General features: G+C 65.1%; 222 protein-coding genes, 3 tRNA genes, 1 pseudogene and 1 riboswitch (2 of these 227 only partly in view). Of the genes and pseudogenes, 109 read left to right on the top strand and 117 right to left on the bottom strand.

Features of this window, described 5'->3' with window-relative positions:
- From AB5K84_RS18395 to AB5K84_RS18385, 3 genes are all read left to right on the top strand, one after another.
- Positions 1-714, top strand: partial view of an ABC transporter permease gene (locus AB5K84_RS18395; protein WP_011088324.1) — the 3' portion only. 165 nt of this gene lie to the left of the window's left edge; the window shows 714 of its 879 coding nt (coding positions 166-879); its start codon lies off the left edge, out of view; its stop codon occupies positions 712-714.
- A 4-nt stretch (positions 715-718) separates the two neighbouring features.
- Complete coding sequence (locus AB5K84_RS18390) at positions 719-1,450, top strand: aspartate/glutamate racemase family protein (protein WP_110116454.1); 732 nt, start codon at positions 719-721, stop codon at positions 1,448-1,450.
- A 178-nt stretch (positions 1,451-1,628) separates the two neighbouring features.
- The gene (locus AB5K84_RS18385) at positions 1,629-2,123 is read left to right on the top strand and encodes a hypothetical protein (RefSeq protein WP_441232554.1); all 495 of its coding nucleotides are present in this window, start codon (positions 1,629-1,631) and stop codon (positions 2,121-2,123) included.
- A 189-nt stretch (positions 2,124-2,312) separates the two neighbouring features.
- On the opposite strand, the gene AB5K84_RS18380 is transcribed toward AB5K84_RS18385, so the two are convergent.
- The gene (locus AB5K84_RS18380) at positions 2,313-2,711 is read right to left on the bottom strand and encodes a hypothetical protein (RefSeq protein WP_060908083.1); all 399 of its coding nucleotides are present in this window, start codon (positions 2,709-2,711) and stop codon (positions 2,313-2,315) included.
- 217 nt (positions 2,712-2,928) lie between these two features.
- On the opposite strand from AB5K84_RS18380, the gene AB5K84_RS18375 reads away from it, so the two are divergent.
- Together AB5K84_RS18375 and AB5K84_RS18370 are read left to right on the top strand one after the other, a co-directional pair.
- Entirely contained in the window at positions 2,929-3,159 is a 231-nt protein-coding gene (locus AB5K84_RS18375) for a hypothetical protein (protein ID WP_038967754.1), read from the top strand.
- Positions 3,156-3,320, top strand: coding sequence for a hypothetical protein (locus AB5K84_RS18370; protein ID WP_165448165.1), 165 nt, complete (start codon positions 3,156-3,158; stop codon positions 3,318-3,320). Before AB5K84_RS18375 ends, AB5K84_RS18370 begins: the two co-directional genes overlap by 4 nt.
- A 2-nt stretch (positions 3,321-3,322) precedes the next feature.
- On the opposite strand, the gene AB5K84_RS18365 is transcribed toward AB5K84_RS18370, so the two are convergent.
- Both AB5K84_RS18365 and AB5K84_RS18360 read right to left on the bottom strand, forming a co-directional pair.
- Positions 3,323-3,853 (bottom strand): gamma carbonic anhydrase family protein, encoded by a 531-nt coding sequence (locus AB5K84_RS18365; RefSeq protein ID WP_110116455.1) that lies wholly within the window; start codon positions 3,851-3,853, stop codon positions 3,323-3,325.
- Between the two features lie 86 nt (positions 3,854-3,939).
- A complete protein-coding gene (locus AB5K84_RS18360; RefSeq protein ID WP_011088330.1) occupies positions 3,940-4,269 on the bottom strand; it encodes a DUF6949 family protein in 330 nt (109 codons plus the stop codon).
- A gap of 222 nt (positions 4,270-4,491) precedes the next feature.
- Here AB5K84_RS18360 and AB5K84_RS18355 point away from each other — a divergent pair, with 222 nt between their 5' ends.
- Together AB5K84_RS18355 and AB5K84_RS18350 are read left to right on the top strand one after the other, a co-directional pair.
- A complete protein-coding gene (locus AB5K84_RS18355; RefSeq protein ID WP_171463781.1) occupies positions 4,492-5,199 on the top strand; it encodes a hypothetical protein in 708 nt (235 codons plus the stop codon).
- Positions 5,200-5,630: 431 nt separating this feature from the next.
- Complete coding sequence (locus AB5K84_RS18350; protein ID WP_342714515.1) at positions 5,631-5,783, top strand: hypothetical protein; 153 nt, start codon at positions 5,631-5,633, stop codon at positions 5,781-5,783.
- A 50-nt stretch (positions 5,784-5,833) separates the two neighbouring features.
- Here AB5K84_RS18350 and AB5K84_RS18345 read toward each other — a convergent pair whose 3' ends face one another.
- Together AB5K84_RS18345 and cysE are read right to left on the bottom strand one after the other, a co-directional pair.
- A complete protein-coding gene (locus AB5K84_RS18345; RefSeq protein ID WP_007602550.1) occupies positions 5,834-6,052 on the bottom strand; it encodes a DUF3126 family protein in 219 nt (72 codons plus the stop codon).
- A gap of 125 nt (positions 6,053-6,177) precedes the next feature.
- Entirely contained in the window at positions 6,178-7,002 is an 825-nt protein-coding gene (gene cysE, locus AB5K84_RS18340; protein ID WP_028175407.1) for a serine O-acetyltransferase, read from the bottom strand.
- Between the two features lie 275 nt (positions 7,003-7,277).
- On the opposite strand from cysE, the gene AB5K84_RS18335 reads away from it, so the two are divergent.
- Entirely contained in the window at positions 7,278-8,648 is a 1,371-nt protein-coding gene (locus AB5K84_RS18335; RefSeq protein WP_028175408.1) for a hypothetical protein, read from the top strand.
- Here the strand turns inward: AB5K84_RS18335 and AB5K84_RS18330 are convergent.
- Together AB5K84_RS18330 and AB5K84_RS18325 are read right to left on the bottom strand one after the other, a co-directional pair.
- Complete coding sequence (locus AB5K84_RS18330; protein WP_028175409.1) at positions 8,634-9,389, bottom strand: alpha/beta fold hydrolase; 756 nt, start codon at positions 9,387-9,389, stop codon at positions 8,634-8,636. The genes AB5K84_RS18335 and AB5K84_RS18330 overlap by 15 nt on opposite strands.
- 35 nt (positions 9,390-9,424) lie before the next feature.
- Positions 9,425-10,561, bottom strand: a complete 1,137-nt coding sequence (locus AB5K84_RS18325) for a hypothetical protein (RefSeq protein ID WP_110116457.1) — start codon at positions 10,559-10,561, stop codon at positions 9,425-9,427.
- Between the two features lie 305 nt (positions 10,562-10,866).
- Between AB5K84_RS18325 and AB5K84_RS18320 the strand changes: the two genes are divergently transcribed.
- Both AB5K84_RS18320 and AB5K84_RS18315 read left to right on the top strand, forming a co-directional pair.
- Positions 10,867-11,112 (top strand): zinc-finger domain-containing protein, encoded by a 246-nt coding sequence (locus tag AB5K84_RS18320; protein ID WP_007602543.1) that lies wholly within the window; start codon positions 10,867-10,869, stop codon positions 11,110-11,112.
- A gap of 19 nt (positions 11,113-11,131) precedes the next feature.
- Positions 11,132-12,334, top strand: coding sequence for an FAD-dependent monooxygenase (locus AB5K84_RS18315; protein ID WP_097532370.1), 1,203 nt, complete (start codon positions 11,132-11,134; stop codon positions 12,332-12,334).
- Between the two features lie 25 nt (positions 12,335-12,359).
- Here AB5K84_RS18315 and AB5K84_RS18310 read toward each other — a convergent pair whose 3' ends face one another.
- Positions 12,360-12,776, bottom strand: a complete 417-nt coding sequence (locus AB5K84_RS18310; RefSeq protein WP_011088338.1) for a hypothetical protein — start codon at positions 12,774-12,776, stop codon at positions 12,360-12,362.
- 173 nt (positions 12,777-12,949) lie between these two features.
- Here AB5K84_RS18310 and AB5K84_RS18305 point away from each other — a divergent pair.
- A tRNA-Leu gene (locus AB5K84_RS18305) sits at positions 12,950-13,038 on the top strand.
- A gap of 95 nt (positions 13,039-13,133) precedes the next feature.
- Here the strand turns inward: AB5K84_RS18305 and AB5K84_RS18300 are convergent.
- Positions 13,134-14,090, bottom strand: coding sequence for a hypothetical protein (locus AB5K84_RS18300; RefSeq protein WP_038967760.1), 957 nt, complete (start codon positions 14,088-14,090; stop codon positions 13,134-13,136).
- 278 nt (positions 14,091-14,368) lie between these two features.
- Between AB5K84_RS18300 and AB5K84_RS18295 the strand changes: the two genes are divergently transcribed.
- Positions 14,369-15,619 carry a multidrug effflux MFS transporter gene (locus AB5K84_RS18295; protein WP_028175412.1) on the top strand — a complete coding sequence of 417 codons (1,251 nt, stop codon included), beginning with the start codon at positions 14,369-14,371 and terminating at the stop codon, positions 15,617-15,619.
- Between the two features lie 201 nt (positions 15,620-15,820).
- On the opposite strand, the gene AB5K84_RS18290 is transcribed toward AB5K84_RS18295, so the two are convergent.
- Positions 15,821-17,416, bottom strand: a complete 1,596-nt coding sequence (locus tag AB5K84_RS18290; RefSeq protein ID WP_342714413.1) for a glycosyltransferase family 39 protein — start codon at positions 17,414-17,416, stop codon at positions 15,821-15,823.
- Between the two features lie 221 nt (positions 17,417-17,637).
- Positions 17,638-19,248 (bottom strand): ABC transporter substrate-binding protein, encoded by a 1,611-nt coding sequence (locus tag AB5K84_RS18285; RefSeq protein WP_011088342.1) that lies wholly within the window; start codon positions 19,246-19,248, stop codon positions 17,638-17,640.
- A gap of 270 nt (positions 19,249-19,518) precedes the next feature.
- Between AB5K84_RS18285 and AB5K84_RS18280 the strand changes: the two genes are divergently transcribed.
- The 8 genes from AB5K84_RS18280 to AB5K84_RS18245 all read left to right on the top strand — a co-directional run bounded on the left by AB5K84_RS18280 (position 19,519) and on the right by AB5K84_RS18245 (position 29,917).
- Positions 19,519-20,649, top strand: coding sequence for a M20/M25/M40 family metallo-hydrolase (locus AB5K84_RS18280; RefSeq protein ID WP_060912602.1), 1,131 nt, complete (start codon positions 19,519-19,521; stop codon positions 20,647-20,649).
- 214 nt (positions 20,650-20,863) lie between these two features.
- Positions 20,864-21,805 carry an ABC transporter permease gene (locus AB5K84_RS18275; protein ID WP_028175416.1) on the top strand — a complete coding sequence of 314 codons (942 nt, stop codon included), beginning with the start codon at positions 20,864-20,866 and terminating at the stop codon, positions 21,803-21,805.
- Between the two features lie 19 nt (positions 21,806-21,824).
- Complete coding sequence (locus tag AB5K84_RS18270) at positions 21,825-22,712, top strand: ABC transporter permease (protein WP_011088345.1); 888 nt, start codon at positions 21,825-21,827, stop codon at positions 22,710-22,712.
- Between the two features lie 157 nt (positions 22,713-22,869).
- A complete protein-coding gene (locus AB5K84_RS18265; protein WP_097532376.1) occupies positions 22,870-24,519 on the top strand; it encodes an ABC transporter ATP-binding protein in 1,650 nt (549 codons plus the stop codon).
- Positions 24,520-24,770: 251 nt separating this feature from the next.
- Positions 24,771-26,276 (top strand): M81 family metallopeptidase, encoded by a 1,506-nt coding sequence (locus AB5K84_RS18260; protein ID WP_110116482.1) that lies wholly within the window; start codon positions 24,771-24,773, stop codon positions 26,274-26,276.
- A 13-nt stretch (positions 26,277-26,289) separates the two neighbouring features.
- A complete protein-coding gene (locus AB5K84_RS18255; RefSeq protein WP_110116483.1) occupies positions 26,290-27,453 on the top strand; it encodes a M20 aminoacylase family protein in 1,164 nt (387 codons plus the stop codon).
- A 2-nt stretch (positions 27,454-27,455) separates the two neighbouring features.
- Positions 27,456-28,877, top strand: a complete 1,422-nt coding sequence (locus tag AB5K84_RS18250) for an amidase (protein ID WP_110116484.1) — start codon at positions 27,456-27,458, stop codon at positions 28,875-28,877.
- 149 nt (positions 28,878-29,026) lie between these two features.
- Positions 29,027-29,917, top strand: coding sequence for a crotonase/enoyl-CoA hydratase family protein (locus AB5K84_RS18245; RefSeq protein WP_011088350.1), 891 nt, complete (start codon positions 29,027-29,029; stop codon positions 29,915-29,917).
- A gap of 111 nt (positions 29,918-30,028) precedes the next feature.
- On the opposite strand, the gene AB5K84_RS18240 is transcribed toward AB5K84_RS18245, so the two are convergent.
- The 3 genes from AB5K84_RS18240 to AB5K84_RS18230 all read right to left on the bottom strand — a co-directional run bounded on the left by AB5K84_RS18240 (position 30,029) and on the right by AB5K84_RS18230 (position 32,471).
- The gene (locus AB5K84_RS18240) at positions 30,029-31,006 is read right to left on the bottom strand and encodes an NADPH:quinone oxidoreductase family protein (protein WP_110116485.1); all 978 of its coding nucleotides are present in this window, start codon (positions 31,004-31,006) and stop codon (positions 30,029-30,031) included.
- Positions 31,006-31,614, bottom strand: coding sequence for a 2-hydroxychromene-2-carboxylate isomerase (locus AB5K84_RS18235; RefSeq protein ID WP_110116486.1), 609 nt, complete (start codon positions 31,612-31,614; stop codon positions 31,006-31,008). The genes AB5K84_RS18240 and AB5K84_RS18235 overlap by 1 nt, the downstream gene beginning before the upstream one ends.
- Before the next feature lie 155 nt (positions 31,615-31,769).
- Entirely contained in the window at positions 31,770-32,471 is a 702-nt protein-coding gene (locus AB5K84_RS18230) for a glutathione S-transferase N-terminal domain-containing protein (protein ID WP_060908092.1), read from the bottom strand.
- 109 nt (positions 32,472-32,580) lie between these two features.
- Here AB5K84_RS18230 and AB5K84_RS18225 point away from each other — a divergent pair, with 109 nt between their 5' ends.
- On the top strand, positions 32,581-33,603 hold the full coding sequence (locus tag AB5K84_RS18225) for a methionine synthase (RefSeq protein ID WP_011088354.1): 1,023 nt from the start codon (positions 32,581-32,583) through the stop codon (positions 33,601-33,603).
- A gap of 17 nt (positions 33,604-33,620) precedes the next feature.
- Here AB5K84_RS18225 and AB5K84_RS18220 read toward each other — a convergent pair whose 3' ends face one another.
- The 3 genes from AB5K84_RS18220 to AB5K84_RS18210 all read right to left on the bottom strand — a co-directional run bounded on the left by AB5K84_RS18220 (position 33,621) and on the right by AB5K84_RS18210 (position 35,674).
- Complete coding sequence (locus AB5K84_RS18220) at positions 33,621-34,238, bottom strand: hypothetical protein (RefSeq protein ID WP_110116487.1); 618 nt, start codon at positions 34,236-34,238, stop codon at positions 33,621-33,623.
- A 132-nt stretch (positions 34,239-34,370) separates the two neighbouring features.
- On the bottom strand, positions 34,371-34,898 hold the full coding sequence (gene gpt / locus AB5K84_RS18215; RefSeq protein ID WP_028175425.1) for a xanthine phosphoribosyltransferase: 528 nt from the start codon (positions 34,896-34,898) through the stop codon (positions 34,371-34,373).
- A gap of 38 nt (positions 34,899-34,936) precedes the next feature.
- Positions 34,937-35,674 (bottom strand): competence/damage-inducible protein A, encoded by a 738-nt coding sequence (locus AB5K84_RS18210; RefSeq protein ID WP_011088357.1) that lies wholly within the window; start codon positions 35,672-35,674, stop codon positions 34,937-34,939.
- A 277-nt stretch (positions 35,675-35,951) separates the two neighbouring features.
- On the opposite strand from AB5K84_RS18210, the gene AB5K84_RS18205 reads away from it, so the two are divergent.
- The 7 genes from AB5K84_RS18205 (at position 35,952) to AB5K84_RS18175 (ending at position 42,749) form a co-directional block, all read left to right on the top strand.
- Entirely contained in the window at positions 35,952-37,370 is a 1,419-nt protein-coding gene (locus AB5K84_RS18205; RefSeq protein ID WP_028175426.1) for a circularly permuted type 2 ATP-grasp protein, read from the top strand.
- Between the two features lie 4 nt (positions 37,371-37,374).
- Entirely contained in the window at positions 37,375-38,319 is a 945-nt protein-coding gene (locus AB5K84_RS18200) for an alpha-E domain-containing protein (protein ID WP_011088359.1), read from the top strand.
- A 128-nt stretch (positions 38,320-38,447) separates the two neighbouring features.
- A complete protein-coding gene (locus AB5K84_RS18195; RefSeq protein ID WP_038967763.1) occupies positions 38,448-39,290 on the top strand; it encodes a transglutaminase family protein in 843 nt (280 codons plus the stop codon).
- Positions 39,291-39,438: 148 nt separating this feature from the next.
- Complete coding sequence (locus AB5K84_RS18190) at positions 39,439-40,638, top strand: flavin-dependent monooxygenase (protein ID WP_110116488.1); 1,200 nt, start codon at positions 39,439-39,441, stop codon at positions 40,636-40,638.
- 54 nt (positions 40,639-40,692) lie between these two features.
- Entirely contained in the window at positions 40,693-41,100 is a 408-nt protein-coding gene (locus AB5K84_RS18185) for a carboxymuconolactone decarboxylase family protein (protein WP_028175429.1), read from the top strand.
- A 106-nt stretch (positions 41,101-41,206) separates the two neighbouring features.
- Positions 41,207-41,965, top strand: a complete 759-nt coding sequence (locus AB5K84_RS18180; protein WP_011088363.1) for a proteasome-type protease — start codon at positions 41,207-41,209, stop codon at positions 41,963-41,965.
- A 25-nt stretch (positions 41,966-41,990) separates the two neighbouring features.
- Positions 41,991-42,749 (top strand): SDR family oxidoreductase, encoded by a 759-nt coding sequence (locus tag AB5K84_RS18175; RefSeq protein ID WP_011088364.1) that lies wholly within the window; start codon positions 41,991-41,993, stop codon positions 42,747-42,749.
- Between the two features lie 5 nt (positions 42,750-42,754).
- Here the strand turns inward: AB5K84_RS18175 and AB5K84_RS18170 are convergent, their stop codons facing one another.
- Positions 42,755-43,489, bottom strand: a complete 735-nt coding sequence (locus AB5K84_RS18170; protein ID WP_162603618.1) for a hypothetical protein — start codon at positions 43,487-43,489, stop codon at positions 42,755-42,757.
- A 382-nt stretch (positions 43,490-43,871) separates the two neighbouring features.
- A complete protein-coding gene (locus AB5K84_RS18165; protein WP_162603619.1) occupies positions 43,872-45,110 on the bottom strand; it encodes an MFS transporter in 1,239 nt (412 codons plus the stop codon).
- Positions 45,111-45,271: 161 nt separating this feature from the next.
- Between AB5K84_RS18165 and AB5K84_RS18160 the strand changes: the two genes are divergently transcribed.
- Positions 45,272-46,522: a NupC/NupG family nucleoside CNT transporter gene (locus AB5K84_RS18160; RefSeq protein ID WP_060908094.1), complete on the top strand. Its 1,251-nt coding sequence runs from the start codon at positions 45,272-45,274 to the stop codon at positions 46,520-46,522.
- A gap of 150 nt (positions 46,523-46,672) precedes the next feature.
- Here the strand turns inward: AB5K84_RS18160 and AB5K84_RS18155 are convergent, their stop codons facing one another.
- Positions 46,673-47,200 carry a cupin domain-containing protein gene (locus tag AB5K84_RS18155; RefSeq protein ID WP_060908095.1) on the bottom strand — a complete coding sequence of 176 codons (528 nt, stop codon included), beginning with the start codon at positions 47,198-47,200 and terminating at the stop codon, positions 46,673-46,675.
- Positions 47,201-47,417: 217 nt separating this feature from the next.
- Here AB5K84_RS18155 and AB5K84_RS18150 point away from each other — a divergent pair, with 217 nt between their 5' ends.
- On the top strand, positions 47,418-49,544 hold the full coding sequence (locus AB5K84_RS18150; protein WP_011088369.1) for an O-linked N-acetylglucosamine transferase, SPINDLY family protein: 2,127 nt from the start codon (positions 47,418-47,420) through the stop codon (positions 49,542-49,544).
- 8 nt (positions 49,545-49,552) lie between these two features.
- Here AB5K84_RS18150 and AB5K84_RS18145 read toward each other — a convergent pair whose 3' ends face one another.
- On the bottom strand, positions 49,553-49,840 hold the full coding sequence (locus tag AB5K84_RS18145; RefSeq protein WP_011088370.1) for an usg protein: 288 nt from the start codon (positions 49,838-49,840) through the stop codon (positions 49,553-49,555).
- A gap of 378 nt (positions 49,841-50,218) precedes the next feature.
- On the opposite strand from AB5K84_RS18145, the gene AB5K84_RS18140 reads away from it, so the two are divergent.
- The gene (locus AB5K84_RS18140) at positions 50,219-50,533 is read left to right on the top strand and encodes a co-chaperone GroES (protein WP_011088371.1); all 315 of its coding nucleotides are present in this window, start codon (positions 50,219-50,221) and stop codon (positions 50,531-50,533) included.
- A 42-nt stretch (positions 50,534-50,575) separates the two neighbouring features.
- Entirely contained in the window at positions 50,576-52,216 is a 1,641-nt protein-coding gene (gene groL, locus AB5K84_RS18135; protein ID WP_011088372.1) for a chaperonin GroEL, read from the top strand.
- A 179-nt stretch (positions 52,217-52,395) separates the two neighbouring features.
- On the opposite strand, the gene AB5K84_RS18130 is transcribed toward groL, so the two are convergent.
- The 6 genes from AB5K84_RS18130 to AB5K84_RS18105 all read right to left on the bottom strand — a co-directional run bounded on the left by AB5K84_RS18130 (position 52,396) and on the right by AB5K84_RS18105 (position 56,310).
- Positions 52,396-52,683, bottom strand: coding sequence for a GIY-YIG nuclease family protein (locus AB5K84_RS18130; RefSeq protein ID WP_110116491.1), 288 nt, complete (start codon positions 52,681-52,683; stop codon positions 52,396-52,398).
- A 63-nt stretch (positions 52,684-52,746) separates the two neighbouring features.
- Positions 52,747-53,493, bottom strand: a complete 747-nt coding sequence (gene lepB / locus AB5K84_RS18125; protein ID WP_110116492.1) for a signal peptidase I — start codon at positions 53,491-53,493, stop codon at positions 52,747-52,749.
- 163 nt (positions 53,494-53,656) lie between these two features.
- Positions 53,657-54,808, bottom strand: coding sequence for a slipin family protein (locus tag AB5K84_RS18120; protein ID WP_038967581.1), 1,152 nt, complete (start codon positions 54,806-54,808; stop codon positions 53,657-53,659).
- 335 nt (positions 54,809-55,143) lie between these two features.
- Positions 55,144-55,209: transfer RNA gene (locus tag AB5K84_RS18115), tRNA-Asn, on the bottom strand.
- A 4-nt stretch (positions 55,210-55,213) separates the two neighbouring features.
- Positions 55,214-55,283 (bottom strand) — tRNA-Phe (locus tag AB5K84_RS18110).
- 193 nt (positions 55,284-55,476) lie between these two features.
- The gene (locus AB5K84_RS18105) at positions 55,477-56,310 is read right to left on the bottom strand and encodes a LysR family transcriptional regulator (protein WP_110116494.1); all 834 of its coding nucleotides are present in this window, start codon (positions 56,308-56,310) and stop codon (positions 55,477-55,479) included.
- 128 nt (positions 56,311-56,438) lie between these two features.
- Between AB5K84_RS18105 and AB5K84_RS18100 the strand changes: the two genes are divergently transcribed.
- The 4 genes from AB5K84_RS18100 (at position 56,439) to AB5K84_RS18085 (ending at position 60,050) form a co-directional block, all read left to right on the top strand.
- A complete protein-coding gene (locus AB5K84_RS18100) occupies positions 56,439-57,032 on the top strand; it encodes a cysteine hydrolase family protein (RefSeq protein WP_028175439.1) in 594 nt (197 codons plus the stop codon).
- 12 nt (positions 57,033-57,044) lie between these two features.
- Positions 57,045-57,683 (top strand): glutathione binding-like protein, encoded by a 639-nt coding sequence (locus tag AB5K84_RS18095; protein ID WP_110116495.1) that lies wholly within the window; start codon positions 57,045-57,047, stop codon positions 57,681-57,683.
- Between the two features lie 110 nt (positions 57,684-57,793).
- Positions 57,794-59,143, top strand: coding sequence for a caspase family protein (locus AB5K84_RS18090; protein WP_110116496.1), 1,350 nt, complete (start codon positions 57,794-57,796; stop codon positions 59,141-59,143).
- An 82-nt stretch (positions 59,144-59,225) separates the two neighbouring features.
- Entirely contained in the window at positions 59,226-60,050 is an 825-nt protein-coding gene (locus AB5K84_RS18085) for an SDR family NAD(P)-dependent oxidoreductase (RefSeq protein WP_110116497.1), read from the top strand.
- Between the two features lie 73 nt (positions 60,051-60,123).
- On the opposite strand, the gene AB5K84_RS18080 is transcribed toward AB5K84_RS18085, so the two are convergent.
- On the bottom strand, positions 60,124-61,224 hold the full coding sequence (locus AB5K84_RS18080) for a DUF2778 domain-containing protein (protein ID WP_162603620.1): 1,101 nt from the start codon (positions 61,222-61,224) through the stop codon (positions 60,124-60,126).
- A 686-nt stretch (positions 61,225-61,910) separates the two neighbouring features.
- Between AB5K84_RS18080 and AB5K84_RS18075 the strand changes: the two genes are divergently transcribed.
- Together AB5K84_RS18075 and AB5K84_RS18070 are read left to right on the top strand one after the other, a co-directional pair.
- The gene (locus tag AB5K84_RS18075; RefSeq protein WP_028175444.1) at positions 61,911-62,432 is read left to right on the top strand and encodes a FecR domain-containing protein; all 522 of its coding nucleotides are present in this window, start codon (positions 61,911-61,913) and stop codon (positions 62,430-62,432) included.
- Between the two features lie 37 nt (positions 62,433-62,469).
- Positions 62,470-64,356 (top strand): CHASE2 domain-containing protein, encoded by a 1,887-nt coding sequence (locus tag AB5K84_RS18070; protein ID WP_110116499.1) that lies wholly within the window; start codon positions 62,470-62,472, stop codon positions 64,354-64,356.
- 44 nt (positions 64,357-64,400) lie between these two features.
- On the opposite strand, the gene AB5K84_RS18065 is transcribed toward AB5K84_RS18070, so the two are convergent.
- The 4 genes from AB5K84_RS18065 to AB5K84_RS18050 form a co-directional block, all read right to left on the bottom strand.
- Positions 64,401-65,903 carry a glycosyltransferase family 39 protein gene (locus AB5K84_RS18065; protein ID WP_110116500.1) on the bottom strand — a complete coding sequence of 501 codons (1,503 nt, stop codon included), beginning with the start codon at positions 65,901-65,903 and terminating at the stop codon, positions 64,401-64,403.
- A gap of 18 nt (positions 65,904-65,921) precedes the next feature.
- Complete coding sequence (locus AB5K84_RS18060; protein WP_028175447.1) at positions 65,922-67,055, bottom strand: glycosyltransferase; 1,134 nt, start codon at positions 67,053-67,055, stop codon at positions 65,922-65,924.
- A gap of 244 nt (positions 67,056-67,299) precedes the next feature.
- Complete coding sequence (locus AB5K84_RS18055) at positions 67,300-67,503, bottom strand: hypothetical protein (RefSeq protein WP_110116501.1); 204 nt, start codon at positions 67,501-67,503, stop codon at positions 67,300-67,302.
- A gap of 88 nt (positions 67,504-67,591) precedes the next feature.
- Complete coding sequence (locus AB5K84_RS18050; protein ID WP_011088386.1) at positions 67,592-67,972, bottom strand: hypothetical protein; 381 nt, start codon at positions 67,970-67,972, stop codon at positions 67,592-67,594.
- Between the two features lie 106 nt (positions 67,973-68,078).
- Between AB5K84_RS18050 and AB5K84_RS18045 the strand changes: the two genes are divergently transcribed.
- Together AB5K84_RS18045 and AB5K84_RS18040 are read left to right on the top strand one after the other, a co-directional pair.
- Positions 68,079-68,915 (top strand): DUF72 domain-containing protein, encoded by an 837-nt coding sequence (locus tag AB5K84_RS18045; RefSeq protein WP_011088387.1) that lies wholly within the window; start codon positions 68,079-68,081, stop codon positions 68,913-68,915.
- Positions 68,916-68,924: 9 nt separating this feature from the next.
- Complete coding sequence (locus tag AB5K84_RS18040; protein ID WP_110116502.1) at positions 68,925-69,386, top strand: DUF488 domain-containing protein; 462 nt, start codon at positions 68,925-68,927, stop codon at positions 69,384-69,386.
- Between the two features lie 122 nt (positions 69,387-69,508).
- Here AB5K84_RS18040 and AB5K84_RS18035 read toward each other — a convergent pair whose 3' ends face one another.
- The 10 genes from AB5K84_RS18035 to AB5K84_RS17990 form a co-directional block, all read right to left on the bottom strand.
- Positions 69,509-70,423 carry a PhzF family phenazine biosynthesis protein gene (locus AB5K84_RS18035; RefSeq protein ID WP_161534394.1) on the bottom strand — a complete coding sequence of 305 codons (915 nt, stop codon included), beginning with the start codon at positions 70,421-70,423 and terminating at the stop codon, positions 69,509-69,511.
- Positions 70,424-70,546: 123 nt separating this feature from the next.
- On the bottom strand, positions 70,547-71,440 hold the full coding sequence (locus AB5K84_RS18030) for an amidohydrolase family protein (RefSeq protein ID WP_110116503.1): 894 nt from the start codon (positions 71,438-71,440) through the stop codon (positions 70,547-70,549).
- 22 nt (positions 71,441-71,462) lie between these two features.
- Positions 71,463-72,704 (bottom strand): MFS transporter, encoded by a 1,242-nt coding sequence (locus AB5K84_RS18025; RefSeq protein ID WP_110116504.1) that lies wholly within the window; start codon positions 72,702-72,704, stop codon positions 71,463-71,465.
- A 50-nt stretch (positions 72,705-72,754) separates the two neighbouring features.
- The gene (locus tag AB5K84_RS18020) at positions 72,755-73,486 is read right to left on the bottom strand and encodes a GntR family transcriptional regulator (RefSeq protein ID WP_011088392.1); all 732 of its coding nucleotides are present in this window, start codon (positions 73,484-73,486) and stop codon (positions 72,755-72,757) included.
- Between the two features lie 130 nt (positions 73,487-73,616).
- Positions 73,617-73,901, bottom strand: a complete 285-nt coding sequence (locus tag AB5K84_RS18015) for a hypothetical protein (RefSeq protein WP_342714412.1) — start codon at positions 73,899-73,901, stop codon at positions 73,617-73,619.
- Between the two features lie 28 nt (positions 73,902-73,929).
- Positions 73,930-75,237 (bottom strand): adenylate/guanylate cyclase domain-containing protein, encoded by a 1,308-nt coding sequence (locus AB5K84_RS18010; protein ID WP_011088393.1) that lies wholly within the window; start codon positions 75,235-75,237, stop codon positions 73,930-73,932.
- 105 nt (positions 75,238-75,342) lie between these two features.
- Positions 75,343-76,506 carry an ABC transporter permease gene (locus AB5K84_RS18005; protein WP_028173420.1) on the bottom strand — a complete coding sequence of 388 codons (1,164 nt, stop codon included), beginning with the start codon at positions 76,504-76,506 and terminating at the stop codon, positions 75,343-75,345.
- Complete coding sequence (locus AB5K84_RS18000) at positions 76,503-77,435, bottom strand: ABC transporter ATP-binding protein (protein WP_110116506.1); 933 nt, start codon at positions 77,433-77,435, stop codon at positions 76,503-76,505. Before AB5K84_RS18000 ends, AB5K84_RS18005 begins: the two co-directional genes overlap by 4 nt.
- On the bottom strand, positions 77,432-78,220 hold the full coding sequence (locus AB5K84_RS17995) for an HlyD family secretion protein (protein ID WP_011088396.1): 789 nt from the start codon (positions 78,218-78,220) through the stop codon (positions 77,432-77,434). The genes AB5K84_RS18000 and AB5K84_RS17995 overlap by 4 nt, the downstream gene beginning before the upstream one ends.
- Positions 78,217-78,897 carry a TetR/AcrR family transcriptional regulator gene (locus tag AB5K84_RS17990; RefSeq protein WP_011088397.1) on the bottom strand — a complete coding sequence of 227 codons (681 nt, stop codon included), beginning with the start codon at positions 78,895-78,897 and terminating at the stop codon, positions 78,217-78,219. The genes AB5K84_RS17995 and AB5K84_RS17990 overlap by 4 nt, the downstream gene beginning before the upstream one ends.
- A 110-nt stretch (positions 78,898-79,007) precedes the next feature.
- On the opposite strand from AB5K84_RS17990, the gene AB5K84_RS17985 reads away from it, so the two are divergent.
- Genes AB5K84_RS17985 through AB5K84_RS17975 form a run of 3 tightly spaced genes read left to right on the top strand, consistent with a single transcriptional unit; the run spans position 79,008 to position 80,224 of the window.
- The gene (locus AB5K84_RS17985; protein WP_011088398.1) at positions 79,008-79,343 is read left to right on the top strand and encodes an ArsR/SmtB family transcription factor; all 336 of its coding nucleotides are present in this window, start codon (positions 79,008-79,010) and stop codon (positions 79,341-79,343) included.
- Entirely contained in the window at positions 79,340-79,798 is a 459-nt protein-coding gene (locus AB5K84_RS17980; protein WP_011088399.1) for an SRPBCC family protein, read from the top strand. The genes AB5K84_RS17985 and AB5K84_RS17980 overlap by 4 nt, the downstream gene beginning before the upstream one ends.
- Before the next feature lie 12 nt (positions 79,799-79,810).
- A complete protein-coding gene (locus AB5K84_RS17975) occupies positions 79,811-80,224 on the top strand; it encodes a GFA family protein (protein ID WP_011088400.1) in 414 nt (137 codons plus the stop codon).
- Between the two features lie 119 nt (positions 80,225-80,343).
- On the opposite strand, the gene adhP is transcribed toward AB5K84_RS17975, so the two are convergent.
- From adhP to AB5K84_RS17960, 3 genes and pseudogenes are all read right to left on the bottom strand, one after another.
- Positions 80,344-81,369 carry an alcohol dehydrogenase AdhP gene (gene adhP, locus AB5K84_RS17970; RefSeq protein WP_011088401.1) on the bottom strand — a complete coding sequence of 342 codons (1,026 nt, stop codon included), beginning with the start codon at positions 81,367-81,369 and terminating at the stop codon, positions 80,344-80,346.
- Positions 81,370-81,512: 143 nt separating this feature from the next.
- A pseudogene (locus AB5K84_RS17965) lies at positions 81,513-81,922 on the bottom strand (DUF2000 family protein).
- Between the two features lie 121 nt (positions 81,923-82,043).
- Positions 82,044-82,433, bottom strand: a complete 390-nt coding sequence (locus tag AB5K84_RS17960) for a DUF4189 domain-containing protein (RefSeq protein WP_011088403.1) — start codon at positions 82,431-82,433, stop codon at positions 82,044-82,046.
- 187 nt (positions 82,434-82,620) lie between these two features.
- Here AB5K84_RS17960 and AB5K84_RS17955 point away from each other — a divergent pair, with 187 nt between their 5' ends.
- The gene (locus AB5K84_RS17955) at positions 82,621-83,112 is read left to right on the top strand and encodes an avidin/streptavidin family protein (RefSeq protein ID WP_011088404.1); all 492 of its coding nucleotides are present in this window, start codon (positions 82,621-82,623) and stop codon (positions 83,110-83,112) included.
- Positions 83,113-83,252: 140 nt separating this feature from the next.
- Here the strand turns inward: AB5K84_RS17955 and AB5K84_RS17950 are convergent, their stop codons facing one another.
- The 8 genes from AB5K84_RS17950 to AB5K84_RS17915 all read right to left on the bottom strand — a co-directional run bounded on the left by AB5K84_RS17950 (position 83,253) and on the right by AB5K84_RS17915 (position 90,121).
- Positions 83,253-84,857: an NTP transferase domain-containing protein gene (locus tag AB5K84_RS17950; RefSeq protein ID WP_060908112.1), complete on the bottom strand. Its 1,605-nt coding sequence runs from the start codon at positions 84,855-84,857 to the stop codon at positions 83,253-83,255.
- A complete protein-coding gene (locus AB5K84_RS17945) occupies positions 84,854-85,555 on the bottom strand; it encodes an XdhC family protein (RefSeq protein WP_028173410.1) in 702 nt (233 codons plus the stop codon). Before AB5K84_RS17945 ends, AB5K84_RS17950 begins: the two co-directional genes overlap by 4 nt.
- 2 nt (positions 85,556-85,557) lie before the next feature.
- Positions 85,558-85,881 (bottom strand): XdhC family protein, encoded by a 324-nt coding sequence (locus tag AB5K84_RS17940; RefSeq protein ID WP_008564652.1) that lies wholly within the window; start codon positions 85,879-85,881, stop codon positions 85,558-85,560.
- Positions 85,882-85,892: 11 nt separating this feature from the next.
- The gene (locus tag AB5K84_RS17935) at positions 85,893-87,095 is read right to left on the bottom strand and encodes a vWA domain-containing protein (protein ID WP_162603621.1); all 1,203 of its coding nucleotides are present in this window, start codon (positions 87,093-87,095) and stop codon (positions 85,893-85,895) included.
- Positions 87,096-87,239: 144 nt separating this feature from the next.
- Positions 87,240-88,148, bottom strand: coding sequence for an AAA family ATPase (locus AB5K84_RS17930; RefSeq protein WP_011088409.1), 909 nt, complete (start codon positions 88,146-88,148; stop codon positions 87,240-87,242).
- A 62-nt stretch (positions 88,149-88,210) separates the two neighbouring features.
- Entirely contained in the window at positions 88,211-89,017 is an 807-nt protein-coding gene (locus AB5K84_RS17925) for an FAD binding domain-containing protein (RefSeq protein ID WP_028173408.1), read from the bottom strand.
- A 36-nt stretch (positions 89,018-89,053) separates the two neighbouring features.
- Positions 89,054-89,539 carry a (2Fe-2S)-binding protein gene (locus AB5K84_RS17920; RefSeq protein WP_027560187.1) on the bottom strand — a complete coding sequence of 162 codons (486 nt, stop codon included), beginning with the start codon at positions 89,537-89,539 and terminating at the stop codon, positions 89,054-89,056.
- A 135-nt stretch (positions 89,540-89,674) separates the two neighbouring features.
- Complete coding sequence (locus AB5K84_RS17915; protein ID WP_011088412.1) at positions 89,675-90,121, bottom strand: SRPBCC family protein; 447 nt, start codon at positions 90,119-90,121, stop codon at positions 89,675-89,677.
- Positions 90,122-90,293: 172 nt separating this feature from the next.
- Here AB5K84_RS17915 and AB5K84_RS17910 point away from each other — a divergent pair, with 172 nt between their 5' ends.
- The 3 genes from AB5K84_RS17910 (at position 90,294) to AB5K84_RS17900 (ending at position 93,024) form a co-directional block, all read left to right on the top strand.
- Positions 90,294-91,649 carry a 3-carboxy-cis,cis-muconate cycloisomerase gene (locus tag AB5K84_RS17910; RefSeq protein WP_110116509.1) on the top strand — a complete coding sequence of 452 codons (1,356 nt, stop codon included), beginning with the start codon at positions 90,294-90,296 and terminating at the stop codon, positions 91,647-91,649.
- A gap of 72 nt (positions 91,650-91,721) precedes the next feature.
- Positions 91,722-92,504 (top strand): 3-oxoadipate enol-lactonase, encoded by a 783-nt coding sequence (pcaD, locus tag AB5K84_RS17905; protein ID WP_028173405.1) that lies wholly within the window; start codon positions 91,722-91,724, stop codon positions 92,502-92,504.
- Between the two features lie 127 nt (positions 92,505-92,631).
- Positions 92,632-93,024 carry a carboxymuconolactone decarboxylase family protein gene (locus AB5K84_RS17900; protein ID WP_011088415.1) on the top strand — a complete coding sequence of 131 codons (393 nt, stop codon included), beginning with the start codon at positions 92,632-92,634 and terminating at the stop codon, positions 93,022-93,024.
- Here the strand turns inward: AB5K84_RS17900 and AB5K84_RS17895 are convergent.
- Complete coding sequence (locus AB5K84_RS17895) at positions 92,986-93,510, bottom strand: hypothetical protein (RefSeq protein ID WP_038967596.1); 525 nt, start codon at positions 93,508-93,510, stop codon at positions 92,986-92,988. The two genes, AB5K84_RS17900 and AB5K84_RS17895, sit on opposite strands and share 39 nt — an antisense overlap.
- 278 nt (positions 93,511-93,788) lie before the next feature.
- Complete coding sequence (locus AB5K84_RS17890) at positions 93,789-93,974, bottom strand: hypothetical protein (RefSeq protein ID WP_028173403.1); 186 nt, start codon at positions 93,972-93,974, stop codon at positions 93,789-93,791.
- Positions 93,975-94,251: 277 nt separating this feature from the next.
- On the opposite strand from AB5K84_RS17890, the gene AB5K84_RS17885 reads away from it, so the two are divergent.
- The 5 genes from AB5K84_RS17885 (at position 94,252) to AB5K84_RS17865 (ending at position 99,342) form a co-directional block, all read left to right on the top strand.
- Positions 94,252-95,169, top strand: a complete 918-nt coding sequence (locus AB5K84_RS17885; RefSeq protein ID WP_060908119.1) for an ABC transporter permease subunit — start codon at positions 94,252-94,254, stop codon at positions 95,167-95,169.
- Positions 95,170-95,228: 59 nt separating this feature from the next.
- Positions 95,229-96,506 carry a high-affinity branched-chain amino acid ABC transporter permease LivM gene (gene livM / locus AB5K84_RS17880; RefSeq protein WP_370141135.1) on the top strand — a complete coding sequence of 426 codons (1,278 nt, stop codon included), beginning with the start codon at positions 95,229-95,231 and terminating at the stop codon, positions 96,504-96,506.
- Entirely contained in the window at positions 96,503-97,336 is an 834-nt protein-coding gene (locus AB5K84_RS17875) for an ABC transporter ATP-binding protein (RefSeq protein ID WP_011088419.1), read from the top strand. The genes livM and AB5K84_RS17875 overlap by 4 nt, the downstream gene beginning before the upstream one ends.
- Positions 97,333-98,073, top strand: a complete 741-nt coding sequence (locus tag AB5K84_RS17870) for an ABC transporter ATP-binding protein (protein WP_011088420.1) — start codon at positions 97,333-97,335, stop codon at positions 98,071-98,073. The genes AB5K84_RS17875 and AB5K84_RS17870 overlap by 4 nt, the downstream gene beginning before the upstream one ends.
- Positions 98,074-98,223: 150 nt before the next feature.
- Complete coding sequence (locus AB5K84_RS17865; RefSeq protein ID WP_060908122.1) at positions 98,224-99,342, top strand: branched-chain amino acid ABC transporter substrate-binding protein; 1,119 nt, start codon at positions 98,224-98,226, stop codon at positions 99,340-99,342.
- 92 nt (positions 99,343-99,434) lie between these two features.
- On the opposite strand, the gene AB5K84_RS17860 is transcribed toward AB5K84_RS17865, so the two are convergent.
- Positions 99,435-99,821: a response regulator gene (locus AB5K84_RS17860; protein ID WP_038967598.1), complete on the bottom strand. Its 387-nt coding sequence runs from the start codon at positions 99,819-99,821 to the stop codon at positions 99,435-99,437.
- Positions 99,822-100,046: 225 nt separating this feature from the next.
- On the opposite strand from AB5K84_RS17860, the gene AB5K84_RS17855 reads away from it, so the two are divergent.
- Both AB5K84_RS17855 and AB5K84_RS17850 read left to right on the top strand, forming a co-directional pair.
- Positions 100,047-102,872 carry a PAS domain S-box protein gene (locus AB5K84_RS17855; protein WP_110116510.1) on the top strand — a complete coding sequence of 942 codons (2,826 nt, stop codon included), beginning with the start codon at positions 100,047-100,049 and terminating at the stop codon, positions 102,870-102,872.
- A 59-nt stretch (positions 102,873-102,931) separates the two neighbouring features.
- The gene (locus tag AB5K84_RS17850) at positions 102,932-103,930 is read left to right on the top strand and encodes a P1 family peptidase (protein WP_011088424.1); all 999 of its coding nucleotides are present in this window, start codon (positions 102,932-102,934) and stop codon (positions 103,928-103,930) included.
- Positions 103,931-104,085: 155 nt separating this feature from the next.
- Here the strand turns inward: AB5K84_RS17850 and AB5K84_RS17845 are convergent, their stop codons facing one another.
- The gene (locus tag AB5K84_RS17845; RefSeq protein ID WP_011088425.1) at positions 104,086-104,868 is read right to left on the bottom strand and encodes an EF-hand domain-containing protein; all 783 of its coding nucleotides are present in this window, start codon (positions 104,866-104,868) and stop codon (positions 104,086-104,088) included.
- A gap of 254 nt (positions 104,869-105,122) precedes the next feature.
- Here AB5K84_RS17845 and rpe point away from each other — a divergent pair, with 254 nt between their 5' ends.
- The gene (rpe, locus tag AB5K84_RS17840) at positions 105,123-105,824 is read left to right on the top strand and encodes a ribulose-phosphate 3-epimerase (protein WP_110116511.1); all 702 of its coding nucleotides are present in this window, start codon (positions 105,123-105,125) and stop codon (positions 105,822-105,824) included.
- Between the two features lie 283 nt (positions 105,825-106,107).
- Here the strand turns inward: rpe and AB5K84_RS17835 are convergent, their stop codons facing one another.
- Complete coding sequence (locus AB5K84_RS17835) at positions 106,108-106,281, bottom strand: hypothetical protein (protein ID WP_162603622.1); 174 nt, start codon at positions 106,279-106,281, stop codon at positions 106,108-106,110.
- A 51-nt stretch (positions 106,282-106,332) separates the two neighbouring features.
- On the opposite strand from AB5K84_RS17835, the gene AB5K84_RS17830 reads away from it, so the two are divergent.
- On the top strand, positions 106,333-106,524 hold the full coding sequence (locus AB5K84_RS17830; RefSeq protein WP_028173398.1) for a hypothetical protein: 192 nt from the start codon (positions 106,333-106,335) through the stop codon (positions 106,522-106,524).
- A 26-nt stretch (positions 106,525-106,550) separates the two neighbouring features.
- On the opposite strand, the gene AB5K84_RS17825 is transcribed toward AB5K84_RS17830, so the two are convergent.
- From AB5K84_RS17825 to AB5K84_RS17805, 5 genes are all read right to left on the bottom strand, one after another.
- Complete coding sequence (locus AB5K84_RS17825; protein WP_110116512.1) at positions 106,551-107,984, bottom strand: serine/threonine protein kinase; 1,434 nt, start codon at positions 107,982-107,984, stop codon at positions 106,551-106,553.
- A 6-nt stretch (positions 107,985-107,990) separates the two neighbouring features.
- Positions 107,991-108,731 carry a metallophosphoesterase family protein gene (locus AB5K84_RS17820; RefSeq protein WP_011088429.1) on the bottom strand — a complete coding sequence of 247 codons (741 nt, stop codon included), beginning with the start codon at positions 108,729-108,731 and terminating at the stop codon, positions 107,991-107,993.
- 117 nt (positions 108,732-108,848) lie between these two features.
- Complete coding sequence (locus tag AB5K84_RS17815) at positions 108,849-109,454, bottom strand: hypothetical protein (RefSeq protein ID WP_028173396.1); 606 nt, start codon at positions 109,452-109,454, stop codon at positions 108,849-108,851.
- A complete protein-coding gene (locus AB5K84_RS17810) occupies positions 109,447-110,118 on the bottom strand; it encodes a hypothetical protein (RefSeq protein WP_011088431.1) in 672 nt (223 codons plus the stop codon). Before AB5K84_RS17810 ends, AB5K84_RS17815 begins: the two co-directional genes overlap by 8 nt.
- Entirely contained in the window at positions 110,115-110,885 is a 771-nt protein-coding gene (locus tag AB5K84_RS17805; RefSeq protein ID WP_011088432.1) for a MotA/TolQ/ExbB proton channel family protein, read from the bottom strand. The genes AB5K84_RS17810 and AB5K84_RS17805 overlap by 4 nt, the downstream gene beginning before the upstream one ends.
- Positions 110,886-111,084: 199 nt before the next feature.
- Here AB5K84_RS17805 and AB5K84_RS17800 point away from each other — a divergent pair, with 199 nt between their 5' ends.
- The 3 genes from AB5K84_RS17800 to AB5K84_RS17790 all read left to right on the top strand — a co-directional run bounded on the left by AB5K84_RS17800 (position 111,085) and on the right by AB5K84_RS17790 (position 113,527).
- Positions 111,085-112,455, top strand: coding sequence for a sensor histidine kinase (locus AB5K84_RS17800; protein ID WP_110116513.1), 1,371 nt, complete (start codon positions 111,085-111,087; stop codon positions 112,453-112,455).
- 7 nt (positions 112,456-112,462) lie between these two features.
- On the top strand, positions 112,463-113,116 hold the full coding sequence (locus AB5K84_RS17795) for a response regulator (RefSeq protein WP_011088434.1): 654 nt from the start codon (positions 112,463-112,465) through the stop codon (positions 113,114-113,116).
- 105 nt (positions 113,117-113,221) lie between these two features.
- Entirely contained in the window at positions 113,222-113,527 is a 306-nt protein-coding gene (locus AB5K84_RS17790) for a hypothetical protein (RefSeq protein ID WP_110116514.1), read from the top strand.
- A 15-nt stretch (positions 113,528-113,542) separates the two neighbouring features.
- Here AB5K84_RS17790 and AB5K84_RS17785 read toward each other — a convergent pair whose 3' ends face one another.
- Positions 113,543-114,130 (bottom strand): TetR family transcriptional regulator, encoded by a 588-nt coding sequence (locus AB5K84_RS17785; RefSeq protein WP_028173393.1) that lies wholly within the window; start codon positions 114,128-114,130, stop codon positions 113,543-113,545.
- A 543-nt stretch (positions 114,131-114,673) separates the two neighbouring features.
- On the opposite strand from AB5K84_RS17785, the gene purB reads away from it, so the two are divergent.
- Both purB and AB5K84_RS17775 read left to right on the top strand, forming a co-directional pair.
- Positions 114,674-115,981 carry an adenylosuccinate lyase gene (purB, locus tag AB5K84_RS17780; RefSeq protein ID WP_097532139.1) on the top strand — a complete coding sequence of 436 codons (1,308 nt, stop codon included), beginning with the start codon at positions 114,674-114,676 and terminating at the stop codon, positions 115,979-115,981.
- A gap of 129 nt (positions 115,982-116,110) precedes the next feature.
- Positions 116,111-117,283 (top strand): M20 aminoacylase family protein, encoded by a 1,173-nt coding sequence (locus AB5K84_RS17775; RefSeq protein ID WP_011088437.1) that lies wholly within the window; start codon positions 116,111-116,113, stop codon positions 117,281-117,283.
- A gap of 55 nt (positions 117,284-117,338) precedes the next feature.
- On the opposite strand, the gene AB5K84_RS17770 is transcribed toward AB5K84_RS17775, so the two are convergent.
- Complete coding sequence (locus AB5K84_RS17770; RefSeq protein ID WP_162603623.1) at positions 117,339-119,192, bottom strand: ATP-binding protein; 1,854 nt, start codon at positions 119,190-119,192, stop codon at positions 117,339-117,341.
- 202 nt (positions 119,193-119,394) lie between these two features.
- On the opposite strand from AB5K84_RS17770, the gene AB5K84_RS17765 reads away from it, so the two are divergent.
- Positions 119,395-120,756, top strand: a complete 1,362-nt coding sequence (locus tag AB5K84_RS17765; RefSeq protein ID WP_161534379.1) for an ABC transporter substrate-binding protein — start codon at positions 119,395-119,397, stop codon at positions 120,754-120,756.
- Between the two features lie 5 nt (positions 120,757-120,761).
- Here the strand turns inward: AB5K84_RS17765 and AB5K84_RS17760 are convergent, their stop codons facing one another.
- The 4 genes from AB5K84_RS17760 to AB5K84_RS17745 form a co-directional block, all read right to left on the bottom strand.
- The gene (locus tag AB5K84_RS17760) at positions 120,762-122,087 is read right to left on the bottom strand and encodes an LVIVD repeat-containing protein (protein ID WP_110116517.1); all 1,326 of its coding nucleotides are present in this window, start codon (positions 122,085-122,087) and stop codon (positions 120,762-120,764) included.
- Between the two features lie 134 nt (positions 122,088-122,221).
- Complete coding sequence (locus AB5K84_RS17755) at positions 122,222-124,021, bottom strand: caspase family protein (RefSeq protein WP_246790689.1); 1,800 nt, start codon at positions 124,019-124,021, stop codon at positions 122,222-122,224.
- A gap of 37 nt (positions 124,022-124,058) precedes the next feature.
- A complete protein-coding gene (locus tag AB5K84_RS17750; protein WP_342714410.1) occupies positions 124,059-125,888 on the bottom strand; it encodes a caspase family protein in 1,830 nt (609 codons plus the stop codon).
- Positions 125,889-126,097: 209 nt separating this feature from the next.
- Positions 126,098-128,005 carry an acyl-CoA synthetase gene (locus AB5K84_RS17745; RefSeq protein ID WP_110116519.1) on the bottom strand — a complete coding sequence of 636 codons (1,908 nt, stop codon included), beginning with the start codon at positions 128,003-128,005 and terminating at the stop codon, positions 126,098-126,100.
- Between the two features lie 247 nt (positions 128,006-128,252).
- Here AB5K84_RS17745 and AB5K84_RS17740 point away from each other — a divergent pair, with 247 nt between their 5' ends.
- Both AB5K84_RS17740 and AB5K84_RS17735 read left to right on the top strand, forming a co-directional pair.
- Positions 128,253-129,335 (top strand): SecDF P1 head subdomain-containing protein, encoded by a 1,083-nt coding sequence (locus AB5K84_RS17740; RefSeq protein ID WP_110116520.1) that lies wholly within the window; start codon positions 128,253-128,255, stop codon positions 129,333-129,335.
- A 254-nt stretch (positions 129,336-129,589) separates the two neighbouring features.
- A complete protein-coding gene (locus tag AB5K84_RS17735) occupies positions 129,590-130,396 on the top strand; it encodes a Crp/Fnr family transcriptional regulator (RefSeq protein ID WP_028173384.1) in 807 nt (268 codons plus the stop codon).
- A gap of 7 nt (positions 130,397-130,403) precedes the next feature.
- Here the strand turns inward: AB5K84_RS17735 and AB5K84_RS17730 are convergent, their stop codons facing one another.
- Positions 130,404-131,045 (bottom strand): glutathione S-transferase family protein, encoded by a 642-nt coding sequence (locus AB5K84_RS17730; RefSeq protein ID WP_110116521.1) that lies wholly within the window; start codon positions 131,043-131,045, stop codon positions 130,404-130,406.
- Between the two features lie 171 nt (positions 131,046-131,216).
- The gene (locus tag AB5K84_RS17725; protein ID WP_110116522.1) at positions 131,217-131,768 is read right to left on the bottom strand and encodes a cytochrome b; all 552 of its coding nucleotides are present in this window, start codon (positions 131,766-131,768) and stop codon (positions 131,217-131,219) included.
- A 173-nt stretch (positions 131,769-131,941) separates the two neighbouring features.
- Here AB5K84_RS17725 and murI point away from each other — a divergent pair, with 173 nt between their 5' ends.
- The 6 genes from murI (at position 131,942) to AB5K84_RS17695 (ending at position 137,253) form a co-directional block, all read left to right on the top strand.
- Positions 131,942-132,739: a glutamate racemase gene (gene murI / locus AB5K84_RS17720; protein ID WP_110116523.1), complete on the top strand. Its 798-nt coding sequence runs from the start codon at positions 131,942-131,944 to the stop codon at positions 132,737-132,739.
- A gap of 61 nt (positions 132,740-132,800) precedes the next feature.
- Positions 132,801-133,574, top strand: a complete 774-nt coding sequence (locus AB5K84_RS17715) for an HpcH/HpaI aldolase family protein (RefSeq protein ID WP_110116524.1) — start codon at positions 132,801-132,803, stop codon at positions 133,572-133,574.
- A gap of 67 nt (positions 133,575-133,641) precedes the next feature.
- On the top strand, positions 133,642-134,025 hold the full coding sequence (locus tag AB5K84_RS17710; RefSeq protein WP_060908139.1) for a cupin domain-containing protein: 384 nt from the start codon (positions 133,642-133,644) through the stop codon (positions 134,023-134,025).
- Between the two features lie 106 nt (positions 134,026-134,131).
- Positions 134,132-134,899 carry an acyltransferase gene (locus AB5K84_RS17705; protein ID WP_304564345.1) on the top strand — a complete coding sequence of 256 codons (768 nt, stop codon included), beginning with the start codon at positions 134,132-134,134 and terminating at the stop codon, positions 134,897-134,899.
- A 304-nt stretch (positions 134,900-135,203) separates the two neighbouring features.
- Entirely contained in the window at positions 135,204-135,821 is a 618-nt protein-coding gene (rpsD, locus tag AB5K84_RS17700; RefSeq protein ID WP_011088452.1) for a 30S ribosomal protein S4, read from the top strand.
- Positions 135,822-136,185: 364 nt separating this feature from the next.
- Positions 136,186-137,253 (top strand): threonine aldolase family protein, encoded by a 1,068-nt coding sequence (locus AB5K84_RS17695; protein ID WP_162603624.1) that lies wholly within the window; start codon positions 136,186-136,188, stop codon positions 137,251-137,253.
- A gap of 16 nt (positions 137,254-137,269) precedes the next feature.
- Here AB5K84_RS17695 and AB5K84_RS17690 read toward each other — a convergent pair whose 3' ends face one another.
- From AB5K84_RS17690 to grxD, 4 genes are read right to left on the bottom strand one after another with little or no spacing between them, the layout of a single operon-like run.
- Positions 137,270-138,532, bottom strand: a complete 1,263-nt coding sequence (locus tag AB5K84_RS17690) for a serine hydrolase domain-containing protein (RefSeq protein WP_162603625.1) — start codon at positions 138,530-138,532, stop codon at positions 137,270-137,272.
- Position 138,533: 1 nt separating this feature from the next.
- Complete coding sequence (locus tag AB5K84_RS17685; protein WP_162603626.1) at positions 138,534-139,820, bottom strand: serine hydrolase domain-containing protein; 1,287 nt, start codon at positions 139,818-139,820, stop codon at positions 138,534-138,536.
- Positions 139,821-139,866: 46 nt separating this feature from the next.
- Positions 139,867-140,418 (bottom strand): O-acetyl-ADP-ribose deacetylase, encoded by a 552-nt coding sequence (locus AB5K84_RS17680; RefSeq protein ID WP_110116530.1) that lies wholly within the window; start codon positions 140,416-140,418, stop codon positions 139,867-139,869.
- Between the two features lie 3 nt (positions 140,419-140,421).
- Positions 140,422-140,748: a Grx4 family monothiol glutaredoxin gene (grxD, locus tag AB5K84_RS17675; RefSeq protein ID WP_027548651.1), complete on the bottom strand. Its 327-nt coding sequence runs from the start codon at positions 140,746-140,748 to the stop codon at positions 140,422-140,424.
- Between the two features lie 239 nt (positions 140,749-140,987).
- On the opposite strand from grxD, the gene egtB reads away from it, so the two are divergent.
- Both egtB and egtD read left to right on the top strand, forming a co-directional pair.
- On the top strand, positions 140,988-142,286 hold the full coding sequence (egtB, locus tag AB5K84_RS17670) for an ergothioneine biosynthesis protein EgtB (protein ID WP_162603821.1): 1,299 nt from the start codon (positions 140,988-140,990) through the stop codon (positions 142,284-142,286).
- A gap of 50 nt (positions 142,287-142,336) precedes the next feature.
- Positions 142,337-143,308, top strand: a complete 972-nt coding sequence (gene egtD / locus AB5K84_RS17665) for an L-histidine N(alpha)-methyltransferase (RefSeq protein WP_162603627.1) — start codon at positions 142,337-142,339, stop codon at positions 143,306-143,308.
- Positions 143,309-143,568: 260 nt separating this feature from the next.
- Here egtD and AB5K84_RS17660 read toward each other — a convergent pair whose 3' ends face one another.
- Positions 143,569-144,762 carry a low temperature requirement protein A gene (locus tag AB5K84_RS17660; protein ID WP_162603628.1) on the bottom strand — a complete coding sequence of 398 codons (1,194 nt, stop codon included), beginning with the start codon at positions 144,760-144,762 and terminating at the stop codon, positions 143,569-143,571.
- Positions 144,763-144,785: 23 nt separating this feature from the next.
- Positions 144,786-145,022 carry a BolA family protein gene (locus AB5K84_RS17655; RefSeq protein WP_011088461.1) on the bottom strand — a complete coding sequence of 79 codons (237 nt, stop codon included), beginning with the start codon at positions 145,020-145,022 and terminating at the stop codon, positions 144,786-144,788.
- A gap of 195 nt (positions 145,023-145,217) precedes the next feature.
- Between AB5K84_RS17655 and AB5K84_RS17650 the strand changes: the two genes are divergently transcribed.
- Complete coding sequence (locus AB5K84_RS17650; protein WP_028173372.1) at positions 145,218-145,577, top strand: DUF427 domain-containing protein; 360 nt, start codon at positions 145,218-145,220, stop codon at positions 145,575-145,577.
- Between the two features lie 100 nt (positions 145,578-145,677).
- Here AB5K84_RS17650 and AB5K84_RS17645 read toward each other — a convergent pair whose 3' ends face one another.
- Positions 145,678-145,851: a DUF1328 domain-containing protein gene (locus AB5K84_RS17645; protein ID WP_007612121.1), complete on the bottom strand. Its 174-nt coding sequence runs from the start codon at positions 145,849-145,851 to the stop codon at positions 145,678-145,680.
- 176 nt (positions 145,852-146,027) lie between these two features.
- Between AB5K84_RS17645 and AB5K84_RS17640 the strand changes: the two genes are divergently transcribed.
- Positions 146,028-147,218 (top strand): acyltransferase family protein, encoded by a 1,191-nt coding sequence (locus AB5K84_RS17640; RefSeq protein WP_011088463.1) that lies wholly within the window; start codon positions 146,028-146,030, stop codon positions 147,216-147,218.
- 120 nt (positions 147,219-147,338) lie between these two features.
- On the opposite strand, the gene purL is transcribed toward AB5K84_RS17640, so the two are convergent.
- Positions 147,339-149,549, bottom strand: coding sequence for a phosphoribosylformylglycinamidine synthase subunit PurL (gene purL / locus AB5K84_RS17635; RefSeq protein ID WP_110116532.1), 2,211 nt, complete (start codon positions 149,547-149,549; stop codon positions 147,339-147,341).
- 183 nt (positions 149,550-149,732) lie between these two features.
- Here purL and AB5K84_RS17630 point away from each other — a divergent pair, with 183 nt between their 5' ends.
- Together AB5K84_RS17630 and AB5K84_RS17625 are read left to right on the top strand one after the other, a co-directional pair.
- Positions 149,733-150,212 carry a PaaI family thioesterase gene (locus AB5K84_RS17630; protein ID WP_028173369.1) on the top strand — a complete coding sequence of 160 codons (480 nt, stop codon included), beginning with the start codon at positions 149,733-149,735 and terminating at the stop codon, positions 150,210-150,212.
- A gap of 75 nt (positions 150,213-150,287) precedes the next feature.
- Complete coding sequence (locus AB5K84_RS17625; protein ID WP_110116533.1) at positions 150,288-151,253, top strand: DMT family transporter; 966 nt, start codon at positions 150,288-150,290, stop codon at positions 151,251-151,253.
- A gap of 9 nt (positions 151,254-151,262) precedes the next feature.
- Here the strand turns inward: AB5K84_RS17625 and AB5K84_RS17620 are convergent, their stop codons facing one another.
- Positions 151,263-152,237 (bottom strand): tripartite tricarboxylate transporter substrate binding protein BugD, encoded by a 975-nt coding sequence (locus tag AB5K84_RS17620; protein WP_060908148.1) that lies wholly within the window; start codon positions 152,235-152,237, stop codon positions 151,263-151,265.
- Positions 152,234-152,935 carry a phosphoribosylformylglycinamidine synthase subunit PurQ gene (purQ, locus tag AB5K84_RS17615; RefSeq protein ID WP_097532155.1) on the bottom strand — a complete coding sequence of 234 codons (702 nt, stop codon included), beginning with the start codon at positions 152,933-152,935 and terminating at the stop codon, positions 152,234-152,236. The genes AB5K84_RS17620 and purQ overlap by 4 nt, the downstream gene beginning before the upstream one ends.
- A 167-nt stretch (positions 152,936-153,102) precedes the next feature.
- Here purQ and AB5K84_RS17610 point away from each other — a divergent pair, with 167 nt between their 5' ends.
- Positions 153,103-154,119, top strand: coding sequence for a magnesium and cobalt transport protein CorA (locus tag AB5K84_RS17610; RefSeq protein WP_028173365.1), 1,017 nt, complete (start codon positions 153,103-153,105; stop codon positions 154,117-154,119).
- Between the two features lie 151 nt (positions 154,120-154,270).
- On the opposite strand, the gene purS is transcribed toward AB5K84_RS17610, so the two are convergent.
- Both purS and purC read right to left on the bottom strand, forming a co-directional pair.
- The gene (purS, locus tag AB5K84_RS17605) at positions 154,271-154,510 is read right to left on the bottom strand and encodes a phosphoribosylformylglycinamidine synthase subunit PurS (protein WP_110116534.1); all 240 of its coding nucleotides are present in this window, start codon (positions 154,508-154,510) and stop codon (positions 154,271-154,273) included.
- Positions 154,511-154,523: 13 nt separating this feature from the next.
- Complete coding sequence (gene purC / locus AB5K84_RS17600) at positions 154,524-155,291, bottom strand: phosphoribosylaminoimidazolesuccinocarboxamide synthase (protein ID WP_008974302.1); 768 nt, start codon at positions 155,289-155,291, stop codon at positions 154,524-154,526.
- A 309-nt stretch (positions 155,292-155,600) separates the two neighbouring features.
- Between purC and AB5K84_RS17595 the strand changes: the two genes are divergently transcribed.
- The gene (locus AB5K84_RS17595) at positions 155,601-155,924 is read left to right on the top strand and encodes a DUF1476 domain-containing protein (protein ID WP_060908152.1); all 324 of its coding nucleotides are present in this window, start codon (positions 155,601-155,603) and stop codon (positions 155,922-155,924) included.
- Between the two features lie 116 nt (positions 155,925-156,040).
- On the opposite strand, the gene cynS is transcribed toward AB5K84_RS17595, so the two are convergent.
- The 4 genes from cynS to AB5K84_RS17575 form a co-directional block, all read right to left on the bottom strand.
- A complete protein-coding gene (cynS, locus tag AB5K84_RS17590; RefSeq protein ID WP_011088475.1) occupies positions 156,041-156,529 on the bottom strand; it encodes a cyanase in 489 nt (162 codons plus the stop codon).
- Positions 156,530-156,544: 15 nt separating this feature from the next.
- Positions 156,545-157,468 carry an ABC transporter ATP-binding protein gene (locus AB5K84_RS17585; RefSeq protein ID WP_011088476.1) on the bottom strand — a complete coding sequence of 308 codons (924 nt, stop codon included), beginning with the start codon at positions 157,466-157,468 and terminating at the stop codon, positions 156,545-156,547.
- A gap of 6 nt (positions 157,469-157,474) precedes the next feature.
- Positions 157,475-158,314 carry a nitrate ABC transporter permease gene (gene ntrB, locus AB5K84_RS17580; protein WP_028173363.1) on the bottom strand — a complete coding sequence of 280 codons (840 nt, stop codon included), beginning with the start codon at positions 158,312-158,314 and terminating at the stop codon, positions 157,475-157,477.
- A 163-nt stretch (positions 158,315-158,477) separates the two neighbouring features.
- Entirely contained in the window at positions 158,478-159,857 is a 1,380-nt protein-coding gene (locus tag AB5K84_RS17575; protein ID WP_110116536.1) for a CmpA/NrtA family ABC transporter substrate-binding protein, read from the bottom strand.
- Between the two features lie 159 nt (positions 159,858-160,016).
- Between AB5K84_RS17575 and AB5K84_RS17570 the strand changes: the two genes are divergently transcribed.
- A complete protein-coding gene (locus tag AB5K84_RS17570) occupies positions 160,017-161,945 on the top strand; it encodes a sigma 54-interacting transcriptional regulator (protein WP_162603629.1) in 1,929 nt (642 codons plus the stop codon).
- Positions 161,946-161,951: 6 nt separating this feature from the next.
- Here the strand turns inward: AB5K84_RS17570 and AB5K84_RS17565 are convergent, their stop codons facing one another.
- Genes AB5K84_RS17565 through AB5K84_RS17555 form a run of 3 tightly spaced genes read right to left on the bottom strand, consistent with a single transcriptional unit; the run spans position 161,952 to position 164,590 of the window.
- Positions 161,952-162,830, bottom strand: coding sequence for a sulfurtransferase (locus AB5K84_RS17565; protein WP_110116538.1), 879 nt, complete (start codon positions 162,828-162,830; stop codon positions 161,952-161,954).
- A 48-nt stretch (positions 162,831-162,878) separates the two neighbouring features.
- The gene (locus tag AB5K84_RS17560; protein WP_162603630.1) at positions 162,879-164,012 is read right to left on the bottom strand and encodes an acyl-CoA dehydrogenase family protein; all 1,134 of its coding nucleotides are present in this window, start codon (positions 164,010-164,012) and stop codon (positions 162,879-162,881) included.
- Between the two features lie 35 nt (positions 164,013-164,047).
- The gene (locus AB5K84_RS17555) at positions 164,048-164,590 is read right to left on the bottom strand and encodes an OsmC family protein (RefSeq protein ID WP_011088482.1); all 543 of its coding nucleotides are present in this window, start codon (positions 164,588-164,590) and stop codon (positions 164,048-164,050) included.
- Between the two features lie 247 nt (positions 164,591-164,837).
- Between AB5K84_RS17555 and AB5K84_RS17550 the strand changes: the two genes are divergently transcribed.
- The gene (locus tag AB5K84_RS17550; RefSeq protein ID WP_028173358.1) at positions 164,838-165,485 is read left to right on the top strand and encodes a TetR/AcrR family transcriptional regulator; all 648 of its coding nucleotides are present in this window, start codon (positions 164,838-164,840) and stop codon (positions 165,483-165,485) included.
- Between the two features lie 107 nt (positions 165,486-165,592).
- Here the strand turns inward: AB5K84_RS17550 and AB5K84_RS17545 are convergent, their stop codons facing one another.
- On the bottom strand, positions 165,593-167,134 hold the full coding sequence (locus AB5K84_RS17545; RefSeq protein ID WP_110116540.1) for an alpha/beta hydrolase: 1,542 nt from the start codon (positions 167,132-167,134) through the stop codon (positions 165,593-165,595).
- A 139-nt stretch (positions 167,135-167,273) separates the two neighbouring features.
- Between AB5K84_RS17545 and mddA the strand changes: the two genes are divergently transcribed.
- From mddA to AB5K84_RS17525, 4 genes are all read left to right on the top strand, one after another.
- A complete protein-coding gene (gene mddA / locus AB5K84_RS17540; RefSeq protein ID WP_110116541.1) occupies positions 167,274-168,053 on the top strand; it encodes a methanethiol S-methyltransferase in 780 nt (259 codons plus the stop codon).
- The gene (locus tag AB5K84_RS17535) at positions 168,050-169,027 is read left to right on the top strand and encodes an NADPH:quinone oxidoreductase family protein (protein WP_110116542.1); all 978 of its coding nucleotides are present in this window, start codon (positions 168,050-168,052) and stop codon (positions 169,025-169,027) included. Before mddA ends, AB5K84_RS17535 begins: the two co-directional genes overlap by 4 nt.
- 32 nt (positions 169,028-169,059) lie before the next feature.
- Positions 169,060-169,812, top strand: a complete 753-nt coding sequence (locus tag AB5K84_RS17530) for a PaaI family thioesterase (protein WP_110116543.1) — start codon at positions 169,060-169,062, stop codon at positions 169,810-169,812.
- Between the two features lie 334 nt (positions 169,813-170,146).
- On the top strand, positions 170,147-171,067 hold the full coding sequence (locus AB5K84_RS17525; RefSeq protein WP_011088488.1) for a hypothetical protein: 921 nt from the start codon (positions 170,147-170,149) through the stop codon (positions 171,065-171,067).
- A gap of 21 nt (positions 171,068-171,088) precedes the next feature.
- On the opposite strand, the gene AB5K84_RS17520 is transcribed toward AB5K84_RS17525, so the two are convergent.
- A complete protein-coding gene (locus AB5K84_RS17520; RefSeq protein ID WP_210268981.1) occupies positions 171,089-173,596 on the bottom strand; it encodes a patatin-like phospholipase family protein in 2,508 nt (835 codons plus the stop codon).
- 161 nt (positions 173,597-173,757) lie between these two features.
- On the bottom strand, positions 173,758-174,954 hold the full coding sequence (locus tag AB5K84_RS17515) for a TrmJ/YjtD family RNA methyltransferase (RefSeq protein ID WP_110116545.1): 1,197 nt from the start codon (positions 174,952-174,954) through the stop codon (positions 173,758-173,760).
- Positions 174,955-175,292: 338 nt separating this feature from the next.
- Between AB5K84_RS17515 and AB5K84_RS17510 the strand changes: the two genes are divergently transcribed.
- A complete protein-coding gene (locus AB5K84_RS17510) occupies positions 175,293-176,507 on the top strand; it encodes an NADP-dependent isocitrate dehydrogenase (RefSeq protein ID WP_011088491.1) in 1,215 nt (404 codons plus the stop codon).
- A gap of 95 nt (positions 176,508-176,602) precedes the next feature.
- Entirely contained in the window at positions 176,603-177,103 is a 501-nt protein-coding gene (locus AB5K84_RS17505) for a DUF3455 domain-containing protein (RefSeq protein WP_110116546.1), read from the top strand.
- Positions 177,104-177,107: 4 nt separating this feature from the next.
- Here the strand turns inward: AB5K84_RS17505 and AB5K84_RS17500 are convergent, their stop codons facing one another.
- Both AB5K84_RS17500 and alaS read right to left on the bottom strand, forming a co-directional pair.
- Positions 177,108-178,334: a cyclic nucleotide-gated ion channel gene (locus AB5K84_RS17500; RefSeq protein ID WP_110116547.1), complete on the bottom strand. Its 1,227-nt coding sequence runs from the start codon at positions 178,332-178,334 to the stop codon at positions 177,108-177,110.
- Between the two features lie 4 nt (positions 178,335-178,338).
- On the bottom strand, positions 178,339-181,017 hold the full coding sequence (gene alaS, locus AB5K84_RS17495; RefSeq protein WP_162603632.1) for an alanine--tRNA ligase: 2,679 nt from the start codon (positions 181,015-181,017) through the stop codon (positions 178,339-178,341).
- A gap of 231 nt (positions 181,018-181,248) precedes the next feature.
- Positions 181,249-181,339: riboswitch (glycine riboswitch) on the top strand.
- Positions 181,340-181,484: 145 nt separating this feature from the next.
- On the opposite strand from alaS, the gene gcvT reads away from it, so the two are divergent.
- The 3 genes from gcvT to gcvP all read left to right on the top strand — a co-directional run bounded on the left by gcvT (position 181,485) and on the right by gcvP (position 186,036).
- Positions 181,485-182,630 carry a glycine cleavage system aminomethyltransferase GcvT gene (gene gcvT / locus AB5K84_RS17490; protein WP_171463783.1) on the top strand — a complete coding sequence of 382 codons (1,146 nt, stop codon included), beginning with the start codon at positions 181,485-181,487 and terminating at the stop codon, positions 182,628-182,630.
- An 11-nt stretch (positions 182,631-182,641) separates the two neighbouring features.
- Positions 182,642-183,010: a glycine cleavage system protein GcvH gene (gcvH, locus tag AB5K84_RS17485; RefSeq protein ID WP_011088496.1), complete on the top strand. Its 369-nt coding sequence runs from the start codon at positions 182,642-182,644 to the stop codon at positions 183,008-183,010.
- Between the two features lie 161 nt (positions 183,011-183,171).
- The gene (gene gcvP / locus AB5K84_RS17480) at positions 183,172-186,036 is read left to right on the top strand and encodes an aminomethyl-transferring glycine dehydrogenase (RefSeq protein WP_162603823.1); all 2,865 of its coding nucleotides are present in this window, start codon (positions 183,172-183,174) and stop codon (positions 186,034-186,036) included.
- A gap of 138 nt (positions 186,037-186,174) precedes the next feature.
- On the opposite strand, the gene AB5K84_RS17475 is transcribed toward gcvP, so the two are convergent.
- From AB5K84_RS17475 to AB5K84_RS17465, 3 genes are all read right to left on the bottom strand, one after another.
- Positions 186,175-187,170 (bottom strand): hypothetical protein, encoded by a 996-nt coding sequence (locus AB5K84_RS17475; RefSeq protein ID WP_171463784.1) that lies wholly within the window; start codon positions 187,168-187,170, stop codon positions 186,175-186,177.
- Between the two features lie 104 nt (positions 187,171-187,274).
- A complete protein-coding gene (gene recA, locus AB5K84_RS17470) occupies positions 187,275-188,363 on the bottom strand; it encodes a recombinase RecA (RefSeq protein ID WP_011088499.1) in 1,089 nt (362 codons plus the stop codon).
- A gap of 620 nt (positions 188,364-188,983) precedes the next feature.
- Positions 188,984-189,193, bottom strand: a complete 210-nt coding sequence (locus AB5K84_RS17465) for a hypothetical protein (RefSeq protein ID WP_011088501.1) — start codon at positions 189,191-189,193, stop codon at positions 188,984-188,986.
- A gap of 952 nt (positions 189,194-190,145) precedes the next feature.
- Between AB5K84_RS17465 and AB5K84_RS17460 the strand changes: the two genes are divergently transcribed.
- From AB5K84_RS17460 to AB5K84_RS17450, 3 genes are all read left to right on the top strand, one after another.
- Positions 190,146-190,343: a hypothetical protein gene (locus tag AB5K84_RS17460; RefSeq protein ID WP_074076772.1), complete on the top strand. Its 198-nt coding sequence runs from the start codon at positions 190,146-190,148 to the stop codon at positions 190,341-190,343.
- A 118-nt stretch (positions 190,344-190,461) separates the two neighbouring features.
- Entirely contained in the window at positions 190,462-190,704 is a 243-nt protein-coding gene (locus AB5K84_RS17455) for a DUF6894 family protein (RefSeq protein WP_060908167.1), read from the top strand.
- Positions 190,705-190,918: 214 nt separating this feature from the next.
- Positions 190,919-191,086, top strand: coding sequence for a hypothetical protein (locus AB5K84_RS17450; RefSeq protein WP_171463785.1), 168 nt, complete (start codon positions 190,919-190,921; stop codon positions 191,084-191,086).
- A 774-nt stretch (positions 191,087-191,860) separates the two neighbouring features.
- Here the strand turns inward: AB5K84_RS17450 and AB5K84_RS17445 are convergent.
- Both AB5K84_RS17445 and AB5K84_RS17440 read right to left on the bottom strand, forming a co-directional pair.
- Positions 191,861-192,100 carry a DUF2798 domain-containing protein gene (locus AB5K84_RS17445; protein ID WP_028173338.1) on the bottom strand — a complete coding sequence of 80 codons (240 nt, stop codon included), beginning with the start codon at positions 192,098-192,100 and terminating at the stop codon, positions 191,861-191,863.
- 101 nt (positions 192,101-192,201) lie between these two features.
- Positions 192,202-192,453 carry a hypothetical protein gene (locus tag AB5K84_RS17440; protein ID WP_162185873.1) on the bottom strand — a complete coding sequence of 84 codons (252 nt, stop codon included), beginning with the start codon at positions 192,451-192,453 and terminating at the stop codon, positions 192,202-192,204.
- A gap of 520 nt (positions 192,454-192,973) precedes the next feature.
- Here AB5K84_RS17440 and AB5K84_RS17435 point away from each other — a divergent pair.
- A complete protein-coding gene (locus AB5K84_RS17435; RefSeq protein ID WP_060908170.1) occupies positions 192,974-193,162 on the top strand; it encodes a hypothetical protein in 189 nt (62 codons plus the stop codon).
- Positions 193,163-193,304: 142 nt separating this feature from the next.
- Positions 193,305-193,538, top strand: coding sequence for a DUF6894 family protein (locus AB5K84_RS17430; protein ID WP_011088507.1), 234 nt, complete (start codon positions 193,305-193,307; stop codon positions 193,536-193,538).
- Positions 193,539-193,547: 9 nt separating this feature from the next.
- Here the strand turns inward: AB5K84_RS17430 and AB5K84_RS17425 are convergent, their stop codons facing one another.
- Positions 193,548-193,802: a hypothetical protein gene (locus AB5K84_RS17425; RefSeq protein ID WP_038967182.1), complete on the bottom strand. Its 255-nt coding sequence runs from the start codon at positions 193,800-193,802 to the stop codon at positions 193,548-193,550.
- A gap of 101 nt (positions 193,803-193,903) precedes the next feature.
- Positions 193,904-194,203, bottom strand: a complete 300-nt coding sequence (locus AB5K84_RS17420) for a hypothetical protein (protein WP_028173335.1) — start codon at positions 194,201-194,203, stop codon at positions 193,904-193,906.
- 355 nt (positions 194,204-194,558) lie between these two features.
- Between AB5K84_RS17420 and AB5K84_RS17415 the strand changes: the two genes are divergently transcribed.
- The gene (locus tag AB5K84_RS17415; RefSeq protein ID WP_028173334.1) at positions 194,559-195,023 is read left to right on the top strand and encodes a PaaI family thioesterase; all 465 of its coding nucleotides are present in this window, start codon (positions 194,559-194,561) and stop codon (positions 195,021-195,023) included.
- Between the two features lie 120 nt (positions 195,024-195,143).
- Here AB5K84_RS17415 and AB5K84_RS17410 read toward each other — a convergent pair whose 3' ends face one another.
- The gene (locus AB5K84_RS17410; RefSeq protein ID WP_028173333.1) at positions 195,144-195,437 is read right to left on the bottom strand and encodes an HdeA family protein; all 294 of its coding nucleotides are present in this window, start codon (positions 195,435-195,437) and stop codon (positions 195,144-195,146) included.
- Positions 195,438-195,621: 184 nt separating this feature from the next.
- Here AB5K84_RS17410 and AB5K84_RS17405 point away from each other — a divergent pair, with 184 nt between their 5' ends.
- Positions 195,622-195,864, top strand: a complete 243-nt coding sequence (locus AB5K84_RS17405) for a PilZ domain-containing protein (RefSeq protein ID WP_162603633.1) — start codon at positions 195,622-195,624, stop codon at positions 195,862-195,864.
- Between the two features lie 58 nt (positions 195,865-195,922).
- On the opposite strand, the gene AB5K84_RS17400 is transcribed toward AB5K84_RS17405, so the two are convergent.
- Together AB5K84_RS17400 and AB5K84_RS17395 are read right to left on the bottom strand one after the other, a co-directional pair.
- A complete protein-coding gene (locus AB5K84_RS17400) occupies positions 195,923-196,150 on the bottom strand; it encodes a hypothetical protein (RefSeq protein WP_110116552.1) in 228 nt (75 codons plus the stop codon).
- A gap of 170 nt (positions 196,151-196,320) precedes the next feature.
- Complete coding sequence (locus tag AB5K84_RS17395) at positions 196,321-196,554, bottom strand: hypothetical protein (RefSeq protein WP_028173331.1); 234 nt, start codon at positions 196,552-196,554, stop codon at positions 196,321-196,323.
- Positions 196,555-196,707: 153 nt separating this feature from the next.
- Between AB5K84_RS17395 and AB5K84_RS17390 the strand changes: the two genes are divergently transcribed.
- Positions 196,708-197,112 (top strand): hypothetical protein, encoded by a 405-nt coding sequence (locus AB5K84_RS17390; RefSeq protein WP_038967179.1) that lies wholly within the window; start codon positions 196,708-196,710, stop codon positions 197,110-197,112.
- 385 nt (positions 197,113-197,497) lie between these two features.
- Positions 197,498-197,830: a hypothetical protein gene (locus AB5K84_RS17385; RefSeq protein ID WP_161534349.1), complete on the top strand. Its 333-nt coding sequence runs from the start codon at positions 197,498-197,500 to the stop codon at positions 197,828-197,830.
- 80 nt (positions 197,831-197,910) lie between these two features.
- Here the strand turns inward: AB5K84_RS17385 and AB5K84_RS17380 are convergent, their stop codons facing one another.
- The 4 genes from AB5K84_RS17380 to AB5K84_RS17365 form a co-directional block, all read right to left on the bottom strand.
- Positions 197,911-198,267: a carboxymuconolactone decarboxylase family protein gene (locus AB5K84_RS17380; protein WP_011088514.1), complete on the bottom strand. Its 357-nt coding sequence runs from the start codon at positions 198,265-198,267 to the stop codon at positions 197,911-197,913.
- 10 nt (positions 198,268-198,277) lie between these two features.
- Positions 198,278-201,502 (bottom strand): efflux RND transporter permease subunit, encoded by a 3,225-nt coding sequence (locus tag AB5K84_RS17375; protein WP_097532174.1) that lies wholly within the window; start codon positions 201,500-201,502, stop codon positions 198,278-198,280.
- A complete protein-coding gene (locus tag AB5K84_RS17370) occupies positions 201,499-202,488 on the bottom strand; it encodes an efflux RND transporter periplasmic adaptor subunit (protein WP_038967177.1) in 990 nt (329 codons plus the stop codon). Before AB5K84_RS17370 ends, AB5K84_RS17375 begins: the two co-directional genes overlap by 4 nt.
- Before the next feature lie 129 nt (positions 202,489-202,617).
- Complete coding sequence (locus tag AB5K84_RS17365) at positions 202,618-202,917, bottom strand: ArsR/SmtB family transcription factor (protein ID WP_236842090.1); 300 nt, start codon at positions 202,915-202,917, stop codon at positions 202,618-202,620.
- A 117-nt stretch (positions 202,918-203,034) separates the two neighbouring features.
- Here AB5K84_RS17365 and AB5K84_RS17360 point away from each other — a divergent pair, with 117 nt between their 5' ends.
- From AB5K84_RS17360 to AB5K84_RS17335, 6 genes are all read left to right on the top strand, one after another.
- Positions 203,035-204,321, top strand: coding sequence for an NAD(P)/FAD-dependent oxidoreductase (locus AB5K84_RS17360; protein ID WP_110116554.1), 1,287 nt, complete (start codon positions 203,035-203,037; stop codon positions 204,319-204,321).
- The gene (gene trxC / locus AB5K84_RS17355) at positions 204,318-204,761 is read left to right on the top strand and encodes a thioredoxin TrxC (protein ID WP_011088519.1); all 444 of its coding nucleotides are present in this window, start codon (positions 204,318-204,320) and stop codon (positions 204,759-204,761) included. The genes AB5K84_RS17360 and trxC overlap by 4 nt, the downstream gene beginning before the upstream one ends.
- Positions 204,762-204,789: 28 nt before the next feature.
- Positions 204,790-204,993 carry a YgaP family membrane protein gene (locus AB5K84_RS17350; protein ID WP_011088520.1) on the top strand — a complete coding sequence of 68 codons (204 nt, stop codon included), beginning with the start codon at positions 204,790-204,792 and terminating at the stop codon, positions 204,991-204,993.
- A gap of 42 nt (positions 204,994-205,035) precedes the next feature.
- On the top strand, positions 205,036-205,425 hold the full coding sequence (locus AB5K84_RS17345; RefSeq protein WP_011088521.1) for a DUF302 domain-containing protein: 390 nt from the start codon (positions 205,036-205,038) through the stop codon (positions 205,423-205,425).
- A gap of 28 nt (positions 205,426-205,453) precedes the next feature.
- The gene (gene ccoG, locus AB5K84_RS17340) at positions 205,454-206,893 is read left to right on the top strand and encodes a cytochrome c oxidase accessory protein CcoG (RefSeq protein WP_110116555.1); all 1,440 of its coding nucleotides are present in this window, start codon (positions 205,454-205,456) and stop codon (positions 206,891-206,893) included.
- Between the two features lie 163 nt (positions 206,894-207,056).
- Positions 207,057-208,226, top strand: a complete 1,170-nt coding sequence (locus tag AB5K84_RS17335) for a GNAT family N-acetyltransferase (RefSeq protein ID WP_110116556.1) — start codon at positions 207,057-207,059, stop codon at positions 208,224-208,226.
- Positions 208,227-208,233: 7 nt separating this feature from the next.
- On the opposite strand, the gene AB5K84_RS17330 is transcribed toward AB5K84_RS17335, so the two are convergent.
- From AB5K84_RS17330 to xylB, 6 genes are all read right to left on the bottom strand, one after another.
- Entirely contained in the window at positions 208,234-208,899 is a 666-nt protein-coding gene (locus AB5K84_RS17330; RefSeq protein ID WP_110116557.1) for a DsbA family oxidoreductase, read from the bottom strand.
- A gap of 71 nt (positions 208,900-208,970) precedes the next feature.
- Complete coding sequence (locus AB5K84_RS17325) at positions 208,971-209,792, bottom strand: helix-turn-helix domain-containing protein (protein ID WP_110116558.1); 822 nt, start codon at positions 209,790-209,792, stop codon at positions 208,971-208,973.
- Positions 209,793-210,033: 241 nt separating this feature from the next.
- The gene (locus AB5K84_RS17320) at positions 210,034-210,981 is read right to left on the bottom strand and encodes an ABC transporter substrate-binding protein (RefSeq protein ID WP_028173320.1); all 948 of its coding nucleotides are present in this window, start codon (positions 210,979-210,981) and stop codon (positions 210,034-210,036) included.
- Positions 210,982-211,102: 121 nt separating this feature from the next.
- Positions 211,103-212,143, bottom strand: coding sequence for an ABC transporter permease (locus tag AB5K84_RS17315; protein ID WP_011088527.1), 1,041 nt, complete (start codon positions 212,141-212,143; stop codon positions 211,103-211,105).
- Complete coding sequence (locus AB5K84_RS17310) at positions 212,136-213,659, bottom strand: sugar ABC transporter ATP-binding protein (RefSeq protein ID WP_097532180.1); 1,524 nt, start codon at positions 213,657-213,659, stop codon at positions 212,136-212,138. The genes AB5K84_RS17315 and AB5K84_RS17310 overlap by 8 nt, the downstream gene beginning before the upstream one ends.
- A gap of 126 nt (positions 213,660-213,785) precedes the next feature.
- A complete protein-coding gene (xylB, locus tag AB5K84_RS17305) occupies positions 213,786-215,231 on the bottom strand; it encodes a xylulokinase (RefSeq protein WP_110116559.1) in 1,446 nt (481 codons plus the stop codon).
- A 199-nt stretch (positions 215,232-215,430) separates the two neighbouring features.
- On the opposite strand from xylB, the gene AB5K84_RS17300 reads away from it, so the two are divergent.
- On the top strand, positions 215,431-215,661 hold the full coding sequence (locus AB5K84_RS17300) for a hypothetical protein (protein WP_110116560.1): 231 nt from the start codon (positions 215,431-215,433) through the stop codon (positions 215,659-215,661).
- Between the two features lie 52 nt (positions 215,662-215,713).
- Positions 215,714-216,112 (top strand): hypothetical protein, encoded by a 399-nt coding sequence (locus AB5K84_RS17295; protein ID WP_110116561.1) that lies wholly within the window; start codon positions 215,714-215,716, stop codon positions 216,110-216,112.
- Between the two features lie 131 nt (positions 216,113-216,243).
- On the opposite strand, the gene AB5K84_RS17290 is transcribed toward AB5K84_RS17295, so the two are convergent.
- Entirely contained in the window at positions 216,244-216,804 is a 561-nt protein-coding gene (locus AB5K84_RS17290; protein WP_011088531.1) for an SET domain-containing protein, read from the bottom strand.
- Positions 216,805-216,967: 163 nt separating this feature from the next.
- On the opposite strand from AB5K84_RS17290, the gene AB5K84_RS17285 reads away from it, so the two are divergent.
- Entirely contained in the window at positions 216,968-217,573 is a 606-nt protein-coding gene (locus AB5K84_RS17285) for a hypothetical protein (protein WP_430640722.1), read from the top strand.
- Positions 217,574-217,595: 22 nt separating this feature from the next.
- Here AB5K84_RS17285 and AB5K84_RS17280 read toward each other — a convergent pair whose 3' ends face one another.
- Positions 217,596-218,324, bottom strand: a complete 729-nt coding sequence (locus AB5K84_RS17280; protein WP_110116563.1) for a TetR/AcrR family transcriptional regulator — start codon at positions 218,322-218,324, stop codon at positions 217,596-217,598.
- Positions 218,325-218,428: 104 nt separating this feature from the next.
- On the opposite strand from AB5K84_RS17280, the gene AB5K84_RS17275 reads away from it, so the two are divergent.
- Positions 218,429-219,826 carry a carotenoid oxygenase family protein gene (locus AB5K84_RS17275; protein ID WP_110116564.1) on the top strand — a complete coding sequence of 466 codons (1,398 nt, stop codon included), beginning with the start codon at positions 218,429-218,431 and terminating at the stop codon, positions 219,824-219,826.
- A gap of 144 nt (positions 219,827-219,970) precedes the next feature.
- Positions 219,971-219,972 carry a 2-nt sliver of a hypothetical protein gene (locus AB5K84_RS17270; protein ID WP_110116565.1) on the top strand. 253 nt of this gene lie beyond the right edge of the window, so a 2-nt sliver of its 255-nt coding sequence is all that appears in the window; only part of the start codon is in view: it crosses the right edge, with 2 bases visible at positions 219,971-219,972; its stop codon lies off the right edge, out of view.

The following is a 219,972-nucleotide window of genomic DNA, read 5'->3' as shown; positions in this document are numbered from 1 at the left end:
AAATTATTCCAGGGCACCGGCATCGTCGATCTCGGCGCGGCTTTCCGCCGCTCACTGCTGCTCGGTCTCATCGTGATGATCGTCACCGTCGTGCTGTCCGTCGCAGCCGGTATGGCCTTCCGCCGCAGGTTCAAGGCGCAAAGCATCCTGTTCTACTCGGCGATCGCGAGCCTCATCGTTCCCTCGATCATCACCTCGCTCGGCATCTCGCTTGAATTCCGCATCATCGACGATCTGATCAAGGCGCATTGGAACGAGAATTTCGAGACCTCGATGGGCCTGCTCACCTCCGGGCTCGGCGCGCATCTGACCTGGACGCTGCCGTTCGGGCTTCTCATCATGTTCGCGATCTTCAACCGCTTCGACCCCAGGCTCGAGGAAGCCGCGCGCGATCTCGGTGCGACGCCGTGGCAGGCGTTCCGTCATGTCGTGCTGCCGATCATCCTGCCCTCCGTGATCGGCATTGGCCTGTTCGGCTTCACGCTGTCCTGGGACGAGCTCGCGCGCTCCAGCCAGGCGATCGGGGCGGTGAACACTCTGCCGCTCGATCTCCAGGGCCTCACCACCACCGTGACGAACCCCGACATCTACGCGCTCGGCACCGTGATCTCCGCCGTCTCGTTCACGGTGATCACGCTTGCGCTCGGCACCATCCACGTGCTGAACAAGCGGCAGGCGGCCAAGGGCTCGGACGCCGGCAAGGGGCTGGTCTGATCTGATGCGACTTCACGTCGTCAATCCTAACACCACCGCGTCGATGACGGCGAAGATCGCCGCTGCGGCGCGCAGCGTCGCCCTGCCCGGCACCGAGATCGACGCGCGCCAGCCGACGATGGGCCCGGTCTCGATCGAGGGCTTTTACGACGAGGCCTTCGCCGTGCCCGGCATGCTCGGCTGCATCCGCGAGGCCGACCGAGACGGCGCGGACGCGCACATCATCGCCTGTTTCGACGACACCGGCCTCGACGCGGCACGCGCGGTGGCGAAGGCGCCGGTGATCGGCATCGGCGAAGCGGGCTTTCACATGGCGAGCCTGATCGCGGCGCGCTTTGCCGTGGTGACGACGCTCGGTGTCTCCATCGTGCCGATCGAGCACAATCTGACGAAGTACGGTCTCGCCGGGCGCTGCGCCCGCGTCCGCGCCGCCGAGGTGCCGGTGCTCGCGCTCGAAGAGCGCAACGCCGATGCGCTCGCAAAGATCTCCGCGGAGATCACGGCCGCGATCCGCGACGACCGTGCGGAGGCTGTCGTGCTCGGCTGCGCCGGCATGGCGGATCTCGCCGCTGAGCTCGCCGCTACGCACGGCCTGCCCGTGGTCGACGGCGTCGCCGCCGCCGTGACGTTGGCGGAAGCGCTGGTGCGACTCGGCCTGAAGACGTCCCGGCTCGGGCCCTACGCTGCGCCACGATTGAAGACCTATTCCGGGCCGTTTTCGCCGTTTCAGCCCTGATCGCTGCTTCCGGCGGGGGCCTTGGGAGGTCTCAAGGCCAGAAGATCGCTGGTTTTTCGCCCTCAGCCTCTTTTTGGTCCCATTTGTTGCCGAACTGTTACGTTTTCGGGACATCCCGGCGGCCCTTTGGCTGCCGGTCTTCGCCACTCACCAAGTTTCAATTTGGGTTTTGTCAGCGATGATCGATCTCGCACAGGACACACCGTCCAACACCCTGCTTCGCCTCGGCGCCCAGCCCATCGCGCTGACCGCCGCCGCCCTTCTCCTGTTGATCGCCGGTGTGACTTCGATCGCGATCTGGCGCGCCTATACCGGCGCTGCGCCGGAGGCCGACAGGGTGGTTGCGTCACGGCAGCTCCAGGCCCGCACCGCCCAGGCCTCCGAGCAGCTGGTCGAGAAGACCAAGGGGCTGGAGGCAACCCAGCAGGAATCGATCGACCAGCTCCAGGTCGTGCAGGACCAGCTCCAGACCGTGAAGCGGCTGCTCGCAGCTCAACAGGCCGATACCAAGCGCCTGTCGGAGCAGGTGGCGACCCTGAACGAGTCCATCGACGGCCTGCGCCAGTCCTTTGCCAGCGCCCGCGCCACCGAGGCCGAAACGCCGTCGGTTACCCGCAGGAAACCGGCACGCCACCGCGTCCATGCCAGCGCGCGCAAGCGCTCGCGCGGTTGAGCGGATCACGGTCTGCGGGTTTAATTTTCTCCATTTGTGAACTGGATCACATTTGCCCGTATGATTCCACGCCATGCTCTCCGCTACCGGATGGCGTGAGCCGATTTCAATATCCGGGGCTGGCAAGGTCGTTGACGGTATACTGCGTCAACGACCTTGTTTTTTAGCAGGCTGGCAGGTCTTCCCGCCTCACTCGCAGACGTCGACGCGCCGGTATCGCCATCCCGAAGGCGTCATCACGCGCTTGCGCACGACATAGCAGCCGCCATAGCCGCCGTTATCGTAGCCGGTACCATAATAATACGGGTCGCCGTAATAGGGGTAGCCATAGCCGTAATAGCCGCCGTAGTAGCCGGCACCGGCAATGCCCGCGCCGATGGCGAGGCCGGGCCAGAAGCCGCCGCCGTGCCAATGGCCGCCATGGCCCCATCCGCCACCGCCATGGCCCCAGCCGCCACCACCGTGGCCCCAGCCGCCGCCATGGCCCCAGCCGCCATGTCCAAAACCGCCGCCCGCCTGGGCCGCCTGCGGCGCCGAGAGCCCGACCGCCGCGACGGTCAGCGCCGCCATCATCATCTTCCGTAGCATCTACTCGATCCTCCGCGTGGACACGCTCCACGCTTCAACGCAGGATCAAGCTAATGCTATCGGGGCACTCGTGACAGCCATCCTGACTCACTTCCGCGCGAGCATCAGCGGCCGCGGCAGATGCTCTTCATCTTCTTGTCGAGCAGACGGTCCGGACCACGACCGTTCCGGAACAAATGCCGTCACATCAGCTTGAAACGAGGAGGCAGGCCCGATCATGCGCAAACTGATCGCGTTCGACGAGGACACGTTCGACAAGCTCAAGCAGCTGGGACGCGACCGGATGGCGACGTTCCAAGAGCTTGCGGATGAAGCCTTCGCCGACCTACTGAAGAAGCATGGCATCCCCATCGATCTCCGGGACGCGTTGCGCAAGAGCGCCAGGCTCGGCGCCGAACCGGACAAGCCGGCCGCGCGTCCGAAGTCCGGAAAGGCCAAATCACGATGACCGATCGCGATCCATTTGCAGAAGGCGAGCGCGCCGCGCGCGACAACATCCCGGCCGAGGCCAATCCGTACTCGGACGGCAGCGACGAACATGCGCTCTGGGCTGCGGGGCACGAGAAGGGCGCAGGCGCGATGGAAGCGCGCGAGTCAGAAGGAAGCTGAATTCACCCGATCCGCTTCAGGCCCTTCGTGAAGCGAGGTCCGTTGGCGACGTAGAACTTCGCCGCGCTTCCCATCCTCTGCACCTGGGCATCGTCGAGCGTGCGCATCACGCGCGCGGGCGAGCCGATGATCAGGGAGCGTTCGGGAAACTCCTTGCCCTCGGTGATGACGGAACCGGCGCCGACGATGCTATTGCGGCCGATCGTCGCGCCGTTCATCACGATCGAACCCATGCCGATCAGCGCACCCTCCTCGATCGTGCAGCCGTGCAGGATGACGTTGTGGCCGACGGTGCAGTTCTTGCCGATGACAAGCGGAAAGCCGAGATCGGTGTGGCAGGTCGAGCCGTCCTGCACGTTGGCGCCCTCGCCGATCTCGATCCATTCATTGTCGCCGCGCAGCACCGCGCCGAACCAGACGCTCGCCCCCGGCTTCAGGCGCACGCGGCCGATCACGGTTGCGGTCTCCGCGATGAAATAGTTGCCGTCGGCGGGAAGATCGGGCGCCTGCCCGTCGAGCTCGTAGATCGCCATGGAGGTCTCCTGTCACGCTGAGACTGGCATAGCGAAACGGCGGCGCGGAGGCAAAGGGCCACCCGCACCGGCAGCCCTGCAAAGCGTCAGCCCAGGACGCCGGTCGCCCGCAGCGTCATCAGGAAGAAGGTGCCGCTCATCATGCTCCAGAAGCCGGCGATGACGGTCGCCATCATCACGAATTCGAGGCGGCGGCTTTCCAGCCGCATGCCGCGCAGCGTGTTGCGCATGATGATGAAGGGTGCGGCGAACACCAGGAACGGCACCGCCGCGAAGGTCTTCGGGGCCACGCCGTCCTGCAACAGGCCGAAGCCGGCGGGCCGCTGCGCGACCGCCTGGTATCCGTTCACGAGTGCGCCAGCGAGCGCGAAACCGATGCCAATCGAGAAGAAGGAATTGAGAGCTTCAGGTGTCATCGGAACGGTCCGCCCTTACGCAACGCCGGAGCTTTCCTGTGACAAATAGTGCCGGTTAACGCTACATTATCCTTAAGGGAAGGTTAACGCCGCCGGCCATCCGGCGCAGGGCCCTCCCCCTTTCCCCGCAGCCGGGGAACGCTCCGCGAAATCGCCGCCGCATGGCATATTCGCCGCTGATTCGTCGGCCATCGGCCGACCACGAGCCCACGCGCGCTAGTCATGACGGTGTTTTCGGCAGCCTCCCCTCGGTCCCCCCGGACGCGCACCCGGGCGCATATCGTCCCGATCGTGCTCGGCGGCGCGGCGGCGGTGTGCGCCGTCGCGCTCGTCGCATATCTGTTGTGGCCGACCTGGGGCACCAGCGGCGCCAACGCCCCCGACAAGCTGCCGGTGAGCGTCGGCGGCACGCTGTTCAACCTGCCGACGACGGCGATCCGGATGAAGATCCAGCGGCACTCGGGGCCGCAGGAGCGCATCGATCTCGACTTCCTCTATCCCTCGCTGGAGCCGCCCGGCACGCCGAAGCACGTCAGCGCCGACACGGTGGATGCGGCATTGCTGCCGATCGACCGCATCTTCCTGTCGATCGCGGCGCATCACGATGCGCTCTCGCCCGAGCAGCGGACCGCCACGATCTATCCGCGCTATCTCGAGCCGGGCGCGACGATGCCCGAGGACGGGCTGACGATGCGGATGTTCCGCGCCGACACACCTTACGGCAGCGAGGATCTCTATTCTGCCGCAAGCCCCGCGCTGACCGCACGCTGCACGCGCGATGCGGCGACCCCGGGCATGTGCCTCTCCGAGCGCCGCGTCGGCGGCGCCGACCTCACCTTCCGCTTTCCGCGCAGCTGGCTGTCGCAGTGGCGCGACGCGGCGGACGCGATGGACCGGCTGACGGCGCAGTTGCGCGGGCCGAAGAGCTGAGCGCGACCTCTACGCCCGTGGCGAGACCAGTTTGCCGGGACGGGCTTGGGGGCCTCCCGATAAAAAATGTCGAAAACAACCCCATGCACAGTAGCCAAACATCGGCAGCATAGAGCGTTTTCGTATTTTTCGAAGTCGCGCTTGACCCGTCGGGCAAGACAGGGGCATGATGTCAGCATGGGGTAACCGATTGAACGATGCCGCCACACATCTCCCACCCGGTGCCCAACTGCTGGGGCGCGAATGGCTCGGCTTCGACGAGAGCGGGCATGCGCTGATCCGCTTCCAGGCTCAGCCCGCATTCACCAACAGGCATGGGACCATCCAGGGCGGATTCCTTGCGGCGATGCTGGACTCCGCCACCGGGATCTGCGCGCTCGCAGCGCTATCCCCTGACCAGACTGTGATCACGCGGAGCCTGGACACGCTTCCTGAAGCCCGCAACGGTCGGACCGATCACGGCGCGGGCACGGGTCATCGAGCGGACGGAGCGCGACATGGTCGTGCAAGCCGACCTCGTCGATGCAGAGGACATCACTGTCGCTGATGCCACGGCGCGGCTGCGCATTCTTACAAGGAAATAGAATGAGGGGTCGCGGTGTGCGCGGCCCCATTGAGCGACAAGATCGCCGCGCTATTCCTGATCGACGAGATCGTCCTCGAGGATCGCCATCTGAAACTGGAACGAGCGATCGTCGTCCTCGTCGTCGACGAACAGCACGCCGATGAACTCCTCGCCGATATAGACTTCGGCGGAATCGTCCTTCTTCGGCCGCGGCACGACGCGGATCTTGGGATTGCCGAATACGCGTTTCAGATACGCGTCGAGCTTCCTTACTTCCTTGACGTCCACGGCAAGTCTCCAATCGAAATCTGGGTTGGCGGGGTTTTAGGCCGAGACGCGACGAACCGCCAGCATGAATTGCCAAAGAATTTGGGGACGGACAGGGCCGGAGAATCCGGCCCCTCTTCTTGAGCTCAAAGCCCCATCGCGTTGATCATCTGATCCATGGTGCGCGACGGCTCGGCGCAGCCGGCCTCGCCGACGATCTTGGCGGGCACGCCCGCGACCGTGACGTTGTGCGGCACGGGCTTGACCACGACCGAGCCCGCCGCGATGCGCGCGCAATGGCCGATCTCGATGTTGCCGAGGATTTTCGCGCCCGCGCCGATCAGCACGCCATGGCGAATCTTCGGATGACGGTCCTCGTTCTCCTTGCCGGTGCCGCCGAGCGTGACGCCGTGCAGGATCGAGACGTCGTCCTCGATCACCGCCGTCTCGCCGCAGACGAAGCCGGTGGCATGGTCGAGGAAGATGCCGCGGCCGATGCGCGCGGCGGGATTGATGTCGGTCTGGAACACCGCAGAGGCGCGGCTCTGGAGATAATACGCGAAATCCTTGCGGCCCTTCAGCCAGAGCCAGTGCGCAAGGCGATGGGTCTGGATCGCGTGGAAGCCCTTGAAGTAGAGCAACGGATCGATGAAGCGGGAGGTCGCGGGATCGCGATCGTAGACGGCGACGAGGTCGGCGCGGAAGGCGTTGCCGAGATCGGGATCGTCGCGCAGCGCCTCGTCATAGGTCTGGCGCACGAGATCGCCCGACAGCGCGGAATGATCGAGCCGGTCGGCGAGACGATGGATCACCGAATCCTCGAGACGGCTGTGATGCAGCACCGTCGAATAGATGAAGGTCGCAAGCTCCGGCTCGCGATGGACGATGTCCTCCGCTTCGCTCCGGATCCGGTCCCAGATCGGATCGAGGGATGCGAGCTTTCCTCCCGGATTGACCTGATGCACTGCCATGGGATCTGCTCTTTCGAATGGGCTCGTTTTGTTGGTTCTATAGCACAGTCTAGGCGACAAAGTCCTGACGGGCTTGCCTGAGAGTGAACAGCACCTTGCCCCGCGAAAGCCGCCAACGCGTTGAAACACAACAATTTCTTCTGACGCCCCCAGGCGGCAAGGTCGGCTAAAAGTGGTCAGGGTTTTGCCAAATTCAAGCCGGGCAGCGTCAAACTATTGGTGAATTCGCTCCCACCCCTTATTGCAGGCATGGTCCGGACGACGACGGAGCGGATTTGACCACCACCACCGATCATTTGCGCGCGCGCCCCGCGGGCTCGTTCTGGGTGCGGCTCGCCGCTCTGGCCCTACCCCTCCTGATGATCGCGCCGGCGTTCTGGAACGGCTATCCGCTGTTGCAGTGGGATACCGGCGGCTATCTGGCGCGCTGGTACGAGGGCTATCTCGTCCCCAGCCGGTCCACCGTGTTCGGCCTCTATCTCCACTCCGGCGAAAGCTTCGGCTTCTGGATCAACCTCGCGATCCAGTCGCTGGCGACGCTGTGGCTGTTGCAGCTCAGCTTGCGCGTCCTCGGCCTGTTGCAGACGTTCCGCTTCGTCGCGATCAGCCTGCTCCTGATCCTGTCGACCGCGCTGCCCTGGCTGGCCAGCATGCTGCTCACGGACATCTTCGCGGGACTGTCGGTGCTGTCGCTGTTCCTTCTCGTCGTCGGAGCCCAGCGCACGTCGCCGCACGAAAAAATCGCGCTGTTCGTCTTCACCGCCTTTGCCGCCGCAACCCACAGCGCCACACTCGGCGTGCTGCTCGGACTCTGCCTCGCCGGCTGGATGGCGCGGCCATTCGTGGGCCGCAGGCTTCCGCTCGCCGGACTGGCGCAGGCGAGCATGACCATCGTCGCGGGCGGCCTGATGCTGGTCTCGGCGAACCATGCGCTGTCGGGCAAATGGGCCTGGACGCCGGGCGGCTACGGCGTCGCCTTCGGCCGCATGATGCAGGACGGCATCGTCGCGCGCTATCTCAACGACCACTGCCCGCGCGAGAGCTTCAAGCTCTGTCCCTATCGGAACGAATTGCCGGCGACCGCCGACGAATTCCTGTGGGGCAAGAGCGTGTTCAACGCGCTCGGCCGGTTTGAGGGCATGAACGACGAGATGAGCTATATCGTCGTGCACTCGCTCGCCGACTATCCGGCCTGGCAGGCCGGCGCCGCAATGCGAGCGGTGGGCCAGCAATTGCTGCACGTGGCGACCGGCGAAGGCACCAGCGGCTGGATCCCGCACACCTACGGCATCATCGAGCGCTACATCCCCGCACAGATCGCGCCGATGCGCGCGGCGCGGCAACAGCAATGGGATGTCAATTTCGACTACGTCAACTGGCTGCATGTTCCCGTCGCGCTGGCCTCGATGCTGGCGCTGGTCGGGTTGCTCGCGCATGCGCTGGCGCGCCGCCGGCTCGACGATCTGACGTTGCTGGCGGCGACGGTGACGCTCGCGCTGCTCGGCAACGCCTTCATCTGCGCCGTCATCTCCGGTCCGCACGACCGCTACGGCGCGCGCATGGTGTGGGTTGCGACCTTCGTGGTGCTGATGGCGCTGGCGCGCGCGTTCGGCGACGAGGAACCTAAAGGCTCAGCCGCGGCGTGAGAGAAAATCGAGCACGCCGGTCTTGTAGGCCTTGTCGCCGACCGCGCGCATGTGATCGCGGCCCGGAATGTCGAGCACTTCCGAGCCCGGAATGATGGCGCCGAGCGCGCTGGCCGAGCCAGCGACGTCGTCGGTAGAGCCGACCGCGATCAGCACGGGCACGTCGATGCGTGCAGCTTCGCCCCTGGTCATGAGGTCGCGCGTGCCGCGCAGGCAGGCGGCGAGCGCCCTCCGATCAGAGCGGGTCTGATCGGCAAACGCGCGGAAGGTGCGCCCCACGGGATCGGAGACGTCGTCGAGCGCGGGGGCTTCCAGCGCCTTCGCGACATTCTCGCCGGGCCCGGTGCCCTCGATCAGGCCGCCGATGCCGATGCCGCCGAGGATCGCCGAGCGCAGGCGCTGCGGCTCGTTCAGGGAGAGCCACGCCGTCATCCGCCCACCCATCGAATAGCCCATGATGTCGGCCTGCGGGATGGCGAGATGGTCCATCAGCGCGAGCACGTCGCCGGCCATGGTCGGAATCGAGTATTGCGCGGGCTCGTAGAGCTTTGCGCTTTCGCCGTGGCCGCGATTGTCGAGTGCGATGACACGGCGGCCGTTCTTGCGCAGCTCCGAGACCCAGGTCGGATAGACCCAGTTCACGTTCTTGCTGGAGGCAAAGCCGTGCACCAGGATGATCGGATCGCCCTCGCCTTCGTCGAGATAGGCAATTTCAACGGCGCCGTTGTGAAAGCTCGGCATCAGATATTCCGCGGTCTTGAGGGGAAGGGTTGATTTTAGGCCGGACCGGCCGCAACTGCCAGAGCGGCTTCGGCGGCGATCTGCGCCCGGCGAAGCCGCCGCGCCCGTCTGCGATCGCACCAAGCCTGCGTCAGGCGCTCGGTGGTGGCCTTGATCGAAGACAACAGGCCGAACAGCGTCAGCGCCGCACCGAACAGCCAGAGCGCAAGATCGAACGCGCCGCCGACGAGCAGCAGCGCGCCGCGGCCCAAGAGCTTCATGATCGCGCGGGTCTTGCTGCCCTGCGCTTCGGCAAGCCGCGCCGCGCGCGCGACGTCCTTGGGGCCCTCGGCGATACGCAAGCTGTCCATCGCGCCGCGCGTGCCGGTCTTCTCGGCAACGCGCGTGACGTCCTTGCCGAGCCGGACCAGGGCACCTGCCTTCTCGGCACGGAACGCGGCCTTGATCGCGCTCACGGTCTGGCCCGGCCGCAGCACCGAGCCGGACGCCACCGCGTTCTGGAGCATCGGCGTGTCGACAACCTCGCGCGCGGACCGGCCGGCCCAGGCCGCGAGGCCCTCGCCGAGCCGCCCGACTTTCCGCGCATCCTTCACCAGCGTCAGGCCGGCGCGCACGGGCGCGGCGCCGCCGATGGACACATAGGTTGCCGCCGTCACCGCAAGGCCGGCGGCTGCAAGGCCCAGCACCAGGCGGTCGGTGTCCTCGCCCATGGCGAGGTGCTTGCCCTCGCGCACGACGTCCCTGACGTCGCCGATCACGAAGAGATCGCCGGCCACGGTTCCGGACAGGCTTGCGACATCGTCGGCGCTGCCGGTGACGAGACCGGTCGCGAAGCGCCTGGCGAAATGCGAGGTGGAGTTTTCGTCCTTGACCGCATCGCTCACCCTGGCGAGGAGGTCGTCGGGCAGCGCGATGTTGCGGTCACGCGCCAGCGCAACAAAACTGTCGGCGAGATCGGCATCGCCGGCGGCGAGCGCGGCCTCGATATTGTCCTGAACCAGGCGGTCGTTCTGTCGCAGTACGGCGTCGAGCTTCAGCTCGGACAGCGCGGCCGGATCATCCTGGGCGGCGAGAATCGCGCCGGCCTCGCGGGCGTGCGGCGCGACCTGCGCGAGCATGAAGCTGCATGCCGCGATGCCGGTCAACGCTGTGCTGATTCGCAGCCACTTCATGCCAAGAGCCCGGATGTTCCCAGATCGTTTGCGCCCGAAGGTTGATCTTTTGCCGCAATTCCACTCGTCCACAGACATAGTATGCCAAAATTGCGACACAACGTCCCCGACGAAAGAAGGGCTTCTCTCAGGCCGCAAGATTGTGTCGAATTTGCATGAGCAAATGAGCATGGGGCAGTTGCGAACCTTTCGGTTCCGCCGGGCTAGCAATCATCTGCACCCGCCAGTATGGTCCGCGGCGCCTCAAAGATGCCGCGTCAGTTGTGATTGTGTCTGCCGCCACTGCCACTCCAGGATGAGTTACGATGTCCGACCATGTCGTCCCGCACTTCCATAACGATGCCGGTGTTCCCGTCATCGAGATCGGCTCGCAAGAGTTCATGTGCGTGGGCGCCAACCCTCCGTTCGATCATCCTCACGTCTTCCTCGACCTCGGCAACGACAACGAGATCATCTGCCCCTACTGCTCGACGCTGTACCGCTTCGCGGCCGACCTGAAGGCCGGCGAAGCCCGTCCGCCGGAATGCGTTCTGAAGGACAAGGTGGCCTGACCGCGTCCACCGGTCAGGGGTGGCGCTCTCCCGAACGATTGTCATTGCCGGAGCCGGAATCGGTGGACTGACGGCCGCGCTTGCGCTGGCCGCCCGGGGCTTCCGTATCGTCGTGCTGGAAAAAGCCGAGCGCCTCGAGGAAGTCGGTGCGGGCCTGCAACTCTCCCCCAATGCGAGCCGCGTGCTGGTCGGGCTCGGCCTGACCGAACGGCTCAAACTGCGTGCCGTCGTCCCGGAGGCGGTCTCGATCATGAGCGCGCGGGCGGGCGGCGAACTGCTGCGCATGCCGCTCGGCGAAGCGGCCTCGGTGCGCGCCGGCGCACCCTATTGGGTAGTGCACCGTGCCGACCTGCAATCCGCGCTCGCCGGCGCGGTCTCCGACCATCCCGACATCGACCTGAAGCTAGGTGCGACCTTCGAAGACGTCGCGCCTCATGCCAAGGGGCTGACCGTCGTCCATCGCAGCGGCACGATCCGCCGCAGCGATCTCGCCAGCGCGCTGATCGGCGCCGACGGCATCTGGTCGACGGTACGCCAGCATCTGTTTCCCGAGATCCAGCCGCGCTTCTCCGGGCTGATCGCCTGGCGCGGCACACTCGACGCCACGCAGCTGCCGAAGGACTACACCGCGCGCCGGGTCCAGCTCTGGATGGGCCCGAACGCCCACCTCGTCGCCTATCCGATCGCGGGCGGACGACAGATCAACGTGGTCGCGGTGCTGCCTGGCACCTGGAACAGGCCGGGCTGGAGCACGCCCGGCGATCCGCGCGAGGTGATGGATGCGTTCGCCGCGCCGCGCTGGCCGTCGCAGGCGCGGATGATGCTCGCCGCAGTCGATAGCTGGCGCAAATGGGCGCTGTTCGGCGTGCCCGACGGCTGCCCCTGGAGCAAAGGCCCGGTCGCGCTGCTCGGCGACGCCGTGCATGCGATGCTGCCGTTCGCCGCGCAAGGCGCCGGCATGGCGATCGAGGATGCCGCCGTGCTGGCACAGCATCTGAGCCCCGAGACTGCCGAGAGCACGGACGGCATCGTCGCAGCGCTGAAACAATATGGCCGTGCACGCCAGGCGCGCGTGCGACGGGTGCAGCGGACCGCACGGCAGCAGGGCCGCATCTATCATTTCAGCGGACCGCTCGCGATTGCGCGCGATGTTGCGATCCGGGCGCTCGGCCCGGAGCGCATGCTGGCGCGGCAGGACTGGATCTACGGCTGGCGCCCCTGATGCGAAGCGCTGCAGGCGCGGCGCTTCAGCGGACCGCTTTCCCGGATTTCGGCGCAGGCTTGGCGGCAGCCGCAGGCGCAGCAGCCGGTGCCGGCTCGGGCGGCGTTTCGCGGCACCTGTTGCGGCGCCAGGCCTCTTCGGCCAGCTGCGCCTGACCACGCACCGCGACGTACTCGTTGCGATAGGCGAGTTCGGCCACGACGGCGCCGCCGGCGCCGGTCTGCGCCTTGTCCATCAGCCTCTGCAAGTCCGCGGTGCGGCTGGCGAGCCCCTTGCGCTCGGACTCGAGCTGCTTGCAATCATACAGATCGTATCTTGCCGGATCGGCAAACGCCGGAGCGACCGTCTCGCTCATGCTCGCGCAGCCGGACAGCGCGCCGCCCGCGAGCAGCACGAAAAGCGCGCCGCAAAAGCGCAGGCGATGGGAAAGCGAAGCAACCATGCCGGATGAATAGTCCCCGTGGATTGAGAATGCCTAAAGCAGCAACAGATGTCCGGATTGAGGCTTTGCCTTGTGCGGCCGGCTCGCTTAAGGAAGAACCACCCACCCGGCCCGCGAAGCGCCAATTCCAAACGGCCGAAGGTGGACTTAAGTGTTTGATCTCGTTGGATCAAGCGGGCATGGCGGAATTGGTAGACGCAAGGGACTTAAAATCCCTCGGTGCGCAAGCGCTGTGCCGGTTCGACCCCGGCTGCCCGCACCACGAGAGTTGACGGCGCGAGGACGGCGGATGGCGCCGTCTGCAATCGCATCGCTTTCGTCCCGGTACGCTGACGTCATTTCGAGTCCCGGCGTAACTCAGACGGCGACATTCCGCTCGACCCTGAGCTCCCTGAACACCTTCGTGACCGGCAGGTGAAGCGGCAAATCCGTGTTGGTGTGGTGCCAGCTGAACGGGCACGACTTCTCGATCGAGATTCCCGGCGTCGAGTTGAGCGCGCCGAAGCCATCGATCGTGCCCATCACGTCGACGATCTTCTTGTACCGGGGCGGCATCGCGACCGCCGCAGACACCGTGACAATCCAGAACTTGTCGTCGGGAATGGTCTGTTCGATCGCCGGCTGCTCCCTCAGCTCGTACAGCGCTTCCGAGACCACGAGGTTGCCCTTGGAGTGTCCGGTCACCAGCGAAAAGCTGAAGCGATCATCGGCCAGCAAAGCCATGACCGTCCTTGTATCCAGGCTGACGCGGCCGAGTTCGAGCGGTGATGTCGGCGGACTGACGGTCTCGGGCCGGTTCAGCGCCCGGCTGACGTCGTCCAGCTCCTCGAACTGATGGCGCAGGCGGTTGAGCGTGCCGAACCAGAACCAGCCACCGAGCGCCTCGGTCAGGAGATCGGCAAGCCCGTAGCCCGACACCACGGCAGCAGCCGACACGCCAAACGCGTCGGCGACATTCCGTGCGAAGGCCGCCGCCCCCAGCGCCGAACTGCCGACGCCGGCCACCGCCAGGATACGGACATCGGCGCCGCCAGCATTGGCGAAGTCTTCCACGGTGTTGCAGAGCTTGAGCGATCCGGCGCCGGATGGCGGGACGATCAGGATCGCGCCCTCGCGCGCGAGCCAAGGCGCAGTCTCGTGGGCCTCCTCTTGGGTCACCTTGCCGATGTCGTAGAAGATTCCGTCGAGCACCGCGTTTCTGCGGCGAAACGACTCCAGGGCGGCCTCGCGCAACGGCGTCCGGGACTCGAAGATCTCCTCGAAGCTGTTGCGGCCGAGCTGGGCCGTCGCGAGCGAGCGTTGCGTAGAGAGCATCACGGTTCTCCGCGGCCATTCCGGCGACGGATACCGTAGCAAGAATCCTGCCACCTTGGGTGGTATCGCCGCGCCGCTTCGTCAGGCTGTTGACCGAACGCCTTCCAGGCGGCGTGGCCGGTGCAACGGCGCTCGCGCCCCAGCCGACCTGTCCCGGAGCGACGGCGGGCCTCACCAAGCCTTGTCCGCTCCCGCTCCGCCTGACAGCCATCTCAAAACATGGGTTGTGCGCCGCAGCATGGACAATACATAAAGCCTTCCAATCAGAGGTGAGCTTCTTGTCCGACGTCAATGCCGACAGCTGGGTGTCCTCGGGACACCGGCCCATGGGTTTTCCCGAATTCGTCATCGTGATCGCGTCCATCATGGCGCTGAATCCGCTTGCGATGGACATGATGCTGCCGGCGCTGCCCAATATCGGGACCGCCTTCAAGATTCCCGTCGCCAACCATCTCCAGCTCGTGCTGTCGACCTTCCTGATCGGCTTCGGCGTGGGTCAGTTCGTCATGGGTCCGTTGTCGGACCGTTTCGGCCGTCGCCCGGTGTTGCTCGGCGGCATGGCGGTCTATGCGGTGGCGAGCGTGCTGGCGGTTGCCGCGCCCTCGTTCGAGACGCTGCTGCTGGCACGCGCGCTGCAAGGGCTCGGCACCTCGGCAACGCGCGTGATCGCGACCTCGATCGTGCGCGACTGCTATGTCGGCCGCCGCATGGCGAGCGTGATGTCGCTTGCCATGATGGTGTTCATCGCGGTGCCCGTGATCGCGCCGTCGTTCGGACAGGCGGTGCTGCTCGTCACGCAATGGCGCGGCATCTTCGTCGTGCTGATGCTGTACGGCCTGCTCGCGCTCGCATGGTCCGTGCTGCGGCTGCCCGAAACCCTCCCTCAGTCAGAACGCAGGTCGCTGGCGCCCGCCGACGTGCTCTCGGCGTTCCGGCAGACCCTGACCAATCGCCAGACCATCGGCTATGCGACGGCCGCCGGCAGCGTCATCGGCGCACTCTTCGCCTATGTGTTCTCGGCCCAACAGGTCTTCACCGGCGTCTATCACCTCGGCCACTACTTCCCGCTCGCCTTCGCTGCGATCGCGGCCGGCACCGCCATTGCCGGCTTCCTCAATGCGAGGCTGGTCGGGCGGCTCGGCATGCGCGTGATCTCGCACGGCGCCCTGACGCTCTATGCCGTGGTCGCCAGCGTCATGCTGGTCACCGAAATCCTGAACATGCTGCCGCTTGCCCTGTTCATGGCACTGTCGGCGCTGATGATGTTCTCGTTCGGCATGATGGTCGCCAACTTCACCGCGCTCGCCATGGAGCCGCAGGGCCATATCGCCGGTACCGCCTCCTCGCTCTACGGCTCGATCACGACGCTGATCGGCATCGCGGTCGGCATGGCGATCGGGCAGAGCTTTGACGGCACGCTGCTGCCGTTCTCGGTCGGCTTCTTCCTGTCGACGCTGGCTGCGCTCGCGATCGTGCTGGTGGTGGAGAAGGGCCGGCTGTTCAAGCCGCATCATCGCCCCACCGCATGAGGAACTTCCGGCCGGCCTCGATGTTGTAGTGCAGCAATTCGAGAGGCCGCCGCCATGGAACCGGAACACCGCGAAGACCCCACCCCGGATCGGCCTGATACGGGGCGTTCCGAGCCAAACGCCGAGCAGGCTGCGTTCAACGCGCCTTTCGCAAGCGAAGGCCTCGAGCGGCTGCGCGACAGCCATTGCTGAGCGCGCAGCCTATTCCGTCGGACGCCGGCTCGCACTGAAATCATTTGCGCTGCTCTCGGGCGCGGCGCTGCTTCCGCGCGGCGGCACCATCAGCACGACCACCTCCCGCGTGAGACCGGGCCGGCCCCAAAGCGTGGCCTGCACGGTGAATTCACGCCTGACGAACTGTCCGGCGCCCGAGGACACCCGTTCCATCCAACGGTTGCAATAGTCCTGGCCGCGGAAACAGAGCGCGGCCCAGCCGCGATCCAGCGTCCTCTTGCGCGGCAAACCCCAAATGTATTGATACGCGAGCGGCCGTGCATAATAGGGATGATCGGGGCTATAGAATGCCGCCGCAAAAGCCAGCGCATCATCGCCGCTCACGGCGCTCAGCGGCTCGCCGGTCAGCTCGCGCCACTCGCGCGTCAATTCGCCGGCCGCCTGCGCGTAGAAGTTCCGGCCCTCTTCGTAGCCGTGATTGTTGCGATAGACGGCATGGATCGGGGCCGCGACCAGGACGGCGGCGAGCGCGACGCCGGCCGCGGTCACCGCGAGGTTGACGGTGTAGAACCGCTCGATCGGATAGCGCGTGCCGCAGACCACGAGAATGACGAACAGGAACAGCCCCTGCAACGCCCACAGCGACGGCAGATCCGTCCCCACCACCAGCGACGTCAGGACCGGCAGCACGATCGTGCCGATCGCAATGTAGAAGAGAAGCCGCAGGCCCGGACTCATTGCCATGAAGTCGGCCGGAAACTGCTTCAGCCGCGTGCCGGCGATGAGCATCCAGAGCACGGCCGACACGCTCATGGCCGCAACCAACCCCAACAGGAAATTCTTCGCCTCACCGAGCGAGCTCACAGCGCTGCCGTTGGCGTGAGCCAGCGCATAGGTGAAGGCCGACGCGCCCGTCGTCGCGAGCCAGTAGAGGTGCGGCGACAGCGCCGCGAGCCCGACGGCGACCGAGATCCAGGGCGAAGCCGAGGTGAAATAGGCGCGCCGCGCCGGATGCGCCAGCGCGGCAAAGGCGAAGCTCGCGACGAGAAAGATCGAATAATATTTGCCGACCATCGCGAGCGCCGTCGTGCATCCCACAGCGACCGCCCACAGCTTGCCGCGCGTCTCGAATGCGCGCAGGAAGCACCAGGTCGCCAGCGGCCAGGTCGCGAGCAGCACCGCATTGGCGTTGAAGCGCTGGGCGTGGAATTGATAGGCCGGCGTCAGCATCAACAGCAGCAGCACCAGGATGCGCTTGTGCCCGGTCACGAACTGCCGCGAGATCAGATCGACGAAGAACAGCGCAAGCCCGGCATTGGCCATCGCCAACAGTTGCAGCGACCCGTCACTGAGCGGAAAGACGAAGGTCCATGCCGCCGCGACCCACCCCATCAACGGCGGATGCTTGTGATAGCCCCAGGCAAAGTTCCGTCCGAGCGTCCAGGCCTCGAGCGTATCGGGGTGCAGGCCGCCGCCGGCATAGGCGATGGCCAGATAGAGCGTCCAGATCGCAACGAAGCAGGCGATGAGAAGCGGCACGGCCCAGCCCGCTTCGACGCCGTCGAGCCAGCGCAGGAAGGGCCGGCGCCATCGCGCCGGCGCGCGATCGGACCGTTCGGCCATCGCCTGGAATGCAAAATCGACTGGCACAGGAATCAATTGGGACACGGAAAGTGATGCGCGAAGACGGCACATCTATTTCAGGTTGGAAACAAATAGCAATGATTGGAAACTGGAAGAGTTAAAGGCTCCACGGTCGTCTCGAGCCGGCAAACGACAACGGCGCCGCTGGTGACAGCGGCGCCGCGTGATGATCCGGACGAAAGGCGGAAGGACCCGCCCGCCTACTCCGACTTGTCGACGTTCCAGAACAGGGGCGTTGCGGGGCCGTCGAGCACACCGCTCAGCGATTTGCGCCAGCCGCTCGGCAGCAGATACTGCCCCAGCGGAACGTAGATCACCTGCTCATAGGCTTCCTTCTGGATGTCGGCGGCGATCTTCTTCTGCTCGTCGACCGACGGCGCGCGGACGAAAGCATCCTTGAGCTGCTCGATCTTGGGGTCTTCCGCCCAGCCGAACCAGCCGCCCTTCTTGCCCTGGCCGCCGATCGAGAGATTGGCGATCGGGTTGGAGACGTCGGCCGCGACCCAGTTGGTGAAGAACATGTTCCAGCCGCCCTCCTTCGGAGGCTTCTGGCTGGCGCGGCGGCTCACCACCGTCTGCCAGTCGGTCGCTTGCAGATCGACCTTGAAGCCGGCCTCGCGCAGCAACTGGGCCGCAACGATCGGCTGCGCCTTGAGCGTCGTGACGTCGCCGGGCGCCATCACCACGACCGGAGTGCCGTCATAGCCGGACTCGGCGAGCGCCTTCTTGGCTTCCGCCATGCCATTGCCCTTCACCAGGGTCTCGGCGCCGACGTCGGTCGCGAGCGGGGTATCGCACACGAAGAACGCGCCGCAGACCTTCTGATATTTGGCGTTGCCGACGAGCGCATCGAGAACGTCCTTCTGGTTCATCGCCAGAAAGGCAGCACGGCGCACCTTCACGTTGTCGAACGGCGGATACAGGAAGTTCATCCGGCCGAGCGTCTGGAAGCCGAACTTGTTCGAGACCTCGATCGTGATCTCCTTGTTCGCTTCCAGCACCGGCAGCATGTCGTACGGCAGGTTCTCCACGAAGTCGATGTCGCCCGACTGCAGCGCGTTCACCGCGGTCTGCGAGTCCGGCATCGTGATCCACTCGACGCGGTCGACCTTCACCACCTTGCCGCCGGAGGTCCAGCTCGCCGGCTCCTTGCGCGGCACGTAATCGGTGTTCTTGACGTAGACAGCCTTCACGCCGGGCTGGAATTCCGACTGCACGAACTTGAACGGGCCCGAGCCGATCTGCTCGGGGATCTGCTTGTCCGGCGGCGTCTCGGCGAGGCGCTTCGGCATCATGAAGGCGACGCGCGAGGACGGCTTGCCGATGGAGTCGAGCACGAGGCCGTAGGGCTCCTTCAGCTTCAACGTGATGGTCTTGGCGTCGGTCGCCTCGAGGCTCGCGGTGAAGTCCATGAGCTTCTGGCCCATGCCGTCGACCGCGCCCCAGCGCTTCAGCGAGGCAACGCAGTCTTCCGCGGTCACCGGCGTGCCGTCATGCCACTTCAGGCCGTCGCGCAGTGTAAAGGTGTAGGTGAGCTTGTCGTCGGAGATCTTCCAGTCCGCCATCTGCGGCTGGATCTTGAAGTTCGAATCGGTGGCCACCAGCGTGTCGTAAACCATGTAGCCGTGGTCACGCGTGATATAGGCCGTGGTGAAGATCGGATCGATGATGCGCAGATCGGAATGCATTACCGCGGTGAGGGTCTTGCCGGCTGCAAGCACTGGCGAGGCCAGCGCGGTCGAGAGCGCGACGACCGACAGCGCAAGTTTGGAGGCGAACGCGCGAGGCGCCCGGCGCATGAAGTGGAACATAGAAAGTTTCTCCTGACGTGAAACTGTTCAAAGGCAGGTTATTGGTTGGGCATTCGGTTCGTTCTTTGGGCGAACTAACCTCATGCAATGCCTTTATCTTTTCGAGACTTGCAGACAGTGCCGAGCGCGTCAATCCGGTTTCGCTGCAGGCCCAGGCGGCGCGCGCACGGGCTCCCCAAAGATCGGTTTGGCTCTACAACGCTCTCCGCTTGTCCTGCCCCGCGCCGATGCAATGCGCGTTCCATCTTTCGAAGCTTGAGAGACATTACGATGAATCCAGCCAATCTTCCCTTCGATTCCGAGGCGATGCTCGAGGGCCTGCGCGGATGGGTGGAATGCGAAAGCCCGACCTGGGACGCGGGCGCCGTGAACCGCATGCTCGATATCGCAGCGCGGGATATGGCAATCATGGGTGCGACGATCGAACGCATCGCCGGCCGCCAGGGCTTTGGCGGCGTGATCCGTGCGCGCTTTCCCCATCCGAAGCAGGGCGAGCCCGGCATCCTGATCGCCGGACACATGGATACCGTCCACCCGGTCGGCACCATCGAGAAGCTGAAATGGCGGCGTGAGGGCAGCAAGTGCTACGGCCCCGGCATCTGCGACATGAAGGGCGGCAACTATCTCTCGCTGGAAGCGATCCGGCAGCTGGCGCGCGCCTCCTTCACCACGCCGCTGCCGATCACCGTGCTGTTCACGCCGGACGAGGAGGTCGGCACGCCCTCGACACGCGACATCATCGAGGCCGAGGCTGCGCGCAACAAATACGTGCTGGTGCCCGAGCCCGGCCGTGCCGACAACGGCGTCACCACCGGACGTTACGCGATCGCGCGATTCAATCTCGAGGCGACCGGCCGGCCGAGCCACGCCGGCTCGACATTGTCGGCGGGCCGCTCGGCGATTCGCGAGATGGCGCGGCAAATCCTCGCCATCGATGCGATGACGACGGAGGACTGCACCTTCTCGGTCGGCGTCGTGCATGGCGGACAATGGGTTAATTGCGTTGCTACGATCGCCACCGGCGAAGCGCTTTCGATGGCCAAGCGCCAGGCCGATCTCGATCGCGGCGTCGAGCGGATGCTGGCGCTGTCAGGCACAACCAATGATGTTGCGTTCAAGGTGACGCGTGGCGTCACCCGGCCCGTGTGGGAACCCGATGCCGGCACCATGGCGCTGTACGAAAAGGCGCGCGACATCGCCAGATCGCTCGGCGCCGAGCTGCCGCATGCGAGCTCGGGCGGCGGCTCGGACGGCAACTTTACCGGCGCGATGGGCATCCCGACGCTCGACGGCCTGGGCGTGCGCGGCGGCAATGTCCACACGCTCGAAGAGTATATCGAAGTCGAGAGCCTGGTCGAACGCGGCCGCCTGATGGCAGGACTGCTGGCCACGCTGGAGTGATTAGATTGTCATTCCGGGGCGCGTCGAGAGACGCGAACCCGGAATCTCGAGGTTCGATGCTGGCGTATCGCCCCGGAATGACGCCGCAAGAAAATACTGGCCGCACTGCAAAACCTGTGGCCCTGATGGCACGGGAATTGCTCAAATGTTAGGCTGATGGCAGAACAGGCTACAACCGCTGCCGCCGATTTGACTCTAATCTGACGGATTCAACTTGCTCGGATATCTCCTTCGCCGAATCTTCGCCGCCGTGCCCGTGATGGGCGTCGTCGCGCTGTTCGTCTTCCTCCTGCTCCGCCTCACCCCCGGCGATCCCGCCGCGATCCTCGCCGGCGACAACGCGACGCCGGAACGGCTGGAGCGCATCCGGACCTCACTCGGCCTCAACGAGCCCCTGATCGTGCAGTTCATCACCTGGGTGAACAAGCTGCTGCACGGCGATCTCGGGACGTCGCTGATCTCCAACCTGCCGGTGATGAAGATGATCGGCCAGCGCGTCGAGCCGTCGATCTCGATCGCGCTGTCGACCATCATCCTCGCCGTCATCGTCGCGGTCCCCCTGGGGGTGATCGCGGCGTGGAAGCACGGCACCTGGATCGACCGTTTCGTGATGGGTCTCTCGGTGCTCGGCTTCTCGGTCCCGGTGTTCGTGGTCGGCTATGTCCTGATCGAGGTCTTCGCGATCGACCTGCGCTGGGTGCCGGTGCAGGGCTTCAAGAGCATCTCGAACGGCTTCGGTCCGTTCTTCGAGCGCATGATCCTGCCGACCTGCGCGCTCTCCTTCATCTACATCGCGCTGATCGCGCGCATGACGCGCGCGGCGATGCTCGACGTGCTCGGCGAGGACTATGTCCGCACCGCGCGCGCCAAGGGCATCAACGAAGTCGCCGTGATGATGCGCCATGCGCTGCGCAACGCCGCCGTGCCGGTGATTACCGTCATCGGCACCGGCTTTGCGCTTCTGATCTCCGGCGTCGTCGTCACCGAGAGCGTATTCAACATCCCCGGCATCGGCCGCCTCACCGTGGATGCGGTGCTGGCGCGCGACTATCCGGTGATCCAGGCGATGATCCTGCTGACCTCGCTGATCTATGTCGTCGTCAATCTTCTCATCGACGTCGCCTACACCCTGCTCGATCCGCGGATCCGGTACTGAGGCAAGGATAAGGACAAAAATGTCGGTCGATACCCTTCCCCAGTCGTCCATTCCGATCACGTCGCCGCTGCGGCCGCGCTTCGGATTCCTCACCTCGACGCCGATCATCGCCACGGCGACGGTCCTGCTCGCGCTGATCGTGCTGATCTCGATTCTGGCGCCGCTGATCGCGCCGCACGATCCGATCCAGCTCGCGCCGTCGCAACGATTGAAGCCGACCTCGGCGCAATTCCTGCTCGGCACCGACGCCTACGGACGCGACCTGCTGTCGCGCGTCATCTATGGCGGCCGCATCTCGCTGCTGATCGGTGTTGGCTCGGCGATCCTGTCGATCGTCATCGGGCTGGCGATCGGCCTCGTCTCCGGCTTCTTCAAGCTGGTCGATTCCGTCCTGATGCGGGTCATGGACGGCCTGATGGCGATGCCGAGCATCCTGCTCGCGATCGCCGTGGTGTCGCTGTCCGGTGCCAGCATCTGGACCGTGCTGATCGCGATCACGATCCCCGAAGTTCCGCGCGTCGCACGCCTGGTGCGCTCGGTCGTGCTGTCGGCGCGCGAAGAGCCCTACGTCGAGGCGGCGATCTCGGTCGGCTCATCCCTGCCGAAGATCATGTGGCGGCACTTGATGCCTAACACGATCGCGCCCCTGATCGTGCAGGGCAGTTACGTCTGCGCCTCCGCGATCCTCACCGAGGCGATCCTCTCCTTCCTCGGCGCCGGCATCTCGCCAGAGACGCCGACCTGGGGCAACATCATGGCCGAGGGCCGCCAGTACTTCCAGATCAAGCCGTCGCTGATCTTCTGGCCGGGCCTTCTGCTCTCGATCGCCATTCTCAGCATCAACCTGATTGGCGACGCCGCCCGCGACGCCCTCGATCCCCGCATGAAGCAGCGGGAGGGGAAGTGATGACCAAGAGTTCAGTCATTCCGGGGCGCGACGAAGTCGCTTGCCCGGAATCCATTTCACCTCTTGTACTGCGGCCCGATGGATTCTCAGGTGCGCAATTGCGCACCTTAGTTCGCACTAGCGCGCGCCCCGGAATGACGAGCGAAAGTTTTGCGGCATGACCAACCCTGTTCTCGACATCAACAACCTCGTCGTTTCCGTCGGCAAGAAGCCGAAGGCGGCGAACATCATCGACGGCATCTCGATCCAGGTGCGCGAACGCGAGACGCTGTGTCTCGTCGGCGAAAGCGGCTCGGGCAAGTCGGTGACCTCGCTGACCACGATGGGCCTGCTGCCGAAGGGCACGCTGGTGCCCACCGCCGGCAGCGTCAAGCTGGTCGGCGAAGAGCTGCTCACCGCGACCGACCGCCGGCTGCGCCAGCTCCGCGCGACGCAGATGGCGATGATCTTCCAGGAGCCAATGACCGCGCTCAATCCGGTCGTGCCGGTCGGCCGGCAGATCGACGAAGTGCTGCGCGCGCACACCAATCTCGATGCCAGGGCACGGAAGAAGCGCATCCTCGACATGATGGAGCAGGTGCGCCTGCCCCAGGTCGAGCGCATCTTCGCCTCCTACCCGCACCGCCTCTCCGGCGGCCAGCGCCAGCGCATCATGATCGCGATGGCGCTGGTGCTCGAGCCGAAGCTGCTCATTGCCGACGAGCCGACCACCGCACTCGACGTCACCACGCAGAAGCAGATCCTGACCCTGATCCGTGACCTCCAGCGCGATCACGGCACGGCCGTGCTGTTCATCACCCACGACATGGGCGTGGTGGCGGAAATCGCCGACCGTGTCGCCGTGATGCGGCAGGGTCGCCTCGTCGAGACCGGTCAGCTCGACGCCGTGCTGCGCAATCCGACCATGGAATACACCCGCAACCTGCTCTCGGCGGTGCCGAGCCTCGTGCCGCGCGCGGCGCGGCCCGAGACCAAGGAACCGGTGGTGCTGGAGGCCAACGACCTCAGCAAGGTCTATAAGGAGCGCGCCTTCTTCGGCAAAGGCCGCGAGGTCGTCGCCGCCGACAAGGTGACGCTGACGCTGCGCAAGGGCCGTACGCTCGGCATCGTCGGCGAGAGCGGCTCGGGCAAGTCCACGGTGGCACGCTGCATCGTGCGCCTGATCGACCCGACCTCCGGCGGCGTGCGCCTGTCCGGTCGCGAGATCTCCGACATCTCGCGTCGCCTGCTCCAGCCGCACCGGCAGAAGATCCAGATCGTGTTCCAGGATCCCTATCGCTCGCTCAACCCGCGCATCACGGTGGGCGAGAGCATCGCGGAAGGCCCGATCAATTACGGCGTCGCGCATGCCGACGCGATGAAGCGCGCCCGCGAGCTGCTCGAGCTGGTCGGCCTGCCGGCCGATGCGGTGTCGCGCTATCCCCACCAGTTCTCCGGCGGCCAGCGCCAGCGCATCGCGATTGCGCGTGCGCTCGCGCTCGATCCGGACGTGCTGGTCGCGGACGAAGCGGTCTCCGCGCTCGACGTCTCGGTGCAGGCCCAGGTGCTGGAACTGCTCGACGAGATCCAGAAGCGGCTCGGCATCGCGATCCTGTTCATCACCCACGATCTGCGCGTCGCCGCGCAAATCTGCGACGAGGTCGTGGTGATGCAGCACGGCCGCGTCGTCGAACAGGGCCCCGCCGCCGAGGTGCTGACGCATCCGAAGGAGGCCTACACCAGGGCCCTGCTGGAGGCAGCCCCCGGCCGCGGCTGGGACTTTGCGAACTTCCGGCCGGTGTCGGAGGGCTTGGTGGCGACGGCGTAACTCCACTCTCTCCTCGTCATTCCGGGGCATCGCGAGGCGATGAGCCCGGAATCCATCAGGCCGCAGACTCTGTCGCATGATGGATTCCGGGCTCGCGCACGTTGCGCGCCCCGGAATGACTGCGGAGCAGCATTCCCAAAACGATCTGACCCTATGCACGGCGCGATTGCTTCTCACCTTGCTCTCGCCGCAAGGGCAAGGCTAACGTCGAAGGCTAACGCGCGCACTTTCAATCGCCTGGACTTGAATTGATGACACGTATCGCGGTCGGCGGCTTCCTGCACGAGACCAACACCTTCGCTCCGACGAAGGCGACGTTTGCGGACTTCCAGCATGGCGGCGGCTGGCCGGCGATGACTGAAGGTGCCGACGTGCTGAAGGTGATGCGCCGCATCAATGTCGGACTCGCCGGTTTCGTCGACAGCGCCGAAGCCAACGGCTGGGAACTCATTCCGACCATCGCCTGCGGCGCGAGCCCCTCCGCACATGTCACCAAGGATGCGTTCGAGCGCATCGTGAGGGTGATGGTTGACGGCATCGCGGCCGCGGGCCCGATCGACGCCGTCTATCTCGACCTGCACGGCGCGATGGTGACGGAGCATCTCGACGACGGCGAAGGCGAAATCCTGGCACGGGTACGCCGCGTCATCGGCGAGGATGTTCCGCTCGTCACAAGCCTCGATCTTCACGCCAACGTCACGCCCGCGATGATCGGGCATGCCGACGCGCTGATCGCCTACCGCACCTATCCGCATGTCGACATGGCCGAGACGGGCCGCGCCTCGGCGCGACATCTCGCGCTGCTGTTGAAGACCAAGCAGCGCTTTGCGAAAGCCTTCCGGCAACTGCCGTTCCTGATCCCGATCAGCTGGCAGTGCACCAACGACCAGCCGACCAAGGGCATCTACGAGAAGCTCGCCGCGCTCGAGAGCGACAGGGTTCCGACGCTGTCCTTCGCGCCGGGCTTCCCCGCCGCCGACTTCCGCGATTGCGGGCCGAGCGTGTTCGCCTATGGCAAGACGCAAGCCGACGCCGATCGCGCCGCGGATGCGATCGTCAAGCTGATCGAAAGCCACGAGGACGATTTCGACGGCAAGATCTGGTCGCCCGACGACGGCGTGCGCCATGCGATGGAACTCGCGAAGGGCGCCAGCAAGCCGATCATCATCGCCGACACCCAGGACAATCCCGGCGCCGGCGGCGATTCCGACACCACCGGCATGCTGCGCGCGCTGGTGCGCAACAAGGCCAGCGCCGCGACCGGCGCGATCTACGATCCGGAATCGGCCAAGGCCGCCCATGCGGCCGGTGTCGGCGCCACGGTGACGCTGTCGCTCGGCGGCAAGTCCGGCATTCCAGGCGACGAGCCCTATCGCGAGACCTTCGTCGTCGAAAAATTGTCCGACGGCCGCTTCATTGCGCCAGGCCCCTATTACGGCGGCCGCGAGATGGAGATGGGTCCTTCCGCGGCCCTGCGCATCGGCGACGTTCGTGTCGTCGTCTCCTCGCACAAGGCGCAGCTCGCCGATCAGGCGATGTACCGCTATGTCGGCATCGAGCCGACCGAACAGAAGATCCTGGTCAACAAGAGCTCGGTCCACTTCCGCGCCGATTTCGAGCCGATCGCGGAACAGCTGATGATCTGCGCCGCCCCCGGCGCGATGCCGGCCGATACCGCCTCCCTGCCCTGGACGAAGCTGCGCCCGGGCATTCGCATCAAGCCGAACGGCCCCGTTTTCAATCCTCCTTCACGCTAACCGGACAGGACACATGCCCACGATCGACCGCATCGACGGCTATGCCGACGAACTCACCGCTATCAGGCGCGACCTCCACGCCCATCCCGAGATCGGCTTCGAGGAAGTGCGCACTTCCGGCATCGTTGCCGACAAGCTGAAGGGCTGGGGCATCGAGGTGCATCGCGGCCTCGGCGGCACCGGCGTGATCGGCGTCATCAAGGGCAAGGGGTCGAGCGGCAAGCGCATCGGCCTGCGCGCCGACATGGACGCGCTGCCGATGGAAGAGAACACCAATCTGAAATGGAGCTCGAAAATCCCCGGCCGCTTCCACGGCTGCGGCCATGACGGCCACACCACCATGCTGCTCGGCACCGCGCGCTATCTCGCCGAGACCAGGAACTTCGACGGCACCGTGCACCTGATCTTCCAGCCTGCCGAGGAAGGCCTCGGCGGCGCCCGCGCGATGATCAAGGACGGGCTGTTCGAGAAGTTTCCGTGCGACGAGCTCTACGGCCTGCACAACGCGCCCGACCTCAACCACGGCGAGATCGCGATCCTGCCCGGTCCGGCGATGGCCAGCGCCGACTTCTTCGACCTCCGCATCACCGGCTATGGCGCGCATGGCGCAATGCCCGAACGCTCCAAGGACGCGGTGATCATCGCGACCACGCTGGCGCAGGCGATCCAGACCATCGTCAGCCGCAACGTCGAGCCGCTGCAGGCTGCGGTGGTGTCGATCACCCAGATCCATGCGGGCTCCGCCTACAACGTCATTCCCGGCGACGCGCATCTTTGCGGCACCATCCGCACCTTCTCGAAAGAAGTCCGCACCCTGGTCAGCGAACGCATCCGCACCATCTGCGCCGGCATCGCGAGCGCCTATCAGTGCGCGATCGACGTCGACATCCGCGACACCTTCAACGTGCTGGTCAACCAGGTCGAGCAGTCCAAGGTGGTCGAGGAGGTGGCGCGCACCGTCGTCGACCCGGCCAAGGTGATCACCCGCACCCAGCCGAAGATGGGCAGCGAGGATTTTGCCGACATGCTGGAGACCATTCCCGGCGCCTATTTCTGGGTCGGCCATGACGGCTCGGTGCCGGTGCACAATCCCGGTTTTGTGCTCGACGACAAGATCCTGCCGATCGGCGCCAGCATGTTCGCCCGCATCATCGAAACGCGCATGCCGGTCGTTTAGCAATGCATAGAAAGAGCGTCGAAGAGGCGGTCACCTCGCTGCACGATCTCTCCGCGGTCGATCTGATCGCGGGCTATCGCGCCAAGCAATTCTCGCCGAGCGAGGTGCTGGAGGACGTGCTCACGCACGTCGCCGCGTGGGAGCCGCACCTCAAGGCGCTCTATGCGTTCGACCCCGACGGCGCGCGCGAGGCCGCAAAGGCCTCGACCGCGCGCTGGACCGGCGGCGAGCCGTCCGGCCCGCTCGACGGCGTGCCTGTCACCGTAAAGGACAACATCGCGACCAAGGGCGTGCCGGTGCCGCTGGGGGCGGCCAGCGTCAAGCTCGTGCCGGCCGAGAAGGACGCCCCGCCCGCCGCGCGGCTGCGCGAGGCCGGCGCGATCATCTTCGCCAAGACCACCATGCCCGACTACGGCATGCTGTCCTCCGGGCTCTCCAGCTTCCACGCGCTCGCGCGCAATCCCTGGGACCTCAGCAAGAACCCCGGCGGCTCCAGCGCCGGCGCAGGCGCCGCCGCGGCGGCCGGCTACGGCCCGCTGCATCTCGGCACCGATATCGGCGGCTCGGTGCGCCTGCCCGCGGGCTGGTGCGGCCTCGTCGGATTGAAGCCGAGCTTCGGCCGCGTACCGATCGACCCCACCTATGTCGGCCGCGTCGCCGGCCCCATGACCCGCACGGTTGACGATTGCGCGCTGATGATGAGCGCGATCGCAAAGCCCGACCGGCGCGACGGCATGAGTCTGCCTGCCGAACCCCTCAACTGGAAAGGGCCGGAGAAGTCTCCGCGCAAATTGCGGATCGGCCTGATGCTCGATGCCGGCGTCGGGCTGCCGGCAGAACGGCCGGTCCGTGACGTTGCCGTGAAAGCCGCAAAGGCGTTCGAATCCGCAGGCAGCGTCGTCACCGAGGTCGACGGCATTTTGACCCGCGAGATGCTCGACGGCCTCGACAATTTCTGGCGCGCGCGGATGTGGGACGATCTGTCCAAGCTGACGCCGGCCGAGCAGGCAAAGGTGCTGCCCTACATCTTCAAATGGGGCGCATCCGGTGCAAAGCTCTCGGGTGTGGATGTCATCCGCGGCTTCAACCAGACCATGGCGATCCGCGCCGCGGCGTCAAAGCTGTTCTGCGAGCTCGACTACGTGATTTCGCCGACCGCGCCGAACGTGAACTATCCGGCCGACTGGGCGTCGCCGACCAACGATCCCATGAGGCCGTTCGAGCACATCGCCTATACCGTGCCGTGGAATATGTCGGAGAACCCTGCGGTCTCCCTCAACGGCGGCTTCGACGCCAACGGCTTTCCCATCGGCGTGCAGATCGTCGGCCGCCGCTTCGACGACATCGGCGTGCTCGGCATGGCCAAGGCCTTCGAGGGCTTGCGCGGCCCGCAGCGGCCCTGGCCGAAGCCGCCGGCACGCTGAATATCCTCCGTCATTCCGGGGCGTCGCGAAGCGACGAGCCCGGAATCCATAACCACCATCGTGAGTATGGATTCCGGGCTCGCGCCAAGAGGCGCGCCCCGGAATGACGTGCTACAGAGAGAATAAGAAACAAAGGAAGGAAATAACCCATGGCTTATGAGACGATCAAATACGAGGTCGCCGAGCAGATCCTCACCATCACGCTGAACCGGCCCGACAAGCTCAACGCCTTCAACGCGCAGATGCAAGCAGAGCTGATCGACGCGTTCGATGCCGCGGACAAGGACGACAACGTCCGCGCCATCATCGTCACCGGCTCCGGCCGTGGTTTTTGCGCAGGCGCGGACCTCTCTTCCGGCGCCGACACGTTTGATCGCGACGCGCGGCGCGGTCCCGTCAAGCGCCTCGCCGACGGCAAGGTCGATTACAGCGATCCGCAGGTGCGCGACGGCGGCGGCCAGGTGACCTTGCGTATTTTCAAATGCCTCAAGCCCGTGATTGCCGCGGTGAACGGCCCTGCCGTCGGCATCGGCGTCACCATGCAGCTCGCGATGGACATCCGCATTGCCTCCGACGCCGCCCGCTTCGGCTTCGTGTTCTCCCAGCGCGGCATCGTGCCCGAGGCCGCCTCGAGCTGGTTCCTGCCGCGCATCGTCGGCATCTCGCAGGCGCTGGAATGGTGCTATTCGGGCCGCGTCTTCCCGGCGCAGGAAGCGCTTGCTGGGCGTCTCGTCAGCAAGGTGGTGCCGCCGGATGATCTCTTGCCGACCGCCCGCGCGCTCGCCAAGGAATTCGCGGCGAAAACCGCGCCGGTATCGGTGGCGCTGATCCGGCAGATGATGTGGCGCATGATGGGTGCGGACGATCCGATGGAAGCCCACAAGGTCGACAGCCGTGGCATCTACGCCCGCGGCCGCTCGGACGACGTCAAGGAGGGTGTGGTGTCGTTCCTGGAGAAGCGCCCGGCGCAGTTCAAGAACAAGGTGTCGAGCGACATGCCGGATTATTTCCCGTGGTGGACGGAGCGGGAGTATAAGTGACGCGAAGCTCGTAGGGTGGGCAAAGCGAAGCGTGCCCACCGTTCCGGCTTCGATCAGCGAAAAGGTGGTGGGCACGGCGCAAGAGGCGCCTTTGCCCACCCTACGGCACCGTCACTCCATCACCAGCGCCACGCGACCGATCGCCTTGCGGTCGATCAGCAACCGCATCGCCTTCGCGTAATCCCCAAGCGGCAGGCGGTGCGAGACGTTGGGGCGCAGCTTGCCTTCCTCCGCCCACTGAAGCAGCGCCTTCAGGCGCACCTCGCCGAGCGTGGGATTTTTCCGCACGGCCTCGCCGGCGCGCACGCCGAGCACACTGGCGCCCTTGATCAGCAAGAGATTGGTCTTGGCCGAGCCGATGCCGCCGGTGAAGCCGATCACCAGCAGCCGCGCGCCCCAGGCGATGCAGCGCATCGAATTCTCGAACACCTCGCCGCCGACCGGATCGAACACCACGTCGGCGCCGCGGCCGTCGGTGATGCGCTTGACGGCATCGCGAAACGGCTCGCGGTCGTAACGCACGAGATGATCGGCGCCGCGTGCCTTGGCAATCGCAAGCTTCTCGTCGCTGGAGGCGGTCGCGATCACGGTCGCGCCCAGCATCTTGCCGATCTCGACGGCGGCAAGGCCGACGCCGCCACCGGCGCCATGCACGAGCAGCACTTCTCCGGGCTCGACGCGGCCGCGGTCGATCAGTGCGTGATAGGCGGTGCCGTGACCGGCGAGATAGGTCGCAGCCTCCGCGTAATCGAAGGTGGACGGCATCGGCGTGAGCTGCGACGGCGCGACGACCGCTTCATCGGTGAAAGCACCGTGGCGCATCTTCACGATCACCTTGTCGCCGACGGCAACGCCCCTCGCCTCCACGCCGACCTCGGTCACATCGCCTGCCGCTTCCATGCCGGGCGTGAAGGGCAGCTCCGGCTTGAGCTGATATTCCCCGGCCGCCATCAGCACGTCGGGAAAATTCAGCCCGGCGGCGCGGATCGCGACGCGCACCTCGCCCGGCTTCAGGGCACGCGAGGGAAACTCTTCCAGCAGCAAGCTTTCGGGCGCGCCGAACTCGCGGCAGACGACAGCGCGCACCATCAGGCCGCGCTCGCCCTGCGGCGCTTGAGCGCCTCGCGGATCAGCGGCAGGCGGTCATTGCCGAAATACATGTCGGTCTTATCGACGAAGATGGTCGGCGAGCCGAAGCCGCCGCGCGCGACGACCTCTTCGGTGTTGGCCTTGAGCTGGTCCTTGATCCCCTGGTCCGAAATGCCTGCAAAGAATTTCTGCTCATCGATGCCAACCGTCCTGCAGATCTCGGCGAGCACCGTGTCCTGCGAGATGTCCTTGTCGCCGCTCCAATAGGTCTCGAACACGGCGGTCGCGAACGGTACCATATCCCGACCCAGCCAGATGCAGCCGCGCATCGCCTTGACGCTGTTCACCGGAAACACCGTCGGCGGCATCTTGATCGACAGGCCGGCCGAGCGCGCCCAATCCTGGAGATCCTTCTTCATGTAGCGCGCCTTCAGCGGCACCGGCTTTTCCCGCTGCGCGTAGACGCTCGGGTTGACCGTGTTGAAGATGCCGCCGACCAGGATCGGCCGCCAGGCGATCTCCACGCCGAGCTCCTTGGCCAGCGGCTGGATGTTGTGAAAGGCGAGATAGGTCCAGGGGCTGGAACAGTCGAAGAAGAATTCGATCATGGCGTTTCCTTTGCTCTTGTCATTCCGGGGCGCGCCCTCTTGGGCGCGAACCCGGAATCCATTCCACCGGTTTTATTGCGACCCGATGGATTCTCAGGTGCGCAATTGCGCACCTTAGCTCGGCGCTTCGCGCCACCCCGGATGACGGGTGCAGCCTACTTCTTTCCCAACACTTCCTTCGCACGCTGGCCGAACATGATCTTGCGTGATTCCTCGTCGAACGGCTCTTTCACGAACTTGCCGATCGCGAGCCCCGCCTGCACCGGCGGCCTGGCGCGGACCTCGGCGTACCATCGCTTCACGTTCGGATAGTCCTCTAACGTAAAGCCCTGCGCCTTGTGGGTCATGGTCCAGGGGAAGCAGGCGATGTCGGCGATGGAATAGTCGCCGGCGACATAGGCGCCGGTCTTGGCCAACTGCCGGTCGAGCACGCCGTAGAGCCGCGCCGCCTCGTCGCGGTAGCGCTCGATCGCGTAAGGGATCTTCTCGGCCGCATAGAGCGCGAAGTGGCCGTGCTGGCCGAGCATGGGCCCGAGCCCCGCCATCTGCCACATCACCCACTGGATGGTGGTGGAGCGGCCGCGCAAATCTCCGGCCAGGAAACGGCCGGTCTTCTCTGCCAGATAGATCAGGATCGCGCCGGTCTCGAAGGCCGAGAAAGGTGCGCCGCCATCGGCGGGTTCGTGATCGACGATCGCGGGAATACGGTTGTTCGGACTGATCGCGAGAAACTCGGGGTTGAACTGCTCGCCCGCGCGGATGTTGACGGGCTTCACGCGATAGGGGAGCCCGAGTTCCTCCAGCATGATCGAGATTTTCCAGCCGTTCGGCGTCGGCGCATAATAGAGATCGATCATCGCCTTCCCTGTCGTCGCCGCTGGAATAGAGAGCGACTTTTGTCGTTCTGTACCTCGACGTTAAGACATGGCAGGAAGAGGCGCAACATAACCTGCCGGGAGAGCCGCCATGCTGTTTCCAACCACGATCGCCGGCTCCTTGCCGAAGCCCGAATGGCTCGCCGAGCCCAACATGCTCTGGGCGCCCTGGAAGTCGCAAGGCGATGAGCTGCTCCGCGCCAAGCGGGACGCGACACTGATCTGGCTGAAGATCCAGGAGGACGCCGGCATCGACATCGTCACCGAGGGCGAGCAGGCCCGCCAGCATTTCGTGCACGGTTTCCTGGAGAAGATCGACGGCATCGATTTCGCCCACAAGGTCGAGATGGGCATCCGCAAGGACCGCTACAAGGCGATGGTGCCGCAGGTGGTCGCGCCGCTCCGGCTCAAGGGCCGCGTCCATGCCTTTGAGGCGCGCGTGGCGCGCACGCACACGAAGAAGAAGCTGAAATTCACCCTGCCCGGCCCGATGACCATCATCGATACGATTGCCGATCGCTACTATGGCGACCGCGTCAAGATGGCCTTTGCGTTCGCCGAGCTGCTCAACGAGGAAGCCAAGGCACTCCAGGCCGACGGCGTCGATCTCGTACAGTTCGACGAGCCTGCCTTCAACGTCTACATGGACGAGGTCAACGACTGGGGCATCAAGGCGCTGGAGCGCGCCGCGCAGGGGCTGACCTGCGCCACCGCCGTGCACATCTGCTACGGCTACGGCATCAAGGCCAACACCGACTGGAAGGAGACGCTCGGCGCACAGTGGCGGCAGTACGAGCAGATCTTCCCCGCGATCGACGCGAGCCCGATCCAGCAGGTCGCGATCGAGTGCCGCAATTCCAAGGTGCCGCTCGACCTGCTGGCGCTGCTCAAGACCAAGATCGTGCAGGCCGGCGTGATCGACGTCGCCAGCGACACGGTGGAGACCGCCGAGGACGTCGTGAAGGTGATCGACGCGGTGTCGAAATTCGTGCCCAAGAGCAACATCATCGCCACCACCAATTGCGGCATGGCGCCGATGCGGCGCGAGATCGCCGAAGCCAAGCTGATGGCGCTCGGCGCAGGTGCCGCAATGGCGCGCGAGAAGCTGGGATGATGACGTAAGCCGCTGCGCTAGCTGCGCGCCGTCGGATGCAACGCAGGCCGATAGCCGGCGACGATTGCGCGCAGCGTAGAAGGCGGCGTCAGCAGCTTTGCATCGGCGAGCTCGCGGCTAACTGCCGCATAGCCTGCCGGCGACCACAACAGCGCCCTGCCCCGCGCCACCAGAAAACTCTCCTCGCCCTGCTGCACCATCGCGCCGTCGGGCAATTCTGCCAGCGACATCGGCAGCGCGTGCAGCTGCTTCCTGCCGCGATCAAGGCGCTCGCGATGCAGCGCGGCGTCGATCGCCTTCGCGCTGACGTCGCTTGCAGCATTCCCCGCTTCCCACGCTCTGCGAAAGCGCCTGGCATCGTCGCGGCGACAGAAGAAACACGGCCGATGGCCCGCGGCAAACGAGGTGGCTTCGTCGAGGAAGAACAGCTCGGTCCAGCTCCGGCGCGCCATCACCGGCCGCCGCCAGCCGCGGAATTCGCAGAGGCAAGTAATCCAGGCCGGCGACGACCAGCGCTTCTTCAGAAGCGTCTTCGTCGCGGGATCGTGGATGATGCCGCGATTGCCGGTGAACATCCCGCGATGCGGGGTGGCGATGATCTCGCCGGTCGGCGTGACGCGATTTTGCAGGGGCATGGGTGCGTGCCCGTTAAACTGACGTCATTCCGGGGCGGTCCGCAGGACCGAACCCGGAATCTCGAGATTCCCTGGTGCGCAATTGCGCACCATAGTTCGATGCCTTGCATCGCCCCGGAATGTCTCCGTCCCTCACGCCGCTCCGTCGCGGAGCGGCGGGTGATAGGACAGCGCGGTGTCCCAGGGGAAGAAGATCCAGGTGTCCTGCGACACCTCCGTGATGTAGGTGTCGACCAGCGGGCGCCCCTTCGGCTTGGCGTAGACCGTGGCGAAATGCGCATCGGGCAGCATCTCGCGCACCAGCTTGCCGGTCTTGCCGGTGTCGACGAGGTCGTCGACGATCAGGAGCCCCTTGCCGGTGCCGCCGCCGAGTTTCATCGCAGCTTCCGAGATGCCCTTGAGGACCTGAAGCTCGCCCTGCTTGTTGTGGTCGTAGCTGGCGATGCAGACCGTGTCGATCACGCGCACGCCGAGCTCGCGGGCCACGATCGCGGCCGGCACCAGGCCGCCGCGGGTAATCGCGATCACCGCGTGGAACGGACCGACCTCATTGAGCCGCCAGGTCAGCGCGCGGCAATCCCGGTGGAACTGGTCCCACGAGACCGGAAAGGCCTTGCCTGCCCGCTCCTGCGCGCTCAGTTCCGGTGCTTCACCGCCCATCATCCTCTCCTGCAAATCGTCGTCCGGCGGCCTTTCTGCTACCGGGTGATGTTCAATCCTGCCAGCATTTCCTTCACCGCGGCCATGGCTGCGGCGAGCTTATCCGCATCCCGCGAACGCACCACCAGATTGGTGTTCGGCTTCGAGTCCTCGTCCATGAAGGGATAGCTGCCGATGATGGTGTCGGGATGAGCGGCGGCGATCGCCCGCAGCGGGCTGCCGATGTCACCTTCCCGCGCATTGGCGCGGACCGATTCGGAGAGCATGCGCACGCCCGATTTCAGCTTGGGCGAGACGATGTCCATCATCGCCTGCATGATCGAGGGGACGCCCGCCATCACGATGACATTGCCGATCTTGAAGCCGGGCGCGAGGATGGTCGCGCTCTGGATCAGCTCGGCGCCGTCGGGGATGCGGGCCATGCGCAGGCGGGCCTCGTTGAGATCCTGCTCGCTCCAGCGCTCACGGAAACGAGCGACCACCTCCGGGTGATGGTCGATGCCGACGCCGAACGCCTTGGCGACGCTGTCGGCGGTGATGTCGTCATGGGTCGGCCCGATCCCGCCGGTGGTGAAGACATAGGTGTAGCGATGCCGCAGTGCATTCAATGCGGCGATGATGTCGTCCTCGTCGTCGGAGACGACCCGGACTTCCTTCAGGTCGATGCCGATATTGGTCAGGTATTCGGCAATGAAGCCGATATTCTTGTCCTTGGTCCGGCCGGACAGGATTTCGTCCCCAATGACCAGAATGCCCGCCGTGACGATCTCGCTCATGCCTTAAGTCCCTCACCTGTAGCGCCGACTTTGCCGAGGTAACGCGTTGAAGTCACGCGGTTTTGCTGCCGAAATAAGCAGTCCTCAGCCATTTTTTCAGGCAAGCCGCCGGCCATCCCCGGTAAATGCTGCCAGTCCATGCTTATCGCGCTGGCCCGCCCCTTGCTACCACCTGAAAGTCATGCACTCTTGCCGCATGGCCAGGACGTTGCGGTCTTCACCAAGGCCTGACGACCTGTCCAATGGCGCAACGCCTTGCGGGGACAAGTCGGGATCTATGGCAGTCGCGTTTGATGAAATGAACATTCCCGGCGGGGACCTTCGCCCCGCCTATCAGGAGCTGGCTCGCTGGCTCAAGGAGACGCCTCCCGAGGCGCTCGAATATCGCCGCCAGGAAGCTGAGCTCCTGTTCCGCCGGATCGGCATCACCTTCGCCGTCTACGGCGAATCCGAGTCGACCGAGCGCCTCATCCCCTTCGACGTGATCCCGCGGATCATGTCGGGCAAGGAATGGGCGCTGCTGGAGAAGGGCCTGAAGCAGCGCGTCCGCGCGCTCAACATGTTCCTGCGCGACATCTATCACGGCCGCGACATCCTCCGCGCCGAGGTCGTGCCCGACGATCTGATCTTCCAGAACCCGGTCTTCCGCCCCGAGATGAACGGCCAGCAGGTGCCGCACGACGTCTACGTGCACATCGCCGGCATCGACATCGTCCGGGTCGACGCCGAGGACTTCATCGTGCTGGAGGACAATGCGCGCACGCCCTCGGGCGTGTCCTACATGCTGGAAAACCGCGAGATCATGATGCGGCTGTTTCCGGATCTGTTCGCCCGCCACCGGGTGGCGCCGGTCGAGCGCTATCCGGACGAACTGCTCGCGGCCTTGCGTTCGGTCGCGCCGCAAGGCGCTTCGGGCGAGCCGACGGTCGCCCTGCTCACGCCGGGCGTCTACAACTCCGCCTATTACGAGCACTCGTTCCTTGCCGACAAGCTTGGCATCGAGCTGGTCGAGGGCCGCGACCTCATCATCAAGAACAACGAAGTGTTCATGCGGACGACCGAGGGGCTGAAACGGGTCGACGTGATTTATCGCCGCGTCGACGATGACTTCATCGACCCCCTCACCTTCCGCCCCGATTCCGTGCTCGGCGTGCCCGGGCTGATGTCGGCCTACGCGGCCGGCAACATCACCCTCGCTAATGCGGTCGGCACCGGCATCGCCGACGACAAGGCGATCTACTCCTACATGCCTGACATCGTGAAGTTCTATCTCGGCGAGGAGCCGATCCTGAAGAACGTGCCGACCTGGCGCTGCCGCGAGCCGAAGGACCTCGCCTATGTGCTGGACAACCTGAGTGAGCTCGTCGTCAAGGAAGTGCACGGCTCCGGCGGCTACGGCATGCTGATCGGCCCCGCCGCGACGAAAGCGACCATCGAAGCGTTCCGCGAGAAGCTCAAGCGCGAGCCGGAAGGCTTCATCGCGCAGCCGACGCTGGCGCTCTCGACCTGCCCGACTTGTACGGCCACCGGCCTTGCTCCGCGCCATGTCGACTTGCGGCCGTTCGTGCTGACCGGCAGCAAGAGCACTACGATCGTGCCGGGCGGACTCACACGCGTCGCGCTGAAGGAAGGCTCCCTGGTGGTGAATTCGAGCCAGGGCGGCGGCACCAAAGACACCTGGATTTTGGACGAGTAGTCAGATGCTGTCGCGTACCGCCGAAAACCTCTACTGGCTCGCCCGCTACGTCGAACGGGCCGAGTATCTCGCGCGCACCATCGATGCGACGCTGCGCGTCACCGCGCTTCCCGCTGCCTATATCGGCAAGACCAACGAATGGGACTCGGCGCTGCTGACCGCCGGCGTCGCCGCAAGCTTCTATCAGACCTATGAGGAAGCCAACGAGCACAACGTCGTCGAATACCTCTCGTTCTCGCCGAACAATCCGTCCTCGATCAGGAACTGCATCGAGGCGGCGCGGCTGAACTCGCGCTCGGTGCGCACCGCGCTCACCAGCGAGATGTGGGACACCATCAACTCGGCCTGGATCGAATTGCAGGAGGTCTGGAGCAAGGGCACCTCGACGCGCGAGGACCTCGCAAAATTCCTGCGCTTCGTACAGGAGACTTCGCTGCGCTTCGACGGTTCGGCCTACCGGACCATGCTGCGCAACGACGCCTACTGGTTCTCGCGGATGGGCGTGCATCTGGAACGCGCCGACAACACCGCGCGCATTCTCGACGTGAAGTACCACGTGCTGTTGCCCGAGGAAGAGCATGTCGGCGGCCCGCTCGACTTCTATCAGTGGAGCTCGATCCTGCGCTCGGTCTCGGCGCTGACCGCCTATCACTGGGTCTATCGCGAAACGCTGAAGCCCTGGTTGATTGCGGACTTGCTCATCCTCAACGACACGCTGCCGCGTTCGCTGGCCAGCTGCTACGGCAATCTCGTGCGCAACCTCGACCAGATCGGCGTCGCCTATGGCCGCCAGGGCCCGGCCCAGCGCCACGCCCGCGGCATCCGCAACCGGCTGGAACACAGCAATATGAACGACATTTTCCAGCATGGCGTGCATGAATTCATTCAGGAATTCATCGCGGACAATTCCAGGCTGGGCGAAATCATCACGAAGCAGTATTTGATCTGATACACGCCGTCATTCCGGGATGGTCCGAAGGACCAGACCCGGAATCTCGAGATTCTCAGGTGCGCAATTGCGCACCATAGTTCGGTGCTGTGCACCGCCCCGGAATGACGCCAGAACAACGGTCCACCATGCGCCTGCGAATCCAGCACACCACGACCTATCGCTACGAACCGCCGGCGACCAGCGTGATCCAGATCCTGCGCATGACGCCGTGCAGCCATGACGGGCAGTATGTGGCGGAATGGCAGATCGACGTCTCGACCGACACCAAGCTCGACACCCATGAGGACGCCTTCGGCAACGTCACCCATGTGCTGTCCTGCGGGCCCGTCGGCGATATCAAGATCACGGCCGAGGGCCTGATCGAAACCCACGACACCGGCGGCGTGCTGCGCGGCGCCGACGAGCGCTTTCCGGCCGGCATGTTCCTGCGCACCACCGACCTCACCTCCGTCAATCCGGCCATGGCCGCAGTCGCGCGCCAGTTGCGCAGCGAGGCCGAGAGCGACACGCTCGGGTTCCTGCACACGCTGATGAGCGAGATCGGCGACCACATGACGTTCGACGAGGATCCGACCAACAGCGGCACGTCGGCGGCGGAAGCCTTCACGCTCAAGCGCGGGGTCTGCCAGGACTACGCGCATATCTTCATCGCCTGCGCCCGCACCGGCGGGGTGCCGGCGCGCTTCGTCTCCGGCCACTTTTTGCGCTCGGACGGCACGGTGCACCAGGATGCCGGCCATGCCTGGGCGGAGGCCTATGTCCCCGATCTCGGCTGGGTCGGCTTCGATCCCGCCAACAGCATCTGCGCCACCGACGCCCATGTCCGCGTCGCGATCGGGCTCGACTATCTCGGCGCAGCCCCCGTGCGCGGCACCCGCTATGGCGGAGGCGCGGAGACGCTGTCGGTGGCGGTCAAGGTCGAGCAGGCCGGCCGCGGCGGGCAATCGCAGTCGCAGCGGCAGAGCTAAATCCGGCGAGATCGCGTCGCGAGACATCTGCGGCGTAATCAAGCCGCTACGTTACAGCTGTAATCCACGACCGCCGCGCTGAAACCGCCCCGTAGCACCATCTATTCAACGTCTGTCGCGATCCGTTTCCGCAACAGAGGTTGAACAGATGCAGCTTCACGAAAAAAACAAAAGCCATTCGGCGCCCCTGCGCGATCCCCACCAAGACATGCTGGTGGGCATCCGGGAGCTCGCTCCCGAGATCAAGGCACGTGCCGCCGAGATAGAAGCTGCACGCCGCATCCCGCCCGACCTGGTGGAGCGGCTGAGGTCGATCGGTCTCTTTCGGATGTTCGTGCCGCACAGCCATGGCGGGCTGGAGCTGGAGTTTCCGGCGGGACTGGAGGTCATCAAGACATTGGCCCGTCTCGACGGCTCGATCGGCTGGATCGCGGCTGTCGCCGGGGTCAGCAGCCTCTTCGTCGCCGCGTCGCCCCCGGAATTGTACAAGCGCGTCTACCAGGACGGACCTGATACGGCGATCTGCGGCTCATCCCAGCCGGGTGGAACGGCAGAGCGCGTGGCCGACGGCTACCGCGTCAAGGGCCGCTGGCCGTTCGCCAGCGGTTGCATGCATGCGGACTGGATCGGTGGAATCTGCTTTGTCACCGAAAATGGCAAACCGGTCCCCGGCCCGCAGGGCAAGCCACTGCTTCGCGCCGTTATGCTGCCGGCTCGCGACTGGGAGATCGAGGACACCTGGCACGTGGCGGGGCTCGAGGGCACCGGCAGCCATCACGTCACGCTGCGGGAGACGCTGGTTCCCGAGGCCAATTTCTTCGATCTCGATGCTGCCCCGCGCCAATCGGGTCCGCTCTATCGAGCATTGCGGCAATTGCTGCCGTTGGTGCACGGCGCATTTGTGGTAGGCATGGCCGAGAGCACCGTCGATGAACTGCTCGCGCTGGCCAATACCGGGAGGCAGCAATTGTATGCGGCTGTCCCGATGCGGGAGTCCGAGATATTCCAGTACGAACTCGGCCGGATCTCCGCCGAGCTCGGGGCCGCGCAGGCGATTCACGAGGTCCAGGCCGCCAGTCACTGGCGTCACGCGCTGGCCGGAACGTTGAATGACGAAGACCTTGTCGTCGAAGGGGCCCGATCGGCGGCCTGGCTCGCCACGACCTGCGTCGGCATCGCCGACGCCTGCTTTAGCCTGGCCGGAAGCAGTGCGGTCTACGACAGCTCGCCGCTGCAGCGGCGCCTGCGTGACCTTCACGTCGCAGCACAGCACGCCCACGCGCAGCAGCGGCAATATGTCGATGTCGGCAAGCTGGCCTTGCGCCGCTCAACTGAACATGCCGGCTGACCACGTGGGGCGTGCTACACTCGCAGGGTCAGATCAGACCCTGCGAGGCCCCCCATGGCGACTGTGAAACTGCTTTCGGACGATGAACTGTCGAGCGAGGCGCGCGCCGTTTTCGACGACATCCGCAAGGTGCGGCAGTCGGATTTCGTCAACAATTTTTGGCGCGCGCTGGCGCATGATCCGAAGACGCTGCGGCGGACCTGGGAGAGCATCAAGGAGGTGATGGCGCCGGGGGCGCTCGATCCCAAGGTCAAGGAAATGCTCTATGTCGCGGTTTCGGTGGCGCATGGCTGCAGCTATTGCATCCATTCGCACACCGCCGGCGCACGAGCCAAAGGCATGACCGAGGCCGAATATGGCGAGCTGCTCGCCATCGTCGGCATGGCTGCGGAGACGAACCGGCTGGTCACGGCGCTCGGCGTTCCCGTCGACGAGGCGTTTCTCGTCGGCGCCGCCGACTGAGGTCAGCCGTCGCGCCCGGGAATGACGACCTCATCCCGGGAATTGGGGTTGGAGCGGCCCCCGAAATTGGCTAGTAATTCCGCGCAAACGCGTTCGGGGACTGGAAATGACCTATTGTTGCGGAATCCTGGTTCGGGACGGTTTGGTGATGATCGCCGATACCCGCACCAATGCCGGTCTCGACAACGTCTCGACCTTCCGCAAGCTGCACATCTTCTCCAAGCCCGGCGACCGCATCATGGCGATCGCCAGCGCCGGCAACCTCGCCATCAGCCAGTCGGTGCTGTCCACGCTGACCGAAGGCCTCGAGGACCCCAATACGGGCGAGATCGAGACGCTGATGAACGCGCCGACCATGTTCCAGGCCGCCCAGCGCATCGGCCGGGCGATCCGGGCGGTGCATGCGACCGAAGGGCCCGCGCTGAAATCCGAGGACGTCTCGTTCGACGTCTCCTTCCTGTTCGGCGGCCAGATCAAGGGCGCGCGCATGCGCCTGTTCATGGTCTACACCGCCGGCAACTTCATCGAGTGCACCACCGACACGCCCTACTTGCAGATCGGCGAGCACAAATACGGCAAGCCGGTGCTCGACCGTGCCATGCATTACGACGTCGAGCTCTACGAGGCGCTGAAGACCGGCCTGATCTCGATGGACTCGACCATGCGCTCCAACCTCGGCGTCGGCCTGCCGATCGACGTGCTGGTGGTGCGCGCCGACGCCTGCGATGCCGATCTCAACCACCGCATCGAGGCGGGCGAGCCCTATTTCCACGATCTGCGCTCGCGCTGGTCGGCAGCCTTGCGCGCCGCGCACCAGAACATTCCGCGCCCGCCCTACAAGAACGAAAAAGAACCCAAAACCTGACAGCTTAGAGAAAAGGCAGGAAACGATGAGTGAAGCAAAAAAGATCGCAGTGGTGACGGGCGCCGGCACCGGTGTCGGCCGCGCGGCCGCGCTGGCGCTGATGAACACCGGCTTCACCGTGGTGCTCGTGGGGCGCCGCATGGAGATGCTCGAGGAAACGGCGAAGCTCGGTCCCGCGGGAAAAAGCCTCTGCGTCACCGCCGACATGACCAAGCCGGACCAGATCGCCGCGCTGTTTGACAAGGTGAAGGCGACCTATGGCCGCCTCGACGTGCTGTTCAACAATGCCGGCATGGGCGCGCCGGCGGTGAACTTCGAGGATCTCAGCCTCGAGCAGTGGCAGGCGGTGGTGAACACCAACCTCACCGGCCCGTTCCTGTGCACCCAGCACGCCTTCCGCATCATGAAGGACCAGACCCCGCGCGGCGGCCGCATCATCAACAACGGCTCGATCTCGGCGCATGCGCCGCGGCCGTTCTCGGCGGCCTACACCTCGACCAAGCACGCCATCACGGGCCTCACCAAGGCGAGCAATCTCGACGGGCGCATGTACGACATCGCGGTCGGCCAGGTCGACATCGGCAATGCGGCAACCCCGATGACCGATCGCATGGTCAACGGCCCCGGCGTGCTCCAGCCCGACGGCACCACCAAGCACGAGCCGCGCATGGACGCCAAAGCGGTCGGCGATGCCGTCGCCTACATGGCCGGCCTGCCGCTGGACGCCAACGTGCTGACCATGACGGTCATGGCGACCAAGATGCCGTTCGTCGGACGGGGCTAAGACCGTTACTGGTTCTTGCCCAGGGCTTCTGACACCAAATGAAGCCCGCGATCCTTGGCCGCGATCAACCGTCGTTGAAATGCGGCCAAGGTCGCTTCTTTGCTGTCGGGCGCAAGTTCGCTGGCCAGGGCAGCGAAGTGGCTATCGGCCTCGTCGAACCGGCCGAGACGCCGCAGCATCTCGCCGGTCAGAAGCCGATCGTCGAGGCGCGCTTCTGCGCTCCTGGTTGTGTCGGCAACGTCCACTGCCAGCCGCGCCAGCAGTTGAGTCGCATAGCGAGTGTAGCGTTCGCCGGTCGTGCCTTCCGCCATCAGGCGCCGGACGAGATCCTGAGCATCCTTGGCGGACAGGCCAGGTCTGTTCACCCGGCTCCGTTCGCCAAGCTCGGTTCGTCCCGCCTCCCACGTCGCCTGCAGCAGCAGACTGGATACTTCCTCGTGAGATGCGCCGGTGTGCTCCATGATCCAGGATGCGCGGTAATAAGGCGTCTCACTCCGGATGCCCTGAAACTCCGGTGACAGAATCAAAGGCCGAAGCCGCTCCAGCTCGTCGTCCTCGTACTTCGCCTTGACGAAGACAAATCCGTTGGTCGGGCAACTCGCGAGCGGCCAGGGGCTTTCAATCGCACCGACCGGCATCCAATCGAGCTGCTTGCCAAAGGACGTGCCGGAGTTCTGCGCGCTGTAGGTGAATTTGACGCCGTCGTAGGGACAGGTCATTTCGACGATGCTTCTGGTCATTGCATGAGCAGCGAAAGCGCCGCCGGCCAGAACGAGCCACGCCAGAACTAGCAGCCTTGATCGCCTGCCCATCTCCCCCTCTATCCTACGTGGAGACCGATCCCTCGGACTACCATGCCGTCCGGAATACGCCGTTCGTGTGGCGCCGCTGAAACGGGCCTCGCTCCTGCCTGACTCAAAAAGTGAAAAACAACCCCATGCACAGTAGGCGTCAAGGGGCGCCAGCAGGCGGTCAGCCGTGGGGGTGACGTGAACTAAAGCCCCGCGCTGCCTCCACAATCGTCATTGCGAGCGCAGCGAAGCAATCCAGACTGCCTCCGCGGTGAGATTCTGGATTGCTTCGTCGCAAGGGCTCCTCGCAATGACGTGGAGAGAGCGGAGTCTACTCCAGGCTCTCCACCCGCCGCAGGGTCGGAAACAGCTTCATCCAGAGCAGCGCCACCGCAATGGTGCAGACGCCGCCGAACACTGCCGCCGGCATGGCGCCGAGCAGCGCGGCTGCCACTCCGCTCTCGAACTGGCCGAGCTGGTTGGAGGCGTTGATGAAGAGGAAATTCACCGCGCCGACGCGGCCGCGCATCTCGTCGGGCGTTGAGAGCTGCACCAGCGAGAAGCGGATCACGACGCTGATCGTGTCGGCGGCGCCGAGGATCGCGAGCGACAGCACCGACAGCCACATCCATGACGACAGCGCGAACACGATGGTCGCGATGCCGAACACGATCACGGCCTGGAACATGCGCAGGCCCACATGCCGCGAGATGGCGTGGCGCGCCAGCATCATGGTCATCAGCAGTGCGCCGACTGCCGGCGCGGCGCGCAACACGCCGAGCCCGACCGGGCCGGTCTGGAGGATGTCGCGGGCATAGATCGGCAACAGCGCGGTGACGCCGCCGAACAGCACCGCGAACAGGTCGAGCGAGATGGTGCCGAGGATCGCCGGATTGCTCCGGATGAAGCGAACACCGGCGAAGATGTTGTCGGCGTCCGTGCCCTCCTTGGCGACCGCCTGCGGGCGCGGCCGGATGAAACCGGTCAGGATCATCCCGAGAATCCAGAACAGCAGCATCACGGCATAGGCAAGATGCGGCGCGACCGCGTAGGCAAAACCGCCGAGCGCGGGACCCGTGATGGTCGCGACCTGCCCCGCACCGCTCGCGACGGCCGTTGCCCGCTGGAGCGAGCCCTGCGGCGCGATCAGCGGCAGCAGCGCCGCGGTGGTCGGGCTTTCGAAGGCGCCGGCAATGCCGAGCACGAAGGTCGCGATGAAGATCTGCACTTCGCTGACTGCGCCGAGATAGGTGATGATTGCGAGATAGAGCGCGGTCGCGGCCTCCACGAGCTGGCAGAGCTGGACCACGCGCTTGCGCTCGAAGCGGTCGGCGGCGTGGCCGGCGACGAACACGAGCAGCGCGGTGGGCAGGAACTGCACGAGGCCGACCATGCCGAGGTCGAAGGCCGAGCCGGTGAGGTCGTAGATCTGCCAGCCGATCGCGACCGCCGCGATCTGGCTGGAAAAGCGCGACAGGCTGCGCGAGAGCAGGAAGAACAGGAAGGCGCGGTGGGAGAGGAGCACGCCGGCGCTGACCGGCGGATTTTCGGATATTGGCTGCTCTGGCATCGCCTTTTGGGTCACCCTCGGACCGCTCGCCCCCTTGACGTCGACATGCCCCCGCGTGACTGAGGCGGGCCGGCTTGTCAACAGCCGGGCGTTTCCCGCATGTCCCGGCATTGCGTTTGCAACGCACGCGCGGCCATAATCACAGAGGGTTTGGGGACATCATGCTGCGGCTGCAATCGGCACTCGGCATTTTCGCATTGCTGCTGATCGCGTGGGCGTTGGCAGAGAATCGCCGCGCGGTCTCGCTGCGCCAGGCGGCGATCGGCCTTGTCATGACCTTCGTCACCGCGGCCGTGCTCCTGAAGCTGCCGGCCGTCGCCCATGCCTTCGGCGCCATCAACGACGCGGTCGGCGCGATCTCGGCGGCCTCGCGCGCCGGCTCCTCCTTCGTGTTCGGCTATGTCGGCGGCGGTCCCCTGCCCTTCGACCTGAAGGTACCGGGCGCCGATTTCATCCTGGCGTTCCAGGCGCTGCCGATCGTGCTGGTGATGAGCGTGCTGACGACGCTGCTGTTCTATTGGCGGGTTCTGCCGCCGATCGTGCGCGGCATGGCCTGGCTGCTCGAACGCACGCTCGGCGTCGGCGGCGCGGTGGGCTTGTCGACCGCGGCCAACATCTTCCTCGGCATGGTCGAGGCGCCGCTGTTCGTGCGGCCGTATCTGGCACAGATGACACGCAGCGAATTGTTCCTGGTGATGACCGGCGGCATGGCCGGCATCGCCGGCACGGTGCTGGTGCTCTACGCCACGCTCCTTGCTCCCCTCATCCCCGACGCCGCCGCGCATTTCGTCATCGCCTCGGTGCTGGGCGCGCCGGCCGCGATCCTTGTGAGCCTGATCATGGTGCCGGAGACGTCGGACAAGCGCACCGGCGGCGCGCTGGAGGATCCCGAGATGGCGGTCTCCGGCACGATGGATGCGATCGTGAAGGGCACCGGCGCGGGGATTGAGCTGCTGATCAACATCATTGCGATGCTGCTGGTGCTGGTGGCGCTGGTCTACCTCGTCAACGCCATCCTCGGCCTGCTGCCGCACATCGGCGGCGCGGCGATCTCGTTGCAGCGCCTGCTGGGCCTTGTGATGGCGCCGGTGTGCTGGCTGATGGGATTGCCCTGGGATCAGGCGGTGACGGCCGGCAGCCTGATGGGCACCAAAACCGTGCTCAACGAACTGATCGCCTATGTCGACCTGTCGAAGCTCGCGCCGGAGGCGCTGGACGCACGCTCGCGCCTGATCATGCTCTACGCGATGTGCGGCTTCGCCAACTTCGCCAGCCTCGGCATCATGATCGGCGGCCTAGGGGTGATGGCGCCGGAGCGCCGCGAGGAGATCAACGCGCTCGGGCTGAAGTCGATCGTGTCGGGGACGCTGACGACGTGCTTGATGGGAGCGGTGGTGGGGGTGTTGGCGTAAGTCTCTCCACCGTCATTCCGGGGCGCGACGAAGTCGCGAGCCCGGAATCCATTTCGCCACGCGTGATGAGGTACGATGGATTCCGGGTTCGCGCCAAGAGGCGCGCCCCGGAATGACGAGAGAAGGGTGCAGCGTCTCCGACGGAGCGCCCTACGCCTTCAGCTCCACCGTCTTGAACTCCGCCGGCAAAATCACCTCCAGCAGTTCCACGTCGTCCGAGTAATCCAGGATCATGTGCTTGATCTTCGGCGGCTGGGTCCAGGCGCTGCCCTCCTTCATCAGCGTCTCGCCCTCGCCTTCCATGTAGGTCTTCACCCAGCCCTTGAGCACGTAGACCATCTGGAATTCGACGTCGTGGAAGTGAAGCTTCGAGACTTCTGCGGGATTGCAGGGGCCCTGCAGCCGGATCACGTGCGCTTGCGCGAGGCCGTGGCTTGCTTCGGCGATACCGAGGTCGCGGTACTTCGCGTAGGCGCGCAGGCCATCGGCCTTGAAGTCTTCCTCGCGGTGATGACTGATCGCGATGCGCTGCTTCGGACGTACGGGCTTCTTCGGAGAGGCTGTGCGCGCCTTCGCCTTGACCGCCTTGCGTGCCGAGGATCGCGCCGCGGCCTTGGTGCCGCTCCGCTTTTTCGCCGCGGCCTTCGTTGCGGGTCTTGATGCCTTTTGCTTGGCCATTGTCTGCCTCCCTGATCTGAGCCGCGCCCGCCGGATGGGTGCAACCGGACGGCAGATTAGCCAGTCCTGGACGAGGCAGCAATTGCAGGGCTTGGATCAGCAGCGCGATAATGGGATCGTTCGTAGCTTGTCCGAAGCTGTCGTCGCGAACGGCCGTCGTCTCGTATTCGTTCCCTCGCCGATTTAATCTCGCCGGGAGATTCTGGGGGATTGATTCATGAGCAACAGCGTAGGTCAGCGTGCATTTCAAAATGCCCGGCTTCAGAAGCGGCAGAAAGCCGATGTGCTGCCGTTGCTCGGGCAGGCCCTCCAGCTGCACAAGCAAGGGCTTCTCGCCCAGGCCCAGGCTGCCTACCGCCAGGTTCTGCAGCTGGCGCCCGACCAATTCATCGCGCTGCATATGCTCGGTAGCTTGGAGTCAGATACCAAAAACTATCAGCAGGCCGAAATTCTGCTGAGCCGGGCGGTTGCAGTGGATCCGCGATCTGCCGATGCTCACATGAGCCGAGGCGTCGCGCTGAACGGGCTACGACGTCACGGTGAGGCCTGTGAGAGCTATCGAAGGGCCCTCGCCTTGCGCCCCAACTTCGCCGTAGCCCTGTCCAATCTCGGTAACGCGAGCGTGACCCTCGATCTTCAGGAAGCGCTCGCATGCTTCGACAAGGCGCTCGCAATCGACGGAAACCTTGCCGAAGCCCACAACGGCCGGGGCTGGGTGCTCTGCCGTCTGCGCAATTATGACGAGGCCATCGCCAGCTTGAACCGCGCGCTAGCGATCAAGCCCGCCTATGCCTCGGCGCTGGCGAACCGCGCCCTCGCTTTGCAGGAGCTTCTGCGGATTGACGAAGCCATGGCGGATTGCAATCAGGCAATCGCCGTGGAGCCCAACGATATGAACGGGTGGCTCGGGCGCGCCAGTGTCTGGCTCCAGGTCCAGCACATGGCCGAAGCACTGCACGATAGCGAGAAAGCGATCGCTGTCGATCCCGATGCTGTTCAAGCTCACCTGGTACGGGGCATTTGTCTTGCCGCACTTGGGCGGGTCGACGAAGCCCTGGCCAGTTACGACAGAGCCCTTGAAATCGAGCCTGACTTCCCGAGCGCGATCTCCAACAAGATATTCACGCTCGATTTCGCGGCGGATGCCAGCGTCGAGCAGCATCAGCGAGCGCGGCAAGTCTGGTGGGAGCGGATCGGCGCGAAGTTCGCCTCAGAAGCGGCGAGACCGCACGACAACAGCCGCGATCCGGATCGCCCCCTGGTGCTCGGCTATGTCTCGTCGGATTTCAACGCGCATTCGGCCGCGTTCATATTCAAGCCGGTCCTGCAATACCGTGACCGGGCACAATTCGAGATCGTATGCTACTCTTGTTCGTCGAAAGTGGATGCGGCGACCGACGAATTTCAAAAGATCGCCGATCGCTGGCGCGACGCCTCGCAATGGAGCGACGATCGCCTCGCCGCCGAGATCCGCGCCGATGGCGTCGATATCCTGATCGATCTATCCGGCCACACCAAAGGAAACCGCCTCGGCGTGTTTGCGCGCAAGCCGGCGCCGATCCAGGCCCATGGCTGGGGTCACGGCACCGGCACCGGGCTGCCGACGATCGATTATCTGTTCTCCGACCCGGTCGCGATTCCTGCCGCGGTCCGGCATCTGTTTGCGGAAACCGTTGTCGACCTGCCGTGCTTTGTGACGCTGGAGCCGCTGCCGATCGAGCTTGCGCGGGCGTCAACGCCGGCGATCTCGAACGGCTTCGTCACATTCGGTGTCTTCAACCGCATCAGCAAGATTTCGGACCAGGCCGCGCAGGCCTGGTCCCGGATTCTCGAGCGGGTGCCGGGGTCACGACTGCTGATCAAGGATGTTGCGCTGGACGATCAACTGGTCCGCGACAATCTGCTGGCGAGGCTTGCAACTTGCGGAGTGCCGGCCGAACGCGTCGATCTGCTCGGAACCACCTTGCGAGTCGATCATCTGGCATCGTTCAATCGCGTCGATATTGCCCTCGACCCGTTCCCGCAGAATGGCGGCGTCAGCACGTTGGAAGCCTTGCAGATGGGCGTGCCCGTGGTGGCGAAGCTCGGGAACAGTCTGCCCAGCCGTGCCGCCGGCTCCATCCTCACCGCGCTTGGCCTGCCGGACTGGGTTACGGACAGCGAGGAGGCATATGTCGACATCGCGGTGAGCCGCGCGACTGAGATCGACGACCTCGACAAATTGCGCCGCGAGTTGCCCGGACAGGTCAGGGCTGCGCCCGCCTGCAACCCGGTCGCCTACGCGCAAGCGGCGGACGAGGCCTATCGCGCGATGTGGAAGCGCTATTGCAGCAGCGACGCCTGATCGCTGCGTCAATGCAGCCTGAACACGCCGTCCACCGCACGTAGCTCGGCCGGCTTGATCAGCTTGGAATGCGCGACGGTGACCGAATAGAGGGGACCGTCGAGCTTTTGCTGCCAGAACGCCAGGAAATCGGTCAGCGCCGGGAATTTCGGGAAGAGATCGTAGTTCTGCCAGACATAGGTCTGAAGCAGCGAAGGATGATCCGGCATCCGATAGAGAATTTCAGCCGTCGTCAGCCCGTAACCCAGCACCTGTTTCCGGAAGTCGTCGGAAACAACCCCAACCCGCGAGACCATGCCAACCTCCTTTGCAGGAGCGCATTCAGGGGTGGCTTGATCCGGTACGCTGCTTACGAGCCACCCGGTGGAGATGCGCTCACATGAGAGAAATGTGACGCAAACTGATAATCCATCTCAAGCCCAAAAGTTTAACAAGCTGTTGAAATTCAATGCGTTAGCAGCAGAGACGGCTCCGTGCTAATACGGTCCGGCGGACGGTTAACGATGGGAAAGAGATTCTGGCAGCCGGGCCTTCCGAGTGCTTATTTTTCTGCTAGAAGCCCTTGCCCCCGCAAAATTCCTGTCCTATTTCAGCCTCACCCGTGCTAGCACTCGCGGGCACAGACTGCTAACAATCTGAAATTATCAACCCGAGCAATTGCTTAGGAGGACTGCATGAAATTCCGTCCGCTTCACGACCGCGTCGTGGTCAAGCGCATCGACGCAGAAGAGAAGACCGCTGGCGGCATCATCATTCCCGACACTGCCAAGGAAAAGCCCTCCCAGGGCGAAGTCGTCGCCGTCGGCCCCGGTGGCCGCGACGAAGCCGGCAAGCTGATCCCGATCGACCTGAAGGTCGGCGACCGCGTGCTGTTCGGCAAGTGGTCCGGCACCGAGGTCAAGATCGACAGCGTCGATCTCTTGATCATGAAGGAAAGCGACATCATGGGCGTCCTCGACGTCCCCGCTTCCAAGAAGAAGGCGGCCTAAGAGCCCCCTCTCGCCCCCAGCCAACCTCAAGGAAAAATCCAGATGGCAGCTAAAGAAGTCAAATTCTCGGTTGATGCGCGCGACAAGATGCTGCGCGGCGTCGACATTCTCGCCAACGCGGTGAAGGTCACGCTCGGTCCGAAGGGCCGCAACGTCGTGCTCGACAAGTCGTTCGGCGCTCCCCGCATCACCAAGGACGGCGTCACCGTCGCCAAGGAGATCGAGCTCGAGGACAAGTTCGAGAACATGGGCGCGCAGATGGTGCGCGAAGTCGCCTCCAAGTCCGCTGATGCGGCCGGCGACGGCACCACCACCGCGACCGTGCTCGCCCAGGCGATCGTGCGCGAAGGCGCCAAGTCGGTTGCCGCCGGCATGAACCCGATGGACCTCAAGCGCGGTATCGACCTCGCGGTCGAAGCCGTCGTTGCGGACCTCGTCAAAAACTCCAAGAAGGTCACCTCGAACGACGAGATCGCCCAGGTCGGCACCATCTCGGCCAACGGCGACGCGGAGATCGGCAAGTTCCTGGCCGACGCCATGAAGAAGGTCGGCAACGAGGGTGTCATCACCGTCGAGGAAGCCAAGTCGCTCGAGACCGAGCTCGACGTCGTCGAGGGTATGCAGTTCGACCGCGGCTACATCTCGCCCTACTTCGTCACCAACGCCGACAAGATGCGCGTTGAGATGGACGACGCCTACATCCTCATCAACGAGAAGAAGCTCTCCTCGCTGAACGAGCTGCTGCCGCTGCTCGAGGCCGTGGTGCAGACCGGCAAGCCGCTGGTCATCGTCGCCGAGGACGTCGAGGGTGAAGCCCTCGCGACCCTGGTCGTGAACCGTCTGCGCGGTGGTCTGAAGGTCGCGGCCGTCAAGGCTCCGGGCTTCGGCGATCGCCGCAAGGCCATGCTGCAGGACATCGCGATCCTGACCGGCGGCCAGGCGATCTCGGAAGATCTCGGCATCAAGCTCGAGAACGTCACGCTCAACATGCTCGGTCGCGCCAAGAAGGTGATGATCGACAAGGAGAACACCACGATCGTCAACGGCGCCGGCAAGAAGGCCGACATCGAGGCGCGCGTGTCCCAGATCAAGGCGCAGATCGAGGAAACCACCTCGGACTACGACCGTGAGAAGCTCCAGGAGCGTCTCGCCAAGCTCGCTGGCGGCGTCGCGGTGATCCGCGTCGGCGGCGCGACCGAGGTCGAGGTGAAGGAGCGCAAGGATCGCGTTGATGACGCGATGCATGCGACCCGCGCGGCTGTGGAAGAAGGCATCGTCCCGGGCGGCGGCGTCGCTCTGCTCCGTGCTTCCGAGCAGCTCAAGGGCTTGCGCACCAAGAACGACGACCAGAAGACCGGCGTCGAGATCGTGCGCAAGGCGCTGTCGGCTCCCGCTCGCCAGATCGCGATCAACGCCGGTGAAGACGGCTCGGTGATCGTCGGCAAGATCCTGGAGAACAAGACGTACGCCTACGGCTTCGACTCCCAGACCGGCGAGTACGTCAACCTGGTCACCAAGGGCATCATCGACCCGACCAAGGTGGTCCGCACCGCGATCCAGAACGCAGCCTCGGTTGCGGCTCTGCTGATCACCACGGAAGCCATGGTCGCCGAGCTGCCCAAGAAGGGCGGCGCCGGCCCCGCAATGCCTCCGGGCGGCGGCATGGGCGGCATGGACTTCTAAGCGACGAAGTCGTCCCGGACGCGGTGCAGCGCGAAGCGATGCACCGCAGATCCGGGATCTCGCTCCACGAACACGAAACCCCGGCAGCGATGCCGGGGTTTTTGTTTGTGGCGCAACTCTCCCCACCCCGTCATTCCGGGGCGCGCGAAGCGCGAGCCCGGAATCCATAACCACGAACCTTAGTTGGCTATCCCGGAATAGAGATCATCCCAACTCGGGTTCTGCTCCTCGATCAAGCGCGTCTTCCAATCCCGACGCCACTTCTTGAGCTCCTTCTCGCGTGCGATGGCGCTCGCGGGGTCGTCGTAGATCTCGAACAAAACGAGCTTGTCGACGCCATACTTCGTCGTGAAGCCGGGGACGGCTTTGCTCCTGTGCTCGTAGACACGGCGCACGAGATCATTGGTCACGCCAATGCAGAGCGTGCCGTGCTTCCTGCTCGCGAGGATGTAGACGTAGTAGGCCATTCCATCCGCCTGGGGTTATGGATTCCGGGCTCGGCGCTTTGCGCCGCCCCGGAATGACCAAAGCTACCACACCTTCCCCATCCGCTCGCCTCGCAAGCGGCCGTCGGCGTCGAGCGACCAGAAGATCCGCGTCACCTTGCCGACGAGATGGTCCATCGGGACGAAGCCCATCGCCGACATCATGCGGCTGTCGGTGGAGTTGTCCCTGTTATCGCCGAGCGCGAAGAAATGGCCCGGCGGCACCGTGTAGACGCTGGTGTTGTCGAGGTAGCCATTGTCGACGCAATCGTAGGTCAGATAGCTCGCGCCGTTCGGCAGCGTCTCGCGCCAGCGCTTGATCTTCGTGCCGTCGTCGGTCCCGCAGACGGCCCCGCCCGCCACGCTCGCCAGCGCGACGCGGGTCACCGGCCTGTCGTTGAGGACGAGTTGCCCACCGCGCATCTGGACCCGGTCGCCCGGCAGCGCCACCACACGCTTGACGTAGTCCACCGAGGCGTCCTTCGCCGTGCGAAACACGACGACGTCGCCGTAGTCGGGATCGGCGGCAAAGAAACGGCCCGAGATCCAGGATGGCGCATAGGGAAACGAATAGCGGTCGTAGCCGTAGGCCGATTTTGCGGCGAAGACGTAGTCGCCGACCATCAGCGTCGGCGCCATCGAATTCGAGGGGATGTTGAACGGCTGGTACAGGAAGAAGCGAAACAGGAACGGCGGCGACCACAGCACCGGGACCAGCAGGATCAGGATGACGATCGCCTTCCATTCCCGCGATTGCGCCGAGGGGCGGATCGTTTGCTCAAGAGTGGTCATGGGCTTGCCCTGATCAAGACCGTGATCGTCATCGTGAGATTACGCAACCCTTGCGGGCGCGCAATCCCCTCGCAGGATTTTGGTCGCACGGGCCCGCTTGCGCGTTCACCGCAAGCGAGGACAACGCAGATATGAAGGGCCGCCCATGGGCGGCCCCTCTGCTTCACGCGCTCTCGGGCGCCTTCAGGCGCACGAGCCGGGTCAGGAGGGCATCGAGGCCCTCGCCGTTGCCGGCATGGAGGTCGATGCGGCCGACCTTCTCGACCAGCCGCTCCAGCGACTCCAGCTCCTTGAGCCGCAGCAGCAGGGGGTTCTCCTCCATCAGGCGGGCGGTGTTCAGGAGCGAACGCGTTGCCGCGGTCTCCTCCTGCCGGCGGATCAGGTTCGCCTTCGCGACCCGCTCCGCCTCCACCACCTTGTTCACCAGCTCCCGGATCTCGCCGGGCAGGATCACGTCCTTGACGCCGAGCTCGGTCACCTCGACGCCAGACTCCGCGATGCGTGCACGCACATAGTCGCGCAGCTCCGCATCCAGCGCCGCCTTCGCAGACAGCACCTCGTCCAGCGTCCGGCCGGCGACCGCCTCGCGGATCGCGAACTGCACCAGACGGTACAGCCACGCATCCACGTCGGGCACGGTCGCAACCGTGCGCTCGGGATCGACGATCCGGCGGAACGCCGTCAGCGTCACCCGCAGCGCGATGCGATCCTTGGTCAGCATCTCCTGCGCGGTGATCTCGACCGCCTGGGGCCGCAGGTCGAGGCGCTTCACCTCGATCTTGCGGCCGACGGTCCAGAAGGCGTGCCGGCCGGGCGCAAGCCGCTCCACGAGCCGGCCCTCGACGTAGAGCAGGCCCGCCTCGTGGTTCTCGACCACCGCTTCCATCACGACGGTCGAGCGGTTGCGCTCGATCATGGTCAGGTGCCGCGCGCTAACCTTGGGATCGGCGGACACATCGATGCGCTCGACATCGATGCGGGTCGCGACCTTCCAGTAGACACGCACCTGCCAGGGCGTCATCAGATGCACGGGCCGGCCGTCGAGGCTGACGATGGCAATCTCGTCCGCCTTGGTCTCGACCGCCTCGAACAGCTCGGCGGCGAGATCAGGCCGCGCGGCCTTCAGCACCGCGTAGCGATCCGCAGAGAATTCGCTGCGAACCACGTCGAGCACCTCGGCCTTCAGCTCGTGCAGGGGATCGAACAGCCGGTGCTTGCCGGGCGCGAGCACGCGCACGAGCTGCCCGTTGCGCGTCAGCAACGCACGCTCGCCATCCTTCACCGTCACGTTCAGCATCAGCAAATGCCAGGTCATGGCACGCCTCCTTCGTTTGCGCCCGGCCGGATGCCGGACAACAGGTTTCGTTTGCAAAGGACGTGAGGACGCGGACGACGCTTCCCGGGAAATCGGCGGGCCTAGGCTTGAGCTTGCGTGACGACGGGCGCACGCGCGCGATCGCTCGACGCGTGTCGAGCGGTCATGCGGAGCCACCCGGCATCGGCGCAAGCGGTATCTACCCGCGGCGCAAAGCCGGTCTCACAGTGTCTAGGTTCGGACGGAAAGCCTTTCGGCAAAACGGCCGGACTGCGACTGAAGCGCGCGTCCGGTCCTCGTCAGAGGTGTCAGTTTTTCAGGCTGACCCGGAGCGATGGAGCGGGAATCGAACCCGCGACAAGATGATTAACAGTCATCTGCTCTAACCAACTGAGCTATCCTTTGTGCAAGAGACCGGAATCGAACCGATGCCTTCGGGCGTTCAGCCCGACGCTCTCCATGAGCTACGTCCTGCGTTTCTCCTTCATTCGGCGGAACACGAAACCGGAAACCGGCCCGCACCAGTCGGGATCTCAGAGAGCCCGAACCCATGGCCTAGCGAAGGAGCGGGCTAATAGACGAGGCAGGTTCGGGTTGCAAGGGGGAAAGCTGAGATTTTTCGTCGCGCGTCTTGCGTTGTGACGCGATCGTCACACCGCGACGTGACGTCAACTGCGCGACATCTCCTGGAAACACGCCCTCACCCAGTCGATCGTCACGCGCGTTGCGGCGTCGCGCTTGAGGTGGTTTTGCACGAGCAGCCAGACGTCGCGCCGCTTCGGCAGCAGCGTGGCGCGCAGGCGGCGATCGCCGAGCAGGTCCGTGCAAACATGCTCCGGCAACACGCCGGCGGCCTGACGCGCGCGGATCAGGTTACGGATGACGCGAACGTTGTCGGTGACGCAGCGCGCGCGGGCTTGCTTCATTCGCAGGAATTGCATCTCGGGAATGGCACCGAGCTCGTCCGGATAGGCGCACAGCATCGGCTCGCCCTCGGTCGTAACAGGCTCGAAATAATAGAGCTTGACGTCGCCGAGCCTGGAGATCGCGAAGTCACCCTTGTCGGGTTTGCGCAGCCGGATGGCGAGATCGGCCTCCCAGCGCGAGAACTTGACGTTCTCGCTCGAGGTAAGGAATTGCAGCGTCAGGCCGGGATTGGCGCGCAGGAAGTCGCTCGCGCGCGGCGACAGCACCTCCTCGGCGACCGTGTTGGTGGAGGCGATGCGCAGGCGTCCCACCGGACCTGCCAGGCTCTCGCCGACGCGACCGATCTCGGCGGCATGTGCGGCCATCGCCTCGACATGCGCCAGCACCGCCTCGCAACTCCGCGTCGGCCTGCGGACGCCGTCGGCGGCCTCGAACAGGCGCAAACCGAGCGCACGCTCGATGCGCGACAGCCTGCGCCCGACCGTCGTCTCGTCGATGCGCAGCCGCGCGCTGGCGCCCGCGTAGGTGCCTTCGTCCCTGACGGCAGCGATGATGCGCAGATCGTCCCAGTTCATCGTTCGAGGTTATACCGGCCGGGCGCAGCCTGCAATATTGCAGCCACCCGCTGCAATATCCCTGCATATCGGCAGGCACTCCCGGGGCTATGTTCGCAGAGCCTTTTGCCCCGGAGATTTCCAAGACCATGACGACCGCAAAGACCCTGCTGCAGCTCGCCGGTGCCGATCTCAACCCGCCGCGCCTTGGCGACGCCGCGCTGGTGCTGATCGATATCCAGAACGAATATCTCGCAGGCCCTCTCGCGTTGCCCGACGCCCGCGCTGCGATCGCGCGGGCGGCTGCGCTCCTGGCGCGGGCACGCGAGAGCGGAGCCGCGATCATCCATATTGCCCATCGCGGCAAGGCCGGCAGCCTGTTCGATCGCGGCACCGAGCGCGGCGCCATCGTCGCCGAGCTGAGCCCCCGTGCCGGCGAACTGGTGATCGAGAAGGAGTTGCCGAACGCGTTTGCCGGCACCGATTTGCAGGCGCGCCTCGCCGCGACCGACAGGAAGAACATCGTACTGGCCGGCTTCATGACGCATATGTGCGTCAGCTCCACGGCGCGCGCCGCGCTCGACCTCGGCTTTCGTACGACCATCGACGCCGACGCCTGCGCCACGCGCGACCTGCCCGACGGCCGCGGCGGCACGCTGGACGCCCGGACCATCCACGAGGTTGCACTCGCCGAGCTATCCGACCGTTTCGCGATCATCGCGCGCGGCGATGCGCTGAAATAACGGAGCAACGCGATGCTGCAACTCTATTTCTCGCCGATGGCCTGCTCGCTCGCGAGCCGCATCGCGCTGATGGAAGCCGGCCTCGATGCGCACTATCATCAGGTGCATCTCTTGACGAAGAAGGTCGTGCACGACGACAGCGACTTCCACGGCGCCTCGCCGAAGGGCGCGGTGCCAGTCCTGGTCCTGGAGAACGGCGAACGGCTGACCGAGAGCGCGGCGGTGCTGCAATACATCGCCGATCTGAAGCCGGAGACGGGGCTCGCGCCGCGGTTCGCCGATCCCGATCGCTATCGCCTCCAGGAATGGCTGAGCTTCATCGGCGCCGAGATCCACAAGGCGTTCCTGTTTCCGACCTTCTGGTACAAGGACGACGGCTCGCTCGCCAAGCCGCGTGCACGCATCGCGCAGACATTGTCGGTACCTGCCGCGCACCTTGCGGGCCGCGAATTCCTCGTCGGCCACAGCTTCACCGTCGCGGATGCCCACCTCACCTGGGCCTTGCTGCTGCTGCGTCCCGCGGGGGTCGACGTCGCGCAATGGCCATCCCTGGCGGCCTATCTCGAACGCATGCAGGCGCGCCCCGCCGTGCGGGAGGCGATCGCAACCGAGATGGCGCTGCGCAAGACCGTGGCGGCGAACCTGGCGTGACAGGTTGTCACGGCCGGCAAATTTGACGGTTCCACAGCGAGGCCATTGATGCCGGCGCGGCATGCGCTAATCTGGAGGAATATTTTTCGATATTTCCCTGGAAGGCATTCATGCGTGCTCCTTCTGGAATTTTGCCTCGATTTTTCCTGGCCCTCCTCGCCTGCTGGCTGTGCCTGGGTCCCGCATCGGCGGAGACTAGGGTGGCGCTGGTGATCGGCAACGGCGCCTATGCCTCGACGGCGCAGCTTCCCAACCCGCCGCACGATGCCGAAGACGTAGCAAGCTCGCTCAGGCGCAGCGGTTTCGAGGTGCTGGAGGGCATCGACCTGCGCCAGGCCGACATGCAGGACCTGACCATCCGCTTCGCGCGCGCGGCGAGCCGGGCCGACGTCGCCATGTTCTACTACAGCGGCCATGCGATGCAGTACAACGGCGTGAACTACCTGATGCCTGTCGACGCCGTGCTGACTGATGAAGCCGACCTCAAGCGCTTCGTGCGGGTCGACGACATCGTGAACGACCTGCAACAGGCCAAGAACCTGCGCATCCTGGTGCTCGATTCCTGCCGCGACAATCCGCTGGCGGAAAGCCTCAAGCGCTCCGCGACTCGCGCCGCCTCGCTCGGACGCGGTCTGTCGAAGGTCGAAGCGCCGCGCGGCACGATCGTGTCGTTCTCGACGCAATCAGGGCAGGTCGCAGCCGATGGCACCGGTCGCAACAGCCCCTACACGACGGCGTTCCTGAAGCACATCGAGGAGCCGCAGGAGATCGGCGACGTATTTCGCGACATCAGCAGCGACGTCTATGACGCCAGCGGCAAGACCCAGCTGCCGGAGCTGTCGCTCTCGATCATCGGCAAGTTCTACCTGAACGGGCCGGTGGCGGTCACGGTCGCGCCGGCGGCCCCGCAAGCCGCGCCGCGGCCCGATCCCTGCGCCGCCGCGGAGGCCCATTGGAAGGCCGCGGATGGCATCGGTACGCTGGGTGCCTACGAAGACCATCTCGCCCGATTTCCGAATTGCATCTTCGCAACCCTCGCCAAGGCGCGAATTGAAGGCCTGAAACAGAAGACGGCGCTTGCGCCGGCGGCCGGCAACGCCCGAACCGGCGGCAGCAAGGACTTCGACGGCAACTGGGACGTGACGTTGAACTGCCAGGCGACCGGCAAGGCGCAGGGCTTCACCAGGCCTCTGTCCGCCACCGTTGCGAACGGCGTGTTCCACGCCGAGGCTCAGAGCCTGAACGGCGTCAACCGGCTGGAGATCGATGGTCAGATCCCGCCGGACGGCAAGACGACATTGAGCGCGCGCGGCACGACAGGGGCGAGCACTTACACCCTCAATAACCTGCCGCCCGGCTCGCCCTACGCCTTTACGGTCGATGCGCAGTTCGAACGCACCCGCGGCAGCGGCAAGCGCAACGAGGCGCGTGCCTGCAACCTGGTTTTCGTCAAACGCTGATCGTGCGATATCGCGCAGTGCAGGCGAAGGCGATCGGCCTCGATCCCGCAGCGGACTGACACCTCACGACAGGAAGAAGATCATGACGTCGCATGACAGGGCGAAGGTTTTGGCAGGAAAGACTGCGCTGGTGACCGGCGCGGGGCGCGGGCTCGGTCGCGCCTTTGCGGAGAAGCTTGCCGCGCTCGGCGCCGACGTCGCCATCCACGGCATGCGCGAGAACGGCCCGGCGGAATATGGCGAGGGTACCACCCTCACCGCGGTTGCCGCTGAGATCGGCCGGCAATTCGGTGTCCGCACCCGGCGCGTGCTCGGCGATCTCACCAAGGGTGAGAACATCGCGCGCGTGATAGCCGAGACAGAAGACGCGCTCGGGCCGATCGACATCCTGGTGCACAATGCCGGCGGCGATATCGCAGCCGCCGGCGGCAAGCCGGACCCGAACGACGCGGTGAATATCAAGGAGGCCGATGTGCGCGCGGTGCTGGAGCGCAATCTGCTCTCGACCATCCTGACCTGCCAGGCGGTCGCGCGCGGCATGATGGAGCGGCGCCGCGGCCGCATCGTCACGCTTGGCTCGGTCGCCGCCTTCAAGGGGCGCACCAACGGTGCGATCTATGCGGTGTCGAAGGCCGGCGTGACCCACTACACGCGATGCCTGGCCGACCAGCTCCGCCCCTACGACATCGCCGTCAACTGCATCGCACCGGGCGATACCCGCACCGGCCGCTTCCTCGGCACGCGCGCGGTGGACCCTGACCGGATGGTCGAGACCGGCACGCTCGACCGCATCGCGACCGTTGACGAGGTCGCGCGCGTCGTCGAATTCTTCGCCGGTCCCATGGGCGCGTTCGTCTCCGGCCAGGTCCTCAGGATCGACGGCGGCGGACAGTGCTGGCCGGGCTGAAGCGCGTCCACAACGCAGGACAAAGAAAAGGGCCGCTGCAAGCGGCCCTTTTCTCATCGGGAATGAACCGGGATCAATCGACCCGCGCCAGCACCGCGAGCTTGCGGATGCCCTTGTTGCGGTAGGCGTCGAGGAACGCGTAGTAGTCCTTGAACGACACGCAGCCGTTGGAGTCGCCGTTCGGCCCGAGCATGAAGGTGTGCGCGAGCAGGCCGTCGCGGCCGTAGATCGCGCTCTCGCCGCCGATCGGGGTCAGGCGCAGCGCCGGCACGCCGTGGAACAGCGCCTCGCGCGGCTTCAGCGTGTAGATGTGCGGCGGGGTCACGCCGCGCATGCGGACGCGCGAGGAACGGGGATCATCGAGATTGGAGCCGAGGCCGGAATGCGCCTCGAGCTTGGTGCCGTCGGGCAGATAAACCGTCTTGGCGGTGATGTCGTAGACCGCGGTGTCGCGCTCATAGGGCGCCGAACCGCCGAGCATGGGGTTCTGCTCCCTCGGCGCGATGGACGCGGTCACGCTGGCATCGGCCGAGGCATAGGCGAGCAGCCCGCCGGAGGACTCGCGCTTGCCCCAGAGCTTCTCGACCATCGACTGGCGCGGCCCGGTGATCGACATCACCGCGGCCTTGGCGCGGTCGGCGAATGATTTTGGCTTCGCCTCGGGCGCCGGCACGATCTCGGTCGGATCGGCCGAAGCCAGTTGCATCTGCGCATCCGGAGCGCGCTTGGCCTTGGCGGCATCGGCGATCTTTTCAGTGGCCTTGTCAGTGGCCTTGGCCGGGGCGGACGGCTTCAGCGCTTCGGCGACCTTCGCGATCACGCCCGGCTTCGCGGTGTCGGCGACCTTCGTCGCGGGAGCCTGAGCTACGGCACTCGCCGCATTGGATTCCACCCCTTGCGTCGCGGCCGCGGCAAAGCGCTCGTTGAACATCTCGCGCGAGATCGGCGCGGCGACCTGCAAGCGGTCCGGCAGGAGAGCGAAGGCTTCCTTGATGGCATCGCCCGCCTCGCGCAGCGCGACCTTGGGCGCGCGCTTGATCACGGGCTCGTCGTAACCGGCGCTGCCGACGGACGGGTAGACGCTGGCGGCGAAGATGTTGCTGTAGACGGTCCAGCCGGCGCCAAGCACGACGCAGCCGATCAAAGCGGCGCCAAGCACGTTTTTGGTGGTCATTTTCCGGGAAGGCTTCCGATGTGGATTCTTGCCAGGAATTTTGGACTTCCGTGCCGCGTTACTCTGCGCAGCGATACTCGTACTCATTCGCCTTGCGTCCAGGACGGTGTCACTCAGTCCCCCTTCGAAGTGCCGCTGCTGGTCAGGTTCCGGGAACAGCATCTCGCAGAGGGTCGGAGCGTCATTAAGGCGACTTTTAGTTAAATGCGGATTAAGTTCGGGCAGATATGGGGCAACTCGTTAATGCCGTCCCATTTCGAGAAAAAAGCCCGCAGAACTACGGACTTAGACGCTTCTGTTAACTATAATTCTCGGCTGGATCGGTGCGGTCAGCGGAGGTCTTTGACGGCCTCTCTAGGCGCATCCAACCAAGTCATTTTCGTGGTCTTCAATGCGGCCTGACCATAGCGGTGAAGCGTTGCGCGAGGCTGGTCGCGCTGGCCATCCCTCCGTCTTTCGGCGCACCGATGTCAGCGGAATGGCGGCAACGCCCACACACATCACACATCGCACTGAGCGCTCACGCAGCACGGCGCCGTGACCGAAAGTTGATCGCGCCGGTCTGGAAAAGGCCGCAGCGACGAAATAGCTGCCAGACCCGGGCACTTTTCAGCAGCCTCTGCGCGTGATACGGTACCGTATCAACATCGCCTTGAACTGTGCCACGCACGCAAACGGAGGCTGGCATGAGAGGGATCGCACGTGCCGGGTTTTTCGCCCTGGCGTGGTCGTCGTTGTTGACGGGATACGTGGCCGCGCAGCCCGCCAATGCGGGCTGCACGCCGTCGCCATCCGCCGCCGGCACGCAAACCTGGCGCTGCAACAACGGCATCACCATCGTTGCGGAAAACGGCGCCAGATTTGAACTTAAGGACGCCAACCGCGACGGACATATAGACTCCGTTGAGTTGAGCAGCAAAGCGCTGCTGGTCGAGGTTCCCAAAAAGCCCGGCGGCAATCCCTTCAAGGTGCTGACACCGCAGGCGATCGCCGCGGTGCGGGGCACCAAATGGGCCGTGGACGTCGCCGATGCAAAAACCTCGGTCTTCGTCGCCGACGGCCGTGTCGGCGTCAGCCGCAGGAGCCGCGGACGCGGCGTCGTTCTGGGCCCTGGCGAAGGCGTCGATGTCGAGGCAACCGGTCCATTGACCGTCAAGACATGGGGCCAGCCGCGCGTCGACGCGCTGATGGCAAGACTGGGTCAATAAGGCCCGGACGACAAAGCGAAGAAGATTGCAGTACGTAATGACTAGACGCGTTCAGATCCTGGTGGCACTCGTCCTCACCGCGCTGTGGGGTGCAGGCATCTATGCCGCTCACGCCAACGGCCATCTGCGCTTTCTCGACCACCTCGAAGCGACGCTGACCGACCTGCGGACGCAAATCCGCGGCGTGCAGGCTCCGCCCGATCTCGTCACCATCGTCGCGATCGACGACACCGTCGTCAAACGCGGCGGCAGCTATCCCCTGCCGCGCGCCGATCTCGCCCGGATCGTCGACACCATCGTGCAGTTCAAGCCGAAGGTCGTCGCGATCGACCTCCTGCTGGTCGACCGCAGCGCCGCGATCGGCGACGCCACGCTGGCCAACACGCTCGCCACCGGTCCCATGGTCCTCGCCGCCGCGGCGATCTTCCCGTCCGCCAGCGAGACCGTGGAGTCCAGCAGCCAGGGCCCCCTCGCCGTCCTGCCGCAAGCCGAGCGCTTCCTGCTGCCCTTGCCCGCATTTGCCGACCACGCCGAGGTTGGCGTCGTCAACGTCGCGACGGGACAGTCCGGCTCGCCGCTCTCGATACCGATGCTGTTCCGGACGCACGACAAGGTCGAGCTGTCGTTCCCCTTGCGGGTCGCGACCCGCGCGCTCGACAAGCCGCTGACGATCGCGCCGGATCATCTCATGCTCGGCGATCGCGCGGTGCCAACCGACACCGACTTCGCGCTGCCGATCACCTATTACGGCCCGCGCCGCACCATCCGCACCGTCAGCGCGCAGAGCATCTTCGACGGCACGCTCAGTCGCGCCGCCATCGAGAACCGCATCGTCGTGATCGGCGCCTCGGTCGCCGGCGGCGGTGATTTCTATCCGACGCCGTTCGATTCCCTCATGCCCGGCGTCGAGGTGATCTCGACCGCAATCACCCATCTCATCGCCGGCGACGGCATCGTGCGCGACCGCAAGGTGCATATCGCCGACGCGCTTGCCGCCATCCTGCTGCCGGTGCTGCTGGTGGGCTTGCTCGCCTGGCGGCGCAGCGCGCTCGGCATCATGGCGGCGGCGGCGGTGATGATCGCCTGGGCCGGGCTCAATCTGTTCGCGTTCACGCACGGGGTCTGGCTGAACGCCGCGACCACGCTTGCGGCCGCGGTTCCGCCCGTTGCGATCTTTGCCGGCGTGCAGCTATGGGCGGGAGGCCGCCGCACGCAGTATTTCGCCGCCAAGAGCAGGTCGCTTGCGCTCTTCCAGGCACCCGCCGTGCAGGAGTGGCTGGCGCGCGATCCGAACTTCCTGTCGAAGCCTGTCCGGCAGGACGCCGCCGTGGTCTTCATCGATCTCTCCGGCTTTACGGCGCTGAGCGAACGGACCGATCCGGACGCGCTCAGGGATCTCCTGAAGGCGTTTCACGCGTTGATCGACAAGGCGGCCGTCGATTGCGGCGGCATGGTCACCGGCTTTCTCGGCGACGGCGCCATGCTCCTGTTCGGACTGCCGCACGCCATGCCGGATGACGCGGCGCGTGCGCTGAAATGTTCGATCGACCTGCATCGCGGCGTCGAACGCTGGATCGCCTCGCTGCCCCCTGCGATCGGGGGTCAGCTCGGTTTCAAGATCGGCGCGCATTTCGGCCCGATCGTCGCCTCCCGTCTCGGCGAAAGCCACCAGCACATCACGGCGACCGGCGACACCGTCAACGTCGCAAGCCGGCTGATGGAGGTCGCCGCCCAGAACGATGCGCGGCTCGCGCTGACCGACACGCTGCTGGATGCCGCCGACTTCCACGGCACTCCCAACGGCGTCCTTACAGGCCCCCTGCTCACGCAGGTCCGCGGCCGCTCCGGCGTCGTGACCGTCTGGTTCTGGCGCGACCGGCACAGGCCCAGCCAGGCCACCGCCAAGGCCGAGATGATCGACTGAATAGCCACCGCTACCCGCCCAACACTTCGCCGGGACGACGGTGACTACCGCGCTTCCGGTGGCGGCGAGCGGTCCAGCACGTCGCCCTTGGCGCCTTCGAGCAGATCGATGCCGTAGGTCTCGATCACGAGCGGCCCGCGCTTGCGCTGCAATTGCGCAACCTGCGTCACCTGCGCAAAGAGATCGTTGACGGCGGGATGGCCGCCCTCACGCAGCTCATCGACATAGAGCAGCTTGCCGGCAAGCTGCTTTGGATCGGGCTCGGGCATGTTGACCCAGCGGATGCGCTGGTTCTGCTGCACCACGCAAGTGCCGCGCGGCAGATAGAAGGCGAGCCAGCCGGTGGTGCCGTAATCCGGCGCGAGCACGCATGTCGCACCGGTGCGGGCGCGCACGGCTTCGATCTCCGCGGCGAGTTCGCGCCAACCGACGCCGACGCTGCGCACGGTCGCGTCACGGCGATAGCCGGACAAGATGCCCGTGTTGGCTTGCACGATCAGGGCCGCAAACATCACGATGCCGGCGGGTGCAGCCCAGCGCAGGCAAAAATCGACAAGGCGCCGCGCACGCGGCTTCCACTGCACGAGGTTGGCGGCGGCCGCAGCCGCAATCACGAAGGGCGGGTAGACCGGCGCGAACCAGTTGGCCTCGACGCGCGCATGCAGCGAATGCCAGACGAAATAGGCGACAATGGTCCAGAACATCGTCTCGATCAGCACGCGCGAGGCCAGCGCGCCGGCCCGGCGCCAGGTCAGCGCGTGCAGCCCCATCGCACCGAGAATGAAGACCAGCGGGGTCGCGAACGCGATCTGGGTCGGGATCAGTTCGGCGATGAAGACGGGGCGGAAATCCTCGATCCTGGCGCGCCCGAGCTGCTTTGCGAACGAGACCCAATGATGATCCGCATTCCAGAGGATCACCGGCGAGAACAGCGCAAGGGCAACGAGGCCGCCGAGATAGGGCCAGGGCGAGAGGAACCAGCGCCTGAGCTTCGGCACGGCCGCGAGCCAGATCAGGATCGCCGGCCCGAAGAACATCGCGGTGTATTTCGACAGCAGCGCCGCACCGACGGCGGCACCGACCGCGAGCCACCAGACGCCGCGGCCGGTCTCCAGCACCTTGGCGAGGAAGAACAGCACGAAGCTGGAGGCGACCAGCAGCGGCGCATCGGGCGTGACGATCAGCGTGCCGACCGCGGCCAGCAGCGTCACGTTGAGCAGGATGGCACTGGTGGCCGCGACGCGGGCGCCCCCGAACAGGATCGCGGCCGAGCGATAGATCGCATAGCTCGTCGGCAGCGCGAGCAGGATCGAGACGAGGCGGACGCCGAGCTCGGTGTCGCCGGCGATCATGGTGCCGGCGCGGATGACATAGGCGACCATCGGCGGGTGGTCGTAATAGCCTCCGGCGAGGTTCTTCGACCACATCCAGTAGTAGGCTTCGTCGAAGGTGATCGGCGTGAAGGCGGCCGCGACGAGCCGCAGGGCCACCAGCGCGAGAATCACCAGCGCCGTGTTGCGGACAATCCGCGCGTCAGCCCCGCCCATACCGGTTTCCTTGGCGCGCTATTTCTTGCGCCAGACGAACAGTCCGGACATCGCGTAGTTCCACACCACGCCCATCAGGGCGCCGGCCAGGCCGGCCAGCCACCAGATCGGCTCCTGGTCGTAGACCGAGAAGGCGACGCCGACATTGGCGAGCAGGCCGACGCTGCACACGATGTAGAAAGCGATCAGGCCGCGCAGCAGCGCAAAGCCCTTCAGCCGCTGATCGCGATAGGTGAGGAAGTTGTTGAGGACGAAGTTGCTGGTCATGGCGACGACGGCGCCTGCCGCCTGCGCTTCCGCGAACGGCGCCTTGAACACGTGAAGCCCGATGAACAGCGTGGCCAGGTGCACCACGAGACCTATGCCGCCGACCATCGCGAACAGGATGAAGCGCAGCGAGAGGATGTCGTTGCTCAGCTTGGCCAGCACGAGGCCCAGGAAGTCGAGCGCGACCATGGAATCCAGCTTGCTCTCACCGTGCTGGCGGGCGCCGAAGGTGTAGGGAATCTCGACGGCCCGCAAGCTGCCATGCGCGGTCGCGACCAGGTCGAGCAGGATCTTGAAGCCATGCACCGAAAGTTTCGGCGCCAATTCCTCGAAACGATCGCGGCGGACCATGAAGAAGCCGCTCATGGGATCGGCGATCTCGACCCGCAGCATCTTCCTGGCGACCTCGGTCGCCAGCGCACTGGCGCCGGCGCGCTGCTTGTTGAAGCCTTCGCTCTTGTAGCCCTCGATGTAGCGGCTGCCGACCACCAGATCGGCCTCGTCGCTGGCGAGCAGCAGCAGCATCTTCGGCAGCTGCGTCTCGTCGTGCTGAAGGTCGGCGTCGATCACGGCGACAAAGGGTGCGCTGGAGGCCAGGATGCCTTCGATGCAGGCGCCGGACAGGCCGCGGCGGCCGATGCGGCGGACACAGCGCACGCGGCTGTCGCGCTGGGCCAGCGCGCGCACGACGTCCCAGGTGCCGTCGGGTGAATTGTCGTCGACGAACACGACCTCCCAGGCGACGCTGGCGAGCGTCGCCTCCAGGCGCCGGTAGAGCACCGTGACGTTGTCGCGCTCGTTGAAGGTCGGGACGATGACCGACAGTTCCGGCCCCTCTTGAGCCTGGGGCGGATTGTCGGGGCCCGGTCTGATCGCTTCATTCATGACGGCAGCGTATATCCGCCGCGTCCTGCGCTGCCAAGCCGGGGTTTCGAAGGGGAAGGGCCCAAATGGGCCCTAAAATGCCAACGACCCCGGAACGGCGGGCGCGCGTACATCCGGCGCAGCCTGAGCTATTCCAAGGTCGTCCCAGCAACGGAGATCGTAACTCAACGTTGCCGTTGACAACTAAGTGGGGACGGCAAAGCCGCTTTTCAAGGGGCAAAAGCACCCTTTTTCAGGCCGACGACTAGTTCGGGACTTCCTTGATCACCGGGCCGCGCGGCGCGGGCGCAGCGGGGGCTGCCGGCGCCATGGCCGCCGGGCCCGGATCGACCTTTGCCGGCTTGGGCGGCTTGCCGTACTGGCCGATCGGCCCGAGGACGACGGCGACCGCAAGCACGACCGCCGCGACGATCGCGCCCAAAATGCCACCCACCGACTCAGACGACATGGAAGCCCATCCCTGTTCCAGATGCGATCATTGATACCACGGATGAACGCGGAGCCGGAAGGGCCACGGGACCGCGACCGCTGTCGACCTATTTCTGCGGCGGCCTATGCTTGATGAAAGCCGTCACGATGTCCTTCTGCGCCGACTCCACCGCCCTGTTCGCGGTCGCGAGATGGGCGCCGGAATCGATGTTCGGATATTGCGTGGTGAGATAGTCGAGCAATGCCACCCGGTAATATTGCCGCTCCGACGGACAGGCGCCCGCAACCGAACGGCCAAAATCCTGTTCCGACAGGCCCTGATTGCTGTCGCGCGAATATTCCCGCGCCAGGCAATGCCAGTAATCGTCGCGGCCCTGCATGGCGAGCTTCTGCGCGCCCTTGGCGTCGTCGTCATCCGCCATGGCAGAATATGTGATGGCAGCAGATGTCATCATCATGAGCGCCGCCCCCAGCATCAGCATCCGCATCTTGTTCTCCTTCTGCGCAGATGATCTTGTCGGAAGCTTAGACGGGCCGCGGCAACTGGCCAATCACAACTCGTTTGACTAGGATGCCGGCCTCCCCTCCACGTCGATGCGAGATCCTTCCGTGGCCAAAACAAAAACCGTGTCCAAAAAATCCGGCAATATCTTCATCGGCGTCGGCGGCTGGACATTCGAGCCATGGCGCGGCGTGTTCTATCCGGAGAAGCTGACGCAGGCGAAGGAGCTGTCCTACGCGGCCTCGAAGCTGACCTCGATCGAGATCAACGGCACCTATTACGGCTCGCAGAAGCCGGAGAGCTTTCGCAAATGGGCGAGCGAGGTGCCTGAAGGTTTCGTGTTCTCGGTGAAGGGGCCGCGCTTCGCCACCAATCGCCGCGTGCTGGCCGAAGCCGGCGATTCCATCAAGCGCTTCTATGATTCCGGCGTGCTGGAACTCGGCGACCATCTCGGGCCGGTGCTGTGGCAGTTCGCGCCGACCAAGAAGTTCGACGGCGCCGATTTCGGCAAGTTCCTGGAGCTGCTGCCGCGCAAGCTCGACGGGCGCGCGCTGCGCCACGTGGTCGAGGTCCGCCACGACAGTTTCTGCACGCCCGACTTCGTCGCGCTGATCCGCGAATTCGAGACGCCGGTGGTGTTCGCCGAGCACGGCAAATATCCCGCCATCGCCGACGTTGCCGGCGATTTCGTCTACGCGCGGCTGCAGAAGGGCAATGACGAGATCAAGACCTGCTATCCGCCGAAGCAGCTCGATGCCTGGGCCCAGCGCTTCAAGGACTGGGCCGAAGGAAGCGAACCGGACGATCTGCCGAAGGTCGACAAGGCAAAGCCGAAGAAGGAGCCGCGCGACGTGTTCGCCTACGTCATCCACGAAGGCAAGGTGCGCGCACCGCACGGCGCCATGGAACTGATCGCGCGGGTGAGTTGAGGATTGTTCATGGCAAAGGCGAAGAAGCTCTTCACCATCGGCTATGAGCAGACGCCGCCCAAGGCCGTGCTCGACGAGTTGGAGCACGCCGGCGTCAAGCTCGTGGTCGACGTGCGCGCGGTGACGTCGTCGCGCCGGCCGGGTTTTTCCAAGAAGCAGTTGTCCGCCGGGCTCGACGAGCGCGGCATCGCCTATGTCCATCTCGCCGCGCTCGGCACGCCGAAGGAGGGGCGCCTTGCCGCGCGCAGCGGCCAGTACGACGTGCTGGAGAGGATCTATTCAAGGCACCTGAAGACGCCGCAGGCGAAGGAAGAGATGGACGAGCTCTCGGCCCTGGTGAAGAAGGCCGGCCCCGTCTGCCTGCTCTGCTACGAGCGCGACCACACCCACTGCCACCGCCAGATGATCGCGGAGATCATCGAGGAGCGTGATGGGGTGACGGTGAAGAATTTGGCGGGGCGGCAGATTTAGCTGCGCTGTCATTCCGGGGCGCGAAAAAGTCGCGAGCCCGGAATCCATCGGGCCGCAGAGCTAGTGGAGGAATGGATTCCGGGTTCGCGCTGCGCGCGCCCCGGAATGACGGGTTGATGGACCTACCCCTCCCCCACCAGCCTAAACGTCCCCTCCATCATCTGCACGCAGCTGCCGCCGACATGGGCGGAGACAATCTTGCCGTCCTGCTTGCGCACGCGCGTCAGGAGCAGGCTCGGACGGCCCATGTCGAAACCCTGGCCGATGGTGAGCTTCAACTCGCCATCGCGCGCGGGATCGAGATCGGCGAACAGCGCGGCGGCGGCGACCGTGGCGCTGCCGGTGGCGGGGTCCTCGATCAGGCCGCTGGCGCCGGGGAAGAACATCCGCGCCTGCCGCTCGCATGGCGCTTCCGCCGCCGGCACGTCGCGCGTGTAGAAATAGACCGAGAAGGCGCCATCGCGCGGCAACATCCGGCTGAACGCCGCAGCATCAGGCTTGGCCCGCCGCACAGCCTCACGCGACCCCACTTCCGCCACCACGAAGGGCGTTCCAACGCCGACGACCTGCGGGGCATGGCGATCGATCTTGATATCCTCCGCGGTCAGGGAGATGCAGGCCGCGACCTCTTCGGCGGAACATGTCGCGAGGCGGGCCAGCGGCTGCGGCGCGGTCAGCTCGGTGCTGACCACCCTGCCCTGCTCCCGTACGATCTCGACCGGCACGAGCCCCGCCTTCTCCTCGAACAGCAGGCGCGGCTTGGGCTCCCTTGCGATCGTCGCCAGCACGAAGGCGGTGCCGACATTGGGGTGACCGGCAAAGGGCAGCTCCCGCACCGGCGTGAAGATGCGCACCTCCGCATCGTTCGCCTTGTCGCGCGGCGGCAGCACGAAGGTCGTCTCGGAATAGTTGAACTCGGTCGCGATCGCCTGCATCTGCGTCGTCGACAAGCCGCCGGCATCGAGCACCACGGCGAGCTGGTTGCCGCCGAAGGCGCGGTCGGTGAACACGTCGACGGTGATGTAGCGGCGCTGCATCTTTGCTTTCCTCATGCAAATCGCAGCCGCGGGTCGGCTGCATCGCCGGCAGTCTACAAGCCGGCGACATCGTCCGTCATGCCCCAAAATTCGGAGCAATCGGAGCAATCGCGACAGGACGCTTCAGAAGCGGAAGAGTGGTCGCGGCGACACCAGCACTTGCGCGCGCTCGCTCTGATCAGTGATCAGCGTATCGAGAAACTGCCGGTTCTTTTCGTAACCCTGCGACGCCTCGTACTGCGTGTGCGGCCAGTCGCTGCCCCACAACAGGCGGTCGAGGCCGTAAGCGTTGCGCAGCAGCGGATAGGCTTGCTTCGCAAAGCTCTCGCCGGCCGCGCCATTGCGATACGGCGCCGAGATCTTGACCCAGACGTTCCGCGTCGCGCCGAGCTTCAGCACCGACTGAAAGCCGGGATCGGCGACACCGAGCTTTGGATCGGGCAGCGCGTAGTGATCGAGCACGACTGCAACGCCGAGATCCAGAAGCTGCGGCGCAAGCGCGGCGAGATCGGCCGCGTTGCGCTGGATTTCGACCTGCCAGCCCATCACTTTCACGCTCGCGAGCAACGCCTTCCATTCGCCGGCAGCGAGATCGGGCAAAGGCTGGCCGACGAGATTGAGGCGAATGCCGACGATTCCAGCGCGATCGAGCATGCGCAGCTCGTCCGCGCTAACAGCGGGATCGACGACGGCGATGCCGCGCAGGCGGCCGCCCGCCTCTTTCAGACATGCAACCAGATAGGAATTGTCGGTGCCGAGAAAGCTCGGCTGCACCAGCACGCCATTGGACATGCCGTTGCGGTCGAGCTGCTCCAGATAGAGCGACAGCGGCGCGTCGTAGTCCGGCGCATAGCGCCGGCCCGGTGCGAGCTTGAGGGCGCGGTGGAAGACATGGGCGTGGGTATCGATCGTCGGCAAGGCCGCCTCACTGCTGGCTGTGGTCGCGGCCAGCGTCACGAGCGAGCCGAGGCCCGCGCCAAACTGGCGGCGCGTCAGGCCGCGCTGGGACAATGTCATGGTGGCTCCTCCCCATCCCGCGTCAGGCGCGCGTCGCGGCGGTCTGTTCAAAGACCTTGCCGCGGGTTTCGGGCAGCAGCAGCACCGCGATCAGCACCAGCGAATAGGCGAAGGCCGCATCGATGCCGATCGCAGGTCCAAGCCCGATATGATCGCTGAGGAAGCCGACCAGGAACGGGAACGCGGCGGAGACGATCCGGCCGAAATTGTAGCAGAAGCCGACGCCGGTACCGCGCACGCCGGCCGGATAGAGCTCGCTGAACAGCGCCGCCATGCTGGCGGGGATGCCGGCGGAGAAGAAGCCGAGCGGGAAGCCGAGCACCAGCATCTGCCCATCGGTCAGCGGCGCGAAGATGTAGATCAGCACGGTGACGATGCAGGCGCTGGCGAAGAACGCGACATTGACCCGGCGACCGATGCGGTCGCTGATGATGCCGCTCGCCACGCAGCCGCAGAAGAAGGCGACGATGATGACGGCGAGATAGCCGCTGGAGCCCAGCACCGACAGATGCCGCACTTCGCGCAAGTAAGTCGGCAGGAAGGTGGTGAGCGCCGCGTAGCCGCCATGGGCGCCGATGCCGAACAGTCCGCCGATCAGCGTCGCGCGCAGCACATCGCGATGGAAGATGCCCGAGAGCGTCGCGAAGAACGGCGTCTTTTCGCTGGCGATGGCGCGCGGCGGCTCCTTCAATCCGCGGCGGATGAAGATGATGAGGAGCGCGGGCAACAGCCCGAGCGCGAACAGCAGCCGCCAGGCGATCTCAGTGGGTGCATAGGTGAAGACCAGCGCCGACAGCAGCACGGCTGCGCCCCAGCCCACGGCCCAGGCGCTCTGCACCGAGCCGAGCGCCTTGCCGCGATGTTCGGGGCGGATGATCTCGGCCATCAGCACCGCGCCGCAGGCCCATTCGGCGCCGAAGCCGAGGCCCTGGACCGCTTTCAGGATCAGGAGCTGGGTGTAGGTCATCGCGAATGCGCAGGCGAAGGTCGCGAGTGCGAAGGTCGCAACCGTGATCTGAAGCGCCTTGACGCGGCCGAAGCGGTCGCCGAGCGCACCGCCGAGCCAGCCGCCGAACGCGCCGAAGAACAGCGTGACCGAGCCGAGCAGGCCGGCATCGGCCTTGCTGATGCCGAACGCCGCGATCAGCGCGGGGATGGCAAGGCCGAACATCTGGACGTCGAGCGCATCCAGCGCCCAGCCGCCAAAGCTTGCCCAGAACGTGCGCCGCTCCAGCGGCGAGCTTTCGCTGTACCAGTTCGACATTTTTCCTACCCCTGTACTCGTTTATTGCTTGGTGTCGTTGAAGAGCCGCTTCACCTGATCTCGGCGTGGTAGCGGAAGCGGTTGGCCGGCCCGCGCGAACGGCGCCATTCGATCGGCCGCCGTTCGAGGTCGAGCGCGAGACGCTCGATGACAATCAGAGGCGCATGCGCCTCGAGCCGCAGCAGGCGTGCCTGCATCTCGTTGGCGGTCTCGACCGTCAGGATTTCCTCGGCGGAGACCACGACCTCGCCGCAGCGCTCCTCGTAGAGCGGATACAGGAGGTCGCCGAACTCGGCGGTGTCGATGTCGAGGATCGGCGCGAAGCGCGATTGCTGCAGCCAGATCTCTTCGGCGAGCAGCGGGACGTCGTCGATCAGGCGCAGGCGCGACAGGCTGATCACGGGCTCGCCGACCGGGATGCGGAGTGCGGATGCGACCGCCGATGTCGCCGGCACGCTCTTGCGCCGGATGATGCGGCTCTTCGGCACGCGCCGCTCGCCGCTCTCCGACTGGAAGCGAAAGAAGCGGAACAGCGAGGAGTTGAAGCGCGCGCGGCGCACGAAGGTGCCGCGGCCCTGCTGGCGCTCCAGCACGGCATCCGCGACGAGCTGGTCGATCGCCTTGCGCACGGTGCCGATGGCAACGCCGTAATGCGCAGCCAACTCGGCTTCCGACGGGATCGGCTCGCCCGGCCGCCATTCATTGCGGTTGATCCGCGCGGCGAGGTCGTCGCGCAGGCGCTGGTAGCGTGGCAGGCGGTCGTCGAGCGGCGCTGAATTCATATAGTCATATAGATGACTATATGACGAAGGAGTCAAGCACTACGAAAATACCGCCTACGGGAGGGGCGTCGCGGATGACGCGAAGCCGGGCTGGCGGACTTCACCAGCCCGGGTTCGTCTGCTGTGATCGTCAGTTCATCGTCGTCGTATTGGGCAGGCAAGGCGGTTGCTTGTAGGGCGCAGAGGCATAGGCGCCCACCGCCGGAGCCCTGACGCAGTCCGTCGTCACGTGGGTTGCGGCGCGCAGAGGAGCGGCGTCGCGAGCGGCAGCGGCCTGGGTTTGGTAGACGGCGGCGGCGATCAGGACGGCAGCAACAACGGGCAATCTGGTCATTGGTTTTCTCCGCATGACAAACGGAAACCGATGTTTCGGCTTCCAGAGTGCAGGAACGGAGAACGCGGCGCGATATTTCATCACGCGCCTTCAACGAAACGCGAGCGGTCTACCCGAGCTGAAACACCGCCACCTTCTGCTCGTAGCCGCGCACCTCGACTTCGCCGAGCGCGACAGCATCCTCGCCGTCATCGCCGAGCGCCTCGCGCACGGACGCCGAGATCAGCAGCTGCGAGCCGAACTCCTTGTTCAGCGCCTCCAGCCGCGAGGCAAAGTTCACGGTGTCGCCGATCACCGTGTACTCCTTGCGCCGGGGCGAACCGATATTGCCGGCGACGACCTCGCCGAAATGGATGCCGATGCCGATCCGCAGCGGCCAGCTCGTCTCCGCGTTAATGCGGTCCATCGCGGCCAGCATCTCGCGGCCCGCGGCGACCGCGCGGTGCGCGGCGTCGGAGGCCTCCAGCGGCGCGCCGAACAGCGCGAGGAAGCCGTCGCCGAGAAACTTGTTCACGATGCCGCCCTGGCGGTCGAGGATGTCGACCAGCACCGCGAAGGCGCCATCGAGCCGGTCGACCACCTCCTGCGGGGTGCGCGACTGCGCCCCGGCGGTGAAGCCGCGGAAATCGACGAACATCACCGCGACGCGGCGGAGGTCGCCGGCCGCGCTCGTCCCCTCCGCCATCAGCCGCTCCACCACCTGCGGCGAGACGTGCTGGCCGAACAGATTGGTGACCCGGTCGCGCGCGGTGGCAGCCGCAATGCTCGCGGCGAATTGCCGCCGCAGCTGCGCACCGACGGAGCCGGCGAGCACGCCGCAGACAAGAATGACCGTGCTGCGCACGGCGTGGAAGTAGATCAGGGGTTCACCGGCCTCGCTCGCCGAGTTGTAATATAGCGCGACGGCCAGGAGTTCGGCTGCGGCCACAAATCCCGTGAAGGTTGACAGCCAGAAGTCGAGCCGCAGCGTCGAAAGAATGATGAAGATGAAATAGACCAGCGGCAGCACGAAACCGAGCGCCTGGCTCGCACCCATGCTGCGGATCTGCAGGATCAGGATGATCGTCGGCAGCGACGTTTCGATAAAGGCGCCGACGTAGCGCCTGATCACCGGCAGGTCGCGATCGAGCTTGAGGTTTCGCCTGATCTGGCTGTGGATCCAGACTTCGAAGAGGATGAAACCTCCCAAGAGGATGTATTCGCGGACGAGGCCCTCCGTCCCGCGCCAGACCCGGTTCACCAGAGCGGGGTCGATCAGGAAGGTTGAGGTGAGGAACAAGATCATGACGCAGCCGGTGATGATCAGTGTCCGCACCCGCAACAGCTCGGTGCGCAGCACTTCCCGCGTCAGCTCGCGCTCGAAGTCCTCCGACAAGGCGGCGTGTTGCCGCGCTTTCCTGCTCGCAAACTTGACCATTCCATCCCCCAGTCATTCCGGGGCACGCTAGCGTGAACCCGGAATCTCGAGATTCCGGGTTCGCACGTCGTACGCCCCGGAATGACTCACAAGGACTAGTTTGCCTCAATCTAGCGTACGGCGGAAGCGCGTCACGGCGATGGTCATGGCGATCAGCATCAGGGCCGCCAGCGCCAGCGCGTCGAACCGCAGATTCTGCATGCTCGCCCCCTTCAGCATAATGGCGCGGACGATGCGCAAATAATGGGTCAGCGGCAAGGCCTCGCCGACATATTGCGCCCAGGCCGGCATGCCGGCGAACGGGAACATGAAGCCGGACAGCAGAATGCTCGGCAGGAAGAACATCATCGACATCTGCATGGCCTGGAGCTGGTTCTGCACGACGGTCGAGATCGTGTAGCCGATCGACAGGTTGGTGGTGATGAACAGCGTCGAGAGCAGCGCGAGCAGGAACAGATTGCCAAGCACGGGCACGCCGAACAGGCCGACGCCGATGCTGATGATCAGGAAGGCCTGGACGAAGCCGACCAGTACGTAAGGGATGATCTTGCCGAACATCACCTCGACCGGCTTGATCGGCATCGACAGCAGACTCTCCATGGTGCCGCGCTCGACCTCGCGCGTGACCGAGAGCGCGGTGAAGATCAGCATGGTCATGGTGAGGATGGTGCCGACGAGACCCGGCACGATGTTGAGGCTCGACGCTGCGGCCGGATTGTAGCGCGCATGCGCCCGGATCTCGAACGGCATCTCCGGGGGATTGCCGATATAGAGATCGTGCTTGAGCGCGGTCTGCACGACCATGCCGAGCGAGCCGATCGCCGAGCTCGCCGCGACCGGATCGGTGGCGTCGGCCGCGACCAGCAGCGCCGGCTTGTCGCCGCGCCGCACCGCCCGTTCGAATCCGCGCGGGATCTCGACGCCGAACAGGACCTTGCCCGATTTCAGCAGATTGTCGAAATCGTCGACGTCGTGCACCTCGTAGATGAAACGGAAATAGGCGGTGTTCTCCAGCGCCTTCAGGATCGAGCGGGTGAGATCGGAGTCCTCCTGGAGCAGCACGGCGCTCGGCAGATGGTGCGGCGTGGTGTTGATGGCATAGCCGAACAGCATGAGCTGCATCACCGGCAGCATCACGATCATCGCGAACGAGACGCGATCGCGCCTCAGCTGGATGAACTCCTTGATCAGCATCGCATAGGAGCGTCGCAGGAAGCCGAAGCGCTCGCGGATTTCGCGTGCGGGAGCCGGATGATCGACGGTGCTCATTGGAAATTGTCCTTGGAGCGGCTCATCAGTTCGATGAACACGTCTTCGAGCGAAGGATGCGAGCTCTGCCAGTGCAGGCCGCTCTTCTCGCGCCACGGCGCGATGCTGGCTTCGAGCGCGGCGACGTCGCGCCCCGAGACGTGCAACGAGGTGCCGAACGGTGCCACCATGTCGATTCCGGGCTTGCCGGTGAGCTCGGCGGTGATCCCGTTCAAATCCTCACCCGTCACGGTGTAGGTCGTCAGCGCGGATTTCGCGATCACCTCCTCCACCGTGCCGTGCGCGAGCAGATGGCCGTAGGCGATGTAGGCGATCTCGTGGCAGCGCTCGGCTTCGTCCATGTAGTGGGTGGACACCAGCACGGTGAGGCCGTCGGCGGCGAGCGCGTGGATCTCGTTCCAGAAATCGCGCCGCGCCTTGGGGTCGACGCCGGCGGTCGGCTCGTCCAGCAGCAGCAATTGCGGATTGGGCAGCGTGCAGGCACCTAACGCCAGCCGCTGCTTCCAGCCGCCGGAGAGTTCGCCAGCGAGCTGCTCCTCGCGCCCCGAGAGCCCGAGCCGCTTGATCATGTCGCGCGCCGCGTCGCGTGGATCGACAAGGCCATAGAGCCGTGCCACGAATTCGAGGTTCTCGCGCACCGAGAGGTCCTGGTACAGGCTGAAGCGCTGGGTCATGTAGCCGACCTGGCGCTTGATCTTTTCGGCATCGCGCCGGATGTCGTAGCCGAGGCACGTCCCCTCGCCGCTGTCGGGCGTGAGCAGGCCGCAGAGGATGCGGATGGTGGTGGTCTTGCCCGAGCCGTTGGGACCGAGGAAGCCGTAGATCGAGCCGCGCTTCACCTGCATCGACAGATCGTGCACGACCTCGCGGCCGCCGAACGACTTCGTCAGGCCCTTGACGTCGATTGCGATCTCGTTGCCGCCGTTCATCGCTTGTCCGCCACCGGGGTTTTTGGATTGAGATAGACGTCGATCGGCTGCCCGACGCGCAAGGCATCGGGGCGCGAGGGCCGCGCCTGGATCAGGTAGACGAGCTTGTTGCGCTCATCGAGGCTGTAGATCACCGGCGGGGTGTATTCGGCCGAGGTCGCGATGAAATAGATCTTTGCGGTCAGGTCGGCCGCGCAATTGTCGCAGCCGATCCGCACCGTGTCGCCGATCGCAAGCTTGGGCAGCTCGGTCTCCGGCACGAAGAAGCGCAGCTTCATGTTGCCGGGCGGCATGATCGAGAGCACCGGCCGCTGCGCCGCCACCATCTCACCCTCGCGGAAATAAATCTGCTGGATGGTGCCGGCGACCGGCGCAAAGCCCCTGCGCCGCGCCATCCGCGTCTCCGATGTCGCCACCCGCGCTTCCGCCACGCGCAGGGCGGAGACGGCGGAATCGAGATTGGCCTGCGTGCCCGAACCGGTCTTGTTCAGCGAGGCCGCACGGTCATAGGTCTGCTGCGCGTTGGCCAGCGTCGCCTTGTTCTGGTTGAGATCGGCAAGCTGGAGATCGTCGTCGACGGAATAGAGGGCGTCGCCGACCTTGACCTCGTCACCCTCGCGGATGTTCAGCTTCGTCACGCGGCCGGCTTCGTCCGGGCTGACGAAGATCATGTCGGCCTCGACCCAGCCCTGGAAGCCGGGATCGCGCTTCTCCTTGCAAGCCGCCAGCGCGGTTGCGAGCAGGACGGCCAATGCAAATCTGAAAATTACTTGCGACGACCTCATGTCGTCCTCCGTTCGCCAAAAATCAAATCGAGATGGACGCGCAGCATGTCCCGCGCATCGAGCGGCGCGTGGCGCTCAAACAGGCTTTGCCAGATCACCGCGATCATCGCAGGCGCGATCAGGATCTGCGGATAGCGCGCAAGGTCCTTCTCGCGGATCTCGCCGCGGGCGATGCCAAGCTCGATCAGCGCGCGCATGGCGGCAACGCCGCGCGAGACCACCTCGCGGTAGTAGAAATCGGCGACCGAGGGAAAGCGCGGCCCCTCCGCCACGATCAGGCGCACGAGATCGCCGCGCCTGGTGCCGATCACCTCCTTGAGGAAGTTGCCGGCGAAGGCTTCGATGAGGTCGCGCACCGAGCCCACCGGCGGCGGCAACGTCGTCAGCCGCGCCACCACAGGCACGATCACGACGCGCACCAGCTCCTCGAACATCGATTCCTTGTCCTTGAAGTGCAGGTAGATCGTGCCCTTGGCGACGCCGGCACGTCTGGCGATGTCGTCGAGCCGCGTCGCGGCAAAGCCGCGCGCAATGAACTCCTCCATCGCCGCCTCCACGATCGCCGCACGCCGCTCCGCCGCGCGGGTGGCACGGTTCGAGGCGGGCGCGGCTTCGAGCATTTGGCTCCCAGCCTGGGCTGCAGATGCCGCGGCTGCTTTGGTGGGCTTCTTCGTCATAGTCAATTTATGACTGACTAGTCAGTCATAGTCAATTGTTGATGCCAGCCAGAGCGCGGCCGAATTAAATTAGCATTGACTAATGAATTAGCTCTCACTAATTTATCGCCATGATCGAAGCCGCCCCAAACCCCGTCACCACCGTGATGCGCGCCCTCGCCGATCCGACCCGCCGCGCCGTGTTCGAACGCGTCTTCGAGAGCAAGGAGATCAGCGTCGCCGAGCTGACGCGCGGCAGTGGCGTGACGCAAGGCGCGATCTCGCAACACCTGAAGTCGCTGAAGCAGGCCGGCCTCGTGGCCGAGCGCGCGGAGGGCCGCAACGTCTACTACCGCGCCGCGCCGCAAGGACTCGAGCCGCTGGTGACCTGGATGGATCATTACGGCGTCTTCTGGCGCGAGCGCTTCCAGAACCTGCGTGACCTCTTGAAGGAGATCGATCCGTGAGTGCTGCCGAGTTGAAAGCCGAGACCAAAGACATCGTCATCGACGAGGTGTTCCCTCACGTTGCGGAGACGATCTGGAAGGCGTTGACCAGCGCCCAGCTGATCGCGCGCTGGCTGATGCCGCCGACCGGTTTTGAAGCCGTCGAAGGCAAGGCCTTCACGTTCCAGACCACTCCGGGCGGCAACTGGGACGGCGTCATCCATTGCCGGGTTCTGGAGGTCGTGCCGAACCGGCGCCTTGTCTACGCCTGGAAGGGCGGCGATGAGCGCAACACCGGCTACGGCGCGCCGCTCGACACGGTCGTGACGTGGTCCCTCACCCCGGTCGAAGCCGGCACGCGGATCCGCCTGGTTCATGCCGGCTTCGTCCTGCCCAGAAACGAGTCGGCCTACACGGTGATGAGTGGCGGCTGGAAGAAGGTCGTCCGCCAGCTTGACGAGATCAGTGGCGAGTAAGGAGTTATCGCGATGGACAAGCCCTATACAGGTGGCTGCGCCTGCGGCGCGATCCGCTATTCGATTCTGGGGGAGCCCCTGTTCAGCAATCACTGCCAGTGCCGGGACTGCCAGCGGGAAAGCGGCAGCGGCCACGGCTCCTACGCGACCTTCGCGCGCGCCGGCGTCACCGTAACCGGCGAGGCGAAGCACTGGGACATGGTCGGCGACAGCGGCAACGTGAAGACGCGCGGCTTCTGCGCCCGGTGCGGCTTGCCGGTTTACCTGACCTTTGCGGCAATGCCCGACATCTTCACCATCCGCGCCGCAAGCCTCGACGAGCCCGCCCGCTACAAGCCGCAGGTGGTGACTTACGCCGCGCGCGGCCATCAATGGGATCGTCTCGATCCGGACTTGCCGAAGTTCGAAGGCATGCCGCCGGGGTAGGCAGCGAGAGAGCGACATCCCTTTGATACGAAAAGCATCGCCGCAAACTCGGTGCACCTCTCCCGCTTGCGGGGGAGGGAGCGCACCTCCTTCGCGGCAACGGCTCGTTTCACAACGCGCTAGCCAAAGTCCAGCACCATGCGGCCTTCGATCTTGCCGGCCTTCATCCGGTCGAAGACGTCGTTGATCTCAGCGAGCGGCACCTTTGTCACCTCGGCCTTGACCTTGCCGTCGGCGGCGAATGCGATGGCTTCGTCGAGATCGCGGCGGGTGCCGACGATGGAGCCGCGCACGGTGATGCGCTTGAGCACGACGTCGAAGATCGGCGTCGGGAATTCGCCCGGCGGCAGACCGACGAGGCTGACGGTGCCCTTCCGGCGCACCATCTTCAGCGCCTGGGCGAACGCGGCGGTCGAGACCGCCGTCACCAGCACGCCGTGCGCCCCTCCCCCGGTTACCGCCAACACCTTGTCCACGGCATCGGCCGCGAGCGCGTTGACGGCGAGGTCGGCGCCGGTCTCGCGCGCGAGCTCGAGCTTGTCGTCGGCGATATCGACGGCCGCGACCTTGAGGCCCATCGCCTTGGCATACTGGATCGCGACATGGCCGAGCCCGCCGACGCCCGAGATCACGACCCACTCGCCGGGCTTTGCCTCCGTCTCCTTCAAGCCCTTGTAGGTGGTGACGCCCGCGCACAGGATCGGCGCGATGCCCGCAAAATCGATCGTCGCCGGCAGTTTGGCGGCGAAGGCAGCCGAGGCGATGACATATTCGGCAAAGCCCCCGTTCACGCTGTAGCCGGTGTTGTGCTGGTGCTCGCACAGCGTCTCCCAGCCGGTCTCGCAATATTCACAGGACATGCAGGCATCGTGCAGCCAGGCGACGCCGACGGCATCGCCCACCTTCAGATTTTTCACGCCGGATCCGAGCGCGGCGACGATGCCGGCAACCTCATGGCCCGGGATGAAAGGCGGAACCGGCTTCACCGGCCAGTCGCCGGAGGCTGCGTGCAAATCGGTATGGCAGACGCCGCACGCCTTGACCTTGACCAGAACCTCGCCGGGTCCGGGCTGCGGCACCGGCACGTCCTCGATCACGAGCGGCTTGCCGAATTGTCTGACGATTGCGGCTTTCATGGTCGGCATCTGTCTGCTCCGTTTGAATGACGGAGGCAAACTAGCGGCACCGGGCGGCGCCCCCTTGATTGGAGTCAAACCGCACAAAGTTTACGCAAGGCTCGCGCGATCGTGACATCACGATGACGACGCGGCGCAACGTGCGGATCGCGTCAGCTATGGAACTTCAGCCCGTCGACGATCTTGTCGATCACCTTGCGCTCGGCGCGCATTGCGATCCCGACGAGATTGAGGTCCGCGCGTGCCACCGCCTTTACCGCTTCGCGATTGGCGGCATCATGCGTGGTCTTGAACATGTCCTCGGTGTAGACCGCCGACACCACGTTGCGGGTGAGCGCACGGTCGAGCGCGCGCGACAGTGCCGGACCTTCGGCGCCGTAGATCAGGATCGGCTGGCCGATCAGCGCGTGATATGTCGTGCCCGAGGCGTCCTCATAGGGTTCACGATGCATTCCGGAAAGGCGGCGGCGATGCCGCTGGTGAGGAAAGCCGCGACGTTGAGCTTCTGCCAGGCATGGAGATCGCTGCGGATCACCACGGCGATCTTGGTATCGAACTGCATACATGTCTCCACAAATCGTCATTCCGGGATGCGCCGTCAGGCGCAGACCCGGAATCTGGAGATTATCGCACGAGATTCCGGGTTCGTCGCTGCGCGACGCCCCGGAATGACGGAGGAGAATTCAACCCTTCGCGTCGCAGGCCCAGGCGCGGATCACGCATTCCTTGCCGCCGTATTTGTAGCATTCGCGCGTGGCGGCGTTGAGCGAGGCGGAGATCTTCGGCTTGACGGCATAGCCATAGGCACCGCAAGGATTGGACAGATCGACGGACATCGCCGCGCAGGCGCGCTTCATCGTCACCGTCGTGCAGTCGCCCTTGCACTGCTTCTGCGCCGCGGCGCGGGCCTCGTGCTCGGCGCCGTAATCGAAAGCCTGGCCATAGGCACCGCACTTGCCGACCGCAAACGCGCCGGCGGCGCGTGCATCCGTGATGTGGCGAGCGCCCGCGACACAAACAGACAACGCAAAGAAAAACATCGCGCAACGGCGCGCGACGACATTCGAAGCCATGGAAAAAACCCCTCCCCCCAAGGCAGGTGGAGTGAACTCTAAGCGCGGGACCGTTTCCAGATGGTGAACGAGTGGTTGAAAACCCGTGACGGACGCACGAGCGACCTCATACATCTTTTAGTTGTATTTGTGAAGCGCATCATTTAAAGTAGTTGACGCTCCAAGCAGAGAGCCGGAGGAAACAACCATGCGTCACTTCAACGGAATGCTCTTGGCGATGATTGCGTCGACGTCCCTGATCGGACCCCTGCCCGCATATGCGCAGTCGGTGAACTGGACCTGGACCAACCAGTATGGCTCGACCCTGGCCATCACCAGCTTCAACTCGAACACCGGCGCGATCACGGGCACCTACACCAACAACGCCGCAAACAGTTGCGACGAGGGCAAGCCGCAAGGTGTGACGGGTTGGCTGGCCTACGGCAACACCGGCACAGCGATCAGTTTCTCGGTGAACTTCCTCGGCTGCGGATCGACCACCGTCTGGACGGGGCAATTGAACAATGCGACGGGATTCCAGGGATTGTGGTATCTGTCCCTCGCCGAAGCCGTGGCGTGGAACGGCATCAGCGCGGGCGCCGACACGTTCACGTTCAGCAGCGGCGACAAGGCCCTCCTGACCAAGAGCGGCGTCGATCTGAAGGCCGGCAGCGAGAAGCTGTCGAACACCAAGAAGTAGGCGAGCGAAGCGAAACCGCTTCGTAGCGTGGGTTAGCGCAGCGTAACCCACCACGCTTCAACGAATGCGGGACCAAGTTGGTGGGGTACGCCCAGCGGACTGCGCTTGCGCGCAGCCGCAAGGCTAACCCACCCTACACACTATCCCCGTCTTGCCGCTTCCAGCGCCTGGGGCGTGTCGATGTCGAGGAACGCGCCCTCGCCGTCGACGGGCACTTCCGCAACCGCCTCGGTGTGCTTGGCGATCAGGTGGCGCGCGCCGACGTCGCCATCGAGCGTCATCAGCTCCCGGAAGAAGCGGCGCGACCACAGCACGGGGTTGCCGCGGCGGCCCTCGCTGACGGGCACGACGATGAGATTGCCGCGGTCCGGTGCGAAGCTGTCGATGAGACGGTCGATCAGGCCGGCATCGATCAGCGGCATGTCGCCGAGGCAAACCACGGCGCCGTCGCAAGCTTCGGGCACGGCCGCGATGCCGGCCTTGACCGAGCTCGCGATGCCGCCGGCGAAATCCGGATTGCGGACGAATTTCACCTTCAAGCCTTGCAGCGCCTGCTCGACCAGTTCGGTCTGATGGCCGGTGACGACGATCACCTCGGATGCCTTGGAGGCCAGCGCCTGCTCGGTCGCGATCCGCACCAGCTTCTTGCCGTCGAGCTCGGCGAGCAGCTTGTTCGGCCCACCCATGCGGGTCGAGCGCCCAGCCGCGAGCACGATGGCGGCGACCTGGCTGTTGCCCTCGATCTCGGGCCTCGCGCGCGGCTGCGGACGCGTGACGATCTCCATCAGGAGCCCGCCGACGCCCATGCCCATCAGCTCGGCGCGGGTCACCTTGATGCCGGCGAGCAGACGCATCAGCACCCAGTCAAACCCGTTCTCGACCGGCGAGCGCGCGCAGCCCGGCGCGCCCAGCACCGGCACGCCGTCGGCGCGGGCGATCAGCAGCAGATTGCCGGGATCGACCGGCATGCCGAAATGCTCGATCTCGCCGCCGATCCCGGTGACGGCCGCCGGGATCACGTCGCGGCGATCCGCGATCGCGGACGCCCCGAACACGATGACGAGCTCCGCGCCGAGCGCGAGCAATTCCTTGATCGCGGCCGACAGCGCGTGCTCGTCGTGCTGGACCCGTCGCTCCGCGATGATGCCGGCGCCGGCCGGCGCCAGCCGCTCGGCGGTGACGCGCAGCGTCTTGTCGATCACCTTGGAGGACAGGCCCGGCAGCAGCGTCGAGACCACGCCGACGCGCTTGATCACGTAGGGCGCGATCTTCAGGACGTCCCGGCCGGCCGCCTTCACCGCGGCGTCGCGCAAAGCGCCCTCGACGCCGAACGGGATGATCTTGACGGTGCCGACCATCTCCCCCTCGACCACCGGCTTGTAGGCGGTGAGCGTCGCAAAGGTGATGGCCTCGTCGATATTGTTGATGCGATCGACCGCGGCGCGGTCGATCACCAGCACGCCCGGGCATGCCGCGAACAGATTGGCGCGGCCGGTGAAGGCGCGCTCGACATGGATGCCCTCGCCGCCGACCGCGAGCGCGATGCTGGCGGCGGCGATATCCTCGGAGACGTCGCCCTCCTCCATCCGCACCACGACGACGTCCTTGATGCCGGCGCGCTCCAGCGCCTCGACCTCGGCGGGCCCGATCGTCGTGCCCTTCTTCAGCACCAGCGGTCCCTGGCGCAGGGTGTGGACGGTCACCCCGCCGATCGCATCCTTGGGGCTCGCCGGGCCGAATTTCATGCCGCTTCTTCTTTTTCTTTGGGTGGCAGCCGAAGCACCGCCGTGATCTCGGCCATGATCGACACCGCGATCTCCGACGGCGAGACGGCGCCGATCGCAAGGCCAATGGGCGCGTGGATGCGCGCGATGTCGCTGTCCTTGGCGCCCTGCGCCCGCAGCCGGTCGCCGCGCTTGGCATGGGTCTTCCGCGAGCCCAGCGCGCCGATATAGAAGCAGCCGCGCTCGAAGGCGTGCAGCAGCGCAGGATCGTCGATCTTGGGATCGTGCGTCACCGCGACGAAAGCCGTGTAGGCATCGACGTTGAGCGGCGGCAGCGCGGTGTCGGGCCATTCGGCCACCAGCGGAATGTCGGGGAAGCGCTCTGCGCTTGCAAAGGCCGTGCGCGGATCGACGACCGTGACGTCGTAACCGAGCGAGCGCGCCAGCGGCGCCAGCGCCTGACTGATATGGACCGCGCCGACGATGACGAGCTTTGCGGTCGGCGCGTAGACGTTGAGGAACAGCTTCTTGCCGCCGACCTCGACATTGGCGCTCTTGCCCATGCGAAGCTGTTTTTCGAGCTCGACGCGCAGCGGGTCTTTCGCAAAATCCTGCGCCTTGACCAGGCGCTGCTCGCCGCTCTCGGTGTCCGTCACCAGGATCGCCGGGCGGCGCGCGGCGCGCTCGGCATTGAGTTCGTGCAAAATCGCGAGCTTCACGGCTAGCCGACCTTCTCGACGAAGACACGGATGGTGCCGCCGCAGGACAGCCCGACATTCCAGGCGGTCTCGTCGGCGACGCCGAACTCCAGCATCTTGGGCTTGCCGCTCTCGATCACGTCCATGGCCTCGGTGACCACGGCGCCCTCGACGCAGCCGCCGGAGACCGAGCCTAAGAACGTGCCCTCGTCGTTGATGACGAGGCTCGAGCCCGCCGGGCGCGGCGCCGAGCCCCAGGTCTCGACGACTGTGGCGAGCGCGACGCCACGGCCGGCCTTCTGCCAGTCCTCCGCCGCCTTCAGAATGTCCTCGTCGCGATCGAGCATGGGGTAACCTCTCAAGCTGCGGAGCGGATCAGGCTGCGGTGATGCGGCGGCAGCGGCCGGGAGAGCGTCGTGATCAGCTCCTGGATCGAACTCAAATTATGTACCGGGCGGAATTCGTCAACGTGCGGAAGCATCATTTTGATGCCCTGCGCCTTGGCCTCGAAGCCGCCGAAGCGCAGCAGCGGGTTGAGCCAGATCAGCCGCCGGCAGGAGCGGTGCAGTCGGTCCATCTCGAAGGCGAGCCTGGAATCGGCCTCCCGCTCCAGCCCGTCGGAGATCAGGAGCACGATGGCGCCCTGGCTCAGGACCCGGCGCGCCCACAATTTGTTGAAGTTGTGCAGCGAGGCCGAGATCCGCGTGCCGCCGGCCCAATCCTCGACCGAGGCCGAGCAGCTCGCCAGCGCCTCGTCGGGATCGCGCTGGCGCAGCGCGCGGGTGACGTTGGTGAGGCGGGTGCCGAACAGGAACACCGAGACGCGCTTGCGCGCATCGCCGATGGCATGGAGGAAATGCAGGAACAGGCGGGTGTACTCGTTCATCGAACCCGAGATGTCGAGCAGCGCCACGATCGGCGCCGGTTTCTCGATCCGCCCCAGGCGATGAATGTCGATGATGTCGCCGCCGGTGCGCAATGACGCACGCAGCGTGCGGCGCAGATCGAGGCGCAGGCCACGGGAATCGGGCCGGTGCCGGCGCGTCAGGAGCTCGGCCTGCGGCAGCCGCATCCGCTCGACGGCGCGCAGGGCCTCGCTGATCTCCGCCGCGCTCATCTGGGCGAAATCCTTCTTCTGAAGGATTTCCTTGTCGGAGACCGACAGGCGCAGATCCTGCTCCTGGTGCTGCGGCGTCTCCGTCATGCGCGGCTGCGACATCGCTTCCTGCACGCGGCGCGCACCGGCCTGCGGCTTCTTCTTGGCCTGCTCCGGCAGCGGCACCGAATCCAGCATGTGCTTCCACTCCTCCGAGGCGCGGAAGAACAGGTTGAAGGCCTGCTTGAAGATCAGCGCATGCTCGTGGCGCTTGACGAAGATCGCCTCCAGCGTGGCAAAGACATCGGCGCGGTTGCCGATGTCGATCACCTGGAGCGCGCTCATGGCATCGATCACTGCGCCCGGCCCGACCGGCATGCCCGCAGAGCGCAACGCGCGGGCGAAGCCGACGATGTTGTCGGCGAACTGCTCGGTCTGCTCGGGCGCCAGGTGGTTGATGGCCATGGGTCGTATCCATCCCCTCGTCATTCCGGGGCGCGCCTCTTTGGCGCGAGCCCGGAATCCATTCATCCACGAACTCTGCGGCCCGATGGATTCCGGGTTCGCGCTACGCGCGCCCCGGAATGACGGGCGCAATTTGACGCGAGATCAATCCTCGCTCGTCGCTTCCTTCAGCACCTTCTGCAGGGTGTCGCCCTGCATGCGGGTGATGTCGTCCTGGTACTTGAGCAGCGCGCCCAGCGTGTCGCCGACCACCTGCGGGGTCAGCGAGCGGGCGTCGAGCTCGGACAGCGCGGTGGCCCAGTCGATGGTCTCGGCGACGCCCGGCGACTTGTAGAAGTCCTGGTTGCGCAGCGCCTGGACAAAGCGCACCACCTGCTGCGACAGCTTTGTGGAGATGCCGGGCACGCGCGTCTTGACGATCGCGAGCTCGCGCTCGGCGGCGGGATAGTCCACCCAGTGATAGAGGCAGCGCCGCTTCAGCGCGTCGTGGATCTCGCGGGTGCGGTTGGAGGTGATGATGACGATCGGCGGATACGGCGCCTTCACGGTGCCGAATTCGGGAATGGTCACCTGGAAGTCACTGAGGATTTCCAGGAGATAGGCTTCGAACGCCTCGTCGGCGCGGTCGAGCTCGTCGATCAGGAGCACCGGCGGACCCGCGACGTCAGGCTCCAGCGCCTGGAGCAGCGGCCGCTTGATCATGTAGCGGTCGGCGAAGATGTCGCTCGACAGTTGATCGCGATCGGTGTCGCCGGCGGCTTCCGCCATCCGGATCGCGATCATCTGCGCGGCGCTATTCCACTCGTACACGGCCGAGGAGACGTCGAGGCCTTCGTAGCACTGCAGGCGGATCAGCTTCCGCCCCAGCGCCGCCGACAGCACTTTTGCGATCTCGGTCTTGCCGACGCCGGCCTCGCCTTCGAGAAACAGCGGCCGGCCCATGCGCAGCGACAGATACGTCACCGTCGCCAGCGACCGCTCGGCGAGATAGCCGCGCGACGTCAGGAGTTCGAGCATCGCATCAACCGATGCCGGCAGGGCGGCTGAAGTCATGAAAGGCCAGTCTTGGTTACGCCCTCACCGGGGCAAGTCGTTGGGCCAGTTGGTGAGGCCCATCATTCCTTGGCATTGGCGGCGTCGACGGCCCGCCGCGTCAGCACCCCGATGAGGTGCGCGCGGTATTCGGCACTGCCGTGGATGTCGCTGTTGAGACCCTCGGCCGGCACCTCGATGCCATCAAGGGCTTTCGCCGAGAAGCGCTTCTTCAGGGCTTCCTCAAACGCGGTGACGCGGAACACGCCTTCGGAGCCGGCGCCGGTGACGGCAACGCGCACGTCCGACGGACGCCGCGCCACGAACACGCCGACCAGCGCGTAGCGCGAGGCCTGGTTGCGGAATTTGATGTAGGCGGCCTTCTTCGGCAGCGGGAACATCACCTTGGTGATGATCTCGTCGGCCTCGAGGGCCGTCGTGAACAGGCCCTGGAAATACTCCTCGGCCTTGAGGCGGCGCTTGTTGGTGACGATGGTCGCCCCGAGCGCAAGCACCGCGGCCGGATAGTCCGCGGTCGGATCGTTGTTGGCGAGCGAGCCGCCGATCGTGCCCTTGTGGCGCACGGCGGGATCGCCGATTCCGCCGGCAAGGCTCGCGAGCGCCGGGATCGCTTCGCCGACGACGGCGGAGGTCGCGACCTCGGCGTGCTTGGCGGTGGCGCCGATCACCAGCGAGCGGCCCTTCATCTCGATCGCGTTGAGCCCCTCGATGTGGGAGAGGTCGACCAGATGCGGAGGGCTCGCGAGGCGCTGCTTCATGACCGGAATCAGCGTGTGACCGCCGGCGATCACCTTGGCGTCTTCGTTCTTCACCAGGAGGTTGGCGGCCTGCCGAACGGTCCCGGGGCGATGATATTTGAATTCGTACATCTGAATGTCCTGATCGCGGGATGCGCGCGTGTCGATTTAGGCGAGGTCGGATTTCGCCATCGCCTTGGCGCCGGCGGAGATCGAGGCGACGATGTTCTGGTAGCCGGTGCAGCGGCAGAGATTGCCTTCCAGCTCCTCGCGGATGGTGTGGTCGTCGACCTCGTGCCCCTTGCGATGGACGATGTCGATCGCGGTCATGATCATGCCGGGCGTGCAGAAGCCGCACTGCAGGCCATGGTGCTCGCGGAAGGCTTCCTGCATCGGATGCAGCGGCGCGCCGTCGGCAGCCAGCCCCTCGATCGTCTTGACCTCGTGGCCGTCAGCCATCACGGCAAGCGTGGTGCAGGACTTCACGGCCTTGCCGTCGAGATGCACGACGCAGGCGCCGCACTGCGAGGTGTCGCAGCCGACATGGGTGCCGGTCAGCCGCAGATTCTCGCGCAGGAACTGCACCAGAAGCGTGCGGGGATCGACGTTGGCCGTCACAGGATTGCCGTTCACGATGAGGGAGATTTTCGCCATAAGCACTCTCTATCAGCGCCCCGACGGGTCCCGTCGAAGCGGTTCTTATAATTATTCCAACCCATCATATGGGCCATTATGCCCCGGGGCAACATCACCCCGGACGCAAGGCGCCATGCCGAAAGGCGATAGCCTTCAGCCCTGTACCGCCTTGGCGAAGTTCGCGAAAAACTCGTCGGCCAGCTTCTTGGCGGCGCCGTTGATGAGGCGTTGTCCGAGCTGCGCCAACTTGCCGCCGATCTGCGCCTCGACGTCGTAGGAGAGCAGCGTGCCGCCGTCCTTCTCCGCCAGCTTGACCACGGCGCCGCCCTTGGCAAAGCCCGCCACCCCGCCCTCGCCTTCGCCGGAGATCTTGTAGCCGTTCGGCGGATCGAGATCGGAGAGCGTCACCTTGCCCTTGAAGCGCGCCGACACCGGGCCGACCTTCATTTTCGCTGTGGCGCGAAAGCCGCCGTCGTCGGTCTTCTCCAGCTCCTCGCAGCCGGGGATGCAGGCCTTCAGCACCTCGGGATCGTTGAGCTTGGCCCACACAGCCTCGCGCGGCGCCGCAAGCTGGACTTCGCCGTTCATCGTCATGGCCATGGGGTGCCTCCCGGGATCGTGCAATTATAATGCTGTTCAAGTAACGCACGTAGGCCGCAAAGGAAAGGGCGGCCTCCGGCCACGTGCAATGCATATTCGCAACTGCAAAAAATCTTGCGCGGTCGGTTTTGGATTGGCACAGGCGGGCCATGATGGTTAGGTCCCGCGCAACATGAGCACAGCCCTCTCCCCCCTGCTTGCGCCGATGCTGTCGAGCGCCGCCATGCGCGCCGTCTGCGACGACCGGTCAACGCTCCAGAACATGCTCGATTTTGAGGCAGCCTTGGCGCGCGCCGAAGCCGCCACCGGCGTGATTCCCGCGGCCGCCGTGGGCCCGATCGAAGCCGCCTGCAAGGCGGATGCCTTTGACATCGCCGCGCTGGCCGAGGCCGCGACACGGTCCGGCAATCTCGCGATTCCCCTGGTCAAGGCGCTGACCGCCAACGTCGCGAAGGCCGATGCGGAGGCCGCACGCTACGTGCATTGGGGCGCGACCAGCCAGGACGTCATCGACACCGCGACCATGCTCACGCTGCGCGCCGCCATCGACGCGCTGGATGCCGACCTCAGCCGCGCCATCAAGGGTTTTGCCGCACTGGCGCGCAATCATCGCAACACCGCAATGGTGGCGCGGACCTGGCTCCAGCACGCGCTGCCGATGCCGTTCGGGCTCAAGGCCGCCGAATATGCCGCAAGTCTTGCCCGCGCCCGCTGCCGCCTCAGGCGGCTCTCCCGCGACGGCCTCGCGCTGCAATTCGGCGGCGCGGCCGGCACGCTCGCGGCCCTCGGCGACAAGGGGCTCGTCGTCGCGGAGCGACTGGCGCAAGAGCTCAACCTGCCGCTGCCGGAAGCACCCTGGCACACCCATCGCGACCGCATCGCGGAAGCCGCATCGGCCCTTGCGATTCTCGCCGGAAGCTGCGGCAAGATCGCGCGCGACGTCTCGCTGATGATGCAGACCGATGTCGCCGAGGCGTTCGAGCCGGCCGGCGAAGGCCGCGGCGGCTCCTCGACCATGCCGCACAAGCGCAACCCTGTCGCAGCCGCAAGCGCGCTGGGATGTGCCACCATGGCCCCGCAGCTCGCCGCGACGATTTTTGCCGCGCAGGTACAGGACCACGAGCGCAGCGCCGGCCCCTGGCATGCGGAATGGCCGACGCTGCCTCAACTGATGCTGGTCACTTCGGGCGCGCTCGCCGCCATCGTCGACATCGCCGAGGGCCTGGACGTCGATGCCGCGCGCATGCGCAGCAATCTCGATGCGACGCACGGGCTGATCATGGCCGAGGCGGTCACCTTTGCGCTGGCCGAGAGGATCGGCAAGAGCGATGCGCATCATCTCATCGAGGCCGCGAGCAAGCGCGCGGTCGCCGAGAAGAAGCATCTGCGCGAGGTTCTCGCGGCCGATTCGCAGGTCACAGCGCATCTTTCGCCGGAAAAAATTGCGGCATTGTTCGAGCCGATGGCCTATCAAGGGGCTTCCCAAGCCATGATCGACCGGCTGCTCGACAGCCTCGAGCGAGATTGATTGTTTGAGCATGATCCCTTCGGAAAACCGCTCCACACTTTTCCGGATCATGCTCCAGAACGGAGACGCCGCATGCCCATGATCGATGCCGACGGTTGCCTGATCAACGTCTCCGTCGAAGGCCGCGACGGCGGGCCGACCTTGATGCTGTCCAATTCGCTCGGCTGCACGCTTCAGATGTGGGAGCCGCAGATGAAGGCGCTGACGCAGGTGTTCCGCGTCATCCGCTATGACCGCCGCGGTCACGGCAAGTCGAACGTTCCCCCCGGCCCTTACACGATGGAGCGCTTCGGCCGCGACGTGCTGGCGATCCTCGACGATCTCAACATCGAGAAGGTGCATTGGTGCGGCCTGTCGATGGGCGGCATGGTGGGACAATGGCTGGGCGCGAATGCGCCGGAGCGCTTCGGCAAGCTCATCCTCGCCAACACCTCCTGCTACTATGCCGAGCCGACCAAATGGCTGGAACGCATCGATGCCGTGAAGAAGGGCGGCATCGCGGCGGTGGCCGATGCCGTGATCGCGGGCTGGCTCACCCAGGATTTCCGCGAGCGCGAGCCTGACATCACCGCCCGGATGAAAGCGATGCTGCTCGCCTCACCCGTGGAGGGCTATCTCGCCTGCTGCGAGGCGCTGTCGACGCTCGACCAGCGCGAGCTGCTGCCAAAGATCAAGAGCCCGACGCTGGTGATCGCCGGCCGCCACGACATGGCGACGCCGATCTCGGCGGGTGAACTGATCCGCTCGAAAATTCCCGGCGCCAACATGACCATCATCGACGCCGCCCATATTTCCAATGTCGAACAGCCGCACGCGTTCACCGATGCGGTGGTGGGGTTCCTGACGCAACGCTGATTGCGCCTGTCGTCATTCCGGAGCGATGCAAAGCATCGCCCCCGGAATCTCGATCGGCATTCACAACCTCGAGATTCCGGGTTCGCCTCTTCGAGGCGCCCCGGGATGACTGATCCGGAGAAACACCATGGACGACCAGAAGCGCCGCGATGCCGGCATGAACGTGCGCCGCAAGGTGCTGGGCAATGCCTGGGTCGACAAATCAGTCGCCAATCGCAATGCCTTCAACACCGATTTCCAGGATCTGATCACGCGCTACGCCTGGGGCGAGATCTGGACGCGGCCGCATTTCGACGAGCGCACACGGCGGGTGCTGGTCATCGGCACCATGGTCGCGCTCGGACAATGGGACGAATTCCGCCTGCATGTGCGCGCGGCGCTCGCCGAGGGCGGCTTCACGCCCGACGACATCAAGGAAATCCTGCTCCAGCAGGCGATCTATTGCGGCGTGCCGGCGGCGAACCACGCCGTCAAGGAGGCCTCAGCGATTGTGCAGGAGCTCGGCCTGCTCAAGACCTAGCGGCGCGGCGGCCTCGGCGCTCTTGGGTGCCGCCACAGGGCGCTCGATCACCATCACGATCGCAGCCCCCAGCAGCAGCAAGAGCTCGGTCGCGTGCAGCCGGAGCGCGTCCATCTCGCCGACCTTCGAGGCCATGACCATGCTCGCAAACGAGATCACGCTGCCGATCGCCAGCGCAATGCCGAGCGCCTCGTCACTACCGCCATTCCTGCGGACGCGGGGAATGCACAGCAGCGCGAGGTAGATCGCGAAGAACGCCACCACGGTCAGCCGTCCCAGCGCCAGCAGCCAGGCCGCGCGTACCGTGTCCATCCCCGCCATCTGGAGATGGTCGCTGAGGAACAGCGCGACAGCAACGCTCGGCCGCTCGTAGAGGCCGTGCACCGGCGCCACCATGATGTTGAAGGCGACGAGCGTCCAGGCGGGGATGAAATAGGCCGCCAGCAGCGCGCCGTTGACCGAGTCGATCCGCCAATTCCTGAACATGCCGCTTCCCGCTTCGCCTGCCACGCGCCTTCAATGGGAAGGCTTTGCCGGGAGCTAACTCGCATCAGTCCGTGGCGGCAATTTAAACCCTTTGTTTACCTTAACAGGGCACCCGCACACGTCGTCATTCCGGGATGGTGCGTCAGCACCAGACCCGGAATCTCGAGATTCCGGGCTCGGCTCTTCGAGCCGCCCCGGAATGACGCCAAGCAACGAAAAAAGGCCCCACCTTGCAGCGGGGCCCTTCTTCACTCCTGCTCACTCACTGGGCTCCCAAACTAGTTGTCCTGACCGCGCTGGCCACCATGCTGCTGGCCGGGCTTGTCACCCTGGCGCATCGGATCCTGCTGCTGCTGTCCGGGTTTCTGCCCACCGCCCTGCTGCTGCCCTGGCTGCTGACCTGGGCGCTGCTGGCCGGGGTTCTGAGTCTGCTGACCCGGATTCTGGTTCTGCTGCTTCGTCATCGGGGGGAACTCCCTTGTTGGACGTCAGAGGGAAGCTAACAACCGCCCTCGGATTTGGTTGCCACGCGGAACCCGGTTCCTCGCAGCTGCGGAACCGGGAGACGACATCCGGAACCAAATGAGTTCTGTACAAGCCGTTATGCCTAGGCCTGCCCAGTTGCGGCCGCCAGTTCCCTCCTGTTACAAAACGAGAAGAATGCTCAAGGGCTGCCGGGGCCCAAGAACTCTCTCGAAGAGCTCCCTTTGAGCCCGCGTCAAGTTTGGGTAACGGCAGCCTATGGATTATTTCGCCCAGCAGCTCATCAACGGCCTCGTGCTCGGCTCCATCTACGGCCTGATCGCGATCGGCTACACGATGGTCTACGGCATCGTCGGCATGATCAACTTCGCCCATGGCGACGTCTTCATGATCGGCGGCTTCATCGCCCTGATCACCTTCCTGATCCTGATCTCGCTCGGCGTGACCGCGATCCCGGTGATCCTGCTCGTCGTGCTGCTGGTCGCGATGGCGATCACGGCGCTCTATGGCTGGACCATCGAGCGCATCGCCTACCGGCCGCTGCGGCATTCCTTCCGTCTCGCCCCGATGCTGTCGGCGATCGGCATGTCGTTCGTGCTGACCAACTATTCGCAGGTGGCGCAAGGCGCCCGCGTCAAGCCGATCCCGCCCTTCATCACCGGCGGCTACACGCTGCATGAGAGCGCGGACGGCTTCGTCATCCAGCTCTCCAACATCCAGATCATGGTGGTCATCACAACCATCGTGCTGCTGGCGATCTTCACCTGGCTGGTGTCGCACACGCGGCTCGGGCGCGATATGCGCGCCTGCGAGCAGGACCAGACCATGGCGGCCCTGCTGGGCGTCGACGTCGACCGCACCATCTCCATGACCTTCGTGATCGGCGCCGCGCTCGCCGCGGTCGCGGGTTTCATGTACCTGCTCTATTACGGCCTGGTCGATTTCTTCATGGGCTTCGTCGCCGGCATCAAGGCCTTCACGGCAGCCGTGCTCGGCGGAATCGGCTCGCTGCCGGGCGCCATGCTCGGCGGCCTTGCGATCGGCCTGATCGAGACGTTCTGGTCGGCCTATTTCTCGGTCGAATACAAGGACGTCGCGGCATTCTCGATCCTGATCGTCGTGCTGATCTTCATGCCGACCGGCCTGCTCGGCCGTCCCGAAGTCGAAAAAGTCTGACGGACCGCCGCGTGACAGCCATTCCGCACGAGACCAAGCACGCAAGCCGCACCGCCGGCATCACCTATATCCTGAAGAAATCCCTGCTCAGTGCACTGGTCGCGCTGGTGCTGTTCTCACTGATGGTCGGCGTCCGGACCGAGGCCGGTTCCGACGGCCAGCTCACTTATTGGACGCGCTTCGGCGAGGTCGCAGCGCTTGTCGCCGCCGTGTTCGGCGGCTCGATCGTGATCGAGCTGCTCCGGCAATGGCTCGGCCCGACCGGCGCCGAGAAGCTGGTGCCGCCCGCAGTGCATCGCGGGATGTCGTTCGTCGGCCGCTACCTCGCGCCCGCGCTTTTGATCTTCACGCTGCTGGTGCCCGTCATCTTCTATAACCAGCGCTACATCCTCGACCTCGCGATCCTCGTGCTCACCTATGTCATGCTGGGCTGGGGATTGAACGTCGTGGTCGGCCTCGCCGGCCTGCTCGATCTCGGCTACGTCGCCTTCTATGCGGTCGGCGCCTATTCCTACGGCCTGCTCGCCACCAATTTCGGCTGGTCGTTCTGGATCTGCCTGCCGCTCGCCGGCATCCTCGCCGCGTTCTGGGGCGTGCTGCTCGGCTTTCCCGTGCTGCGGCTGCGCGGCGACTATCTCGCCATCGTGACGCTGGCCTTCGGCGAGATCATCCGCCTCGTCATCATCAACTGGCAGAGCCTGACCGGAGGCCCCAACGGCGTCTCCGGCATTCCCCGCCCCACCTTCTTCGGCATCCCGCTCGACAACAGCGACGACGGGCTCGCCGCCAAGCTCGGCATCGAGTACTCAGCGACCCACCGCATCGTCTTCCTATTCTATTTGATCCTGGCGCTCGCGCTGCTCACCAACTGGGTGACGATCCGTCTGCGCCGCCTGCCGATCGGCCGCGCCTGGGAGGCCTTGCGCGAGGACGAGGTCGCCTGCCGCGCGCTCGGCATCAACACCACGACCACCAAGCTTACCGCGTTCGCGACCGGCGCGATGTTCGGCGGCTTTGCCGGTGCGTTCTTCGCCACCCGCCAGGGCTTCATCAGCCCGGAATCCTTCACCTTCCAGGAATCGGCATTGGTGCTGGCCATCGTCGTGCTTGGCGGCATGGGCTCGCAACTCGGCGTGGCGCTCGCCGCGCTGGCCATGATCGGGGGCTTCGAGCTGTTCCGCAGCCTCGAGACCTACCGCATGCTGGTGTTCGGCATGGCCATGGTGCTGATCATGATCTGGCGGCCGCGCGGCCTGGTCGGCCATCGCGCGCCGACCGTGTATCTGACCAAGGCGCAGGCGATCTCCTCCGACCTCGTCAAGGAAGGGCACGGATGAGCGGCGACAAGATTCTCAACGTCGACCGGCTGACCATGCGCTTCGGCGGCATCGTTGCCGTGCAGGACCTGTCGCTCTCGGCCGAGCGCAAGAAGATCACCGCGCTGATCGGGCCGAACGGCGCCGGCAAGACCACGGTCTTCAACTGCATCACCGGCTTCTACAAGCCGAGCGGCGGCACCATTCGCCTCACCCATGACGATGGCCGGACGATCGCCCTGGAGCGGCTGAACGATTTCCGCATCGCCAAGCTGGCCAAGGTGGCGCGCACCTTCCAGAACATCCGCCTGTTTCCCGGCATGACCGCGCTGGAAAACCTGATGGTGGCGCAGCACAACGCCTTGATGCGGGCCTCCGGCCTCACCTTTCTCGGCCTGATCGGTGCGCCCGGCTATCGCGATGCCGAGAAGCGCGCGATCGATCTGGCCACCGACTGGCTCAGGCGGGTCAACCTGCTCGACCGCGCCGACGATGCCGCCGGCAATTTCGCCTATGGCGACCAGCGCCGGCTCGAGATCGCGCGCGCGATGTGCACCGAGCCCGCGCTTCTGTGCCTGGACGAGCCCGCCGCCGGCCTCAACGCGCGCGAGAGCGCCGCCTTGAGCGAGCTCCTGCTCTCGATCCGCAACGAGCTCGGCACCTCGATCCTGCTGATCGAGCACGACATGTCGGTGGTGATGGAAATCTCCGACCATATCGTGGTGATGGACCACGGCGTGAAGATCGCCGAAGGTTCGCCGCGCGCGGTCCGCGACGACCCCAAGGTGATCGCCGCCTATCTCGGCGCCGACGAGGAAGAAGCCGTGGCCGTGATGGAGAGCGGGTCGTGACTTCACCCACTCCCCTGCTCGCGATCCGCAGCCTTCGCGCCGCCTACGGCAAGATCGAGGCGCTGAAGGGCGTCGACGTCGAGATCAATGCCGGCGAGATCGTGGCGCTGATCGGCGCCAACGGCGCCGGCAAGTCGACGCTGATGATGACCATCTTCGGCAAGCCGCGGGCCCGTGCCGGCCAGATCCTGTACGAAGGCCGCGACATCACCGACGTGCCCACCCACGAGATCGCGCATTTGCGCATCGCGCAATCGCCGGAGGGACGGCGCATCTTCCCGCGCATGAGCGTGGCGGAAAACCTCCAGATGGGTGCCGATGCCACCGGATGCACCGATTCCGAGCGCGACGCGACGCTGGAACGCGTCTTCAATCTGTTTCCACGGCTGAAGGAACGCTACGCCCAGCGCGGCGGAACCCTGTCCGGCGGCGAGCAGCAGATGCTGGCGATCGGCCGCGCCTTGATGAGTCGTCCCCGCCTGCTCCTGCTCGACGAGCCCTCGCTCGGGCTCGCGCCGCTGATCGCGCGCCAGATTTTCGATGCGATCCGCACCCTGAACCGGCAGGACGGCCTGACCGTCCTGATCGTCGAGCAGAACGCCAACCATGCGCTCAAGCTCGCCCATCGCGGCTATGTCATGGTCAATGGCCTGATCACGCTGGCCGGGACCGGCGCCGAGTTGTTGCAGCGCCCCGAGATTCGCGCCGCCTATCTGGAAGGCGGCCGGCACGGCTGAGGCGGGCCATGTGCGGCCGAATGTGGCGAGATATCTCCGCCAATGCCCGTATTTTGCCGGTGACTTCTCCTCGAATTCATTCAAGAATGGCGCCGGTTTGGACCGGGCATGCCCGGCAACTTCCACAGGCGACCACCCGCGAGGTATCTCATGAAATCACTGAAGCTCATCGGTCTGGCATTCGGCGCGTCGATCGCGCTGTCGAGCGCGGCATTCGCGCAGGATGTCACCATCGCAGTCGCAGGCCCGATGACAGGCACAGAGTCCGCCTTCGGCCGCCAGATGAAGAACGGCGCCGAGATGGCCGTGGCTGATATCAACACCGCCGGCGGCATCAACGGCAAGAAGCTCTCGCTCAACGTCGAGGACGATGCCTGCGATCCCAAGCAGGCGCGCTCGATTGCGGAAAAGATCGCCGGCGCCAAGATCCCCTTCGTCGCCGGACACTACTGCTCGTCGTCGTCGATCCCGGCCTCGGAGGCCTATGCAGACGGCAACGTCCTCCAGATCACCCCAGCCTCGACCAACCCGCTCTTCACCGAGCGCAAGCTGTGGAACGTGGCGCGCGTCTGCGGCCGCGACGATCAGCAGGGCCTGATCGCGGCGCAGTACATCGCCAAGAACTACAAGGGCAAGAACATTGCGATCCTCAACGACAAGACCACCTACGGCAAGGGTCTTGCGGACGAGACCAAGAAGGCGCTCAACAAGGCCGGCATCACCGAGAAGATGTACGAGTCCTACAACAAGGGCGACAAGGACTTCAACGCGATCGTCTCGCGCCTGAAGCGCGACAACATCGATCTCGTCTATGTCGGCGGCTACCATCAGGAGAGCGGCCTGATCCTGCGCCAGATGCGCGACCAGGGTCTCAAGACAGTGCTGATGGCCGGCGACGCGCTCGCCGACAAGGAGTACGCCTCCATCACCGGCCCGGCCGGCGAAGGCACGCTGTTCACCTTCGGCCCCGATCCGCGCAACAAGCCGACCGCCAAGAAGATCGTCGATGCCTTCAAGGCCAAGAACATCGACCCCGAAGGCTACACGCTCTACACCTATGCGGCGATGCAGGTCTGGTCGCAGGCGGCCAAGAAGGCCGGCACCACCGACGCCAAGAAGGTGATGGAGGCGATGAAGGCCGGCAAGTGGGACACCGTGATCGGCCCGATCGAGTATGACGCCAAGGGCGACATCAAGCAGATCGACTACGTCGTCTACAAATGGGATGCCAAGGGCGGCTACGCCGAGATCAAAGGCAACGGCACCTAACGCGCTTGCCGGGCCCCAAGGCCGTTATCCAAGCATCATCACGCCCCGGCTTGCCCGGGGCGTTCTTCTTGGGCAAGCGTCCTGGACAAGGGTCAGACAGCTGCGGGCAGTTCGCCGCCCGCCGCGGCCTGGGCCTTCCGCAGCGCTTGCAGGAGATCGTTCGGCCGAAACGGCTTTTGCAGGCAGACCACGTTGGCAAGGTGAGGCGATTGTTCCATGAAATCCAGCGCCGTCATCCCGGACACCGCAATGATGGGGAGGCCCGGCGCACGCTCCCGCAGGCTCGCGATGACGTCGACGCCGCTGGTGTCGCCAAGGAAGATATCGACGATCGCCGCGTCAAACGGGCTTTCCGCGAAGGCTTTCAGCCCGGCCGCACCGCTTTCGGCCTCCGCGACCTCGAAGCGATGGACCCGAAGCACGATCGCGACCATCGCACGGACGTCCTTCTGGTCGTCGATGATGAGAACACGGGGCATAGGGAAGAACTCCCGGATATCGATCAAAATCGATGATTCAAACCTGGAACCCACTCCGGCGGGATGGCATTATGGCACCGTCCAGTAAAGCGCATCTTACCCGACCCCTATTCCGTGGTCCCACCAGAATTAAGTAATCTGTAACCTTCGGTTGAGTCGCGGTCGCAACAGTTCAAGATGTGCGCCCGTAACCCGCTACCATAGCGCCGGCCTGCGGGGATCCGAATGACGTCGATGAAAATGGCGAAGACCGGTCTGCGAGAGGTGGACGTGCCCGCGACGATCGACCGAAGCACATTCCTTTCGACCCTGCCGGCCACCTCGACCGACCGCACCGCCGCATTGGCGATCGTCGGCATATCAGCAATCCTGTTCGCATTGGCCGTCCCTTTCGCGGGTACCCCGCTCGTGCCCGTCCCGGCCTTTGTCGCGAGCTATCAATCGGCCCTCGCCGTAAGCGACATCGTCACCGCGGTGCTGCTGCTGTCGCAGTTTTCGGTCTTGCGGACCCGCGCGCTGCTGTGGCTCGCGAGCGGCTATCTGTTCACCGCCGCCGCGGCGCTGGTTCATGCCCTCACCTTCCCCGGACTGTTCACCCCGACCGGACTTTTCGGCGCGGGCGGGCAAACCACGGTCTGGCTCTACATGATCTGGCACGGCGGCTTCCCGGTGTTCGTGCTGGGCTATGCCTGGCTGAAGGAGGCCGACGGCGGCGCCAGGATCCGCGGCACGACAATCAGGGCGATCTGCGCCATCGTGTTCGGCGTCGCCGCCGCCATGGCCGTCTTCGCCTGGATCGTCACCGCCTGGCACGATCTGCTCCCGGTCCTGCTGCGCGACGGCCACTACATGCCGGCCATGATCGGCGTCGTATCCTTCGTATGGTCGCTCAGCTTTGCCGCCCTCGTCTCGCTCTGGTTCCGCAGGCCGCATTCGGTGATCGACGTCTGGCTCATGGTCGTGATGTGCGCCTGGCTGTTCGATATCGCACTCTCGGCGATCGTGAACGTCGCGCGCTTCGATCTCGGCTTCTACGTCGGCCGCCTCTACGGCCTCTGCGCGGCGACCTTCGTGCTCGCGGTGCTCCTGGTCGAGAATGTCCGCCTCCAGGCGCAGACCGCGAGCATGGTCGGCGCGCTGAAGCGCCGATCGGACGCCGAGCGCGACTATCACGCCGAGCGCGAGCGGCTGTTCACCGCCGTCGTCGAATCCTCCAACGACGCCATCATCACCAAGTCGCTCGACGGCACCATCACGACCTGGAACAGCGCGGCCGAGCGCGTCTTCGGCTACTCCGCCGACGAGGCGGTCGGCCGTTCCATCGACATCATCATGCCGGACGATCAGCGTGACGATGTCGCCGAGAATCTGGCCCGCACCCGCAACGGCGAGGTCATCGACCAGCAGGAGACCGTACGGCTGCACAAGAGCGGTCAACCCATCGACGTGGTGCTGAGCCAGGTCCCGCTGCGATCGACCGAGGGCAAGATCATCGGCGCGTCCAAGGTGGCCCGCGACGTCACCGAGCGGAAGCGAGCGGAGATGGCGCTCAATCGGGAGATCGAGGAGCGCCAGCGCATTTTCGAGACCTCGCAGGACCTGATCCTGGTCACCGATGGTTTCGGCAATTTCATCCAGGTCAGCCCCAGTGTGAAGGACATCCTCGGCTTCAGCCCGGACGACATGGTCGGGCACAGTGCGATCGAGTTCATCCACCCTGATGACCTCGAGAAGACGCGCAGCGAGATGCGCGCGGCCCGGCGCGGCGCGGTCAAGCGCAGCTTCGAGGCGCGCTACTATCACTACGATGGTCACGAGGTCACGCTGAACTGGATGGGCACCTGGTCCGAGCCGGTGCGGCGCCATTTCTTCATCGGCCGCGACCTCACCGAGAAGCAGGCCGCCGAAGCTCAGCTCCGGCAGGTCCAGAAGATGGATTCGATCGGCCAGTTGACCGGCGGCGTCGCCCACGACTTCAACAACGTGCTGACCGTCATCACCGGCACGATCGGTATTCTTGCGGATGCGGTCGCCGATCGTCCCGAACTCGCCGCCATCACCAAGCTGATCGACGACGCCGCCGAGCGCGGCGCGCAGCTGACCAAGCACCTGCTCGCCTTCGCCCGCAAGCAGCCGCTCCAGCCGCGCGAGATCGACGTCAATGCGCTGACGCTCGAGGCCGCCAAGCTGCTGCATCCGACGCTGGGCGAGCAGATCACCATCATGCCCCAGCTCACCGAGGATGCCTGGCCGACACTGGTCGATCCCGGCCAGCTCTCCACCGCGATCCTCAACCTCGCGCTGAACGCGCGCGATGCCATGCCCGACGGCGGCACCCTGGTGCTCGAGACCCGCAACGTCTTCCTCGACGACGGCTATGCCAGCATGAATCCCGACATCGTTGCCGGCAATTACGTGATGATCGCGGTCAGCGACACCGGCACTGGAATTCCGGCCGATCTGATCGAGCGGGTGTTCGATCCGTTTTTCACGACCAAGGAGGTCGGCAAGGGCACCGGCCTCGGGCTCAGCATGGTGTTCGGCTTCGTCAAGCAGTCCGGCGGCCACATCAAGATCTACAGCGAGGAAGGCCACGGCACGAGCGTGAAGATCTACCTGCCGCGCTCCACCGGCGTGCAGGAGACCGAGTTCGAGGCGCTTCAGAACGCGCCCGTCGCCGGCGGCAGCGAGAAGATCCTGATCGTCGAGGACGACGCTCTGGTACGGCAATATGTCGTGACCCAGATCAAGAGCCTCGGCTACGCCGCGCTCGAAGCCGCCAACGCGGCCGACGCCCTCACCATCATCGACGCCGACAAGGACATCGACCTGCTCTTCACCGACGTCATCATGCCGGGCGCCATGAACGGCCGCCAGCTCGCCGATGAAGCGGCCCGCCGCCGCCCCGATCTGAAGACGCTGTTCACCTCGGGCTACACCGAGAACGCCATCGTCCATCACGGCCGGCTCGACTCCGGCGTGCTGCTGCTGGCCAAGCCCTACCGCAAGTCCGAGCTGGCCAAGATGCTCAGAACGGCGCTCGCCAGTTGAGCCTGCGGCATCTCTGCGCTATCGCAGAAGCGAACTCCTCATCAGCGCGCGAGGCCACCTTGAAAAATCTGCTGACCGACATCGCCGGCGTCCGCGTCGGCCATGCCGAGGATGCCAAAGTCGCCTCCGGCACGACCGCGATCATTTTCGATTCCCCCGCGGTCGCGGCGATCGACGTCCGCGGTGGCGGCCCCGGCACGCGCGAGGACGCACTGCTCGATCTCGCCAATACCGTCGAACGCGTCGACGCGATCGCGCTGTCGGGCGGCTCCGCCTTCGGCCTCGATACCGGCGGCGGCGTGCAGGCCTGGCTCGCCGAGCAGGGCCGCGGCCACCGGGTTCGCGAAGCGCTGATCCCGATCGTGCCGGGCGCGATCCTGTTCGATCTCCTCAACGGCGGCGACAAGGCATGGGGACGCTTCTCGCCCTATCGCGACCTCGGCTACGCCGCGGCAGCAGCCGCCGGCACGGACTTTGCAATCGGCAGCGTCGGCGCGGGCTTAGGTGCCACCACCGCGACGTTCAAGGGCGGGCTCGGCTCAGCCTCGGCGGTGACGCCTGATGGCGTCAAGGTCGCGGCGATCGTCGCCGTCAATGCAGTGGGCAGCGTCACCGTCGGCAACGGGCCGTGGTTCTGGGCGGCGCCGTTCGAGGTGGACGGCGAATACGGCGGACGCGGCCTGCCTGACAAGTTCACCGACGACATGCTGCGCATGCGCATCAAGGGCGGTCCCGCCGCGAGCGCGCGCGAAAATACCACGATCGGGGCCGTCGTCACCGACGCGGTGCTGACCAAGCCCCAGGCCAAGCGGCTGGCGATGATCGCCCACACCGGCTTCGCCCGCGCCATCTATCCGGTGCATGCACCGACCGACGGCGACGTGCTGTACGCGGCTGCGACCTGCGAGAAGCCGATCGAGCCGCTGGTCGGCCTCACCGAGCTCGGCACCGTCGCCGCCAACGTGGTCGCGCGCGCAATCGCACGCGGCGTGTATTGCGCAACCGCGCTGCCGTTCGGCGGCGCGCAGCCGGCATGGCGGGACCGGTTTGGTGGGTAGTTGAACGCCCGTCACATCAGGTGTCATAGCCCGGCGAAGACCGGGCGATCCAGTATTCCAGAGACGGTTGTGATTGAACCGAAAGGCCGCGGCGTACTGGATGCCCCGCTTTCGCGGGGCATGACAGCGCAATTTGGCGAGAGAGCGCTCTTAGCTCACACGCTCATCGACATCGACGAGCCGGCGGTCGCTGAGGCGCCTTGCCCCTGCCCGCCTTGCCGCTGCATCAACTGCGCGAACAGATCGTAAGCCGAATTAGGGGAGCTGGAGGCGCCCGGGACCGTCGTCGACATCTTGAAGCCGTCGGCATAGGTGACGGTGGTGGTGGTCGAGCCGTCGGCGGCGGTCGTCGTGGTCGAGGTCGATCCGCCGCTCGGCTTCGAGGAGGAATCCGATCCCTCGCCGGAGCCGCTGGCACCGTGGGCATGGCCGCGATGGCCGCTCTTCAGCGCCTTCGACATCTCGTCGAGGTTGACACTGCCGTCGGAATTCGAATCCAGCTTCGAGAACACGTCATCGGCCTGCGCCAGATTGGTGCCGCCGGCTCCCAGCGCTTTCTCGAATTCGGACTTGGTGATCTTGCCGTCGCCGTCCGCATCGATCTGCGAGAACAGGTCCTTCAGCGCAGCGTCCCGGCGGGTCGAGGACGACGAGTTCGACGAGGTCGAGGTCGTCGCGCTGCTGGTGCCGTCCGACGATTGGCTTTGCGCGGCGATCAGCGCGCTCATCGTCTCCGGCGCGATCTGCGAGCAATTGCCCGAGTTGGCCGACGAGGTCGCGCCGCTGCTCGTGCTGTTGCTGCCGCTGTCGATCGCGAACGGATTGGTCGGCGCGCTTTGCGATGATCCCGTCTTCTGTGTCGAGGACGACGATTTCGGGTTTGTCAGCGACTGGATCGCGTCGAGCGCCGTCGAGACGGCGCCAAGAGCAAACAGCATTGCACAACTCCAACCGATGCGGCATGCCGCGGTCAATGTTCCGGGGAGGAAGTCAGCAAGCGCCGTGCCAGCGCGAAAAGCTCAATGAATTCCGCTTCCAGCGCACCTGGCGCGGCCCGGCAATATCGGCAATTCGTGCCGGTGACGGCAGAAATTTCCGCCCACAGGCAGCGCGCCTGTCCTGCATTGCCCGCCACGGAGGCCCATGTTAGGCGAGACCCATTCCTCTTCCGGCCGCCACGGGAAACAGCGCCATGACCCAAGCCTTCACCCCCCGCCCCCTGGCAATCGCCCCCTCGATCCTGGCCTCGGATTTCTCCAGGCTCGGCGAAGAGGTGCGTGCGGTGGACGCCGCCGGTGCCGACTGGATCCATCTCGACGTGATGGACGGGCACTTCGTCCCGAACATTTCCTATGGCCCCGACGTCATCAAGGCGATGCGCCCGCATACCAAGAAGGTCTTCGACGCGCACCTGATGATCTCGCCCTGCGATCCCTATCTCGAGGCCTTTGCCAAAGCCGGCTGCGACCACATCACGGTCCATGCGGAAGCAGGTCCCCATCTGCACCGCTCGCTCCAGGCGATCCGCGCGCTCGGCAAGAAGGCGGGCGTCTCGCTCAATCCGGGTACGCCCATCGGCGTACTCGAATACGTCATCGACCTGGTCGACCTCGTGCTGGTGATGTCGGTCAATCCCGGCTTCGGCGGCCAGGCCTTCATTCCCTCCGCGATCGGCAAGATCCGCGACATCCGCGCGATGACGGCGGGTCGTCCGATCGACATCGAGGTCGACGGCGGGGTCGGTCCCGACGTCGCGGGCGCGCTGGCCGCTGCCGGCGCCAACGCCTTCGTCGCCGGCACCTCCGTGTTCAGGGGCGGCACGCAGGACGCCTACAAGAACAATATTGCCGCGATCCGCAATGCCGCCGCAGGCGCCCGCGGCGAAGCGATCTGAGCCGCATCGGACTCTGCACGAGCGGCGAAAACCTGCGGCTCTTACGGGTGCCGCAGCGCGCGATGCCTAAAATTGCAACTGCGACCCGTACTCATCCGGGCTTCACTGATTCGCGCAAATCACCGCTACTGGCTCCTGCCTGCTTTTGACGGGAGCACATCATGACGACGACCCTGGTTTGGACTGGCGTGGCGTTGTGGCTTGGTTTCAGTGCATTTGTGGTGTTTGGCCCAACGGTCGGACCGGAGAAGGTTGCGGCCCGTTCCGCTCGCGTCCATCGCCTTCATCGCCGGGGCTGACGTCCATGCAGATCGCGGTCGTAAAATGTCAGCCGAAGCGCAGGTGCCGGATTCCGCGTCGCCCGCATCCGAGCCTCGATTATTTCTTCGGCCGCCTCGAGCGCGCCGACGGCGCTTTGGATGACGATGCCGAGCTCGACAATTCGGAGCGCGACCATTCGTTTCCCTCGCAGCGCCAACACTGAGAACCTCTTTTCCGGATCGAATCCATGAAACCGCATTGCCCGAACTGCCTGAAGGAAATGACCAAGGCATCAGCGTCGCGTAACCTGTTCAATTGCGAGCCCTGCCGCGAGATCATCCAGTATTTCGGCGGCAGCGCGGATCACGGCGAGCCCGGTCCGCAATTCTCCTGGCCCATCCGCCGCAGGCGCACCGGCCATACCGCCCACGCGGCCTGATCTCTTCTCGGCGACGCCGGGCGCGCCTATCCCGCCGCCTCGCCGGCATCGGCCTCATCACCCGCCATTCGCGGCGGCCGCACCACGGTGACGGTGCAGGCCGCTTCCGCGGCCACCTTGGCCGAGACGCTGCCGAGCAGCGTGCGCCTGAATGAGCCCTGCCGCGCCCCGATGATGACGTGGTCGACGTGGTTGACCTCGGCGAATTCCAGGATCGCAGCGGCCGGATCGACCGCCTCCAGCACATGAGCCGACAGCCGGCTCTCGTCCAGCTTCAGCGGCGTGGCCCAATGCCGGAGCGCCACCAGCCGGTCGATATGCTTGTTGGAGCCCTGCTCGTCCAGCGTCCGGTCGATCGCGATACGGTTGAGCTTCAGGACGTTGAGGCAGGCAAGCCGCGCCGAGGGCAGCGTGGCGAGAATGCGCTCGGTGGTGACGCGCAGCGCCTCGTTCAGCTCGGGCGCGCCTTCCGCCGTGTCGAGCGCGACCGCGAGGATCGGGCTCGATGCGATCTGGGCTGCGACATCCGATTTCGCGCGCGGCTGCATGACGCCCTGGTTGAAGCGGCGCCGCCAGGCGACGCCGAGGGGGTCGCGCTTCATCCGTTCCGAGCGTGTCGTGAGCCTGACCTGGTCCGGATGGGTCAGATCGAAGGCGAGCTGGGACGCGGTCGGATAGCGCCGCACCGGCTCGATCTCGAGACAGCGCAACACCACCTCCTGGAGCCAGGACGGGTAGTCGGCGCGCAGTGCGCGCGGCGGATGCGGATCGCGCCACAGCCGGCGCCGCATCGCGCGCAGCGTCTCGCCCTCGCCGAACGGCCGCTCGCCGGTCGTGAAGAAATAGAGCAGCACGCCGAGCGAGAACAGGTCGCTGCGCGGATCGTCGCGCACGCCCAGGAGCCGCTCGGGCGCCATGTAGGGCGCGGTGCCGTAAGGCAGGCGGAACTCCTCCTGCAGGAGATCGGGCAGATGGTTGTGGTGCGACAGGCCGTAGTCGATCAGCACCGCCTCGCCGCTCTCGCGGAACATGATGCTGCTCGGCTTGATGTCGTGATGGATCACGTTCTGCCGATGCAGATCGGCGAGCGCGGTCGCGATCTTCGCGACCAGCAGCCGCGCCTCCTCGTATGGCAGCGGCAGGTCGGCCAGCCGCTTGTAGAGCGTGGTCCCTGCGATGCGCTCGATCACGACATAGGCCTGGTGGGCGAAATCGCCGGTGCCGAAACACGAGGGCACGTGCGGGCCCGCGAGCCGCGGCAGGATCATCATCTCCATCTCGAAGGAGACGATCGCGGCGGGGTCCTCACCCTCCGACACCCGCGGAATCTTCATCAGCAGCGGGACGTCGATGCCGGGATGGGTGACCGTCCACAGCGTCGCCATGCCGCCGGCATGGACGCATTCGCCGATGGTGTAGCCGTCGATCTCCGCGCCTGATTTGACCAGGGGTTTCGGCATCGGCCTCTAGCGTCCCTGCGACAGCCGGTCGGCGAGCCAGGGCGGCAGGCCGTTCTCGCGGATCTTGTTCGCCGCGCTCGCGATGTCATAGGGCACGCGGCAATAGGTGATCTGGCACGAGACCGTGTCGAACAGCACGAAGGATGCGGACGGATCGCTGTCGCGGGGCTGGCCGACCGAGCCGAGCACGGCGAGCCATTGCCGTCCACGCAGAAGCTGCACCGGGACGTCGGTCTTCGGCACAAAGCTCGTCATCTTCGCCGTCACCGACATCGAATAGAGCGCCGGACGGTGAATGTGACCACAGAACGTGACATGGGCGGGCGTCGCGATCAGGCTCTTGGCGGCATCCGCCGTCGAGCGGACGTAGTGCCAGCGCTGGGGACTGGAGGCTTCCGAATGCACGAACAGCCGGTCGCTGTCCGCCACCAGCATCGGCAATTCGGCCAGGAACCGGCGCTGCGCAGCATCAAGCCGGCCGCGGGTCCATTCGATCGCGATCTGCGCCTCGGCATTCATGGTCTCGGCCGAGGAATTGACCGCCTGGTCGTGATTGCCGCGCACGGCCACGGCGCCCCCGGCGACGAGCTCCATCGCGGTATCCACGACCCATTCCGGATCGGCGCCATAGCCGACGAAGTCGCCGAGCAGGATGAACCGCTCTGCGCCCTTCGCACGGGCAACCTTCAGGCAAGCCTCGAACGCCTGCCGGTTGCCGTGGATATCCGAAAAGACAGCGAGAAGCACGCACCCTCCACCCTCAGGTTCTTATCGAAAGCCGATAAGGCCAAATTGAGGGACGTCAAGAAGATGCGCCAGCGCGGGGCCGTTTTCCAGCGTGCCCCCGCCGCGATGGTCAAGGGTCTATTGCTCGTCCTTCGGCGGCATCCGGGGCGGCGGCAGCGGCGTGAATACCGCGCCCTGCGCACCGGCCGGCGGGGCGTTGAACTCGCCGGTCGAGGAATCGCCCCCGCTGGTCTCGAGGATGGTCTTGGGCGTCACATACTCCCGGACCATGTCGATCAGGCTGCCCTCGCCACCGCCGAAATCCGCGGCGCGGCCGCCCTGCGGATGCCCGGCCGCGATCTCGTTCTGCGCCGCGTGGGTCTTGTTGGCCAGCCGGTCGTCATAGGGCACGCGGAAGGCCCGGGGGATGCCGCTCGGACGATTGTCCTCGTCGAGCTGCTCGACCCAGAGATAGATCGAGCCTGGATCGCCCTCCAGCGAATGCGGCTCGACGATGCGGGCCTGTAGTAGCTTGAAGGCAGCAGGCAGCCGGTCGGCGCTGGCCCAGCCGAGCAGCCCGCGCATTTCGGTGAAGCTGACGACGTAGAAAGCGCTGGTCACGACCACCGCGACCGCCTTCAGCGCCCAGTGCAGCCGCGCATAGACCAGCACGACCAGCAGCAGCGCGCCGATGACGGCATAGGCGACCGACAGCGTGAGGATGACCGTCTGCAGGTTACTCACGGCGTATCCTCACACCGGTCTTCGCATCGACGTCGGCGCCGTTGCGCCAGCTGCTGCGGAACGTCTCCAGCAGCGATTTCGGCCGCTGGTCCACATTGACGACCTTGCCTTCCGCATCGAGCCGGAACCGCACCGCGGTCTTCTCGTCGCCGGTGTGGTCGAGCGTGAACTTGTTGTCGAAGATGACCTGCGCGGTCGGATTGAGCTTCTGCACCTTCACATTGGCCGTCACAGGCTCGCCGGTCGTGGCCACGAAGTGGGAGACGTTGACGGTGTATTCGCCGGCAACGATGCCGCGCACGGTGACGATCTCCTCGCGGATGGGCGAAGCGATCTTCTTGCCGTTGACGATGATGAAATCGTTGGCCCCGCCGCGATCGTCGCGGTCGAGCGTGAGGAAGCCGGCCTCGCGATGGCGATACCAGGCGATGTTGCCGGCCGGATCCTGCACGAACAGGTCGAGATCGTCAGGGTGATTGTCCGGCCAGTCCAGCGTGATCATGAACTCGGCCTTGGAGTCGATCTTGCCGTCCTTCGCATCCGGCGAGACCGCAAGCAGCGCCAGGAAGAACAGGAACGCGATCACCTGGAGCGCCTTGAACAGCATCACGCCCAGGGGATCGAACGGCTCCTCGCGCGGATAGAGACCGAAATCATCCATCATGACGGGATTCCGGCGCCCTTGCGTTCCAGCACCGGCGTCACGTACGTCTCGGTCAGCACCACCGCATCCGAGAACACCCGCTGGGTCGCGGCGTCCAGCATGTAGTACTGGATGCGGACCAGGATCGAGCCGACGAGGCCCGCCAGCGTCGTGTACATTGCAACCGCCATGCCGTCGCTCATCAGCCCCATCGAGGACCGCATCGCGACCTTGTCGGCGGCATCCAGCCCGGCGATCGGCGCCAGCATGATGATGAAGCCGATGATGGTACCGAGCAGGCCGAGCTTCATCAGCGTGTCCGAGACGAAGGCGCCGAAGCCGTTGGAGCCGCGCAGGCGGTCGGCCAGCGTCCGCAGCAGCAGCGTCTGGTCAACCGGCCGGTAATCCTGCGCGGCGGCCTTGGTGACCAGGCTGTCGATATGATCGCGCACCAGTCCGCGCGGCAGAGCCGTCGCGCTCGCATCGAGCAGCTTGCTGCCGCCGGGCGCCGCGAGCGCCGCCCTGCAGCGCCGCGCCGCCGCCCCCTCCCGCGCGATCGCCCGCGTGCGCAGGAAGCAATGGCCGCAGGTGAGGACATAGAGCAGCGCGATCACGCTGGAAATGTAGGTCCGGTCCGAGGTCAGCATCAGGTGGATCAGGCCGAAGCGCCACAACAGCACGACGGCGAAGATCGACAGCCCGGTGAAGATCATCCAGAACAGGAGCGCGCTGCGCTCGGATGGGTCGGCAGCAGACCCTGCGATCGGTCCAATCGTCATCGAACTCATGCTGCACCGCTCCCGGCTTGCAGGGACTGTCCTGCAACGATTCCACCCCGATTAGATCAAAGCCGCCACGCCCGGTCCAAAGACCCATGCCCAATCCGGCTTGGGAAATTTGCCCGAGCTGCAATCCGGCCCAAACCCTGCGATTGGCAAGGCGCGGCGGCGTTGTTAGGCTGACCTTACCAAACTTTGGGGTGATCGCATGCGCCTCGTGCTTCAGCTTGTCGCCCGTCTGCTTCTCATTGTGGCGCTCTGCCTGGGCGCGGCGACCGTATGGGCCACGTTCGAGGCCTATCGCAGCGTCGACCGGTCGACTGCGGCCTCGGCGCAGCGGGTCGCGCAGGCACTTCAGGCGCTGTACTGGCACGAGCTGTTGCTGCGCAGCAGCAGGGCGCGCGAACATCTGCTGCCGGTTCCGGAGTGGCGCACGCTGGACACGATGAAACTGATCTCGCCCGGCGTCTGCGTCGAGTTCCAGCCCGCCGTCGCATTCGAAAAGCCGCTATGCGGCCAGAGCGAGGGGCTAGGCAAGATGCCGCCGCGCTGGTTCGCATCGATCGTCCCGACCTTCCTCGGCAGCCACACCGAGGTGGTGCGGCCGGTCAGTCCGCGCGCCGCAGCCGCCGGCACGGTGGTTGCGACGCCCGATGCCGCGGCCGCGATCTCGCTCGCCTGGGAATACATCCTCAACGTCATCGACGTCGCGCTGCTGATGGCGGCGGCAATTGCGCTGCTGGCGTCGCTTGCGATCGCGCATACGCTGGCGCCGGCACGCGCGATCGTCACCGCGCTCCAGCGCATGGCGCGCGGCCATTATCGCACCAAACTGCCGCGCTTCCGCTCCATGGAGCTTGCTATGATCGGGGGCGCCGTCGGCGAGCTCGGCACCCGGCTGGAAGAAGCCACGGAACAGCGCGCGGCACTGACGCGGCGGCTGATCGAGATCCGCGACGACGAACGCCGCGCCCTCGCCCGCGAGCTGCACGACGAATTCGGGCAAAACCTCGCGGCCATCCTCGCTTTCGCCGACACCATCGAGACGGCGAGCGCGAAGCAGAACAGGGAAGACGGCATCGCGCAGGACGCAAGGATGATCTCGCAGGCGACCCATCATCTGATGGCCTCACTGCGCGATGCGCTGAAGCGGCTGCGCAATCCCCTGCCCGAGGAGCTCGGGCTGGAGGCGAGCCTCGTCAATCTCGTCGACAGCTGGCGCTCGCAGAGCGCGGCGCGGCCGACCATCCAGCTCGATCTCAGGGGCGATCTCACCGACATCAGCGGCCCGGCCGCCACCACCGCCTATCGCGTCGCCCAGGAATGCCTGACCAATGCGCTGCGCCACGGCGCGGCACGCGAGATATCGTTGCGCGTCGAGCGGCGCGCCGGCGAGGACGACGCGCTGCTGATCCGGGTCGAGGACGACGGCGGCGGCGATGCGGAACGCGTGGCGCGGTCGGCGGGCTTCGGCCTCACCGGCATCCGCGAGCGCGTCGCAGCCGCCGGCGGGTCGCTGTCGATCCTGCCGGCCAGAGGCGGCCTCAGCGTCGCCGCCACCATTCCGCTCGCCGCGTGAGGCCGAGATGAGCGAGGTTGCGGCAACAGGCATCTCCGTGCTGCTGGTCGACGACCACCCCATCGTCCGGCAGGGCTACCGGCGGGTGCTGGAAAGCCAGGGTGACCTCCATGTCGTGGCGGAAGCCGACAACGCCGCGGATGCCTACGGCGCCTTCAAGGCGCACGATCCTGATGTCGTCGTGCTCGATATCTCGATGCCCGGCGCCAGCGGGCTGGAGGCGATCCGCAACATCCGCGCCCGCAGCCCGCGGGCGCGGATCCTCGTCTTCACCATGCACAACGAGGCCGTGCTGGTGAAGGCCGCCTTCAGCGCCGGTGCCTCCGGCTTCGTCACCAAGAGCAGCGAGCCGTCCGCGGTCGTGAATGCAATCCGCAGCGTCGCCCGCGGCGAGCGCGCCATGAGTGACGACATCGCGCATATCCTGGCCGACGACAGCCTGTCGCCGACCGGCTCAGTGCTGGACCAACTGGGCGAACGCGAGATCGAGATCCTGCGCCAGTTCGCCGGCGGCGCCACCACCGAGCAGATCGCGACGCATCTCAATCTCAGCGTCAAGACGGTGCAGAATTATCACTATCTGATCAAGACCAAGACCGGCGCGCGCACCGATGCACAGCTCGTGCGGCTGGCGGCGAGTTGCGGGCTGACGAAGATCTAGCAGCGGGGCTGCCGGATTCCTCAAGCGACGTGTTGTTCTTGAATCTGCTGAGCGGGATGGAACGGAGGCCATCCAGCTCCGGTTAGTAGTAGTGGAGGAATCGCCATGAGTAAGGCTCATCACAAGGCAATCGACCATCCCCCGATCATCACCGTAGGCGAGCTTATCGACGAACTCTGCCGCTTGCCCGATACGGCCGTCGTCCACTTCCACTGCCCCATGCTCGAACAGGAACTGACATTCTACCGGCTTCGAAAGCGGTCAAAGGATGTCGTCGAAATCGCGGTCAATGCATATCCGGAGAGCCCGGCGGTCGTTCCAGCAGCCAACGGCGCGCTTCACCCGCGCAGGCACGCAACTGCCTCGCCCTCCGTTCGCGAGGGCGCGCTTCTTCACAAGGCAAGAGGGTGAGTTAGGCGTCGCGGTCTATGCCGCCTTCAACCCGCGCAGCAGCAGCGCGAGCGTTGCATCGACGCGCGCGGGCAGATCGGCGTCCTTCCACTCGTCGGCATGGGCCGGATGGTGGAAGCGGACGGTGGCATCGAAGATCGCGCGCGCGGTGGCCTTGACGTCGTCCACAGCGAATACGCCCTGCTTCACGCCGTCGGTCAGGATCGCCGCGATCTGGTCGATCATGGTGTCCTTGTGACATTTGACGGCTGCGCAGGCCTCGCGCGCCAGCGTGAGATAGGTCTCGAACATCTCGGGATCGTCGAGCACACGCGAACGCTTGGCGGCGAACAGCGTGCGCAGCCAGCGGTCGAGCCGCACCGGCGCGGGCCCTTCCTCCCTGGCGATCTGGAGCAACGGCGCGTCGATACGGTCAAGCCAGCGCTTGGCAACGGCCTCGCGCAGCGAGGCCTTGCTCGGAAAATGGCGATAGACGCTGCCGTGGCTCACATCGAGCGCACGGGCAACGTCGACCACGGTGGCCTTGGCAAGCCCGTAACGCCTGAGCACGTCCTCGGTGACTTCGAGGATCCGCTCCGGCGTCAAGACAACGGCTTCATTCATGCCAGCACCATGTTCCCGCTCGGGGTTCATTTATCCGGCGATGGCGCTGCTTCCGAAGCGCCCTTGCCGGTCGTTCGGAATGCTCTCGCCTCAATGAGGCAGTTTTGCAGCCTGCGCCGCGATCTGGCGCGCCACCAGTAAATTGAGCCAATGCCCAATCGTCCCGGTCAAATTGATGATTTCGGTCGTCATTGTCGTAAGTCTCCATTCGTCCACGGTCCCCTCTCTTCAATTTCGTCCCTCGATCCGTATTTGTTTCGGACCTCAGGGCCTCCGGGGGTAGCCGCGGGACGCCCAATCGGAGCGTCCGGGAACGGATATACACGTCTCGCTGACAGATTTCAATATCTGTCAGTCAATGATCCGTGATTGACAGTTACTTTTTTTGCCCCCCGCCCGGCGGGCGGGTCCGGTGGTCATCCCCCGTTACCTTGCCTCCGCCGTTTGTTTCGCCCTCCCCGCTCTGTTAAATCACGGCGTAAAAAACATTTTGGCCGGTGCCGCCCATCAGGGCCGCCCGCCCACCTTTGCTGGAGCCGTCAGATGATCCCCCGCTATACCCGTCCGGAAATGGCCTCGATCTGGGAGCCGCAGACCCGGTTCAAGATCTGGTTCGAGATCGAGGCTCATGCGGCGGACGCCCTGGCCGAGCTCGGGACCATCCCCAAAGAGGCGGCCAGGACGGTCTGGGCGAAGGCTGAGAACGCCACCTTCGACGTCGCCCGCATCGACGAGATCGAGCGCGAGACCAAGCACGACGTCATCGCCTTCCTCACCCACCTCGCCGAGATCGTCGGCCCGGAGGCGCGCTTCGTCCACCAGGGCATGACCTCTTCCGACGTGCTCGACACCTGCCTCAACGTCCAGCTCACCCGCGCCGCCGACCTGCTGCTCGCCGATCTCGACAAGGTGCTGGCGGCGCTGAAGAAGCGCGCCTTCGAGCACAAGATGACGCCGACCATCGGCCGCAGCCATGGCATCCACGCCGAGCCCGTGACCTTCGGCCTCAAGCTCGCCTATGCCTACGCCGAATTCTCGCGCGCCAAGGAACGCCTGATCGCGGCGCGGAAGGAGGTCGCGACCTGCGCTATCTCCGGTGCCGTCGGCACTTTCGCGCAGATCGATCCGCGGGTCGAAGAGCACGTTGCAAAAGCCATGGGTCTCGTGCCCGAGCCGATCTCGACCCAGGTGATCCCGCGCGACCGCCACGCGATGTATTTCTCGACCCTTGGCGTGATCGCCTCCTCGGTCGAGCGCATCGCGGTCGAGATCCGCCACATGCAGCGCACCGAGGTGCTGGAGGCCGAAGAGTTCTTCTCCGAGGGACAGAAGGGCTCTTCCGCCATGCCGCACAAGCGCAACCCGGTGCTGTCCGAAAACCTCACCGGCCTCTCCCGCATGGTGCGCGCCTATGTGACGCCGGCCTTGGAAAACGTCGTGCTCTGGCACGAGCGCGACATCTCGCACTCCTCCGCCGAGCGCATGATGGGTCCGGACGCGACCGTGACGCTCGACTTCGCGCTGGTGCGCCTTGCCGGCCTGATCGACAAGCTGCTGGTCTATCCCGCCAACATGCAGAAGAATCTCGACCGCCTCGGCGGCCTCGTGCATTCGCAGCGCGTGCTCCTGGCGCTGACGCAGAAGGGCGCGAGCCGCGAGGACGCCTACAAGCTGGTGCAGCGCAACGCCATGCCGGTCTGGCGCGGCGAAGGCGACTTCCTCCAGCTCCTGAAGCAGGACGCCGAGGTGAAGAAATATCTCACCGACGCCGAGATCGAGGAACAGTTCGACCTCGGCTACCACCTCAAGCACGTCGACACGATCTTCAAGCGCGTGTTCGGCGAGAGCTGATTATTCTCGTCATTCCGGGGCACGCAAAGCGTGAACCCGGAAGCTCGCGCGACGACCTCCAGATTCCGGGTTCGATGCTACGCATCGCCCCGGAATGACGAGAGAACCCAAAAGAAACGGATCCCCCTCATGCCCATCGTCAACCGCATCGCCGCCCTCTCCGACGAAATGGCCGCCTGGCGCCATGACTTCCACGAGAACCCGGAGTTGCTCTACGAGGTCCACCGTACAGCCGGCATCGTCGCCGATCGCTTGCGCGAGTTCGGCTGCGACGAGGTGGTGACGGGCATCGGCCGCACCGGCGTCGTCGGCGTGATCCGCGGCCGCAAATCGGCCTCCGGCAAGACCATCGGCCTGCGCGCCGACATGGACGCGCTGCCGATCACGGAAACCTCGGGCGTGCCATATGCCTCCAAGGTCCCCGGCAAGATGCACGCCTGCGGCCATGACGGTCACACCGCGATGCTGCTGGGCGCCGCAAAATATCTCGCCGAGACCCGCAATTTCGACGGCACCGCGATCGTGATCTTCCAGCCCGCCGAGGAAGGCGGCGGCGGCGGCAAGGCCATGGTCGAGGACGGCCTGATGACGCGCTGGAACATCCAGGAGGTCTACGGCATGCACAACATGCCGGGCCTGCCCGAAGGCCATTTCGCCACCACGCCCGGCGCGATGCTCGCCTCCTCCGACAACATCCAGATCACGGTCCATGGCAAGGGCGGTCACGCCGGCGCGGGTCCGCACAAATCGGTCGACAGCGTGCTGATCGGCTCGCAGATCGTCAATGCGCTGCAATCGATCGTCGCGCGCAACATCGATCCGCTCAAATCCGCCGTCATCTCGATCACGCAATTCCACTCCGGCACCGCCTTCAACATCATCCCGGAGGTCGCAGAGCTCGGCGGCACCGTGCGCACGCTCGATCCCGAGGTGCGCGATCTGGTCGAACGCCGCATCGGCGAGGTCGCAGAGAGCGTCGCGCGCGCCTATGGCGGCTCGGCGGAGACGAAATACACACGGATGTACCCGGTGACGATGAACCATGCGCGCGAGGCCGGGATTGCCGCCGACGTCGCCCGCGACATCGTCGGCGCCGAGCGCGTCAACGACAAGTTCATCCCGATGATGGGCGCCGAGGACTTCTCCTTCATGCTCGAAGCGCGTCCCGGCGCCATGGTGCTGGTCGGCATGGGCGACGGCAACGAATGCCACCACCCGTCCTATGTCTTCAACGACAACATCCTCGGCCACGGCGCCTCGTTCTGGGTGCGCCTGATCGAGACGAGGATGCCGGCGGGTTAGGGCCGGCTTCGCGGCAGGCAACATTCGCGCAAAGGACCGGGCTGCGCGGAGCCCGTCATCGGGCCGCAGAGCGTTGCCCCGTCGGCTCATCCGCCTCCAGCAGGCGAGACACGGTCTCGTCTGACGCGAGAGGCAGGGTGAACTGAAAGAAGGCGCCCCGCGGCTCGTTTGCACCGGCCCACATCCGCCCGCCATGTGCCTCGATGATCGAGCGGCAGATGGCGAGACCCATCCCCATGCCCGTGGGCTTGGTGGTGTAGAACGCTTCGAACAGGCGGTCCACGTTCTTCGGATCCAGCCCCGGACCGGAATCCCGCAAGGTGACGTGGACGCCGTCCGATGCATCCCGACCGGTGCTGATCACCAACTCCCGTCCCCCCTCGCCGACCGCGGCCATCGCCTCGATCGCGTTGACGATCAGGTTGAGCACCACTTGCTGAAGTTGAACCCGATCGGCCTGAACCGGCGGCAAGCCCTCGGCAAATTGCGTTCGTACCGACACGCCGTTCTTGAACGCTTCGCTGCGTGTCAGCGCGATAACCTCAAGCACCGCCTGGTTGATCTCCAGCGTCTCCTTTTGCGGGGGCGCGTTCCTGATCAGCGCCCGGATCCGGCCGATGATATCGCCGGCTCGCATGCCGTCCTTTGTGATCCAGTCGAGCGTCTGTCGAACCCGCTCCAGATTTGGCGGTTGAGCCTCCAACCAATTCGACCCGGCCTCGGCGTTCGCCACGATCGCGGCGATCGGCTGGTTGACTTCGTGGGCGATCGAAGCGGTGAGTTGCCCCATCGTGGTGACGCGATTGGCGTGCGCGAGCTCCATCAGCGCTTCACGGTAGCGCCGCTCGTGTTCGCGGCCTTCGGCTTCCGCGCGCTTGAGCGGCGTCAGATCGAGGACAAAGCCGACGCCATTCTCCGTACCTGCTCCGAACATGGTCCCGCCGATCAGCACCGGCACACGGCTTCCGTCCTTCCGCACATACTCCTTCTCGAATGGCTGGGCCGTCCCGACCCGCTTCAGTTCCGCCACGGTTTGCACGTCGCGGGCGCGCCATTCCGGCGGCGTGAGGTCGGTCCGATGCAGGCGCCCTGCGTTGAGATCTTCCCGGTCGTATCCCACGATGCGCAGGAATGCATCGTTGGCCTCGAGAATGCGCCCCTCGACTTCCCAGATGATGATGCCGATGATGTTGGCATCGAACAGGCGTCTGATCTTGATATCCCGTGCTGCAAGATCACTCTGGAGCTGGATGTTCTCCTCGGTCGCCTCTCTCCGCCGCTTCGCTTCGAGCCGCGCGAGCGCCAGCGCCGCTGCGGCCAGCGCGACGACGAGGACAACGGCGCCGGCGATCAGCCAGGTCCAGCGTTGCTCGAATGCTTCGGCGCGCGCCTCCCGGCCAGCGAGCCGAAAGCGCTCGTGATCCACCATCTGGTCGATTTGCGAGCGGATCTCGTCCATGCTGCGGATCATTGCCAGCGCGGCGAGCCCGGAGGTGCCGGCCGTCTTCAGCAGCTCGTCGATCTCGCGCAGCGTGGCTGTAACGGTCAGCGCCAGATGTCCGGCCCGAAGGCCCTGCAACGGATCGTCCGCGACCAACATCTGCAGCGCCTGAGCCTCCCGCCGCACGCTTTCGTCGGAGACGCCGTAGGCCTTGAGATAGGCGGGGTCGAGGGTCATGAGATACCCGCGCCTTTCAGTCTCCAGTTCCGCGACGATCGCCCGCAGCCGATCGAGCGTTTCGAGGACCTGGCGGCTATGTTCGATGAAGTGATGAGCTGCTTGCCGCTCCTGCCAATATTGCAGGCCGAGGAAGCTGGTCGCGGCAAACAGGGTCACAAGCACTGCGACCGCAAGGATCAGCGGACGAGCAAACCATCGCAGAGGCAGGGCCCGAACAGGAACGGACATTGGCCGTGGGTCTTCGATGCTCGTGTGACCGCGCGTGTTCTGGTGCCGACGCCAGAGCATGATAGGACAATAGCACGGATAGGGAGGTCGGGAACCCGACATTCATCGGATACGCCGGGCGTGAGGGCCGTGATGTCGCAGGGCTGCGGCCCCGTGCGTGTGCTATGGATGAATGCCCTTGGTCGATTCAAGGAGCATCATCATGGCACAGGGTGAAAACTCACTGAGCCATCCGGCGAGCCGGCGCAGTTTCATCAAGGGACTGGGGGCGGCTGGCGCGAGCCTGACCGCGCTGCCGCGCTGGAGCTTTGCCGAGGATACCGCTGCGGCTTACGCCAACGCCGCGATCGACTGGAAGCAATTTACGGGACAGACGATCGCGCTTTCGGGCGCGATCCATCCGTGGTCGAATGCGATCACGCCGCTGTTGCCGGAGTTCACCATACTCACCGGCATCAACGTCACCATCGATTTCCAGCTGGAGACCAGCTACCTCGGCGCGCTGCCGATCAGGCTCGCTCGCGGCAGTAGCACGCCCGACGTCTTCATGTTCACGACCTATGGCCAGGGTATCTCGAACGGATGGGTGGAGCCGCTGAACGGGTATTATTCCCAGAGGTCGCTGACCGACCCCGCCTGGTATGACGAGAGCGACCTGCTCAAGACGGCCCGAGCCTTCCCGCTGTGGTCGGACGGCGAACGGTACGCCGTCCCGATTACCTCGGAGGCAATGACCCTGTTCATCAACAGCGATGCGCTGGCGGCCAAGGACCTGCCGGTTCCCCAGACTTTTGAGGAGTTGCTCGTCACCGCCAAGGCGGTCAAGACCAACGGGATGTCGGGGATCGCGATGCGGGCTCAGGCCAGCGGCAATTCCTCCCCACCGGCCATGGGCTTCCTGTTCTCCTACGGCGGGGCCATGGTCGAGCACAACAGGGTCGCTTTCGCGAGCCCGGAGGGGATCGCGGCCGTCGAGATGTACGGACAGCTGCTCGGTCAGGCCGGGCCCGCCGGCGTCGGCAGCTACGAATGGTACCACGTGCTGGACGACTTCCTGCAGGGGCGGACGGCCATGGCGATCGACAGCAGCAACTTCGCGACCGACATCTCCAATCCCGCGAAAAGCCGCGTCGCCAACCAGGCCGGGTTTGCAACCTTTCCGCATCTCGCCGGTCGCGGACCCGTCCCCTTCATGTCCCACTGGCAGGCGTGCATCAATTCCAGATCTCGAAACAAGCGGGCGGCTTTCCTGTTCCTGCTCTGGGCGACGAGCAAGGCGACCTCGCTGCGGACCGCCGCAGCGGGGCTGGCGACGACACGCGTGTCGGCCTGGTCGAGCGAGGGCTTCAAGAAGGCGTTCGGCCCGCAGGCCGCCGAGGCGGCGCTGACAAACTTGCAGAATGCCGACGTCGACCGCGCCAAGGCAGTTCTTTTCCATCCGCAATCGAGACTGATCCTGGACGCCTTCATGATCGGCGTGAATGAAGTGGTCAACGGCGCGAAATCGGCGAAGGATGCGATGACGGGCGCTGCCGAAAGGGCCAATGCGGCGATCCGAGGGTAGCCACCTCATCCCTGATATTGCAGCACGTGCATGCCGGCGTTCCAATCGCTGACGAACATCAACCCGTCGGGCCGGACATAGGCGTCGCAGGTCTTGGCCGCCAGCGCGACATTCGGGCGAGGGTCGATCAGCTTCTTCGGTACCGGCGGCACCCAATACGCGATCTCCTTCGGCGCAAACGCGTCCTTGATATCGAACACCCTGACGCCGGCATTGTTGTACGTCGCGAAGATCGTCTCCTCGCTCTGGAAGGAGTCCGGGCGGTTCTCGTGCAGATTATGCGGACCGAACGTGCCCTTCGCACAGAAATCGCGATCGCGCGGGGTCGGCAGGGTTGCGATCGGCACCGGGTTTTGCGGCGCGCGCACGTCGAGAACGAATGTGTGGAACAGGCCTTTGGCGCATTGGTCCGCATTGGCTTCGTCCGCGACGATCGCGAGCTGCCGCTTCGGCAGAGGCAGCGGCGTATGCGTGCCGCCGGCAAACGGCGGCGACCAGTTGATGTGCGACAGCAGCTTTGGATTTGCGGGATCGCTGATGTCATGGATGGTGAAGCCGCCGTCGCGCCAGGCGGCATAGCCGCGATCGCCCGCCGTGATCATGTGATGGAGCGCAAAGCGCTTGCCCTTCGGCGTCGCCGGCTCGCCGGCCGCGCGGTTCATGCCCGGCAGCCACCATTTCGCGACAATCTCCGGCCTGGTGATGGTCTTGAGATCGACCACGCAAAGGATGTGGTCGGTGAACCCGTCGAGATGCGCCGACACATAGGCGTAGCGGCCGCCCGGCCACCACAGGCGGTTGATGCCGAAGCCGGCCATTTCGAGGAACGCGATCTCGCGCATCTCGCCCGGCTTCGAGATGTCGTGGATCGAGAGGCCGCAGCGGAATTTCTTGGCCTTGGTGATGCTGTCGACCAGCGTGTTCTCGAAATAGCCGCGCATGTTGTCGTAGGACTGCATCGCGACGATATTGGCGCCGTTCGCAAGCAGCAGCAGGTCTTCCGCCACCTGCAAATGGTGGGTGCGAGTGTATTGTCCCGCAGTGAAGAAATTGACCGGCTTCAACGTACGCGGATCGGATGCGTCCAGGATCGTCACGCCGTCGCTGAACATGTGCCCGACATAGACGTGCTGCCGGTTGAACATCACCTGCACGCTGTCGGGTCGTCCGCCTATGTCGCTATAGGAGACGTGCTTGATGCCCTTGCCGATACCCTCGGGCGGAATGTCCGCCTCAGATGCCCATGCCGGCCCCGACCATCCGGATAGTGCGGCGGCTCCGAACACGGCCGACAATTGCTGAAGGTGACTGCGGCGAGAGAGTTCAAGCATCGGTTTCCCCCATTTTTTTGGGGATGATGCTCGCCTGCGACGAGGCATGCAAGCCTCGTGTCGTCCGCCCTCATCCACACGCGCGCGTTTCGCGCCGGAACATGAACGGACCGCGACGACGATCCGGCGGGGGTCTAATTACATATCTCGGTTCGTACCATGACGCCGGTGTTGCTCTTCACATAATCCATGTGACAGCCCTTTGCGACCGGTCGGCAGCCGGCGCCGTTGCAGACCATCTGGCCAGAGGCTTGTGACTTTGGTGCCGTTGACTCGGTATTTCTGCGGTCGCTATCGCGCCTCCTGGAATCCTCGCGCGTCGCCACCGGCTTCTTCTCTTGAATCTTCTCGCATTCGTTGTCATCGCCGACGCGATAGCCGGCGCGGCAGGCGATCTTCGCGCATCGATCGCCGTCGGCTTTGAAGCCGAAATTACACACCAGCGGGCAGACGCGGCCCGGCTTTGCTTTTAACGCATCGAGTGCGTCAACACTTGCAAGCTTCGCGTCGAACTGGGTGCCGGCATATTTGTTGAACAGCGTCAGCGAGCGCTGCGTTGCGGCGTTCCAGTCGCCGTCGGGGGCGGTCGAAAGACAGCCGACGCGGCGCAGTTCGCTCTGCACGGATTTCGCGAGATCGCCGGGCGGCGGGGCGCTTGGCGGCGGCGACAGCGCGGCGACCTTCCTGCTTTCGGCATCAGCCGCCTGCTTGTCCGCGGCCTGCTTCGCTGCCGCCTCAGCCGCCGCCTTCTCCATCGCCCGCTTCTCCGCGAGCGACTTGGCCGCGGCAGCTTCCGCCGCCTTTCGATCTCGTTCGGCCGCCTCCGCCTTGGCCTGCTCGATCTGCTTGGCCTTCTCGGCCGCAATCCTCGCGTCTTCCGCGGCTTTGGCAGCGGCGGCAGCTTTCTCCAGTTCGGCCTTCTGGGCTCGTTCGGTCGCGAGCCTCGCCTTCTCCTGTTCGGCCAGACGCGCCTTCTCGGTCGCCAGCGTGCGATCCTCCTCGGCGGCAATCTTCTTCAACTGCACGCGGGCGAGGTTGGCGTAGAAGCCGTCCGGATAGGTCTGGAGGAATGCTTCCCAAGCTTCGCGCAGGCCGGCCTGAAGGGCAAGCTCGTAGTCCTTGCGCACGCTGTCCTGCGGGTTTGCCTGCGGACCGGCTGCGGCGGCCGGCCTTGCCGGCACCAGCGGCACGTCGCTGCCGCCCAGCGAGCCATAGACATACGGCTCCTGCTTGTTGCCGGTCTTCCTCAAGACGTCGTCACGGACAAACCCGAACGCCTTGCGCAGGTCGAGCCCGGGCTTCGGCAGGTGATCGGTCAGCGCGACCGCGAACGGGCTGTTCCGGGAGTCACCATCCGACGCCGTCGACCCCGCCTTGGCCGCAAACGCGATCATCGTGTTCGGACTGGTCGGCTCGACCTTGGCAAGCCCGCCACCAATCGCGCGCGAGGCCATGGTGCGTTTCATCGTCTTGGCAAAAGGGTTGTCGCGGCAGGCATCGAGGATGACGAGACGGAGTTGTTTGGCCGGTTCGACCGCATACAGCGCGCGGTCGAGTGCGATCGTCTCGTCGAGGACATCGCCATCGGTTTCAAGCATGGCATCGGTCGGAACGAGATAGTTGCTGCCGTCGAGCTCGATGCCGTGGCCCGCATAGTAGATCACCGCCATGTCGGCGTCGCGTGTCCTGGCCGCGAACTCGCGCAGCGATCGCCGCATTTCGCTGGCATTGAGGTCCAGTCTGATCTCGACCGTATCGAAACCCGCATTCCTGAACATGCCGCCGACCAGCCCGGCGTCGTTCACCGGGTTCGCGAGCCTGGGCGCGTTCTTGTAGGCGGAATTGCCGATGACGAGCGCAACGCGCTTGTCGGCGAGCGCGGGCGCGCTGGCGACGAGAGATGCAAAAACCAGTGTTAGAAAAAGTCGATTGATGCGCACGAAAAATCACCTACGGCCTTGACGCACCGGCCTAATTGCAGACCTCTGCCACATTCCCTTGACCGACCGCCCCAACCGCTCCCCCCGTTCCCCATGAACCGGTTGCGGCCACGAGCCTGCATCCGGACCGCACCGGACGACAGCCACTTGAGCCACAATAGATCTGGCCCGGTGATCGGGCTTGCGGGCTTGTGGGCGCGGCCTCCCTCTGTTGACGGTCGCTGTCTCGCTTCCTCGAATCCTCGCGCGTCGTCACCGGCTTCTTCTCAGGTATCTTCTCGCACTCGTTGTCGTCACCGACGCGGTAGCCGGCGCGGCAAGTGATCTTCACGCATTGATCGCCATCCGCTTTGGAGCCGAAATTGCACACGAGCGGGCAGACCCGGCCTGCCTTTGCCTTCAGCGCGTCGAGTGCGTCGACACTGACAAGCTTCACGTCGAACTGGGTACCGGCATATTTGTTGAACAGCGTCAGCGAGCGCTGCGAGGTGGCGCTCCAGTCGCCATCGGCAGCGGCGGACAGGCAGCCGACGCGGCGCAACTCGCTTTGCACGGATTTTGCCAGATCGGCGGCCGACAATGTGGATGCTGGCGCGGGCGAAAGGGCGGCAACTTTTTGCTCCGCCTCTGGTATCTGACGATCAGCCGTCGGCTTAGCGGGCTGCTCCGCCTTCTCGGCGGCCTGTTTGGCGGCGAGCTCGGCCTTCGCCTTCTCCGCGGCCTGCTTCTCGGCCAGTGCTTTCGCGGCTGCTGCCTCGGCGACCTTGCGCTGCTGCTCGGCGGCCTCGGCCCGCGCCTGCTCGATCTGCTTCTGCTTCTCTGCGGCAACCCGCGCCTCTTCGGCGGCCCTGGCCGCCGCGACCGCCTTCTCCTGCTCGGCCTTCTGGGCGCGCTCGGCAATGAGCCTTGTCTTCTCCTGCTCCGCCGCCTTGGCCTTTTGCTCGGCCGCCGCGCGCGTCTCTTCGGCGGCGATCTTGTTCAACTGGCCCTTGGCAAGGTTGGAATAGAATCCGTCGGGATATTGCGCCAGAAACGCTTCCCAGCCATCACGCGTGGCGAGCTGGAGCGCGAGCTCGTAGTCCCTGCGCACGGCATCCTGCGGATTGGCCTGTGGACCGGTCGCAATCGGGCGCGTCGGGACCAGCGGCACGTCGTCGCCGCCGAGCGAGCCGTAGACATAGGGCTCCTGCTTGTAGCCGGTGCTCTTGAGCACGTCGTCGCGCACGAAGCCGAAGGCCTTGCGCAGGTCGAGGCCCGGCTTCGGCAGGTGCTCGACCAGCGCGACCGCGAACGGGCTGTTCTTGGAGTCACCGTCGGATGCGGTCGAACCCGCCTTGGCCGCAAAGGCGATCATGGTGTTGGGGCTGGTCGGCTCGACCTTGGCCAGGCCGCGTCCGATCGCGCGCGAGGCCAGCGTGCGCTGCATGGTCTTTGAGAAGGGGTTGTCGCGGCAGGCGTCGAGGATGATGAGACGGAGCTGCTTGGCCGGCTCGACCGCGAACAGCGCACGCTCGACCGGGATAGTCTCGTCGAGAACGTCGCCATCGGTCTCCAGTGTCGCATCCGTCGGAATGAGATAGTTGTTGCCGTCGAGCTCGATGCCGTGGCCGGCATAGTAGATCACCGCCATGTCCGCGTCGCGCGCCCTGCCGGCGAACTCTCGCAGCATGCGCCGCATCTCGCTGGCGCTGAGATCAAGCCTGACGTCCACGGAATCGAAGCCGGCTTTCTTGAACATGCCGCCAACCAAGGTGGCATCGTTCACGGGATTGCCGAGCTTCGGCGCGCTCTTGTAGGCGGAATTACCAATGATGAGCGCGACCCGCCGGTCGGCATGCGCCGGTCCGCAGGCTAGGCCCATCGCAAATATCAACAAAGCAAATAGCCGAAGCGGAATCACTTTGCGTCCCCCCGGATGCAATTCCATGAGACTATTCGGAGTATGGCCGAATGCCAATTCTTCCATATGTGACATTAGTCACACAGGGGCTCGAACGACCTTCATGATCGAGCGGGGGAGCGTCGCCCTTCCGGCGCGGTCAGACCGACGCCGGGCTGCGTTTGGGCCTGCTACACCTGCACCACCTCGTGCCGCATCACGAACGGCGCGAGCAGGGTGTGCACCTCGCCCGCGACCGCCTCGCGCTGGTCGGCCGGCAGGCCCGCCAGCGTCACGGTGGCGATCGAGCCGTGGCTGCCATGAGCGCCGACCCTGACCTTGCAGTCGATGCCGCGCGCAGCGAGCGGCGCCAGCACCTTCGTGAACACGCGCTCGGCCGCGTCCCAGCGCAGCTGCGGCTTGAACACCTTGCCGACGCCGGTGACCGGCATCGGATCGATCGGGATGACCTGCACCGGCACGGCGGCGCGCTCCGGCGTGCGCTCGCGCACCCACGCCTCAAGCTCGCCCGGCTCGACCTTGGCACCCGGTTTCAACTGCACGTAACCGACCGGCAGTTCGCCGGCATAGGCGTCGGGCTGGCCGACCACCGCGGCGAAGCCAACGGCGGGATGGCGGAACATGATCTCCTCGATCGGCGCCGGATCGATGTTGTGGCCGCCGCGGATGACGAGATCCTTGGCGCGACCGGTGATCCAGAGATAGCCGTCGGCGTCCAGCCGGCCGAGATCGCCGGAATTGACCCAGACCTCGTCGACGAAGGCGCCCTTGTTGTGCTCGTCGTTGAGATAGCCGCCGAACACGCCGGGCCCCGCCATGATCACGACACCGATCTCGTCCGGCGCGCAGTCGCGGATCAGGCGGCCGTCGGCATCGAGCTGCACGATGCGCACGCGCGCATAGGGCATGGGCAGGCCGACCGAACCGAGCCGGATCGGCCGTGACGGATAAGCGAGCGTGTGCACGCTCGAGGTCTCGGTCATGCCGTAGACTTCGACCACCGGCAGCTTCAGTTTGTCCTGGATCGCCGAGCCGACGGCGACGGGGATCGCCGAGCCGCCGCCGGCAGCATATTTCAGGCTGGAGATGTCGGCATTGCCCGGCGGCACCGCCAGCGTTGCGGCGAGCACCGTCGGCACGCTCGACAGCGCCTCGGGCTTGAAGCGCTCGACGAGCCCCCAGATGTTCTTCACCGCATTCGGATTGCGCCAGCCGCTCGGCGACAGCACGACCAGCGAGCCGCCGCTCGACAGCGTCAGCAGCACCTGCGTCAGCGATCCGCCGACGTGAAACAGCGGCATGCCGAACAACAGGTTGGCACCGGGCCTCGACTTCAGCAGCAGGTTGAGCGCCCAGGCCTGGTAGACCTGGTTGGCATGGGTGTGCCGCACCAGCTTCGGCGTACCGGTGGTGCCGCCGGTATGGAAATAAGCGGCGATATCGCTGCCGAGAATCTTGCGTCCGCTGATCAGCCGGTCGGACGGCTGCTGCGCGATCAAATCGTTGAAAGCAAACACGCCGTTCGCCGGGTCGCCGCCACCGAACACCTGCACGATCGCCTTGAGATGCTTGAGCTGCGGGCGGATCTGCTCGACCTTCTGCCAGATGTCGGTGCCGGGCATCGGCCCGAGCGCCACCAGGATCTTCGTGTTCGCGGCCTCCAGGATTTCCGCGATCTGGTGCGACTCGAGCAGCGGATTGACGGGGTTGGCGATGCCGGCGGCTTCCGCGCCGAACAGCGTCACGAAGGCGTCGGGCACCAGCGGCAGCATGAAGCTGATGACGTCGCCCTTCTCCGCGCCGAGCGCGTGAAACATGTTGGCGGCCTGCGTGACGCGCGCCACGAAGTCGCGGTACGTGACCACAACCGGCGTATCGGCCGGATCGGCGTTTTGCAGGAACTGGATCGCTGCGCCGTCGGGATTGCGCGCAGCACCTAGCTTGATCGCGTCATAGGTGCTCTCGGCCGCGACGCGATCCGCGTAGGGGACCTGCTCGAAGGCCCGGACCTCTTCGTCAGTCGCCAGGTCCGGATAGTCGTTGCCAATCAGCCGATCGAGCGCGTGGATGCCCGCCATGGAATTCCGTCCTCCCTCAGGTGCATTTCCCCGCCTCCTGTCTTTTGACATTTTGGTCGGCGAGGCCTCGACCGATGGCCGGTCGAGCGCCAACACAATGAGGGATGATTTGCCGTTCGTCCATTGCCTAACGGCTGCAGCGACAGGGCTCATCCGGACGGAATTTGAACCTCCGCGCCCGATCCGGGGACCAAGAACATGCACAGGATTCGCCTGCCAGCGTCCTGCCGCAAGACTTGAGGTCATCATGACTATGCCCCTGCGGGATCGCATCGGACGGCTTACTATTGCGCTCGCCATCGCAGCGGCGATCGCGCTGCCCCGCGCGGGGCTCGCCGAGGACGGCCAGCTCGACAAGATGCGCGCCAAGATCACGGCCTTCATCGCGGACAAGATGGAGAAGCTGGGCGGCTCGCGCATCATCTACAAGGTGGACACCGACGGCTTGCGCGAGAGCGTCGTCACGGATTTGCGCGACGACGTCTACAAGACATTGCGCGAGGGCAAGATCGCCTTTTCCGGTCTTGCGATCCGCGACGGCGGCGTCGAATTGAAGATCGTGGACGCCAAGGGCCGCGAAGAGCTGAAGCGCAAGCTCGCCTCAGCCGCGGAGGGATTGCCATCGCATGCGCTCGCCATGATCGACGGCGGCGACGGACTGGTCCGGCTCGCGCCCACCGATGCAGCATCCGCCGCGCGGCTGCGCGATCTCGTCGAAGACGCCATCGCCATGATCGAGCAGCGCCTCAAGGATGCCGGCATCAGGCTCGCCAGCGTCCAGCCTGACGGCACGGACCGCATCCGGATCTTCCTGCCCGGCATGATGGAGCCCGAGCAGGTGACCAGAATCTTCGCCACCAAGGTCAAGGTCAGCCTCCGCCTGGTCGACCTCTCGATGCCGGCGGAGCAGGCCCAATCCGGTGCGCCGCCCGCGGGCACGGAAGTCCTGCTCGGTTTCAAGGACAAGCAGCCCTATCTGGTTGCCAAGGAGAGCGCGCTCGACGGCGACGACATCAGCTATGCCGGTCCCGGCTTTGCGAGCGGCACGAAGGACCCGATCGCCTCGTTCCGCTTCAACGGCCGCGGCACGCGGCGCTTCGCCCACATCACCTCAGAGAACGTCGGAAGACCCTTCGCTATCGTGCTCGACGACAAGGTGATCTCCGCTCCCGTGATCCGCGAGCCCATCACCGGCGGCTCGGGCCAGATCTCCGGCAATTTCACCCTGGAGGAAGCAAGCAGCGTCGCCATGATGCTGCGCGCCGGCTCGCTGCCGGGGCACCTCGGCCTGGTCGAGCAGCAGGTGATCCAGCCCGCCAGCAAGCCGTAAGGCGAAGATCGCCTCACGCCCCCCTCGTCGGGGGCCTCAGGTCGGTCAACGGCGCCGAAGTCCGCACCCCGGGGCCGAATCACAGGCCCGCCACGGCGATACGCGCAACCAACGGGCAATTGCCGAAACGCACGATCAGGCTAAAATTTGCCTCTTGCGGCATGACGGCCGAAGGCTCCATTCAAGCGGTCGTCATTCGATTTCGGCTATACGAATACCGACCAGGACTGAAGGCCTTACGCGGGGTTAGTACCATGCCGTCCGGCAGCGCAGACATTTCGTCGATCCTCGACCGCATTCTCGATGCGGCGACGGACAACCTCAGGATCGCGAAGATCCTGGTCCAGATGGGCCTCGATCCCAACAACGTCACCTACGACGCGATCTTCAATCGGATGCTGGAGATCTTTGTCCAAAACATCACCCTGGCCAATCTGTTCGCCGCGGTCGGCGCCGGCTTCTTCGTCGCCACCCTCCTGATGCGGACCATGGTGCCCCTGCGCGTCGCCAACATGGTCGGCTGTGCATTCTTCGCCGTGTTCGGCGCGCTCTCCGCCAACGTCTCGACCTTCCTGCTCTATCTGCTGCTGCTTCCGATCAACGCTCTTCGCCTGCGGCAGATGCTCAAGCTGGTCAAGAAGGCGCGACATGCTGCCGAAGGCGACATGTCGATCGAGTGGCTCAAGCCGTTCATGACCGAGCGCAAATATCGCCGCGGCGACACGCTGTTCAAACTGGGCGATCCGGCCAAGGAGATGCTCCTTACGGTCACCGGAAAATTCCTGGTCAAGGAGATCAATGTCGAGATCGGGCCCGGAGCTCTCATGGGAGAGCTCGGCTTCCTGACACCGGACAACCGGCGCACCGGAACGATCGAATGCGTCGAAGACGGCCAGGTGCTGACGATCACCTATGACCGCCTGCTCGAGATCTATTTTCAGGACCCGCAGTTCGGCTATTACTTCCTGGTGCTGACCAGCCAGCGCCTGCTGCAAAACATCGATCGCTTGCAGAAGCAGCTCGCCACGGAACGGGCGGCGACGACGAACAGGATCGCGTGACCGCCGCTCAGCTCAGCAGCAGCGCCATGCCGGGATCGCCCTTCTCCATCGCGCGCCGGTAGGCCGGCCGCGCACCGATGCGGCCGAGATATTTCACCACGTTCGGACAACGCTGGAGATCATAGGGCTGGAAGTAGCGCATCGTGGTCAGCGAAAAGCCCATCATGATGTCGGCGGTGGTGAAGGTGTTGCCGGCGAGATATTCGGCGTCACGAACCCGCGCGTCGACCAGATCGAAGGCGCGGTCGACGCGCCCTCTGGTCGCGACCAGCATCGGATTGTCCTCGGCGGGCCTGAGCCGGTTCAGGATCATCAAGCGGCCCATGCCGGCTTGCAGCGTGCCGTTGGCGAAGTGAAACCAGTACAAAAACTGCGCGAAATCAGGGTCGTCCGGGCGGAGCACGAGGCGCCCATTGCCGTATCTGGCCATGATGTAATCGACGATCGCGCCGGATTCGGCGAGCACGAGATCGCCGTCGGTGATGACGGGCGCCGCTCCGATCGGGTGCAGCGCCTTGTAGTCGGGAGGCGCCAGCATGGTGACGGAATCCCGAGCGTAGCGCTTGAGCTCATAGGGGATTTCGAGCTCCTCGCACAGCCAGACGATGCGCTCGGACTGCGACTTGCCGAGATGATGGACGGTGAGCATGGCGCCTCCTGCGGCCGTGGGATGGATCGTGATGCCGCATCATAGCATCGCCGTCACCCTTCGAGGCTCCGCTTGCGATGCGTGCGCATCGCAAGCCTCGCGCCTCCAGCGACAACCGCTTCGCGGTTGCGCGGGGATGACGAGATTGCGAGCAACGCGTTTGGGAAAGCCCTACCCCGCCTCGTCCGCCACCATCCGCGTCACGACACGGTCGCGGCGGATGAAGTGGTGCCAGAGAGCGGCGACGACGTGAACCGCGATCAGGGCGAGCAGCACATAGGCAAAGAGGATGTGGCGGTCCTCATAGGCGTTCGCCGCCGCACGGTCGGGAGAAGTGAATTGCGGCACGTGAAACAGGCCGAAGAAGTCCGAATAATCGGGCGCGTGCGCGCCGGAATGCGCCCAGCCGAGCATGACGACCACGATCACGGCGAGATACAGCGCACCATGGCTGATGCGGGCGGCCAGCCTCTGCCAGGGCTGGCTGTCGGCCGGCAACGCCGGCGTCGGGTTGACGACGCGCCAGACCAGGCGCAGCACCGTGAGCAGCAGGATCACATAGCCGATATCGGCATGGATCGAGCGGTAGAAGAAACGGTCGGGCCGCGCCGGGATGTGGTTCATCCACCAGCCGAAGCCGATCATACCGATGATCGTCAGCGCCAAAATCCAGTGCAGCCAGCGGGAAACGCTGCCCCAGCCGTTACTGGTGTTTCTGATCATGTCGGCTCCCCGGAATTCTGCGGATATGTCCCCGTCCGCAGTGCAACACCCGTGCTGATAGCGGGAACATGCGGCAATCGCGAAATTGAATCGTTCAAAATTGGCCCCAGGTGCCACCGCCGCAAAACCGCCCCAAAAACCGAATGGTAACCAAGACGCTTTAAGGTAACGACGTGACCAATTCCCCGACGATCCTGGTGTTCGATTCCGGCCTTGGCGGGCTCACGGTGCTCCGTGAGGTCGTGGCCACGCGCCCGGACGCGCATTACGTCTACGTCGCCGACGACGCCTTCTTCCCCTACGGCCACCACAGCGAGGACGAGATCATCGCCCGCGTCGTGCCGCTGATGGGGGAGCTGATCGGCACCCATGATCCGGACCTCGTCGTCATCGCCTGCAACACGGCGTCCACCCTGGTCCTATCGCACCTGCGCGCCGCTTATTCCCTGCCCTTCGTCGGCACGGTGCCGGCGATCAAGCCGGCCTGTGCGCAGTCGAAGAGCCGGCGCGTCTCGGTGCTCGGCACCAAGGGCACGGTGAAGCGCGAATACACCAAGGCGCTGATCCGCGACTTCGCGCAGGGATGCGAGGTGACGCTGGTCGGCTCGCCCGAGCTCGCCTCGCTCGCCGAACGCGCGCTCGGCGGCCATCCGATCAGCGACGACGACATCCTCGCCGAGCTCACCCCCTGCTTCGTCGGCGATGCCACCGACGCAGGCGCGCGTACCGACACGGTGGTGCTGGCCTGCACGCATTATCCGCTCCTGCTCGACCGGCTGACCAGGCTCGCGCCCTGGCCGGTGGACTGGATCGACCCGGCACCCGCCATCGCCCGCCGCGTATCGGATCTGCTCGGCCCGGCTATCGGCGGCATCATGCAGTCCGGCGCCGAGATGATCTTCACCTCGAACCGTGTGCATGACCTTTCGGCCACGCTGACGCCGTTCTTCGGCGGCCGCGCGCTGGCCTGACTTTCCGCGCCAACGACGCGCTGCTAGGCTTCGCCGTCGTCATCTCCGCGCAGGTTTTCTCATGTCGGTCCAGACCACGCCGCTCAACCGTCTCCGCCAATTGTGGCGCGAGGGCCGCCCCGCCTTCGGCGCCATCGCGACCATCCCGAGCGTGCAGACCGTGCAGATCATGGCGCGCTCGCTCGACTGGATCATCGTCGATCTCGAGCACGGGCCGATCGGCCTCACCGAAGCGCATGCGATGATCGCCGCCACGACCGGCACGCCGTGCACGCCGCTGGTGCGGATCGCGGCGAACGAACCGTGGCTTGCGAAAGCGCCGATGGACATCGGCGCCTTCGGCATCAATTTTCCGATGATCACGAACCGCAGCGAGGCGGAGAAAGCGGTGCGCAGCGTACGCTATCCGCCGCGCGGCGATCGTCTCTGGGGTCCCTTCCACGCGCCATTCCGCTGGGGCCAGTCGATGCCGGACTACATGGCCGGCGCCGACGACGAGATGATCTGCATGATCACCATCGAGCATGTCGACGCCGTCAACCGCATCGACGAGATCATGGCCACGCCTGGCATCGACGTCGCGGTGATCGGCCCCGGCGATCTCGCCACCTCCATCAACAAGCGCGGCCAGATGGACGATCCGGAGCTCTTGGAGCTGGTCGCGCGCGCCGAGGCCGGCATCCTCAAAAGCGGCGTGCCGATCGGCGGCGTCGCCCGCACCGCCGACCAGGCCAACGCCCTGGTCGACCGTGGCTACCGCGCCATCGCGCTCGGCTTCGACTGGTCGCTGTTCCAGCGCGGCATCATGGCGGCGTTCGAGGGCATCAGGCGCTGAACAGGCCGATTGCCACCTTGCCGGGAACTGCCGCGCTGCTAGGGTCGGCCCTTCCAGGGAGGAAATAATGCTCAAAAAGACTTTGCTCGCTCTGTCCTTCGCAGGCCTTGCCTTTGCGGCCTTCGCCCAGCAGCCCGCCATCAAGCGCACCCCACTCCAGAAGACCGATTTCCCGGACGGCTACACGACCCTGACCGCCATCGCCGAAGTGCCGCCCGGCGGCGCCGCTGGCCGTCACACCCATCCCGGGATCGAGACCGGCTATGTGCTGGAAGGCGAGGCCGATCTCCTCGTCGAAGGCCAGCCTGACAAGCACCTGAAGGTCGGCGATTCCTATCTGATCCCGGCCGGCGTCGTCCACGACGCCAAGACCCACGGCGATAAATCATTGAAAATCATTGGTATTTACGTCTACGACAAGACCAAGCCGCTGGCGACGCCAGCCCCCTGATGCGGCGAACCGACCGACCCTAAGCGGGTTGGTTCGTGCTAGAGCACGCGGCGAGCGGGCGACCCGCTCGCTGCACATATTTTAGTCCGCAGGAACCGAAAGACCGATGCGCGGGACGCCCAAGACCATTTCGCTGCCGCGCCGCCTGATCTGCGACCTGATGCGCGCGTCGATGGACGTGCCCTTCGTCTCGCTGTCCCGTTCGCTCAATATCCGCCCCCTGCTGGAGGCGCGCTCGGGCGCGATGGCGCCCGCCGGCTGGGCTGCGATGTTCGTCAAGGCCTTCGCCCTGGTCGCCAGGGACGAGCCGATTCTGCGCACGGTCTACGCCAAATGGCCCTGGCCGATGCTCTACGAGCTGCCGAAGAGTGTCGCGCTGGTGGCTATCGCGCGGGTCGAGGACGGCGAGGAATGCGTGCTGCCGCAGCGAATCGCAGCCCCGGAGGCTCTTTCCCTGGCCGCGGTCGATGCCGAGATCCGGCGCGGCAAGACGGCGCCGATCAACGACGTTCCCATGTTCCGCAAGATCATGCGGGCGACCCGCCTGCCGCTGCCGCTGCGGCGGCTGTCCTGGGCCATCGGGCTCAATTTCGGCCGGCAGCGGGGCAACTGGTTCGGCAGCTTCGCGGTGAGCTCGGTGGCCGCCTATGGCGGCGGCGAGCTGCACCCCGTCACGCCCGGCCCCTTCATCGTCAGCTATGGGGTGGTCGAGCCCGACCAGACCATCCATGTCGTGATCCGCTGGGACCACCGGGTCACCGACGCCGCCCCCATCGCCCGGATCCTGACCCGGCTGGAACAGGTCCTGAACACTGAAATCGCTGCCGAATTGCGGGCGGCCGGCCCGAAGCCGATCCGGGTGGTCGGGACGTGACCGCGCAGCGGTCATCCCGGGGCGGTGCGATAGCACCGAGCCCCGGATCTCGAGATTCTCAGGTGCGCAATTGCGCACCATAGTTCGGTGCTTCGCTCCCCCCGGAATGACGGCTAAAGAATTGACAGCGAACCCCAAACTCCCCTAAAAGCCGCCTGCTCGCGGGCCGATTTCGGCCCGCGAAGCGTTTCGCGACCCGTGGTCCTCTCCCTTAAGCTTTGGGGATCGGACCTGTCGGTGCCGGGCTTTGGCCTGTCACACAGGAGGGCGCGTTTCCTCAAACCATGCAACCGAAGAGGACGCGATGACTAAGCGCAGTGAGGCGAAGTACAAGATCGATCGCCGTATGGGCCAGAACATCTGGGGCCGCCCGAAGAGCCCCGTGAACCGCCGCGAGTACGGCCCCGGCCAGCACGGCCAGCGCCGCAAGGGCAAGCTCTCCGACTTCGGCGTGCAGCTGCGCGCCAAGCAGAAGCTGAAGGGCTATTACGCCAACATTTCCGAGCGCCAGTTCCACGGCATCTATGTCGAGGCGAGCCGCCTCAAGGGTGACACCGGCGAGAACCTGATCGGCCTCCTGGAGCGTCGTCTCGACGCGGTCGTGTACCGCGCCAAGTTCGTCTCGACGATCTTCGCCGCGCGCCAGTTCATCAACCACGGCCACATCAAGGTGAACGGCCGCAAGGTCAACATCTCGAGCTACCAGCTCAAGGTCGGCGACGTGGTCGAGGTCAAGGAAGCCTCCAAGCAGCTCGCCCACGTGCTCGAAGCCAGCCAGCTCCCCGAGCGCGACACCCCCGACTATCTCGACGTCGACCACGGCAAGATGACCGCGAAGTACATTCGCATCCCCGGCCTCTCCGACGTGCCGTTCCCGGTGCAAATGGAGCCGCATCTGGTCGTCGAATTCTATTCGCGCTGATAACGCGGCACACCAACGTTCAAAGGCCCCGGTTTTCCGGGGCCTTTTTGTTTGGTAGCATGCCATCGATGTCTCGGATGGCCGGCCAGTTCGCCAACACTCTGCCTTCGGCAATGCTGACTGAAGCGGCGATTCGAGCGTGGGCGGCCCTCTCCCGCGACCAGCAGGTCTGCCGATATCGGGGGCTGTTCGCTCATCCCGATTGCAATATGTTCACAGCGGACACGCCAGACGACATCCTTCTTGCCGCGCGACACCGCGTCGCTCAACGTTCCCGTGGCTGAGCACACGTCATCGGGCCCTGCCCAAACGATGCACGCAGTACGTCGCAATTGTTCGACTAGAGGAAATGACGAGACCAGCCATGCTCTACACCCCTGCCCCGATCGATCCCAAGGCGCCGCCGGTGCGCATCAATCTGCTGTCGGACACCCAGACCAAGCCGACGGCTGCGATGCGCGAGGCGATGGCGCGCGCCGAGGTCGGCGACGAGCAGGTCGGCGACGATCCGACCGTGAACGCGCTGTGCGAGCGCGTTGCGGATCTGCTCGGCAAGGAGGCCGCCGTGTACATGCCCTCGGGCACGATGTGCAACGTCACCGCGACGCTGGTGCATTGCCGGCCCGGCGACGAGATTCTCGCGCACGAGACCGCGCACATCATCGCCCGTGAGGGCGGCGCGCATGCCGCGATCGGCGGCTTCCAGGTTACGCAGCTCAAGGGCCCCGACGGCCAGTTCACGCCGGAGACGTTCCGGAAAGCTCTGCACCCGCGCACGCGCTACCAGCCGCCGCAGACCGTCGTCAGCGTCGAGCAGACCGCCAATATCGGCGGCGGCACGATCTGGAAGAAGGCCGCACTCGACGAGATCGTCGAGATCGCCAGGCAGCACGGCCTCGTCACCCACATGGACGGCGCGCGGCTGCTCAACGCCACGGTGGCGAGCGGCATCTCTCCGCGCGACATGACCGCTGGCTGGGATTCGGCCTGGATCGACTTCTCCAAGGGCCTGGGCGCGCCGATCGGCGGCGTGCTCGCCGGCTCGCGCGCCTTCATCGACGCGGTCTGGCAGTGGAAGCAGCGCCTCGGCGGCTCGATGCGGCAGGCCGGAATCTGCGCCGCCGCCTGCATCTACGCCCTCGACCATCACGTCGATCGCCTTGCCGACGATCATGCCCATGCGCGCGCACTCGCCCGCGGACTGTCGCAGATCGCAGGCATCGAGGTGCAGGAGCCCGAGACCAACCTCGTGTTCTTCAAGCCCGATGGCGCCGGCGTCCCCGGCGACAAGATGGTCGCCGCACTGCGCCAGCGCGGCGTGACGCTCGCGATGATGGACGGCCGCATCCGCGCCTGCACGCATCTCGACGTCAATGCGAGCCAGATCGAGGAAACGATCGGATACGTGCGCGAGATCGTGCGCGGGGCGTAAGTCCCGTAGCCCGCGATCAGCGCCCCATCGCCTGATAGATCAGCGTCTTCAGCGCCAGCTGGATCCGGCCGCGCTGCGACGGGGTCTGCACCATGAATATCCCGAACAGATCGTCTTCGGGATCGATGAAGAAGAAGGTGCCGCCGACGCCGTCCCAGCGATATTCGCCGAGTGGCCATGACGTACCCGCCGGCACGGACGTGCGCACCGCAAAGCCGAGGCCGTAGCCGGAGGACGCGCCCGGATAATAGTTCTGGTCGCGCGCGATTCTGGTCTCCGATCCGATATGGTCCGACGCCATCAGCGCAATGGTCTCGGGCTTGAGATAGCGCCGGCCGTCATAGGTGCCGCCGTTCAGCAGCATCTGCGCGAAACGGGCGTAGTCGCCGACGGTGCCAACCATCCCGCCACCGCCCGACTCCCAGGTCGCCGGCCGCCTGATATCGCGGACCTGCGTCGTCGGATTGATGTTGCGGTCCTCCGGCATCGGCTCGGCAATGCGAGGAAACTTGGCGGGATCGGCGACGAAGAATGCCGTCTCGGTCATGCCGAGCGGACCCAGCAGCCGCTCCCTCTCGAACTGGAGCAGCGTCTTTCCCGAGATCACCTCGACGACGCGTCCGAGCACGTCGGTGGAAAAGCCGTAATCCCACACCGTGCCCGGCTGCTCGACCAGCGGCAGCGTGGCGATCTTCGCGGCGAAGTCGGCATTGCTGAGATTGCGGTTGAAGAGCTTCGCCTCGGCATAGAGCTCGCGCACCGCGCCGCCGCCGTAATAGCCATAAGGCAGTCCGGAGGTGTGACGCATCAGATCCTTGATCGTCACCGGACGATCGAGCGGCTCCAGCGCCAGCCCGACCTTGCCGTCCTCGGCTCTCTTTTCGACGCCGACCTTCATGCCGGCAAAGGCCGGAATGTATTTTGAAACGGGATCGTCGAGCGCGAGCTTGCCCTCCTCGACCAGCATCATCGCCATCACGGAGGTGATCGGCTTCGACATCGAATAGAGGCGGAAGATCGTGTCCGCGCTCATCGAGATCTCGGTCGCGACGTCGCGGACGCCAAAATTCTCGTAATAGACCGGCTTGCCGTGCTGCTGGAGCAGCAGGATCGCGCCGGGTATCTTGCCGGTCGCGACCTCGTTGCGGATGTAGTCGGAGACTTTTGCCAAGCCTTCAGGCGAGAGGCTGTGCGCGGGGCGCCCCTCGTAGCCTGCTCTCGCGCTGACCACACCGACCAGAACGACGAGCGCCGCGATCAGCGCGCGGCGCCCGGTCATGTCACTTCTCCATGGCTTCATAAACCAACTGCTTCAGTGTCCGCTGCACGCGCTGGCGCTCGGTCGGGGTCTGCTCCAGCAGCACGAAGAACATGTCCTGCTTGGGGTCGACCACGAAATAGCAACCCGAGGCGCCGTCCCACTTCAATTCCCCGAGATCGCCGGGCGGCGGCGGCTTGGCATTGCCGGGGTCGGTGCGGACCGCAAGGCCGAGGCCGAAGCCAAAACCGTCGCCGGGGAAGTAGAAATAGTCGCGGTCCACGCCGGAGCCCGGGCCGACCTGATCGGTCGTCATCAGCTTGAACGTCTCGGGCTTGAGAATGGTCTTGCCGTCGAGGCTGCCGCCATTGAGCAGCATCTGCGCAAAGCGCTCGTAATCGGCCATGGTCGTCACCATGCCGCCGCTGGCGAACTGGATCTTCTTGACCACCGTCGGATCGTTGATGCGGCCGACCCGGAAATCGGCATCGTTCGGCACCGGCTGCGCCAGAAGCTTCTGCTTCTCGGGGGCCGTGACGAAGAAGCCGGTATCGACCATGCCGAGCGGATCGAGCAGTTTCTCCCGCATGATGTCTGTCAGCGGTTTGCCCGCCGCGATCTCCATCACGCGCGCCAGGATGTCGGTGGAGTGGCCGTATTGCCAGAGCGCGCCCGGCTGGTTGTGCAGCGGCAGTTTCGCGATGCGCTCGGCGAACTCGGCGAGGTCGAAATCGCCGGCATAGATGTTGGCGTCGCGATAGGCCTTGCGGACCAGGCTGTCGCCATAGAAGCCATAGGTGATGCCGGAGGTATGGCGCATCAAATCGAGCACCGTGATCGGCCGCGTGAGCGGCACCAGTTCGAGCGACTTGGTGCCGTCGTCGGCCTTCTTCTCGACGCCGACCTTCACATTGGCGAAGGACGGGATGTATTTCGAGACAGGATCGTCGAGCTTGATCTTGCCGTCCTCGATCAGTCGCACCGCGACGACGGACGTGATCGCCTTGCTCATCGAGAACAGGCGGAAAATCGTCTTGTCGGTGATCGGCGCCTTGCTGACCACGTCCTGCACGCCGAAGGCTTCGTGATAGACCGGCTTGCCGTGCTGCTGGATCAGCACGGTTGCGCCGGCGATCTTGCCGGTCGCGACCTCGTTCTTGAAGAACTCGCTGACCTTGGCGAGCTTGTCCTGATTGAAATGCGCGCCGGCCGGAATCTCGTAGGTGCCCTCTGCCCGTGCGAACGACATCGCGCCAAGCGACATCAGCGCGCCGCAGGCGAGCGCACGCAGTCCAGACTGTGAAATCATATCCCCTCCCCGGAACATGGCTGGACGGAGTGTACTGACCGCGTCATCAGGCACAAGGGCTGCTGTGTCGTGCTAGCGCCTCGGCATGGAGCCTGGCGCTCGGCTCGGCGAAGCAGCAGAACACCACGCGCGCAACGGATGGCGCGGCAGGGAGCGCCTCGACCGTCGTGCGCACGGCGATCTCCGCCGCCCGGTCGGCGGGAAAGCGGAAAATGCCGGTCGAAATCGCGGGAAATGCCACCGAGGTCAGCTTGTGCTTCCCGCACAGCTCCATCGAACGGCGATAGCAGGAGGCGAGCAGACCGTCTTCGTCCAGCGTGCCGCCATTCCAGACCGGACCAACGGTGTGGATCACGTGCGCGGCCTTGAGCCGATAGCCCATGGTGAACTTGGCGTTGCCCGTCTTGCAGCCGTGGAGCATCCGGCATTCGGCGACCAGATCGGGCCCGGCGGCCCGATGGATCGCCCCATCGACGCCGCCCCCGCCAAGGAGCGACGTGTTGGCGGCGTTGACGATGGCGTCAACGCTCAGTGTGGTGATGTCAGCGACAATGACCTCGAACTCCGCGCCACCAATCCGGCGCGTCAGCTGGGTCACGTATTAGGCCGCAACCGCGACGCCCTTCTCGGAGAGGAGCTGCTGCAATTCGCCGGCCTGGAACATCTCGCGGACAATGTCGCAGCCGCCGACGAATTCGCCCTTTACATAGAGCTGTGGAATGGTCGGCCAGTTCGAGAAGGTCTTGATGCCGTTGCGCAGTTCTGCGGATTCGAGGACGTTGAGGCCCTTATAGCCAACGCCGAGGTGGTCGAGGATCTGCACGACCTGGCCGGAGAAACCGCACTGCGGAAATTGCGGCGTGCCCTTCATGAACAGAACCACGTCGTTCGACTTCACTTCGTTGGCGATGAATTCCTCGATGCTCATATCCATGTCCTTCTGGGGCGGAGCCCTCAACAACCACTCCGGGCCGGCTCAGCCGATTTAACCCGATACCTTCCTATATATGTAGCCCAAACCGTTGTGCATCCAAAGTAAAATGGGGGGAAAAGGCCCTGGGCGAGCGGCCTGGGCAGGCCCGAAGCCATTGCATGATGACACGAATATCATCACCGGGGAGGACTTTCATACCGTAACGGAGCCCCTATCTAGGACGAACCTTGGTTTTGGAACCGGGCAACGCCAACAACGTTCTCTTGTCCTGTCTGGAGAAAAACGTGACGAAACAAGCTTCCGCTACGGCCCCCGCCCCGCTTTCGTCACCGTCCTCCGCCCCAGGCAAGCTCGCCCAGCGGCTTCAGGACGCCTTTCTCGCCGTCCGCAACGAGACCGAGCGCCGGGCCGCGCCGCTGTCGCCCGAGGACCAGCAGATCCAGTCCATGCCGGATGCGAGCCCCGCGAAATGGCACCGGGCCCACACCACCTGGTTCTGGGAGCAGTTTTTGCTCGGCGAGCATCGCCCGGGCTATCAGCCCTTCCACCCGGATTTCGCCTTCCTGTTCAATTCCTATTACGTCAGCGCCGGCCCCCGTCATGCCCGGAATCACCGCGGAGACATCACCCGGCCCGGTGCCAGCGAGGTCGGCGCCTATCGCAGATACGTTGATGCGGCGGTCGTCAAATTCTTCCGCGAGGCCGGTGAGGACAAGCTCCGTGCCATCGCGCCACTGGTCGAGGTCGGGCTCAATCACGAGCAGCAGCATCAGGAATTGATGTTCACCGACATCCTGCACGCCTTTGCGCAGAATCCGGTCTATCCGGCCTACGATCCGGACTGGCGCTTTCCATCCGCGACGCGCACCGGCGATGACTGGTTGATCCTCAACGAAGGCATCCACACCGTCGGCCATGTCGACGACAGTTTTCATTTCGACAATGAGAAGCCGGCGCATCGCGCCCTCGTCGGCCCGCTCAAGATCGCACGCAATCTCGTCACCAATGGCGAATGGCTCGCCTTCATGCGCGACGGTGGCTACGCGAACGCAACGCTGTGGCTGATGGACGGCTTCGCTGTGGTCAGCAAGGAAGACTGGCAGGCGCCGGGCCATTGGCGCGAGGTCGATGGCGCCTGGCAGGTGATGACGCTCGCCGGCCTCAAGCCGGTCGATCCCGACGCGCCGGTCTGCCACGTCAGCTACTACGAGGCCGACGCGTTCGCGCGCTGGGCCGGAAAACATCTGCCGACCGAGATGGAGTGGGAGGTCGCAGCGCGCGCCGGCCAACTCAACGATGCCTTCGGCATCGTCTGGCAGTGGACACGGTCGTCCTACTCGCCCTACCCCGGCTACCGCGCCATCGAAGGCGCGCTCGGCGAATACAACGGCAAGTTCATGGTCAACCAGCTGGTGCTGCGCGGCTCCTCGCTTGCAACCCCGGAGGGGCATAGCCGTATTACTTATCGCAACTTCTTCTATCCGCACCACCGCTGGCAATTCACGGGACTGCGGCTCGCCGATTACAACTAGTTCTCATCCGACGATCAATGCGCGCCGGACAGCGCGTTCAGGAGAGTATCATGAATGTGCACGCCAGCGCTTTGGCCGAAGCCCATCTTCCCGACGAGCAGACCACCGCTTTCGCCCGCGAGGCCATCGAGGACCTCTCGCAGCAGCCGAAAAAGCTGTCGCCGAAATACTTCTACGACGCGACCGGCTCGGAGCTGTTCGAGGCGATCACGCGTCTGCCGGAATATTATCCGACGCGCACCGAGCTATCGATCCTGAAGGAGCGCGGCAGCGAGATCGCAAAGATCATTCCGGAGCATGCGGCGCTGGTCGAGTTCGGCGCCGGCGCGACCACGAAGGTCCGCCTGCTGCTGAACCACTGCCAATTCGCCGCCTATGTCCCCGTCGATATCTCCGGCGACTTCTTGAACGCGCAGGCGAACGGCCTGAAGCGGGACTTCCCCTCGCTCGGCATCTATCCGGTGGCGGCCGACTTCACCACGCCGTTCGAGCTGCCAAAGGCGGTCGCATCGATGCCCAAGGTCGGCTTCTTCCCGGGCTCGACCATCGGCAATTTCGAGCCGCATGAGGCGCAGGCTTTTCTGAAGAGCGCGCGCCAGATCCTGGGCAAGGGCGCGCAGATGATCATCGGCGCCGACCTCGAGAAGGACGAGCGCGTGCTCCACGACGCCTACAACGATGCGGCCGGCGTCACCGCGCGCTTCAACCTCAATGTGCTGGTGCGGATCAACCGCGAGCTCGGCGGCAATTTCGACCTCTCCGCCTTCACCCATCGCGCCATCTACAATCGCGAGCGGCACCGCATCGAGATGCACCTGATCAGCAAGAAGAACCAGACCGTGCGCCTGCTCGGCACCAGCTTCTCGTTCCGCCCCGGTGAGAGCATCCACACCGAAAACAGCTACAAATACAGCCTCGAGCGCTTCGCTGCGCTGGCCCACGGCGCCGGCTGGCGGGTGCGCGAGAGCTGGACGGATGCGGCGAAGATGTTCTCGGTGCATGCGCTGCAGGTTGCGGATTAAACGCTCTCACCGCTTCCCCCGGACAGCCGGCCTGAGGGCCTATTCAATATAAGCGGTTTCCCTGCGGCGCATCCTTCGAGACGCCCGCCTTCGGGCGGGCTCCTCAGGATGAGGACGGAGTGCGCGGCAGCAGTTTCGAGGAGCACCGAGGCCGATTAGCCTCATCCTGAGGAGATCGCGGAGCGGTCGTCTCGAAGGACGAGGCGCGCGCTCGGACCGCTCCGCGAGGCCATGTACGATGCCCTCCGGCCGGCCGAGTTTCAATGCTCCTCGGCCTCTTCGGTCTTCGACCCCAGCGACACCGACTCCCATACGGCGACGACGATCATGATCACGGTCGTCGCAACCGACAGCCATAACGGCGAGAGCTCCGCCGCGAACCACCACAGCGCCGCGAGCAGGATGATGCCGATACCGTGCGAGAGCTGGAGGAAGCCGCGGATCGCGTGCTTGAACAGGATGGTGCCGACCAGGAACACCAGCGGGCCGCCGATCGTGCTCACGATGGTGCGGACGTCGGAATGGCCGGTCGGATGCTTCAGCACTAGTTCGTCCGACACCGCGGTCAGGATGATGCCGGCGACGATCGGCATGTGCAGATAGGTGTAGGCGAGCCGCGCCAGCCGGCCGGATTCTGCGGATTTCGAGATGCGCTCGGAGCCGGCCTCGGCGCCCTTGTGGAAATAGATCCACCACATCGCGATGGCGCCGGTGAGCGCCGAGACGAAGGCCAGGATGTTGTCCGCGGTCCACTCCAACTCGGCAAAGGTCGCGCCGTTGACGACGACGGCCTCGCCGAGCGCGATGATGATGAAGCCGGCGCAGCGCTCGGCCATGTGGCCGCCCTCGACGGCCCAGGCTTCGACCGAGGAGAATCCCAGCTTCGGCACCCAGAATCGCACGGCGGGCGAGACGTATTCGATCGCCAGGGCCACGATCCAGAACCATAGCCTCTCCTCCCCGTGCGCGAGGCCGCCGAGAATCCAGAAGATCGCGGAGCCGGAGAGCCAGACCAGGATGCGGATCGCGTTGTGCCGCACTTCCGTGCGGTGGCGCGGGGTTGCGAACAGCCAGAACGCGGTACGTCCGACCTGCATGGTTGCGTAGGCGATCGCGAACCAGAGACCGCGGCCATCGAAGGCGGTCGGGATCGTCGTCGACAGCACGAGGCCGCCCAGCATCATCAGGAAGATCAGGATTCGGACCGGCGTCAGATCGGGATTGAGCCAGTTGGTGACCCAGGCGGTGTAGACCCACACCCACCACACCGCCAGGAACAGCAGCGTGACCTCGACCGCGCCGAGCGGCGTGAAATGGTGCAGCAGCGTGTGCGACACCTGCGTGACGGCAAAGACGAAGACGAGATCGAAGAACAGCTCGGCATTGGTGACGCGGCTGGGCTGGTTCGGCAGGATGACGCGAAACATCGCGCCGCGCGGATTGTCCGCAGCCATCATCGGTCCCCGCTGCGATCAGGTCAGGTGCCGGGTACCCCGGTTTGCAGCGCCAGCGCATGCAGCACGCCGCCCATCTGGCCGCGCAGGGACTGATAGACGATCTGGTGCTGCTGGACGCGGGACTTGCCGCGGAAGGATTCCGAGATCACGGTCGCGGCATAGTGGTCGCCATCGCCGGCGAGGTCACGGATCGTCACCTCGGCATCGGGGATCGCTGCCTTGATCATCGCCTCGATATCGTGGGCGTCCATGGGCATTCGGGTCTTGCTCCTTATCTCGGCTGAGATCAGCCTCGTCGTCGAATCGCTGCCGGGGTCCCCGGACCGGCAGGGCCAAACTTAGCGTGAACGGCCTTCTACGTCACGCACTCAGGCACTATATCCCTGATCCCATCAGGATAAAGGCACGACAAAGTGCCGCGCGCGGCAGATTGATCGAAAAGGCGTGAAATCATGAAGCTTCCAGGGCCCGACCACCCCATCACCATCACCCCAAACCCGAAGCGCGTCCGCGTCACGGCGGGCGACATCGTGATCGCCGAGACCAGCAAGGCGCTGACGCTGAAGGAGGCCAAATATCCGGCGGTGCAATATGTACCGCGACAGGATGCCAACATGACGCTGCTGGAGCGCACCGACCGTGTCACCCATTGCCCCTACAAGGGCGACGCGAGCTATTACAGCATCAAGGCCGACGGCAAGACGCTCGACAACGCGATCTGGACCTATGAAACGCCCTTCCCCGCGATGACGGAGATTTCCGGCCACCTCGCCTTCTATCCGGACAAGGTGAAGATCGAGGAAGTGGGGTAGTCTGGAGGCGGCGTCATTCCGGGGCGCGTCGCAGACGCGAACCCGGAATCTCGAGATTCCGGGTTCGGTCCTGCGGACCGCCCCGGAATGACATATCTAGCTACGCCCTGAAGATCGTGAGCCCCAATATCAGCAGCACCAGGAAGATCACGACGAAGACGTAGAACAGGAAGCGGGCGATGTCGGCGGAGGCGGCCGAGATGCCGGTGAAGCCGAGCACGCCAGCCACGATCGAGACCAAGAGAAAGATCAGCGCCCATTTCAGGATCGTCATCGCCAACTCCGACTTGGGCGCCGCACCGCGGCCCTCCAATGCGCGGATGCTAACTTCGCTGCACGGAACTGGTTCCTAACGGCACAGCAGGGTCAAGGCGCAGCACAGACTGCCCTTGCTGAATCGGGTTCCCGGCGGCACAGTCTGGCCGGGACAGGAGCAAGACCGGGGCGGCCATGATGACGATGTCACATTCAGCGACGATCGGTGCAGAGGCTCACGCCGCGCCGAAGAGCAAGACGCGCAATGTGTCGCTCGATCGCGCCCGCACCTTCCTGACACTGGTGGTGCTGCTGCATCACGCGGTGATCCCCTATACTTATTTCGGTCATACCGATCCGAAGTACTTCTTCGGCTTCGACATGATCGTGCTCGCCACCGACAGTTTCTTCATGGCGATGTTCTTCTTCCTGTCGGGACTGTTCGCCTGGTCTGGTATCGCCCGGAAGGGAGCGCGGAGCTATTTGGCAGATCGCCTGCTTCGGCTGGGCTTACCCTTCGCGATCTGCGCCCTTACGGTCATTCCGCTCGCCTATTACGCGATCTCCCTGCGGCACCATCCCGAGATCGGCTTTTCGGAGTTCTGGTGGAATATGGTCACGAAGGGCCCGTGGCCGAGCGGGCCGATCTGGTTCCTTTGGGTCTTGTTCGCCTTCGACCTGGTTGCCTGCCTGTTGCACCGGCTGTCGCCCAATCTGCTCGATCCGATCAATCGCCTCTCGCTATATGGTCGCCGTCGGCCCGCCGTGTTCTTCGCGCTTATGCTTGCCGTCACCGCGGCGTTCTACATTCCCGGGCGGGTTCACTTCGGAGCAGGCAGTTGGTTCGAGTTCGGGCCGTTCTCGGTCCAGCACGGGCGCGTGATGCTCTACGCGACCTATTTCTTTTTCGGTGCCGGCATCGGCGTTGCGCAAATGGATCGCGGGCTGCTCGCTGCAGACGGCCGGATGGCGAGGGTCAGCTGGGACTGGATGGTACTGGCGATCGTTCCCTATTGCCTCTTGTGGGTGCTGATCTTCATCAAGCGCGAAATCCTGGGCAACCCGTCGCCGTTGCCGGACTGGTATGAAGCGCTCTATGCCATCTGCTTCACTGTCTTCAGCGTCGCCATCATGTTTCTGATCCTGGCCTTTTTCCAGAGGTTCAAGCAATCAGGCTCAGCCAAGCTGCTCGATCCAATGCAGAGCGACGCGTACGGCATGTTCCTGGTGCACTATCCGATCGCACTGTGGCTGCAATACTGGCTGTTCGACTATGACCTGCCGGCGATCGTCAAGGCCACGCTCGGGTTTGTACTGACAGTCGCGGCGAGCTGGGCGCTGACGCGAGCGTTGCGGCAGATCCCGGGCGCGACGAAGGTGCTTTGAGGAAACGGCACCGGCCTCCTATCGTCATTCCGAGCGCAGCGAAGCAATCCATCTCACCGCAGGCAGCAGTGTGGATTGCTTCGTCGCCTCGCTCCTCGCAAGGACGGGGAGATGGCGTCGCTAGGCCGCTTTCCCGCCCATATACTCCGGCAGCCAGCGCTCGAACGAGGTGCGCAGCTTATCGATCGTTACCGGCGCTTCGCCGGCGATCGCGATCGCATCGCCCCCGGTGGTGCCGATCCGCACGCAGGGCACCTCGCAGCCGCGCATCTTGGCGAGCACGCGGCCGGCCTCCGTTTCCGGCACGGTGACGAGATAGCGCGCCTGGTCCTCGCCGAACCAATAGGCCTGCGACACGAGCGCGGTCGGTGCCGCCAGCAGCTTTGCGCCGATGCCGCTCGCCATCGCCATCTCGGCGAGCGCGATCAGGAGGCCGCCGTCCGAGAGGTCGTGCACGGCGGTCGCGGTGCCCGCATGGATCATGCCGCGCACGCAGTCGCCGTTGCGCTTCTCGGCAGCGAGGTCGACCGGCGGCGGCGCGCCCTCCTCGCGACCGCAGATGTCGCGCAGGTACACCGACTGGCCGAGCCAGCCATGGGTCTCGCCGATCAAGAGGATCGCCTCGCCCTCGGCCTTGAAGGCGAGCGAAGCGGACTTGGTGAAATCGTCGAGCAGACCGACGCCGCCGATCGAGGGCGTCGGCAGGATCGCGCGGCCGTTGGTCTCGTTGTAGAGCGAGACGTTGCCGGAGACGACCGGGAAGTCCAGCGTGCGGCAGGCTTCCGAGATGCCCTTCAGGCAGCCGACGAACTGGCCCATGATCTCGGGCCGTTCAGGATTGCCGAAATTGAGATTGTCGGTGATCGCGAGCGGCTTGCCGCCGACCGCGGTGATGTTGCGCCAGGCCTCCGCCACCGCCTGCTTGCCGCCCTCGAACGGATCGGCCTCGCAATAGCGCGGCGTGACGTCGACGGTCAGCGCCAGGCCCTTCGGGCCGTCCTGCACGCGCACCACGGCGGCATCGCCGCCGGGGCGCTGCATGGTGTTGCCGAGGATGACGTGGTCGTACTGCTCCCAGACCCAGCGCTTAGAGCACATGTCGGGCGTGCCGATCAGCTTCTCCAGCGCGCTACCTACGCCCATCGGTGCCATCACCTCGCGCGCGTGCACGACCGGCAGCGCGGCGGAGGGGACATGCGGCCGGTCATAGAGCGGCGCCTCGTCGCCGAGCTCCTTGATCGGCAGGTCGGCCATGACGTCGCCGCCATGCTTGACCACGAAACGCTTGCTCGGCGTGGTGTAGCCGACCACGGCGAAGTCGAGGCCCCATTTCTTGAAGATGGCCTCGGCTTCCTTCTCCTTCTCGGGCTTGAGCACCATGAGCATGCGCTCCTGGCTCTCCGAGAGCATCATCTCGTAGGCGCTCATGCCGGTCTCGCGGGTCGGCACCGCGTCGAGATCGAGATCGACGCCGAGGTCGCCCTTGGCGCCCATCTCGACAGCCGAACAGGTCAGGCCCGCCGCGCCCATGTCCTGGATCGCGATGACGCAGCCCTTCTCCATGATCTCGAGGCACGCCTCGAGCAAAAGCTTCTCGGCGAAGGGATCGCCGACCTGCACGGTCGGGCGCTTCTCCTCGGACTTGTCGTCGAACTCGGCCGAGGCCATCGAGGCGCCGTGGATGCCGTCGCGCCCTGTCTTGGAGCCGAGATAGACGATCGGCATGTTCACGCCGGAGGCGGCCGCATAGAAGATCTTGTCGGCATCGGCGAGGCCCACGGCCATCGCGTTGACGAGGATGTTGCCGTCATAACGGGTGTGGAAACGGACCTGGCCGCCGACCGTCGGCACGCCGAAGGAATTGCCGTAGCCGCCGACGCCGGCGACGACGCCGGAGACGAGGTGCCGGGTCTTGGCATGCTCGGGCGCGCCGAAGCTCAGCGCATTGAGGCAGGCGATCGGCCGTGCGCCCATCGTGAAGACGTCGCGCAGGATGCCGCCGACGCCGGTGGTCGCGCCCTGGTAGGGCTCGATGTAGCTCGGGTGGTTGTGGCTCTCCATCTTGAAGACCACGGCCTGGCCGTCGCCGATGTCGATCACGCCGGCATTCTCGCCTGGGCCCTGGATCACCCAGGGCGCCTTGGTCGGCAATCCGCGCAGATGGATGCGCGAGGATTTGTACGAGCAGTGCTCGTTCCACATCGCCGAGAAGATGCCGAGCTCGGTGAAGGTCGGCTCCCGCCCGATCAGCTTCAGGATGCGCTCGTACTCGTCGGGCTTGAGCCCGTGGGCGGCAACCAGTTCGGGGGTGATCTTGGGTTCGTTCTTCATGGATTCGGGGCTTTCGACGGCGCTTTGCCGTTCTTAGGAAGATCGGGGCCTCGCGAAAAGCCCTTTATGGCGCATTTTCCCACTGTCCCACGTTTTGCGGCCGAGGGGTGCGGGAACGGGAATTGCACGGCGCGGACGGATCGGATTTAAGGGCTGAAGACCCGCAATTGAAGGCCCATTTCCTTGCACGAATTGACCAAAACGGCTGCTCCGCCCCGCCCCGAGCTGCATGTCGCGACCGAGGGTGAGTTCAAGGGCTGGCAGACCTGGATCAGGGACAGCTTTGAGAACCATATCGGCCCCTTCTGGCACCGCCTGGAAGCGGACGGCAGCGTCCGCTGCGCCTTCCGGGTCGAAAAGAAGCACCTGAACGGCTCCGGCAACGTCCATGGCGGCTGCTTCATGGCCTTCGCCGACTACTGCCTGTTCGCGATCGGCCGGAACGCGCTGAACGGCCGCGGCGTGACGGTCAATTTCGCCTGCGAGTTCCTGGATGCCGGGCATGAGGGCGAGCTGATCGAGTGCACCGGCGAGGTCACCCGCGCCGGTGGTTCGCTGATCTTCCTGCGCGGTCAGATGGCCTCCGGCGAGCGCCTTCTGTTCACCTTTTCCGGGACGATCAAGCGGGCCAAGCGGAAGTCGCTCCCTCAGCCAAACGCATAGCTCGACGCCTTCCCTTTTGGCGCGCCCTCGCCCAGACTTGGGCCAAGCGCTGTTGCGCCGGGGAGCCAGAACAAGGTGCCGCAGAGCACATCGCCGAGGGGTCGCGCAGCGGCCTCCGCAGCATCGCCATTGCCATCCATGCCAGCCAAAGGGGCGCGCAGCTGGCGCGACTATGCGCTGCTCTTCGCGCTCGCCTGCTGCTGGAGCTCCACCTATCCGCTGGCCAAGCTCGCGCTGGACACCATTCCGCCCATCACCTTCATCTCGGCGCGTTCACTGATCGCGGCCGCCTTCCTGTTCGCGATCCTGTGGATGCGCGGCGTCAGGATCCCGACCGACGCGAAGGCCTGGAAGCTGTTCGCAACCCAGCAGCTGATCAACTCGACCTTCCCGTTCCTGGTCATCACCTGGTCGCAGCAATATGTGCCGGCGTCCAACACGGTGGTGCTGGCCTCGACCACGCCGATCTTCGCCTTCCTGATCACCTCGCTGATCACGCGGCACGAGCCGGCCACGCTGTTGAAGCTCGCGGGCGCGATCCTCGGCCTCGCCGGCACCGTCGCCATCGTCGGCCTCGATGCGCTCGGCGGCTTCGGCCGCGAGATCGTCGCGGAGATCGCGATCCTGCTCGCCACCATCTCCTTTGCCTGCGCGACGATCTTCGGCCTCCGGCTATCCGACTACGACCCGATGGTGGTGGCGGCCGGCTCGCTGCTGTTCGGCGGCCTCATCCTGCTCCCGCCCTCGCTGATCATCGACCAGCCCTGGACGCTGCACCCGACGTTTCAGGCGATCGTCGCCACCATCGTCATGGGCATCGTCTCCAGCGCGTTGGGGTTGATGCTGTTCTACGTCTGCCTCGGCCGGCTCGGCACGCTTACCACGAACGCGCAAGGCTATTTGCGCATCCCGATCGGCGTCGGCCTTTCCGTGCTGCTGCTCGGCGAAAGCGTGCCCTCGAACCTGGCGCTGGGCCTGCTGCTGGTCATGGCCGGCGTCGCCGCGATGACGGTGCCGGCGGAGCGGCTGAAGCTGCGCTAGCGCGAGGCGCTATTGCTTGGCGTCGTCCGCCAGCATCTTCCGGTATTTCTCGACGTCGCGCGTCACCAGTTGCTGAAGCAGCTCCGGCGTATGCTCGTTGTCGTCGGGCGCGACGGTCGACAGGTCGGCAAAGCGCTTCTTCACCGCATCGGTCTCGACCGCGGTGCGCGCCGCCGCATTCAGCCTGGCGATAACGGCCGGCGGCGTGCCCTTGGGCGCGAACAGGCCGTTCCAGCCCTGCGCCTCGAACTCCGGCAGCCCGGCTTCAGACGACGTCGGCAGGTCCGGCAACGTCGCGAGCCGTACGGTCGAGCCGACCACGAGTCCCCTCACCAGCTTCTCGTTGATCGACTGCGAGACCGAGGCCGCCGCGTCGCAGACGCCGTCGATCTGGCTGCCGATCGCATCGGTCAGCGCAGGGGCTGCGCCGCGATAGCCGACCAGCGTCGCGTCGATCCCGGCGGCGGTGACGAAGCTCTTGCAGATCAAATAGTTCGAGGAGCCGACGCCGGCATGGCCGAGATTGATCTTGGCCGGATTGGCCTTGGCGTAGGCGATGAACTCCTTGAGATCCTTCGCCGGAAAATCCTTGCGCAGCGCGATGATGCCGAACGTCTTCGCCACCATCGCGATCGGCACGAAGGAGTCCGGCGTGAACGGCAGCTTCGGATAGATCGTGTAGGTCGCGGCATTGGTGCCGGCATTGCCGATCGCAATCGTGTAGCCGTCGGGCTCGGCGCGTGAGGCGCGCGCCAGCGCGGTCGAACCGCCGGCACCCGCAACGTTCTCGATCACGATGGTCTGGCCGAGCGCGACGCTCATTTGCTCGGCGACGGTGCGCGCGATCACGTCCGAGGTGCCGCCGGCCGCGAACGGCACGATCATGGTGATCGGACGCTTGGGGAAATCCTGGGCGAACGCGGCCGTAGCGAACGCAGCGACGGCGGCAGCGACCGACAGCCGCTTCAACACGGGTGAAATCACGCGGCCTTTTCCAGATGCTGGGCGAGGCCGGCGAACAGGCCGCGGCCGTCAGTGCAGCCCATGATGTCTTCGACGTGGTTTTCCGGATGCGGCATCATGCCGAGCACATTGCCCTTGTCGTTGACGATGCCGGCGATCGAATGCGCCGCGCCGTTGATGTTGGCGGCCTCGTCGACCACGCCCTCGGCCGAGCAATAGCGGTAGAGCACCCGCCCCTCGCCTTCGAGCCGCTTGATGGTCTCTTCGTCCGCCTCGTAATTGCCCTCGCCATGGGCGACGGGCACGCGGATCACCTGGCCGGCATTGTAGCCACGGGTGAACGGCGTGTCGGAACGCTCGACGCGCAGATGCACGTCGCGGCAGATGAATTTCAGCCGCGCATTGCGCATCAAGACGCCGGGCAGCAGGCCGGACTCGCAGAGGATCTGAAAGCCGTTGCAGACGCCGAGCACGAGGCCGCCCTTCGCCGCATAGTCGCGCACAGCATCCATCACCGGCGCACGCGCGGCGATTGCGCCACAGCGCAGGTAATCGCCATAGGAGAAGCCGCCGGGCACGACCACGAGATCGGTGCCCGCAGGCAGCGACGTCTCGGCGTGCCAGACCATCGCGGGCTCGCTGCCGGAGATCAGCCTCAGCGCGCGCGCCATGTCGCGCTCGCGGTTGATTCCGGGAAAGACGAGGATGGCGGCTTTCATGGCAGGGGTTCCGACGGTGACGGGAATCGGGCTGGCCAAAGGGCCAATTCGTGCAGAGACATAGCCATTTGACGGGGATTTTACCAGTGCTAGCCTCGCCGGACGGCCTTGTACACAGGCCATAGCCACGGCGCTTTTGCCTGACGATTTTGCCCGGGATTGCAGCCATGAACGTCCCGTCGCTGCCTGCATCCTCCTCCCAGCCGGTGTCCACCGAGGGCGTCGTCGCCGCGGGTGCCTATGTCGACGGCCGGCGCGTCGCCAACATCGCCATCAGCGAGGCCTCGAGCTGGCGGGCCAAGCCCGGCCACGTGGTCTGGATCGGGCTGCACGAGCCGGACACGGCCCTGCTCGGCGCCGTGCAGAAGCAGTTCGACCTGCACGATCTCGCGATCGAGGACGCCGCCCACGCCCACCAGCGGCCCAAGATCGAGCAATACGGCGAGGCCCTGTTCATCGTGGCGCGGACGGCGCAGCTGATCGAGGGCCGGATCGCCTTCGGCGAGACGCACATTTTCGTCGGCGAAGGCTATCTGGTCTCGGTGCGCCATGGCGCCTCGACCTCCTACACGCCGGTACGCGAGCGCTGCGAAAGCTGCCCGCGGGCGCTCGCGCGCGGCGAGGACTACATCCTCTACGCCATCCTCGATTTCATCGTCGACAACTACTCGCCGGTGCTCGAGAGCATCCACGACGAGGTCGAGGGCATCGAGGACGACGTGCTCTCCAAGCCGATCAGCAAGGCGCAGATCGAGCGGCTCTACATGCTGCGCCGCGACCTGCTGCGGCTCAGGAATGCGATCGGCCCGCTGGTGGAGGTCTGCCGCCGGCTGGAGCATGACGAGTTGGCGATGGTGCGCGCGACAATGCAACCGCTGTTCCGCGACGTCACCGACCACGTCAGGAACATCCAGGAGCGCATCGATTCCATGCGCGAGGTGCTGGCCTTCGCCTTCGAAGCGAGCCTGCTGGTGGGCCAGGCGCAGGAGACGGCGGTCTCCAAGAAGCTCGCCTCGTGGCTCGCGATCCTGGCCGTCCCGACCGCAGTCGCCGGCATCTACGGGATGAACTTCAAGTACATCCCGGAGCTGCAGCTGGAATACGGCTACTTCATCGTGCTGGGATTGATGGCGCTCGCCTGCCTCGGGTTGTACTGGCGCTTCCGCCGCGTCGGGTGGCTGTGAGCGCGAACGTACACGACCAATGTAGCTCCTCATCCTGAGGAGCGCGCCCCCTGCGCGCATCTCGAAGGATGAAGGCCAAGGTGCGAGAGCCGGGCCTGCATGGTTCGAGACGGCGCTTGCGCGCCCCCTCACCATGGGGTTTGCAACCAGGCTAAACGATCTCCACCCGATAGTTCTCGATCACGGTATTCGCCAGCAGCTTGTCGGCGGCCTCCTTCAGCGCCGCCTCCGCCTTGGCCTTGTCGGCGCCGGCGAGCTCGATGTCGAACACCTTGCCCTGGCGGACGCTGGCGACGCCATCGACGCCGAGCGACTTCAGCGCGCCTTCGATGGCCTTGCCTTGCGGATCGAGGATGCCCCTTTTCAAGGTAACGGTGACACGTGCCTTCACGTCGAAAACCCCTTTAGCTCTTCACCAGCACCGGGCCGGAGCCCGCCGGACGCTCGTTCTCCATGAGGATGCCGAGGCGCTTTGCAACTTCGGTATAGGCCTCCAGCAGCCCGCCGAGATCCCGGCGGAAACGATCCTTGTCGAGCTTCTCGTTCGACTTGATGTCCCACAGGCGGCAGGAATCCGGCGAGATCTCGTCGGCGACGATGATCCGCATCATCTCGTTCTCGAACAGCCGCCCGCACTCCATCTTGAAGTCGACGAGGCGGATGCCGATGCCGAGGAAGAGGCCGGTGAGGAAGTCGTTGACGCGGATGGCGAGCGCCATGATGTCGTCGATCTCCTGGGGCGTCGCCCAGCCGAAGGCGGTGATGTGCTCTTCCGACACCATGGGGTCGTTGAGCTGGTCGTTCTTGTAGTAGAATTCGATGATCGAACGGGGCAGCTGCGTGCCCTCCTCGATGCCGAGGCGCTGCGACAGCGAGCCGGCGGCAACGTTCCGCACCACCACTTCCAGCGGCACGATCTCGACCTCGCGAATCAACTGTTCGCGCATGTTGAGGCGGCGGATGAAGTGGGTCGGCACCCCGATGTCGTTGAGGTGCTGAAACAGGTACTCCGAGATCCGGTTGTTGAGGACACCCTTGCCCTCGATCACCTGATGCTTTTTCGCATTGAACGCGGTGGCGTCATCCTTGAAGTGCTGGATCAGGGTACCGGGCTCCGGGCCTTCGTAAAGAACCTTTGCCTTGCCTTCATAAATGCGACGCCGACGGCTCATTGGGATGTACCGTGTTTTGTTGAAATCCATGAATTTGGTGTGCTCCGGTTGACTAGGATTACGACCCACAGCGGAGCTGCCGTGAACGGCCGGGAACCCGTAGAAACAGAACGGGAACCAAGCCTTTAGGCAACCTATCCGATTGGCTGTCCGAGCACAATCGATCCGGCCGTCCGGCACCAACTTATACCGTTTTGCCTGCGGCTTAACGGCTCGTTGTTTTGCCGATTCGTGCTCCTTATCTAGGCATGCGCCGGGGCTCTCGCAACGAGGGCCGCCGGGTCCAGTCAGCAGGGAATTGGAAAAGGCATGAGCGAGATCAACAAGCGCGAGGAAGGCTTTGAGAAGAAGTTTGCCCTCGACGAGGAGCAGAAGTTCAAGGCGGAGGCCCGCCGCAACCGGCTGCTCGGGCTGTGGGCCGCGGAAAAGCTCGGCATATCAGGGGAAGCCGCCACGGCCTACGCCAAGGAGGTGGTCGCGGCCGATTTCGAGGAAGCTGGCGACGCCGACGTCCTGCGCAAGCTCATGGCCGATTTCGCCACCAAGAGCGTCGTCGTCACCGAGCAGGCGATTCGCGCCAAGATGAGCGAGTTGCTCGCTGTGGCCGCGGCCGAGGTGAAGGCGGGGAAGTAGCGCCGCGCGCGTCCCACACTCGCAGTCATTCCGGGGCGGTCCGTGAGGACCGAACCCGGAATCTCGAGATTCCGGGTCCGATGCTTCGCATCGTCCCGGCATGACGGAGCGGGAGGTCACCCCTCCTTGAAGCCGTACTCCGGCACGTTGCCGCTGGCGCCGTAATATTTGTACGGCAGGAACTTGCCGCTCATGGTGATCTTGACGCGGTCGCCCTTGGGGTTGGCGACGCGCTCGATCCCCATGTCGAAGTCGATCGCCGACATGATGCCGTCGCCGAATTCCTCCTCGATCAGCGCCTTCCAGGCCGGGCCGTTCACCATCACCATCTCGTAGAAGCGGTAGATCAAGGGATCGGTCGGCGGCATCGGCGTGCCAGTGCCGCGCATCGGCACCTCGTTGAGCATCGCGGTCTCGGCCTTCGACAGGCCGAACAGCTCGCCGGCGTTGGCGGCCTGGGGTTTCGTCAGTTTCATCTGGCCGAGGATCGCGCCGACGATCAGCACCTCCGCATAGCCGCCGATCTGCTCGCAAATGTATTTCCAGCTCCAGCCCTTCTCGCGCTTGATGTCGAGCAGCTTCTCGGTGAGGTCTTCGCGTTTCATGTCAGGATCTCCTTTTTAGGCAGTGAGTCCGGGACTGGTCCCGGGTGTCCAAGTCTGTCGTTGCTCTTCGCCGCCAGTTGCGACCGTCAGTCCGGGCTTGCCGATATGCACCACGGGCACGTTGCGCGGATCGTGATCGGGCTTCTCGGCCGCGAATGTCTTGCTGCGCGTCACCAGGAAATCGATGATGTGGTTGCGCAGCGCATAGTACAGAGGATGGCGATGCAGATCGGTGCGGCCGCGATCCTTCGGCAGCGGATTTTCAACGACCTCGGCCAGCACCGCGCCGGGCCCGTTGGTCATCAGGAAGATCTTGTCGGCGAGATAGATCGCCTCGTCCACGTCGTGGGTGATCATGAACGCGGTCTGCCCGGTCTCCAGACAGATGCGCCGCACCTCGTCCTGAAGCGTGCCGCGCGTCAGCGCGTCCAGCGCCGAGAACGGCTCGTCCATCAGCATCATTTTCGGCGTGATCGAGAGCGCACGGGCAATACCGACGCGCTGCTTCATGCCGCCGGAGAGTTCCGAGGGACGCTTGTGCTCCGAACCCGTCAGGCCCACGAGATCGATGAAGGTTTGCGCATGCGCCTTGACCTTCGCCCGATCCCAGCTCCGCCATTTCGAGCTCACGGCATAGGCGACGTTGCCGAGCACGGTGCGCCAGGGCAGCAGCGCGTGGCTCTGGAAGATCACGGCGCGGTCGAGGCTGGTGCCCGAGATCGCCTGCCCGTCCACGATAACCGCACCCTCGCTCGGCGCATCGAGGCCGGCGAGAATGTTGAGCACGGTGGTCTTGCCGCAGCCGGAATGGCCGATCACGCAGCAGAACTCGCCCCGCGGCATCGACAGCCAGAGATTCTCGAACACGGTGGTCGTGGCACCGCCCGCACCCGGATAGCGTTTTGCGATGCCTTCGATGGAGATGAATTTGTCGGTCATCGGCCCCTACTCCGGAAACGTGACCATGCGCGTGAAGCGCGCGAGGATCTGGTCGAGCAGCATGCCGACAATCCCGATCAAGAGGATCGCGATGATGACGTTGGTGATCGAGAGGTTGTTCCACTCGTTCCAGACGAAATAGCCGATGCCGGTGCCGCCGACGAGCATTTCGGCCGCGACGATCACGAGCCAGGCGATGCCGATGGAGATGCGCATGCCGGTCAGGATCGTCGGCGCCGCTGCGGGCAGGATCACCGTGAAGGCGCGCCTGATGGTGCCGACCTCGAGCGTGCGCGCGACGTTGATCCATTCCTTGCGCACGCTGGCAACGCCAAACACGGTATTGAGCAGCATCGGCCAGATCGAGCAGATGAAGATCACGAAGATCGCCGAGATCGAGGAATCCTTGATGGTGTAGAGCGCCAGCGGCATCCAGGCGAGCGGCGAGATCGGCTTCAAGACCTGGATGAAGGGGTCGAGCGCCTTGCTCAGCAACGGCGACATGCCGATCAAAAAGCCGAGTGGAATGGCGACGAGCACGGCGAGCAGATAACCGGTGCCGACCCGCGCGATCGAATAGGCAAGCTGGATGCCGAGCCCCTTGTCGTTGGGCCCGTTGTCGTAGAACGGCCGCTTTAGGTGCTCCCACAGCTTGGCGCCGACATCGAGCGGCCCGGGCATGGCGGATTTGCCCTGCGTCGCAGTCAGGCCCATCAGCTTGGCATATTCCGGACTCATCGTCGCGACCGGCGCGGTCGAGCGCGTGGCGAGATGCCAGATGCCGAGGAACGCGGCCAGCAGCACGATCGAGACGAGGCCGGCGCGGAGGCGGAGGTTGGTGCTCATCGCGCAAGACCTCTCCACGCGTCGTCCCGGCGAAGGCCGGGACCCATACCGCGGAATCTATCGATCGCGTCCGGTAGAAGTACCGAACGACTAGTCTTCGCCAAACTTCTCCCTGGGGTTATGGGTCCCGGCCTTCGCCGGGACGACGAGAGAGCGCCCCTCATCACGACGCCTTCCTGATCTTGAAGCTCGCGAGGTAATCCTCGGGCTTTGCCGGATCGAAAGTCTTGCCCATCACCGCGAACGACTTGTAGGCGGTTGCCGGCGGCGACAGGCCCATCTCGGTCATCAGCTTCTTGGTATCCGTCGCCAGATACACCTGCTCGGCCACCGCCTTGTAGTCGACGTCGCCCTTGATCTGGCCCCAGCGCTTCATCTGCGTCAGCATCCACACCGCAAACGACTGCCAGGGGAACGGATCGAAATCGACGCGCTTGGCGTCGGTCTTCACGCCGCCGAGGCCGTCGGCATAGGTGCCGGTCAGGACCTGCTCCAGCACCGTGACCGGCGCGTTGATGTAGTTGGCGGGCGCGATAGCCTCCGCGATCTGCTTGCGGTTCTCCGCCTTCGACGCATAGGCGGTGGCATCGACGATGGCGCGCGTCAGCGCGGCAAAGCTGTTCGGCGCCGTGGCGATGAATTCGCGGCTGGCGGCAAAGCTGCAGCAGGGATGGCCGTCCCAGATCTCCTTCGAGAGCAGGTGCATGAAGCCGACGCCGTCATAGATCGCGCGCTGGCAAATGTTGTCGGGCGCGAGGAAGCCGTCGATGTTGTCGGCGCGGAGGTTCGCGACCATCTCCGGCGGCGGCACCGAGCGCAGCTGCACGTCGGTATCGGGGTCGAGCCCGTGCTCGGCGAGATAGTAGCGCAGCAGATAATTGTGCATGGAGTAGTCGAAGGGGATCGCGAACTTGAGGCCCTTCCAGTCCTTCGGATCGCGCTTGTCCTTGTGCTTGGTCGCCAGCACGATGCCCTGCCCGTTGATGTTCTCGATCGCGGGGACAGCAAATGGAATCGCATTGGCGCCAAGCCCCAGCGAGATCGCGATCGGCATCGGCGCCAGCATGTGCGCGGCGTCGTATTCCTTGTTGATGGTCTTGTCGCGGATCACGGCCCAGCCGGCGGTCTTGACCACTTCGACGTTGAGGCCGTGCTTGGCATAGAAGCCCATCGGCGCCGCCATGATGATCGGCGTGGCGCAGGTGATCGGAATGAAGCCGACCTTGAGGTCCTTCTTCTCCGGCGTGCCGGCCTGCGCGAAGACCTCGGTCGCGGTCTGAAGCGGGAAGAACTGCGACAGCGCCGCCAGTGCCGTGGACGCACCGACCGATTTCAGGAAGGCGCGCCGCGCCACATCCTGCGGAAACATCGCGCGCATCACGGCGGAGGCGACGACGCCCTCGTAGCGCTTCTCCTCGCTCTCGATCTGCGCGCAGCGCATCGCCGTGGCCTGCTCGTGCTCCGCCGCGGATTGATGCTGGCCACAGGCACAGCCGGCTCGAAGGTTGCGATCGGGATCAAACGGATTGTCGAACGTGGACATCGGACCTCCTGCGCGTCATTGCAGGAGCAATTACGCAAGGAGCATGCCACCACCTTTCGGCCGTCCAGTGCCTTGATGACGCAGCACTTTTGGTCACGCTTTGCTGCTACGAGAATTCGTGATACACGATAATTCGTAGTTCAATTACGAGATTTCGTGATGGCAACGACGCCAATGCTCGTTTCCGATGATACCGCCGAGGCGATCGATCCGCGCGTCGCCGCGTTCGAGTCCTCGGTCGAGGCCACGCTGCTGGTCGACCCCTATGCCGACCAGATCATCGATGCCAATCCGGCCGCCTGCGCCCTGCTCGGCTACGACCGCGCGCTGCTGCGGCAGACCAGGGCGAGCACCCTCCACGCCGGCGAACTTCCGGCCCTGACCGTGTTCACCCAGGCCGTGCTGCACAAGGGCGCCTACTGGACCACGGCGCTCACCCCTCGCCATGCCACCGGACAAAATCTCCGACTGGAATATGCCGGCTGCGTGCTGCCCCATGACGGCCGCACGCTGGTGCAGCTCACCCTGACCGATCTCGACGCGCGCCGGCGCCGCAATGTCGATGCCGCCGCCGAAGACCACATGCGCAGCGGCATCTCGACCTGGCAGCGGGTCGAGCGGGTGTTCCAGGACATCGAGCGCGAGAACCAGCTGATCCTGCGCGCCGCTGGCGAGGGCATCTATGGCGTGAACGCGGAAGGCAAGACCACCTTCGTCAATCCCGCGGCCGAACGCATGCTGGGCTGGACCGCCGAGGAGCTGGTCGGCAAGGAGATCCACCCGATCGTGCACCACACCCATCACGATGGCCGGCACTATCACAACCATGACTGTCCGATCTACGCGGCGTTCCGCGACGGCGCCGTGCATCAGGTCGACGGCGAGGTGTTTTGGCGCAAGGACGGCTCGCCGGCCTGGGTCGAATACACCTCCACCCCGATCCGCGACCGCGGCGTCGTGGTCGGCGCCGTCGTGGTGTTTCGCGACGTCAGCCAGCGCCGCGAGGCCGACGAGAAGCTGCACGCCGCGCTCACCGAGGTCGACCGCCTGCGTGAGCGGCTCGAGCTCGAGAACGCCTATCTCCAGGAAGAAATCCGCATCGAGACCAACCCGCGCGGCATCATCGGCCAGAGCGAGGCGATCCAGAAGACGCTGCGCCAGGTCAAGCTGGTGGCGCCGACCACCGCGGCGGTGATGATCACCGGCGAGTCCGGCACCGGCAAGGAGTTGATCGCCCGCGCCATCCACGAGGATTCCACCCGCAGCGACCGGCCGCTGATCCGCGTCAACTGCGCCGCGATCCCGCGCGAATTGTTCGAGAGCGAGTTCTTCGGCCATGTCCGCGGCGCCTTCACCGGCGCGACGCGCGACCGCATCGGCCGGTTCGAGCTCGCCGACGGCGGCACGCTGTTCCTCGACGAGGTCGGCGAGATCCCGCTCGAATTGCAAGGCAAGCTGCTGCGCGTGTTGCAGGAAGGCAATTTCGAGCGCGTCGGCCAGGAGCGCACCCGCGCGGTCGACGTCCGCGTCATCGCCGCGACCAACCGCGACCTCAAGCAGGAGGTCCAGCGCGGACGTTTTCGCGAGGACCTCTATTTCCGCCTCAACGTGTTTCCGATCGAGACGGTGCCCTTGCGCGAGCGGCGCGAGGACATTCCCCTGCTCGCCCAGCATTTTCTGACGCGCGAGGGCAAGGCGCTGAAATCGAATTTGCGCCTGTCGGAAGGCGATGCGCGGCGGCTCACGCGCTACGACTGGCCCGGCAATGTCCGCGAATTGCAGAACGTGATCGAGCGCGCCGCGATCCTGTCGCAGAACGGCCGCCTGCGCATCGACCTGCCGGATCCATCCGGCGCGCCAGCTCCGACCGGCACCGCGCGCCAGAAGGCCGACGCGCGGCCCGCGGTGATGACGTCAGCGGAGATGCGCGACCACGAGCGCGCCAATATTCTCGCCGCGCTCGAGGCCTGCGCCGGAAAAGTCTTCGGCCCCGGCGGCGCGGCGGAGATGCTTGATATCAAGCCGACCACGCTGGCCTCGCGGATCAAGGCGCTCGGGATCGCGCCCCGTCCGCGGGCCTTCGGTTAGCGACGCTCACGCCGCCTTGATCGTGACCTCGGATGCGATCGGCAGCCCCTGCTCGATCGGCAGCGACGGATCGCGCGACCATTCGTTCCAGGAGCCGAAATACATCCGCACGTCCTTCACGCCGGCGTTCTTCAGCGCCAGGAACGTGTTCGAGGCCCGCGCCCCCTTGAAGCAGTAGAGATAGACCGGCGTGGTCGTCGAGATGCCGACGGTGGCGCATTCCGCCAGGATCTCGTCCTTGGACTTGAAGCGCGGGCCTTCGGCGGTCGGCTTCATCATACGATACCATTCCAGCCACACCGCGCCGGGGATGCGGCCCTTGCGCGGGCAGAAATCCTTTCCATAAGGAGACGAGCTGTCGCCGATCCACTCGTCGACATCGCGCACGTCGAGGATGGCGATGCCGGGCTTGCCGACGGCGCCAAGCATCGTCTTCGCATCGATCAGGATCTCGCCCGCCTCAGGCACGATCGCGAACGACGCCTTCGCCGGCGTCGGCACGTCCTTCGTCACCGGGAAGCCCGCGGCCGACCACGCATCGAAGCCGCCATGCAGCACCTTCACCTTGGGATAGCCGAGCATGGTGAGCAGGTAATAGCCGCGGCAGGACTGGCCGAAGCCCGAGTTCATCGACTGCTCATAGATCACGGCCGTCTCCTTGCCGGAGAGACCGGCGGCGCCGAACGCGTCGGCGAATTTCGTCTTCAGTTCAGTCATGCCCTCAGGCGTCGAGGTCGCGAGGAACGTGAAAATCTCATGCACGTTGACGGCGCCCGGCAGGTGGCCTGCGGCATAGGCATCGGGGTTGCGGGTGTCGATGACGACACACGGCTCTAGCTTCAAGAGATCGGCGAGTTCGACGGCAGTGATCAGAACGTCAGTCATGGCAGCCTCTCCGTTGAGGTTGGGGGTCTTCGGGTGGACTCGCAAAGATCAGGAATCGGCAAGCATCTTGCGCAACTGCTTGGTGGCGGGCGTGACGATCGCGACGAAATAGGCCTCGCGCAGGCGGCGCTGCGCGCGGTGGCTTTTGAGGTAACCGCGCGCGCCACAATGCAGCATCGCCGCATGCGCCGCCGCGACGCTGGCTTCGCCGGCGCGCAGGCGGAGCGCGATCACCTTGCGCCAATAGGTCTCCTCCTCGTTGTAGGGATCGCGCGCCAGCGCCATGGTCTCGGCCTCGAGCTCGGCGGCGAGGTCACCGAAATGCACCGGCTGCTGCGGCAAATAGCGGTTGATGTGCCCGAGGGGACCGCCGACCTCGTCCATGATGTTGATGCAGTCCCGGATGAGGCCGAGCGCCATGCCGGCCTGGAGCAGGATGAAGCCGGCGCGGATCTTCTTGACGAAGGGCGCGGCGGGATCGGCGAGGATCAGTTCGTCCGGCACGAACGCGTCGCGGAACTGCACGCCGTAGGTGCCGGTGCCGTCCATGGCGAGGAACGGCTTGCATGGCGTGAGTGTGATCGCAGGGTCCGAGCAATCGGCCAGAAACATCACAGTCCCGGGCTCGCCACTTGCGATGCCCTGATCGTCCTCGCACTGGAAGATGGTGCCGAAATAATGATCGGGGCCGAGATTGGAGACCCAGGGCAGCGCGCCGCGGACGATGTAGCCGCCCTCGACCTTCCGCCCTTTCAGCTTGAGCTTCTCGATGCCGAAGAAGCTCTTCATCGGATTGGAGAGCCCGGTGCCGCCGAGCACCCGGCCGGTCGAGAAGGCATCGCCGAAGCGCCTCGCGAGCTTCATATTGGTCGAGTTGGCGGCGTACCAGACCAGCGTGTTCTGGCACCAGGCCATGAACGCCGTAGCGCCGCAGACCTCGCCGATCGCCGCCATCGCCTGGATGGCGCAGCGCAAATCCGCGGGACCTTCGTGCGGCATATGACTGCCCCACGCGCCGACCGCGCCGAATTCGCGCAGCACCTCGGCCGGATAGACCGAGCCGTCGTCGATACCGGCGGCGAGCGGCGCGAGCTGCTCGCGCGCGATCCGCGCCACCTCGCCTGCAATGGACGGTGCGGGTTGATCCAAAACGTCGACCCGCGATAAAGCCAGTGAACCCATGATCGCCTCCCGCACCTTGTCCTGTTGCCGTCAGCCTAGATGCCGACCTCGAGATTGACCGGACGGGTGAAGGTGTTGGCGACAGGCGACCATTTCTTCACATGGGCGACCAGCGCGTTGATCTCGTCCTGCGAGATGCCCTCGCACTCCATGTCGACCTTGACGCGCACGTCGGTGAAGCCAACGGGCTTGTCGGAGACATCGCCGGTGCCCCACACGGCCGTGATGTTGAGGTCGCCCTCGAGCTCGAGCTCGAGCTTGTTGACGATCCAGCCGCGATGCACGGCGTTGGCGTGCAGGCCGACCGCAAGGCAGGAGCCGAGCGCGGCGAGCGAGGCTTCCGACGGATTGGGCGCGGTATCGTCACCCAGAAGGCCCGGCGGCTCGTCGACGATGTAGGGCTGCAGATTGCGGATGTAGTTGGCGTGGCGGAATTTTCCTTCCGCGACCGTCTTGCATTTCAAGGTCTTGACGACCTTCGGATTGGCCTTGCCGCTCGCGATCAGTTGCTCGAGGCCATTCTTGTCGATGGGCGCGAGGCAACCCGTCAGCACGGTCTTTTGAACGACGGCAGTCATCAGTTTTCTCCCTGGCAGCCGAGGAAATCGGCAGGATACCGAACGGTCTGTTTCCTTGCATGGAGCGTGCCAGAGGCGGCCAAAAACAAAAGGCGAAGCATTGGAGCCGCTTAGCCGGCGCTGCCTGCGGATTGATCAGCCGCCCCATGCCCAAAGGCGATGCAGATGGGTTGCGCTTTGCGAATCTTTTCAGCGCGGAACAGATGCGGCTTGCTGATGCGGCGTCGCTGCGGGTAAGTTTGGACTCATGGCAAAGACGTCATCGAAGAAGAACTCGCCCCACGCCGGTGCCGGCGAAGACGAATCCGCGCGCGGGCGCCTCTTGAGCGCCGCGACGCATCTGTTCTGCAAGAACGGCATCAACGCCACCGGCATCGACGCGATCATCGAGGAAGCCGGCACGGCCAAGACCACGCTCTATAAATTGTTCGGCTCCAAGACCAACCTCGTCAACGCGGTGCTGGAGAGCGAAGGCAAGCAGTGGCGCGAATGGTTCATCGGCGCCATGGAGCAAGGCGGCGGCGACGCGCAGGCAAAACTCACGCGCATCTTCCCCGCGCTGAAGAGCTGGTTCGCCGAGGAACGCTTCTACGGCTGCCCCTTCATCAACGCCGTCGGCGAGCACGACAAGGACGCAAAACAATTCCGCAACATCGCGCTGAAGCACAAGAAGATCGTGCTCGGCCACATCGAGAAGCTCGCCGGCGAGCTCGGCTCGAGCGAGCCGGCAGTGCTCGCGCACCAGCTCGGCCTCATCATCGACGGCGCGATCGTCGCAGCGATGATCTCGCGCGACCCGGGCGTGGCGGATACGGCCGCGCTCACGGCCGGCCCCCTGCTCGGCCAGTCCAGAACGAAGAAGAAGCGCGCCGCGGATCAGTTAGAGGCGGTGTAAGCCTCGCCATGATCCCGTAGGGTGCGCAAAAGGCGCAAAGCGCTGCGCCCACCAGATCTTCTCGACCTTGTTGATCGAGATGGTGGGCACGCTTCGCTTTGCCCACCCTACAATGTCCGTTTCATAAATCCCCGGATCGCCGCCAGCACCGGCTGCTGATCGCCGGCAAAGAACCAGTGATCGTTGCCGTCGAGCTCGACGAACTCCGCGCCGCTGATCCGGCTCGCGATGTCGCGGCCGGCCGCGATCCGCACCGCCCGGTCGCCCCGCCGGTGCAACACGAGCGTCGGCACGGCGATCTGCGCCAGGAGATGCCGCACGTCGGCGTCGCGAAACGCCTCCAGCACCGCGGAGATGCCGCCGGGACTCGAGGCCGCGCGCAGCAGCCCCGCCCACCAGGCGCGCGCCTGGGCATCACGAGCCAGGCTCGGCGCAAAAGTTTCGATCCCGACCGGACCGCCCCATTGCGCGACGAGCTGCTGGCGCCAGGCGTCATACTGGCTGGCGCGCAGCGCATGCGGATAGTCCTGCGACCAGCAGCCCTTGGCCAGGGCGCCGAACAGGATGAGCCCGGCCACGAGGCGCGGCTCATCGACCGCAAATTTGATGCAGGCCGGCCCGCACTCGGATGCGCCGAACAGCACGACGCGGCGCGCATTCGCCGCGCGCAGGACAGTGCCGATATCCTCCGCGGTGACGTCGATGCCAGGGGCCGATCCGACCCGGTCGGACAGCCCGATGCCGCGACGATCGAACACGATCAGCCGCCCGAGCTTCATCAACGACGCCAGAAACGTCCGGCTCGCGGGATGCTCCCAGGCGCGCTCCACATGCGACACGAAGCCGGGCATGACCAGGATATCGAGCGGGCCGCTGCCATAGGTCTGATACGCCAGATGCACGCCGGCGCCCTTCACATAGCGTGTCGTCGGAACGGCAAGCGCTGCCGCCGCGGGACTCATCAGCGCCTCGGTCTCGGCTTCCGGCGCAACCCCGAGCTCGCCGCGCAGCCGCTGCGTCAGTGCCGCGTGGTGCCGCTCGGCCGCGCTTCGGTCGCTGGCCAGCAGCAAGCTGCGGATCAGATGGCGGCCATAGACTTCGCTGAGCGGATCGAGCTCGACCAGGCGTCCCGCGTGCACTGTGGCGGCAAAATGCTCGCCCGCGGCGTTCTTGTCCTGCACCAGCCGCTCCAGCGCGTTCATGAGCCGCCCCCGCAGCGCCTCCCGGCGGAAGAACGCCCAATCGTCGAATTCGGGACAGTCGTCCAGCGCGAAGCCGGCGAGGAAGTCACTCCGGTAGATCCGGCAGGCCTGCTCAAAGTCGCCGCGGTCGCAGGCGCTCTCGAACAGATGCGTATCGACTTTCAGCGCGATCGCGGGTGACCATCGCACGCTGGCGCGATCAGTCTCGAAAACCGGCTGGCCGAGCGTCTGCTCGATGCGGTGAAGCAGCCGCCGCAATCGCGCACGTCCGGTCTCGCCGGGGCTCTCGGGCCACAACAGCGTGGCCACGACGTCCCGCGCCACAGCACCCTTGGCCTCCGCGACATAGACCAGCAGCGCAAGACCCTTGCGTAAGGCCAGCTTGATCGGGCGGTCGTCGGCATGGACCTCGGGGAAGCCAAATGTTCTCAGCGAGAAGGCCGTCATGGAAATCCTCCCTCCCCGGCCGGGGGACGCTCAGGGGACGGTCCAGCGATATCAGTCGGGTCAGATCGAGCCCGCTCGCCGGTGAGCGATTGAGGCTCCTGCATGCGGCACTGCCGCCGTCCGCACAATAGGAAAAAACATGTTCGCGCGCCTCGCAATCCTGCTCTACGCCATCGTGAGCTATGCCGTATTCACGGTCTCATTTCTCTACGCCCTCGGTTTCGTCGGCAATTATGTCGTGCCGAAGTCGATTGACGTCGGCAGCCCCACGAACTTGGGCGAGGCCATCCTCGTCAACCTGCTGCTGATGAGCCTGTTTGCTATCCAGCACAGCGTCATGGCGCGCCCGGCCTTCAAACGATGGTGGGCCAAATTCCTTCCCCTGGCCTGCCAGCGCAGCACCTACGTGCTGCTCTCCAGCCTGATCCTCCTGCTGCTGTTCTGGCAGTGGCGTCCGATCCCGACGCCGGTCTGGCAAACGAGCGGAATAGCGGCCTGGTTGCTGATCGGCGTGCATTGGCTCGGCTGGCTGATCGCGTTTGCCTCGACCCACATGATCGACCATTTCGATCTGTTCGGTCTGCGTCAGGCTTTCGTCGCGTTCCGCGGGACCGAGATATCAGGTCAATCCTTCAGGACGCCGCTGCTCTACAAGATCGTGCGGCATCCGCTCATGCTCGGCTTCCTGCTCGCGTTCTGGGCGACGCCCGCGATGACCGCCGGCCACTTGCTGTTCGCGCTCGCGAACACGGCCTACATCCTGGTCGCGTTGCAGTTCGAGGAGCGGGATCTGATCGCCGAGTTCGGCGCGACCTACCAGGACTATCGCCGCCGCGTTCCCATGCTGGTGCCGCGCCTTTTCGCCCGCCGCCGGACGGACGATCGGAAATCGCCTCGTCCCGTTGGAGCACCCCGATGAAAGCGGTTCTGTGCAGCTCGTTCACCGGCCCTGCGGACTTGCGCCTCAGCGAGATCGACGAGCCGAGGCCCGCCGGCGACGAGATTCTCATCGACGTCCACGCGGCGTCCGTGAGCTTCATGGACCAGTTAATGGTCTCGGGCCTTTACCAGATGCGGCCGCCGACCCCCTTCGTGCCCGGCACGGAAGCATCCGGCATCGTCGTCGCGGTCGGCGACAAGGTCACGGCATTCGCCCCGGGCGATCGGGTGGCGTGCAGCAGCTGGACCGGCGGCTACGCCGAACGGATGACCGCGAAGGAATCGAAGAGCGTGCGTCTGCCCGATGGCGTCGCGTTCGAAGCGGCAGCGACGGTGCTGCACAATTACGGCACGGCCTATTATGCGCTGGTCGAGCGCGCACGGGCGCAAGCCGGCGAAACCGTGTTCATCACCGGCGCTGCCGGCGGCGTTGGACTAGCCGCCGTGGACCTCGGCCGCCATTTCGGCCTACGCGTCGTCGCCGGTGTCGGCTCCGATGACAAGGCCGCCCTGGTGCGCGGTTACGGCGCCAGCGAAATCGTCAACTATCGCGGCGAAGACCTGCGCGACCGGATCAAGTCGATCACATCGGGACAAGGCATCGACGTCGGCTTCGACAATATCGGCGGCGCGGTCTTCGAGCAGATGGCGCGGCTGATGAAATGGGGCGGACGGCTGCTGCCGATCGGCTTCGCCAGCGGCGAGATTCCACAGGTCCCGATGAACCTGCCGCTCCTGAAAAACTATTCCATCATCGGCGTCTTCGTCGGCGCCTGGGCGGAGAGGTTTTCCGCGGAGGCCGCGCGCATGAACGTCACGCTGATGCAATTGCTGGCCGACGGACGAATCCGCCCGCATATCGACCGTGTCCTCCCTTTGGAGGAGGCCGGGGACGCCATGCGCGCCGTGGCCAATCGCACGGTTCAGGGACGAATTGTCCTCAAGATCAGGTAGAGTGTGCCGACGAGGAAGAGAGAACAAGACTGATGACCTGGATCATCATCGACAAGCGCTATTGCGGTCCGCCGAACTCCGGCAACGGCGGCTATGTCTGCGGCCGGCTGGCACGGCACATTCCCGGCGCTGCGGAGGTGACGCTGCGCGCACCGCCGCCGCTGGACAGGCCGCTCGATGCGGTCGCGACCGACGACGGCACATGGGAGCTCCGCGATGGCGCCAAGCTCGTCGCGACCGGGCGGCCGACAAATGTCGAACTGGCGCGGCTGGAGAAAGCCAGCTTCGAGGAGGCCCGCGCCGCCAAGCTGCGGACGCCGGTCAAGCCGCACGAGCACCCGTTGCCGACATGCTTCGTGTGCGGACCCGCACGGGTGAAAGGAGACGGCCTTCGCATTTTCGCCGGACCGCTCGGGCGTGATGCGCGAAATGCCGTTCTCGCGGCGAGCTGGATACCGGATCCGAATCTGGCCGCCGAGGATGGCCTTGTCGCGAGCGAATTTCTCTGGTCGGCGCTCGATTGTCCCACCGGCTATGCCTGCAACTACAATCAGGAGAGCGACAGCTTCGACCAGGCCCCGCTCCTGCTGGGACGGATGTCGGCGCGGATCGAGGCCCGGCCGCGCCCCGGCGACCGCTGCGTCATCACGGCCTGGCCGACCGGCCGCGATGGCCGCAAGCGCACGGCCGAGGCCGCAGTGCATGATGAAACCGGGAGGTTGCTGGCCGTGGCGCGGGCAACATGGATTGCGGTGGAGCGCGAGGTGCAGCTGGGGTGCGGATGATGCTCGGCGGGCGACGGCAGAAGCCCCCGCCCCATACCTTTTCAAGTGCAAGAGCGCCGCGGCGATGAGCTGACTTCGGCCAACCAAGCGCAATGCGACCAAACCACGCCGAACGGCCCGTGGCGGGTGTAAGCGGCTCTTCCGAGGCTGTTCACACCTCAATCGGGCATTTTTAACTGCCGCAACCTGTGTTACTCTGCCGGCCGTCCGGGCTCGGACGGCGGCTTCCGCCGCGCGGTGCGATTGCTTCGAAAATCACTTTGGTGCGCTCGCGGCTGCAGTTTCGAAATGCGCCGCCTGCAAAAATATAGTGCTTATGCGATAGGAGTGCCTGATGCGTCTTGCCCCAGCCTCTCTGCTGTTTTCGACCAGCCTGTTCGGATTTTTCCTACTGTGCGACAGTTCGGCGCCGGCGAACCCAACCTACGTCTGTCCCATGGCATCCGCCGCGCTTGAAGATGACACGCTGTACGCATTCGACGGTCGAACGATGACCCCAGTCATTTCCGCGAGTGAGTTCGAGGCCCCCCAGCGAAAGTGGACAACTCTCTATTTCGTCGTCAAGACGGCCGGCGATGACCGGGCCGGTGCGATCGTGATAAAGACGGCGAGGCTTGGACCGCAACTGACCTCCGACCGGCCGGACTATGGCCGCGTCTTGTTGCGACGATCCGGCGTCGGCTCGAATTGTGGAAGCCAGCGTTCATATTTGAACAGCGTTTCAACGCTCGCATACGAGGCCTATCACGACCTGGGTTACGATCGCGGCGAGATCCTGGAGCGCCCGGACGGGAGCGACACTGGCCTCACTACTTTGCAACACTTCCATACTGGCTACGACGCAACGGACTATGCTTCTCGTGACCAGAAATGCAGGCGAACGGATGACAAAAAGCGTTACGATGGAAGCTACGAAGCGCGAAGTAACCGCTCACAATTTTCGTTTGTGACAGATATCGTCGACCACGGCATCAGCGGCGCGGCTTCGCAAGCGGCCTCGGGGGGCTTTCGGTGGGTCGCGTCCCTGATTGTTCCTCCAGCTTCTGCCAACAGAGAAAATTTGCGGGAGCGTCGGGTTGAGATCAAGCCCTATCAGACAGTTGCCGGCATCGCTTGCGTACCCTTCCGGATCAGCCCACGAGGCACCGCGCAGGTGATCCGAGTTAACGATCTCGATCGCAGGAAACAGGTTGGGTTCGACTTCGGCAGAGTGAAGGAAATCCGGCTAGGTCCGACAACCGGAGGGGAGCCTTAGAAGCGCCGGCTGCGCGACTCATCAACCAGCGGGCGCGCTCGGAGCCGGAGCAGCAAAAGGCGGGGCCCCCGTCAACCGCCGAACGAAGTCGTCTGCTGTGGCAGCGGCATCCAACCCAAATGCACTTGCCATCATTTCAACGCTGGACCAGCCCAGGTCTCGATATGCCTCGAACTGGGCCGAGTCGAAAAACTGATCGACAGTGGATTGATTCGGGAAATCAGGATATTTGGCCTTGTACCCTTTGGTGGAAAAGCTGAGCTGCTTGATCATTCCCGATTTCAGATAAACGAATGTTCCGGTCTTCGCTTGGTCCGCAATCCCGGCACGGTGCTCGGCAGGATAATCGATCGAGGCCACGAAGTAGGATTTCTTCGCGAACTTCGCGCCGGCCGGATAGCCCATGTCCCCTGCGGGCGCGATGCTATCTGCCTCTGCCTCGATCTTGATGATGACACCAAAATCTTCGCGCACTCGCTGACATACCGAGGCGAGGGCCGACATTGCCGTTGACGGGTCCTCCTCCGAGTCGAGCACGATCACCACATCGCAGCGCCTCCGGATGAGCTCGTAGGCTCCCAGATTGTCGAAGTGCCCTCCGTCGCTCAGCTCGAGAAAATCGCTGTCGCGCTGATAGCCGGACCGAAACACCCCGTACTTGAGGCCCGGCGAGAAATAGTTCGGCGTTCCCCGAGATGCGCCGGGAGCGCCAATCCAAAGGCCGAGGCGGAGATTGAAGAGCATCATGACGGTCGAGATCAACCGATCACGCGTGATGCCGGTCCCGATAAAACCGGCATTCGCGTTGGCAGCGGCGCCCGAGGCTGCCATGGCAGAGGCGAGCGTCATTGGACCATGCCGCTTGCCGTGGTCCGATGTCGAAAGCCATCCCGTTGTAAAACTCCCGACATAACACGGGCTCAACAGAAAACTGGCTCCGCCGCGAAGCGCAACCGTCTGATCGAGGTCGTTGACCAGAATGACGTTGGTGTTGATCAGTGGATAAGGAAGCGGACTGGTCTGTTTGGGTGGCCATATCGCCGCCAACGGCAACCGGTCCGCATCGCTATAATTTGGCGCATCCGCCGCCTTTTGCTCAATCGTCGGCATGAAGGCTTCCATCAGGCGGTCGCGATAGAAGCGATGCAGACCGAGGTAGTTGACGTTGCTCCACCATCCAAAGGCAACTGAAAACACCAGGAGCGCAGCGAAAAACTCGCGGCAATATTGTGCCTGGTCTGCGGTGAGATGTTGCGGCTGGATTAGAAATCTCGCTCCAGCATAAGCGATCACGAGTATGAGATAGAGAAAGGCACCGGCCGCCAAAGTGGCCGCGACGCGGGTGGCAAGAGAGGGCGCGAGCCGCTGCGCCTGCACGAAGTGACCATAAAGACCGGAAAGAAATCCGCTGGCGACGGTGAAGATTCCGATCAGCGCCTTTCCCCCGGTTGGATAGCTCTTGGTGGAATCCGCGATTGCCTCGAACACAAAGGGAAGAGATCCGAACGTGAGGCACGCGATCAGGGTGGGAAACCACACCGTCGCGGCCAACTCGTATTTGCGCCGCACCGCATAGTTGACGCCGAACTCCAGTATCCCTGAAAGCTGCAGAATGCCGACAATAATCGCGCACGCGCCGAACAGACCGAATCCGGCGGTCGCAATCAACAGCGCCGAAGTGACGGGATCGACAGTAGCCAGATCGAAACGTGCTCCGAAGTGACCGAACGTGAAGTAGGAGACCAGCAGCCCGGCGATGCCGACGGCGGCACAACGCCCGGCCCGGGCGATGCGGTCACCGCGGTTTTCCGTGGTCTCGGGAGGAATGAGGATCGAGATGATCGCAAGGAATATCGTCCCGATCAGCGCAATCGCCAGAAGCAACACAATGGCGAAAATGAAGACACCGGCAAACGCCGAAACGCAGATGCCGATCCATGGCAACGACAGGGTCATGGCTTCCAGTTTTGGGACGGTTAGCTCTCCCATGGTCCCGTACGATTCGTAGAAGGCGTGAAAGCCGGTGGCCACGAATACGACCAGCATGAACGCGATCGCCAGTGGCAGCCAGAAGAAAACGCTGATCAGAAACGTGCGAAGCAGAACCGCGATTCCCGACCAGATCGAGATGCCGCCGCCTGGCGCGAGAAAGCTGGCGTGCCAGCGCAAATACTTCAGGCTCTCATTTTCACTCGCAAGAGATTGCGTTTGCTCGCTGCCATAGGGAAAGTTTGCGCCCGCGTCGGTGTCGGGATCGTCATGCCATTTCCACTGCACCGCCGACGCGGCATATCCGCCGCCGGACACGCTCGATATGTAGTCGAAATGCTTGAGCAAGCCGCTGTTGGCAAATCTTTGCAATGCACCGAGACAGAACGTCGCCGAGCGAATGCCTCCCCCTGACAGCGCGAGCCCAATCCAGGGGCCGGTTACAGCTCTCTTCCGGCCCACGGCCACAGCAGCGCGTTCATCCTGCAAAACGGCGGCTTCGTGCTGCCGCGCGATCGCTGTGGCCCCCGCCTGCGTCAAGCTCCTTTTTCGAAAAAACACAAGCGCCCCCACAACCAGCGAATGAGGTGAACAAGCCCGACAATCTTAGCCGCTTGTCCGTGGACGGAAAGGCAAAAGCTGGATTTCGGAACAGTTCAGCCCGCTGAGGCATGGGCCGTGGTGGATAAGTCTTGGGTACTTCAGGTCTTGGACATCATGGACTGGAGAACCGTAAGGCCGCTCTCCAGATCCCGCTCCACATCCGCCGCCCGGATCTCCAGCACGCGATAGTCGCGCGCCTCGAGCCACGTCCGCCGTCCCGCCCGGTCCGCCGCGATGGTCTCGCCCTCGCCCGGGTTCACCAACTCGATCGCGATCCGGTGCGGGAACGAGACGAAGTCCGGGATGTGGCGGCCGACCGGGGTCTGGCGCTTGAACTGGCCTGCGAAGCGGCGGTCGCGGGTCAGGGCCTGCCAGAGCAGGCGCTCGGCGTCGGTCGGGTTGCGGCGGAGCAGGCGGGCGAGCCCGCGCACGGTCGAGCCGCTGTCGGGGACACCGCCGCCCTGGCCGTGCTCGGCCAAGAGCGCGCGCAGGCGGGTTGCCTGCTCGCCGTCGAGCACGCCGCCCTTGGCCGGGCCCTTGCGCCCCTCCGCGATCGCCATGACGACGCCATGGAGGGTGTGCATGTCCTGCTTGGTCGGCTCCATCCGGCTGAAGATGTTGCGCAGGTTGACCAGCATGGTGTCGCGCTTCTCGGCCGGCCGCAGGAACTCGACCTTGTCGAGCTCGCGCACGAGATTGTCGAAGAAGGCCTGCATCTGGTGCTGCGAGGCGCGCTCGGAGCGCTCCGGCATGGCGTGTGGCAGCTCGCCGGATGTCGCCAGCTTGAACCATTCATAGCCGATCAGCAGCACGGCCTGGGCGAGGTTGAGCGAGGCGAAGCCCGGATTGACCGGGAAGGTGATGATGCGGTTGGCGAGGCCGACCTCCTCGTTGGTCAGCCCCCAGCGCTCGCGGCCGAACAGGATACCGGCCTTGCCCCCGGTCGCGACGTGTCCGGAGATCTCGGCCGCTGCGGCTTCCGGACCCACCACCGGCTTGGCCTGGTCATGGGGGCGCGCCGTGGTGGCGAACAGCAGGTCGAGATCGGCGACGGCCTCACCGACCGTGTCGAACAATTCGACCTTTTCCAGAATATAGTCGGCGCCGGCGGCGGCGCGCTGGGCGGCGATGTTGGGCCAGCCGTCGCGGGGTTTGACGATGCGCAAGCGGCTCAGGGCGAAGTTGCCCATGGCGCGCGCGGCCATGCCGATGTTTTCGCCAAGCTGCGGCTCGACCAGGATCACGATCGGACCGTCGAGGGAAAGACCCGCCTTGCTCTTGTCAGTCCCCGACATTTCGTTTCGCTTTCACTCTTCGTCTCAAGGCCTTGGCAAGGCGCTCTCAGGAATTGATTCAAGGCCCATCGCCAGCCGGCGCGCCCTGCCCGCCTGTCGTTTGCCTGTCCTGACGAAATTCTCAAGGGAAATAACGACTTGGATTCGACTTTTGAATCTCTTCTGAAGCCTCAGGCCGGCCCTCGCCGGCGGGCCGCTCCCCGCCCCCCATCTGGGGAAGCTGGATGAGCTAAAAGTGCATAATCCCTTGGCTTTCGCCCGCCGCGCGGCGGTGCTAAGAGGCGGCGGATATTCCCGTGGCGCGCCAATAGCGCCGTTCCCAAGAGGCTTCCCCGATCATGGCAAAAATCAAGGTATCCAATCCCGTCGTCGAACTCGATGGCGACGAGATGACCCGGATCATCTGGCAGTACATCAAGGACAAGCTGATCACCCCGTTCCTGGATGTCGAGCTGATGTATTTCGACCTGGGGATGGAATACCGCGACCACACCAACGATCAGGTGACCATCGACGCCGCCGAAGCGATCAAGAAGGTCGGCGTCGGCGTCAAGTGCGCCACCATCACCCCTGATGAGGCCCGGGTGAAGGAGTTCAACCTCAAGCAGATGTGGAAGTCGCCGAACGGCACCATCCGCAACATCCTCGGCGGCGTGATCTTCCGCGAGCCGATCATCTGCAAGAACGTGCCGCGCCTGGTTCCCGGCTGGACCAAGCCGATCATCATCGGCCGCCACGCCTATGGCGACCAGTACCGCGCCACCGATTTCAAGTTCCCGGGCAAGGGCACCCTGTCGATGAAGTTCGTCGGCGAGGACGGCACCGTGATCGAGAAGGAAGTGTTCAAGGCCCCCGGCGCCGGCGTCGCCATGGAGATGTACAATCTCGACGACTCCATCATCGACTTCGCCCGCGCCTCGCTGAACTACGGCCTGCTGCGCAACTACCCGGTCTATCTCTCGACCAAGAACACCATCCTCAAGGTCTATGACGGTCGCTTCAAGGACATCTTCCAGGACATCTACGACCGCGAGTTCAAGAAGGAATTCGAGGCCAAGGGCCTGACCTACGAGCACCGCCTGATCGACGACATGGTGGCCTCGGCGCTGAAATGGTCCGGCGGCTATGTCTGGGCCTGCAAGAACTACGACGGCGACGTGCAGTCCGACACGGTCGCGCAGGGCTACGGCTCGCTCGGCCTGATGACCTCGGTGCTGCTCACCCCGGACGGCAAGACCGTGGAAGCGGAAGCCGCCCACGGCACGGTGACCCGCCACTACCGCGAGCACCAGAAGGGCAAGGAGACCTCGACCAACTCGATCGCGTCGATCTTCGCCTGGACCCGTGGCCTCGCCCACCGCGCCAAGCTCGACAACAACGCCGAGCTCGCCAAGTTCGCGAACACCCTCGAGAAGGTCTGCGTCGACACCGTCGAGGCCGGCTACATGACCAAGGACCTCGCGCTGCTGGTCGGCGCCGACCAGCGCTGGCTCTCGACCACCGGCTTCCTCGACAAAGTCGCGGAGAACCTCACCAAGGCGATGGCGGCGTAAGCCGACCGCAATTTCGCCCGACTGGGCCGGACATCATCACGGGCCGCGCCTTTGAGCGCGGCCCGTTCGTTTTTTAACCCTTTGCGGAGACCACCATGTTCAGCAAGCTTGCCGCCCCCACCCTGATGCTCGCGGCCCTGATCGGGCCGGCGGGAGCTGCGGAGCCGCTTCCCGAGGCCATCGCCGCACCGGGCGAGACCGTCGTGCTGAGCGTCCACGCCGAGGGCGCGCAGGTCTATGAGTGCAAGGCCGGCGCTGAGGGCAAGCTCGCCTGGGCCTTCCGCGAGCCGATCGCCACGCTGCTCTCCGAAGGCAAGACCGTAGGGCGCCACTATGCCGGGCCGAGCTGGGAGCTTGCCGACAGCAGCGCCGTGGTCGGCAAGGCCATCGGCAACGCGCCCGGCGCCACCGCCGCCGATATCCCCTGGCTGAAGCTGGAGGTCGCCTCCCGCCGCGGCAGCGGCGTCCTGACGCCGGTCACCACCGTCCAGCGCATCAACACCCATGGCGGCAAGCTCGAGGGGTCTTGCGACAAGGCCGGCGAGTTCAAAAGCGCGCCGTACTCGGCGGACTATGTTTTCCTGAAGAAGGGCTGACCGCTCAGCGGTCGGTGCCCTCGCGCTCGGCCTGGGCCAGTTCCGCCGCAGCGAGATCGCCGGTCTCTTCCAGCCGCGCCTTCGCGGTCTTGTGGACGTGGGCCGCGAGCGTCGGCATGCGCTCGATCAGGGCGTGGAAATCCTGGGCGTCGAGCACCAGCAGGCGCGTCTTGCGCGTCGCCGTCACCGTGCCGCTGCGCTTGGTCTTGTGCAGCAGCGCGATCTCGCCGAAGAAGGTGCCGTCGGTGAGCCGCACATTCTGGGTCGGCAGCGCGATCTCGACCTCGCCGGCGGTGATGAAATACATCGACGTGGCGGCATCCCCTCGCCGCACCAAAATCTCGCCCTGCTCGATGGTGCGCGCGCGCAAGAGCCGCATAATGTCGGCGATCTCCGAGGCCGACAAATGCGAGAACAGCGGCACCCGCGCCAGCATGCCCCAGGTGACGACGAAGTCGCGCCGCTTCACCTCTTCCGCGAAGGCGGTCGAGATGATCGCGACCGGCAGCGCGATCATGGCAAAGCCTGAGATGATCGCGAACACCGAGACGAACTTGCCGAGCGCCGTCACCGGCACGACGTCGCCATAGCCGACGGTGCCGAGCGTCACGATCGCCCACCACATCGCCTGCGGGATGGTGCCGAGCTTGTCCGGCTGCACGTCGCGCTCGATGGCGTAGAGCAGCGAGGCGAAGGTCAGGACCACGCCGATCAGGATGACGATGCAGCCGATCAGCGCCCGCCGCTCGGCGTGCACGGCGGCGAGCAGCGAGCGCATTGCCGGCGAATAGCGGATCAGCTTGAAGAACGGCAGCACGCCGAGCGCCGCCAGCGTCGCATGCCGGCCCGTGGCGAGCACGATTGCCGCGGGCAGGAACGCCATGAGGTCGATGATGCCGAGCGCGGAGAAGGCATAAGAGAGCCGGTCGGACAGCGCGGACGCCTTGCGCTGGGTGTGTCCGGCGACCGTCCACAGCCGCGCGGCATATTCCAGCGCGAACACGATCACGGCGAAGACCTTAATCGCCGAGAACAGCGTGCCGAACTGCGCGTCCAGATCCGGCACCGAGGCGAGGACCATCGCGACCACGTCGAGCACGATGACGCCGATGATCAGCTGGATGAAGCGCGACCCGACCGAATAGGCCAGCGGATCGTGCTCCAGCAATTCGTAGAGGCGATCCCTTAAATTGGGGTCGCGAAGCCCACGTCCTCGCGGAATGAGGCCCACGGCCTCACGCGCCCGCCATGGCTTTTTCGATCGCCGCGAGCGCCTCGGGCGCCCTGGCCCCATCGGGGCCACCGGCCTGCGCCATGTCGGGCCGGCCGCCGCCGCCCTTGCCGCCGAGCGCTTCGGAGGCGACACGCACGAGGTTCACGGCGTTGAAGCGCGCGGTGAGATCGGCGGTGACGCCCACCACGATGCCGGCCTTGCCGTCCCCGGTGACGCCGACGATGGCGACCACGCCGGAGCCGATCTGCTTCTTGCCGTCGTCGGCGAGGCTCTTGAGATCCTTCATCTCGATGCCCTCGACCGCACGCGCCATCAGCTTGACGTCGCCGACCTCGCGCACGCCCGAGGCTGCGCCGTTGCTGCTCGCCGCACCGCCGCCCATTGCGAGCTTCTTGCGGGCGTCGGAAAGCTCGCGCTCGAGCTTCTTGCGCTCCTCCATCAGCGCGGTGATGCGCGCCGGCACGTCGTCGATCGAGGTGCGCAGCTCGTTCGCCGCGGTCTTCGCCAGCGCCATGGTGTCGTTGGCGTGCTTGCGCGCGTAGTTGCCGGTCAGCGCCTCGATGCGGCGCACGCCCGAGGCGACCGCGCTCTCACCGGTCAGCGTGATCAGGCCGATGTCGCCGGTGCGCCGCACATGGGTGCCGCCGCAGAGCTCGACCGACCAGCCGAGCGCGTTGGCGCCGCGTTCGCGCGCGGTCCTGCCCATCGAGACGACGCGGACCTCGTCGCCGTATTTCTCGCCGAACAGCGCGCGCGCCCCGGCCTCACGCGCTTCATCGACACCCATCACGCGCGTGGTGACCTCGTCGTTCTCCAGCACCACGTCGTTGGCGATGTCCTCGACGCGGGCAAGCTCCTCCGCCGTGATCGGCTTCGGATGCACGAAGTCGAAGCGCAGCCGGTCGGGCGCGACCATCGAGCCGCGCTGGGCGATGTGGTCGCCGAGCACCTGCCGCAGCGCCTCGTGAATGAGATGCGTCGCCGAGTGATGGGCGCGGATCGAGGAGCGGCGCGAATGATCGACCTCGAGCTGCAGCGCGGTGCCGAGCTTCAGCTCGCCGCTCTCGACCGTGCCGACGTGGACGAAGAGATCGCCGAGCTTCTTCTGCGTGTCGGTGACGCGGAACTTGATGCCGCCCTCGCCGGTCAAAACACCGGTGTCGCCGACCTGGCCGCCGGACTCCGCGTAGAACGGTGTCTGGTTCAGCACCAGCGCGCCGGTCTCGCCGGCCTTGAGGCTGGCGACTTCCTGGCCGTCCTTGACCAGCGCGGAGACCACGCCTTCGGCACTCTCGGTCTCGTAGCCGAGGAATTCGGTGGCGCCGAGCTTCTCGCGCAGCGGGAACCAGATCGCTTCGGAAGCCGCCTCGCCCGAGCCCTTCCAGGACTCGCGCGCCTTGGCTTTCTGGCGCTCCATCGCATCGGTGAAGGCGGACTGGTCCACGCCGATGCCGCGCGACTTCAGCGCGTCCTGCGTCAGGTCGAGCGGGAAGCCGTAGGTGTCGTAGAGCGTGAAGGCGACGTCGCCGTCGAACATGTCGCCCTTTTTCAACGAAGCGCTCTTCTCGTCGAGGATGGCGAGGCCGCGCGTCAGCGTCTTGCGGAAACGGGTCTCTTCCAGCCGCAGCGTTTCCTCGATCAGCTTCTCCGCGCGCATCAGCTCGGGATAGGCCTGGCCCATCTCGCGGACCAGCGCCCAGACCAGCCGATGCATCAGCGGCTCTTTCGCACCCAGCAGCTGCGCATGGCGCATCGCGCGGCGCATGATCCGGCGCAGCACGTAGCCGCGGCCTTCATTGGAGGGCAGCACGCCGTCGGAGACGAGGAAGGCCGAGGAGCGTAAGTGGTCGGCGATGACGCGGAACGAGGCCACGGTCTGCTCGTTCGGCCCGCTGCCGAGCGCGGAGGCCGTCGCGTCGATCAAGTGACGGAACAGGTCGGTCTCGAACACGCTGTCGACGCCCTGCATGATGCAGGCCATGCGCTCGAGGCCCATGCCGGTGTCGATCGAGGGACGCGGCAGATCCACGCGCTCCTCCTTCGTCACCTGCTCGTACTGCATGAACACGAGATTCCAGAATTCGAGGAAGCGGTCGCCGTCCTCTTCCGGCGAGCCCGGAGGTCCGCCCCAGATGTGCTCGCCGCGATCGATGAAGATCTCCGAGCACGGGCCGCACGGCCCGGTGTCGCCCATCGCCCAGAAATTGTCCGAGGTCGGGATGCGGATGATGCGGTCGTCGGAGAAGCCCGCGATCTTCTTCCACAGCCCATGCGCCTCGTCGTCGGTGTGGTAGACGGTGACGAGCAGCTTGTCCTTGTTGAGCCCAAAGTCCTTCGTGATCAGCGTCCAGGCCAGCTCGATCGCGCGCTCCTTGAAGTAGTCGCCGAACGAGAAGTTGCCGAGCATCTCGAAGAAGGTGAGATGGCGCGCGGTGTAGCCGACATTGTCGAGGTCGTTGTGCTTGCCGCCGGCGCGCACGCATTTCTGCGAGGTGGTGGCGCGCTGATAGGGCCGCTTCTCGACGCCGGTGAAGACGTTCTTGAACTGCACCATGCCGGCATTGGTGAACATCAACGTGGGGTCGTTGCGCGGCACCAGTGGCGAGGACGGCACGATCTCGTGGCCGTTCTCGGCAAAGAAGTTCAGAAAGGTCGACCTGATCTCGTTGACGCCGCTCATGTTCATCCAATCGGGTGTGTTCGGACCCGCGACCGCCGTCCAAACCGGAAATTAAGGCTGATATCTGCGGGTCAAAGCGCTTTTAGACAAGGCCAGCTTCGCTGTCCAGAAACTGTGCAGAGAGATCAGAGGGTTGCCGCAGGCGCTCAATCCCGTTGCAATCCCGTTGAAAGACGCAAAGGCCGCGTTGACAGGCTTGGCTGGCCTGTGGTCTGTACCCATCTGTATCGTACGGCCACGTCGGGAGAGACCGGCTTTAGGCAGCCGGCGCCGAAGGAGCAACCGCCCCGGAAACTCTCAGGCAAAAGGACCGCGTGGCTTTGACAGCATCTGGAAAGAGGCGCCGACGAGCTTGAGGCTCGGACAGCGTCCGCCGACGGGATAATACTCTCAGGCACAGCGACAGATGGGGCTTCGACTGGTTGGCTCGGGGAATCGTCCCCGGGGAACCGCCGAGGGCCCCTGTGATGCTAGCTCACGACCAAGACTCCCTGAAACGTACGCCCCTCTACGACCTTCATGTGTCCCTCGGGGGCAAGATGGTGCCGTTCGCGGGCTATGACATGCCCGTGCAGTACCCCGCTGGCGTGCTGAAGGAACACCTCCATACCCGCAGCCAGGCCGGCCTGTTCGACGTCTCCCACATGGGCCAGATCGCGCTGCGGCCGAAATCCGGCAGGGTCGAGGACGCCGCCCGCGCGCTGGAACGGCTGGTGCCGCAGGATATCGTCGCGATTGCGCCGGGGCGGCAGCGCTACGCCCAGTTCACCAATGCCGATGGCGGCATTCTCGACGACCTGATGGTCGCCAATTTCGGCGACCACCTGTTCCTGGTCGTCAACGCCGCCTGCAAGGCAGAGGACGAGGCGCATCTGCGCGCGCATCTCTCGGACGACTGCGTCATCGATTCGCTGGCCGACCGCGCGCTGATCGCGCTGCAGGGTCCGAAGGCGGAAGCGGTGCTGGCGAAATTCTGTGCAGAGGCGCCGTCCATGAAGTTCATGGACGCCGGTCCGCATGAGGTCGCCGGCATCAAGTGCTTCGTCTCGCGCTCCGGCTACACCGGCGAGGACGGGTTCGAGATTTCGGTTCCCGCTGCGGACGCCGAGCGTCTGGCCAAAACGCTGCTGGAAAACCCCGACGTGATGCCGATCGGGCTCGGCGCCCGCGACAGCCTGCGGCTGGAAGGCGGGCTCTGCCTCTACGGCCACGACATCGACACCGCCACCACGCCGGTCGAGGCCGCGCTGGAATGGTCGGTGCAGAAGAGCCGCCGCAGCGGCGGCGCGCGCGCGGGTGGTTTCCCCGGCGCCGAGAAGATTCTCGCTCATTTCGACCAGGGTGCGGCCCGCCGCCGCGTCGGCCTGCGCGCGCAAGGCCGCGCGCCGGTGCGCGAGGGCGCGCTGCTGTTTGCTGATAGCGCATCCGCCGAGCCGATCGGACAAGTCACATCGGGCGGCTTCGGCCCGAGCCTGAACGCGCCGGTCGCGATGGGTTACGTGCCCACCGCATCGAGCGCGCTCGGCACGAGCCTGTTCGCCGAGGTGCGCGGCCAGCGGCTGCCGCTCACGGTCGCCGCCATGCCCTTCGTGAAAAACACCTACAAACGCTGAGGACTTCAGAAATGACCACGACGCTGTACACCTCCGACCATGAATGGCTCGCCATCGAGGGCGATGTCGCCACCGTCGGGATCACCGACTACGCGCAGTCGCAGCTCGGCGACGTCGTGTTCATCGAGCTGCCCAAGCTCGGCCGCGCGCTGAAGAAGGCGGAAGCCGCCGCCGTGGTGGAGTCCGTGAAGGCCGCCTCCGACGTCTACGCGCCTGTGACGGGCGAGGTGCTCGAGACCAACGATGCGCTCGCCGCCGAGCCGGCGCTGGTGAACTCGGATGCACAAGGCAAGGCCTGGTTCTTCAAGATCAAGATTGCCGACAAGAGCGAACTCGGCGGCCTCATGGATGAAGCCGCCTACAAGGCCCACACGGCGTGAGATGAAGCGAACTCTGACCTCACATTCGGTGTCATCACCCGCGAAGGCGGGTGATCCAGTACGCCGCGGCCCATCGGCTCAATCACGAACGCCTGCGTTTACTGGATCGTCCGCCTTCGCGGACGATGACAGCGACAGATGACCTAAAGCGAGGACCCATGATGACCGCGCACCGCAAATCCAACGGCGACACCACCAATTTCGCTCGCCGCCACATCGGCCCGTCGGCGCGCGACGTCGCCGCGATGCTGGAGACCGTCGGCGCCAAAAGCGTCGACGCGCTGATGGCGGAGACGCTGCCGGCCTCGATCCGGCAGGCCGCCCCGCTCGATCTCGGCAAGCCGCTGAGCGAGACCGAGGCGATCGCGCATATGGGCGAGCTCGCTGCCCAAAACCAGGTCTTCACCTCGCTGATCGGCCAAGGCTATTCCGGCACGATCCTGCCCGCGGTGATCCAGCGCAACATCCTGGAGAATCCGGCCTGGTACACGGCCTACACGCCCTACCAGCCCGAGATCAGCCAGGGCCGGCTGGAGGCGCTGTTCAACTTCCAGACCATGATCTGCGACCTCACCGGGCTCGACGTCGCCAACGCCTCGCTGCTCGACGAGGCCACCGCGGCCGCCGAGGCGATGGCGCTGGCGGAGCGGCACTCGCGGGTCGAAGCAAAGGCCTTCTTCGTCGACAAGGACGTGCATCCGCAGACGCTGGCGGTGATGCGCACCCGCGCCGAGCCGCTGGGTTGGAATTTGATCGTCGGCGATCCCCTCACCGATCTCGACAAGGCCGACGTGCTCGGCGCGCTGCTGCAATATCCGGGCTCATCGGGCGAGTTGCGCGACCTCAGGCCCGCGATCGCGGCGTTGAAGGCCAAGGGCGCACTTGCGATCGTTGCCGCCGACCTGCTGGCCCTGACACTGCTCGCCTCGCCCGGCGAGCTCGGTGCCGACATCGCGATCGGTTCGGCGCAGCGTTTCGGCGTGCCGATGGGCTATGGCGGACCGCACGCGGCCTATATGGCGGTGCGCGATGCGCTGAAGCGCTCGCTGCCCGGCCGCATCGTCGGCCTCTCCGTGGATTCGCGCGGGATGCCGGCCTACCGCCTCGCGCTGCAGACCCGCGAGCAGCACATCCGCCGCGAGAAGGCGACCTCCAACATCTGCACCGCGCAGGTGCTGCTCGCCGTGATCGCCGCGATGTATGCGGTCTATCACGGCCCCGAGGGGCTTTCGCAGATCGCACGCCAGGTGCATCGCCGCGCCGCCGTGCTCGCCGCGGGCCTGCGTAAGCTCGGCTTTGCGCCGCAATCGGAAACCTTCTTCGACACGCTCAGCGTCGATGCCGGCGCCAAACGCGCCGAGATCGTCGCGCGCGCGGCGGCCGAGAAGATCAATCTCGGCGTCGGTGAAACCGCACTGCGCATCGCGCTCGACGAGACCACCACGCCCGCGACCGTCGAGGCGGTCTGGCGCGCCTTCGGCGGCCAGCTCGCTTACGCCGAGTTGGACGCGACCACGCGCGAGGCGCTGCCGGAGGCGCTGAAGCGCACGACCGCGTTCCTCACCCACCCGGTGTTCCACGCGCATCGCTCGGAGACCGAGATGCTGCGCTACATGCGCAAGCTCAGCGACCGCGACCTCGCGCTCGACCGCGCCATGATCCCGCTCGGCTCCTGCACGATGAAGCTGAACGCGACCACCGAGATGATGCCGCTGACCTGGCCGGAATTCGGCAGCCTGCACCCGTTCGCCCCGCGCGAGCAGGCCAAGGGCTATCACGCGCTGTTCGCGCGGCTGGAGAAGTGGCTGTGCGACATCACCGGCTATGACGCGATCTCGCTGCAGCCGAATTCCGGCGCGCAAGGCGAGTACGCCGGCCTTCTGGCCATCCGCGGCTATCACGCCGCGCGCGGCGAGAGCCACCGCAAGATCTGCCTGATCCCCTCCTCCGCCCACGGCACCAACCCGGCCTCGGCCGCGATGGTCGGCATGGACGTGGTGGTGGTTGCCTGCGAGAAGAACGGCGACGTCGACGTCAACGATCTCCGCGCCAAGGCCGACAAGCATGCGAATGACCTCGCCGCGGTCATGATCACCTATCCCTCGACCCACGGCGTGTTCGAGGAGCACATAAGCGAGATCTGCGACATCGTCCACGGCCATGGCGGCCAAGTGTATCTCGACGGCGCCAACCTCAACGCGCAGGTCGGCCTGTCCCGGCCCGGCGATTACGGCGCCGACGTCAGCCACCTCAACCTGCACAAGACCTTCTGCATCCCGCATGGCGGCGGCGGCCCGGGCATGGGCCCGATCGGCGTGAAGGCGCATCTCGCGCCGTTCCTGCCGGGCCATCCGGCGACGCGAGGCGACGCACCGGTCGGCCCGGTCTCGGCCGCACCGTTCGGCTCGGCCTCGATCCTGACCATCTCCTACATCTACATCCTGATGATGGGCGGCGAAGGCCTGAAGCGCGCCACCGAGATCGCGATCCTCAACGCCAACTACGTGGCAGCGCGGCTCGATGCGCATTTCCCGGTGCTCTACAAGAACGCGAAGGGTCGCGTCGCGCATGAATGCATCGTCGATCCCAGGCCGCTGAAGACGACCAGCGGCGTCACCGTCGACGACATCGCAAAACGCCTGATCGACTACGGCTTCCACGCGCCGACCATGAGCTTCCCGGTGCCGGGCACGCTGATGATCGAGCCGACCGAATCGGAATCCAAGGCGGAGCTGGATCGCTTCTGCGACGCCATGATCGCGATCCGGAAGGAGATCGCCGAGGTCGAGGCCGGCCGCTTCAAGATCGAGGCCTCGCCCTTGCGCCACGCCCCGCACACCGTGCACGACATCGCCGACGATGCGTGGGCCCGCGCCTATAGCCGTGCCGAGGGCTGCTTCCCCGACGGCGTCTCGCGCACCGACAAATACTGGAGCCCGGTCGGACGCGTCGACAACGTCTATGGCGACCGCAACCTGGTGTGCTCGTGCCCGCCGGTGAGCGACTACGCGGAAGCGGCGGAGTAAGACGCGACGGAAGTTTCGTAGGGTGGGCAAAGCAGAGCGTGCCCACCACATTTGTGCACGTTGAGATATGGTGGGCACGGCTCTCGCGCGCCTTTGCCCACCCTACGGCTCTGCCCTCTACCCATCCTACAACCTAGCTCAAGGCGCCACCAGCGAACGACTTTGCGCGTCCCAGCGCCAGAGCCGTTCGTTGGTCAGAAGCGTGCCGCCCCACCAGCGCCGGATCGGATTGTGGCTGCGGAAATCTTCCCGGCCTGCAAGCACCGCCTTGCCGAACTCCGTCAGCAGCGGCCGGCTCCGCCGATAGGCGGCGTTGCGACCTCGCGCATCGTGCGGGGCGAGGGTTGCGAGTTTCGAATCGAGACCCGCGACCGCCGGCATCGGACCGGACGCGAGCCCTTCGAGCAAAGGGCCGAGCTCCCACTGGTCGAACACGCGCGTTTCGAGCAGCCCGCCCGGCTGAAACAGCTCCTTGGTACGGTTGTGTCCCCTCGCAATCAATTCGAGAAGCCGCGCTTCCGTCGCACCCAGTCCGGTGATTGGTGACGGCAGTTCTGCCAGCAATTCTTCCATCGCCGGCTTCAGGAAGGGTAGCCTGGGGAAATCCCTGCCGAGCAATCCGGAACAGAACTCCGGCGTTGGCGCCCGGTAGGCCTCCCAAGCCATGCGGGCGACCTCGAAGTCGCGCTCCGTCACATCGAGCGCCCGCACGGTACGCTCGCGAAGCCCCGCGACGTCTGCTCCGAGCAAATCGAAATCGACCAGTCGCAATTTCAGGCGCTCGGCCATGTAGGGTTCGGCGCGGAGATAATCGAGGATCCAGACCAACTGCAATTGATTGTTCGGGCTGGGATCAAACCACAGCTCGATGAGCTCGACGCCATAGGTCTCGCAGAACCAAACCAGCGGGAGCTCCTTGTGCGCGAGACCAGTGTCGGGAGACCGGGCAACAAGATCGGACCAACGCACCTCCGGATCGCCTCTGAAAGAGCCTCCCGTGAGATAGGTCTGGAGGTGATGCGACGTCGGCAGCGGCCCCGACACGAACCGAAAGATGAGCGGAACAACCATGTCGGCGCGGTCCGCGTAGGTGAGACCGACGCCGGACGAACTGGTCAGGATCATACGCTTCATCGTCGATGCGCCCGCCCCCACGCAAAACGAAACGGGCCCCGAAGACGTCGGCAACTCAACGTCCTCAGTGCCCGCTCCTCGCGAAAAACTCTCCGCGTTAAGACTTACTCGTCCGCCGGCTCCTCGCCGTCGGCGTCGCGCTCAGGGGTGCCGGCCAGAATCTGCTCGGCGATCAGGCCGGAGTTCTGGCGGATCGCGGTCTCGATCTTGGCGGTGATGTCGGGGTTGGCCTTCAGGAACGCTTTCGAGTTCTCGCGGCCCTGGCCGAGGCGCTGGCTGTCATAGGAGAACCAGGCGCCGGACTTTTCGACGATGCCGGCCTTGACGCCGAGATCGAGGATCTCGCCCATCTTGGAAACGCCCTCGCCGTACATGATGTCGAACTCGACCTGCTTGAAGGGCGGCGCCAGCTTGTTCTTCACCACCTTGACGCGCGTGGTGTTGCCGACCACTTCGTCGCGCTCCTTGATCGCGCCGATGCGGCGGATGTCGAGGCGGACGGAGGCGTAGAACTTCAGCGCGTTGCCGCCGGTGGTGGTCTCCGGTGAGCCATACATCACACCGATCTTCATGCGGATCTGGTTGATGAAGATCACCATGGTGTGGGACTTGTTGATGGAGGCCGTCAGCTTGCGCAGCGCCTGGCTCATCAACCGCGCTTGAAGTCCCGGCAGCGCATCGCCCATCTCGCCCTCGAGCTCGGCCTTCGGCACCAGCGCCGCGACCGAATCGACCACCAGAACGTCCACCGCACCCGAGCGCACCAGCGTGTCGCAGATTTCCAGCGCCTGCTCGCCGGTGTCCGGCTGCGAAATCAGCAGCTCGTCGATGTTGACGCCCAGCTTGCGCGCATAGACCGGGTCGAGCGCGTGCTCGGCGTCGATGAAGGCACAGATGCCGCCCTTCTTCTGCGCTTCCGCCACCGTGTGCAGCGCCAGCGTGGTCTTGCCCGAGGATTCCGGCCCGTAGATTTCCACGACGCGCCCCTTCGGCAGGCCGCCGATGCCGAGCGCAATGTCGAGCCCGAGGGAACCGGAGGACACCGCCTCGACGTCCATCGACCGATCGTTCTTGCCGAGCTTCATCACCGAGCCCTTGCCGAACTGGCGCTCGATCTGGGAGAGCGCGGCGGCCAGAGCTTTACTCTTGTCCATGGAAGATCCTTCGACGATACGCAGGGCAGTTGCGGACATTGGGTCGTGCTCCTTATGGCGAGGATTCGCTAGGGGGACAAACGATTGGCGAGGCGGGCCGGCGATAAAAGCAATGTACCCCATTTGTTCCTAGTTCGCAATATGTTCTTTTGCGGATTTCGGTACTGTCCGTATTTAACCCCCAGTGTCCTAAGCTGAATTCGGAAATGTCCTAATTTGTTCTTGATCGGACACAACCTGTTCATGCGCGTATTGGATTAACTCGTTATGGGTGTAGCGTATAAGGGCCGGGGCGTTCCGCCAGAAGAACACCCTGACCACCAGAAGAACACCCTGAAACGTTCACTTTGGAACAGAAGGCAGGCTGACTGCATATTAAGCTCGCAAGAACTCAAACCCTGCGGTTAGGACCCGTAAAGACCAAGACGAGGTTGTGTCATGAGGCAGCGCCGTCGTTTCACGCAAACCGTCCCTCTTGAGGAGCGACTTTCCGAAGAAGCGAAACGTCTCCGCGAACGGGCCAAAGCCCTCCCCCATGGTCCTCAACGAGAGGACCTCCTGCGCAAAGCCCGCCAAGCCGAGATCGGCTCGCACATGAGCGAGTGGCTCACATCGCCGGGGCTTCAACCGCCAAAGCCAGCGTAGGCGCAAAGCACGCCTCAGGTATCGAGTTGCCCGGCATAGATCCGGATTCGTCCCGGCGTGGTCATTCGCAGCCTGCCCTGAAGAAAGACCATGTAGCCTAGCGCGATCAATCGGGCGCGATGTTTGGCAGGGATCGCAGGCGCAGCGCTATTTGCAGCCGCATGACCGACCGCGAGCAAAGAGGCGAACTCTTCATGGGTGAGCTTTTTCGCTTTTGCGGTCATAACCTCAGCATGAACCGCTTCGGCGATCCTGCATGTTCGGTTTTGCTCAGATCCCTGGAAATAAATAAATAAAGGCCGCCTCAGTTGGCGGCCAGTAGCCCTGTTTGTCGGCGGCTCCTTCGCTGATCCCCAGTGTCCCAGGCTGAATGACGTTGGGGTCCTTCTGGAGTTCGATCGGCATTAAACCGAATTGGGTCCTGATTCCCCCTCCGCGGGTGTCCTTCTCCGGCACAATGAACCTTGGCATGGCGTGTGCAGACGAAGGATTACCGGGGTTTTGCATCATCCCCCCTGGGGCTGGAAAGCCGCCGCCCGCGCCATATTTGAGCGGGCGGCGTTTTTATTTGCGGACAGCAAAAGGCCCCAACTCAAGGGGAACGGGGAGCTGGGGCCAAGGTACTGGGCCAGCCAAGGCTACCGCCGGCCCAGGCGCATCAACATGCACCAGGGCGCCATCCCCGGGCGATGGGGCAATCGGCTTAGTCAGGATTTGCAAGCGAGTGCCCAACATGCAGCGGCCCCGCCTCGCTGGATGCGCGGTGGGGCCGCCTGCTCTCCGGACTGGGGCTGGATCCGTCCGGTGGGCCAATTCAGCCTATGCCCGTTAGCGGGAAGTCGTGACTGCTCAAAAGGGGCATCCCTCGGGTGTCCCAATTCGGTATTGCGGGTGTCCCAATTGGACAGCACCCGGATTTTGGTGCTGGCAGGAGCGGCAAGGAACCGTCCAAGCCTCTCGCCTCGAATTAAGGCCGTGGCAGTGGCCGGTCTCAGCGGCCGGTTTGAAGATCGCGGAGGCTGATTTGCTTTCGTTGACTTTTCCCGAGGTGGTCAAGATTGACCATGTGTCCGGTACCGGACATGTCAGACTGTGCCGTCACCGCGCGCCCCCTGGCTTTGATCGGTGATGAGAACGCCACCAGCGCTCCCGTCTCCTCCGGAAAGGAGCAGCGCCATGCAGCGACGCCATGTCAAGCACACCACGTCCCTTGAAGAGCGCCTTGCCGAACAAGCGCAACGACTTCATGCGGAAGCCAGATCGCTTCCACCAGGCATCGAGCGTGAGCGTACAATCCGCAAAGCCCGGCAAGCCGAGATCGGCGCTCACATCAGCGAGTGGCTGAGATCGCCCGGACTGCAACCGCCGGATTGAAGGCTGCAACCAACTGGCAGCCAACTCATTGTCCCCCATCACCGGCCGGGGCTCTGCCGTAGGCGCCGGTGACTGAGAGAGATGCGCGCTCCCGCCTGCATTCTGGAGAGCGCCTGCGATGGCCATCTATTACTTCGACCTGCGCGACGGGGACGAGATTGTTCCCGACGAAGAAGGACTCGAATTGCGAGACCTGCTCGCGGTGCAGGAAGAAGCCGCCCGCGCGCTCGCCGGCCTCTCGTGGGACTCCGTGCAAAACTTCAAAGGCGCGCAAAGTCACAGGATGTCGATTGAAGTCAGGGACACCCATGGCCCTGTGATGCAGGTCAGGTTCGTCTTCGATATCAGCAGGCGGCAATGAGACCGCTTCGGTTGGAGGCCTCTCGGTGAGGCTCTCAGAACTTGCGCATCAACGCCTCTGATTCCGATCTCGCAGCGCCCTTCTTCGACTGAAGCTGACGTGCATCAAAGACGCATGAGCAGGGCGCCGTCATGCTTCCGCAATCTTGCGGCATCGAACCTTTTCGCGGTCTGCGGCTTCTCTGGATTGGACCGCAACAGTGGGGATCTCGGTCATGACGGAAAACACGCACCAGGATGCAACCAGGCGCAATCGCCTGCTGGAGGCGGCGCATGAGGAGATGGTCAAGTTCGAGCGGAAGGAAAACGAGTTCCGCAAGAAGGACCGCCAGGAGCGTGCCGCCGAGCTCCATTTGCCCCTGGACGTGATCAAGGTTCATTAGCGACCGGCTTTGGAGCCGACCAGGCGCGCCGGCGAAGTGACAGGCAGCGCCCGCCTCAGGGACGATCGCATGCTACAGGTACCTAAATACTACCGCCAAATCATTGATCGAACAGCAAAATCCCCGGCCCAGCTACTGTGCATGGGGTTGTTTTCCAATTTCTTGAAAGACAGTGCCAGCCGCCGGCGCATGCCGGCCTGGCCCCGCTGCCATCTCCCCACCCGCGCATGCCGGCCGGACCTACATCAGCGCCAGCAGCCCGATGCCGATCACCAGCACGACGAAGCCAATCGCCGTCGCGGCGGCGAACGACCGCTCTACGTTATCCATGATGCCACCCCGTTGCCGGCGTGCCACGTTTCCCCCATGGCAGCACCGGACCTTGCGGAATCTCGCTTGCGGCTGTGGCTCGAGTGTTGCGATCGGGTGACCAAATTGGGACCGGTGCGGGGCCAGTCTGCGGCTCTCTCCCGCGCGGGCCTCGATGCGGCCGTCAGGCACCCGTAAGCCTGATCGCCTAATGTCGTCCCGCCCGGTGGACCAACACCGGGCCTCCATACCCAACCGACGACCCCGCTCACCACCGAGCGGGGTTTTCTGTTTGCGGGCATGGGTGGGCGCCGGCCAGGATTCGATTCGCGGACTTGTCAGGCTGTCGTAAGCTCAGCCCGCTAGGGTCGTCCGGCTTATGGTGTTGCAGCCCAGCACCTCAGCCTCCAATAACCTCTGACCCGCCTGGCTCTCCCCGGGCGGGTTTTTTTCATGCCGGCCGGTTCACGAACCCCTCTCCTCCCGCGTCAGCCGCAGCGAGAAGGCGCGGATCGCGGGCGCCGCCAGCAGCACCACGGGCAGCATCGCGGCCCATGCAATCAGCCATGACACCATCCAGTGCCGGGCGAACAGCATCGCGCCGTCAGCGGGCAGGCTGGCGATCCCCGCCGCGATCAGCGAGGTCAGTCCGGACTGGAGGACACCGAAGACGAAATGACTATAGCGGCGGGGAATGCCGAGCATGACGCGCCCATGTTGCTTGCCGTCACGAGGCCAAGCAAGGCACATGCGGGGGCCCGCATCGCGGCGGGCCTGGACTCTTCCCGTTCGATCGGGATCGTCAGTCAGTGCCGCGCGTTGGACAGCGGCGCGCCCCGCATCGGCTCGGTGCGATCGGAGCAGCACGACAATCCTTCGAAGCGCCAGAAGGTGACGAGGCTGGCCTCGCCGCACTCTTCGCAGACGAGCGTCTCGTCACCGAGCATGAAGCGGCCGCGCCTGAATGTCGGGGACGACGCCGGATGCCGGCAATGCGGACAGACCAGCGAGAACTTCCGTACACCCCAACGTAACGCAAGACGCCTCAGCCAGTTCACGCGGTCCTCTTCGCTGACGGCGTGCTCGTGCCGTGCTTCGATGTCAGCACAGCATAGGTGCCCGGCACGCAAAAGTGGAAATGCTTCAAGCGCACATGCTCGCTTCGAATAGCCGCGCCCGCACAGTTGCGGTTCCTCACATCTGCGATGGAGCGCAGGATGTCTCGCCACTCCCGCGTTCAACCTGACATGTCGCCTGCGGCCATCGACGCGAAGATTCCCGGCGCTGAGTCCTGGAGCAACCGATCGTTAACCGATGACCATCGAATGGCCCCGTGGTTCTCCGACCATGAACAGAGTTCCTGAGCCGCGCACAGCTGCATCAGCGCAGCGGGCGATGGACTTGCACCGCTTGGCGGGCTGGCATCTTTCGGAATGCGATTTCGTTTGCTTCGGAGCGCGCGCGCTTTCGAAATTTCCGTGAACTGTCCAAGGCTTAACAGCGGATTTTGCTTGTCCCGGGAATATAATCACGCTCACCATGTTAGAGTGATCGAAGGTGAATCGTGGGGAGGTAACCATGAATCACAGGGGCATCGAGTTCACCGTCGCCAAGACGGCCATTCCTGGAATCTGGCAATGGCAGTTCCGAATCGGCGAGCAGGTCAAGACCGGCAAGACCGAGACCAAGATCGACCAGCTGGCGATCCGGCGGGTGCAGCTGCGCATCGATCGGGAACTGAAGGCCATCGGGCGCAAGACAGCCTGAACAACACGGCCTGAACCGGACGCACCAGATCGGCGGCGCCCCGGCGCATCCCGTAGCCGCCCGGAATTGATCTGCCTGTGGTTTGGGATTGCACTGCGCGCCACGGCCTTGGGGGCGGGGCCGTCACGCGATCGGGCCAGCCATGCCGCTCTATTTCTTTCGAATCCGAAACGGCCGCTATTCCGGCTGTGCGGACCAGGCGTCGGAATTTGCCGATCGCGATTTGGCCTGGAAGGAGATGACCAGCGCCTGCGCCGACATGGCCGCTGGCATCGCCCGCAAGCTCCAGGAAAACTCCGAATGGCACATGGAGCTCCTGGACGAGGCCAAGGAGCCGGTGTTCCGCATCCGCATCGTCGCCGAGACGCTCGACTAGACGCGGACCTCAATCGGCGCTGGGCAGCCGCCGCATGGTGAATTCGATGTCGCCGCCGGGCAGCTCGCGCCAGGTCTCGACCGCGCTCATATAGCCGGCCTTGGGGTAGCGGGCGAAGAAAGCCTGCGCCCTCGCCCGCGCCGCCGCGCGCGGCAGCGTGAAAGTCTCGCGCAGATAGCCGTCGCCGGTGCGCTCGCCCGGCTTGCCGCCGATCCTGCGCCGGCGCGCCATCCGCTCGGCGAGATCTCGCGGACGATCGGCCATGACCTGTCCTCCTCTACGCAACACCTGCCAATAATGTAGGGAGCGGGCCGGACGATGAGGAGTCCCGGCCGAAAGGCGCATGCCGCCTCCGGCCGCCAGCTTCAGTTGGCGGCCGTGCCGGTCTTGGTCTTCTTCGGCGCGCCGGTGGTTGCGGCGGACGCCTTCGGCGCAGCCTGCTTCGGCGGATCGGAGCGCATGCCGCCCCAGGGGTCGTTGGACGCCTTGGCGTCCGGAATCTTCTTCAGCGTTTCCTTGTAGGCCTTGTCACGCTCGGCTTCCGCGGCCTTCTCCTCCGGGGTCTTGCCCGGGCCCTCCTGCAGCAAATTGAGATTGGGCATTTGCGCGTAGGCCGGTCCCGCCAGCACGGCCAGCAGCACCGCCGCCATACGGAAAAGCTTCATCTTTGACTCCTTAGACCATTCATGGAAGCGCGGATCGCCCGTGCCTTGTCATCCTTGCGCGGCCGCTGAGGGGCCGCAGGAACCGCTACGATCGGCACGATTTCGGCGCGTGCAGCCAGTCGTCCCAGATCGGGCCGCACCTGGTGCACCCGTTCAGCGCCAGACCAAGCGCAATCAGACAAAAGACGAGGACATACCGACGCAACATAACCCACCCTTACCCAACCAAGGCATCATATCGGGCGAAGTCGGGCATTTTCAAGCCGACCGGAACGGCATCAGACCGGGTGACTTTGCCGCGCCGATCCGCGCAGAATGGCCGAAACATCCGGCAACAATGGAGGACACGACAGCAATGCCATCGCAGCCAGAAGCCGAGTTCGGCATCACCGAGGCCAGACGCATCCTCGGCGAGGTCTTTGCACCCTGGGTCCAGGATCTCAACCTGTCGGTCGAGCGCATCGAGCACGCGCAGCCCGCGGATGTGACGGACTGGCAGCCAGGCGCGCTGCTCCGGATGGCGTTTTCGGAGCGGCTGTGCCGGAACGGCGGCGTGGTCTGTGGCCAGGCGCTGATGGCCCTCGCCGACACCGCGATGGTGATCGCAATCCTCGCCGCCAATCGCGGCTACCGTCCGATGACGACGGTCGACCAGACCACGCATTTCATGCGCGCCGCCACCTCGTCGGACGTGCTCGCAGACGCCCGCGTGGTGCGGCTCGGGCGCACCATGAGCTTTGGCCGCGTCACGCTGCTCTCGGCCGCCGACAACAAGCCGGTGGCGATGGTGTCGAGCGCGTTCGCGATGTTGCCGGGATGAGCCCCACGAAAAATGAAGAGAGCCGCGTGAACGCAAGGCGCATCGCGGCTCTCCATCACGTTCGCATCGAAGCGAGAGGCCGAAGCGCGATTGCGTCCGCACTTCAGTCCGCTTCAAGAGTTACTTGCCGAGGATCTCGTCCGCTGCGGTGACGACGCTGACGGTCGGATTCTTTCCGCAATAGGCACCGAACTTCTTGGCGTTCTCGATGAACACCTCGGTGTCGATGATCGCGTTGTCCTCGTCGCCCTTGTACCAGCCGTCCATCCAGGTCAGCACGACCGCGATGTTGTCTTCGCCGCTCTCGAGGAATTGCTTGCAGGTCATGGTCGAGAGGTCCCACTTGACGGCGTGGGCGGGCATCGACGACAGCGAGAGCGCTGCGGCGAACAGGATCGAAAGCATGGTCTTCATCGGAATCTCCATCGGCGCGTAAGGCCACAAAGGAAAGGCTTGTGAGGAAAGTCGTCGGGACGTGACTGACCGCTTCAACGTCGTAAACGAAGTCTGAAGCGCTGTGCAAATAGCGCCAGTATTGAGTTTAGTTCAACGTAATTTCTATGCACTACTTCACAATCATCATTGTGGATTAACGCAGATGACCGAGAAGCGTGCAGCCCAACGTTACCGTGTTTTCAAGGGTGGAACGATCACCTTTGAAAACAACGGCATCGCGTGCACCGTGCGAAACATGTCCGCGGGCGGCGTGGCGATCGACCTCGAGACCCCCGTCACATTGCCGCAATCGTTCACACTCTCGATCGCGCGCGAGAATTTCGTGCGGACTTGCCGCCCCGTATGGCGCAGCGACAGGCGCGTCGGTCTCGCTTTCGTGCAATAGCGCGCACGATTGTGAACGACTGTTCGTATCGCATCCACAATGCGGTTATGAGTGCCTGCTACGATGGCAGCGGCGCAAGGCGCAGGCCCGCCATCGCGCGTGCGATCGCCGGCGATGCCGCAAACTCTTGCACTGGGACGTTCGAGATCATCGGCGGCGCCGAGCGCCGGAGAATCCTGCCGGCCGTCAGATCGACTGCGACCATCTCGCTCTCGACCGGCCAGATCGGCTCGCCGGTGTCGCGGTCGAGCACGACGACAAGACCCTGCCTGGTCGGCCGGATCACGGCGTCGCGCCGACTGTCGCCAGTATCGAGGCGTGCCCGCTATCGTTCGGGCGCTTGTCGCCCCATCGCCACCCCGACGCTTCTCACGCGTTGCCCGGCCGCGACGACGGCAAGAACAGCGCGATGCGAGCGGTCAAACGGCACAGGCGTGTCGCCAGTGCCCATCGCGCTCATTTGGGCTTCTTGGCAGGTTCAGGCGGACGGGCTCCGCTCCACGGATCGTACTTCTCCTTGGGCTCCGGAATGCGCTCAAGCGCGGCCTTGTAGGCCTTCTCGTCGACCTTGGGCTTGTTGTCCGTCTTCTGGGCGCCTTCGTTCGGCTGGCGTCTGCCGCCACCCATCTGCGCCTGCGCCGAGGCAACCGTCAGCGCCAGCACCGCCGCCGCTATGACCAAAATCCTCATTGGTGCAATCCCCCTCGTCTGGGATACAAACTAGCCCGCAATCCCGTAATAGCAAATGCCGGGGGTTCCAGGCCTTCAGCAAATCTTGATCGGCCGGGATTTTGCCAGATCGCATTCGTGCCTATCTGTTGGCCCGCAGGGGGACCTTCACGGATGTTGCGGATCATTGCTCATGCGGCGCTGCTGGCCGGCGCGCTCGCGCTCGGTGCCTGCGGCTTTGCCGACAGCCGCGCGCCGGTGCCCGAGTTCATGCGCATGAAGGAAACCGAGCAGCCACCGCCCGAGCCGCCCCCCGACGTCAAGCGCGTGGTGCGCGAGCAGATCGATGTCGTCTTCGTCAACACGTCCTATCCGCGCGAGGTGCACGTCGCCCCGCCGCATCGTGAGGTGCGAGGACCCGGCTGGACGGCCTGCGTCCGCGCGCAGCTCACCTCCGCAACCGGCTCCGCGCTCGGTGCCCAGACCTACATCGTGACCATCAGCGGCGGAAAGGTCGTCGATCGCCGGCGCGCAGAAGCCGACGACATCTGCGGGACCGAGACCTACGAGCCGATCTAGGAACAAGCGGCGCCGTCAGCTCTGTGTAAGGTGGAATATCCTGAGGGCATCCGAGACCCGATCGGCGTTTCCGCTCGCTCAAGCTGCATCATGAAGAGCAATCGCGATACCGGCAGTTGAGGGTGAATGTCATTTGGACGTGCGCCGTTAAGGCCGGCTTGGACGATCATGGCGGCCGTCGGCATCCAGTAGCGCTTCAGCCTCCCCCAGAAAGGAAATCGGCAAACGGCTCCAAGCAATCATGATGATTCGCCGGATTGATGGGTTTCGCCCCCGGGAACATTGCCGACGTGCCAAATCCAGTTCCGGGAAAATCCTGCATTTGGGCCGGAACGATCGCCGCCTCCCATTCTTGTTACCGCAGTGGGCAGTTTCGGAGGAGGATATGATGCGGACATTTTCGATTGCACTGCTGGCGGGCGTCGCGGCCCTCGCTGCGGCGAGCGGCGCGAAGGCTGCCGACATCTACACGACCAGCGAATACGTCAACCCCGATCTCATTCAGGAAGTCCGGCTCGTCTGCGATGACGCCGGCAATTGCTATCGTACCCGCGGCGGGGCGCGCGTGATCGTGCGCGACTCCTACAACACCATGCCGCGCGAGCGCTATTATGAGCGCCGCACCTATCGCGACTGGGACGACGGCCCGCGAGGCGGCGTCGGCATTCGCGCGCCCGGTGTCAGCGTGGGCGTCGGTGTCGGCGGCGACCGCTGGTAATCATTAGAACCAAGACGGATGGGACCGGACGAGGCAACTCGCCCGGTCCCATCACATATGATTGCATCCGGTCACAGGCGTCAGGCGGCAACCGATTGCTGCTGAAATTGCTCGTAGGCTGCGATCGCATCGGCGGCGTACATCAGCGACGGCCCGCCGCCCATATAGACCGCCATGCCGAGCGTCTCCTCGATCTCCTCGCGCGTTGCACCGAGCTTGACGAGGGCCTCGGTGTGAAAGCCGATGCAGCCGTCGCAATGCGCGGCGACGCCGAGCGCCAGCGCCATCAGCTCTTTGGTCTTCTTGTCCAGCGCGCCGTCACGCGTCGCGGCCTGGGCCAGCGCGGCAAATCCCTTCATGGTGTCGGGAATGTCACTCCGCAGCTTGCGCAGATTGGCGGAGATATTCCGGGTGATATCAACGTAGTTCTTGTCCATCAAATCCTCGCTAGCTGGATTTAGTTGTCGTGGAAGCCGCCTTGTGCGGCGTGCGCAGGGCGACGTAGATCGCAGGGATGACGAGCACGGTGAGCAGCGTCGAGGACGCGAGCCCGAAGAGAAGCGAGATCGCCAATCCCTGGAAGATCGGATCGAGCAGGATGGTCGCGGCGCCGATCATGGCGGCAAGTGCGGTCAGCAAGATCGGCTTGAAACGAACGGCGCCGGCTTCAAGCACGACCTCACGAAGCGACTTGCCTTCCCCGCCACTGTGCCGGATGAAATCGACAAGCAGAATCGAGTTGCGCACGATGATGCCGGCAAGCGCGATGAAGCCGATCATCGAGGTGGCCGTGAACGGCGCGCCCAGCAGCCAATGTCCCACCAGGATGCCGATCAGCGTCAGCGGGATCGGCGTCAGGATCACGAGCGGCAGGCGGAAGCTCTTGAACTGAGCGACGACCAGCACGTAAATGCCGAGAATGGCTGCACCGAAGGCGGCACCCATATCGCGGAACGTCACCCATGTGATCTCCCATTCGCCGTCCCACAGCAAAGTGGGACGGGATTCATCGGTCGGCTGACCGTGCAGGCTGATCGCAGGCTTCGGCAGATTGCCCCAATCATGCGCATCCACGCGATCCGCAACAGCCAGCATGCCGTAGAGTGGCGCTTCAAAACGCCCGGCAAGCTCAGCCATCACCATGTCGGCGAAGCGCCCGTCGCGGCGGAAGATCGTCGGCGAGCCCTCCTCCATGGTCGCCTTCACGACCTGGCCCAGCTCGACGACCGTCTTGCTGCCGGGCAGCGTGTTGGCCGGCACCGGTGTCGAGGCCAGTGCCTCGTCCCAGACCAAGTGGCGCTTGCCGAGATGCACCGCGATCTCGATCGGGTTGCGATCCTCGCCACGATGCGAGTAGCCGATCGAGATGCCGCCGAACAATGCCTGGATCGTGTCATAGACATCGCGCTGCTCGACGCCGAAAAACTCGAGCCGGTCCTGGTCGATCGACAGCCGCAGCCGCGGCCGCTTCTCGCCGATGGAATCGTCCACATCGACGATGAAGGGGACCTCGGCAAAGACCTTCTTCAGCTCGGCCGTCACAGCGCGGCGCGTCGCGGCGTCGGGACCGTAGATTTCGGCCAACAGCGTCGCCAGCACCGGCGGCCCGGGCGGCACTTCGACCACCTTGATGCTGGTGCCCTTCGGGATGTCAAGCGCCTTCAGCCTTTGCCGCAGCTCCAGAGCGATATCATGGCTTGCCCGATTGCGCTCGCCGCGGGCGGCCAGGTTAACCTGCAGCTCGCCCATCTCTGGCTTTTCGCGCAGATAATAGTGCCGCACCAGGCCGTTGAAATTGAACGGCGCCGGCGTGCCGGCATAGGATTGTAGCGAGGTGGCCTCCGGCAATTGCCGCGCGATCTCCGCCGCGCCGAACAGCGTGCGCTCGGTCGCCTCCAGGCTCGCCCCTTCCGGAAGGTCGACCACAACGGCGATTTCCGACTTGTTGTCGAACGGCAGCAGCTTCACCGTGACCGACTTGGTCGCGAACAGCATCATTGACAGCAGAGTCGCTATGCCGACGCCGAGCAGGAAGATCCAGGCGGCGCGCTTACTCCGAACGATGGGAGTGGCAAAGCGCCGATAGAGCCGCCCCAGCCGCCCTTCCTGGTGGCCGGCCTCGATCCCTGCAGCCTCAGTTCTCGGCGCCAGCTTGAGCATGAGCCAGGGTGCTACGACCATCGCGACAAAGAAGGAGAACAGCATCGCCGCCGAGGCATTCGCCGGGATCGGCGCCATGTAAGGGCCCATCAATCCAGAGACGAACAGCATGGGCAACAGCGCAGCGACCACCGTGAGCGTGGCAACGATAGTCGGGTTACCGACCTCCGCCACCGCCTCGATCGTCGCCTGCAATCTCGGCCGGCCGTCGCGCATGCCCCAATGCCTCGCGATATTCTCAACCACGACGATGGCGTCATCGACCAGGATGCCGATCGAGAAGATCAGCGCGAACAGACTGACCCGGTTGATGGTGTAACCCATCAGGTTGGCCGCGAACATCGTGAGCAGGATGGTCGTCGGAATGACGACGAAGGTCACAACCGCCTCGCGCCATCCGATCGCGATCGCAATCAGCACCACGATCGAGACCGTGGCGAGCCCAAGGTGGAATAGGAGTTCGTTGGCCTTCTCGTTGGCAGTCTCGCCATAGTCGCGCGTCACCGTTACCTGAACGTCGTCGGGAATGAGGCGCCCCTTCAATCCCTCGAGGCGCCGGCCGATGTCGGCCGAGACCACGACTGCATTGGCGCCGGCGCGCTTGGCGAGCGCCAGGCTGACCGCGGGTACACGCGTCCACTGCCCCTTCTCGTCGCGCGCGTCGTTCCAGACCCGATGCTCGGCCGTATTTGGTCCGATGATGACGGAAGCGACGTCCTTGACATAGACCGGCCGACCGTCGCGCGTCGAGATCAAGAGCAATCCAATGTCGGGAATGCCCGCGAGCGTCTGGCCGGCCGCGACATTGCGCACGACGCCGGCATCGCGGACCTGGCCAGCCAGGAACGAGCGATTGGCGTCCTTCACCTTGGCCACGAGCTGCTGCAGGGTGACGCCGAACAGCGACAATTTTTCCGGATCTGGCTCGACCCTGATCTGCTGCGCCGCGCCGCCAGAGATGTAGGTCAGTCCGATGCTGTCGATCTTTATGAGCTCCGAGCGCAGCTTGTCGGCGAGCTCGAACAGGTCCTTGTCCGTCCAGCGCCCGGCCGCCTCTGGCTTCGGCGCCAGTGTCAATACCGTCACCGCGACATCATTGATGCCACGACCGACGATCAGCGGTTCGGGGATGCCGACTGGGATGCGATCGATATTGGCGCGGATCTTCTCATGGACGCGGAGGATCGCATCCTCCGACTTCGTTCCGACCAGGAACCGCGCGGTGACCATCACGCGGTCGTCCTCGGTCTGGCTGTAGACATGCTCGACGCCGTCGATGCCCTTGACGATCGCTTCCAGCGGCTTCGTGACGAGTTCAACTGCGTCGGGACCGCGCAAGCCATCGGCATTGACGCGGATATCGACCATTGGCACGCTGATCTGCGGCTCTTCCTCACGCGGGATCACCACTACGGCGATGAGGCCGACCACGAGCGCCGCGAGCAGGAACAACGGTGTCAACGGCGAGGCGATCGTCGCCTTGGTAAGCCGGCCCGAGAGTCCGAGATTCACGGCCGCACCAATTGGTCGCCGGCACGGATGCCGGACAGGATCTCAAGCCCATCGGGAAGCGCGGGCGTCGGCAGCTCGCGACCGCGCTGCACCGGCACGTCGACAACCCCGCCCGCCTTCTGAAGCCGCACGTAGTCGATCCCGAACCGGGTCGTCACGTAGCCTGCCGGAATGACGAATGCCTGCCGCAGGCCGCCGGAGATCCACACCCGCAGCCGATCCCCGACGAAGTATTCGCCGAGACCCTGGACGCTGGCGTCTGCAATGACACGACCTTCCTCGATCTGCGGATAGACGAGATCGATGACGCCCCATTTGGACGCATCCTCACCAAGCTCGGCGCCGTCGACCCGAATCCTGTCGCCGGCCTTGAGCAGACGCGCGTGCCGCTCCGGCACCCGCAACCGCAACTTGAAGTGCTGCTGCGCGACGGTGACGATCGCGTCGCCGGACATCACCACAGAGCCGACAGTCACGAGCTTTCTCAACACCCGGCCACCGGAAGGCGCCAGCACCTGACCCTCGCTGAGCTGCTGCGCGATCACGGCGCGCTCGGCGGTCTTCGCGCGCAGCCCGTTCTCGGCGACGTTCAGCGCGGTCCTCGCCTCGTCAAGCTTGACGCGCGGGAGGGTGCCGCGTTCGACAAGGCCTTCGATCCGCGAGAAATCGATCTGCGCCTGATTGGCTTGAGCCTGGAGCGCCTCGATCTGCGCATCGAGGGCCTTCATCTGAAGGGCCAGCTTCTCGTCACCAATGATCGCGATCGCCTGGCCGGCAGTAACAGGATCCCCTTCCCTGACATTGAGCTGGACCACAATTCCGCCGATACGTCCGCGCGCGGGCACCACGCTGACACTCTCCACCGTTGCAAACACGGCCTTTTCGTCTGCGACGGGGTGCTGTGTCACGGTGAACGCTTCCGCAGCGGCGAGACCGGTCTGCAGGGCGGTGGCCGCAAGAACCGCCAACAATCCTAGGAGTCGCATGGGGCGTGTCCGGGCGATCATGGAACCATTACACCGCGGCGCGGTGTCCTTGTGTGTGATTTCGTTCAGCTTTATCGGGGTCGCGCGTTGATCTTGCTCAACGCGCCGCAACTTGAGCGCTCGTAGATTTCACTTCGACCTTGCGGACTTGGGTGCACAAAACACCTGATAGAGCGTCTTCAGGATCTCGCGGGCCGGCTCGCTCGCGATCGAATAGAAAATCGTCTGCGCGTCGCGACGTGATGACACAAGGCCATCCTTGCGGAGGAGCGCAAGATGCTGAGAGACCGTGGAGTCTCGCAGGTTCAGGAACTCGGCGAGTTCGCCGACCGAGCGCTCACCCTCGATGAGCTGGCAGATGATGAGAAGCCGGTGGCGGTTGGAAAGCGCCTTCAACAGGTCGCTCGCCTGGTCGGCCGCCCGCTCCATGGTTTCGCTATCTATTTTCATACTTGCGTATATACGAATTTATGAATATCTTGTCAAGCGTCGCGGCAGAACAGCCAGGCCCAACTGGCGGAGCCGTTTATCCAGCGGAGGTAACCCATGGCGGAAGTTGTCGTAATTGGAGCCGGTCTTAGCGGGACGCTGATGGCCTATGAATTGCTGCCCCAGCTCGGAAAGGACGATCGTCTGAGCGTGATCTCGCAGGGCGCTATCTATCACTTCGTCCCATCGAACCCCTGGGTCGCGGTCGGCTGGCGAAAGCGCGATGAGATCGAGATCGATCTCGTTGACATCATGAAGCGCAAGGGCGTGCGGCTGCTGACGCAGGGCGCCAAGCGCCTGCACCCGACCGAGAACCGCGTCGAACTCGGCGATGGCACGTCGATCAACTACGACTATCTGGTCGTCGCGACGGGGCCCGAGCTTGCCTTCGACGAGATTCCCGGCCTGGGCCCGCAAGGCCACACGCAATCAATCTGCCACGTCGATCACGCCTCGCACGCCAAGGACGCATTCGAAAAGCTCGCAGCCCGTCCCGGCCCGGTCGTGATCGGCGCGGTCCAAGGGGCCTCCTGCTTCGGCCCGGCGTACGAATTCCTGTTCATCCTGGAAACCGAGTTGCGCCGGCGCAAGCTACGCGATCAAGTCCCCATGACGTTCGTCACCTCGGAGCCCTATGTCGGCCACCTCGGCCTGGACGGCGTCGGCGACACCAAGGGCCTTCTCGAAGGCGAGATGCGCGAGAAGCACGTCAAGTGGATTACCAACGCACGCGTCAAGGGCGTCGAGGCGGGCAAGATGGTCGTCGAAGAGCTCGGCGAGGGCGGCGCGGTGTACAAGACACACGAGCTGCCCTTTGCATATTCCATGATGCTGCCCGCGTTCCGCGGCGTCGAGGCGGTTCGCGGCATCGACAAGCTGACCAACCCGCGCGGCTTCGTAATAGTCGACAAGCACCAGCGCAACCCCGCCTTCCCAAATGTCTTTGCCGTCGGCGTCTGCGTGGCAATCGCGCCGGTCGGTGCAACGCCGGTGTCGGTAGGCGTGCCGAAAACCGGCTTCATGATCGAATCCATGGTGACCGCGACCGCGCTGAATATCGGCGCCCTGCTCCGGGGCAGGGAGCCGAGCGCCCAGCCGACCTGGAATGCGATCTGCCTTGCCGATTTCGGCGATTCCGGCGTCGCCTTCCTGGCGCAACCGCAGATTCCGCCGCGTAATGTCAACTGGTCGTCCAAGGGCGAGTGGGTGCACTACGCCAAGGTCGCCTTCGAGAAGTATTTCCTCCGCAAGATGCGACGCGGCGAGAGCGAACCGTTCTATGAACGCTTCCTGCTCGACAAGCTGAACATCGCCAAGATCAAGGAGGTCCGGACGGGCACATGAGCGAGACACGCCAGATCGTCTGTGGGCATTGCGGGCGGACCAACCGCCTGCCAGCCGAGCGTACGCCGGAAGGCGCGCGCTGCGGCGCCTGCCACCAGCCGATGTTTACCGGCCATCCCATCGAGGTGGACGAGGAAGCCTTTGGACGTCATGTCGTCAACAGCGACATTCCCGTTCTGGTCGACGTCTGGGCGCCCTGGTGCGGGCCATGCCGCGCCATGGCGCCGATGTTCGAACGCGCCGCGCAGCAACTGGAGCCGCAGATCCGGCTGTTGAAGCTCAATTCGGACAACGCTCCTGCGTTGTCGTCGCGCCTCAACATCACCGGCATCCCGACCTTGCTGCTGATGCGCGGCGGACGCGAGATCGCCCGCCACGCCGGCGCGATGGATGCACGCAGCATTGTGGCTTGGACCCAAGCCAGCCTGACCCGTTCGTAACGCCAACATAGTCAAAGAGGAGCATGCCATGAATGTCGACAAAGCCGTTCTCGCCTTCGCAGGTTTCGTCGTCCTGCTTGGACTCGCACTGGGCACCTACGTGAATGCGTACTGGTATCTGCTGACGGCGTTCGCCGGGCTGAACATGCTGCAGGCCTCGTTCACGGGCTTCTGCCCCGCTGCGATCGTGTTCAAGAAGCTCGGCCTGAGCAGCGGCTGCGCGTTCTCCTGAGCGCGACGCGGCGAAGACAGCCCAATTCCACGGAGACAGTCCATGACCTATCACTTCTCGAAAACGGTCGACCTGCCGTTCGACGCAGCGGTTGCGGCCACGACCGCAGCGCTGAAGCACCATGGCTTCGGCGTGCTCACCCAAATCGACGTCAAGGATACCCTGAACAAGAAACTCGGGGCCGAGTTTCGACCCTACCTCATCCTCGGAGCATGCAATCCCAAGCTCGCCTATGAGGCGCTGACCCTCGAGGACAAGATCGGTACGATGCTTCCCTGCAACGTCGTAGTTCAGCAGCGGGAGGGCGGCAAGGTCGAGATTTCGGCAGTGGATCCCGTCGCCTCGATGGCGGCGATCGAGAATCCGAAGCTCGGCGCCGTCGCCGGACAGGTTCGCGAGTTGCTGAAGCAAGTCGTCGCCGAGATTGCGTGAAACCATTCGCAGATTGCAGAGGCCGACCATGAGCGACGACACCTTCATCGAGGGACCTCTCTACGAGAAGCGGAAGAAGGTCTATCCGCAATCCGTCCAGGGCCCTTTCCGCCGCATCAAATGGGCGATCCTCTGCGTCACGCTCGGGACCTACTATCTCCTGCCCTTCGTGCGCTGGAATCGCGGACCCGGCCTGCCGGACCAGGCGGTGCTGATCGACCTTCCGCATCGGCGCTTCTACTTCTTCTTCATCGAGCTGTGGCCGCAGGAGGTCTACTATTTCACCGGGCTCTTGATCATCGCGGCGATGACGCTGTTTTTGATGAACGCGGTCGCCGGCCGGCTGTGGTGCGGCTACATGTGCCCGCAGACGGTGTGGACCGACCTGTTCTACGCGGTCGAGCGCTGGGTCGAGGGCGACCGGCGCGAGCGCATGCAGGGCGACAAGCGCTACTGGACGTTCGATCACATCCGGAAGGTCGTGCTGAAGCACTTTCTCTGGATCATGATCGCCTGGTGGACCGGCGGCGCCTGGGTGCTGTATTTTTCCGACGCGCCGACGCTGGTGAAGGAGCTCGCTACCTTCCAGGCCCCGTTCATCGCCTATCTCTGGATCGGCATCCTCACCGCCACGACCTATGTCTTTGCCGGTCACGCCCGCGAGCAGATGTGCATCTACATGTGTCCGTGGCCGCGCATCCAGGCGGCGCTGACCGACGAATGGGCGCTCAACGTCACCTATCGCCGCGACCGCGGCGAGCCGCGCATGTCGGTGAAGAAGGCGGACGCGGCCCGCGCGCATGGCGATCGCGCCGGTGACTGCGTCGATTGCCATCAGTGCATAAATGTCTGCCCGACCGGCGTCGACATCCGCAACGGAATCCAACTCGGCTGCATCCAGTGCGGCCTGTGCATCGACGCCTGCGACAACGTGATGCGCGAGATCGGCCGGCCCGCCGGCCTGATCGGCTACGATACCGACATCAACATGCAGCGCCGGCGCGAGGGCAAGGCGCCGCTCTACCGCATCATCCGTCCGCGCACGCTGACCTATGCCGCGGCCATCGCCATCGTCGGCGGCATCATGCTCTATGCCCTCGCGACGCGTACGACGATGGACGTCAACGTGCTGCATGAGCGCAATCCCCTCTTCGTCCAGCTCTCGGATGGCGGGGTGCGCAACGACTACACCGTCCGTATCCTCAACAAGGGCGCGCAGCGATCGTTTGCGCTCGAGGTCTCCGGCCTGCCCGGCGCCACCGTTCGCGTCGCCGGCATCGAAGCCGGCTCCGACGGCAAGCCCGTCATCGAGGTCGGGCAGGATCAGACCCGCGAGGTCAGGCTGTCGGTGCAGGTCGGCCCCGGCGACCTGCCGAAGACCTCCCGCGACGTCGGCATCGCCATCACCGACACCGCCGGTGGCGGACGCGCAAGCGCCCGCGATCATTTCGTGCCGGGCGAGCAGTAGCTCCCACATGCCATGGCGCATCCGGCGGCTGCCGCCGGATGCTGAACGAGACGTTAACACTACCGCTCGAATTGAAGCGGTATCCCAACGGGATTTTCCAATCTTTGCGCTAAGGACGACCGCGTAACCCGGGCTCAGCCCGCGTGAACGGGGACGACGGGACGTGGTCGACATCGCGCACCAGGCAGCGATCAATCCGGCATCGGCAAAGCATGCCACGACGACGCGCGCGCTCGTCCCGCTTGATGCAATTGAAGCCGGCCAATGGCGCGCGCTCGCGCAGCGGGCGGTCGAGCCGAACGGATATTACCTGCCCGCCTGGGAACTCGCCGTCAGCGCGACCGCGCGCGGCCGCACGGGGGCCTCGGCACTGCCCGCATTCGACGGATCTTCGACGCGACTGATCGGGCTGATGCCGGTGATCTCGCTGTGGCGGGCATGGAAGATTCCCCTGCCCGCGTTGGTGAGCGCGCATCCCTATGGCACGCTGTGCAGCCCGCTGATCGACCGCGACGCGCCGATCGAGGCGGCGACGCGTCTGCTGCAGCAGGCGCGAGAGACCGGCGCGCATGCGCTCGTGCTGAACGACGTCGCGCTCGACGGCGCGGCCATGGCGTCGCTCAAACAGGCTCTCAATCGCGACGGCCTGAAGCCGCGTGTTCTCAGCTCCTACATCCGCGCCAGCCTCGATGCGACGCAGGACGGCGAGACGCTGCTGCGCGAAGCGCTCGGCGCCAGGAAGCTCAAGGAGCTGCGTCGCCAGCGCCATCGTCTCGAAGAGCACGGCCCCGTCGTGTTCGAGGTCGCGCGCCGGCCTGACGAGATCGGGCCCGCACTCGAAACATTCTTGCAGCTCGAAGCCAGCGGCTGGAAGGGCAAGCGCGGCACCGCGCTGATCCAGCATGCGGGCGATGCGACCTTCATCCGCCGCGCGGTGCCGGCGCTGGCAGAGACTGCGCAGTGCGAGATCGTCATGCTGCGCGCCGGCACGATTCCGGTCGCCGCCGGCATCGTGCTGCGCCATCAGGACCGCGCCTTCTTCTTCAAGCTCGGCATCGACGAACGCTTTGCAAGATATTCGCCGGGCGTGCAGCTCACGCTCGACCTCACCCGTCATTTCTGCGCCAACCCCGCCATCGCCACCGCGGATTCCACCGCGAGCGCCGACCACCCCATGATCAACCCGATCTGGCGCGGGCGCTTTGCGATCGGTGACGTGCTGATTCCGCTGCGGCGGAACGATCCGGTCGTGCCGCTCGTTCACGCAGCACTGGTCGGTCTCAACGCCGCGCACGAGGCCGCGCGACGCGTGGTCCGCCGCCTCCGCAAATAAGCGAAACCTACTCCGCCGCCTGCGCGTTGATCTCCGCCGAGACCTGGCGGATGGCGCGGGCGAGCAGGTTCGGGTCCTGCGCGCCGGAGACGGCGTATTTCTGCGCGAAGACATAGGTCGGCACGCCGGAGATGCCCTTCTCGGAGGCTTCCTGCGCGTCGGCCGAGACGCGCGCGACGTCCTCGTCGGTGGCAAGGCGCTTGCGCACGTCGTCGGCATCGAGGCCGACGTCAGCGGCCGCCTGCACCAGCACGTTCACGTCGGTGAGGTCGCCGCCATCGCGGAAGTACAGCTCCATCAGCCGCTGCTTCATCTCGGGCGCCTTGCCGATCGCTTCGGCCCACAGGATCAGCCGGTGACAGTCGGTCGTATTGGGCTGACGTGCGACCAGCTCCGGCTTGTAGACGAGGCCCTCCTCGCTCGCAGCCGCGACGACGCGCCCCGCAATGCCCTTATAGGCCTCGACCGAGCCGAACTTCTGGGTGAGATAGGCCTCGCGGCTGATGCCCTCGCGCGGCACCCACGGATTGAGGAAAAAGGGGCGGAAATTCAGCTTGACCGGAACGTCGGGCACGAGCGCCAGCGCGCTTTCGATGCGATGCTTGCCGATATAGCACCACGGGCACACCACGTCGGAGACGACGTCGATCTGGAGCGGTTTCAGCGTGCTCATGTCAGGCGCCTCCTTCGGGCACTTTAAGGGTTCGCCCAAAGATAGGCCGAACCCGGCCCGAGGCAAGAGCGCTATGTCATAGCTGCTGCCATCTGCTTCAGCCGCTCCGCGGTACGCTCGTCGGCCGGAAAGAACGTCTCCAGCGCAAGCTCCGACAGGGTGATGTCCACGGGCGTGCCGAACACCATGGTGGTGGAGAAGAAACTTAGTATCTCGCCGTTGTGGCGCAGCTTGAAGGGGATGGCGACATTGTCGCTCGACAGCGGCGCCGATCGTGCCGGGATCGGGTAGCTCTTCAGGTCGTTGTAGAGCTTGATCAGCTCCGGATCGGCCGTTGCCTCGCATTGCCGGTGCAGCCGCTCCAGCAGATGCCCGCACCACTCCGCGAGATTGACCGTGCGCGGCGCCAGCGCCTCGGGATGAAACGCGAGCCTCAGCACGTTGAACGGCTGGCCGAGCAGCCGCTGCGGAATGCCGTCGAGGAGCGGCGCCACCATGCGGTTTGCGGAGGCCAGGTTCCAGTGCCGGTCCACCGCGAGCGCCGGATTGGGCTCGTGTGCCTTGAGGACGAGGTCGATCGCCTGGCGGGCTGATTTCAAGGCAGGATCCTCCAGCGCGCGCTGCGGAAACGCCGGCGCAAAGCCGGCGGCGACCAGCAGCACGTTGCGTTCGCGCAAGGGCACGTCGAGACGTTCGGCGAGCCTCAGCACCATGTCGCGCGAGGGCGCGGCGCGGCCGGTCTCGACGAAGCTCAGATGCCGTGCGGAAATCTCCGCCTCGCCCGCCAGATCGAGCTGGCTCATGCGGCGGCGCTGACGCCATTCGCGCAAATGGTCGCCGATATGGATCGGCTGGCTGCGTTCGGCGTGCGCCGTGGATGCATGTGCGTTCATGGTCGAAAACCTAGCACGCGGATTTCAGCCCTTCCATTACCCGCGAGGTAATCGAATTGGCGCTTGAGTTCCTGAAATCGCTGGATTGCCGACGAGCGTCGATGTCCGCGCAATGGTCATGCAAGACCATTGCCGGGCATTTCCTGGGCCGTCTTCCGGCGCGCCCACAGTGGCCTCGGACGCGCAGCCTGCACCGTCCGAGCGCCACCGGCCGATAAGTCCCGCGACAGATGCAGAATGGCTACTGCGACCGATCCGACGTCCACCCCTTGTACTCGGCGACATTGTCCCGGGTCACAAGCTTCGACGGCAGAAGCTCGACGGTCGATGCCGGCTTCTGACCATTGAGAATACCGACACCGACCTGCACGGCGCGCCGCGCCATGAAGAACGGATCCTGTGACGCGGAAGCCTGGATCTGCAGCGATGCGGGATCCTTCAGCGCGGCCTCGATGTCGGGCGCGCCGTCCACCGCGGTGATGACGATGCCGGTGCGGTTTTGCTGGCGCGCTGCGAGGTCGGTGCCGATCGCCTGCGGATCGTTGATGGCGAAGATGGCATCGATCTTGGGGAAGCGGGTCAGGTAACCCTGCGCAACGGTGAGGCCGCCCTCGCGCGAGCCCTTGCCGTCCTGATCGTTGGACAACACCTTGATGCCGGGATTCTTCGAGAAGACGTTCTTGCAGCCGACAACGCGGTCGATCACGGCGGAAACCTGCGGCCCGTTCTCGATGATGACGTCGCCCTTGCCTCCCAGCTTGTCGACGATGTACTGGCAGGAAATCTCGCCGGCCTGGACGTTGTTCGTGGTCACGGTGGCATCGGCGCCTTCGGCCGCGGTGTCGACCGCGACGACGACGATACCCGCCGCCTGTGCCTTCTTGATTGCCGGTCCGATCGCCTTGGGGTCGCCGGGGTTCAACAGGATCAGGTCGACGCCGGCGGCGATGAAATTGTCGATCTGGGTGACCTGCTTGCCGAGGTCGTATTCGAAGCCGACCGTGGTGACCTTCACATTGGGATTGGCCTTCTTGGCCTCGAACTCGGCGCCCTTCGACAGCGCGACGAAGAACGGGTTGCCCAGCGAGCCGAGCGAAACGCCGATCGACTTGAGCTCCTTGGCGAAGGACGGCGCGGTGCTTAGGGCAAGCACCGTCGCGGCGCCGGCAAGCGTGATCGTCTTCAACATTGGCTTCCTCCCTGGTCTGTCTTCATCTCCGGCACGGCTGACCAGTTGCCGTACCGGAATCTCACATCGAACCACCCGCGCTCAGCTGCGCGCCGCACCTTTCAGGTTCTGGCCGAGCCCCTTAGGTTCTGGCCGAGCCTTGCAACCGATAGCGGTCCAGCGCCACGGCGCCGATGATCACCAGGCCCTTGATCACATATTGCCAAATGTCCGAGACGCCGGTGAGGATCAGGCCGTTCGAAAGCACCGCGATGATCAGCGCGCCGACCAGCGTGCCCCAGATCGAGCCGATACCGCCGACGAACGAGGTGCCGCCGAGGATCACGGCGGTGATGGCGTCGAGTTCATAGGACTGGCCGAGTTGAAGACCGTTGGCCGCATAGAGCCGCGCCGCCTGCATGGCGCCGCCAAGTCCGGCCAGCAGCCCCGACGCGCCGTAGACGAAGATCAGCACGGCCCAGACCTTGATGCCGGCAAGCCGCGCCGCGCTCTCGTTGCCGCCCACCGCGTAGATGTGCACGCCGAGCACGGTCCGGCGCAGCACCAGCCACGAGACGAGGATGACGAGCAAAGCGATCACCGAGAGCCACGGGATCGAAGCAACGCCCGGAACGAGCGTCAGCGAGCCGTTGCCGATGAAGGCGTAGGGAATGGAAGGATTGAACACCGTGGTGTCGGCGCCGAGCAGCCGCGCCAGACCGCGCACGGCGGTGAGCGAGCCCAGCGTCACGATGAACGGCGGCAGGCGCAACAGCGCGATCAGCGCGCCATTGACGACACCGAAGCCGAGGCCGGTGAGAACGGCGGCCGGCAGCCACAGCGCCCCGAGCTCCGGCAGTTTCGAGATCGTCAGGCCGGCCATCGCGGACGCCGCCAGGATCGAGCCGACCGAGAGATCGATGCCGCCGGTCAGGATGACGAAGGTCATGCCCGCGGCAAGCACGGTGTTGACGGCGGCCTGCTGCAACACGATGCCGAGATTCTGTCCGGTGAAGAAACGGCCATCCGACAGGTAGTGAAAGCCGGCGCATAGCAGCAGCAGCACCGGCAGCATGCCGGCCGCGCGGATCAGAAGCCTGATGCGCTGACGCCTGGTCTCCTGGGCGGCGGCCAGGCCGTTTGCCGTGGCGGCCTTCGCCTGCGTCGATCCGTTATCAGGCATCGAGATGCTCCATCCCCGTAGCAAGTGCCATGATATCCTCCTGATTGAGTGGCGCCGTCTCGGTTCGGCTGACCTCGCCTGCGATATGTCCCGACCGCATCACGATGACGCGGTCGCAGATGCCGATGATCTCAGGCAGGTCGGACGAGATGACGAGGATCGCGGTACCGGCCTTGGCGAGATTGTCGATGATCGAATAGATTTCCGACTTGGCGCCGACATCGACGCCGCGCGTCGGCTCGTCGAGGATCAGGATCTTTGGCGCGATGGCGAGAAGCCGCGACAAGAGCACCTTCTGCTGGTTGCCGCCGGACAGGCCCCCGGCCGGCACGCCGACATTAGCCGCACGGATGCTGAGCCCCGCGAAGGCCCTGTCGGCGCGCTCGCGCGCCTTGTCACCATCCAGGAACCAGCCAAGCTTCGCATCGCGCCCGAGCACCGCGAGATTGATGTTGTCCAGGCATGACATGTCGAGAAACAGGCCGAGTGCCTTCCTGTCCTCCGTCAGATAGGCGATGCCGGCCTCGAGCGCCTCGCCGGGCGTGCGGATGTCGATCGGGCGGCCTTCGAGTTCGAGACGGCCCGACGTTTTTGCCGCCGCGCCGATGATGAGATGCGCAAGCTCCGTGCGTCCGGCACCGATCAGGCCGGCAAGCCCCACTACCTCGCCGGCATGCACGGTGAGCGAGCAGCCCTTGACGCGCTGGCCGTCAGACATGTCGATCGCACTGAGCACGGGGTGTCCCCGCCCCGCCTCCGGGTCATGGTCCTTCTTGTAGAAAGAGGAGACGTCGCGCCCCACCATCAGCCGCACGATGGTATCGGCCCGGATTTCCGGCTTGTCGAGCGAGCCCACGAGACGGCCGTCGCGCAAGACGGTGACGCGGTCGCCGAGCGCGTAGACCTCGTCCATGCGATGCGAGATGTAGATGATGGCGAGCCCCTCGGCGCGGAGCTGACGGATCAGCGCGAACAGCCGTTCGCTCTCGCCGGCCGACAGCGCGGTGGTCGGCTCGTCCATGATCAGGATTTTCGACCTCGCGTGCAGCGCACGCGCGATCTCGACGAGCTGGCGCTGGCCCATCGACAGATGCGCCACCAATGTCGATGGCTGGAAGTCCGCGCCCAGCCGTTCCAGGATGGGGCCGACGCCCTGGCGCATGGCGCCGCGCGCCAGCAGGCCCGAGCGCGAGATCTCGCGGCCGAGATAAATATTCTCCGCGACGCTGAGATTGGGAGCCAAAGACAGCTCCTGATAGATGATGGAGATGCCCGCGGCGCGGCCGCCGAGCGGGCCTTCGATCCGCACCGGCCTGCCTTCGATGCGGATCTCTCCACCCGGATCGGGCCGGTAGGCGCCTGACAATATCTTCATCAGAGTCGATTTGCCGGCGCCATTCTCGCCCATCAGGGCATGGATTTCGCCGGGATAGACGGTGAGATCGACGGCACGCAGCGCCTTGATGCCGAAGAAGCTTTTCGAGACCCCGCGCATCTCGAGGATCGGATCGTTCATCGTGCCTCCCGACGCACAATGCGTTTCCCACCCGCGTCTCGTTTTCTCAGCGCGGTTCGCGCATTAAACAAAACGCCGCGGCACAGGGCAATACCGAACCGACGGGAAAGCGAAATCGAAACGGCGCTAGCGGCGTGGCCGATACAGTTCGCGCCAGGCGGGAAGCCGATCGGCATAGGCATCGACGAGCACGCGATCAGGCTCGAACGTCTCGATGCGTCGCGGCGGCGTGCAGACGGCGTCGATTGCCTCACCCGTGACAGCAAGACGCCCTAATCTTGCCGCACCGAACGCCGCTCCGGTTTCACCGTCGGCAAAGCGATGGATCGGAACATTCAGAACGCTTGCCAGCACCGACAGCCAGAACCGGGACCGTGAACCGCCTCCGATGGCATCGGCTTCCGCGACCGTAATGCCGGCATCCGCGAGCACGTCCCGGCAATCTGCCAGCGCGAAGGCAACGCCCTCGAGCGCGGCCTGCACGATCGCCTCGCGATCGGTGCCGTGGCTCAAGCCATCGAGCATGCCGCGCACGGCGGGATCGTCGTGCGGTGTCCGCTCACCCGCCAGGTAAGGCAGGAAGCTCACCGGCGAGGGCATCTGCGGGCGCGACCCAAGCGGTGCCAGCAATTCCGCCTCGGCAATGCCGAACAAGCGCGAGATCCAGGCAAGACAGGAGGCCGCCGAGAGAATCGCGCCGGCCTGAATCCACATTGCGGGGATGGCGTGGCAGAACGTATGCACCCCGCGATCCGGGTTGGCGGCGATCCTGCTCGTCGGCGCCAGCAAGGCGCCCGAGGTTCCCAGCGAGATGAACGCGGTTCCCGCCCTGATCGCGCCAATGCCGACGGCCCCCGCCGGATTGTCACCGGCACCGCCCGCGAAGCTCGGCCGTCTGACCATGCCCCAGCGTTGCGCGAGCTCGCTGCGCAATGTTGCCGCGGGCGCGCAGCCCTCGACCAGTCGCGGCATGTGATCGCGCGACAGGCCGGTCGCGGCCAGTGCTGCATCCGACCAGTCCCTGCGCGCGGCGTCGAGCCACAGCGAGCCCGATGCGTCCGAGACATCCTCGACGGCTTCGCCCGTCAGGACCAGGCGCAAATAGGCCTTCGGAAGCAGGACGCGTTTCGTCGCTGCAAAAACCTCGGGCTCGTGCGTCGCAATCCAGAGCAGCTTCGGCGCGGTGAATCCGGGCATCGCCTTGTTGCCCGTCGTCGCACGCAAGGCGGGCCAGCGTTGCTCCAGGATGCGGCACTCGGCGACGGACCGCCCGTCGTTCCAGAGGATGCAAGGCCGCAGGGGTCTTGCGCTCGCGTCAAGCAGCGTGGCGCCATGCATCTGGCCCGACAGTCCGATGCCTTCGACCACGGCCAACGCGCCGGCATGCGTCGCCTTCAAGGCATCCAGCGTGGCGAAGGTCGCCTCGACCCACTGCGCGGGATCCTGCTCGGAGTAGCCGGGCCGCGGCGAAGTGGTCGCGAGCGGCCGGCTTTCGCTGGCAATCACGCGCTGCGCGGAGTCGACGAGAACGGTCTTGACCGCCGAGGTGCCGAGATCGATGCCGAGATACATGGATGCGTACAATTGCCGACGCCGGATGGACGACGGCGATCGGATGGCCCAATCAATCCAAGAAGCCTCATCGCGTCAAGGCAGGCTCTGACATTCGTCGATCTGCGGCCCGAAAGAGGGGCAGAGCCGCCCTGCTTACCTGCGAGGTAATCGAATTCGGCGTCGCCGCGGCGCATCTTCCCTAGCACAGGAGATGGCCATGATCGCGCTGCTGTTCTACCGGACCGTTGCAGACCACCTTGTTCCCTGGGCCATGGCGCTCGCCACCCGCATGCTGGCGCGCAGCCTCAACATGCCCGAGCCGCTGGTGCATTCGACCGGCGACTATGTGGTCGCACAGGTGCTCGCCTTCGAGCACGGCGTCGGCAGGAGCCTCTGCCCGTTCCGCATCGCCCACCTGCTCCGCGCCTGGTGGCGCGGACTGCGCTGAATTCCACCCCAAGATTCCACCCCCAAGCCCAACCCAAGCAAGGAGACCTACGATGATTGACGCATCCACCTTCCTGCGCCGCGCCCTGCTCGCCGACGTGATCTTCAGCGGCGCGGCCGCCCATGGCTTCACTTTCGGCGCAGGCGCCTTCGCCACGTTGTTCAACCTGCCCGAAGCGCTGCTGCGCGAGACCGGCCTGTTCCTGATCGCCTACACCGCGCTGGTCGGCTGGCTTGCCGCGCGCGCCGCGGTGCCGAAGCAGCTCGTCCTGCTCGTTGTGGTCGGCAACGCGGCCTGGACGGTCGGCAGCATCGCGCTGCTGCTCTCGGGCGCGGTCTCGCCGAACATCGCGGGCGAGCTCATGGTCGTGGCCCAGGCGATCGCCACCGGTGTGTTCGCCGAGCTGCAATATGTGGGATTGCGGAAGAGCGGGCGCGTCGTGGCGGCGTGAGGCCGCATCCGCTGCTGTCGTCGCGCGGTTTAGCCGGGCGACCCAGTATTCCAGAGACGCCTGAGGGATACGGAGAAGCCGCGGCGTACTGGATGCCCCGCTTTCGCGGGGCATGACACCGCGATGAACGGCTACGCCCGCGCGCTGCCGTTGGCCTTGCCGACGGCGTGGCCGTTGAGCTTCTTCTTTTTGACGGCCTTGGCGCCTGCCTTCTTGGCCTTGGCTTCCGTGCGCGCCTTCACCTTGGCGCGTTCGGCCCGCTCCTCGGCGCGCAGCTTCTTGCGCTTGGTCTCGCAGGAGGCGCATTTGCAGCCGATCGGCTTCAGATAGGCTTTGAAGTAGTCGGTGCCGTAATCGTAGTTGATCTCGTCGCCCGGCTCGATGTTCTTGATGGCGCGGATGAAGACCTTGCGCTCGCGCGGGCGAACGTCGGACTCGGCGTTGGGCCGGCAGGAATGGTTGATGTAGCGGGCGAGGTTCTTGCGCACCGAGCCGTCGATGGTCCAGCGGCCGTTGAGCTCGAACAGATATTTGTTCTCGATCTCGTCGTGCGCAGGGATCCGCGAGTCCAGGATCGGTCCGAAATAACGGATGATCCGGGTCCCCTTCTTGATCGGTTTGGTGGCGAAGAGGCCGAGCCCGGTCTTGGAGCGGCCGACGCGATAAGGTTTGTTCGACGAAATGGCTGGCATGATCTGGAGAACGAGGACGCGAACAAGGCCGGACGGGCCCAAGCGAAGCCGCTCTTCTAGAACGATTCCGCGCCGCTGTCAGGTCTCAGGTAGGCCTGTTTGAACCTTGCCCACAATCAAGACGTCTGATGGTACGGAGTTCCCGATGCATCAAAGCCTCATGATGACCCGCATCACCACAACGTGCCTGGCCGTGTTGCTGATGTGCACCGTCCTTGGTGGCGCAAACGCCCAATCCGTGGGCAGCACGTACACTTCGACGGCGCCCAAGGACTGCCGCCAGCTCGGAAAGCCCAGCGAGCTCGACGGCAGCACGACGCGTATGTGTCCCGGCAAAGATGGCCTGATGGTGCTGATCGCCGAGGACGATCTTCGCGAGATCGTCTCGGTCGGGCGCAATCGCAAGGAAGCGGCCGAGGAACCGGCGGCCAAGATCTGGTTCGCCCCGTTCAATTCATCCGAGACCACCGTCGAGTGGCGCGCCGCCGGCCAAAAGCCGTTTGCGATCATCCAGCGCTGGCACATCGCCGACGGCACCGATCCCGACAAGCAGGGGCGGCCGAACACCAAGGCCATGCTGGTCGTCACGCGGCTGCCGCCGGGCCCGGTCTGCCATGTCGCCTATGTCGATGCGATCGCCAACCCGAACGCCAATGAGCTCGCGCGCAAGGCCGCGGACGATTTCGCCCGCGGCTTCACCTGCGGCAAGGACGAGGTGAAGGTCATCGGCACGCGCGGCCGCGCCGTCGAGCTCGCGACGATGCGGTAGGGGCTGCGCCCGATCGAAGGCGCTATGTCGGCAACTTCGCTGTAATCGGCGCCGTCAGCATCACCTCAAGCAGCCGTTCGGCCGTCGTCCCCTCGGGCAGCCGCTCCAAAATATCCTTGAGCCGTCCGTCGAGCAGCAGGGTGGTGAAGCCGTGCACCATCGACCAGGCGCGCGCGATCGCGGCGCCCTGGTCGAGCGTCAGCGCGTCGCCGCTGATCTGCTCCTGCCGCATCGCGCCGATGGCGTTGGCAAGTCCGGCGAAGGAGGCTTCGGCAGCCTCGTGCAGCGAGGGCCTGGAATAGTCGAGCCGCTCGGTGCGGAACATGATGCCGTACATGCCGGGATGGGCCTGCGCATAGGCGACATAGGCTTTCGGCCGCGCCAGCGCGCGCGCGAGCGGCGTGGTCGCGGTGTCGCAGGCTGACGCCATCGCCGCGTTGAACTGGCGGAAGCCGACGGCCGCGAGCTCGCTGAGAAGGCCGGTGAGATCGCCGAAATGATGGGTCGGCGCAGCATGCGATACACCCGCCTCGCGCGCCACCGCGCGCAACGTCAGGCCCGCAAGCCCGTCGCGCTCCAGCACCCGTTCGGCGGCCTGGAGCAGCGCCTCGCGCAGCGCGCCGTGATGATACGGCGCCTCCGTCTTCGCACTCGCCGCACGGCGCACCGGGCGCGATGCCGCGGTCGACGTCGTTCTTCTGGGGGCACGCGAGCTTCGCGCCATTTCGCCTTTGGTGTCGGTCTTGGCCATTTGCAAGCTATATGACGCAATATTGACAGTGTAAAGATTTCACTTGACCAGAACTGCCGACGCGGCTAATTGATCTTTACGATGTAAAGATAAGGGGGCACGCCGTGCAGCACGACGCCATCGCCGAGCGCCGCAACAATATCGCGCCGATTCCATTCGAGGCCGACGCGCCCTTCCTCAAGATCATCGGCGAATTGCCGCGCGAGCTGAACGGCACGCTCTTTCGCAACGGGCCCAATCCGCAATTCGACGCGCCCGGCGCGCACTGGTTCGTCGGCGACGGCATGCTGCACGCCTTCCACCTCGAGAATGGCCGCGCCAGCTACCGCAACCGCTGGGTCCGCACGCCGAAATGGCTCGCCGAGCACGACGCGGGCCGCGCTTTGTTCGGCGGCTTCGGCCGCAAGCTGCCGGATGCCCCGGCTGATCTCACCGACGGCGGCGTCGCCAACACCAACATCATCTTCCACGCCGGCAAGCTGCTGGCGCTGGAAGAAGCGCATCTGCCGACCGAGATCGAGCCGGGCACGCTGGCCACGCGCGGCTATCACAATTATCGGGGCCGCATCGCCGGCAGCTTCACGGCGCATCCGAAGGTCGATCCCGTCACCGGCGAGATGCTGTTCTTCGGTTACAACGCCGCGGGACCGCTGACGCCTGCCCTCTCCTACGGATCGATCGATGCCGCCGGCAAGGCGACGCGGTTCGAACGTTTCGAGGCGCCCTATGCCAGCATGGTGCACGACTTCATCGTCACCGCGAACCATGTGCTGTTTCCGATCCTTCCCATCGCCGGCAGCATGGAGCGCGCGATGAGCGGACGGCCGCCCTATGCCTGGGAGCCGGACAAGGGCGCCTATGTCGGCGTGATGAAGCGCAACGGCACGGCCAAGGACATCGTCTGGTTCCGCGGTGAAGCCTGCTACGTCTTCCACATCATGAATGCCTGGGAGGAAGGCAACCGCATCGTCGCCGACGTCATGCAGTTCGAGGAAGCGCCGCTGTTTCCGCATCCCGACGGCCGGCCGACGGATCCGGAAAAATCGCGCGCCCGCCATTGCCGCTGGACCTTCGATCTCTCGGGGAATACCGATCGCTTCCAGCAGACGTATCTGGACGACCTCACCGGCGAATTCCCGCGCATCGACGATCGCCGCGCCGGGCTGAAGAGCCGTCACGGCTGGTACGCCTGCGCCAATCCGAAACTGCCGATGTTCGGCGCGCTGTCCGGCATCGTCCATGTCGACGGCAACGGCAAACGGCTCGGCCATTATCTGCTGCCGGCCGGCGACACCATCTCCGAGCCGGTCTTCGTCGAGCGATCGAGCGATGCAGCCGAAGGCGACGGCTGGCTGCTCGCCGTGGTGTGGCGCGCGCGGGAGAACCGCAGCGACCTCGCCGTGTTCAATGCCACCGACATCGAGGCCGGCCCCGCCGCATTGGTGCAACTCGGCCACCGCGTGCCCGACGGCTTTCACGGCAATTGGGTGGGAGCGGCATAGCCGTCATTCCGGGGTGCGACGAAGTCGCGAACCCGGAATCCATTTCACCGCGTGCTCTGCGGCTCGACGGATCCTCAAACACGCAATTGCGCACCGCAGCTCGACGCTTCGCGTGCCCCGGAATGACGGAAAGAGGAATTTCCCAT

Origin of the sequence: Bradyrhizobium sp. 1200_D9_N1_1 (assembly GCF_052075915.1) — a bacterium.
GTDB classification, from domain to species: Bacteria; Pseudomonadota; Alphaproteobacteria; order Rhizobiales; family Xanthobacteraceae; genus Bradyrhizobium; species Bradyrhizobium diazoefficiens.
The sequence above is the reverse complement of the archived record's forward strand: the minus strand, read 5'-3'. Positions and strand labels throughout refer to the sequence as shown.

Excerpts from the sequence above, each read along its gene's own strand:
- AB5K84_RS18390 (WP_110116454.1), top strand. The coding sequence starts at position 719 with ATGCGACTTCACGTCGTCAATCCTAACACCACCGCGTCGATGACGGCG.
- AB5K84_RS18385 (WP_441232554.1), top strand. The coding sequence starts at position 1,629 with ATGATCGATCTCGCACAGGACACACCGTCCAACACCCTGCTTCGCCTC.
- AB5K84_RS18380 (WP_060908083.1), bottom strand. The coding sequence starts at position 2,711 with ATGCTACGGAAGATGATGATGGCGGCGCTGACCGTCGCGGCGGTCGGG.
- AB5K84_RS18375 (WP_038967754.1), top strand. The coding sequence starts at position 2,929 with ATGCGCAAACTGATCGCGTTCGACGAGGACACGTTCGACAAGCTCAAG.
- AB5K84_RS18370 (WP_165448165.1), top strand. The coding sequence starts at position 3,156 with ATGACCGATCGCGATCCATTTGCAGAAGGCGAGCGCGCCGCGCGCGAC.
- AB5K84_RS18365 (WP_110116455.1), bottom strand. The coding sequence starts at position 3,853 with ATGGCGATCTACGAGCTCGACGGGCAGGCGCCCGATCTTCCCGCCGAC.
- AB5K84_RS18360 (WP_011088330.1), bottom strand. The coding sequence starts at position 4,269 with ATGACACCTGAAGCTCTCAATTCCTTCTTCTCGATTGGCATCGGTTTC.
- AB5K84_RS18355 (WP_171463781.1), top strand. The coding sequence starts at position 4,492 with ATGACGGTGTTTTCGGCAGCCTCCCCTCGGTCCCCCCGGACGCGCACC.
- cysE (WP_028175407.1), bottom strand. The coding sequence starts at position 7,002 with ATGGCAGTGCATCAGGTCAATCCGGGAGGAAAGCTCGCATCCCTCGAT.
- AB5K84_RS18330 (WP_028175409.1), bottom strand. The coding sequence starts at position 9,389 with ATGCCGAGCTTTCACAACGGCGCCGTTGAAATTGCCTATCTCGACGAA.
- AB5K84_RS18325 (WP_110116457.1), bottom strand. The coding sequence starts at position 10,561 with ATGAAGTGGCTGCGAATCAGCACAGCGTTGACCGGCATCGCGGCATGC.
- AB5K84_RS18320 (WP_007602543.1), top strand. The coding sequence starts at position 10,867 with ATGTCCGACCATGTCGTCCCGCACTTCCATAACGATGCCGGTGTTCCC.
- AB5K84_RS18310 (WP_011088338.1), bottom strand. The coding sequence starts at position 12,776 with ATGGTTGCTTCGCTTTCCCATCGCCTGCGCTTTTGCGGCGCGCTTTTC.
- AB5K84_RS18300 (WP_038967760.1), bottom strand. The coding sequence starts at position 14,090 with ATGCTCTCTACGCAACGCTCGCTCGCGACGGCCCAGCTCGGCCGCAAC.
- AB5K84_RS18290 (WP_342714413.1), bottom strand. The coding sequence starts at position 17,416 with ATGGCCGAACGGTCCGATCGCGCGCCGGCGCGATGGCGCCGGCCCTTC.
- AB5K84_RS18285 (WP_011088342.1), bottom strand. The coding sequence starts at position 19,248 with ATGTTCCACTTCATGCGCCGGGCGCCTCGCGCGTTCGCCTCCAAACTT.
- AB5K84_RS18280 (WP_060912602.1), top strand. The coding sequence starts at position 19,519 with ATGAATCCAGCCAATCTTCCCTTCGATTCCGAGGCGATGCTCGAGGGC.
- AB5K84_RS18270 (WP_011088345.1), top strand. The coding sequence starts at position 21,825 with ATGTCGGTCGATACCCTTCCCCAGTCGTCCATTCCGATCACGTCGCCG.
- AB5K84_RS18265 (WP_097532376.1), top strand. The coding sequence starts at position 22,870 with ATGACCAACCCTGTTCTCGACATCAACAACCTCGTCGTTTCCGTCGGC.
- AB5K84_RS18260 (WP_110116482.1), top strand. The coding sequence starts at position 24,771 with ATGACACGTATCGCGGTCGGCGGCTTCCTGCACGAGACCAACACCTTC.
- AB5K84_RS18255 (WP_110116483.1), top strand. The coding sequence starts at position 26,290 with ATGCCCACGATCGACCGCATCGACGGCTATGCCGACGAACTCACCGCT.
- AB5K84_RS18250 (WP_110116484.1), top strand. The coding sequence starts at position 27,456 with ATGCATAGAAAGAGCGTCGAAGAGGCGGTCACCTCGCTGCACGATCTC.
- AB5K84_RS18245 (WP_011088350.1), top strand. The coding sequence starts at position 29,027 with ATGGCTTATGAGACGATCAAATACGAGGTCGCCGAGCAGATCCTCACC.
- AB5K84_RS18240 (WP_110116485.1), bottom strand. The coding sequence starts at position 31,006 with ATGGTGCGCGCTGTCGTCTGCCGCGAGTTCGGCGCGCCCGAAAGCTTG.
- AB5K84_RS18235 (WP_110116486.1), bottom strand. The coding sequence starts at position 31,614 with ATGATCGAATTCTTCTTCGACTGTTCCAGCCCCTGGACCTATCTCGCC.
- AB5K84_RS18230 (WP_060908092.1), bottom strand. The coding sequence starts at position 32,471 with ATGATCGATCTCTATTATGCGCCGACGCCGAACGGCTGGAAAATCTCG.
- AB5K84_RS18225 (WP_011088354.1), top strand. The coding sequence starts at position 32,581 with ATGCTGTTTCCAACCACGATCGCCGGCTCCTTGCCGAAGCCCGAATGG.
- AB5K84_RS18220 (WP_110116487.1), bottom strand. The coding sequence starts at position 34,238 with ATGCCCCTGCAAAATCGCGTCACGCCGACCGGCGAGATCATCGCCACC.
- gpt (WP_028175425.1), bottom strand. The coding sequence starts at position 34,898 with ATGGGCGGTGAAGCACCGGAACTGAGCGCGCAGGAGCGGGCAGGCAAG.
- AB5K84_RS18210 (WP_011088357.1), bottom strand. The coding sequence starts at position 35,674 with ATGAGCGAGATCGTCACGGCGGGCATTCTGGTCATTGGGGACGAAATC.
- AB5K84_RS18205 (WP_028175426.1), top strand. The coding sequence starts at position 35,952 with ATGGCAGTCGCGTTTGATGAAATGAACATTCCCGGCGGGGACCTTCGC.
- AB5K84_RS18200 (WP_011088359.1), top strand. The coding sequence starts at position 37,375 with ATGCTGTCGCGTACCGCCGAAAACCTCTACTGGCTCGCCCGCTACGTC.
- AB5K84_RS18195 (WP_038967763.1), top strand. The coding sequence starts at position 38,448 with ATGCGCCTGCGAATCCAGCACACCACGACCTATCGCTACGAACCGCCG.
- AB5K84_RS18190 (WP_110116488.1), top strand. The coding sequence starts at position 39,439 with ATGCAGCTTCACGAAAAAAACAAAAGCCATTCGGCGCCCCTGCGCGAT.
- AB5K84_RS18185 (WP_028175429.1), top strand. The coding sequence starts at position 40,693 with ATGGCGACTGTGAAACTGCTTTCGGACGATGAACTGTCGAGCGAGGCG.
- AB5K84_RS18180 (WP_011088363.1), top strand. The coding sequence starts at position 41,207 with ATGACCTATTGTTGCGGAATCCTGGTTCGGGACGGTTTGGTGATGATC.
- AB5K84_RS18175 (WP_011088364.1), top strand. The coding sequence starts at position 41,991 with ATGAGTGAAGCAAAAAAGATCGCAGTGGTGACGGGCGCCGGCACCGGT.
- AB5K84_RS18170 (WP_162603618.1), bottom strand. The coding sequence starts at position 43,489 with ATGACCAGAAGCATCGTCGAAATGACCTGTCCCTACGACGGCGTCAAA.
- AB5K84_RS18165 (WP_162603619.1), bottom strand. The coding sequence starts at position 45,110 with ATGCCAGAGCAGCCAATATCCGAAAATCCGCCGGTCAGCGCCGGCGTG.
- AB5K84_RS18160 (WP_060908094.1), top strand. The coding sequence starts at position 45,272 with ATGCTGCGGCTGCAATCGGCACTCGGCATTTTCGCATTGCTGCTGATC.
- AB5K84_RS18155 (WP_060908095.1), bottom strand. The coding sequence starts at position 47,200 with ATGGCCAAGCAAAAGGCATCAAGACCCGCAACGAAGGCCGCGGCGAAA.
- AB5K84_RS18150 (WP_011088369.1), top strand. The coding sequence starts at position 47,418 with ATGAGCAACAGCGTAGGTCAGCGTGCATTTCAAAATGCCCGGCTTCAG.
- AB5K84_RS18145 (WP_011088370.1), bottom strand. The coding sequence starts at position 49,840 with ATGGTCTCGCGGGTTGGGGTTGTTTCCGACGACTTCCGGAAACAGGTG.
- AB5K84_RS18140 (WP_011088371.1), top strand. The coding sequence starts at position 50,219 with ATGAAATTCCGTCCGCTTCACGACCGCGTCGTGGTCAAGCGCATCGAC.
- groL (WP_011088372.1), top strand. The coding sequence starts at position 50,576 with ATGGCAGCTAAAGAAGTCAAATTCTCGGTTGATGCGCGCGACAAGATG.
- AB5K84_RS18130 (WP_110116491.1), bottom strand. The coding sequence starts at position 52,683 with ATGGCCTACTACGTCTACATCCTCGCGAGCAGGAAGCACGGCACGCTC.
- lepB (WP_110116492.1), bottom strand. The coding sequence starts at position 53,493 with ATGACCACTCTTGAGCAAACGATCCGCCCCTCGGCGCAATCGCGGGAA.
- AB5K84_RS18120 (WP_038967581.1), bottom strand. The coding sequence starts at position 54,808 with ATGACCTGGCATTTGCTGATGCTGAACGTGACGGTGAAGGATGGCGAG.
- AB5K84_RS18105 (WP_110116494.1), bottom strand. The coding sequence starts at position 56,310 with ATGAACTGGGACGATCTGCGCATCATCGCTGCCGTCAGGGACGAAGGC.
- AB5K84_RS18100 (WP_028175439.1), top strand. The coding sequence starts at position 56,439 with ATGACGACCGCAAAGACCCTGCTGCAGCTCGCCGGTGCCGATCTCAAC.
- AB5K84_RS18095 (WP_110116495.1), top strand. The coding sequence starts at position 57,045 with ATGCTGCAACTCTATTTCTCGCCGATGGCCTGCTCGCTCGCGAGCCGC.
- AB5K84_RS18090 (WP_110116496.1), top strand. The coding sequence starts at position 57,794 with ATGCGTGCTCCTTCTGGAATTTTGCCTCGATTTTTCCTGGCCCTCCTC.
- AB5K84_RS18085 (WP_110116497.1), top strand. The coding sequence starts at position 59,226 with ATGACGTCGCATGACAGGGCGAAGGTTTTGGCAGGAAAGACTGCGCTG.
- AB5K84_RS18080 (WP_162603620.1), bottom strand. The coding sequence starts at position 61,224 with ATGACCACCAAAAACGTGCTTGGCGCCGCTTTGATCGGCTGCGTCGTG.
- AB5K84_RS18075 (WP_028175444.1), top strand. The coding sequence starts at position 61,911 with ATGAGAGGGATCGCACGTGCCGGGTTTTTCGCCCTGGCGTGGTCGTCG.
- AB5K84_RS18070 (WP_110116499.1), top strand. The coding sequence starts at position 62,470 with ATGACTAGACGCGTTCAGATCCTGGTGGCACTCGTCCTCACCGCGCTG.
- AB5K84_RS18065 (WP_110116500.1), bottom strand. The coding sequence starts at position 65,903 with ATGGGCGGGGCTGACGCGCGGATTGTCCGCAACACGGCGCTGGTGATT.
- AB5K84_RS18060 (WP_028175447.1), bottom strand. The coding sequence starts at position 67,055 with ATGAATGAAGCGATCAGACCGGGCCCCGACAATCCGCCCCAGGCTCAA.
- AB5K84_RS18055 (WP_110116501.1), bottom strand. The coding sequence starts at position 67,503 with ATGTCGTCTGAGTCGGTGGGTGGCATTTTGGGCGCGATCGTCGCGGCG.
- AB5K84_RS18050 (WP_011088386.1), bottom strand. The coding sequence starts at position 67,972 with ATGCGGATGCTGATGCTGGGGGCGGCGCTCATGATGATGACATCTGCT.
- AB5K84_RS18045 (WP_011088387.1), top strand. The coding sequence starts at position 68,079 with ATGCGAGATCCTTCCGTGGCCAAAACAAAAACCGTGTCCAAAAAATCC.
- AB5K84_RS18040 (WP_110116502.1), top strand. The coding sequence starts at position 68,925 with ATGGCAAAGGCGAAGAAGCTCTTCACCATCGGCTATGAGCAGACGCCG.
- AB5K84_RS18035 (WP_161534394.1), bottom strand. The coding sequence starts at position 70,423 with ATGCAGCGCCGCTACATCACCGTCGACGTGTTCACCGACCGCGCCTTC.
- AB5K84_RS18030 (WP_110116503.1), bottom strand. The coding sequence starts at position 71,440 with ATGACATTGTCCCAGCGCGGCCTGACGCGCCGCCAGTTTGGCGCGGGC.
- AB5K84_RS18025 (WP_110116504.1), bottom strand. The coding sequence starts at position 72,704 with ATGTCGAACTGGTACAGCGAAAGCTCGCCGCTGGAGCGGCGCACGTTC.
- AB5K84_RS18020 (WP_011088392.1), bottom strand. The coding sequence starts at position 73,486 with ATGAATTCAGCGCCGCTCGACGACCGCCTGCCACGCTACCAGCGCCTG.
- AB5K84_RS18015 (WP_342714412.1), bottom strand. The coding sequence starts at position 73,901 with ATGAAATATCGCGCCGCGTTCTCCGTTCCTGCACTCTGGAAGCCGAAA.
- AB5K84_RS18010 (WP_011088393.1), bottom strand. The coding sequence starts at position 75,237 with ATGGTCAAGTTTGCGAGCAGGAAAGCGCGGCAACACGCCGCCTTGTCG.
- AB5K84_RS18005 (WP_028173420.1), bottom strand. The coding sequence starts at position 76,506 with ATGAGCACCGTCGATCATCCGGCTCCCGCACGCGAAATCCGCGAGCGC.
- AB5K84_RS18000 (WP_110116506.1), bottom strand. The coding sequence starts at position 77,435 with ATGAACGGCGGCAACGAGATCGCAATCGACGTCAAGGGCCTGACGAAG.
- AB5K84_RS17995 (WP_011088396.1), bottom strand. The coding sequence starts at position 78,220 with ATGAGGTCGTCGCAAGTAATTTTCAGATTTGCATTGGCCGTCCTGCTC.
- AB5K84_RS17990 (WP_011088397.1), bottom strand. The coding sequence starts at position 78,897 with ATGACGAAGAAGCCCACCAAAGCAGCCGCGGCATCTGCAGCCCAGGCT.
- AB5K84_RS17985 (WP_011088398.1), top strand. The coding sequence starts at position 79,008 with ATGATCGAAGCCGCCCCAAACCCCGTCACCACCGTGATGCGCGCCCTC.
- AB5K84_RS17975 (WP_011088400.1), top strand. The coding sequence starts at position 79,811 with ATGGACAAGCCCTATACAGGTGGCTGCGCCTGCGGCGCGATCCGCTAT.
- adhP (WP_011088401.1), bottom strand. The coding sequence starts at position 81,369 with ATGCCGACCATGAAAGCCGCAATCGTCAGACAATTCGGCAAGCCGCTC.
- AB5K84_RS17960 (WP_011088403.1), bottom strand. The coding sequence starts at position 82,433 with ATGGCTTCGAATGTCGTCGCGCGCCGTTGCGCGATGTTTTTCTTTGCG.
- AB5K84_RS17955 (WP_011088404.1), top strand. The coding sequence starts at position 82,621 with ATGCGTCACTTCAACGGAATGCTCTTGGCGATGATTGCGTCGACGTCC.
- AB5K84_RS17950 (WP_060908112.1), bottom strand. The coding sequence starts at position 84,857 with ATGAAATTCGGCCCGGCGAGCCCCAAGGATGCGATCGGCGGGGTGACC.
- AB5K84_RS17940 (WP_008564652.1), bottom strand. The coding sequence starts at position 85,881 with ATGCTCGATCGCGACGAGGACATTCTGAAGGCGGCGGAGGACTGGCAG.
- AB5K84_RS17935 (WP_162603621.1), bottom strand. The coding sequence starts at position 87,095 with ATGGCCATCAACCACCTGGCGCCCGAGCAGACCGAGCAGTTCGCCGAC.
- AB5K84_RS17930 (WP_011088409.1), bottom strand. The coding sequence starts at position 88,148 with ATGACTTCAGCCGCCCTGCCGGCATCGGTTGATGCGATGCTCGAACTC.
- AB5K84_RS17925 (WP_028173408.1), bottom strand. The coding sequence starts at position 89,017 with ATGTACGAATTCAAATATCATCGCCCCGGGACCGTTCGGCAGGCCGCC.
- AB5K84_RS17920 (WP_027560187.1), bottom strand. The coding sequence starts at position 89,539 with ATGGCGAAAATCTCCCTCATCGTGAACGGCAATCCTGTGACGGCCAAC.
- AB5K84_RS17915 (WP_011088412.1), bottom strand. The coding sequence starts at position 90,121 with ATGGCCATGACGATGAACGGCGAAGTCCAGCTTGCGGCGCCGCGCGAG.
- AB5K84_RS17910 (WP_110116509.1), top strand. The coding sequence starts at position 90,294 with ATGAGCACAGCCCTCTCCCCCCTGCTTGCGCCGATGCTGTCGAGCGCC.
- pcaD (WP_028173405.1), top strand. The coding sequence starts at position 91,722 with ATGCCCATGATCGATGCCGACGGTTGCCTGATCAACGTCTCCGTCGAA.
- AB5K84_RS17900 (WP_011088415.1), top strand. The coding sequence starts at position 92,632 with ATGGACGACCAGAAGCGCCGCGATGCCGGCATGAACGTGCGCCGCAAG.
- AB5K84_RS17895 (WP_038967596.1), bottom strand. The coding sequence starts at position 93,510 with ATGTTCAGGAATTGGCGGATCGACTCGGTCAACGGCGCGCTGCTGGCG.
- AB5K84_RS17890 (WP_028173403.1), bottom strand. The coding sequence starts at position 93,974 with ATGACGAAGCAGCAGAACCAGAATCCGGGTCAGCAGACTCAGAACCCC.
- AB5K84_RS17885 (WP_060908119.1), top strand. The coding sequence starts at position 94,252 with ATGGATTATTTCGCCCAGCAGCTCATCAACGGCCTCGTGCTCGGCTCC.
- AB5K84_RS17875 (WP_011088419.1), top strand. The coding sequence starts at position 96,503 with ATGAGCGGCGACAAGATTCTCAACGTCGACCGGCTGACCATGCGCTTC.
- AB5K84_RS17865 (WP_060908122.1), top strand. The coding sequence starts at position 98,224 with ATGAAATCACTGAAGCTCATCGGTCTGGCATTCGGCGCGTCGATCGCG.
- AB5K84_RS17860 (WP_038967598.1), bottom strand. The coding sequence starts at position 99,821 with ATGCCCCGTGTTCTCATCATCGACGACCAGAAGGACGTCCGTGCGATG.
- AB5K84_RS17855 (WP_110116510.1), top strand. The coding sequence starts at position 100,047 with ATGACGTCGATGAAAATGGCGAAGACCGGTCTGCGAGAGGTGGACGTG.
- AB5K84_RS17845 (WP_011088425.1), bottom strand. The coding sequence starts at position 104,868 with ATGCTGTTTGCTCTTGGCGCCGTCTCGACGGCGCTCGACGCGATCCAG.
- rpe (WP_110116511.1), top strand. The coding sequence starts at position 105,123 with ATGACCCAAGCCTTCACCCCCCGCCCCCTGGCAATCGCCCCCTCGATC.
- AB5K84_RS17835 (WP_162603622.1), bottom strand. The coding sequence starts at position 106,281 with ATGGTCGCGCTCCGAATTGTCGAGCTCGGCATCGTCATCCAAAGCGCC.
- AB5K84_RS17830 (WP_028173398.1), top strand. The coding sequence starts at position 106,333 with ATGAAACCGCATTGCCCGAACTGCCTGAAGGAAATGACCAAGGCATCA.
- AB5K84_RS17825 (WP_110116512.1), bottom strand. The coding sequence starts at position 107,984 with ATGCCGAAACCCCTGGTCAAATCAGGCGCGGAGATCGACGGCTACACC.
- AB5K84_RS17810 (WP_011088431.1), bottom strand. The coding sequence starts at position 110,118 with ATGATGGATGATTTCGGTCTCTATCCGCGCGAGGAGCCGTTCGATCCC.
- AB5K84_RS17805 (WP_011088432.1), bottom strand. The coding sequence starts at position 110,885 with ATGAGTTCGATGACGATTGGACCGATCGCAGGGTCTGCTGCCGACCCA.
- AB5K84_RS17800 (WP_110116513.1), top strand. The coding sequence starts at position 111,085 with ATGCGCCTCGTGCTTCAGCTTGTCGCCCGTCTGCTTCTCATTGTGGCG.
- AB5K84_RS17795 (WP_011088434.1), top strand. The coding sequence starts at position 112,463 with ATGAGCGAGGTTGCGGCAACAGGCATCTCCGTGCTGCTGGTCGACGAC.
- AB5K84_RS17790 (WP_110116514.1), top strand. The coding sequence starts at position 113,222 with ATGAGTAAGGCTCATCACAAGGCAATCGACCATCCCCCGATCATCACC.
- AB5K84_RS17785 (WP_028173393.1), bottom strand. The coding sequence starts at position 114,130 with ATGAATGAAGCCGTTGTCTTGACGCCGGAGCGGATCCTCGAAGTCACC.
- purB (WP_097532139.1), top strand. The coding sequence starts at position 114,674 with ATGATCCCCCGCTATACCCGTCCGGAAATGGCCTCGATCTGGGAGCCG.
- AB5K84_RS17775 (WP_011088437.1), top strand. The coding sequence starts at position 116,111 with ATGCCCATCGTCAACCGCATCGCCGCCCTCTCCGACGAAATGGCCGCC.
- AB5K84_RS17770 (WP_162603623.1), bottom strand. The coding sequence starts at position 119,192 with ATGTCCGTTCCTGTTCGGGCCCTGCCTCTGCGATGGTTTGCTCGTCCG.
- AB5K84_RS17765 (WP_161534379.1), top strand. The coding sequence starts at position 119,395 with ATGGCACAGGGTGAAAACTCACTGAGCCATCCGGCGAGCCGGCGCAGT.
- AB5K84_RS17760 (WP_110116517.1), bottom strand. The coding sequence starts at position 122,087 with ATGCTTGAACTCTCTCGCCGCAGTCACCTTCAGCAATTGTCGGCCGTG.
- AB5K84_RS17750 (WP_342714410.1), bottom strand. The coding sequence starts at position 125,888 with ATGGGCCTAGCCTGCGGACCGGCGCATGCCGACCGGCGGGTCGCGCTC.
- AB5K84_RS17745 (WP_110116519.1), bottom strand. The coding sequence starts at position 128,005 with ATGGCGGGCATCCACGCGCTCGATCGGCTGATTGGCAACGACTATCCG.
- AB5K84_RS17740 (WP_110116520.1), top strand. The coding sequence starts at position 128,253 with ATGACTATGCCCCTGCGGGATCGCATCGGACGGCTTACTATTGCGCTC.
- AB5K84_RS17735 (WP_028173384.1), top strand. The coding sequence starts at position 129,590 with ATGCCGTCCGGCAGCGCAGACATTTCGTCGATCCTCGACCGCATTCTC.
- AB5K84_RS17730 (WP_110116521.1), bottom strand. The coding sequence starts at position 131,045 with ATGCTCACCGTCCATCATCTCGGCAAGTCGCAGTCCGAGCGCATCGTC.
- AB5K84_RS17725 (WP_110116522.1), bottom strand. The coding sequence starts at position 131,768 with ATGATCAGAAACACCAGTAACGGCTGGGGCAGCGTTTCCCGCTGGCTG.
- AB5K84_RS17715 (WP_110116524.1), top strand. The coding sequence starts at position 132,801 with ATGTCGGTCCAGACCACGCCGCTCAACCGTCTCCGCCAATTGTGGCGC.
- AB5K84_RS17710 (WP_060908139.1), top strand. The coding sequence starts at position 133,642 with ATGCTCAAAAAGACTTTGCTCGCTCTGTCCTTCGCAGGCCTTGCCTTT.
- AB5K84_RS17705 (WP_304564345.1), top strand. The coding sequence starts at position 134,132 with ATGCGCGGGACGCCCAAGACCATTTCGCTGCCGCGCCGCCTGATCTGC.
- rpsD (WP_011088452.1), top strand. The coding sequence starts at position 135,204 with ATGACTAAGCGCAGTGAGGCGAAGTACAAGATCGATCGCCGTATGGGC.
- AB5K84_RS17695 (WP_162603624.1), top strand. The coding sequence starts at position 136,186 with ATGCTCTACACCCCTGCCCCGATCGATCCCAAGGCGCCGCCGGTGCGC.
- AB5K84_RS17690 (WP_162603625.1), bottom strand. The coding sequence starts at position 138,532 with ATGACCGGGCGCCGCGCGCTGATCGCGGCGCTCGTCGTTCTGGTCGGT.
- AB5K84_RS17685 (WP_162603626.1), bottom strand. The coding sequence starts at position 139,820 with ATGATTTCACAGTCTGGACTGCGTGCGCTCGCCTGCGGCGCGCTGATG.
- grxD (WP_027548651.1), bottom strand. The coding sequence starts at position 140,748 with ATGAGCATCGAGGAATTCATCGCCAACGAAGTGAAGTCGAACGACGTG.
- egtD (WP_162603627.1), top strand. The coding sequence starts at position 142,337 with ATGAATGTGCACGCCAGCGCTTTGGCCGAAGCCCATCTTCCCGACGAG.
- AB5K84_RS17660 (WP_162603628.1), bottom strand. The coding sequence starts at position 144,762 with ATGGCTGCGGACAATCCGCGCGGCGCGATGTTTCGCGTCATCCTGCCG.
- AB5K84_RS17655 (WP_011088461.1), bottom strand. The coding sequence starts at position 145,022 with ATGCCCATGGACGCCCACGATATCGAGGCGATGATCAAGGCAGCGATC.
- AB5K84_RS17650 (WP_028173372.1), top strand. The coding sequence starts at position 145,218 with ATGAAGCTTCCAGGGCCCGACCACCCCATCACCATCACCCCAAACCCG.
- AB5K84_RS17645 (WP_007612121.1), bottom strand. The coding sequence starts at position 145,851 with ATGACGATCCTGAAATGGGCGCTGATCTTTCTCTTGGTCTCGATCGTG.
- AB5K84_RS17640 (WP_011088463.1), top strand. The coding sequence starts at position 146,028 with ATGATGACGATGTCACATTCAGCGACGATCGGTGCAGAGGCTCACGCC.
- purL (WP_110116532.1), bottom strand. The coding sequence starts at position 149,549 with ATGAAGAACGAACCCAAGATCACCCCCGAACTGGTTGCCGCCCACGGG.
- purQ (WP_097532155.1), bottom strand. The coding sequence starts at position 152,935 with ATGAAAGCCGCCATCCTCGTCTTTCCCGGAATCAACCGCGAGCGCGAC.
- AB5K84_RS17610 (WP_028173365.1), top strand. The coding sequence starts at position 153,103 with ATGAACGTCCCGTCGCTGCCTGCATCCTCCTCCCAGCCGGTGTCCACC.
- purC (WP_008974302.1), bottom strand. The coding sequence starts at position 155,291 with ATGAGCCGTCGGCGTCGCATTTATGAAGGCAAGGCAAAGGTTCTTTAC.
- AB5K84_RS17595 (WP_060908152.1), top strand. The coding sequence starts at position 155,601 with ATGAGCGAGATCAACAAGCGCGAGGAAGGCTTTGAGAAGAAGTTTGCC.
- cynS (WP_011088475.1), bottom strand. The coding sequence starts at position 156,529 with ATGAAACGCGAAGACCTCACCGAGAAGCTGCTCGACATCAAGCGCGAG.
- AB5K84_RS17585 (WP_011088476.1), bottom strand. The coding sequence starts at position 157,468 with ATGACCGACAAATTCATCTCCATCGAAGGCATCGCAAAACGCTATCCG.
- ntrB (WP_028173363.1), bottom strand. The coding sequence starts at position 158,314 with ATGAGCACCAACCTCCGCCTCCGCGCCGGCCTCGTCTCGATCGTGCTG.
- AB5K84_RS17575 (WP_110116536.1), bottom strand. The coding sequence starts at position 159,857 with ATGTCCACGTTCGACAATCCGTTTGATCCCGATCGCAACCTTCGAGCC.
- AB5K84_RS17570 (WP_162603629.1), top strand. The coding sequence starts at position 160,017 with ATGGCAACGACGCCAATGCTCGTTTCCGATGATACCGCCGAGGCGATC.
- AB5K84_RS17565 (WP_110116538.1), bottom strand. The coding sequence starts at position 162,830 with ATGACTGACGTTCTGATCACTGCCGTCGAACTCGCCGATCTCTTGAAG.
- AB5K84_RS17560 (WP_162603630.1), bottom strand. The coding sequence starts at position 164,012 with ATGGGTTCACTGGCTTTATCGCGGGTCGACGTTTTGGATCAACCCGCA.
- AB5K84_RS17555 (WP_011088482.1), bottom strand. The coding sequence starts at position 164,590 with ATGACTGCCGTCGTTCAAAAGACCGTGCTGACGGGTTGCCTCGCGCCC.
- AB5K84_RS17550 (WP_028173358.1), top strand. The coding sequence starts at position 164,838 with ATGGCAAAGACGTCATCGAAGAAGAACTCGCCCCACGCCGGTGCCGGC.
- AB5K84_RS17545 (WP_110116540.1), bottom strand. The coding sequence starts at position 167,134 with ATGACGGCCTTCTCGCTGAGAACATTTGGCTTCCCCGAGGTCCATGCC.
- mddA (WP_110116541.1), top strand. The coding sequence starts at position 167,274 with ATGTTCGCGCGCCTCGCAATCCTGCTCTACGCCATCGTGAGCTATGCC.
- AB5K84_RS17535 (WP_110116542.1), top strand. The coding sequence starts at position 168,050 with ATGAAAGCGGTTCTGTGCAGCTCGTTCACCGGCCCTGCGGACTTGCGC.
- AB5K84_RS17530 (WP_110116543.1), top strand. The coding sequence starts at position 169,060 with ATGACCTGGATCATCATCGACAAGCGCTATTGCGGTCCGCCGAACTCC.
- AB5K84_RS17525 (WP_011088488.1), top strand. The coding sequence starts at position 170,147 with ATGCGTCTTGCCCCAGCCTCTCTGCTGTTTTCGACCAGCCTGTTCGGA.
- AB5K84_RS17515 (WP_110116545.1), bottom strand. The coding sequence starts at position 174,954 with ATGTCGGGGACTGACAAGAGCAAGGCGGGTCTTTCCCTCGACGGTCCG.
- AB5K84_RS17510 (WP_011088491.1), top strand. The coding sequence starts at position 175,293 with ATGGCAAAAATCAAGGTATCCAATCCCGTCGTCGAACTCGATGGCGAC.
- AB5K84_RS17505 (WP_110116546.1), top strand. The coding sequence starts at position 176,603 with ATGTTCAGCAAGCTTGCCGCCCCCACCCTGATGCTCGCGGCCCTGATC.
- alaS (WP_162603632.1), bottom strand. The coding sequence starts at position 181,017 with ATGAGCGGCGTCAACGAGATCAGGTCGACCTTTCTGAACTTCTTTGCC.
- gcvT (WP_171463783.1), top strand. The coding sequence starts at position 181,485 with ATGCTAGCTCACGACCAAGACTCCCTGAAACGTACGCCCCTCTACGAC.
- gcvH (WP_011088496.1), top strand. The coding sequence starts at position 182,642 with ATGACCACGACGCTGTACACCTCCGACCATGAATGGCTCGCCATCGAG.
- gcvP (WP_162603823.1), top strand. The coding sequence starts at position 183,172 with ATGACCGCGCACCGCAAATCCAACGGCGACACCACCAATTTCGCTCGC.
- AB5K84_RS17475 (WP_171463784.1), bottom strand. The coding sequence starts at position 187,170 with ATGAAGCGTATGATCCTGACCAGTTCGTCCGGCGTCGGTCTCACCTAC.
- recA (WP_011088499.1), bottom strand. The coding sequence starts at position 188,363 with ATGTCCGCAACTGCCCTGCGTATCGTCGAAGGATCTTCCATGGACAAG.
- AB5K84_RS17465 (WP_011088501.1), bottom strand. The coding sequence starts at position 189,193 with ATGACCGCAAAAGCGAAAAAGCTCACCCATGAAGAGTTCGCCTCTTTG.
- AB5K84_RS17460 (WP_074076772.1), top strand. The coding sequence starts at position 190,146 with ATGCAGCGACGCCATGTCAAGCACACCACGTCCCTTGAAGAGCGCCTT.
- AB5K84_RS17455 (WP_060908167.1), top strand. The coding sequence starts at position 190,462 with ATGGCCATCTATTACTTCGACCTGCGCGACGGGGACGAGATTGTTCCC.
- AB5K84_RS17450 (WP_171463785.1), top strand. The coding sequence starts at position 190,919 with ATGACGGAAAACACGCACCAGGATGCAACCAGGCGCAATCGCCTGCTG.
- AB5K84_RS17445 (WP_028173338.1), bottom strand. The coding sequence starts at position 192,100 with ATGCTCGGCATTCCCCGCCGCTATAGTCATTTCGTCTTCGGTGTCCTC.
- AB5K84_RS17435 (WP_060908170.1), top strand. The coding sequence starts at position 192,974 with ATGAATCACAGGGGCATCGAGTTCACCGTCGCCAAGACGGCCATTCCT.
- AB5K84_RS17430 (WP_011088507.1), top strand. The coding sequence starts at position 193,305 with ATGCCGCTCTATTTCTTTCGAATCCGAAACGGCCGCTATTCCGGCTGT.
- AB5K84_RS17425 (WP_038967182.1), bottom strand. The coding sequence starts at position 193,802 with ATGGCCGATCGTCCGCGAGATCTCGCCGAGCGGATGGCGCGCCGGCGC.
- AB5K84_RS17420 (WP_028173335.1), bottom strand. The coding sequence starts at position 194,203 with ATGAAGCTTTTCCGTATGGCGGCGGTGCTGCTGGCCGTGCTGGCGGGA.
- AB5K84_RS17415 (WP_028173334.1), top strand. The coding sequence starts at position 194,559 with ATGCCATCGCAGCCAGAAGCCGAGTTCGGCATCACCGAGGCCAGACGC.
- AB5K84_RS17410 (WP_028173333.1), bottom strand. The coding sequence starts at position 195,437 with ATGAAGACCATGCTTTCGATCCTGTTCGCCGCAGCGCTCTCGCTGTCG.
- AB5K84_RS17405 (WP_162603633.1), top strand. The coding sequence starts at position 195,622 with ATGACCGAGAAGCGTGCAGCCCAACGTTACCGTGTTTTCAAGGGTGGA.
- AB5K84_RS17395 (WP_028173331.1), bottom strand. The coding sequence starts at position 196,554 with ATGAGGATTTTGGTCATAGCGGCGGCGGTGCTGGCGCTGACGGTTGCC.
- AB5K84_RS17390 (WP_038967179.1), top strand. The coding sequence starts at position 196,708 with ATGTTGCGGATCATTGCTCATGCGGCGCTGCTGGCCGGCGCGCTCGCG.
- AB5K84_RS17385 (WP_161534349.1), top strand. The coding sequence starts at position 197,498 with ATGATGCGGACATTTTCGATTGCACTGCTGGCGGGCGTCGCGGCCCTC.
- AB5K84_RS17380 (WP_011088514.1), bottom strand. The coding sequence starts at position 198,267 with ATGGACAAGAACTACGTTGATATCACCCGGAATATCTCCGCCAATCTG.
- AB5K84_RS17370 (WP_038967177.1), bottom strand. The coding sequence starts at position 202,488 with ATGCGACTCCTAGGATTGTTGGCGGTTCTTGCGGCCACCGCCCTGCAG.
- AB5K84_RS17365 (WP_236842090.1), bottom strand. The coding sequence starts at position 202,917 with ATGGAGCGGGCGGCCGACCAGGCGAGCGACCTGTTGAAGGCGCTTTCC.
- AB5K84_RS17360 (WP_110116554.1), top strand. The coding sequence starts at position 203,035 with ATGGCGGAAGTTGTCGTAATTGGAGCCGGTCTTAGCGGGACGCTGATG.
- trxC (WP_011088519.1), top strand. The coding sequence starts at position 204,318 with ATGAGCGAGACACGCCAGATCGTCTGTGGGCATTGCGGGCGGACCAAC.
- AB5K84_RS17350 (WP_011088520.1), top strand. The coding sequence starts at position 204,790 with ATGAATGTCGACAAAGCCGTTCTCGCCTTCGCAGGTTTCGTCGTCCTG.
- AB5K84_RS17345 (WP_011088521.1), top strand. The coding sequence starts at position 205,036 with ATGACCTATCACTTCTCGAAAACGGTCGACCTGCCGTTCGACGCAGCG.
- ccoG (WP_110116555.1), top strand. The coding sequence starts at position 205,454 with ATGAGCGACGACACCTTCATCGAGGGACCTCTCTACGAGAAGCGGAAG.
- AB5K84_RS17330 (WP_110116557.1), bottom strand. The coding sequence starts at position 208,899 with ATGAGCACGCTGAAACCGCTCCAGATCGACGTCGTCTCCGACGTGGTG.
- AB5K84_RS17325 (WP_110116558.1), bottom strand. The coding sequence starts at position 209,792 with ATGAACGCACATGCATCCACGGCGCACGCCGAACGCAGCCAGCCGATC.
- AB5K84_RS17320 (WP_028173320.1), bottom strand. The coding sequence starts at position 210,981 with ATGTTGAAGACGATCACGCTTGCCGGCGCCGCGACGGTGCTTGCCCTA.
- AB5K84_RS17315 (WP_011088527.1), bottom strand. The coding sequence starts at position 212,143 with ATGCCTGATAACGGATCGACGCAGGCGAAGGCCGCCACGGCAAACGGC.
- AB5K84_RS17310 (WP_097532180.1), bottom strand. The coding sequence starts at position 213,659 with ATGAACGATCCGATCCTCGAGATGCGCGGGGTCTCGAAAAGCTTCTTC.
- xylB (WP_110116559.1), bottom strand. The coding sequence starts at position 215,231 with ATGTATCTCGGCATCGATCTCGGCACCTCGGCGGTCAAGACCGTTCTC.
- AB5K84_RS17300 (WP_110116560.1), top strand. The coding sequence starts at position 215,431 with ATGATCGCGCTGCTGTTCTACCGGACCGTTGCAGACCACCTTGTTCCC.
- AB5K84_RS17295 (WP_110116561.1), top strand. The coding sequence starts at position 215,714 with ATGATTGACGCATCCACCTTCCTGCGCCGCGCCCTGCTCGCCGACGTG.
- AB5K84_RS17290 (WP_011088531.1), bottom strand. The coding sequence starts at position 216,804 with ATGCCAGCCATTTCGTCGAACAAACCTTATCGCGTCGGCCGCTCCAAG.
- AB5K84_RS17285 (WP_430640722.1), top strand. The coding sequence starts at position 216,968 with ATGACCCGCATCACCACAACGTGCCTGGCCGTGTTGCTGATGTGCACC.
- AB5K84_RS17280 (WP_110116563.1), bottom strand. The coding sequence starts at position 218,324 with ATGGCCAAGACCGACACCAAAGGCGAAATGGCGCGAAGCTCGCGTGCC.